This window comes from Streptomyces flaveus (assembly GCF_014647675.1).
GTDB classification, from domain to species: domain Bacteria; phylum Actinomycetota; class Actinomycetes; order Streptomycetales; family Streptomycetaceae; genus Streptomyces; species Streptomyces flaveus.
Map to the genome: position 1 here is coordinate 109,065 of NZ_BMPQ01000002.1, position 230,005 is coordinate 339,069.

Sequence of the window (230,005 nt, forward strand, 5' to 3'; positions counted from 1 at the left end):
GCGACGGCTGTGGGCCGTGGGTCAGGCGGGAGCGGTGTCGGAGCTCGCGGTCGAGGGGATACCGGCCTTCCCCTCGGCGTCCGCGGCGGCCTTCGTCGCCCGCAGGCGCTCGTCCGCGGCAGAGCGGATCTCCCGCCACGCGGATTCCGCGGCCTGCTGCTCCGCCTCCTTCTTGCTGCGGCCGGTGCCGGTGCCGTACGAGACGCCTCCGACGCGGGCGGCAGCAGTAAAGGTCTTCTCGTGGTCCGGGCCGGTCTCCGAGACCAGGTACTCGGGCACACCGAGCCCCTCGGTCGCGGTGAGCTCCTGGAGACTGGTCTTCCAGTCCAGGCCGGCACCGAGGCTCGAGGACTTCTCGATCAGCGGGTCGAACAGGCGGTGCACCAGCTCCGCCGCCGAGTCGAGCCCCTGGTCGAGATAGACCGCGCCGATCACCGCTTCCAGGGTGTCGGCAAGGATGGACGCCTTGTCCCGGCCGCCCGTGCCCTCTTCACCCCGGCCGAGCCGGATGAAGGAGCCCAGGTCGAGCCCGCGGCTCACCTCCGCCAGTGCACGCGAGTTGACCACCGCGGCCCGCAACTTGGCCAGCTGGCCTTCGGGCAGGTCGGGGTGGGTGCGGTACAGCGTGTCCGTGACCACGAGGCCGAGTACGGAGTCCCCGAGGAACTCCAGACGCTCATTGGTCGGCAGACCGCCGTTCTCGTACGCGTACGAACGGTGGGTCAGCGCACGCACCAGAAGGGCGGACTCCAGCTTGTAGCCGAGCCGCCCTTCCAGAAGCGTGTGGGACGAGGCCGTGTTGTCCGCCTTTTTCTTGGCGTTTACGTCCGCCTTGGCGTCAGACATGAAGCCTCTCACCAGCCGCTCAGACCTCGAGGACCTGGCGCTTGTTGTAAGTGCCGCAAGCAGGGCACGCGATGTGCTGCAGCTTGGGCTCGTGGCAGCGCTCGCACGCAACCAGGTTGGGGACCGCAGCCTTCCACTGCGACCGGCGGTGGCGCGTGTTGCTGCGCGACATCTTCCGCTTCGGAACAGCCACGGCTACTTCTCCTGCTTCTCGTCGGCGCCCGGTTCGGCGCCGCTGATCTCGTCCTTCTCGCCATCTTCGAGTGAACCGGCGAGTCCCTGCAGTGCCGCCCAACGGATGTCGACGGCGTCATGATGGTGGCCCGGTTCGTCCGAGAGACGTACTCCGCACTCGGAGCACAGTCCTTCGCAGTCCTCCTGGCACACCGGCTGCATCGGCAGTGCGAGCACCACCGCATCACGCAGCACAGGCTCGAGGTCGAACAAGCCGTCCTCGATGAAGAGCCTGTCCTCGTCTTCCTCGGCGTCGTCGGCCGGTTCCGCCTTGGGGCGGCCCCGGTCGTCGGCGTCAGGGTACGAGAACATCTCCTGGAAGTCCGCTTCGAGTTCCAGCTGAAGCGGCTCCAGACACCTTACGCACTCCCCCTCGGCGACGGCCCGGGCGGTGCCTGTGACCAGCACACCCTCCATGACCGACTCGAGCCGGAGTTCGAGCTCCACCGGGGCGCCTTCCGGCACTCCGATCACTCCCTGGAGACCGAGGTCCTTGGGAGCGTCGACCGCGCGGGTCAGCCGCTGCAGCGCACCAGGCCGTCGCCCCAGCTCGTGTGTGTCGAACACGAGAGGGTTGCGGTGGTCGAGGCGGGCGTTCAGGGCCATTCCTGCTTTCGATCTTGAAACTCAGAGGTTCGCCGCCCCAGATGTTCCCGGGCAGCGTGGATCGCGGACGAACGCGCGACCGAAGAGCCAGGATACTGGACCTTCCGCTCTCGGCCCAATCCGGTGGGTGCGGGGGTCCCGGACACCGGCGTACGCCTCTATGGGCGCCCCCGTCAGCGTCCGCCGCGCTCCTGCTCGTACTGGCGCAACTGCTCGGCGCTGATCATGCTCGTGTCGAAGAGGCTGGTCTCGTCGAGGGCGTGCGCCTGCGGCTCGGGCTGCTGCTGCCCGTAGGCCTGCTGGGCGTTCGGGTCGTAGCCCTGCTGCGGATAGGCGGCGTACGGATCGGCCTGCTGCGCCTGGTACGCATACGGGTCCTGCTGGCCGTACGGCTGCTGATAGCCGTACGCGTCCGTCTGTTGCTGATACGCGTACTGCTGCTGGTCCTGCCCGCCGTACGGCTGCTGGGCGGGAACGGCCGGGGCCGGTTCGGCGGGCCGGGCGGGGGTGTCCGCGGGGGCCGCGAGGCCGTCCAGGTACTCGGCGTCGGAGGTGTGCTGCACGGGCGTTCCGTCGTCCGCGAAGCCGCCCAGGTCGCCCAGGTCGTCGCTGGCGATCCTGCCGTGCAGCTTCTGGCGACCGCGGCCGACGGCGTCCAGGGTCTTGGCGAGGACGGCCTCGAAGGCACCGAGCTTGACGTCGACGTATTCATCGGCGTTGCGGCGCAGGGTCTGAGGGTCGTGGCTGCGCTCGGGCGCGTCCTCGTCCTCGTATCCGTGCTCGTCGAGGCCTGGTCCGGTGCCGAGGAGCTTCTCGCGGCCCCGGCCGACGGAGCCGAGGGTCTTGGTGAGGACGACCTCGAAGTTGGCGAGCTTGGAGTCGACGTACTCGTCGGCCTCCGCGCGGATCTCCTCGGCCTCCTTGCGGGCCTCGGCGAGGATGCGGTCGGCCTCGTTCTGGGAGCGGCGGGCGACCTCGGTGCCGGAGATCAGCGAGCCGCGCTCGGCGTGCGCGGACTCGATGATCCGCTGGGCCTCCTCGCGGGCCTGCTCGACCAATTGCTCGCGCCCGCCGATGAGTTCCTGGGCCTGGGCGAGGGAGCCGGGCAGGGCCTGGCGCACCTCTTCGAGCAGGGAGAGCAGCTCGGCGCGGTTGACCACGCACGAGGCCGACATGGGCATCGAACGGGCGCTGCCGACCGCCGCGACGATCTCATCGAGCTTCTTCTGCACGTCCACCGTGTGCTCGCCACTCTCTACAGCTGTGATGGAGACGGACGGATCGACTGTACGGCCACTCCCGCACCATCCGACACCGGGTGACGCACTGTCAGCCCGCAGGGGCCGTCCCGGTCTCCTCGAGGCGCCCGGCTCAGTCCTTCTTGAGGCGTTCCTTGAGCGCTTCCAGGACGACCGGCGGCACCAGGTGGGAGACGTCGCCGCCCCAGGTCGCGACCTCCTTGACGAGCGAGGAGGACAGGAAGCTGTAGGTGGGGTTGGTGGGGACGAAGAGGGTCTCGACTCCGGAGAGGCCGTTGTTCATCTGGGCCATCTGGAGCTCGTAGTCGAAGTCGCTGACCGCGCGGAGTCCCTTGACGATCGCGGGGATGTCGCGCTGCTTGCAGAAGTCGACGAGGAGGCCGTGGAAGGCTTCCACCTCGACGTTCCCGAACTCCGCGGTGACCTGGCGGATCAGGTCGATCCGCTCGTCGATCTCGAAGAGGCCCTTCTTGGACTGGTTGATCATCACCGCGACGTGCACGACGTCGTACAGCTTGGACGCTCTGGCGATGATGTCGAGATGTCCGTTGGTGATCGGGTCGAATGACCCGGGACAGACGGCGCGGCGCAACTGAGGTCCCTCGCTCTCCGGTCCGGTCATCGTGCGTCTTCGCACGTAGAGGCGGCGCGACCGTACCAAAACGTGCCCTCGCCATAGCGACGGGAGCGCAGGGCCTCGAAACCGCCGGGCCACCGGAATTCGCCACCTCTAGTACTGCGTTCAACGGTGACGAGCGCTTCGCCCGTGAGCCAGCCTTCCGCACGGAGTGTGAGCAGTATCTCGCGAAGATCGTCGTCCGGGACGTCGTACGGCGGATCGAGAAAGACCAGGTCGTACGGGGCTGTCGGCGCCCCCGCGCGGATGATCTGGGCCGCTTTGCCGGATCTCACCTCGGCGCCGGGCAGCCCGAGCGTTTTCACGTTCTCCCTCAGGGTGCGCACCGCGCGGGCGTCGACCTCGACGAGGAGGGTGTGCCCGGCGCCGCGCGACAGTGCCTCCAGGCCTACGGCGCCGGAGCCGGCGTACAGATCGAGGACGCGCTCGCCCTCCAGGGGACCGCCGAGCAGGGACTGCCAGGTGGAGAACAGGCCCTCGCGCGCGCGGTCGGAGGTGGGCCGGGTGCGGTGTCCCGGCGGGACGGCCAGACGGCGTCCGCCGGCTGTGCCGGCGATCACGCGGGTCATGTCCTCGGTTCCTCGGTCCTTGTCGGTGGTGCGGTGTGCGGTGTGGTCTGTCGGGTGCTCCTGTGGTGGCCGTTCCCAGTCTGTCAGCCCTTCTCCAGGTACTGCTCTCTCTCCTCGTCGAGCAGGGCGTCCAGCGCGGTGCGCAGGGCGGGCAGGTGTTCCAGGTCCGGGTCCGTGGCGACGACCGCGGCGGCCTCCTCGCGGGCCTCGGCGATGATCTCCTCGTCCTCTATGACGGTGAGCATGCGCAGCGACGTACGGGCGCCGGACTGGGCCTGGCCGAGGACGTCGCCCTCGCGGCGCTGTTCGAGGTCGATGCGGGAGAGCTCGAAGCCGTCGAGGGTGGTGGCCACGGCGTTCAGCCGCTGGCGGGCGGCGCTCGCCTCGGGCATCTCGGTGACCAGCAGGCACAGGCCGGCCGCCGAGCCGCGGCCCACCCGGCCGCGCAGCTGGTGCAGTTGGGAGACGCCGAAGCGGTCGGCGTCCATGATCACCATCACCGTGGCGTTGGGTACGTTGACCCCGACCTCGATGACCGTCGTGGCGACCAGTACGTCGGTCTCGCCTGCGGCGAAGCGGCGCATGACCGCGTCCTTGTCGTCGGGCTGCATACGGCCGTGCAGGACCTCGACCTTGAGCCCTTGGAGCGGCCCCTTGGCGAGCTGGTCGGCGATGTCGAGGACGGCGAGGGGCGGGCGCTTCTCGGCCTCGTCCTCGGGGGACTTCTTCTTGGCCGAGCCGTCCTCCTCGTCGCCGATACGGGGGCAGACGACGTACGCCTGATGGCCGTTCCCGACCTCCTCACGCACCCGCTCCCACGCGCGCGCCAGGAAGTGCGGCTTGTCGGCGGCCGGGACGACATGGCTGGCGATCGGCGAGCGGCCGGCGGGGAGTTGGTCGAGGACGGAGGTCTCCAGGTCGCCGAAGACGGTCATCGCGACCGTACGCGGGATGGGTGTGGCGGTCATGACGAGCAGGTGCGGTGGCTGCTTGCCCTTGCCGCGGAGCGCGTCACGCTGCTCCACTCCGAAGCGGTGCTGTTCGTCGACGACGACCAGCCCGAGGTCGTGGAACTGCACCTTGTCCTCGATCAGCGCATGCGTGCCGATCACGATCCCGGCCTCTCCGGTGACCAGGTCGAGGAGTGCCTGGCGGCGGCCGGCCGCGCCCATGGAGCCGGTCAGCAGCACCACCTTGGTGGCCTGCTCGGCACCGCCCAGCATGCCGCCCTCGGCCAACTCCCCCATCATCTCCGTGATCGACCGGTGGTGCTGCTGGGCGAGCACTTCGGTGGGCGCGAGCATGGCGGCCTGCCCGCCGGCGTCGACGACGGCGAGCATGGCGCGCAGCGCCACCATCGTCTTTCCGGAACCCACCTCTCCCTGGAGCAGCCGGTGCATCGGGTGCTCGGTGGCGAGGTCGTCGAAGATCTCCTTGGAGACCTTTCGCTGGCCCTCGGTGAGGGTGAAGGGGAGCTTGGCGTCGAAGGCGGTGAGGAGGCCGTCGGGGGTGGGCTTGCGGGCGACGGCCGGGAGTTGGGCGTCCACGTAGCGGCGGCGGGCCAGGGCTACCTGGAGGACGAAGGCCTCGTCCCACTTGAGGCGGTCGCGGGCGTCTGCGTAGTCGGCCTTGGTGCGCGGCTGGTGGATCTTCAGGAGCGCTTCGGGGAGGGGGAGGAGACCACGGCCGTCCCTGAGCGAGTCCGGCAGCGGATCAACCGCCTCCTGGGCGCTCGGCAGCACGGTCTGGATGGACTTGCCGATCTTCCAGGACTCCAGTTTGGCGGTGGCCGGGTAGATCGGGATGAGAGATCCGGCCCACTTGTCGATGGCCTCCTCACCGTCCCCGCGCAGCAACTCATAGGCAGGATGCGCAAGCTGGAGTCGGCGGTTGAAGACGGAGACCTTGCCCGCGAACAACGCGCGCGTGCCCGGCAGGAGCTCCTTGTGCGGCTTGTGGGCGCCCTTGCCGAAGAAGACCAGCTGGAGTCTGCCGCTGCCGTCCGTGATGGTCACTTCGAGGCGCTGGCCCTTTCCGCGCGGGGCCTTGGGCGAGGAGAAGGTGACCAGGCGGGCGTCGGCGACCTGGGCGACCACCGTGACGTGCTCGTCCATGGGCAGGTCGGCGAGGTGGGTGAGCTGCCCGCGCTCCTCGTACCTGCGCGGATAGTGGTGCAGCAGGTCGCCGACGGTGTGCAGGCCGAGGAACTCGGCCATCACCTTCGCGGTGGCGGGGCCGAGCACCTTCTTCAGTGGTTCATCTAGCGCGGGCACGAGATCCATTGCACACCACGCCACTGACAACGCCGTATACGTCCCGGAATTCCGCTGGTCAGGCGAGTCTGTTCGGGCCTAGGATGGCGCGCTCCGGCCCTGTTCGCGGTCATCTTTCCTCGGGACCGCCCGACCCCGCGCCGTCGCCCGTCCCCCCACCGGCGCAGCGACGATGGACTCTCAGATTTCGGATTCTCAGTCTTCCCAGGCATCTCAGTCACCCCATACGTTCCAGGTCGACCTGCGCGGACTCGTGGACCTGCTCTCCCACCATCTCTACTCCAGCCCCAAGGTCTATCTCCGCGAGTTGCTGCAGAACGCCGTGGACGCGATCACGGCCCGCCGCGCCGAGCAGCCGGACGCGCCCGCCCGGGTGCGGCTGTTCGCGGAGGCCGGCACGCTGCGCGTGGAGGACTCCGGGATCGGGCTCACCGAGGCGGACGTGCACAACCTCCTCGCGACGATCGGCCGCAGTTCCAAGCGGGACGACGGTCTTGAGTCGGCGCGCTCCGACTTCCTCGGGCAGTTCGGGATCGGTCTGCTGGCCTGTTTCGTGGTCGCCGAGCGCATCCGGGTGGTCAGCCGCAGCGCGCGTACGCCCGACGCACCGCCCGTCGAGTGGACGGCGACGGACGACGGCTCGTACACGGTCCGTACGCTGCCTGATGAGGCCCGTACCGAACCGGGTACGACCGTGCATCTGGTGGCCCGCCCGGGCGCGGCCGAGTGGCTGTCCGGGGAGCGTGTGCTGTCGCTGGCCCGGGGCTTCGGGTCGCTGTTGCCGTACGACGTACGGGTGGGCGACGAGGCGGTCACGGACCTTCCGGCGCCCTGGAACCGTTCGTACCCGTCTCCCGCCACCCGAAGGGTGGCCCTGGCACGGCACTGTCACGACCTGTTCGGCTTCACGCCGCTGGACTCCATCGAGCTGGACGTGCCACTCGCCGGGATCCGCGGCGTGGCGTACGTGCTGCCGTCCGCGGTCAGCCCGGCCCAGCGCGCCGGTCATCGTGTGCACCTGAAGGGCATGCTGCTCACCGAGCGGGCCGAACAGTTGCTGCCCGACTGGGCGTTCTTCGTGCGCTGCGTCCTCGACACGGACAGTCTGCGGCCCACCGCGTCCCGGGAGTCGCTGTACGAGGACGAGACCCTGGCGGCCGTACGGGAGGCGCTGGGCGAGCGGATCAGGTCCTGGCTGACCGGACTCGCCGCGGGCGATCCGGAGCGGCTTGCGGCCTTCCTGTCGGTGCACCACCTGGGCGTGAAGTCCCTTGCGCGGCACGACAAGGAGATGCTGCGCACGATGCTGCCGTGGCTGCCCTTCGAGACGAGCGACGGACGGCTGTCCCTGGAGGAGTTCGCGTCGCGGCACCCGGTGGTGCACTTCACGCGGACCGTGGAGGAGTTCCGGCAGGTCGCCCCGATCGCCTCCGCGCAGGGCGTCGGGGTGATCAACGGCGGCTACACGTACGACAGTGAGCTCGTCGAGGCACTGCCCTCGGTGCGCCCGGGGACGGTGGTCGCCGAGCTGGACGCCGACACGGTGACCGCGCACCTGGACGCGGTCGACCCGGCCGTGGAGCTGGCGCTGTCCGGCTTCCTGGGGGCCGCGCGGGCCAGACTCGACCCCCTGGGGTGCGATGTCGTCCTGCGCGCCTTCCATCCCCTCTCCGTGCCCGCGCTGCACCTGGACGACCGGTCGGTGCGTCACGAACAGGCGCGTGCGGACGCCGAGGAGCAGGCCGACGACCTGTGGGCGGGCATCCTCGGCTCGCTGCGCGGCAGCGCCCCACGCGCGCGGCTGGTGCTCAACCACCTCAACCCGCTCATCCGGAAGGTCAGTTCACTCGACGACCCGGAGCTGATCGGGACGGCCACAGAGTCTCTCTACGGGCAGGCCCTGCTGATGGCGCAGCGACCGCTGCGCCCTGCGGATTCGGCACTCCTGAACCGTGCGTTCATCGGCCTCCTGGAGTGGGCCACCCACAGCAACTCCCCGGAGGAGGGCGGCCGATGAGCGCGACCATGGACTTCGAGGCGCTGCGCCGGGCGATGGCCGAGAACTACGAGCAGCCGGAGGGCCCCGCCCGCAACGCGCGCGCGGAGCAGCTGCTTTCTCAGGCCGAGAAGCTGAACATCCCGCTCGCCGTGATCGAGGCGCTCGGGCACCAGCTGAAGGTCTACAACTACAGCTCCGAGAAGGACAAGATGTTCGTCCCCTTCGCGCGACTGCTGCGCATGTGGGACGAACGGCCCGAGGACTTCGACGAGTACGAGGTCCACTCGCTGCACTGGGTCTTCAAGTGGATGTCGGCCGGCATGCTGAGCCAGCCGCACGTTCCGCTCGCCTCCATCGAGAAGTGGCTCGGCGAGATGGAGCACCGCTATCGCCTCGCCGGGCACTCCGAACGGGCCGTGCGCAGCGCCGAGTTCAGCGTGGCCGCGCATGTCGGGGACATGGCGCGTGCCGAGCGGGCGTACGCGGCGTGGCTGGCCGCCGACCGGGACACCATGGCCGACTGCCACGCCTGTGAGCTGCACGGCCAGGGCTGGTGGCAGGCCCGGCGGGGCGAGGACGCCCGAGCACTGGAGCTGTGGCAGCCGGTCCTGGAGGGCGAGTACACCTGCGCCCACGAGCCGCACACGGCGTTGGCGTCCTCCCTGCTCCCGCTGCTGCGTCTTGGCCGCCTCGACGAGGCGCGCGCCCACCATCTGCGGGGTTTCCGGCTGGTGCGGCCCATGGAGAGCATGCGGGGCGCGTACGCCGACCATGTGGAGTTCTGCGCGCTCACCGGCAACGAAGCGCGCGGCCTGGAGCTGCTGGCGGAGCGTCCGGCGTATTTCACGGACTCCGGGGAGCCGCGCAGCAAGCTCGACTTCATGTCCGTGGTGGCCCTCCTGATGGACCGCGTGACCGAACTCGGTCGGGGCGACCAGCCGGTGCCCGGCCCGGCAGGCCGTACGTGGACCGCACGCGAACTCGCCGCCCACGCGCGCGGGGAGGCCCTTTCGCTGGCCGCCCGCTTCGACGAGCGCAACGGCACGGCGTACGTCAGCGCCCTCGCCCGGGAGCGCATGAGCCGACAGCCGCTGGTGGACCGGCTGCCGCTGGGCGTACGGGCACGGACCATGACGGTGCCCGTGAGGCCCGCGCCCGCCCGTACTGCCGCCGACACACCTGCCGCGGCCGCTTCCGCCGAGCCGGACTTGTCCTCGCTGCTCGCCGAGGCCCGCCGGCTCTCGGCGGCGCTGCACCCGGAGTCCGTCGCGGCGTGGGCCGCGGTCGCCGAGGCGGCCGGGGACGAGGAACTGGCACCCCGGGACCGCGCGGAGATGACCGACCACCGGGCGATGGGCCTCGGTCCCGAGGGCGTGGAACTGTTCGCCCGCGCCGCCGAGTTGTACACCGAGGCGGGCGACCCGGGCGAGGCCATGGCGGCACGCGCGCGTGGAGCGTACGTACTGGCCCTCTCCGGCCGGACCGACAAGGCGCTGGCCGCGGTCTCGGAGCCGTACGAGCGAGTGCTCGCCCTCCTTGCCGACGGCGGGACCGGGGTCCAGCAGACGGCCTCCGTGCTGGTGGGGCGGGCGCGGATCCTGTTGCAGCGGGTGCAGGAGGCAGCGGAGGAGGGCGAGAGGGGCCTTTCCGGAGACGAGGGAGCCGAGGCGTTCGCCGCCGCGGAGTCCGCCGTGCGGGAGCTGCTGGCCCTCGCCGAGCCGCACACCGGGGACGACCTCCTGGTCGCCTCACGCGCCGCGGAGGCGCATGCCATGCTCGGGGAGCTCGCGGCGCACGCCGGGGACGTGGAGCGGGCCACGGAGCTGCTCACGCAGGCCTCGGAGGCGTTCGTGGCGGCCGGGCTGCCGTGGTTCGCGGTGGAGCACGAAGCCCGGCTCACCGGCATGGCACGCCACCTGGGCGACGCCGAGGCGGCGGAGCGGGCGGCCCGGGCGGCGCTGGAGCACGGCGGGCCGTACCTGGAGGCGATGGGCCACGCTCAGCTGCACCTCCAGCTGGCCGAAGTCCTCAGCGCCACCGGCCGGTTCGGGCCCGCCGCGGAGCACGCTCTGGAGGCGGCGTACTGGGCCGACGAGGACGGCGAGGGGGCCACGCTCGGCGCCTGGGCCCGGCATCAGCTCGGCGGCTTCCTGGTGGGCCAGGGGCGGTGGGCGGAGGGCGCGGAGGTACTGGAGTCGGCGCTGCCCGAGCTGGCCGCGGAGACCCACGGCGACGGTGCGCTCGTGCAGACCCGATGGTGGCTCGGCGACTGTCTCACCGAGCTCGGAGAGCACCGCGAGGCCGCCGAGCACTGGCTCCAGGCCGCCGAGATCGCCCGGCACTGGCCCGAGCAGCGCGACCACGCCATGCTCGCGCACCTCGCCGCGGAAGCCCTGGGGAACGCCGGGCTGCCCGACCAGGCGGAGCGTGCCTACGAGCGCGCCGGTGACCTGTGGCGGTCCCTCGGCAACGTTCACGGGCTGGTCCGCTCCCTGCGGGCGCGCGCGTGGCTCGCGGCGCGCGAGGAGGGCTCCGGACCCGACGCGGCACGGGAGTTGATGACGGCGGCGGTCCGGGAGTGCGAGGCCGCCGTACCGGAGGACGACGACGCGCGTGACCGGCTCGTCGCCGAACTGGCCGATACGCACAGGCAGTTCGGTGACCTGATCGCACGGTCCGTGGCCGGCGACGCCGACGACGACGAGTCGATCAACGCCGTGTTCGAGGAGTCTCTCGCCCACATCACGCGGGCCGTCACAGGCTTCGCCTCCTTGGGCGAAGCGGGCCTCCACAGCCGTACGGGCGCCGAACTCGCCGCCGGCTGGCTGGAGGCCGACCTCGAGCGCCCCGAAGCGGCGGCGGCACGCGCGCGCGTGGTTCTCGCGGCGTACACGGAGGCCGACTACTCCGAGGATGCTGACGATTCCGATTCCGACGAAACGGTGGCGTCTCGACGGGCGGAGGCGGAACGCCTTCTGCGCGTCACGGGAGCGGAACCCCAGGAGCTGTAAAGCGGGGCGGCTTGCCCGAACCCATGCCTCGGCTCGGGGTGCTACTCCACGCCGATCAGCAGCAACGCGCCCTGTCGACCGCCCTGGTACACCACCGTGTCGACGGCCAGGTAGGACTCGCGTACCCGGGCTTCGAGATGGGCGGCGATGGTGCCGGGAGCCTCGTCGCCCAGGACCAGGGTGACCATCTCGCCGCCCGCCGAGAGCATGCGGTCGAGGACGGTTTCGGCGGTGGCCGTGATGTCGGAGCCGATCACCGCGACGTCGCCCTCGATGAGGCCCAGGATGTCACCGGCCTGGCAGATGCCGGCCATGGTCCAGAACTCGCGTTCCGCGACGGCGAGTTCGGCATAGCGGGTCGCCCCTGCCGCCGAGGTCATCGAGACGACGTCCTCGTCGAAGCGCCGCTCCGGCTCGTGCACGGCGAGCGCCGCGATCCCCTGCACCGCGGAACGCGTGGGGATCAGGGCGACCCGGACTCCGTCCGCGCGGACCTGCTCGGCCGCAGCGGCAGCCGTGTGCCGCAGCTCGGCGTCGTTGGGCAACAGCACCACCTCGCGCGCGTGGGCCCGCCGTATCGCCTCGACGAGCTCTCCGCTCGCGGGCGGCTCCTCCGGGCGCGCGAGGACGGTGGTCGCTCCGGCTTCGGTGTACAACCCGGCCAGCCCCTCTCCGGGGACCACGGCCACGACCGCGCGCTGCACCCGCTCACGGACCGGCCGCCCGGCGGCGCCCGCCATATGCGCGTCACCGGCCCCGAAGTGCGTGATCCGGATCCGGTACGGCCGCCCGGCCTCGACGCCCGCCTCCACGGCGGCGCCCGCGTCGTCGACGTGCACATGGACGTTCCACAACCCGTCACCGCCGACCACGACAAGCGAGTCGCCCAACTGGTCGAGCCGCTCCCGCAGCCGGTCCACGGCGGCGTCCTCCGCCTCCAGGAGATAGATCACCTCGAACGCGGGCCCGCCCTCCTCCGGAGCCGGGGCCGGGTCCGCGCACTCCCCCACGTCTCCGAGCGGCTCCACGGCAGCGGCCTCCACGCGCGCGTGCCCCATGAGAACGGGCACCGCCGCAGCGCCGGGTGCCTCCCCCGTGAACGTCTCGACCAGCGCCGCCAGTACGGCCACAAGCCCCCGTCCGCCGGCGTCCACCACTCCGGCCCGCTTCAGGGCCGCCAACTGCCCCGGAGTCGCCGCGAGGGCGGCCCGAGCCCCCTCGTACGCCGCCCACGCCACCGTCCCGCAGTCGCCCTCGGCCCCGGAGGCCGCGTCGGCGGCGGCCGAGGCGACCGTGAGGACCGTGCCCTCGACGGGGTGCGCGACGGCCTGCCGTGCCGAGTCGGCCGCCTGCCTGAGGGCGAGCCGCAGTCCCTGGCCGTCGTCGGTGCGGGCAGTCTCATCGTCGGCGGCGAGCACCTCGGCCATGCCTCGCAGGAGCTGCGCGAGGATCGTCCCGGAGTTCCCCCGGGCCCCGATGAGCGCGCCGTGCGCCATCGCGCGTACCGCGTCGGCAAGCGTCGGTCGCTCGGCCGCTCCCGCCGCCCCTTCGCCGGAGGCACCGGAAACACCAGAAAACGCGGAGGCACCGGAGACACCGTCGGCGACCGCGTCGTGCGCCGCGAAGACCGCCTCGACCGCCCCGGCCGCCGACTCCACGGTCAGATACAGATTGGTACCGGTGTCCCCGTCCGCGACCGGATAGACGTTGATCGCGTCGATCTCCTCGCGCGCGCGACCGAGTGCCTCGAGCGCGAGTCCGCACCAGGCGCGCACCGCGAGAGCATCCAATGTCTGCGGCACCTGTGGCACCTGCGCCTCCTTGAGCAGCGAACGTGGGACGCAGCGTAGACCCAGGTCAGGTTTCCGCCGGAAGAGGGCCGGGGCAGGCCTCCGGGCCGACCATGGTAGTTTCGTTGTACGGACGCAGTCGTTGTATGCTGCTCCGGTTGCCCGATCCGATCGGGCCTCCTCCCTGGCACCGCCACTCAGATCCTGGATTCCTTGATCTTGATCCCGGCATGCCGGGATCAACCGTAAGAGCATCTGAAGTCTTTGGAGTGACCCGTGGCTGCCAACTGCGACGTCTGCGGCAAGGGGCCGGGCTTCGGCAACAACATCTCGCACTCACACCGCCGTACGTCCCGTCGCTGGAACCCGAACATCCAGCGCGTCCGTACCGTGGTGGGCGGGACGCCGAAGCGCGTGAACGCTTGCACCTCGTGCATCAAGGCCGGCAAGGTCTCGCGCTGACGCTCTGCTAGCGCGCGGCCACTGCTGGTTCGCTGCATGGCCGGTCCACCGAAGGGTGGGCCGGCTTTTTGCTGTGCCCAGCAGTGGCGTAAACGCTTGCGCAAGCGTTTACGCGAACGCTTACGTGCGCTCCCTCTCCCAACGCCACCCATGATCCACCGGCCCGATCCCGCCCCCCAGCGCGAACCCCGCCGCGATCGCCCCGGTGACGTACTCCTTGGCCGCCGCCACCGCCTCCGGTACGGACTGTCCCTTCGCCAGTCCCGAGGCGATCGCGGACGCGAGGGTGCAGCCGGTGCCGTGAGTGTGCCGGTTGTCGAGCCGGGGAGCGCGCAGCCAGTGCTCCTCGGAGCCATCGGTGAGGAGGTCCACGGCATCACCACCGAGATGGCCGCCCTTGATGAGCGCCCACTGTGGCCCGTACGAGAGCAGGGCCGCCGCAGCCCGCCGCAGCCCGTCCTCCGACTCGACCCGTACGCCCGTGAGTTGGGCGACCTCGTCGAGGTTCGGCGTCGCCACCGTGGCGACGGGCAGCAACTTCGTACGTACGGAATCCAGGGCGGACGCGGCCAGCAGCGAGTCCCCGTGCTTCGACACTCCGACCGGGTCGACGACGGCGGGCGCGTCCGTGCCCGCGATCAACTCGGCGACGGCCTCGACGAGTTCGGCCGAGGCAAGCATCCCGGTCTTGACCGCCTGCACCCCGATGTCGTCGACCACGCTGCGGTACTGGGCCCGCACCGCCTCCACCGGAAGCTCCCAAGCTCCTTGCACACCAAGGGAGTTCTGGGCGGTGACCGCCGTGAGCACGCTCATGCCGTGCACGCCGAGTGCGAGCATCGTCTTCAGGTCGGCCTGGATTCCAGCCCCTCCACCGGAGTCGGAACCCGCGACCGTCAGCACACACGGCGGAGCACCCCGGACGCTCACTCCGTCCACGGCACTCATGACTCGATGTCCCCGAAGTGATCCCAGCCGCCCTTGCTGGTCCACGGCGCCCCGTCGACCGTGACCTGGGGCAGCGCCGAGGGGTTGAGGACCTCGCCGATCACCTTCCAGCGGGCGGGCAGCTTCACGTCCGAGGGGAAGGTGGCGACGATCGCGTGGTCCTCGCCGCCGGTGAGCACCCACTGGAGCGGATCGACGCCGACGGCCTGCCCGATGTCGTTCATCTGCGAGGGGATGTCGACGGCGCCGGAGCGGATGTCGATCCGCACCTTGCTGGCTTCCGCGATGTGCCCGAGGTCGGCGATCAGCCCGTCGCTGACATCCGTCATGGAGGTCGCGCCGAGCCCGGCGGCTGCGGGGCCCGCGTGGTACGGCGGTTCGGGCCGCCGGTGGGCCTCGACGAAGGCGCGCGGCGAGCGGAAGCCGCGCGAGAGCACCGCGTGGCCGGCCGCGGACCAGCCCAGCCAGCCCGTGACGGCGACGACATCGCCGGGCTGGGCGCCCCCGCGGGTGACCGGCTCGTGGTTGCGCAGATCGCCGAGCGCGGTGATCGAGACCATGATGGTGTCACCGCGCACGACATCGCCGCCGACCACGGCCGCGCCCGCGACCTGACACTCGTCGCGCAGGCCGTCCATCAGCTCGGAGGGCCAGGTGGCCGGGAGTTCGGCCGGGACGACCAGGCCGAGCAGCAACGCGGTGGGGACGGCGCCCATGGCGGCGATGTCCGCGAGGTTCTGCGCCGCCGCCTTGCGCCCGACGTCGTACGCCGTGGACCAGTCGCGGCGGAAGTGCCGCCCCTCAAGGAGGATGTCGGTGCTCGCCACGACCCTGCGGTCGGGGGCGGCCACCACGGCGGCGTCGTCGCCCGGCCCGACGCGTACCGCCGGAGTGGTGGTGAGCCGTGAGGTGAGCTCTCTGATGAGCCCGAACTCCCCCAACTCGCCCACGGTTCCCTTCATTGTCGTACGTCTCCTTCTGCTACTGCCGCTGCCCGGCCTGTCACTGCCGCTGCCCGGTCGCGAGCCGTCACCGACCTGGGTACGGTCGAGCCGACCGCCAACTTGTGCCGTATGTGCCGCCCCGGCCCGCAAGCCAGGTCTCCGCAGGTCTCCCCGCGGTGAGCGGCTACGCGATACCGTGGCGTTCCTTTTCCCCACATGATCCTCGTGGCCGCCCTGGAGGTTCCGTGGTACAGGCGTACATCCTGATTCAGACGGAGGTCGGCAAGGCGTCGACCGTCGCTGACACGATCAGCAAGATTTCGGGGGTGATCCAGGCCGAGGACGTGACCGGACCGTACGACGTGATCGTGCGGGCCCAAGCCGACACCGTGGACGATCTCGGCCGCATGGTGGTCGCGAAGGTCCAGCAAGTGGACGGCATCACCCGTACCCTGACCTGCCCGGTGGTGCACCTGTAGCCCCCGTCTACCCTGTGCCGGTGAACTTGTTCCGCTCCCGGCAGTTCGGTCTTCCCGCCTTCGTCCTGCTGATCTCCGCCACAGGCTGCTCCTCGGCAGACGACAGCGCTTCGGCCGTGGTTCCCAGCCCGGACGCGAAGGTCATCAAGCTGTGCCAGAACCTGGACGAACGGCTGCCGCCGAAGGTGGACGGTCTCGACCGGGAGGATCCCGAGCCCCGGTCCACACTGACCGCGGGCTGGGGAAGTCCGGCGATCATACTGCGCTGTGGTGTCGAACGGCCCGCGGAGATGCTCGACCCGAAAGCGTCCACGACCGAGGTGAACGGCGTGGCCTGGCTCGTACAGGAACAGGACGACGGCTCGTACGTCTTCACCACGGGCCTGCGCAAGGCGTACGTGGAGGTCGCGTTCAACAAGGACCAGGCCGCGAAGGGCGCGGGCCCGCTCGTCGACTTCGCCGAACCCATCAAGAAGGCGATCCCCGAAGGGATCGCCGACTAGCTCGCACTCCACGAAGGGGATCGCCAGGGCTCAGCGCAGCCCCGTGGAGCGCCGCAGCGCCGCCTGCACCAGACGGTCCACCAGCTCCGGGTAGCTGACCCCGCTCTCCTGCCACATGCGCGGGTACATGGAGATGGGCGTGAAGCCCGGCATCGTGTTGATCTCGTTGATCACGAAGTCGCCGTCCTCGGTGAGGAAGAAGTCCGCCCGTACGAGCCCCTCGCACGACGCCGCGTCGAAGGCCGCGACCGCCAGCCGCTGGACTTCGGCGGTCTGCTCGTCGGTGAGTGGCGCGGGCACGATCCCGGGGGCGGAGTCGATGTACTTCGCCTCGAAGTCGTAGAACTCGTGGGACTGCACCGGCGGAATCTCGGCGGGCACCGAGGCTCGCGGCCCGTCCTCGAACTCCAGGACCCCGCACTCGATCTCGCGGCCGCGCAGCAGCGCCTCCACGATGATCTTCGGGTCGTGCTGCTGGGCCGTCGCGATCGCCTCGTCGAGGCCGCCCAGATCGTCGACCTTGGTGATGCCGATCGACGACCCCGCGCGCGCGGGCTTCACGAAGAGCGGCCAGCCGTGCTCGCCCGCGAAGTCGACGATGCGCCGCCGGGCACCCGCCTCGTCGAGCTCCCACTCACGCGGACGGATCACCACGTACGGGCCGACGGGCAGCCCGAAGGAGGTGAACACCCGCTTCATGTACTCCTTGTCCTGGCCGACGGCCGAAGCGAGCACGCCCGCGCCGACGTACGGGACACCGGACAGCTCCAGGAGCCCCTGGAGGGTGCCGTCCTCGCCGTACGGGCCGTGCAGCATCGGGAAGACGACGTCCACCTCGCCGAGCGCCTTGGGGACCGAACCGGGCTCGCTGTAGACGACTTCGCGGTTGGACGGGTCGACGGGGAGGATCACCCCGCCCTCGCCGGACTCGGCGAGCTGCTCCACGCTCGGCTGGCGCCGGTCGGCGATGGCCATCCGTTCCGGTTCGTCCGCCGTGAGCGCCCAGCGGCCGTCCTTGGTGATGCCGATCGGCAGGACGTCGTACTTCGTCCGGTCGATGGCGCGCAGGACGGCGCCGGCGGTGACGACGGAGATCCCGTGTTCGGAGCTGCGCCCGCCGAACACGACGGCCACACGCGGTTTACGAGGCGTCTGCCCAGGGCTCTGGGGGAGGTTCTCGGTGCTCATATCGCGTTGAGAGTACCCGTTGGTAGGGCGGTGAGTCAGCGTCCGCCGGGCTCCCGAGTGTCAGTGCCGCTCCGGCTTGGCGCTGCGCGCCATCAGCTCCTTGAGTGCGACCACCGGCGGCTTGCCCTCGTGGACGATGCCGACGACCGTCTCCGTGATGGGCATGTCGACGCCGTGGCGACGGGCCAGATCCAGCACGGACTCACAGGACTTGACGCCCTCGGCGGTCTGCTTGGTGACCGCGATGGTCTCCTGAAGGGTCATGCCCTTGCCGAGGTTGGTGCCGAAGGTGTGGTTGCGCGAGAGCGGCGAGGAGCAGGTGGCCACGAGGTCGCCCAGGCCCGCGAGTCCGGAGAACGTCAGCGGGTCGGCGCCCATGGCGAGGCCGAGGCGGGTCGTCTCCGCCAACCCGCGGGTGATGAGTGAGCCCTTGGCGTTGTCGCCGAGCCCCATGCCGTCCACGATGCCGACGGCGAGACCGATCACGTTCTTGACGGCGCCGCCGAGTTCGCAGCCGATCACGTCGGTGTTGGTGTACGGGCGGAAGTACGGCGTGTGGCAGGCGGACTGGAGGCGCTGGGCCACCGCCTCGTCGCTGCACGCGACCACCGCGGCGGCCGGCATCCGGGCGGCGATCTCCCGGGCCAGGTTGGGTCCGGTGACCACCGCTATGCGGTCCGCGCCGACCTTGGCGACGTCCTCGACGACCTCGCTCATCCGCATCGCGGAACCGAGTTCGACGCCCTTCATGAGGGAGACGAGGACGGTGCCGGGAGCGAGCAGCGGAGCCCATTCGGCGAGGTTTCCGCGCAGCGTCTGCGAGGGGACGGCGAGCACCGTGAAGTCCGCGTCGCGGGCCGCCTCGGCCGCGTCCGTGGTGGCGCGCAGGTTCTCGGGGAGTTCGATGCCCGGCAGGTAGTCGGGGTTCGTATGCGTGGAGTTGACCGCTTCGGCGAGTTCGGCCCGCCGTCCCCACAACGTCACGTCGCATCCGGCGTCGGCGAGCACCATGCCGAAGGCCGTGCCCCACGATCCGGTCCCGAAGACGGCCGCCTTGACGGGCTTGCCGGATGTCGTCACTTGCCGTGCCCTTCTTCCTGTTCTGCTTTTTCGTGTGGCCGCTGTTCGTGGGCCTGCGCCCTGCGCCGCTGCTCGATGCGCACCTGCTTCGGGTCGTACGGCGTCTGGGGTGCCTTCTCGCCGCGGATCACCTCCAGCTGCGTGGTTATCGCCGCCATGATGACCTCGGTGGCCTCCTTCAGGACCTCCGGGGTCATCTCCTTGTCGTAGAAGCGCGACAGATCCACCGGAGGTCCCGCGAGCACGTGATGGGTCTTGCGGGGAAGGATGTTGAGTTTCTTCGCGTACGGCGGCAGCAGCAGGTTGGCTCCCCACTGGGCGACCGGGATCACCGGGCACTTGGTCTGCAACGCGACGCGTGCGGCGCCGGTCTTGCCGATCATCGGCCACTGGCCGGGATCGCGCGTAATGGTGCCCTCCGGATAGAAGGCGACGCACTCCCCGCGTTCCACGGCGGCGATAGCGGCCCGGAAGGCGCTCAGTGCGTCGGTGCTCTCGCGGTACACGGGAATCTGTCCGGTGCCGCGCATCGCGGAACCGATGAATCCTTTCCCGAAAAGCGCGGACTTTGCCAGGAAGCGTGGAACGCGCCCGGTGTTGTACTGGTAATGCCCGTAAGCGAACGGATCCAGATGAGAATTGTGATTCACCGCGGTGATAAATCCGCCCTCGGCCGGAATGTTCTCCATTCCACGCCAATCCCGCTTGACCAGAACCACCAACGGTGGTTTGCACAGGACCGCTGCGAAGCGGTACCAGAAGCCGATTCTGCGGCGGGGCACGCGGACACCTTCCTCCAGGGCCTGGGTGGGCCGCACAAGTGTCGCTCCAGGCCGACGGTCTGTCGAGAACACCGTACGCCCGCCCGTCTCCCACCACTGCCCTTGCAAGGAGCTTCGCATCCTCTCCCCCGTCCATGCCCCCGCCAGGGTGTCTCACTCACTGTCCAGGTCACAATGGGCGCGACAAGAGAGGGACGGAACGCTGGTGCAGTGGACCTTGGTCATACCCCTGAAAGCCCTGTCACGGGCGAAGAGCAGGCTCTCGGACACCGCCGCCGACGGACTGCGCCCCGGACTCGCCCTCGCCTTCGCGCAGGACACCGTGACGGCGGCCCTCGCCTGCGCCGCGGTACGCGATGTGGCGGTCGTCACGGACGACGTGCTGGCCGGCCGCGAACTGGCCGCGCTGGGCGCCCGGATCGTCCCGGACGAGCCCGCGGGCGGACTGAACGCCGCCCTCGCACACGGGGCGTCGCTCGTACGATCCAGAAGCCCCGAAAGCCCTTTGGCGGCCCTGAACGCCGATCTCCCCGCACTGCGCCCCCTGGAATTGGTCCGCGTCCTCGACGCGGCCGCCGAATTCCCCCGCGCTTTTCTCCCGGACGCCGCCGGAACCGGCACGACTCTGCTGACCGCGTCCGCGGACCGTGAATTGCTCCCCATGTTCGGCCCGGATTCCCGAACTCGCCACCGAACCTCGGGCGCCGTGGAACTCCCCCTGGACTCAGTGGATTCCGTACGCCAGGACGTGGACACCGGCGACGACCTACGAGCGGCACTGGCCCTGGGCGTGGGACCGCGCACGGCGGCGGCGGTCGCGGCGTTGAACGTCGCCTAGTCTGGGCCTCATGCAGGCGACCGCGTACACGTACGACCCCGAGACCCGTAGCGGTCAGGTGCTGCTCGACGACGGCACCCCGGTGCCCTTCGACGGCCCGGCGTTCGAGGCGGGCGGGCTCAGACTGCTCAGGCCGGGGCAGCGGGTGCGGATCGAGACGGAGGGCGAGGGGGACGCGCGCCGGATCACTCTGGTGACGCTGCAGACCTTCTGAGGACCCCTGAAGACCCTCAGGACCGTCCCCAAGATCTCTGAGCAGTCTCTGAACACGCCGCGGGCCGGGCTCTCTTCCGTGAGGAGCCCGGCCCGGCGCGTGAGTGTCCCAGCGCCCTGTCTACCGGCGGGCGGTGGTCTTCTTGGCGGTGGTCTTGCGCGCCGTCGACTTCTTCGCGGGCGCCTTCTTGGCGGCCCCCTTCTTGGCGGTGGTCGTCTTGGCCGCGGTCTTGCCGGTCGCCGTCTTGGCCGTGGTCTTCTTGGCCGCGGCCTTGGCCGGCGCCGCCTTCTTGGCAGTCGTCTTCTTGGCCGCGGCCTTCTTGGCGGGCGTCGCCGCCTTCTTGGCGGCGGCCCTCTTGGCCGTCGCCTTCTTGACCGTGGCGGCAGCGCCTCCGGACAGGCTGCCCTTGGGCGCCTTCTTGACCGCCACATCGTGCTTCGGGAGTTTCTTCGAACCGCTCACCAGGTCCTTGAAACCCTGGCCCGCGCGGAACCGCGGCACGGAGGTCTTCTTGACCCGAACACGCTCCCCGGTCTGGGGGTTACGTGCGTAGCGGGCCGGACGATCGACCTTCTCGAAGGAACCGAAACCGGTGACCGAGACCCGTTCCCCTGCGACAACCGCACGGACCACGGCGTCCAGTACGGCGTCGACCGCGTCGGCGGCCTGCTGACGCCCGCCGACCTTGTCCGCAATCGCTTCTACGAGCTGCGCCTTGTTCACGTCTTCCCCTTCGGAGACATTGCCAGAACGAAAGTGTTCAAGCTTTTTCGCACGTTAGGCAGATATATACCGCAAATCAAACACGAAACGGGCTAATCACCCTAGTGCCGCAACGAACCAGGACTGTCGCGAAGTTCCTCAGAGACCTTCTTCGGGGAATCGACCCTCATCGAGGTCTGAGATGAACCGCTCCAGACGCCTTGTCGCATCGGCGAGATCGTGCTTGGCCACGGCCGTAATGACCAGCAGCTTCCGGGTCAGCGCCATCCGTACGCCCTCCGGGACTTGCAGTGCGCGCACCCTTGCGTGCGCTTCCTTGAGTTGGGACGCGACCGCCGTATAGAGCTCGAGTTGGCCGTCGTGTTCCATGCACAGATTGTGCCATCTGGGGCGAGTTGTCGCCTGCGCAGGGTCAACTGCCGCCTCCCAGGCGCTTCCCGCACACCTCCGCACAAGTCTGTGCCAAGGCTCGACTACCCCGACAATCCCCCTTGAAACAAGGGGAGTTGAAGCCAATCAGAACAGGCCTCTGACCTCGTCCTCAGGCACACAAGGCAGTACCCCCAACCGTCCACGGTTGGGGGTACTGGAGCCTGTTGAGGTGGCTGGAATCAGCCTTGCGTGCTTGGGCCGGTTCGTCTTGTCAAACTCGGAGCGTCCGCGGCTTGTAGGCGGGCCGCTTGGACTCGTACGCGGCGATGTCCGGCTCGTTCTGCAGCGTGATCGAGATGTCGTCGAGCCCGTTCAGCAGCCGCCAGCGGGCGTTCTCGTCGAGTTCGAAGGAGGCGGTGATGCCCTCCGCGCGAACCTCACGCGCCTCAAGGTCAACAGTGATCTCAGCCTGCGGGTCGTTCTCCGTGAGGTCCCACAGTGCGTCAACGATCTTCTGCTCCAGAACGACCGTGAGCAGACCGTTCTTGAGCGAGTTGCCGCGGAAGATGTCCGCGAAACGCGACGAGATGACGGCCTTGAAGCCGTAGTTCTGCAGCGCCCACACGGCGTGCTCGCGCGAGGAGCCCGTACCGAAGTCGGGACCCGCAACGAGAACCGTGGCACCGTGGCGCTCGGGCTGGTTGAGGATGAACGACGAGTCCTTGCGCCAGGCCTCGAACAGCCCGTCCTCGAAGCCGTCCCTGGTGACCTTCTTGAGCCAGTGGGCGGGGATGATCTGGTCGGTGTCGACGTTGCTGCGGCGCAGCGGGACGGCCCGCCCGGTGTGCGTGGTGAATGCTTCCATGGCCATGGTTCTCAGACTCCAGCGGGCGTACGGACGGCAGACTGGTCGTTCAGGTCGGCGGGGGACGCCAGGTGGCCGAGCACGGCGGTGGCGGCGGCGACCTGCGGCGAGACCAGGTGCGTACGGCCGCCCTTGCCCTGCCTGCCTTCGAAGTTGCGGTTGGAGGTGGACGCGGAGCGCTCACCGGGGGCCAGCTGGTCGGGGTTCATGCCCAGGCACATCGAGCAGCCCGCGTGCCGCCATTCGGCGCCGGCCTCCTTGAAGACGAGGTCCAATCCCTCGGAGACGGCCTGCAGCCCCACGCGCGCGGAGCCGGGAACGACCAGCATCCGTACACCGTCGGCGACTTTGCGGCCCTCGACGATGGAGGCTGCCGCGCGCAGGTCCTCGATACGGCCGTTGGTGCAGGAGCCTACGAAGACGGTGTCGACCTTGATGTCCCGCAACGGCTGTCCGGCGGTCAACCCCATGTATTCCAGGGCCTTTTCGGCGGCGTAGCGCTCCGAAGCGTCCTCGTACGAAGCAGGGTCGGGGACGGACGCCGAAAGCGGCGAGCCCTGACCGGGGTTGGTGCCCCAGGTGACGAACGGCGCGAGCAAGGCGGCGTCGATGACGACCTCGGCGTCGAATTCCGCGTCCTCGTCCGACTTCAGGGTCTTCCAGTACGCGACGGCGGCGTCCCAGTCCTCGCCCTCGGGGGCGTGCGCGCGGCCCTTGATGTACTCGAAGGTCGTCTCGTCGGGGGCGATCATGCCCGCGCGGGCACCGGCCTCGATCGACATGTTGCAGATGGTCATCCGGGCCTCCATCGAGAGCTTCTCGATGGCGGAGCCGCGGTACTCCAGGATGTAGCCCTGGCCGCCGCCCGTACCGATCTTGGCGATGATCGCCAGGATCAGGTCCTTGGCCGTGACGTCCTCGGGCAGTTCACCGTCGACCGTGATGGCCATGGTCTTCGGGCGGGCCAGCGGCAGCGTCTGGGTGGCCAGCACATGCTCGACCTGGGAGGTGCCGATGCCGAACGCCAGCGCGCCGAAGGCGCCGTGCGTGGAGGTGTGCGAGTCGCCGCAGACCACGGTCATGCCGGGCTGGGTGAGGCCCAGCTGCGGTCCCACGACGTGGACGACGCCCTGCTCGACATCGCCGAGCGGGTGCAGGCGTACGCCGAACTCGGCGCAGTTCTTGCGCAGCGTCTCCAGCTGGGCGCGCGAGACCGGGTCGGCGATGGGCTTGTCGATGTCGAGGGTCGGGGTGTTGTGATCCTCGGTCGCGATGGTGAGGTCGAGGCGGCGCACGGGGCGCCCCGCCTGGCGAAGGCCGTCGAAGGCCTGCGGGCTGGTCACCTCGTGCAGCAGGTGCAGATCGATGAAGAGAAGGTCGGGCTCGCCCTCCGCGCGCCGGACGACATGGTCGTCCCAGACCTTCTCAGCGAGTGTCCTACCCATCGCTTTCCCTCCGGCCGGCCTGTATGGCGCCGACCCAACTAGAGACTTCGGGGTGGCCGCGTCCGTCACCCCCGCACCGGACGTCTGCCGCCGGGCCCGATGGTCTACGGGCCGTTGTACGTACAGGGTGGCGCGTTCCACGGAAAATTGAACTTGCGTTTCACAGAGTGAGACGCGAGTATCGTTGCATGGACAACAGTAGCGGCGTAGGAGTTCTGGACAAGGCAGCCCTTGTCCTGAGCGCCCTGGAGTCCGGTCCGGCCACCCTCGCGGGCCTGGTCGCGGCGACCGGACTGGCACGACCCACGGCACATCGCCTCGCCGTGGCACTCGAGCACCACCGCATGGTGGCGCGGGACATGCAGGGCCGTTTCATTCTCGGCCCGCGCCTGGCCGAGCTGGCCGCGGCGGCGGGCGAGGACCGCCTGCTGGCGACGGCAGGGCCGGTGTTGACCCACCTCCGTGACGTCACGGGCGAGAGCGCGCAGCTCTACCGCCGCCAGGGTGACATGCGTATCTGCGTCGCCGCGGCGGAGCGTCTGTCGGGCCTCAGGGACACGGTCCCGGTCGGCTCGACGCTCACCATGAAGGCGGGCTCCTCGGCCCAGATCCTGATGGCCTGGGAGGAGCCGGAGCGCCTGCACCGTGGCCTGCAGGGCGCCCGTTTCACGGCGACGGCACTGTCGGGCGTACGGCGCCGGGGCTGGGCCCAGTCGATCGGTGAGCGCGAGCCGGGCGTCGCGTCCGTCTCGGCGCCGGTGCGCGGGCCCTCGAACCGGGTGGTGGCCGCCGTCTCTGTTTCCGGGCCGATCGAGCGCCTGACCCGGCACCCGGGCCGGATGCACGCCCAGGCGGTCATCGATGCGGCGGCCCGCCTCTCGGAGGCGCTGCGCCGCACCGGCTGACACGAGTTGATCCGACCGGTCGCTTCAACGCCGCAGCGACCGGCTGGAGTTGAGGTTGTCCTGCCGTTCAACTCAACGCGAAGAGGCCCTCCCCTGCTGGGGAGGGCCTCTTCGTGACGTACCCCCGACCGGATTCGAACCGGCGCTACCGCCTTGAGAGGGCGGCGTGCTAGGCCGCTACACAACGGGGGCGAGGATCTTGCGTTTCCGCAGATCCAAGCTGGTCTACCAGGACTCGAACCTAGACTAACTGAACCAGAATCAGTCGTGCTGCCAATTACACCATAGACCAATGTGATTTAGACCAGTTCGTACCCCCGACCGGATTCGAACCGGCGCTACCGCCTTGAGAGGGCGGCGTGCTAGGCCGCTACACAACGGGGGCCCTAGCGATCCTGCATGGGAAACAGTGGGTGCGACCCGGACTGTGTCCCTGGGAAGGATCTGTACCCCCGACCGGATTCGAACCGGCGCTACTGCCTTGAGAGGGCAGCGTGCTAGGCCGCTACACAACGGGGGCTTTTGCAGATGAGCTCTGCGAGCTGGCCTACCAGGACTCGAACCTAGACTAACTGAACCAGAATCAGTCGTGCTGCCAATTACACCATAGGCCACTGAAACACAACCCCCGAGGGGATCTTGTCTTAGCTTGCGCTTCCCGGTCCCGACCTGTCGGCCCGCTCGCGGTGGCGCAGGAAGAACATTACCCGAAGGTGGACGGCGCTCCAAAACGGGTATCGGCCGCTAGGAGTACCGGAAGTTCGGTCAGAGACGTGATTCGGCGCAGGCCGGCGGGCTGATCCGGAGCGGCGCCCTCGCGCGTGTCGGGCGTGTCGCCGGTGACCGCGCTCACGCCCGCGCGGTCGATCCAGACCGAGAAGAGCCCGGCGTCGGCCGCGCCCTGTCCGTCGATCTCCGGGTGATCGCCGACGTACGCGACCTGGTGCGGGGGCAGCGCCAGGGCCTCGCAGGCGGCGTGGAAGGCCCGGGCCTCGGGCTTGGAGACGCCCAGCTCGGCCGCGCACAGCACCGTCTCGAAGCGGTCGTGTACGCCGAGGACGCGGAGCTTGCGGTCCTGGACGTGGAGGCTGGAGTTGGACAGCACGGCGTGTCGGTGGCTGGCGGCGAGGGTGTCCAGGGCGGGCAGCACGTCCGGGAAGAGCCCCCAGGCGGCCTCGTAGTGGCCCAGGTACCGCAGGAACCAGGCGTCGGCCTCGGCGTCGGTCAGCTCCTCGCCCAGGAAGACCCGCACCCGGTCCCGCCGCTGCCCCTCGAAGGAGGCCTCGCCCGCCGCGAACCTGGCCCACTGCTGGTCGGTGACCTCCCGCCAGTGCCCGAGCGCCTGCTCCACGGACGCGTACCCGTCGAGCAGTCCCTCGGCCGCCAGATGCCCGCGCATTCCGGCCCGGTCGGCCGTGGTGTAGTCGAAGATCGTGTCGTCGATGTCCCAGACCACGGCTCTGATCGTCATGACACGACGGTACCGCCGACACCGCTCCCGGCTGGGGGTTCGGGGGTCATCCCCCGATGAATGCAGTATCGATGTCCCAGACCACGGCCCTGATGCTCATGGTCTGACGGTAACGCCCTGACGGCGGCGGCGTCCGGCTTTCGTGCCACCGGCACGCAACGCGGAGGGGCGGCACCCGCGCGCCGGGTGCCGCCCCTCCGTTCGTGCGCTACGCGGTCAGCTTGGCCAGTGCCGCGTCGATGCGGGTCAGGGTCTTGTCCTTGCCCAGTACTTCCAGGGACTCGAAGAGGGGGAGGCCGACCGTGCGGCCGGTGACGGCCACGCGGACGGGGGCCTGGGCCTTGCCGAGCTTGAGGCCGTGCTCCTCGCCGGCCGCGAGGACGGCGGCCTTGAGCGACTCCGGACTCGTCCAGTCCGCGGATTCCAGCTTCGCGCGGGCCGTGCGCAGGAGCGCGTCCGAGCCCTCCTTCATCGCCTTCGTCCAGGACGCCTCGTCCTCGACGGGCTCCTTGAGGAACAGGAAGTCGACGTTCTGCGTGATGTCGGACAGGACCGTCAGGCGGGTCTGGGCGTGCGGGGCGATCGCCTCCCACCTGACCTGGTCGAAGTCCTGCGGCGCCCACGGCGCGTGCGGGGCCTTCAGCCACGGACCGCAGGCCTCGATGAACGCCTTCAGGTCCAGCCGCCGGATGTGGTCGGCGTTGATCGCCTCGCACTTCTTCAGGTCGAAGCGGGCCGGGTTCGGGACGACGTCCTTGATGTCGAAGGCCGCGACCATCTCGTCGATCGAGAAGACGTCCTGGTCGGCGGAGAGCGACCAGCCCAGCAGGGAGAGGTAGTTGAGCAGGCCCTCCGGGAGGAAACCGCGCTCCCTGTAGAGGTTCAGCGACGACTGGGGGTCGCGCTTGGAGAGCTTCTTGTTGCCCTCGCCCATCACGTACGGCAGGTGCCCGAAGGCGGGCACGGACTTGGCGATGCCCAGCTCGATCAGCGCCTTGTAGAGGGCGATCTGGCGCGGGGTGGAGGAGAGCAGGTCCTCGCCGCGCAGGACGTGGGTGATCTCCATGAGGGCGTCGTCGACGGGGTTCACGAGCGTGTAGAGGGGCGCCCCGTTGGCTCGTACGATCCCGTAGTCGGGCACGTTCTCGGGCGTGAACGTCAGCTCGCCGCGTACCAGGTCCGTGAAGGTGATCGGCTCGTCGGGCATGCGGAAGCGGACGATGGGCTCACGGTCCTCGGTCCTGTACGCCGCGATCTGATCGTCGGTGAGCGCGCGGCAGTGACCGTCGTAGCCGGAGGGCTTGCCGGCCGCGCGGGCCGCCTCGCGGCGGGCGTCCAGTTCCGCCGTCGAGCAGTAGCAGTAGTACGCGTGGCCGCCGTCGAGGAGCTTGCGCGCGACGTCCTTGTAGATGTCCATGCGCTGCGACTGGCGGTACGGGGCGTGCGGGCCGCTGTCCGCGCCGGAGGCGCTGTCGAATGCGGCGGGGCCCTCGTCCCAGTCGAAGCCGAGCCAGCGCATGGAGTCCAGCAGCTGCTCGTAGGACTCCTCGGAGTCGCGGGCCGCGTCGGTGTCCTCGATACGGAACACGAAAGTGCCGCCGGTGTGACGGGCGTATGCCCAGTTGAACAGGGCGGTGCGGACCAGGCCCACATGGGGGTTGCCGGTCGGCGAGGGACAGAAACGTACGCGGACGTTCGCGTTAGCCACGCTTGATCACCTTGTTGGTGAGAGTGCCGATGCCTTCGATGGTGACGGCGACCTCGTCGCCGACGTTGAGGGGGCCGACCCCCGCGGGGGTGCCCGTGAGGATCACGTCGCCGGGGAGCAGCGTCATGGCCTCGGTGATGTTCACGATCAGATCCTCGATGGGGTGGATCATCTCGCTCGTACGGCCCAGTTGGCGCTGCTGGCCGTTGACCGTGCACTGGATCGTCAGGTCGGAGGGGTCGAGATCCGTCTCCACCCAGGGGCCGAGCGGGCACGAGGAGTCGAAGCCCTTGGCCCTCGCCCACTGCTTCTCGCGCTTCTGGACATCGCGTGCGGTGACGTCGTTGGCGCAGGTGTAGCCGAGGATGACGTCCTTGACGCGCTCGCGCGGGACCTCACGGCACATCCGGCCTATGACCACGGCCAGCTCGGCCTCGTGGTGCAGCTCCTGGGAGAAGGAGGGGTACCCGATTTCGTCGCCGGAGCCGATCACCGAGGTGGACGGCTTGAAGAAGGCGAACGGTGCGTCGGGCACCTCGTTGCCGAGTTCCTTCGCGTGCTCCGCGTAGTTGCGGCCGAAGGCCACGACCTTGTTCGGGAGCACCGGCGGGAGCAGCCTGACCTTGCTCAGCGGCAGCTTCGTACCGGAGAGTTCGAAATCCGCGAAGGGGATGCCCTTGATGATGTCGAGGACGAGCCCGTCGGTCGATCCAGGAGGGCTGTCGCCCTCGACCGCGCCGAACGCGACGTTGCCGTCGATGGAGAACCTGGCGATGCGCACGGGATCTTGCGCCCCTCTACTGAACCAGCCGGAGTATGACGCTCCAGGCTAACGCGGTAAGGAGGCGTGACCTTGCGCAATTACGTCCGGCGATCCCGGGAATTGGGGCAGGGCTCGTCCTCGACTCGGAGACCTACTGCTCGGCGCCCGCGCCGGCCGGGATGTCCACCAGGACCGTACGGCGGGGGTTGGCGGTCTGTGCGGGGAGCTCGACGGCGTGCTCCTGGTGTTCCCGCTGCTCCGGCATGCGCAGTTCGTCGGCGTCATCGAGGTGCGCCAGCGTGGTGCGCTGCGGATTGGCTATGTTGCGGAACATCATCGTCGTCTTCATGTGTGGTGTCTGACCCCGTCGTACGGGCGCCTTGACGCGGCCAACGGCCGTCGCAGAAGCGCGTGTTGTCGGATTTGCTGTGCCTGTAAAGGCATCAGGCTAAACGTCGGGTTCCCCGGGAAAGTTGTGAAGACCCCATGATCGCCGTGTGAGTTTCCTCACGAACCGTCCATCAAAACGGTCAATTCAGGCCGACTACTGACCCCAATAAAGCGGACATTGCCCCACTGAAGACATCATTCCGCTCCTGATCATCGCGACTGGGACACGTCTCGCGCACGAGCGGAACGCCGTATTGTGTCCGGTATGCGGGGGATCACTTTATACGACCCGTAACTCGCCCCTCACAAGGGGTCACGTAGGTCACAGCATGACCCATGGCCCTTGTTGGAGATCCGGCACTGTGCTGGAATTCCACGAACCGCCGTGGAATAGAACCGGCGCACAGGGGGCGCAACGCAGCGCCGCATGGCGGCGGGATAGGGGGAGCAGCGCCGGTCACCGGAGACCGACAGAAGGCGCATTGCGCCGGTACGACGCCGACACCGCCTCACCGTTCTGCGGAGAGGCGCCTGGTCCAGAGGTTGCGACGCTAGTGCAGGGACGTTTCAAGAGGGATGGCAGCGCTTCGGCGGAGCCGGAGCCGCACGGCGGGACCGACCGCGGTTCATCGCCCCAGCACGCCCAGAACCAAGGACCGGCACAGTCCGGTGACAGCGGTGAGCGCGGCTCGCGCCCCGGCCTGGCAGGCTCTTCGGGCGGCCCCGCCGCCTCGGCGCCCGCTGCCCCGGCTGCGAAGCCGAAGGGCCCCAGCGGCCCCGGCTCCCGAATAGCGCTGCGCAACTGGCGCATCTCCACCCGACTGGTCTCGCTGCTCGCGCTCCCCGTGGTCGCCGCGACCTCGCTCGGCGCGCTGCGCATCAGCGACTCCATGGACGACATCCAGCAGCTCGACAACATGAGGCTGCTGACCGACATGACCAAGCAGGCGACCGAGCTCGCCGCGGCGCTCCAGGAGGAGCGCGACAAGTCGGCCGGACCGCTCTCGCACAGCGCGGACGGGACCGACTTCGCGGTCAAGGGCGTACGCGACAAGACGGACCGCGCGCGTGCCGCCTTCACGGAGGGCTCGCGTGAGATCGACAACGCGGCCAACGACGAGACCCTCGACGGCGTCCGCGACAACGTCGTCTCCATCGTCGCCGAGCTGAGCCAGATCAAGAACATCCGCAACGACGCCTACACGGACCGCGCCAACTCCTCCCAGACGGTCGAGGAGTATCACCGGCTCATCGAGCGGCTGCTGGGTCTTTCGCAGGACATGGCGCAGGCGACCAGCAACCCGGAGATGATCCAGCGCACACGCGCTCTGGCCGCCTTCTCCTCCGCCAAGGAGTACGCGTCCATCCAGCGTGCCGTGATCGCCGCGGCCCTGCCCGCGACCGACAAGACGTTCGGCGAGCTCTCGGAGAACGACCGGCGGTACGCCCTCTCCGCGCAGGAGAACCAGGAGTCCGACCTCTCCGGCTTCGCCAGCGTCTACGACGGCAACGCGGCGGCCCTGACGAAGCCGATCGACGACGGCAGCCCGACCATCGAGGAAGCCGACAACTACGCGCAGCGCGTGCTCCGCCAGGAGGGCGGCCTGGAGCAGCGCGAGAAGCGCTCGTACCTGGACTGGATCGACGCCGACTCGGCCAAGATCCAGGAGATGTCCAAGATCGAGCTCACGCTGCTCAACCAGATGGAGCAGAAGGCCCGTGAGTTGCGCAACGAGTCCGAGCAGGAAGCGATCATCTCCGGTGCGCTGATCCTGCTCGTCCTCGGTGTCTCGCTCGTCGGCGCCTTCGTGGTGGCCCGGTCCATGATCCGCTCGCTGCGCCGGCTCCAGGACACCGCGACCAAGGTCGCCCAGGACCGGCTGCCCGAGCTGGTCAAGCAGTTGTCCGAGTCCGACCCGCAGGACGTCGACACCTCCGTCCAGTCGGTCGGTGTGCACTCCAAGGACGAGATCGGCCAGGTGGCCGCGGCCTTCGACGACGTGCACCGTGAGGCCGTACGACTGGCCGCCGAGCAGGCCCTGCTGCGGGGCAACGTCAACGCGATGTTCACCAACCTCTCGCGCCGCTCCCAGGGCCTCATTCAGCGTCAGCTGTCGCTGATCTCCGAGCTGGAGTCCCGCGAGGCCGACCCGGACCAGCTGTCCTCGCTGTTCAAGCTCGACCACCTCGCGACCCGCATGCGCCGTAACGGTGAGAACCTCCTCGTTCTTGCCGGTGAAGAGCCCGGCCGCCGCTGGACCCGCCCGGTCCCGCTGGTCGACGTGCTCCGTGCCGCCGCCTCCGAGGTGGAGCAGTACGAGCGGATCGAGCTGTCCTCGGTCCCGGCCACCGAGGTCGCGGGCCGCGTCGTCAACGACCTCGTGCACCTGCTCGCCGAGCTCCTGGAGAACGCCACCTCGTTCTCCTCGCCGCAGACCAAGGTCAAGGTCACCGGTCACGCGCTGCCCGACGGCCGCGTACTGATCGAGATCCACGACACGGGTATCGGCCTCTCCCCCGAGGACCTCGCGGCGATCAACGAGCGGCTCGCCTCGCCGCCCACCGTGGACGTCTCGGTGTCCCGCCGCATGGGTCTGTTCGTGGTCGGCCGCCTTTCGCAGCGGCACGGCATCCGCATCCAGCTGCGGCCGTCCGACTCCGGTGGTACGACCGCGCTGGTCATGCTCCCCGTCGATGTCGCCCAGGGCGGCAAGAAGGCCCCGGGCAAGCCGGGCCAGGGCGCGGGTGCCGGCGGTCCGGCCGCCGCGCAGGCCGCGGCCGGTGTGGCGGCGGCCCGTCGTGGCGGGGCCGGCAGCGGTCCCGCGCTCGGCGGGGGTGCTGGTGCAGGTGCGCCCGGTGGCCCCGGACGCCTGAACGCCGGTCCTCAGCGCGGGCAGGTCGCGGGCACGGGTCCGCGACCTGCGCTGACCGGGAGCGACCCGGGCGGTCGTCCGGGTGGGCCCGGCGGTTCGCGTGGGCCGCAGCCGCCGATGCCGCCCGCACCCCCGCAGGGCAGGCCGGCTCCGGCCGGTGCCGCGCCGGGTGCGCCGCAGGGTCTTCAGGCCGCGGGTACGGGTGCTCCGCAGGGCTTCGACGGTTTCGGTGACAGTGGTGGCCGCCAGGAGGCGTTCGGCGCCCGTGGTTCCGTACCGCCGCCGCGGCGCCCCGACAGCGGGAACGCCGAGCAGGGCCGTCATGCCGCCGGGCAGCCGCAGCTGCCGCCGCCCGGTGGTCCGCGTGCCGAGCTGCCCGGGGGCAACCCCAAGCCGCGCGTGAGCAGTTGGAGCGACGACAACGCGCAGCCGCCGGTCCCGCGCGACTCGATGGACGGCCCGCGCGGCCACGAGGAGCCGGACGCGACCTCGCGTATGCCGCGCGTGGACGGCCGTCAGGGTCCGGGCTCGACCGAGGAGATCCCCCGGATCGACGACCGCCAGGGTTCGAGCTCCACGGGTGAGTACGCCCGGCCGGACTTCGACGCCCCGCGGCCCGGTTCCGGTACCGGTCCATCCGACTTCGACATCCCGCGTCCCGGTCAGGGCACCGGCCAGTTCGTACGCCCGGACGTGTTCGGTCCGCCGAATCCTTCCGCCAGGCAGAACCCGCCCTCGACCGGCCAGTTCGCCCAGCCCGGCCGCGACGGCCGCCAGGACCAGCCCTCGAACGGGCGGTCACCGGCGTCCGGCTACAACGGTTCCCCCGCGGACCCGGGCGGCCGCGGCGAGCGCCAGGGCGGTGGCGACACCAGCCAGTTCGAGCGCCCCGGGACCAACGGGACGAACGGCGGCAAGCGCCCTCAGTCCCCGCAGCGCCCGCAGCCGCGTCGGCGCCCCTCGCTCCCCCCGCAGCCGTCGTATCCCCCGCAGCAGGAGCTCGAGGGTCTGCCCCCGGCGTCGGGTCCCGGCGACGGACGTACACCGCTGTACGACACCCTGGAGACCAACTGGTTCCACCAGGGACAGGACCAGGTCGAGGATCAGGACCAGGGCCGGAGCAACGGCTCCCGGACCGAGTCCGCGTCCACCACGTCCTCCATGTTCCCCCCGCAGGAGCCCTCCCAGGCTCCCGCGGCTCCGCAGCGCCCGGCGTCGGCCCCGGCTCCCGCCGTCACGTCGTCCTGGCGCGCTTCTCCCAATGATGAACTCGGCCGCCAGGCCGAGAAGGTGCGCCAGCCCACCGCGGGTGGCGTGACCGTCTCGGGTCTGCCGCGCCGGGTCCCCCGCGCGAACCTTGTCGCGGGGACGGCTCAGCAACAACAGCACCAAAGCGGTCCGCAGGTCTCGCGTGCGCCCGATGACGTACGCGGCCGGCTGACCAATCTTCGTAGGGGCATCCAGCAGGGTCGCCAGGCCGGTTCGGGCCAGACCGGCAGCTTCCCCAGCCCCACTCACCAGCAGGAGCGTTAGTTGAGCCAGATGAGCCAGGCAGCACAGAACCTCAACTGGTTGATCACCAACTTCGTTGACAACACCCCCGGGGTGTCCCACACCGTCGTCGTCTCCGCCGACGGACTCCTTCTGGCGTTGTCGGAGGGCTTCCCGCGCGACCGCGCGGATCAGCTCGCGGCCGTCGCCTCCGGACTGACCTCGCTCACCGCCGGTGCCTCCCGGATCTTCGAGGGTGGCACGGTGGCCCAGACGGTGGTCGAGATGGAGCGCGGCTTCCTCTTCCTGATGTCCATTTCCGACGGCTCCTCGCTCGCGGTCCTGTCCCACCCGGACTGCGACATCGGCCTCGTCGGATACGAGATGGCCCTGCTCGTCGACCGCGCGGGCGCCGTACTGACGCCCGACCTGCGGGCCGAACTGCAAGGCAGCCTGTTGCATTAGTTCCCCCCACGCACAAGGCAAGACCCACCGTCAGGCCGCCCGCTCCCCCACCGGCCCTCATCGACGGCACGACTAGACCGACTTGCTGTCCCGCTCGGAGGACTCATGACCCCGCCCACCGCCTCTCACGACCCGTACGCAGAGCCGTACGGGGACGAGGGCGACCAGCCGCTGGTACGTCCGTACGCGATGACCGGCGGCCGGACCCGGCCGCGCTACCAGCTCGCCATAGAGGCACTGATCAGCACCACGGCCGACCCGGCGCAGCTGATGGGGCTGCTCCCCGAGCACCAGCGCATCTGCCACCTCTGCCGTGAGGTGAAGTCTGTTGCCGAAGTCTCGGCACTCCTGTCCATGCCCCTGGGCGTGGCACGGATTCTCGTCGCGGACCTCGCGGAGGCCGGTCTCGTCGCCATCCACCAGCCCGGTGGCGACGAGAACGCCGGTGGCCAGCCGGACGTGACACTGCTCGAAAGGGTGCTCAGTGGACTTCGCAAGCTCTGACGGAGGCCGGACGACCACCTCCGCGAAGATCGTGGTGGCGGGTGGTTTCGGCGTGGGCAAGACCACGTTCGTAGGAGCCGTCTCCGAGATCAACCCGCTGCGCACGGAGGCCGTCATGACGTCCGCGTCCGCGGGCATCGACGACCTCACCCACACCGGGGACAAGACCACCACGACGGTGGCCATGGACTTCGGCCGTATCACCCTGGACCAGGACCTGATCCTGTACCTCTTCGGTACGCCTGGTCAGGACCGTTTCTGGTTCATGTGGGACGACCTGGTACGCGGCGCCATCGGTGCCGTGGTCCTGGTGGACACCCGGCGTCTCGCCGACTGTTTCCCGGCGGTCGACTACTTCGAGAACAGCGGGCTGCCGTTCGTCATCGCCCTCAACGGCTTCGACGGGCACCAGCCGTACACCCCCGACGAAGTCAGGGAGGCCTTGCAGATCGGGCCCGACTCCCCCATCATCACGACGGACGCCCGGCACCGGGCTGATGCCAAGAGCGCGCTGATCACGCTGGTCGAGCACGCACTCATGGCGCGTCTGCGCTAGCACACAAATCAGCCATGCCGTACGGCAGTTGTCGTAGAAGCCTTGGAGCCGGCTGTGTCCTTTGACACGGTCGGCCAGGCTGTTCATAACGTTTCGACAGAGATATTGCGTGGTATCAACACGCGTCGCGGTCGCATGGTGCCGCTGTGCTCACATCGGCCCCGCCTTTTGGCGGGGCTCGCTCTTTATGACCGTTTTATCTGGGGTTTACGCAGCCCGGAATCATCGGTTCCGAGTGTTTGGACGAGCACAGCCTGACGTGCTGGAATGCCTGAACTGCCCGGTAGCCGAGGGCTGGAAGACACACGCGGCACAACGTTGGTGCCGACGCCGAGAGGTTGTTGGTCGAGTGAGGCGAAGCAAGAACGGTCCCGAGCCGTCGGCACGGGGCAACTTCACCCCGCCGCCGCGCGGAGCGGCACCCGCACCCGTGCCCCGGAAGCCGGAGCCGACGGCGCCACCGGCGTCCAGCGGCAGTCGGCTGTCTCCGCGTAACTGGCGCGTACCGACCAGGCTGAATGCCATCCTGCTCATACCCGTGCTGGTCGGCCTGGTCATGGGCGGCTTCAACGTGAAGAGCTCGATCGACACCTGGAACGAAGCCCAGGACGCCGAGAAGATCGCGCAGATCGTGGCCTCCGCCTCGCAGTACGCCGCGGCCCTGCTGAACGAGCGCGACCTCACCGCCGAGCCGCTCCTCAAGGAGAACCCGTCCGCCGAGGACGACAAGCTCGTCAAAGACGTCCGCGCCACCACCGACCAGAAGGCCGACGCCTTCCACAAGTCTGTCGAGGGCATGCCCTCCGGATACGGCCTGGAGCGTCGCCTCCGCCTCGTGGAGGCGGCCGAGCCGACGCTCGCGGGCCTGCGCAAGAACGCGTACAAAACGTCGCAGGACCCGGTGAAGACCGAAGAAGACTACGTCGACATCGAGCACCTTCTGCTGGAGTTCTCGAACGAGCTGGGTCTCGGCACCGGCAACATCACCAGCTACGGCCGCACCGTGTACGCCGTCGCGCTGGGCAAGGGCGCCGCCTCGCTGCAGCGCTCCATCGGTATGCACCTGCTCGTCAGGCCCAGTGAGGACGAGGCCACGTACAACCGGCAGCGGGTCGCGTTCACCTCCTACGCCTACCTGGAGGGCATCGCCGTCCAGGAGTACATCTCCGGCGGTACGGCGCAGGACGCCGAGAAGCTCCGTACGGTCATGGCGCAGAAGACCGAGGAGGGCCAGCAGCAGGTCGCCGAGGCCGAGCGCCAGGCCGAGGCCGCGGGCCGCGAGTTCGTGGCCCCGCCCGCCATGGACAAGATGGTCCAGGGTGTCGCCGCGAGGACGCCCGAAGAGCTGGCCACGCAGGGCATCACCCCGGCGACCTGGATGGCCGCGTCCACCGCCAAGTTCGACGGCTACGACGAGATCGAGGCCGATCTCATCGACAGGGCCGTCGCCGACGCGGACCAGATCGCCTCCGACGCGCAGCGCGACGCCATCATCAACGGCGCGATCGTCATCATCGCCCTGCTCGCCGCGTTCATCATCGCCTCGCTCATGGCCCGCCAGATGAGCCGCTCGATGCGCCAGCTGCGCAACGCCGCCTTCGGTGTCGCCGAGCAGCGCCTGCCGATGCTGGTCGACCAGCTCTCGCGCACCGACCCCGGCCGCGTCGACACCCGGGTCGCGCCCATCCCGATCACCTCCACGGACGAGATCGGCGAGGTCGCCCGCGCCTTCGACCAGGTCCACCGCGAGGCCGTCCGGCTCGCCGCCGAACAGGCCCTGCTGCGGGGCAACATCAACGCGATCTTCACCAACCTCTCGCGCCGCAACCAGTCGCTGATCGAGGGCCAGCTGACCCTGATCACCGACCTGGAGAACAACGAGGCCGATCCGGACCAGCTGGAGAACCTCTTCAAGCTGGACCACCTGGCGACCCGTATGCGCCGCAACGGCGAGAACCTCCTGGTCCTCGCCGGCGAGGAGCCCGGCCGCCGCTGGGACCAGCCGGTCCCGCTGGTCGACGTGCTGCGCGCCGCCTCCTCCGAGGTGGAGCAGTACGAGCGCATCGAGCTCTCCGGCGTCCCGGAGGCCGAGATCCACGGCCGCGCCGTGACCGACCTCGTGCACCTGCTGGCCGAGCTGCTGGAGAACGCCACCACGTTCTCCTCGCCGCAGACCAAGGTCCGCGTCACCGCGACCCGGCTGCCCGACGGCCGCGTCATGATCGAGATCCACGACAAGGGCATCGGCCTCACCGCCGAGGACTTCGCGGACATCAACCACAAGCTGGCCAACCCGCCGACCGTGGACGCCGCGATCTCGCAGCGTATGGGCCTGTTCGTGGTCGGCCGGCTGTCCGACCGGCACGGCATCCGGGTCCAGCTGCGCCCCTCCGGCGAGCAGGCCGGTACGACCTCGCTCGTCATGCTGCCCGACGCGATCACCCACGGTGGCGGTGGCGATCACCAGCTCCAGGGCGACGAGTTCACCGTCTCGCAGATCATCCCGGAACAGCAGCAGCAGTCCTACCAGGGCGAGAACTTCCAGGGCCCGCCCATGCGCACGGCCGCCGAGCTGGGCTTCGACGACAGCCGGTACGCCGAGGTCCCGGACGACATACGTGAGCTGGACCCCGTCGGCCGCTCGCTGATGCGTGAGGAGCGCCGCGCGGCACTGGAGGCCCAGTCGCAGGACCAGCCGGAGCTCGAGGCCGCGTCCTTCCGCGACGACTACGACCGCGGACAGCCCGGGTACGACGACGGCCAGTCCGGCTACGACGGCAACCAGCCCGCCTACGACGAGGGCAGGCCCGCGTACGACGGCGCACCGACCGCGTACACCGGGCAGCCCTCGTACGACCAGCAGATGCCGTACGAGGAGCCGCAGCGCCCGACGTACGACGAGACGTACTTCCCGACGAACAGCGGCTATCCGGAACCCTCCTATGCGGAGCCGGTCCAGGAGGAACAGCCGTCGGCCCACGGGTCCCCGCAGGAAAGGTTCTCGCCGTTCGAAGAGCAGTCCTACCGGGACGACTGGCCGCAACAGGACGAGTACCGCAACGGGTACAGCTCCGAGTACGCTCCGGAAACGGAATCCGCGCAGGCCGCTGACGTGGCCGAGCAGGACCGCGTAGGCTTCGATCGTCCGGGACCGGCCCCCTCCGCCGCCCACGAGCTGACCGACGCCGGGCTTCCGCGCCGCGGTTCCCCCGCGACGAGCGGCCCGAGCGCCCGGCAGTCCGTGAGCCAGGAAGCGCCGGCCACCGCGGACAGCAACGGCAGCGGCGACTGGCGGTCGGCCAACGACCAGCGGTGGCAGCGCGCCGAACAGCTGAAGCAGCCCAAGGCGGGCGGGGTCACCTCCTCCGGCCTGCCGCGGCGGGTACCCAAGGCCAACCTGGTCGAGGGCACCGCGGAGTCGACCAACCAGGGCGGCCCACAGGTCTCCCGCGCCCCCGAGGACGTCCGGGGCAGGCTGAGCAACCTGCGCCGGGGTGTCGAGCGGGGACGTAACGCAGGCAGTGAAACGAACGGCCAGGCCACTAGGAATCAACACAGTGGTCCTGACAGCACCTACAACCAGGAGCGTTAGTGTGAGCCCGATGAGCCAGGCGGCGCAGAACCTGAACTGGTTGATCACCAACTTCGTGGACAACACCCCCGGGGTGTCCCACACGGTGGTGGTCTCCGCCGACGGACTCCTTCTGGCGATGTCCGAAGGCTTTCCGCGCGACCGCGCCGACCAGCTGGCGGCCGTCGCGTCGGGTCTTACCTCGCTGACCGCGGGCGCGTCCCGCATCTTCGAGGGTGGCAGTGTGAATCAGACGGTTGTGGAGATGGAGCGAGGGTTCCTCTTCATCATGTCCATTTCCGATGGTTCTTCGCTCGCGGTCCTTGCACATCCGGAAGCGGACATCGGTCTCGTTGGGTACGAGATGGCCCTTCTGGTGGACCGTGCCGGTACGGTTCTGACGCCCGATCTGCGTGCTGAGCTCCAGGGGAGCCTTCTCAACTAGCAGACAAGCGATACATTTTGGCGTCCCGTGCCCGTAAGGTTTCGGACACGGCTATCCAGAGTGATGGGTTACCGGCACAGTCGGAGGAGGAGAAAGTGGCAACACCCCCAGGCGGTTCGTCTTCGGGCAACTGGTCTTACGGTCCTGGCCAGGGCCGGGGCCAGGGTGACGGTTCGCAGAACCCGAACCGGTACAACTTCCCCTCCGCACCGAGCCACCGGCAGCACCAGCCGTACGCGCCCCAGGGCCCCCAGGGCCCTGGTCCCTCGCCGTACGACCAGCCGCCGGCCCCGCGCATCCAGCCCGTGCAGCCGCAGCGCCGCTCCCCTGAGTCGTCCCCCGCCGGGGGCTCGCACAACCCTCTGGTGCGCCCGTACGCCATGACGGGCGGCCGCACCAGGCCGCGGTACCAGCTCGCCATCGAGGCGCTGGTGCACACCACCGCGCAGCCGCACCAGATGCAGGGGCAGCTGCCCGAGCATCAGCGGATCTGCAACCTCTGCCGGGAGATCAAGTCGGTGGCCGAGATCTCGGCCCTGCTCACCATTCCTCTCGGCGTGGCCAGGATTCTCGTCGCCGACTTGGCGGAGGCGGGCCTGGTCGCCATCCATCAGCCCGGCGGCGACGAGAACGCCGGCGGTCAGCCAGACGTGACTTTGCTCGAAAGGGTGCTCAGTGGACTTCGCAAGCTCTAGCGGAGGGCCTTCCCGCTCCACCACGTCCGCGAAGATCGTGGTGGCGGGCGGCTTCGGCGTGGGCAAGACCACGTTCGTCGGGGCCGTCTCGGAGATCAACCCGCTGCGTACCGAGGCCGTCATGACGTCCGCGTCCGCGGGCATCGACGACCTCACCCACACCGGAGACAAGACGACGACCACCGTCGCCATGGACTTCGGCCGCATCACCCTGGACCAGGACCTGATCCTGTACCTCTTCGGTACGCCCGGCCAGGACCGCTTCTGGTTCATGTGGGACGACCTGGTACGCGGCGCCATCGGCGCGATCGTCCTGGTCGACACCCGCCGCCTCGCCGACTGCTTCCCGGCCGTCGACTACTTCGAGAACAGCGGACTGCCGTTCGTCATCGCCCTCAACGGCTTCGACGGCAACCAGCCGTACAACCCGGACGAGGTCCGCGAGGCCCTCCAGATCGGCCCGGACACGCCGATCATCACGACGGACGCCCGTCACCGCGCTGACGCCAAGTCTGCGCTGATCACGCTTGTGGAGCATGCGCTGATGGCGCGGTTGCGCTAGCCGCGCGGTGCACGAAGGGGGCGCCCTCTCCGTTTGGAGAGGGCGCCCCCTTTTGGCTTTAGAGCGGCTACCGGGCTGCCCCTACGGGTAGTTGGCCGCCTGCAGGCCGTATGTGGCTGGTCGCGCCCACGCGGCGGAGCCGCAAATAGACACAGCCCCGCGCCCCTTAGGAGGCCTGCGGCCTCCTTTCGGGCGCGGACCTTAGCGCCAGCTGTGTGGGGCTCGGAAGCCGGGCTCGCGCTCAAGGCGGCGCCAGCCGGCCTTGGTGCGGCCGCGGTGGGCCGTGGTCGTGGGAGTGGCGGCGGCGCGGGCCAGGAGGATGGCCGTGATGGCGGCGACTTCCTCGGGCTCGGCGTGGCCCTTCTCGACGCGAATGTCAGGGGTGCTCATGGGCGTAAGTCTCCGTGAGTGAGGTTTCCGCGGGGGGACCGCAGAGTTACTGCGGCGGGTTTCCGTGCTTGCGGGACGGCAGATCCGCGTGCTTCGTGCGGAGCATCGCCAGCGAGCGGATGAGGACCTCGCGGGTTTCGGCGGGGTCGATCACGTCGTCCACCAGGCCGCGCTCGGCCGCGTAGTACGGGTGCATCAGCTCGGCCTTGTACTCCTTGACCATGCGGGCCCGCATGGCCTCGGGGTCCTCGGCCTCGGCGATCTGCCGGCGGAAGATCACATTGGCGGCACCTTCGGCTCCCATCACTGCGATCTCGTTGGTCGGCCAGGCGTAGGTGAGGTCCGCACCGATGGACTGACTGTCCATCACGATGTAGGCACCTCCGTACGCCTTCCGAAGGATCAGCGAGATCCGGGGCACGGTCGCGTTGCAGTACGCGTACAGCAGCTTCGCTCCGTGGCGGATGATCCCACCGTGCTCCTGGTCGACGCCGGGCAGGAAGCCGGGGACGTCCAGAAGAGTGACGATCGGGATGTTGAACGCGTCGCACATCTGTACGAAGCGCGCCGCCTTTTCGCTGGCCTCGATGTCCAGGACACCGGCCAGGGACTGCGGTTGGTTGGCGACGATGCCGACCACCTGGCCGTCGAGCCGGGCCAGGGCGCAGATGATGTTGCGGGCCCAGCGCTCGTGGACCTCCAGGTAGTCGCCGTCGTCGACGAGCTCCTCGATGACCTTGGTCATGTCGTACGGGCGGTTGCCGTCCGCGGGGACGAGGTCAAGGAGGACGTCGGAGCGTCGGTCGGCGGGGTCCTCGGAGTCCGCGTGGGGCGGGTTCTCGCGGTTGTTCTGCGGCAGCATCGACAGGAGGTAGCGGACTTCGGCGAGGCAGGTCTCCTCGTCGTCGTACGCGAAGTGCGCGACACCGGAGGTCTCGGCGTGCACGTCCGCGCCGCCGAGGCCGTTCTGGGTGATCTCCTCGCCGGTGACGGCCTTGACGACGTCCGGCCCCGTGATGAACATCTGCGAGGTCTCGCGGACCATGAACACGAAGTCCGTGAGCGCCGGGCTGTAGGCGGCGCCGCCCGCGCACGGGCCGAGCATGACGCTGATCTGCGGGATGACGCCGGACGCCTTGGTGTTGCGCTGGAAGATGCCGCCGTAGCCCGCGAGGGCGCTGACGCCTTCCTGGATGCGGGCGCCCGCGCCGTCGTTCAGCGACACGAGCGGCGCCCCGGCGGCGATGGCCATGTCCATGATCTTGTGGATCTTCGTGGCGTGGGCCTCGCCCAGCGCGCCGCCGAAGATCCGGAAGTCGTGCGCGTAGACGAAGACCGTACGACCCTCGACCGTGCCCCAGCCGGTGATCACACCGTCCGTGTACGGCTTCTTGGCCTCCAGGCCGAAGCCCGTGGCCCGGTGCCGACGCAGCTGCTCGACCTCGTTGAACGAGCCCTCGTCCAGCAGGAGCTCGATGCGCTCCCGGGAGGTCAGCTTGCCCTTGGCGTGCTGCGCCTGGGTCGCCTTCTCGCTGGGCCCCGCCAGCGCCTGCGCGCGGATCTCGTGCAGCTCGGCCACTCGCCCGCGGGCGTCGGTGGGTTCTCCTGCGGCTTCTGGGGCGGAGGATCCGGCATCGTCCAAAACGGTCATGTAGCGACCTTACGAAGTCCACCTAGCAAAGCGGGCCGTCGACTCCTCACAGTCTCCGGGTCGTTTTCCTGGTACCCCTGAACAGAACCTGGGCGGCATGCGGGTCAACCACCAGCTCAGGGGCGGTCTGGCTTGTTGGGGTTCTACAAAGGGGGCTGCTGTGGCGTGCTGCACACTTCGCTCTGGATGACCGAGTTCTTGGCCTGGGCCTCCTGCACCTTGTCGACGTTTTCCAGGATGCCCTTGATGCTTCCCGGACCCTCGCCCTCGCTGTAGCGGGTGAGGGTCAGCAGGATCGCTTCGTAGAAGGCGTCGCGTACGGCAGGGAGCATCACGTCTGAGGCGTCCAGGCAGCGGGCGGTGTCTTTGGAAGTGAGCCGGTCGGCGATCTCGTGCTCGACGCCACCGTCCCCGGGGCGGACCTTGTTGTTGGCGGAGAATACTCCGGCCGAGTCCGCCCAGTCCCGCTGCCTGGACTCGGAGGCGAGTTCGCGCAGCAGGTTCCTGGCGCGGCCGCTATCGCTGAAGAGTGCGGCGAAGTCTCCGGTCACCTCGTGGGCCTTCACCCGGTAGGGGCCGCCGGGCAGCAGTTCGGCCGAGTCCGTGAAGTCGACATCCTTGTCGCTGTTCTCGCTATAGAAGAAGGGCGCGAAGGAGCCCTGATGCTCCAGCATGCAGGCATCCTTGCCGAACAGAAGCCCGTTGCCGTCGGTGGGCCCCCGATGGTCGGTGATCAGGGCTCGCTTGGCCAACCCCTTGTCGCCTGGAGTGAGCAGGTTGCCCCAGGCCTGCCAGGCGCCCTGCACCTCTTCCGAGTCCCACGGCAGCTGACCCCGCACCCACCGCTCATACACTTCGGGCCCTTCTCGTTGCAGCAACAGATCCTCGATCCAGTCGCTGCCGGGCCAGCCCGAGGGGCCGTCATCGCCCATGCCCATGCGCCAACTCTCCTGCGCTGGAGGCGACTTGGGCAGTTCAGTATCCTTGCGGTGCCAGACGATGCTCTTCAGGTCGGCCCTCAGCGGCACCCAGTACACCTCTCCTGAGCCTTTGCCGGAGGGCAGCCAAGGCGGGCCCGTACTCGCTCTTCTCAAAGTCGTCGTCGTCCAGCTTCTGGAGGCGCTCCTGGTGGGCGTACTCGGCGAGTTCACCGAGGCCGGGCATGATCACGATGTCCGGGGGCTCGCCCGCCTGCACCTGGGAGAGCAGCACCTCGCGCTGCGCGGCGGTGCCCTCGTACTCGTACGGGATGTCGAGTTCATCGAGGAGTTTCTTGAATCCCGTTTCCTGGGGGCCGGTCCAGGCGCCGAGGATGGTGACCTTCTCCTCGCTGTCCGTCTGGCCCGGCGCGGCGAGTTCGCAGCCCAACGCCGTGAAGAGCAGCGCGCAGATGAGGAGTACGGTGCGGAGCCTGGTCAACGGGCCCTCCAGTAGTCGGCGTTAAGCCTGCGGCCGATGCCGACGGTGGGCAGGACGGCGACTAGGGTGCCGCCGCCAAGCGCGCCGTAGTACACCGCGTCCTGCCACGCGTGGGCCTCGAGCTCATCACGTACGTGATTGGACCTGGTGGAGACGAGAGTCTGGGCATCCTCGAGCCCTTTGCGCCTGGCCAGGCCGGTGTTCGTTTCGCGCTTGGTCTGTTCCGCGACGGTTCTGATCTCGGTGAGCGTGGCACGAGCGTCGTCCAGGTGCCGCTGAGTGGCGGTCGTGGTCAGGAGCGGGACCACGGCGAGGGCGACGGTGAGTACGAGGGCACTGAGCAGCCAGGGGTTGTAGTCGCGGCCGCAGCGGTCGCGCAGTACCCACAGCGCGGACAGCAGCGTCAACGCGAGGACCAGTAGGGCGAGTTCGGCCACGGCCCAGCCGGTGTACCCGATGGCGCCCATCGTGGCGAGCCGCTCCGCGCGATTCATCTGCCGGTCCTGCAGCTTGTCCAGGCGCGGCACCAGGCCGACCTGTCGTAGCCACTGCTTATCTCGAACTGGCTGGTCTGCGGATAGCCCGGATAGCGCCGCGGCACCGGCAGACAGCGGGCGATCTCGGTGGGGGTGGGCGCGCCGAGGTCCAGGGCGGGCGCGGTGGGCGGGCTGTGCCGGTCGCGGCGCAGACGGGCCAGCCAGTGGTCGAGCCCGGGCACCGTGCCGAGCCGCGCGCCGAGCAGCTGTGCGGAGGGCCGGAAGTACGCGGAAGGCTCGGGCGGGTCGGACTTGCCGCGCAGGGCCCTGATCTCCCGCAGCGCACCGCGCAGTTGGCCGGCCATCTCCTGGGCGTCGGCGAAGCGGCGCTCGGGATCCTCACGGGTGGCGCGCTCGACGACCCAGCGGAAGGAGGCGGTGCCGAGCCCTGGTACGTCGTCGCCGACGGCCCAGGTGGCCAGCTCGCGCAGGGTGACGCCGACGGTGTGCAGATCATGGGCGACGGTGAGCGTGGCGGCGCCCTCCGCCTCGGGCGCCATGTAGCCGTGGGTGACGTGGGCGGGCGGCTCGCTCTGGCCCTGCTCGCGCAGCCCGCCGAGGTCGATGACCTTGACGCCGTCCTTGTGGTGCACGACATTGGACGGCTTCATGTCCCCGTACACGAACTGCTTCTCGCCCCCGGCGTGCAGATGACCGAGGGCTTCGAGGATCTGACAGCCGTACGCCGCGACATCCTCGATGTCGAGCACGAACTTCCCTCGCCGGGTCTCCTCCACAACCGCTTGGAGGGTGCGGTCGCCTACGTCGTCCATGACGATGTAGGCGCCGGTGACCTTGCCGGACTTGTCGCTGCGCGCGATGAAGTCACGGATCTGGACGATGCGGGGGTGGCGGATCGCGACCAGATTCCGGCGCTCCACGTCCGCCTTTGCGGCGCCGTCCTCCTCGTACCGGTTGAGCAGGCCCTTGACGGCGACGACGTCTCGGAGGTTGGTGTCGCGGGCGAGATAGACCCAGCCCTGACCGCCGTGCGCGATGGGCCCGATGACCTCGTACTTGTCGCCCAGCACATCGCCCCGAGTCAGTTCGGGCCGGTACGAGTAGCGCTCGCGGCAGGCAGGGCAGTAGCCCTCAATCGGCACCGGGCCCTCGGTGTAGGGCGGCACGAAGGCGGTGCCGCACTCCGCCGAGGAGCAGGTCATGCCGATACGCAGAGGGGACTGGGCGCTGATCAGGCGCTCCTCCGGGGCCCGAGGCTCGTGTTCGGGCAGGGCCAGCAGCTCCTTGGGGCCGAACTCCATGGGTTTTTCGGGGAGTTGGGGCAGGCCCGGGTCGTCCTTCTCGGCGCGACCGCACTCGGCGCAGTAGCCGGTGGGCAGGACGGCGCCGCCGCACGGGGCGCCGGTGAAGCGGCGGTGCGGGCAGGAGGTCATGCCTGCCCTCCGTGGGAGCGGAGGCTCGGGGGCACATGGGCGAGGATGTCAGCGCGCAAGGCCTTGATCAGCTTGCGCAGCCGCTTCAGCCGCTCCTGCGGATCACTGACGCCGTCGATCGCGCGGCGTTCGGTGCGGCGCAGATCGGCCACCTCGGACGCCGAGCCGAGCGAGCCGCTACCGACTATGTCCCGCCTGGTCGCGTGGTCGACCTCGCGTTCTTCCAGACTGGTGAGCAGCAGGTCCGCGTGGTCCTCGAGCGCCGGCGTCAGCAGTACGTCGCGGACTGCCGTCCAGCCGGTGCCGCCCTCGGTACGGAAGACGATCAGCAGCCTGAAGCCCAGCCTGCGCAGCCTGTCCAGGAGCTCTATCAACGGCCGGGGGGCGGGCTCCTGGTCCAGGCCGTCGACGACGACCGTGACGGGTCGTTCAGGCTCGCGCAGCACCACCGGGCCCGGACTGTGCCGGGTGCCGAGCAGCCAGTCCTGGTACGCCAGATACCGTCCGGCCGGGTACTTGATGTAATCCAGGGCGCCGCCGGCCCGGGTCTGCTGGAGCGGCCGTCCTGGTAGCGGAGCTCGGCGCGTTGCAGCAGAAACTGCAGCGTGCGGTCCGTGCCGCTGTCCGGAGGCACGATGGTGATCTTCACCGGATCCTCGTCGGGGTCGTCGAACCAGGTGTGCAGTCGGCGCTCGAAGCCGTGGTCCCAGGCATCTGAGCGGATCAACTTATCGACCGTGGGCGACAGTTCGGCAATGCGCTCGACGGGGATCAGATACGAGAAGGCCAGCAGGTTGTCCTCGGGCAGCGGCATCCCCCTGTCACCGCGCCAGCTGACGATCAGCCCGACCACCTTGGGTGGATTCTGCTCGTCCGGTCTGGTGCACACGGCAGCACCGCTGAAGCCCCGGCGGACGCCCCCCTGCGGTGGACGGCGTCCACCTGCACCCACTCCCCGCTCACGCCGCCGATCGTGCCGTGCAGGGACATGCCGTCCTCGAAGCCTTTCGCGTACCCCGTGGCGTACACCTGGAGTCCGGCCCACATCCGGGGCTCCAAGGTGGCGGGGCGTGCCTGCGGGCGCGGGCTCTCCAGCCGGAGTAACGCGACGTCCTCGCCCTGACCGTCGGGACCGGGCAGCCAGCCGCCCTCGGCGACACGTGCCGCCACCGGTTCGATCTCCCGGTTCTCAGCGAATTCACCCACATCACGTCGTCCGGGTCACGCACCACATGCGCACACGTCAACGCGGTGTCCGGGTCGATCAGCACACCCGCCCCGCACACCGGACCGTTCGCGTCCCCGCGTCGCAGCCGCAGTCTCCAGTCCGCCCGTAGCTCCCCCATGCCGCATCAGCGTACGCGCGTCGCACGGCCCGTCCCTAGACCCTTGACCAGGATTGATCGGCCAATGAGCGGAAGAAGGGCGGGAGATGACGAGGCAGGCCCCGGAACCGCTCGTTCCCCGCCGGGGCCACCGACGGTCCGGTGTCCCCCGAAAGGACGACCCGCATGAATGTCGCATGAATGTCGCATACGTCCGCGCACGAGTGTCCGTGTACATCCGCACGTGGATGTACACGTGCGAATACCCGCGTGCGACCCGGAATAGTTCTATGATGCGCCTGGTTGAAGATTAAACAGCCTCGGTGCAGAGCCGAGGCTCGTCCCCAAGGAGCCAGTCATGGGCCTGTTCGGAAACAAGAACTCCAGCGGCAGCACCGACACCGCCACAGCCACCGCCGCGACTCCCGACCTGTCCGCCCTCACCGGCGACTACGCCATCGACCCGTCCCACACCACCATCGGCTTCGTCGCCCGGCACGCCATGGTCACCAACGTCAAGGGCAGCTTCACCGACCTCTCGGGCTCCCTGCACCTGGACGGCAGCGACCCGTCCCGCTCGACCGCGTCCCTCGACATCAAGATGGACAGCATCGAGACCGGCAACGCCGACCGTGACGGCCACCTCAAGAGCGCCGACTTCTTCAAGACGGACGAGTTCCCGACGATGACGTTCCGCTCCACCAAGGCGGAGTCCCTCGGCGGCGACGACTACCGCATCACCGGCGACCTCTCGATCCTCGGCACCACCAAGCAGCTCTCCATCGACCTGGAGTTCAACGGCTCCGCGAAGGACCCCTTCGGCAACGAGCGCGTCGGCTTCGAGGGCAAGGCGGAGATCCTGCGCTCGGAGTGGGGCCTCACGTGGAACGCGGCGCTGGAGACGGGCGGCGTCCTGATCTCCGACAAGATCAAGCTGAACTTCGACATTTCGGCGATCAAGAACGCCGGCTGATCCTGCGGGGCCGGTCTCTCTGCGCGTTCCGTCACGTCCCGCCGCTCTGGGTCGGGCGGAACTCCTGCGACCATTTCGTGTGCGTAATGTGCAACAGCCGTACCCAGTACGGCTGTTGACGCACGATGAACCTTCCTGGCGACCCGGCATGGGGAGTCCAGGGAAGTCCAGTTCCAGGAGACGCAGTTGAGCACGAAGACGGGACCGCAGCACTACCCCGGTGCGAGCCGGACGCATTGGTACCAGGACGAGTACGGCGGCGACGCGATGGAGGTCAACGCCGTCGTCCTGCACACCACGGAGGGCCGCACCCTGCCGGACTACGGCGGCGGAGCCTCGGCCCCGAACCTCACGGCGGTACCGGACCTGGCGGCCAAGAAGCTCCGCTGGTACCAGCACTTCGACATCGAGACCTCGTCCCGCGCCCTGGTCAACGAGTCGGGCGGCGTGGAGACCAACGCGCTCAACGTCTGCCAGCTCGAACTCGTCGGCACCTGCGACCCGAGCACCCACGCCAAGTGGGAGGAGGCGGGCGAGTCTCACATCTACTGGCCGGAGGCACCCGACTGGGCCCTGCGCGGCGTCGCCCGCTTCCTGGCCTGGATGCACGCCGAGCACGGCGTACCGCTGTCCGGCCCGAAGGCGTGGCCCGCTTACCCGAAGTCGTACGGGAACGAGGGCGGGCAGCGGATGAGCGGCGCGGAGTGGAACGACTTCAAAGGGGTCTGCGGGCACACACATGTCCCCGAGAACGACCACGGGGATCCCGGAGCGATCGACTTCGCCCAGCTCATCAAGTACGCGAAGGAGGCGCCGGACGCGAAGGATGACGGGCAGGACGAAGACTGGACGGCGCGCTTGACCGGGGCTTTTCGGCGTTGGACGGGGGCTGATCGGTCTTAGCCCTGGACCGGCTGCCCTGGGCCCCGGCCATCCTGGGGCCCGGGTGATCCCAGCTCGGCGATCGCCTTCTCCAGCCGAGCGGCCCTGACCTCCGAAGTCCTGGCCTTCAACAGCCCCAGCATGACCTGATACTGCCCGGTCCTGCCGAGCCGCTCGAAGGCGTCCTTCGCGCGGGGATCGCGTTCCAGCGCGGCGGCCAGATCGTCCGGAACCGTGGCGTTGCGCTGCGACTCGTACGCAACCGCCCAACGCCCGTCCGCCTTGGCCGCCGCCACCTCCGCGAGCCCACGGGGCCGCATACGCCCGGCCGCCGTGAGGGCCTCGACCTTGCGCACGTTCACCATGGACCAGTCGCTGCGCGGTCGGCGCGGCGTGTACTTCTGCAGGAAGTACGTCTCGTCGTGGCGCCGACGCTGCCCATCGATCCACCCATGGCAGAGGGCCACGTCAAGGGCCTTCGCCACGGTGACGGTGGTCCGACCGGAGCCCTTCTTGGCGACCTTCAGCCAGATCCCGCGCTCATGCCCGGCATGCGCATCGAGCCAGGCGTCCAGCTGTTCCGCGGTGTCGAAAACCTTGATCTCCAGGCCGTCGAGAGTGTCCATGGGGACAAGGTAGGGCGAGTGTAGGTCAGCTTCCGTCCTATTCCCCTCTGTACAAGCGCTGCAGATCCACCAGGACCACCTCGCCCTTGGCCGCAGCGGCTCGCAGGTCATCCGTGAATCCCGCGCCGCTGTAACAGGTGAGCCGCACGGCTGACGTATCGGTCCCGCGCCCCGCGAGCAAGGACTCGACGCGACGCAGGCGGTCGAGATGCCCGACGCCCATGACCTGGTCCCACTTGGCCTCGCCGAGCGAGAGCAGGACTCCGTTGTCCTGGCCCACGGCGCCGCGTACCACCACGTCGATCTCGTGACTCGTCTGCGCCGCCGGATCGGGGACCGTGCCGTACGAAACGTCGATCGGCATGCCTCCGAAGGTCTCCGGTGCGGCGAAATGGGCGACCCATTCGCGGCAGATCTGTTCGAAGTGCGGACCGACGACGGCCGAGAGGAAGCGGGCTCGGGAGCTCTCCCAGACCTGGTCCGCCAGGCCTCGGTCCAGCAGGGGCAGCTTCGGCCGTGAGATGGCGTGGTCGAAGGCGATGAGCGGCTCGCCCACCCGGTAGACGCTGCGGTTCTTGCGGAAGGCGTCCACTTCGCGGCGTACGAGACCGCAGTCCTGGAGGACCGTGAGCGGGTGGGTGATATCGCTGGTGGGACGCTCCAGGCAGCCGGCGATGCCGCCGGCCGTGGCGTTGCCCGAGGCGAGTGCCGCCAGTACGGAGTGGTAGAGGGCCCGGTCCCGCAGGTCTGACTCGTCGGCCAGGAGGTAGCGGGCCTCGCGGTACAGCGGGGACCGGGGCGACAGGGCCGTACGACAGACCCAGGCGTCGAAGTCATCCAGATCGGCGGGGACGTCATCGCGTACGAACTCCTTGCGATACGCGGGCGTTCCGCCGACCACGCTGTGCACGAGCAGCGCGAGCCGGGGGTCGTCGATGCCCCAGAAGGCGGCGGCCTGGCGGAAGTCCAGTGGCTGGACGATGAGTTCGAGCCCGGCCCTGCCCCGGAGGGGAGACGTACCGCTGAGCAGTTTGCCCATGAAGGCGAGGGAACTGCCGCAGAGGAGGAGTCGGGTGCGGGACTGGAGACGCTCCGGGCGCCGAGGGCCGTACGCCACCTGCACGATGGAGGGCAGCGAGGGCGTTGCCCTGGCCAGGTACGGGAACTCGTCGATGACGACGGGCAGGGGCCGCTCCTTGCCCAGTGCGAGCAGCGCGTCGATGGCCTGCTCCCAGCGGTCGAAGCGCATGGGGGCGATGCTGCCGGTGTACTGGCCGAGCTCTTCGCCGAAGCGGCGAAGCGACTCGGCTTCCGTGGCCTCGTACGCACAGAAGTAGAAACCTCCTGCCGCCCGGGCGAGCGAGTCGAGCAGGAACGACTTGCCCTGCCGCCGTCGCCCGGAGACCACGGCCATGGTCGCCTCCGGGCCTTCGTCGGCAGCGAAGGCCGTCAGCTCGCTCCATTCCCAGTCGCGGTCGAACATGTCGGAGGGTTTGGGCAGGTCGCGGGTGGGTCGGCGCACGGTCGTCTCCAGTGAGCACTTAGGGAAGTACATTTCCCGGAAATACACTTCCCCTAACGACCATCAGGTGAGTCCGTCACTCTTCGCTTGTACGGGCTCCGGGAGCCGGGCGGCACGAGCGAGCCGTGAGTCAGGCGACGACCGGGTCCGCGAGCACCTGGACGAGCGCCCGGCTCTGCAAGCCCTCGGGATCGGGGCTGGACAGACCGGCCATGGTCACCAGTGCCTTCCACAGGGCCCAGCCGCGGGCTCGGCGCCAGGTGTCGTCGGGCAGGCCGACGGCCCCGCGGAAGACCTTCCGCTCATCACCCTCGAAGTACGTCCAGGCCATGACGAGGTCGCAGGCGGGGTCGCCGACGCCGGACGTGCCGAAGTCGATGACGGCGGACAGCGTCCCGTCAGTGGCGATCAGGTTGCCGATGGCGACGTCACCGTGGAACCACGTCGGTGGAAGCGGCCAGGCCGAGGTCAGTGAGCTCGTCCAGACGGCCTCACAGGCAGCGATGTCGACGACTCCCGTGAGCTTGCCGAGGGCGGCCTCGACCTGATCTCCGTAGGCACTGGGGTGGCACCCACGGAAGTAGGAATGGAGACCGGCGGCCGGTCCCTGCCGGACAGGGGCTTGACGGAGAGCCGACAGGAAGCCACCGAGGTCGCGGGCCAACCGGGTTCGGTCGAGGTCCGTCGCCGTCTCGACCGTGTCTCCCGGCAACCAGCGCCGCACCGACCACGGATACGGATAGCCCGCCGCCGGACGCCCGACGGCAACCGGCTCCGGTACGGGCAGCGGCAGGTGCCCAGCCAGGACAGGCAGACAGCGGTCTTCCTTCTCGACGGCGGCCACGTACCCCTCCGCACTCGGCAGGCGTACGGCCAGCCGATCGCCGAGCCGGAAGGTCCGGTTGTCCCAGCCCTGACGTGCCACGGGCTCGACCGGAAGGTCGCTCCACTCGGGAAACTGGTCCGAGACCAAGGTGCGTACGAGTTCCTCAGTGATGTCGATCACCGGTCCAGTCTGCGTGCCCTGTCGGCGCCTGGACACATGTTTTTCGTCAAGGTCCGGCTGTGGGGCGGCTGTTGGGCGCAGAGAAGCCATTCTTTCGTACCGCAAACTCGCACCACACGAGTTTCCCTCAGCGGTGGGCCCGGTGTAATTGAGTGGACCGAGGGCAGCGGGCGTAACTAACCTGCCCCTCATGTCCAGCCCCGAGGCGTCAAGACTCCGGCCACCGGCTCTCCGGTGGCTGTTTGGGATGTCGGGCTGAAGCTCCTCGATCGGCGATCAAAGATCGACGATTCACGTCACCCCTCACCGTTGCCGGAACGCCGTGCCGTCGGCCGTGTTCGTTTTCGGGTGTGCGGAGTTTTTCATGCCGTTTGGGCTGTATCTGTTGGGGCTTGCTGTCTTCGCTCAGGGGACTTCTGAGTTCATGTTGTCCGGGCTTGTGCCGGACATCGCGCGGGATTTGGGCGTGTCCGTTCCGGCTGCCGGGTCGCTGACCTCGGCGTTCGCTGTCGGGATGATCGTGGGGGCGCCGTTGATGGCCGTCGTGAGTCGGCGGTGGTCTCGGCGTGGGGCGTTGTTGGGGTTTCTGGGGACCTTTTTGGTTGTCCATGTGGTGGGGGCGGTCACCAGCGACTTCTCGGTACTGCTGGTCACACGGGTTGTGGGGGCCTTGGCCAACGCCGGGTTTCTTGCCGTCGCTGTTGTGACAGCTGTCGGGATGGTCGACGCGAAGGCCAAGGGGCGGGCCACGTCCGTGCTGCTCGGTGGCGTCACCGTCGCGTGTGTGGCGGGGGTTCCTGGTGGAGCGTTGCTGGGGCAGGCGTGGGGGTGGCGGTCGGCCTTCTGGGCCGTGGTCGTTCTGTCCGTACCGGCTCTGTTCGCGATTCTGCGGTCCGTGCCGGGTGGGGTTTCCGACGTCGCTCGTGTCAGTGTGCGCCAGGAAGTACGGGCGTTGCGAGGGCCTCGGCTTCAACTCGCTCTGCTTCTGGGCGCGTTGGTGAACGGGGCGACCTTCTGCACGTTCACCTATCTCGCGCCGGTGGTCACCTCGGTCACTGGGCTCGGGGCCGCGTGGGTGCCCGTCGTGTTGGCGCTGTTCGGGCTGGGGTCGTTCGTGGGCGTGAGTGTCGGTGGACGGATCGCCGATGTCCGGCCCGTACCGCTCCTCGTGGTCGGTGGAGTTGCGCTGCTGATCGGATGGAACGTGTTCGCGCTGTCCGCCGGTAATCCGGTGGCGGCGGTCGTGCTCGCCTTCGTTCAGGGCGCGCTCTCGTTCGCCGTCGGGTCCACGCTGATCTCCCAGGCGCTGTACGCGGCGGCCGACGCACCGACCCTGGCGGGCGGCTTCGCCACGGCGGCGTTCAATGTCGGTGCCGCGGTGGGCCCGTGGGTCGGTGGGGTCGTGATCGGAGCGGGGTTCGGTTATCGCTCGCCGCTGTGGGTGAGTGCCGGGCTCGTGGGTGTGGCCCTCGCCGTGGGAGTGACCGGCCGCCGGAGTCGGGCCGTTGCGGCTCCGGCGTCGCCGCCCGTGTGACCAACGGCGTCGAACAGTACGCCGCCCCGTCGTCCGCGTACGAGAATGCCCCGACGGTCCAGGCGCTCTCCGCGAAAAGCGTGACACTTTCCCGGAAAGTGTCACGCTTTTCGCAACTCACCTCCCGGCAGAGGGGATTGGCCATCAGGGTCTTAACCCGGTGCGGGACCAGTCCCTTCACCCGTAGCCTTCGGCCATGACCTGGCTGCCCTCGGACTTCGTCCATCCCGTACGTGTCGAGTTGCCCGGTGGGCAGTGCCTCCGGCCGATCAGTGGAGCCGACGCTCCGATCGACTATCCCGCCGTGATGAGCTCGCGGGAGCGGTTGTGGAGCATCTTCGGAGAGGCCTGGGGGTGGCCTGCGGACACCATCACGTATGAGGCGAACAAGGCGGATCTTGAGCGGCACGCGGCTGAGATCGCTGCGCATGAGTCGTTCAACTACGTGTTGTTCGACGCGGCGGGCACCACCGAGTACGGGTGCGTCTACATCGATCCGCCGGAGAAGGCGGGCGCCGATGCCGAGGTCTCGTGGTGGGTGGTGGACGACGCCGTCGGGACTGAGCTGGAGCGGGAGTTCGACGCGTTCGTGCCTCGGTGGATCGGGGAGGCGTGGCCTTTTGAGCGGCCGCGGTTCATCGGGCGGGATCTGACGTGGAAGGAGTGGCTGGCTCTGCCGGATGCCGGCTGACGCGGGTCGCTCGTGCGGGGTTTTCTTCCCCAGGCCCGCCCTTCCCGGCTGTATCAATGTGCGGCTCCGCCGCGTGGGGGATTCACCCCCGGACCCCCAGAAGCGTTTACCGCGCACCAAGACGTCGCTGCGGCGGGGACGGTGCGCCGCAGCGACCAGAAAGTGAGTAGACAGATGCAACCGACGTTCGTACTGGTCCACGGAGCCTTCGCGAACTCCTTCTCCTTGGCACCGCTCCAGGCCGAACTCGGCCTCCTGGGACACCGTTCGGTCGCCGTCGACCTGCCCGGCCACGGCTTCGGGGCGACCTTCACCCGCGCCTATCAGGCGCCGCAGGACCTGGACGGGTTCGCCACCGCGCCCGGTTCGATCAAGGGTGTCACGCTGGCCGACAACGCCGCGCACCTGATCGGGATCCTGGAACGGGCCAAGCGGAACGGCCCCGTGATCCTTGTCGCCCACAGCCGAGGCGGCGCCACGGCCACGGCCGCGGCCAACGCGCGGCCGGACCTGATCGACCGCATCGTCTATGTCTCGGCCTGGTGCCCGGTCGCTCTCGATGTCGGCGACTACTACGCCGAGCCGGAGATGGCCACGTTCGACGCCGCTTCCCTGGCCCTGGCGATGGCCGGGAACCCTGCCGAACTCGGCCTGCTCCGCGTCAACTTCCGCACTGCGGATCCGGACGCCCTCGCGGCACTCAAGGCGGCCTTCCTCGCCGACGGCACCGACGAGGAGTTCCTGACCTTCCTGAGCACCTTCCAGCCTGACGAGAACCTGGACGTCGGCACCTCCGCCGACCGGGCGCAGGCCGCGACCTGGGGGCGCGTCCCGAAGACCTTCGTCCGCCTGGCCGACGACGCGAGCATGCCGCTCGCCATGCAGGACCGGCTGATCCGCGAGGGCAACGAGCTGACGCCGGACAACCCGTACGACGTCCGCACTCTCGAGGGCAGCCACCTGAAGTGGCTGGTCGACCCGGCGCCGGCGGCCCGAGTCCTGGGCGAACTCGCCACGCTCATCCCGCGTCCTGGGGCGCCTTCGTGAGCCGTGGGCCCGGCGATAGTTGAGCGGACGGAGGGGGCGTGCGATCGAACGGGACGCCCCCGCCCGGGAATCGGACACCCGTGGCCGGAATTCGTGCCTTGTGGTGGCGTGGGCGGCGTTCTCATAATCCTCCAACAGAAATCACCAGCTCATGCCGTTGAGGGCGCGATCGTCTGTTACTTCTTTGGCATGTGCCTGACATGAATTTCTGGCATTCATCCCCAAACATCAATGCCCAACCCCCCACGGAAGGCATCACGTTGAAGAAGCTCCTCAAGGCGTTCAAGAGATGCGCGGTCCTCGGCGCCGCCGCCCTCGCGATCGTCAGCCTTCAGCCCGTCAGCGCCACAGCCGCCACCCCGCCCGTCGTCGGCGGAACCCGCGCCGCCCAGGGCGAGTTCCCGTTCATGGTGCGGCTCTCCATGGGCTGTGGCGGTGCGCTCTACACCCAGCAGATCGTGCTCACCGCCGCGCACTGCGTGAGCGGCTCGGGCAACAACACCAGCATCACGGCCACCGCCGGCGTCGTGGACCTGCAGAGCACGAGCGGCCGAGTCCAGGTGCGCTCCACCAAGGTCCTCCAGGCCCCCGGCTACAACGGCACCGGCAAGGACTGGGCGCTCATCAAGCTCGCCCAGCCCATCAACCTGCCGACGCTGAAGATCGCCACCAACAGCCAGTACAACACCGGTGACTTCACCGTCGCCGGCTGGGGTGCGGCCGTTGAGGGCGGGGGCCAGCAGCGCTACATGCTCAAGGCGACCGTGCCGTTCATCGACGACGCCACGTGTGAGGGCTACGGCGGTTTCTACAGCGACCTCGTGCCGGGCGAGGAGATCTGCGCCGGCTTCGAGGAGGGCGGCGTCGACACCTGCCAGGGTGACTCCGGCGGGCCGATGTTCCGCAAGGACAACGCCGGTGACTGGATCCAGGTCGGCATAGTCAGCTGGGGCGACGGCTGCGCCCAGCCGAACGCGCCGGGCGTCTACACGGAGGTCTCCACCTTCGCCTCGGCGATCGCTTCGGCAGCGGCTTCTCTCTGACGTAAGTCTCGTACGACGACGTAAGCCTCGTACGAACGTACGCGGGTCCGGCGCACTCTGCGCCGGACCCGTTCCCCTTGCCCTTTACGGGATTACGGGGTGCCTCAGAAGCCGCCCCCGAAGTCACCCCCACCGAAGCCGCCGTCACCGAAACCGCCCCCGAAGTCACCGGAGGAGAAGTCCGCGCCGGAGACGTCGCCGCCCTCGTAGCCGCCGCCTCCGAAGTCGCCGTAGCCGGAGCCGTAGGTGGCCGCGTACGAGGGGCTGGCCATCATCGAGCCGAGCATCGTGCCGATGAGGAGGCCGGGGAGGATGCCGCCGCCGAAGTAGCCGCCGGCCCAGGGGCCGTAGGCCGGGCCCGCCTCCCAGTACGGGCGGCGGCCGGAGTCGGTGTCGACCTCGCGGACGGCGGGTTCGAGGCCGTCGGCCAGGCGGGTGCGGTCGGCGGCGCAGACCGGGACCTCGCGGGGTGTGCCGCCGTCGGGTGTCCAGGTCGCGTCGGCGACCGACGGGCCGTGGCGCGGGTCGAAGAAGCAGGGGGCGCGGCGCGCGGGCGGCGGACGGCCCTCGCGGCGCGCGGCGAGCATGGCGAGCGAGAAGCGGCCGTCCTCCAGGGCCTGGGTGACGGCACGCACCTCCTCGGGGCGCTGCGCCGCGGCCATGAACGACTTGGCCTGGTCGTACGCGTCGAGGGCGCGCTCGTAGTCGGCGCGCATCGCGTCGTCCGCGCCCTTCTCGGCGGGGTGGAAGTCGAGCCGGTCGAGCTCCTCGCCGAACGCGGTGATGTCCTCGTCGACGACCACACGGAGCTTGTCGAGCGCGGCCTGCCGCTCCTCTTCCTTCTTGCGGCGGTTGCGGCGTACGAGCGTGTAGGCGCCCGCGCCACCGGCCGCGAGCACGACGCCCGTTCCGATCAGTACGCCGGTCGGGTCGCTGTCGCCGCCGTCGGTCCAGCTGCTGGGGGCGGAGCCGCCGACGTTGGCGAGGGCGCGGTCAGTGAAGTCGTCGAGCTGGGTCTCGGTGCTGCTCTCGCCCTGGACGCTGGTGACGAGGTTCCGCACAGCCTCATCCGACAGGACCGTCGAGTCGGCCTTCGCGTCGAACTGGTCACCGAGCCGGATCGCGTACAGGCCCGTGACACCGGTCGCCGTACGCAGGTTCCGGAAGAGGTTCTCCTCCGGGAAGTCGGCCGGGAGCACCGCGACGAAGACCGGCTTGTCGGCGTCCTCGATCTCCTTGGCCAGGGCTTCGGCGTCGGCTTTCGGCAGCTGCTCGGACATGGACGGGTCGACGTACACGGGGCTCTCCTTGAGAGCGTCCGCGACCGTCGAGACATCCGTGGCGGCATGGGCGCGCGTGGCCCCGACGGACAGCACCGCCAAGGCCGCGAACACGATCAGGAGTATGGAGAGTCCACGGTTCAGTGCGGCCTTCATACCTTCGAAGTTACTCCTGTGCGGCGCGAAGCGAGATGGGCGTGCACGCCGGGCGCACGCACGCCCATCCGCCCCCCTCACTCCGCGGGCTCGACCCCAGCCCGCAGCAGTCCGTACGTGTACGCGTCCTCCAGGGCCTGCCACGACGCGGCGATCACGTTGTCCGCCACGCCCACCGTCGACCACTCCCCCGCACCGTCCGACGTGGAGATGAGGACCCGCGTCGTGGAGGAGGTGCCGTGCTTGCCCTCCAGGATGCGGACCTTGTAGTCGACCAGGTCCAGCTTGGCCAGCTGGGGGTAGATCTTCTCCAGGGCCACGCGCAGGGTCTTGTCCAGCGCGTTCACCGGACCGTTCCCCTCCGCCGTGGCAACGATGCGCTCGCCCTTGGCGAAGAGCTTGACCGTGGCCTCGTTGGCGTGGGAGCCGTCGGGGCGGTCCTCGACGATCGCCCGCCAGGACTCCACCTCGAAGTACTTACGGACCTTGCCCTCCACCTCCGCCCGGAGCAGAAGCTCGAAGGAGGCGTCGGCGGCCTCGTACGTGTAGCCCTGGAGTTCGCGCTCCTTGACCCGCTCCACGACCCGGCCGACCAGCTCACGGTCGTCACCGAGGTCGACGCCCAGCTCTTTCCCCTTCAGCTCGATCGACGCCCGGCCCGCCATGTCGGAGACCAGCATCCGCATGGTGTTGCCGACCTGCTCGGGGTCGATGTGCTGGTACAGGTCCGGGTCGACCTTGATGGCGGAGGCGTGCAGGCCCGCCTTGTGCGCGAAGGCCGAGACGCCGACGTACGGCTGGTGGGTGGACGGCGTGAGGTTCACGACCTCGGCGATCGCGTGCGAGATGCGCGTCATCTCGGACAGCGCGCCCTCGGGGAGGACCTTCTTGCCGTACTTCAGCTCCAGCGCGGCCACCACCGGGAACAGGTTCGAGTTGCCGACGCGCTCCCCGTACCCGTTCGCCGTGCACTGGACGTGTGTCGCGCCCGCGTCCACCGCGGCCAGGGTGTTGGCGACCGCGCACCCCGTGTCGTCCTGGGCGTGGATGCCGAGCCGGGCGCCCGTGTCGGCCAGGACCGTGGCGACCACGGCCTGGACCTGGGCCGGCAGCATGCCGCCGTTGGTGTCGCAGAGCACGACCACGTCGGCGCCCGCTTCCGAGGCCGCCCGTACGACCGCCTTCGCGTACTCGGGGTTCGCCCGGTAGCCGTCGAAGAAGTGCTCGCAGTCGACGAACACCCGGCGGCCCTGGGAGCGGAGGTACGCCACCGTGTCGCGGACCATCTCCAGGTTCTCGTCGAGCGTCGTACGCAGGGCCAGCTCGACATGCCGGTCATGGGACTTGGCGACCAGGCAGATGACAGGGGCGCCGGACTCGAGGAGCGCGTTGACCTGGGCGTCCTCGGCCGCCTTGCCGCCCGCGCGGCGCGTGGCGCCGAAGGCGACGAGCTGGGCGTGCTTGAAGTGGATCTCCTGCTGGGCGCGGGCGAAGAACTCGGTGTCGCGCGGGTTGGCGCCGGGCCAGCCGCCCTCGATGAAGCCCACGCCGAAGTCGTCCAGGTGCCGTGCGATGGCCAGCTTGTCCGCGACGGTGAGGTTGATGCCCTCGCGCTGCGCACCGTCGCGCAGCGTCGTGTCGAAGACGTGGAAGTCGTCGTCGACGTGGGAAGGGCCGTGGTTCTCGTCGGTTGCGTCTGTCATCTCTACTGGCTCCTGTGTGGGATGCGGTCTACCGGAATAACCGGCTCCACCGCCCTCATGATCCCTCGCGCTCCGTCCCGGCTGCGGGTGGGCCGGGAAACAGAAAAACCCCTCGCGGATGCGAGAGGTCTGCGCGCGGGTCGAGGACGACGGTGTCCGCCCGTACGTGGTCGTACGGGGCGGTCACTGCGGACCGGCGCGCCTGCTGCCAATAATCGTGGCGAACGAGAGCACGGGGGCAGTCTGGCACAGACCGCCCCCGTGCTCATGTTTGTCTCAGAATGCGAGCGGGACGCTACTCAGCGCATGGTTGCGCCGGGTCCGGCGCGCTTCAGCGCAGATGGCGTACGTACGCGTGCTGATGGTCGTAGCTGTCGCCCGGCACCAGGTCGGCCGAGTACGAGCTGAACGCCACCCGGCGACCGTGCGCGTCGATCACCGGCGAGCTCGCCGAGTCGTCGTTCAAGCCGCCCTCGGTGTCGACGCTGACCAGCTCGGTGCGCCCGGTGCGCAGATCGCGTACGTACACATGGGTCTCGTAGTCGCCGGTGTTCGGGCTGGACGAGACGAACGCGAGTCGGCGGTTGTCGGCACTGAGCGCGGCGAACCCGGTGGACTCCGACGGGTCCGCCGCGTCGATCCGGCGCAGCTCACCGGTCTCGAGGTCGCGGATGAACACGTTGTGTGCGTTGTTGGTGTCGCCCGGCGTCAGCTTCGAGTCGAGCGAGTGGAACAGCGCATAACGGCCGTCCGCACTGAGGGACGAGTACTCGGACTGAGCGTCGGAGACCGCACCGTCCGGCGCTTTGTCGGCCTGCCACAGCTTCCCACTCGGTACGTCGCGGACGTAGATGTCACTCCAGTCGCCGCTGGAGGGGAACGGGACGAAGTACTGGTAGCCGACCCGTTCGCCGTCGGCACTGATCGAGATGTTGGTGACCGACCTGGGCCGGTTGGCGTCGGGCACCTGGCTGACCCTGACCGCGGTGCCCGTCTTGCGGTCGACCCGGTGGACACTGCCCCACGCGTCGCCCTGGACGGGTTCCGAGCGTCCCGCGACCAGGGCGACATAGCGTCCGTTCGCGCTGATCACCGGCGAGTTCGCGGTGTCGTATCCGGGAGCGATGTCTTCGATCCGGTCGACCACACCTGTCTTGAGGTCTTTCACGTAGACATGTGTCCGGCCATCCGTGTCACCGGGCACCAGGTTGGTCGCGTCCGAACTGAACGCCGCGTAGCGGCCGTTGGCGCTCAGCGAGAGGCTGGAGACATCGCCGTCGCTCTGGCCGCCGTCCGCGGCAGTGTTCACCCGGCGGGTCTCACCGGTTCTCAGATCTCGTACGAAGGCGTCCCGCGCGCCGTTCGTGTCGCCCGCGACGAGATTGCCAGCCCGCGACTGGAAGGCCAGATACCGTCCGTCTGCGCTCAGTCCCTCGGCCGTCGACCAGGCGTCCCCATCGGTGCCGTCCGGTGCCACGCTGGCCTTCTCGGTGCGCGGCACGGGCTGCGGCGCGGCGGACGCGGGCAGCGCGACGCCGGTGAGCGCGATGATCAGGGCAGCGCCGAGCGCAACCCTCCGTGCAGTGGTCATGATTCTCCCCGTGTTCCCCGTTGGTCGCTTTCTCCCCCGGCCCAGCGCCGAGGCCCACAGGGATACAAACTCACCAGCGGTACGGGGTCAATCGGACGGATTACGTACAACCTGGACGGTGCGTCAGGAGTCCGTGCGCGTCACGCGGACGGTGTTCCGGGACCGCGAACGACCGGTCCCCGCCCTCCAGTTGAGGAGAGCGGGGACCAACAAGGCTTCGGGTAAAGGCCGTCAGCCGAGGTTGTGCATCCAGCCGTGCTTGTCCTCGCTCACCCCGCGCTGGATGTCGAGCAGCGCCTCGCGCAGTTTCAGCGTGACCTCGCCGGGCTGTCCGCCGCTCTGCTGCCACTCGCCCGCGTGGCACTTGACCGTGCCGACGGGGGTGATGACGGCGGCGGTGCCGCAGGCGAAGACCTCGGTGAGGCTGCCGTTCGCGGTGTCGTCCCGCCACTGGTCGATGGAGACGCGGGCTTCCTCGGACTCGTAGCCGAGGTCACCGGCGACCGAGAGCAGCGAGTCGCGGGTGATGCCCTCCAGGATGGAGCCCGTCAGAGTCGGGGTGACGATCTTGTCGCCGTACACGAAGTACAGGTTCATGCCGCCCAGTTCCTCGACCCACTTGTGCTCGACGGCGTCGAGGTAGCAGACCTGGTCGCAGCCCTTCGCGGCGGCCTCGGCCTGCGCGAGCAGGGACGCGGCGTAGTTGCCGCCGGTCTTGGCGTCGCCCATGCCGCCGGGGACGGCGCGCACGCGGTCGTTGGAGAGCCAGATCGAGACGGGCTTCACACCGCCCGGGAAGTACGCGCCGGCCGGGGAGGCGATGACCATGAACAGGTACTCGTTCGCGGGCTTCACACCCAGACCGACCTCGGTCGCGATCATGAACGGGCGCAGATAGAGCGACTCCTCGCCGCCGTGCGCCGGCACCCATGCCTTGTCCTGCTGGACGAGCAGGTCACAGGCCTCGATGAACGTCTCGACGGGCAGCTCGGGCATGGCGAGACGGCGGGCGGACCGCTGGAAGCGTTCGGCGTTCTTCTCGGGACGGAAGGTGGCGACCGAGCCGTCCGGCTGCCGGTAGGCCTTCAGCCCCTCGAAGATCTCCTGCGCGTAGTGCAGGACGTTGGTCGCGGGGTCGAGGGAGAGCGGCCCGTACGGCGTGAGCTGCCCGTCGTGCCAGCCGCGGCCCTCGGTCCACTTGATCGTCACCATGTGGTCGGTGAAGTGGCGGCCGAACCCGGGGCTGGCGAGGATCGCCTCCCGCTCCGCGTCGGAGAGCGGGTGCGCGGAGGGCTTGAGCTCGATCGTGGGCGTCGTCATGAGTGGTTGTCCTTCACCGGTTTGTTTGTGACGGGCCGCGCTCACGCCCGTACCGACCGATGGCCAGTGCGAGGACGTCCGAGCATTCCCTTGATCCGCGGCTCCGCGTTCGATTATCTCGCGAGCGGAGCCGTGGAGGATATGGGTGTGAATGCGGCCCAGGGGATGATGGTGGCACCCGGTGAGGCATAGGAAAAGCCGCCGGGTGCGGAAGCGACCCGGCGGCTGGCGAGAGCGCGGCGGGTCAGCCGGCTACTCGTACGGCGAGCGCGTCGCCGATTTCGTCGGTCGTACGGGTCGTGGTGCCGCGCTCCGCGAGGTCGGCGGAGACGGCGTCCTCGATGCGGGCGGCCTCGGTCTCGAAGCCGAGGTGACGCAGCAGGAGGGCGACGGACAGGACGGTGGCGGAGGGGTCGGCCTTGCCCTGGCCCGCGATGTCGGGCGCCGAGCCGTGCACCGGCTCGAACATCGACGGGAACTCGCCGGAGGGGTTGATGTTCCCGCTCGCGGCGACGCCGATGCCGCCGGAGACGGCCGCGGCGAGGTCAGTGATGATGTCGCCGAAGAGGTTGTCGGTGACGATCACGTCGAAGCGCTCGGGCTGCGTGACGAGGTAGATCGTCGCCGCGTCCACGTGCATGTACTCGGTGGTGACGTCGGGGAACTCCTCGGCCACCTTGTTGAAGACGTTGGTCCACAGGTGACCCGCGAAGGCCAGCACGTTGTTCTTGTGGATCAGCGCCAGCTTCTTGCGCGGGCGGGCCTGCGCGCGGGCGAAGGCGTCGCGGACGACGCGCTCGACACCGAAGGCCGTGTTGACGGAGACCTCGGTGGCGACCTCGTGCGGGGTGCCCTTGCGGATCGTGCCGCCGTTGCCGGTGTACGGGCCCTCGGTGCCCTCGCGGACCACGACGAAGTCGATCTCGGGCTGGCCCGCGAGCGGGGTGGCGACGCCCTGCAGGAGCTTCGACGGACGCAGGTTGACGTGGTGGTCGAAGAGGAAGCGGAGCTTGAGCAGGAAGCCGCGCTCGAGAACGCCTGACGGGACCGACGGGTCACCGATCGCGCCGAGCAGGATCGCGTCGTGCTTCTTGAGCGCGTCGACGTCCGCGTCGGTGAGGGTCTCTCCGGTGGCGTGGTAACGCTTGGCACCGAAGTCGTACTCCTTGGTCTCCAGCTTCACATCCTGCGGAAGGACGGCGGAGAGCACCTTCAGGCCCTGGGCAACGACCTCTCGGCCGATGCCGTCACCGGGGATCACTGCGAGATTGAGGCTGCGAGACATATCGGCACCCTACTCCTCCGTCCCACGGGATGACACGAGACGTCCGCGATACGGACACGTATGTACGACCCACGTACGGCCCGTCCACGGCCCGTCGAGTGACACCGCATCGGCCCGTCGGTCTCCGTTCACCCAGAAGTCAGGCCTGTGTTGGGGCTCGCTGGGAAGTTCTCCCACCATGACTGTTCCACCCGGCGGGTCACCGCCCGAGCACCCCGTCCCGAACGTCGGCATCCCCGAGCAGCTGGCCCGCCGTATGAGCATGGCGGAGCAGCACGAGTACCTGCGGGCGAGACTGTCGCGGCGGGCGCTGGTGACCGCGGGCGCCTTCGCGGGCGCGGGGCTGCTGGCCGGCTGCACGGGCGAGGACTCGGCAAGCCCCGCGCGGACGACGTCCTCACCGGTGACGCATCCCGCGACCGGCCGCGTCCCCGGCTCCGTGGTCGCACCCTTCGGCCGCCATCTCGCCTTCGGCGCCGACCCGAAGACGCAGATGCGGATCTCCTGGCAGGTGCCCTTCGCCGTCAAGAAGCCCTATGTACGGGTGGGTTCGAAGCCCTGGGACCTGAGCCGCAGGATCGACGCCGAGGTCCGGGACCTCACCACCCCGTCCCTGTCGAAGAAGCTCCCCGCGGTCGAGCAGTACTACCTGCACGCCGCCCTCGACGGCCTCAAGCCCGGCACGACGTACTACTACGGCGTCGGCCACGAGGGCTTCGACCCGACGTCGGCCGAACGCCTGTCGACGACCGGCTCGTTCCGTACGGCGCCCGCGCGCCCCGAGCAGTTCGTGTTCACGGCCTTCGGCGACCAGGGCGTCAGCTACGACGCGCTCGCCAACGACCAGGTGATCCTCGGCCAGAACCCGTCCTTCCACCTCCACGCGGGCGACATCTGCTACGCGGACACGACGGGCCACGGCAAGGACTCGGACACGTACGACGCCCGCGTCTGGGACCAGTTCCTCGCGCAGACCGAGTCGGTCGCGAAGTCCGTGCCCTGGATGGTGACGACCGGCAACCACGACATGGAGGCCTGGTACTCCCCCGACGGCTACGGCGGCCAGGCGGCCCGCTGGTCACTCCCCGACAACGGCTTCGACCCGAAGAAATCGCCGGGCGTCTACTCGTTCACGTACGGCAATGTCGGCATCGTGGCGCTGGACGCGAACGACGTCTCGTACGAGATACCCGCCAACCTCGGCTACTCGGACGGGAAGCAGAGCGAGTGGCTGGACAAGCGGCTCGGGGAGCTGCGCAAGTCCGTTGATTTCATCGTGGTGTTCTTCCACCACTGCATGTACTCGACGTCGACGCACGCCTCGGACGGCGGCCTGCGCGACGCCTGGCTGCCGCTGTTCACCAAGCACCAGGTGGACCTGGTCATCAACGGGCACAACCACGTCTACGAACGGACCGACGCGATCAAGGGCGGCGAGGTCGGCAAGCGCGTACCCGTGGGCGCCTCGACGGATCCGACGCGCGACGGGACCGTGTACGTCACCGCGGGCGGCGCCGGCAAGGAGCTGTACGGCTTTCCGGACGGGGTGAAGGACAGCTACGAGGGGAAGGTGAACGACCGGGAGTCGGTCGACAGCTTCCGCTGGACCAAGGGGAAGTCGGAGAGCCCGGAGACCGTGGAGTGGTCCCGGGTCCGCTACACCGGCTTCTCGTTCCTCGCGATCGAGGCGGAGACCGGCTCGTCCGCGAAGCTCAAGGTGTCGGCGCTCGCGCAGAACGGCGGGCGCGTCGACTACTTCGAGGTGCGGCGCGGGAGTTGAGACCCGCGCCGCACCACTTACGGGCGGCTCCCGGAAGGTGGGGGCTCAGTGGCCCATCGAAGGTTCGGGGCTCAGTGGCCCGTCGCGCCGCCGTTGTCCCTGCGGTCGAGGGCGCGCTGGAGCGCGGCGGCGGCGTTCTTACGGTCGGACTCGCTCGTACGGGAGACGTGACGGACTCGGCGGCGGACGGTCGTCTCGGCCATGGGAAATCGACTCCTTATGACAGCACGGAGTGCAGAAGGGGTTACGAGACGCCGGGTGGGGCGGGGAGCGGTGCCGCAGGGGTTGCCTGCCTAGGGCTCCGGCTCACGACCGCCATTCGCTTGATCGAGCGAGACGTTCGGCTCCTACAAAGCTAAGCGAGGACGGAGCGTCTGTCTCCACAATTACTTGGGCTTCCTACTATCTGAGACGGCGAAATGGGTCACACCCCGCTGACCTGCGACGATGCCTGATCCGGTCAGAGCACGTCGCCGTCGCGCCAGTCGAAGACAAGTTCGTACGCGGGGTCGAGCGCACCGGCGGAGGCAGGGCGGAGGAAGAGCCAGACCTCCTCGTCCGGGAGGTGCACGATGCCGTCCGGGCCGAGCGCGTGGATCCGTCCCGGCCACTCCTGCCAGCCGCGACCGGCATACAGACCCTCGCCCTCGTACGTGGCGGACAGCGCGCCGAGTGCGTACGCGCGGTCGATGACCCCTTCCAGGGCGGCCATGACCCGGCCACCGAGCCCTTGGCGCCGGACGTCCGCGCGGACCGCAACGCCCTCGACGTAACCGGTGCGCAGCGAGCGGCCGTGGTGCAGCACCCGGCGCTGGATCACCGCGCCGTGTGCGGCGAGACCGGTGTCGTCGTGTACGAGGGCGTGGACGCCACCGAGCGTGTGGTCCCAGTCCTCCTCGCTGAAGTCGCCTTCGAAGGCGTCGTCCAGGAGAGTGCGGACGGCGCGGAGCTCTGCGGGGGCGAGATCGGCCGTGTGAGCGGTACGCAGTCGGAGGGTCATCGCGTCAGTATCGCGGGGGCGGCGGGTGCGGACGGCTCGCTTCGGGAGCACCATGGGGAGTGGAGCGGTTCGCGATTCCGGCTTCGGCTTCGGCTTCGGCTTCGGGAGGGAGACCCGATGACCACCGCACTCCCGCGTACGCGTGTGATGACCCAGCACCGGTTCGGCGGACCGGAGGTTCTGGTGATCGAGGAGCGGGAGCGGCCCGTTCCAGGTCCGGGTGAGGTGTTGCTGAGGGTGCGTGCGGTGGGGGTCAACGCCCTTGACCGGCTGGTGCGTTCAGGGGCGGCTCCGGTCCTCGGGGAGCCGCCGTTCACATTGGGTGTCGACGTCTCCGGCGTGGTTGAGGCGACCGGTGAGGGTGTCACGCTCTTCCGCCCCGGTGACGAGGTCTTCGGCAAGATCCCGGCCGGCGGCTACGCGGAGCACGTCACCGCGCCGGCCGAGCACTTCGCGGCCAAGCCCACGACACTGGACCACGTCCACGCGGCAGCCGCGCCCACGGCGACGCTCACCGCCTGGCAGGCCCTCGTCGACCTCGCCCAAGTCGCCCCGGGCACACGTGTGCTGGTGCACGCGGCGGCGGGCGGTGTCGGCCACGCGGCAGTACAGCTTGCCAAGGCAGAGGGCGCGTACGTCATCGGCACGGCGCGCGCCGACAAACACGGCTTCCTGTACGACCTCGGCATCGACGAGGCGGTCGACTACACGGCCACGGACTTCGCCACCGCCGTACACGACATGGACGTGGCCCTCGACCTGATCGGCGGCGACTACGGCCCGCGCACGCTCAACACCCTGCGTCCCGGTGGCCTGTTGATCTCGGCGATCCCCGGCGACCTCGGCCTCTCCCCCGAGGACGTGGACGCCCGAGGCATGCGCTTCGCGGTCGTCCAGACGGAGCCGTCGGGCATCCGCCTGGGGAAGATCGCCTCGCTCCTGGCGAGCAATCGCCTGCGTATCCACGTGGAGGCGGTCCTGCCCTTCACGGAGGCAGCCAAGGCCCATGAGCTGAGCGAGTCCGGACACGTCCAGGGCAAGCTCGTCCTCACGCTCCCGGACTGACGCCTTCCTCCGGTCACCTCCCACGCTGAAGGTCCGGTCTCTGTACTGAACCATTCGTCAGCAATCCGATGTCTGATGCTGTCAGACTTCTTGACACTCCTCAAGAGCCCCTTCACCCTCACAGTCATCCGATGTCTGTGACAGGAGGGGTTCTACATGGCGGTCCAACCCCGGGCCCGCACCATCGTGTTGACGCTCTGCTCCGCACTGCTTGCCACGGCCACCACGGCGCTTCCCGCTCGCGCCGAGGCGCCCGCGGCCCCCGCATCCTGGGAGGTACGCGGCCCACACGGCTCCCCCACGGCCGTGGTGGCTCTCGACGACGGCCGGCCGACGCTCACCGTGAGACGCGCCGGCCGCACCGTCCTCGAACCGTCCCCGCTCGGCCTCGTCACCGAACAGGCCGACTTCTCCAAGGACTTGACCTTCACCGGCCGCAGCGACCGCACGATCAACGAGCGCTACACCATCCCAACCGGCAAGTCCCACAAGCGTGTTGCCCGGATGACCGAGTCCCGCTTCCGCTTCCGTACGGCCGACGGCGCCCGGCTCGACCTGCTCACGCGTGTCGCACCGGACGGCGTCGCCTACCGCTACGTCCTGCCGGGCGACCACGGCGACGTCGTACGCGAGGCCTCCGCCTTCACCTTCCCCGCCACGGCCGAGGCCGTCATCAACCGCTATCGCGCGGACAACGAACTCCCCTTCATCCGTTACGAGTCGGCAGCCGCCGCGCCTGAGGGCACGTACTCGATGCAGGCTCTCTTCAAGACGGACGGCGGCTACGCCCTGATCGCCGAGTCGGACCTCACCGGCAGCTACGCGGGCGCCCACCTCACCCACGCGGCCAACTCGCCGACGTACGGCGTGAGTCTGTGGAACGACGAGCCGGTCCAGGCGTCCGGCCCGCTCACCACCCCCTGGCGCGCGATGATCACAGGTGACCTGGCGACCGTCACCGAGTCAACCTTCACCGACGACCTCGCCCCCAAGTCCCGGGTCCGCGACACCTCCTGGGTCAAGCCGGGCGCGGCGCTGTGGACCTGGCTGGCCGGCGGCAAGGAGGCCGGGCAGAGCCTGGAGGCGCAGAAGAAGTACGTGAACTACGCGGCCGAGCGCAAGTGGCCGTACGAAGTCGTGGACGCGGGCTGGTACTTCAAGCCCGGCGAGTGGGAGGTCATCGACCCGGACTGGCAGACGAACAGCTGGATGCCGGAGCTGGTGCGCTACGGCAAGGAACGCGGCGTCGGCATCCACGTCTGGCTGCACTACACCCTCCTCACCGACCCCGTCGAACGCGAGAAGTGGCTCTCCACGCTGGAGAAGTGGGGCGTCAAGGGCGTGAAGATCGACTTCATGGACTCTGAGTCGCAGGAGCGGATGAGCTGGTACGACGACGTGCTGAAGGACACCGCGAAGCATCACCTCATGGTCAACTTCCATGGCTCCACGATCCCCAAGGGCATGCAGAGGACCTGGCCGCAGGTCATGACGCTGGAGGGCGTCGGCGGCGAGGAGAAACGCAACAACACGGCCGCGCAACTGGCCGCGCTGCCCTTCACCCGCAACGTCATCGGCTCCATGGACTTCACCCCGGGCGCCTTCCACCGCCCGTTCCGCCCCAACGTCCAGTCGGACGCGGGTGAGCTGGGCCTGAGCGTGCTCTACGAGTCCGGCATCCAGAACCTCGCCGGCACTCCGGAGTCGTACGACGCCCGCCCCGAGGCCCGCCGCTACCTGGAGCAACTCCCCACCGGCTGGGAGGACACCCGCCTGCTCACCGGCGACCCGGGCCGCTCGGCGGTGCTGGCCCGTCGGTCTGCCGACGGTCGCTGGTTCATAGGCGGTACGTTCGCGGGTGCGGCCCAGAGTGTGGACGTACCCCTGCGTCTCGGTGCGGGCAAGTGGCTCGTGGAGACCGTCACCGACGGCCCGTCGGGGCTGGTCCGGGAGCCGCACGTCGTCCACGGCGGCGACACACTCACCGTCCCGGTCGTGACGGACGGCGGCTTCGCGGCCCTTGCCTGCCGCTGGTCCCCGGGCCGCACGACCTGCGACCGCTGACCGGGCCGACCGAACACCGATACGACACCGCCCCCGCTCCGGAGTCCCGGAGCGGGGGCGGTAGTTGAACCCGTGCGGGATCAGCCCATGTGCGGGTACGGGTAGTCCGTCGGCGGGACCAGGGTTTCCTTGATGGCTCGGGTGAGGGTCCAGCGCTGGAGGTTCTGGGGGGCGCCGGCCTTGTCGTTGGTGCCGGAGTTGCGGCCGCCGCCGAAGGGCTGCTGGCCGACGACGGCGCCGGTGGACTTGTCGTTGATGTAGAAGTTGCCGGCCGCGTAGCGGAGTTTCTCCGCCGTGTACGCCGCCGCCGCGCGGTCGTTCGCGATGACGGCGCCCGTGAGCGCGTAGTCGGACACCGACTCCATCTGGGTCAGCATCTCCTCGTACTTCTCGTCGTCGTAGACGTGCACGGCGAGGAACGGGCCGAAGTACTCCGTCGTGAAGACCTCGTTGGCCGGGTCGGAGCACTCGACGACGGTCGGGCGGACGAAGTAGCCCACCGAGTCGTCGTACGAACCGCCCGCGACGATCGTGCACTTCGGGTCCTCGGCGGCCCGGTCGATGGCCGCCTTGTTCTTCGCGAAGGCGCGCTCGTCGATGACGGCGCCGATGAAGTTCGACAGGTCGGTGACGTCACCCATCTTGATGCCGTCGACCTCGGCCGCGAACTCCTCCTTGAAACCGGCGTTCCAGATGGAGGCCGGGACGTACGCGCGGGAGGTCGCCGAACACTTCTGCCCCTGGTACTCGAAGGCGCCCCGGGTCAGCGCGGTCTTCAGCACGGCACGGTCCGCGGAGGGGTGCGCGACGAGGAAGTCCTTGCCGCCCGTCTCGCCGACCAGACGCGGGTACGTGCGGTACTTGTCGATGTTCGCGCCGACCGTCTTCCACAGGTGACGGAAGGTCTTCGTCGAGCCCGTGAAGTGGATGCCGGCGAGGTCGCGGTGGTTCAGGGCGACCTCGGAGACGGCCAGACCGTCGCCCGTCACCAGGTTGATGACGCCCTTGGGCAGGCCCGCCTCCTCCAGCAGCTGCATCAGCAGGACGGCCGCGTGGGTCTGCGTCGGGGACGGCTTCCACACGACGACGTTGCCCATGAGGGCGGGCGCGGTCGGCAGGTTGCCGGCGATCGCCGTGAAATTGAACGGCGTGATCGCGTAGACGAAGCCCTCCAGCGGGCGGTGGTCGAGACGGTTCCAGACGCCGGTGGAGTTGGCCGGCGGCTGCTCGGCGAGCAGGTCACGGGCGTACTTGACGTTGAAGCGCCAGAAGTCGATCAGCTCGCAGGGGGTGTCGATCTCGGCCTGCTGCGCGGTCTTCGACTGGCCGAGCATGGTGGAGGCGGCCAGCGTCTCGCGCCAGGTCGTGGACAGCAGCTCGGCGGCGCGCAGGATGATCGCGGCGCGGTCGTCGAAGGACATCGCGCGCCAGGCGGGCGCGGCGGCCAGGGCCGCGTCGATCGCGTCCTGCGCGTCCTGCTGCGTGGCGTTGCGGAAGGTGCCGAGCACGGCCTTGCGGTTGTGCGGCTGCACGACCTGGAACGGCTCGCCGCCGCCCATCCGCTTCTCGCCGCCGATGGTGCAGGGCAGGTCGACCGGGTTCTCGGCCAGCTCCTTGAGCTTGGCCTCCAGGCGGGTGCGCTCGGGAGAGCCGGGGGCGTAGCCGTGCACCGGCTCGTTGACGGGGGTGGGGACCTGGGTCACAGCGTCCATGAGGTTCCGAACTCCTTAACTGAGCGGTGGGGTCAGCCCTTGGTGATCATCGAGCGGGCGAAGAAGCGGAGGTTCGCCGGCTTCTCCGCGAGACGCCGCATGAAGTAGCCGTACCAGTCGGTGCCGTACGCCGTGTAGACGCGCACGCGGTGGCCCTCGGCGGCGAGCCGGGTCTGCTCCTCGCCGCGGATGCCGTACAGCATCTGGAACTCGTAGTCGTCCAGTTTGCGTCCCACGCGCCGGGCCAGCTCCTGGGTGATGGCGATGAGGCGTGGGTCGTGGGACCCGATCATCGGGTAGCCCTCACCCTCCATCAGGATCTTCAGGATGCGGACGTACGCCTTGTCGATCTCGGCCTTGTCCTGGTACGCGACCGACGCGGTCTCCTTGTACGCCCCTTTCACGATACGCACGCGGCTGCCGTTCGCGGCGAGACGGCGGGCGTCGGCCTCCGTGCGGAACAGGTAGGCCTGGATCACGCAGCCGGTCTGCGGGAAGTCCTTCCGCAGCTCCTCGTGGATGGCGAACATCGAGTCGAGGGTGGTGTGGTCCTCCGCGTCCAGCGTGACGGTGGTGCCGATGCGGGCGGCGGCCTCGACGACGGGGCGGACGTTGGCGAGCGCCAGCTCGTGACCGCCGGGAAGCGCCTGGCCGAAGAGGGTCAGCTTGACCGACATCTCGGCCCGCTCGCCCAGGCCGAGGCCTTCGAGGTGGTCGATCAGTCGCAGGTACGCGTCGCGCGCCGCCGTCGACTGTTCGGGCGTGGTGATGTCCTCGCCGACCACGTCCAGGCTGACCTCAAGGCCACGGTCGGCGAGGTGCTTGACGACCGGTACGACGTCGTCGACCGTCTCACCGGCGATGAACCGCTCGACGACCGGCTTCGTCACCGGGGCCGCCGACACCAGTCGGCGCATTCTGTCGCTGCGCGAGGCGGCGAGAATCACGGGTCCCAACACGGGGCAACCTCCACAACAGCGACCAGCAGGGGGGCCGTAACCACACGTTCGCGGGTGAACGGTGCGGCGACGGCGCGGAGAACCACCGTGAAACTTAAGGATCCCTCCGATCGTGGGCCATCGACAGACGTCACGCATCCGTGCCCTGGATCTCAGACATCTGTATGAAGGGCGTGGAAAATGCGGGAGAATGCCCGAGTGACGCAGGCGAAAGGCGAGTACCAGGAGCTGGTCGACGAGATCTCGGAGCTCCTCGGCGCCCCCGCGACGCTGGAGAACCGGGACTTCGAGCTGATCGCCTTCGGCGCGTACGACAGCGACAGCGAGATCGACGAGTCCGCCCTCGATCCCGTGCGGACCCGCTCGATCCTCACGCGCCGTTCCACCACGGCGGTCCGCACCTGGTTCGAGGGCTTCGGCATCGCCCGGGCCACCGGCCCGGTCCGTATCCCGCCGACACCCGAGGCGGGGGTGTACCGGGGGCGGGTGTGCCTTCCGGTACGTCATCGGGGGCTCGTCCTCGGTTACGTATGGCTGCTCGCCGACGAGCCGGGCCCCACCGAGGAGCAGCTCGGCGCGGCCATGGAGGTGACCGCCCGGATCGGCGACCTCCTCGCGGACGAGGCCCAGGCGGGCGCGGACCTGACCCGTGAGCTGCGCGCCGTCCTGACCGCCGAGCGCGGCTGGCCGCGGGACATGGCGGTGGCGGAGCTGCGTACGGCACTCGGCATACGCGGCGAGGGCCTCCACACGGTGGTCTGCGTGACCCCCTGGCCGTCCGCCGACCCGGACGACGCGCCTTCGGTCCGTACGATCCCGGGGGCGACGGCCCTGTGCACGGTCCCGTGGGGCACCACCGGCCAGAGCCTGGCGCTACTGGTGCGGCTGCGCTCGTCGACGGTGCTGACTCCGGCTACTTCGGCGGCTGCGCGGCTGCTGAGGGAGGCGGAGGGGATGGGAGGGGGGTCCGGCCTGGCGGCTGGAACGCGGGGGGCTTCCGGAGGCCGGGCGGACGGGGCGCGGGAGGCCTCGGGAGGCCCGGCGGCGGGAATCGCCGCACCCCGCAGCGGCCTCGCCGAACTCGGCGCCGCCTGGCACGAGGCCTCGGCCGCGGCCGGCGCGGCCCTGGCCGAACCCGGGCTCGGCCCGGTCGCCGAGTGGGCCTCCATCGGCCCGTACCGTCTGCTGACGGCTCTGCCCGCGGAGGCGGCCCACGACCCCGTCGTACGCCCCCTGCTGGACCCGGCCCACCGTGAACTGGCCCGCACCGCCGAGGCGTTCCTCGACTGCGCGGGCCAGGCGGGCCGCACGGCAGCCCACCTGGGCATCCACCGCCAGACCCTCTACTACCGCCTCTCCCGCGTCGAACAGCTCACCGGCCTGGACCTGGACGACGGCGAGGACCGCCTGCTCCTGCACATGACGCTGAAGGCGCAGCGTCTCTGAGCCCTACCCGCGTCGGTCTCAGGCCAGGGACTCGAAGTACGCCTTCTGCGCGGGGTAGTAGTCGTCGAAGTCCGGGCGGGGCCCGTCCGTGCGGGCGGCGGTGAGCATGTCCAGGTAGTACTCCCAGCCGGGGCCGGTCGAGCCGAGATCCTCCGTGGAGGTGAGGTGGTGGACCAGGCGGAGTTCGGTGGTGCCGTCGGTCTCGGCCAGGAGCAGTTCAAGGGACCAGACGCCGGCCTCGTCCTCAGTCGTGACGGCGAGCCGGTGCGGAGGTTCGCAGGCCTCGATGCGCATCGGCATCCAGGGCGCCGACTCCTCGAAGGCCATCTGCGCCTCGATGGTGCGGCCCGGCGCCGCCTCGCCGCGCCACGGCCCGAACCAGCGTGCCGTGCGCTCCGGCTCGGTGACGCTCGCCCAGACGTCGTCGACGGGGGCGCGGTAGGTGCGGGTGAGGATCAGGTCGTATCCAGTCGGCGTGGGTACGAGCCGCCCGGTGGGTGTGGGTTCCGAGGTCGTGCCAGTCATGCCGTGTCCTCCCTGGAGTGGTGCGCGGTGTCGGCGGGCTCCGCCCGGCCGCGGTCCCGGCGTGTGCGGTGCACCTCGGTGTCAAGGGCGGCGAGGCGCGTAGCCCAGTCCGGGCGCCGTTCGTCGAACTGGGTGAGCCACGCGGCCAGTTCACCCAGCCGGGAGCGGACGAGCGAGTAACGCCGATGCCGTCCGACCTGCTCGTCCCGCACCAGGCCGCTCTCCCGCAGCACCCGCAGATGACGGCTCACCGCGGGCCGGCTGATGGTGAACCGCGCGGCGATCTCGCCCGCCGTCAGCGGGGCGTGGCGCAGCATGACCAGGATCTCCCGGCGCACCGGATCGGCGACCGCGACGGCCACCTCGGTCAGTTCGTCCACGACTGAAGCGTAACCCGTAGGTTACGCGTTGAGCCAGAGGCGGGCCCGAGGTCGGCCAGAGGTTGAAATTCGGACGGGATTACTGAAAACGATTGTCATCATGCTACGGTCAGGCATACGTCCCCTTGACCACCCCTTTACCGGAGGGTCCCGTGCGTCTGCCCGCCCGCCTTCTCCCCGTGTCCGCGGTCGCCGCCGCCTCCGCCCTGCTCACCGGCTGCTTCTCGGGGGCCGCCTCGGACAGCTCCGCCGAGGGCGGCGAGAAGCGGGTACGCGTCGCGCACATGCAGCCGCCGCGCTCCGGGCTCTCGCCGCTGTCCGACGATGCGTTCAAGCTGTCCCGCTGGTCGACCGCCGAGACGCTCGTCAAGCTCGACGCGGAGGGCGACGCCGAACCCGCGCTCGCCACCAAGTGGCAGCAGAACGGCAAGACCTGGACCTTCGAGATACGTGACGGCGTGACCTTCCACGACGGTACGAAGCTCACCGCCGAGGCCGTCGTACGCTCGCTCACCGAGGCCGCCGGCGCCTCCCCCAAGCCCCGCATCCTCGACGGCGTGGACCTGACCGTGAAGGCCCAGGGCGACTCGGTCGCCGTCACCACCGGCACCGAGGACCCGCTCGTCCCGCAGCGGATGAGCTCGCCGCAGCTGTCGATCCTGGCGGCGAAGGCGTACGAGGGGAAGACGGTCAACCCCGTCGGCGCGGGCACCGGTCCCTTCGAGCTGAAGAAGGTGAACGGCACGTCCTCCGCGTCCCTCGACCGCTACGACGACTACTGGGGCGGCAAGGCCAAGTCCCCCGGAATCGACGTGAAGTTCGTGCCCGACGGCACCGCCCGTGCCGCCGCCCTGCGCAGCGGCGAGGCCGACGTCGTCGAGGCGGTGCCGGTCTCGCAGGCCGCGCTGCTCGAGGAGGACCAGATCACCGAGGTGCCGATGCCGCGCACCAACACCCTGTACCTGAACACCTCCGAAGGTCCTTTCCAGGACGCCGCGTTGAGGGCCGCCGCCCACGAGGCCATCGACGCCGAGTCGATCGTCAAGGGCGTGTACGAGGACCGCGCCGACGTCGCCGAGGGCCTGCTCGGGCCCGCGCTGCCGTGGGCCGCCGACCTGCGTACGCCGGTCAAGCGCGCCAAGGCCGGCGACCCGGCCGGGAAGACCATCACCATCGGTACGTTCACCGACCGCGCCGAGCTGCCCGAGGTGGCCCAGACGCTGCAACAGCAGCTCCAGAAGGCCGGGTTCAAGGTGAAGCTGGACGTCCGCGAGTACGCGAACATCGAATCCGACGCACTGGCGGGCGAGTTCGACGCGTTCATCCTGTCCCGAGCGACGATCCTCGACTCCGGTGACCCGGCCGCGTACCTCTACAGCGACTTCGGCTCCAAGGGGTCCTTCAACATCTCCCAGCTCTCCGACAAGACCGTCGACGCGGCTCTGGACAAGGCCTCCGCGACCAAGGCCGGTGACGCGCGCCGCAAGGCCGTCATCGAGGCGGAGGCCGCGGTGCTCGCCACCGACGCCGCCATCCCCATGCTGCACGAGCGGGTCATCCAGGGCGACGCGGCCGGTGTCGTCGATGTCGCGCACGATCCGCGGGAGCGTGAGCTGATCACGAAGGACACCTACGTCAAGTGACGCTCGTGGCACGCCTGTTGAAGGCGGCGAGAACACCGGGCAGCCGGGCCGGACTCACCCGGCTCGGCTGCCTCGCGGCCGTCCTCGCCACCGTCGGACTGCTCCCCTGGCTCTCCGGCCGCGACCCCGCGCTCACCGTGCTGCGCGCCCGGTCCGCCGAGCAGGAAGCGACCGAGGAGGCGCTGGACGCGATCCGGGAGGATCTCGGACTGGGCGCGGGTCCCCTTTCCCTGCTGGGGAATTGGGCCTCCGGACTGCTCCGCGGCGACTTCGGCACCTCCTGGGTGTCGGGCACCGACGTACTGCCGTCGGTGGTGGCCGGGCTCCAGGTGTCGCTGTCCCTGATGGGCGCCGCCCTCGGCGTCGCGCTGCTGGTCGCCTGCGCCCTGGTCGCGCCCGTGCTCGTACGCGCCCGGGGGTCGGCAGGATCGTTGGCCGCGATGCTCGTCGCGCTGCCCGAATTCCTGCTCGCCACGCTCGCGTTGCTGGTGGGCGGTGTGTGGCTGGGCTGGCTGCCGACCTCCGGCTGGGTGGGCCCGCAGTACATGGTGCTGCCCGCCCTCGCCCTGGGCATCCCCGCGGGCGGTCTGCTCGGCCGTCTGGTCGCCGACGCGCTGCCCGCCGTGCTCGAGGAGCGGTGGGTGGAGCTGTGGCGGGGTGCGGGGGTCAGTCAGGCGCGGATCTCGGCCGCCGCGCTGCGGCGTGTACTGCCGCCGCTGGTACCGCAGTTCGGCATGGTCGCCGTCGGTCTCACGGGCGGGGCGGTCGCCGTGGAGGTCGTGTTCGCGGTGCCGGGCATCGGGCGTACGGCGCTGGGGGCGGCCAAGTCGCAGGACCTGCCGCTGCTCCAGGGTTCGGTCCTCGCGCTGCTCACGCTGGGCCTGGTCGCGGGTGCGCTGGCGGCCCTCGTACGGCGCCGGCTGCTGGGCCCGGCGCTGCGGGACGCGGGGCTGACGCTGCCCGCGGCCCGTCCGGTCCGGGCGCATCCGGCCGTTCCGGTGGCACTCGGGGCAGTGCTGCTCACTTGTATCGGCTGGGGGCTGCTGCGCGACCCGTACGCCGTGGACACGACCGCCCGCCTCCAGGCGCCGTCGTGGGCGTACCCGCTCGGCACGGACGGGCTCGGCCGTGACGTGCTGGCCCGGCTCGGGCACGGGGCGGCGTCGACGGTCGGCACGGCCGCCGCGGTCTGCCTGGTCAGTCTGCTCCTCGCGCTCGCCCTCGGCTTCCTGCCGTCCGTGGCCGCAGGCTCCTCGGACATCGCCAACGCGCTGCCGCCGGTGATCGTCGGCATCCTCGTCGCGGCGGCAGCGGGCCCCGGCACGGGCGGCGCGGCGCTCGCCGTGGCCCTGATCTCCTGGCCTCCGCTGGCGGCCCACGCGGCGGCACTGGTGCAGGAGGTGCGCGCCTCGACGTTCCTGCACGCCCAACGGGCCATCGGCGCAACGCCGTTCTGGATCCTCACACGCCACGTCCTGCCCTCCGTGACAGCCCCGGTCGCCCGCCACGCCATCCTGCGCCTGCCGGGCATCGCCCTGGCCCTGGCCTCCCTCGGCTTCCTGGGCCTCGGTGCTCAGCCGCCCGCTCCGGAGTGGGGGCTGCTCCTTGACGAGTCCCGCGCGTATGTGGAACGGGCTCCGTGGGCGGCGCTGGCTCCGGCGGTCGCGCTGGCGGTGATGGCGGGTCTTGCGGTGTCGTTGGCGGCTTATGCGGAGAGGGATGCGGGGGGTGCTGGGGGCACGGCCCGGACTGGTTCGGCTTCGGGGCGGGGCCGGTTCGCTGTCGCCTTTGCCTCGTTCCGTTCCCCCAAGGAGTCCGCCCAGGGATCCGTCAAGGAGTCTCTCAAGGAGCCCGTCCGATGAGCACGCCGAGTACACCGAGTACTGAAGTCCTCCTCTCCGTACGGGACTTGCGCATCTCCTTCGGCGCCGTCGAAGCGGTACGGGGCCTCTCCTTCGACGTACACGAGGGCGAAGTCCTCGCCGTGGTGGGCGAGTCGGGCGCGGGCAAGTCGCTGACGGCGCGGGCGCTGCTGGGCATGCCGCCGCGCGGGGCGACAGTGACGGGGAGCGTACGACTGGGCGCGGACGAACTCGTCGACGCCCCCCGCTCCGTACGCTCCGCCCTCTGGGGCCGCCGCGTCGCCCTCGTCCCCCAGGACGCGCTCTCGGCCCTCTCCCCCGTGCACCAGGTGGCCGATCAACTCGCCGCCGCCGTACGGTCCGTGGACCGCGTCTCCCGCAAGGAGGCGCGGGCCCGTGCGGTGGCCGCGCTGGAGGAGGTCGGCATCGCGGCGGACAAGGCGCGGGCGTATCCGCACGAGTTCTCCGGCGGCATGCGTCAACGGGCGGTCATCGCCATGGCGATGCTCCACCAGCCGGACCTGGTCATCGCCGACGAACCGACGACGGCCCAGGACCCGGAGACGCAGAAGCAGGTCCTCGACCTGCTGGCCACCAGGACGGGCGCCGCCGGCGCGTCCCTCGTCCTGGTCACGCACGACCTCGCGACGGTACGGGAGCACGCGGACCGGATGGTGGTGATGTACGCGGGGCGGTTGGTCGAGGCGGGGCCGGTGGGTGAGGTGTTCGCGCGGCCACGGGCGCCGTATACGGCGGGGCTGTTGGCGTCGGTGCCGGAGGCGCACCCCGTCAGGAGCACAGGACTCCGACGACTCCCCGCAATCGCCGGAGCTCCGCCCGTCCCCACCGACCTCCCACCCGGCTGCGCCTTCGCCCCCCGCTGTCCCCTGACGGACGCCACCCGCTGCCGTACGGAGCAACCCGAACCCGAGACCCACGACGGCCGCACCGTCGCCTGTCACCGCTGGCGCGAACTGCCCGACAACCCCGCCGAGTTGTTCCTGGAAACCGTGTGAGCCACGTGAGCGATGTGAACCCCCTCCTGGACGTACGCGACCTCGTCGTCCGTCACGGCACCCGCACCGTCGTGGACCACGTCTCCTTCGACATCTCCCCCGGCGAGACGCTCGGCCTCATCGGCCCGTCGGGCTGCGGCAAGTCGTCCACCGCCATGGCCGTACTGCAACTGCGCCGCCCCGACAGCGGCGAAGTCTGGTTCGACGGGCAGGAGTTGACCGCGATGGACGAGCGGCGGCTCCGGCCGCTGCGGCAGACCATGCAACCCGTCTTCCAGGACCCGTACGGATCGCTCAGCCCCCGCCACCGGATCCGCGACGCCATCGCGGAACCCCTGCACGTACAAGGGAGTTGGGACCGCACAACCGGCCCCGCCCGCGTGGCCGAGCTGCTGGAGCGGGTCGGCCTGGACCCGACCCACGGCGACCGCCGCCCGCACGAGCTGTCCGGCGGACAGTGCCAACGCGCCGGTATCGCCCGAGCGTTGGCCTGCGAGCCCAAGCTCCTGATCCTCGACGAACCGGTCTCCGCCCTCGACCCGTCCCTGCGCGCCGGAATCCTCAACCTCCTGGCCGAACTGCAGGAACGCCTGGGCCTGGGCTACCTGTTCATCTGCCACGACAGGGCGCTCGTACGCCACTTCTGCGACCGTGTGGCGGAGATGCGGGACGGCCGCCTCAGCTCTTCGTAGCCCTGGCCGCCGCGGCGATGACCTGGCGCAGCCCTTCAGCGAGCTGCTCCGCGCCGGGTGCGGTCTTCGGGTCGAAGGTCCACTGCGCGATCAGACCCGTCATCAGGGTCACGTAGAACATGCCGAGGGTGTCCGCGGTCTCGTCTGAGACGTCCTCCTCACGCCCGCCCATGAGCATCGGAATCAGCCCGCGCGCGGCCTCCCGCTGCGCCAGAGCCAGGTGATCGCGCACCTCGGGCATCTGGTCACCCATGGCCAGGGCCTCCACGCTGAGGTGCCAGATCGAACCCGGCTCCCGCATGGTGCCGATGATGTTCGACCACACCCCCTGGAACCGTTCGAGGGAGCCGGGCTCGGTATCGCTCAGGGCCGTCCCGTCCCCCTCGAAGGCGTCACCCATCCCCTCGACCAGCGACACGTAGGCCTGCGCCAGCAGCGCGTCCTTCGAGCCGTAGTGGTAGCCGATCGAGGCCAGGTTGGTCCCCGACTCCTTGACGATGTCGCGCGCGGTCGTGCGCGCGAACCCCTTCGCCAGCAGGCAGCGCTTGGCGCCTTCGAGCAGATCCTCACGGTGTCCCATGCGGGCCACCATACTCCGATCCATACGACCGTCCTATACGGCCGATTTACACAATCGTTCTAGACAAACGTTTAATACGCTCGTACATTGCTCGGCATGACGAATCCGACGAGCACGACCACCGACCCCGCGCCCCTTGCCGGCCGCCGCGAATGGTTCGCGACCGGTGTCCTAATGCTGCCGCTGCTCCTGGTCTCGATGGACGTCTCCGTCCTCTACTTCGCGATCCCGGACATCAGCGCCGACCTGGAGCCGTCCGGCACCCAGCAGCTGTGGATCTTCGACATGTACGCCTTCGTGCTCGCCGGACTGCTGATGACGATGGGCTCGCTGGGCGACCACATCGGCCGTCGCAGGCTGCTCCTGATCGGCGCGGCGGCCTTCGGCGCGGCCTCGCTGGTGGCGGCGTACGCGAACAGTGCCGAGACGCTGATCGCGGCCCGCGCGGTGCTCGGCATCGGCGGTGCGACGCTGATGCCGTCGACGATGGCGCTCATCCGCACGATGTTCACGGACCAGGCTCAGCGCGCCAAGGCGATCGGCCTGTGGTCAGGCGTCATGACGGCCGGCATCGCACTCGGCTCGGTGATGAGCGGCTTCCTCGTCGAGCACTTCTGGTGGGGCTCGGTCTTCCTGGTGAACCTGCCCGCGATGGTGATGCTGCTGGTCCTCGGCCCGATTCTGCTCCCCGAGTCCAGGAACCCGGCGCCAGGCCGCTTCGACCTGCTGAGCGTGCCGCTGTCCATGGCCGCCGTCCTGCCGGTGATCTACGGCCTCAAGGAGATCTCCTCGGAGGGCTGGAACGTCCGCTACGTCATCTCAGTGACCGTCGGCCTGCTCTTCGCCGCCCTCTTCGTCCACCGACAGCGCACCATCGCCTCCCCGATGATCTCGCCCACCCTCTTCCGCGGCCGCGGCTTCGCCCCCGCCGTCTCGCTGAACCTGCTCTCCATGTTCGCGATGATGGGCTCGGCGTACTTCACCACGCAGTACCTCCAGTCGGTCCTCGGCAAGAGCTCCATGGAGGCCGCGCTGTGGGGGCTGCTGCCCAGCACAGCGGTCGGGATCGCCGCGCCGGTCGCCGCGCAGCTGGTGCAGCGGGGGGCGAACCGTGCGCACGTCGTCGCCGGGGGCTTCGTGGTCGCCGCCTGCGGTTACGGGATGCTGACCGTCTCCGGTACGGACTCGATGTGGCTGGTGCTGGGCGGAGCCGCGGTCATCGCCTCCGGGATCGTCGTCGTGATGTCACAGATGATGGACCTGGCGCTGAGCACCGTACCGGTGGAGAAGGCCGGCACCGCCTCCTCGGTCCTGGAGACCGGCGCGGAGTTCGGCGGGGCGCTGGGCATGGCGGCTCTCGGCTCCATCGGCACCGCGGTGTACCGCGACGGGATCCCGGCCTCGGCTCCGGGCCCGGCCCACGAGACGCTCGGCGGCGCACTCGCCGTGGCCCAGCAACTACCGGGCCGCACGGGCGAAGCCCTCGTGACAGCGGCCCGCGAGGCCTTCACCGACGGAATGCAGGCGGCTGCGATCGCCGCGACGGTGCTCCTGCTGGGGGCGGCGGTCCTGGCGTCGGTGACACTGCGGCGAGTACGGGTCCGCGAGGCGAAGGCCACGGAGTGCGAGTGCGATAAGGCTGCCCTCGTCTGACGAGGGCCCCATGAGGGCGGCCCCACACAAGAACGCCGGGCGGGCTGGAAATCCAGCCCGCCCGGCACCTTCAAGCCCGTCCGGCGTTTGAGGACGAGGCCGTTCAGGCCGATACGGGGGTCTGGGGGCGGAGCCCCCAGGTGGCGGGCATCCTCACACGAGGTTGACCGACCGAGCCGACGTCGCGCCGATCTCCTCGGCCAGCTCGTTGAGCACGTTCTGCGGAACCGTGTCGTCCACCGTCAGGATCGCCAGTGCCTCGCCACCCAGGTCCGTACGAGCGACCTGCATGCCGGCGATGTTGATGCCGGCCTCGCCGAGGATCCGGCCGAGGGTGCCGACGACGCCCGGGCGGTCGACGTACTTGAAGACGACCATGTGGTCCGCGAGGGCGAGATCCACGTCGTACTCACCCACCGCGACGATCTTCTGGTGGTGCTTCGGTCCGGCCAGCGTGCCGGAGACCGACACCGCCTCGCCGTCGGCGAGCGTGCCGCGCACCGTCACCACATTGCGGTGGTCCGGCGACTCCGAGCTGGTGGTCAGCCGCACCTCGACACCCCGCTCCTGCGCGAACAGCGGAGCGTTGACGTACGACACGGTCTCGTCGACGACATCCTCGAACACGCCCTTCAGAGCGGAGAGTTCGAGCACCTTGACGTCGTGCTGGGTGATCTCGCCGTACACCTCGACATCGAGGCGGGCCGCGACCTCGCCCGCGAGCGCGGTGAAGATGCGGCCGAGGTTCTCGGCGAGCGGCAGACCCGGCTTGACGTCCTCGGCGATGACGCCGCCCTGGACGTTCACCGCGTCCGGGACGAGCTCACCGGCGAGCGCGAGCCGCACGGAACGGGCGACCGCGATGCCCGCCTTCTCCTGCGCCTCGTCCGTGGACGCCCCGAGGTGCGGGGTGCAGACGACCTGGTCGAACTGGAAGAGCGGGGAGTCCGTGCAGGGCTCCTTCGCGTACACGTCGAGGCCCGCGCCCGCGACGCGGCCCTCCTTGAGCGCCGAGTGCAGCGCCTCCTCGTCGACGATCCCGCCACGTGCGGCGTTCACGATCCGCACCGACGGCTTGACCTTGTGCAGCGCGTCGTGGCCGATGAGGCCGAGGGTCTCGGGGGTCTTGGGCAGGTGCACGGTGATGAAGTCCGAGACCTCGAGCAGCTCGTCGAGGGAGAGGACCTTCACACCCATCTGTGCGGCCCGCGCGGGCTGCACATACGGGTCGTACGCCACGACCTTCATGCCGAAGGCCGACATGCGCTGTGCGACGAGCGCGCCGATGCGGCCGAGGCCGACGACACCGAGGGTCTTCTCGGCGAGCTCGACGCCCGTGTACTTGGAGCGCTTCCACTCGCCGTTCTTGAGCGCCGTGTTGGCCTGCGGAATGTGGCGCGCGGTGGCCAGGAGCAGGCCGCAGGCGAGCTCGGCGGCGGTGACGATGTTGGAGGTCGGTGCGTTGACGACCATCACGCCGGCCTTGGTGGCGGACGAGACGTCGACGTTGTCCAGGCCGACGCCGGCTCGTGCGACGACCTTGAGCTTGCCGGCGGCCGCGATGGCCTCGGCGTCGACCTTGGTGGCGGAGCGGATCAGGATCGCGTCGACCTCGGCGATGGCGGGGAGCAGTTCGGCTCGGTCCGCTCCGTTGCAGTGCCGGATCTCGAAGTCCGGGCCCAAGGCGTCGACGGTCGCGGGCGACAGTTCTTCAGCGATGAGTACGACCGGTTTGCCGTTGGCAGCAGTGCTCACGTGAGTCCTCACAAGTCCAATGCGGACGGCCGTCCCGACGGCCGCATGCGGTGGAGGGATTGCCGCGTGGAAGACGCACGACGCTGTGGGCCCGACGCGTATGTAGTGCAGCAGTCTAGTGCCGCGCGGGAGGACGTCCTGCGCCTCCGCGGAAGGATCACCCGTCCGTGGCTGCACACCGCGGACGAGCGGTTACCGGAGGTTCGGCGAAGGGGCCGCAGCAAGTCGCTGCGGCCCCCGTGCCTACGGCTTACGCCTCGTCGTCATTGACCCAGCTCATCAGCTTGCGCAGCTCTTTGCCAGTGGTCTCCAGGAGGTGGTTCTCGTCCTGGGTCTTGTACTCGTTGTACTTCTTCAGACCGCCGTGGTACTCGGCCATCCACTCGCGGGCGAAGGAACCGTCCTGGATCTCGGCGAGGACCTTCTTCATCTCGGCCTTGGTGGCGTCCGTGATGATCCGCGGGCCGGTGACGTAGTCGCCCCACTCGGCGGTCTCGGAGATCGACCAGCGCATCTTGTCCAGGCCGCCCTCGTACATGAGATCCACGATCAGCTTCAGCTCGTGCAGGCACTCGAAGTACGCGATCTCCGGCTGGTAGCCGGCCTCGGTCAGCGTCTCGAAACCGGCCTTGACCAGCGCGGCCGTACCACCGCACAGGACGACCTGCTCACCGAACAGGTCGGTCTCGGTCTCCTCGGTGAAGGTCGTCTTGATGACGCCGGCGCGGGTGCCGCCGATGCCCTTGGCGTACGAGAGAGCCAGCTCGAAGGCGCTGCCGGTGGCGTCCTGCTCGACGGCCGCGATACACGGAACGCCGCGGCCCTCCTCGTACTGGCGGCGCACGAGGTGGCCCGGGCCCTTGGGGGCGACCATGCAGACGTCGACGTTCGCCGGGGGCTTGATGAAGTCGAAGCGGATGTTCAGGCCGTGGCCGAAGAACAGCGCGTCGCCGTCCTTGAGGTTGTCCTTGATGGACTCCTCGTAGACCTGCGCCTGGATCGGGTCCGGCACCAGGATCATGATGACGTCGGCCTCGGTGGCGGCCTCCGACGGGGTCACCACGCGCAGCCCCTGCTCCTCGGCCTTCGCCTTGGACTTGGAGCCCTCGTGCAGACCGACGCGGACGTCGACACCCGAGTCGCGCAGCGACAGCGCGTGGGCGTGGCCCTGGCTGCCGTAGCCGATGACCGCGACCTTGCGGCCCTGGATGATGGACAGGTCGGCGTCAGCGTCGTAGAACAGCTCGGCCACTTTGGGTTCTCTCCTCGGGAGTACAGGTGTTGCGTCCCACCGTATGACGGTGAGGGGAAGGGAAGTTTCCGGGTCTCGGAATACGGGCGGCAGGCCCCCCTATTTGGAGGCTCGACCGCCCGTATCAAGGCTTACGCGGAACGGTCCAGCGCGCGCAGCGACCGGTCCGTGATCGAACGCGCGCCGCGGCCGATCGCGATGGTGCCGGACTGGACGAGTTCCTTGATGCCGAAGGGTTCCAGCATCTTGAGCATGGCCTCCAGCTTGTCGCTGGAGCCGGTGGCCTCGATGGTGACGGCCTCCGGGGAGACGTCGACCGTCTTGGCGCGGAACAGCTGGACGATCTCGACGATCTGGGAGCGGGTCTCGTTGTCGGCGCGGACCTTCACCAGAACGAGTTCCCGCTGAACGGCCGAGCCCTGCTCGAGTTCGACGATCTTCAGGACGTTGACGAGCTTGTTGAGCTGCTTCGTCACCTGTTCGAGCGGCAGGTCCTCGATCACGTTCACCACGATGGTGATACGGGAGATCTCGGGGTGCTCGGTGACGCCGACGGCGAGCGAGTCGATGTTGAAGCCGCGGCGGGAGAACAGGGCGGTGATCCGGGCGAGGACACCCGGCTTGTTCTCGACCAGGACGGAGAGCGTGTGCTTGGACATTTCTGTGTGGTCTCTCTCGTTCAGTCGTCTTCGTTGTCGCCGAAGTCGGGGCGGACGTCCCGGGCGGCCATGATCGTGTCGTTCGAGGTGCCGGCGGCGACCATCGGCCAGACCATCGCGTCCTCGTGGACGATGAAGTCGATGACGACCGGGCGGTCGTTGATGGAGTTCGCCTCTTCGATGACCTTGTCCAGGTCGTCCAGGGACTCACAGCGGATCGCGTGGCAGCCCATGGCCTCCGACAGCTTCACGAAGTCGGGGACGCGGGTGCCCGCGCTCGGCGCCGCGGGGGAGCCGCTGTTGGATCCCACGCTGTCCGCCTCGGGGCCGGAGTGCAGCACGGTGTTGGAGTAGCGCTGGTTGTAGAAGAGGGTCTGCCACTGGCGGACCATTCCGAGGGCGCCGTTGTTGATGATGGCGACCTTGATCGGGATGTTGTTCAGGGCGCAGGTGGTGAGTTCCTGATTGGTCATCTGGAAGCAGCCGTCGCCGTCGACAGCCCAGACCGTACGGTCCGGCCGCCCCGCCTTGGCTCCCATGGCGGCCGGGACCGCGTAGCCCATGGTTCCGGCGCCGCCGGAGTTGAGCCAGGTCGCGGGCTTCTCGTACTGGATGAAGTGCGCGGCCCACATCTGGTGCTGGCCCACGCCCGCCGCGAAGATCGTGCCCTCCGGGGCGAGTTGACCGATGCGCTCGATGACCTGCTGCGGCGAGAGCGAGCCGTCGTCGGGCTGGTCGTAGCCGAGCGGGTAGTTGTCGCGCCAGCGGCTCAGGTCCTTCCACCAGGCGCTGTAGTCGCCGGTGTTGCCCTCGCTGTGCTCTTTCTGCACGGCCTGGATCAGATCGGCGATGACCTCGCGGGCGTCCCCGACGATCGGCACGTCGGCAGCGCGGTTCTTGCCGATCTCGGCCGGGTCGATATCGGCGTGGACGATCTTGGCGTACGGGGCGAAGCTGTCCAGCTTGCCGGTGACGCGGTCGTCGAAGCGGGCTCCGAGGGCGACGATCAGGTCGGCCTTCTGCAGCGCGGTGACGGCGGTGACCGAACCGTGCATGCCCGGCATTCCCACGTGCAGCGGGTGGCTGTCGGGGAATGAGCCGAGCGCCATCAGGGTGGTGGTGACGGGCGCTTCGGTGAGTTCTGCGAGGACCTTCAGCTCGGCGGTCGCGCCGGCCTTCATGACGCCGCCGCCGACGTACAGGACGGGCCGCTTGGCGGCGGTGATCAGCTTGGCGGCCTCGCGGATCTGCTTGGCGTGCGGCTTGGTCACCGGGCGGTAGCCGGGCAGGTCGTGGGCGGGCGGCCACTGGAAGGTGGTACGGGCCTGGAGGGCGTCCTTGGCGATGTCGACGAGGACCGGCCCCGGGCGGCCGGTGGCGGCGATGTGGAACGCCTCCGCGATGGTCCGCGGGATGTCCTCGGCCTTGGTGACGAGGAAGTTGTGCTTGGTGATCGGCATCGTGATGCCGACGATGTCCGCCTCCTGGAAGGCGTCCGTGCCGATCGCCTTGGACGCGACCTGGCCGGTGATCGCGACCAGCGGCACCGAGTCCATGTGCGCGTCCGCGATCGGCGTCACCAGGTTGGTCGCGCCGGGCCCGGACGTCGCCATGCAGACGCCGACCTTGCCGGTGGCCTGCGCGTACCCGGTGGCCGCGTGACCGGCGCCCTGCTCGTGGCGGACCAGCACATGCCGCACCCGCTTGGAGTCCATCATCGGGTCGTAGGCCGGGAGGATCGCACCGCCGGGAATGCCGAATACCGTCTCGGCCCCGACCTCCTCGAGAGAACGGATGAGGGACTGCGCACCCGTGACGTGCTCGGGCGCGGACGGCTGCCCTGAGGAACGGGGCCGCGGCTGCGGATGGTGGGCCCCGGTGGCCTGCTCGGTCATCGGCATTCTCTTCTCGATGCTGAGGGTTTTTGCGAAGTTTGTACGAAGTTCGACTGGTGTTGGTGCAACAAAAAACCCCTCGTGCCGTGAGGCAAGCGAGGGGAGCGCGTCGGGTGCGGTCGCTGGGAGTTCCGGGTCATCGATCCGGTCGTTCCCAGCTCAGCCGACGCGCTTTCCAAGTACGAGAATTCGGGTGCGCATGGCACAGACCCTCTCCCCGGCATACTGTGCCTGTCAAGTGGGTGGGACGGGAGTCTCATTATGTGAGCGCAGGGCCGTCCCTGTGGCGTATGCCCCCGGAGAGCCGCTGACCGTATAGGCACCGGAGCCTCCACCTGCGTAGACCCCGGCCACCGAGCCACTGACGAGGACCGGCTCGGCCTGGCGACCGGGCACGGGGTAGTGGCCGGAGGCCAGTGCGCGGCGCAGCCGGACCTCGTCGAGCGGTTCGGAGAACGCCATGCCCTGGCCGTGGGTGCAGCCCATCTCGCGCAGGGCGGCGACCTGCTCGGGCCGGTCCACTCCGTCGGCCACCGACTGCAGCCCGAGATCATGGGCGATACGGAGCAGCCCACCGGTGATCTTGTGCAGCCGGGCCGACTCGACGACGCCCTCGACCAGAGAGCGGTCGAGCTTCAGTACGTCGACGGGGAGGCGCCGTAGCGCGGTGATCGCCGCGTAGCCGCTACCGAAGCCGTCCAGGGCGATCCGGACGCCGAGGCGCCTGAGCGCGCTCAGGCGGCGCTCCAACTCGTCGAAGGAGACCCGGGGATCCGTTTCGGCCAGTTCGATGACCAGGGCGCCGGAGGCCACGCCGTGCCGGGTCAGCAGGGCTTCGACGGAGCTGAGGGGCATCGACCGGTCGAGGAGCCGGCCGGCGCTCATCCGGACGGCGACGGGCACACCGAGCCCCGTGGCACCGCGCTCGGCGGCCTGCTCGATGGCCTCCTCCAGCACCCAGCGGCCCAGCTCGGCGGTGCGGTCGCTGTCCTCGGACACGCGCAGGAAGTCGGCGGGCGTGAGCAACGCGCCCTGGGCCGAGCGCCAGCGCGCCTGCGCGACGACCGTCGCGATCCGGCCGGTGTCGAGACAGACCACCGGCTGGTGCAGCAACGCGAACTCACCGTCGTGCAGCGCGGCCCGCAGCCGGGTCGCGAGCTCCGCCTTGCGTACGACGTCCTGCTGCATCTGTGGCGCGTACAGCTCGACACGGCCCTTGCCCGCCGCCTTGGCGCGATACATCGCCAGGTCGGCGTTGCGCAGCAACTCGCCCGCGCCGAGGCCCGGTTCGGCGAAGGCGACGCCGATGGAGGCGGCCACCCGGACGTCGTTGCCGTCGATGGAGTACGACTGCGAGAGGGTGACGCGGAGCCGGTCGGCGAGCTCGAAGATATGGCGTTCACGCGCGGTGCGGTCGCGTGTGCCGTCGCCGACGATGAGGGCCGCGAACTCGTCGCCGCCGAGCCGGGCGGCGGTGTCCCCCTGCCGTACGGCGTCCTGGAGTCTGCGGGCGGCCTGGACGAGCAGTTCATCGCCTGCCTGGTGCCCGATCGTGTCGTTCACGGCCTTGAAGCCGTCGAGGTCGATGAAGAGAACGGCGGTGCCGCGGTCGGAGGAGCGGCGTCCGGAGAGTGCCTGCTGGACGCGCTGGGTGAACAGGGCGCGGTTGGGCAGGTCGGTGAGCGGGTCGTGCTCGGCGTTGTGCTGCAACTGGGCCTGCAGGCGCACCCGTTCGGTCACGTCACGGCTGTTGAGGATGAGGCCGCCGTGGTGCCGGTTGACGGTCGACTCGACGTTGAGCCAGCCGCCGTCGCCGGACCTGAAGCGGCACTCGATGCGGGTGGTGGGTTCCTTGCCGGGGCCGGCGGCGAGGAAGCGGCGCACTTCGTGCACTACGCAGCCCAGGTCCTCCGGGTGGATGAGCGAGGCGAGTTCGGTCCCTTCGAGCTCCTCCGCGGGCCGGCCGTAGACTCCGGCGGCGGCCGGGCTGACGTACTGGAGGATGCCGTTCGGCGCGGCGATCATGATGACGTCGCTGGAGCCCTGCACCAGGGAGCGGAAGTGGTTCTCCTTCTGGGCCAGTTCCTGGGTGAGGGTGATGTTGTCGAGCAGCATGATGCCCTGGCGTACGACGAGGGCGAGTACGACCGTGCCGCCGGTGATGAGCACCACGCGGTCGACGCTGCGGCCGTTGAGCACGTTGTAGAGAATGCCCAACGTGCAGACGGCCGCGGCCAGATAGGGCGTGAGTGCCGCGAGCGAACCGGCGATGGGCCGGCCTGCCGGATGCCGGCTGAGACCTCCTTCCTGGAGGGGCACCTGGGCCGGTTGTTCCGGCAGGGGTGCCGCTTGTCCCGGTCGGGGCCCCGGCACATAGCCGACCACCACGCGCGTGTGTCCCTCTTCTTCCGTTTCCGCCTGGCCGTTTCGGTGCCCCACCCAGGGGGCGTAGGCGAGCAGCAGCGAACCGGCGAACCAGCCGGCGTCGAGCAACTGGCCCGAGCGGTAGTCGTTGTGCAGCAGCGGTGAGGTGAACAGCGCGTCGCACATCACCGTCAGGGCGAGGGCGCCGATCGCGGTGTTCACCGCGGACCTGTGGACGGGCGATCGCCTGAAGTGCAGCACCAGCACCATGCTGATCAGGGCGATGTCCAGCAGGGGGTACCCCAGCGACAGCGCGGTGTGCGCGACACTCGGACCCCCGGCCTTGGCCGCCTGGGCGAGCGCGAGGCTCCAGGAGAGCGTGAGCAGCGAGCCGCCGATGAGCCAGGCGTCCAGCGCCAGGCAGATCCAGCCGGACTTGGTCACGGGCCGTTTGGCGAACACGAGCAGTCCCACGATGGCCGGCGGTGCGAAGCACAGGAAGAAGAGGTCGGCGTAACTGGGACTGGGTATCGGGCGGGACAGGACGATCTCGTACCAGCCCCAGAGGAAGTTGCCCGCCGCCGTCATCGCGGAGGAGAGGGCGAACAGCAGCCAGGCGGGCCGAAAGCGGCTGCGGCCGGGCCGGGCAGCGAGGAAGCAGGAGACGGCCGCGGCGGCGGCTGCCGCGCTCAGCCCGAAGTCACCCATGATCAACGCGAGTGTCTGCGAGCCCCAGTTGAACATGCAGCCGATGGTGTACGCCGCGCACACCAGGGCCAGCACCACTTGCGGGACCAGGCTTGTGCCGGAGTCGGCGAGCGGGCGGCGGGCCAGCAGCGCCCCCTGGGAACTCACTGTGTCCCTCCGGTCCGTGCCGCCCCCGAGTCCCTCTGGTCCCGGCTTGCCGAAGGAGGGCCCCCCGACCGAGCCGTGCGAAGCCGGTTCGAAGGTGGAGGCGCGTGCCGCCTGCGACCACTGGGCCTGCGGTGGTGAAGGTGGCCGTGGCCGCTTTTGCGTGGTGCGTGCGGGGTTCGCCGTCGGCGGCCCCGCCACGTCGGATCGTTGGTCCATAGGCCGTACATCGCCCGTCGCCCCCCTCACAGTCCACGTCTCGTCCCCGGCGCCGTCCGGTGTGCGGCGCATCCCCTGTCCGGACGATACACCAGTTCCGTCACTCAGGGACATAGTCCCTCTACTCTCCGTGACGACCAGCGGTGATACGTGAACCCACCGCAGTCGGGGGACTGCGGAGGGTGGTCGCAGAGGCTACGCGCCCGTCGTAAGGACCACGTTTCGCATCGGCTCCCGGTTCACAAATCGATGGAACTGGTCCACCAGGAGCCGCTTGGCCCGCGGAAGAAACGCGGATGTCGGGCCCCCCACATGCGGACTGATGAGCACGCCCGGCGCATGCCACAACGGGTGGCCCTTGGGCAGCGGTTCGGGGTCGGTGACGTCAAGAGCCGCTCGGATCCGGCCACTTTCCAGCTCGGCGAGCAGCGCCTTCGTGTCGACGACACCGCCGCGGGCGACGTTCACCAGCAGTGCGCCGTCCTTCATCCGCGCCAGGAAGCCGGCGCCCGCCAGGCCCTTCGTCTGCTCGGTGAGGGGGGTGATGAGCACCACGACGTCGGCGTCCGGGAGGAGTTCGGGCAGTGCGGTGATCGGATGCACGGGACCGCGCTCCGTCTCACGTGCAGAGCGCGCGACGCGCGCCACCCGCGCGACCTCGAAGGGCGCGAGCCGGTCCTCGATCGCGGCGCCGACCGAGCCGTATCCGACGATCAGAACGGACTTGTCGGCGAGCGCCGGCCGGAACCCGGACCGCCACTCCTCGCGGTCCTGTCCGCGTACGAAGTCGGGGACGCCCCGCAGCGAGGAGAGGATCAGCGTCAGCGTGAGCTCGGCCGTACTGGCGTCGTGCACCCCGCGCGCGTTGCACAACTGCACGCCCTTGGGGAGCAGTCCGAGGCCCGGCTGGACGTGGTCGATTCCGGCCGACATCGTCTGCACGACCCGTACGGACGTCATTTCGGCCATCGGACGCACCGAGATCTCGCTGCTCTTCATGTAGGGCACGACATAGAACGCGCAGTCGGCGGGATCGGCGGGAAAGTCCTGCTCACCGTCCCAGAAGCGGTAGTCGAGGCTTTCGGGGAGGCCGTCGATGTCGGCTGGGTCGAAGGGGAGCCACACTTCGGAAGTCATGCTCAGGAGGCTAGGCGAAGCATCGACAGACCCAGAGGTTAGTTTTGGGGCTCGGGAAAGGGAGGCACGGCCAGGTGGAGCGCAGGACGATCGGGGCTGCGGCGCTCGAGGTGGGGGCTGTCGGGCTCGGGTGCATGCCGATGAGCTGGGCGTACTCGGCTTCGCGGCAGCGGGGCGACGAGTCGCTGCGGACCCTGCACACGGCCCTCGACCGGGGCTCGAGCCTCCTCGACACCGCCGACATGTACGGGCCGTTCACCAATGAGCTGCTGCTGGGCCGGGTACTCAAGGAGCGGCGCCCCGAGGCCTTCGTCTCCACCAAGTGCGGGCTGCTGGTCGGTGAGCAGCACATCGTGGCCAACGGCCGTCCCGGCTATGTGAAACGGGCCTGCGACGCCTCGCTGCGGCGGCTGCAGACGGACGTCATCGACCTGTACCAGCTGCATCGCGCCGACCCCGAGGTGCCCGTCGAGGAGACCTGGGGCGCGATGGCGGAGCTGGTGACGGCGGGGAAGGTACGGGCGCTCGGGTTGTGCGCGGTGGGTGCCCGCTCCGGCCGCCGCTCGGGGGCACGCCTGCACGACGGAACGATCCGGCAGCTGGAGCGGGTGCAGCAGGTCTTCCCGGTGAGCGCGGTGGAGGCCGAGCTGTCGGTGTGGTCGCCGGAGGCAGTGGACGGGCTGCTGCCGTGGTGCGAGGCGCGCGGCGTCGGCTTCCTGGCGGCGATGCCGCTCGGCAACGGCTTCCTGACCGGCACGCTCACGCCTGGCGAGGGCTTCGAACCCGATGACGTACGCGCCCGGCATCCCCGCTTCACGGCCGAGATGATGGCCGCGAACCAGCCGATCGTGGCCGGTCTGCGCCGTATCGCGCGGCGGCATGGGGAGGAGAGCGGCGAGGAGGTCACTTCGGCGCAGGTGGCGCTCGCGTGGGTGCTCGCGCAGGGGCGGCATGTGGTGCCGGTGCCGGGGGCCAAGCGGGAGCGGTGGGCGGCCGAGAACGCGGGGGCGGCCGGGCTGCGCCTGTCGGCGCGGGATCTCGCGGAGGTGGCGGAGCTGCCTTCGGCTCAGGGGTCGTGGGACTGAGCGGGATGCGGCAGGGGCTCAGACGCACCACCGGCTCGAATGCGCCACAGGCTCACAGCTTGATGAGCGAGGGTGGTTCGAGGGCCGCGTAAGGGTCTCGTCGTGACGCGCGTCCGGATCTCGTCGGACTTCGCGTCCGGAGATCGGGAACCTATGAGGCGGTTGCGGTGTATGAACAGTAGAACCTGCCGCGTCGAAGGGATCCAGATCGTGCAACGTCGAGCTGTGACGGCCGTGTTGGCCGCTGCCGCGCTCCTGCTGACGGCCGGCTGTTCTTCCGGCGACGAGGAGGGGTCGGACGGCGGAGCGAACGCCTCCCCCAGTCGTACGGAGTCGGGGTCCTCGCCCGGGGGGCAGGCGACCGAGGGGGCACCGCCCGCGAAGGGCTCCGTGGAGGTCGTGCGGACCGTCGCCGAGGGGCTGAACACGCCGTGGGGTCTCGCGCCCCTGCCCGAGGGCGGCCTGCTGGTGTCCTCGCGGGACGAGGGGACGATCACGCGGGTCGACACGGAGAGCGGCAAGAAGACCGAGGTGGGCACGGTGCCGGGCGTCGCCGCCGCAGGCGAGGGCGGCCTGATGGGCCTCGCGCTCTCACCGGAGTACGCCTCGGACCACATGGTCTACGCGTACTTCACCTCGGCGTCGGACAACCGCATCGTGCGCATGCTGTACGACGCGGAGAAGCCGGCGGGTGAACAACTGGGCGCGCCCGACACGGTGTTCAGGGGCATCCCGAAGGGCACGAATCACAACGGCGGGCGGATCGCCTTCGGCCCCGACAAGATGCTCTACGCCGGCACGGGCGAGCGGTACGAAGCCGAGCTGGCCCAGGACAAGAACTCCACGGGCGGCAAGATCCTCCGGCTGACCCCGGACGGCGAGCCGGCTCCGGGCAATCCCTTCGACTCCCCCGTCTACTCCTACGGCCACCGCAATGTGCAGGGCCTGGCCTGGGACTCCGAAAAGCGCCTGTGGGCCTCCGAGTTCGGCCAGCAGACCTGGGACGAGCTGAACCACATCGAGCCGGGCGACAACTACGGCTGGCCGGACGCCGAGGGCAAGTCCGACGACTCCCAGTTCCACAACCCGGTCGCCCAGTGGGGCGTGGCCGAGGCCTCCCCCAGCGGCATCGCCTACGCGGAGGGCTCCATCTGGATGGCGGGCCTGCGCGGCCAGCGCCTGTGGCGCATCCCCCTCAGCGGCACGGAGACGGCGGCCGACCCCCAAGCTTTCCTGGAGGGCGAACACGGCCGCCTGCGCACGGTGGTCTCGGCGGGCGACAACAAGCTGTGGCTGGTCACCAGCGAGACGGACGGCCGGGGATCCCCGGAGGACGGGGACGACAAGATTCTTGAGCTGGAGGTGACGTAGGGCGGTTCCGGACGGGCTTGTTCTCAGTCCTCGTCGGGGCCCGGTTCTGCGGGCGTCTGCGCAGGCAGGCGTACGACGACCTTGCCGGACGTGAGGTCTATCGGCCCGCGCCCCGGATCGCCGTCCCCGGTGTCCTCGCGGGTCATCTCCAGACGGTTGCGCTCGTCTTCGGTGTGCTTGCGGCCGGGTGCGAAGAGCTGCTCGATCATGTTGAACACGGCGCCTCCCTCGGCCCGGGGTTCTTCACAGCGTAAGCGTCACCCTGCCGCTTTGGCAGCGGGTGTCTCCGGCGGGAACAGCCGCAGCCGGTGGGCCAGTGCCGCTGCCTCGCCGCGGCCGGAGACGTTCAGCTTGGCGAGGATGTTGGAGACGTGGACGCTGGCCGTCTTCGGGGAGATGAAGAGTTCCTCTGCTATCCGGCGGTTGCTGCGGCCGGCGGCGACCAGGCGCAGGACGTCGCGCTCGCGGCTGGTGAGACCGAGCGCCTCGGCCGGGTCGGCGGGAGTGATGGCCGGCCGCTCCCGGGTCCCCGGGGTGCGCGTCAGGATGAGGCGGGCGCGTTGGGCGAGCAGGGCGATCGACTCGGCGAGGGGGCGGGCGCGGAGGTGGTCGGCGACGGCTCCGGCCAGGCGCAGGAGCTCGGTGGCACGGTCGCGGGCGTCGTCGCCAGGGCCGGAGGCCAGCAGGGACTCGGCGAGGCGGTGGCGGACGCGGGCCAGGTCGTAGGGGCGCTCCAGCGGCTCGAAGGCGGTCACTGCGGCGGACCAGTCGGCCGGGGTGTCCCTGCCCTCGGCGCGCAGCAGTTCGGCGCGCACCCAGCGCTCGTACGCCCCCCAGAGGGGCACGTTCGTGGCGAGCGGCTTGGCGTTCTCGCGGATGCGCTCGACGTACTCGGAGCGGCCCTGTCCGGCGGCGGGCAGACCGCGGGCGTCGGCCTCCGCGGTGGCGGCGGCGAGCAGCAGCGGCCAGCCGTAGCGCTGGGTACCGGGCGGGAGGCCGGCCTCCAGGGCGCGGTCGAGTTCGGCTCGGGCGTCGGGGAGGCGGCCTTCAGCCGCGGCGAGAGCGATGGCTAGCCGGGCCAACGGCAGGGAGTTCTGCGGCATGAGGTCATGGGTGCCGTACGCATCGCGGGCGGCGGCCAGGTGGCGGCCCGCCTCGGTGAGGTTCCCCCGGGCAAGCCCGATGTCGACGAAGCGCAAGGAAGCGCCGCCGCGGGGCTTGGCGCTCGGGACGGCATGCTGCGCGTTCGTCGCAGCCTCGCCGGCCTCGTCCCAGCGACCCAGAGAGTAGAGCGACTCGGCGAGGCTGTCCCAGGCCCAGGACTCCGACTCCAACAGGCCCATTTTCCGGGTGAGTTCAAGGCCCTCCCTCAGGATGCCGACGGCCTCCTCGGAGCGGCCGACGCCCTCCAGAATGGACGGCAGGTTCACATAACTGCGGCCCACCTCCCGGGCCGCCCCGAGCTCCACCGACTGGTTCCGGACCTCGTACAACTCGGCGAGACCCGCCTCGATGTCCCCCGCTTCGACCATGAGTCCGCCGAGAGTGAGCCGCGCGTTCAGCTCGATCTCGCGGGCGCCCACCATGCGCGCGTACTCCACGGCGCGCTCGGCGTCCGTCAGGGCCTCGGGCCCCGGTGTGTGGAGCATGGACCAGCCGGCGACCGTCGCCAGGACCTCGGCGTGCACCTTCGAGGGCGGCAGACCTCGCACCAGTTCCTCGGCGGTGCCGAGTTCCTTCCAGCCGTCGCCGCGGGCCAGTGCCTGCACCAGTCGGGAACGCTGGACCCAGAACCAGGCGGCGCGCAGCGGCTCGTCCTCGCCCTCCAGGAGATGAAGGGCCCGCTTGGTGATCTTCATAGCGCGCTCGCGCTCCCCGCAGTACCGGCCCGCGACGGCCGCCTCGGCCATCAGGTCGAGATAGGTCAGCGGCTTGTTGACCGGGTCGCAGCCGCAGGGAGGGGTCGGGGCGCAGCCGCAGGGCGGATAGGCCTCGGCGTAGTCGACGGGGCGCAGCTCGGCCCGTACGGCATCGGGGGCGCTGTCCCACAGCTCCATCGCCCGCTCCAGGAGCCGCAGTTGCTCGGAGTGGGCGTGCCGGCGGCGGGCCGCCACGGAGGCGTCGAGGACGGCGGGCAGGGCCTTGGCCGCGTCGTGCGCGTGGTACCAGTAGCTGGCCAGGCGGGCGGCGCGCTCATCGGCGGGTACGAGCGTCGGGTCGGCCTCCAGTGCTTCGGCGTACCGCCGGTTGAGGCGGGAGCGCTCGCCGGGCAGCAGGTCGTCGGCCACGGCCTCGCGCACCAGGGAGTGCCGGAAGCGGTAGCCGTCCCCGTCGGGTGTCGCGAGCAGGAGGTTGGCGCCCACGGCGGCCCGCAGCGCCTCGATGAGATCGTCCTCGGAGAGCTGCGACACGGCGGCGAGCAGTCCGTACTCGACGGTGGAGCCGCCCTCCGCGACGATCCGGGCGACCCGCTGGGAACTCTCGGGCAGGCTCTCGACCCGGACCAGGAGCAGGTCCCGGAGGGAGTCGGTGAGGCCGGTGCGGCAGCCCTCGTTCGCCGCTACGGCGAGCTCCTCGACGAAGAAGGCGTTCCCGTCGGAGCGTTCGAAGATCTCGTCGACCAGGGTCGGGGCGGGCTCGGAGGCGAGGATTCCGGCGATCTGGCGGCCGACTTCCGCGCGGCTGAAGCGGCCGAGTTCGATACGGCGGACCGTGCGCAGCCGGTCCAGCTCGGCCAGCAGCGGACGCAGCGGATGACGGCGGTGGACGTCGTCGGCGCGATAGGTGGCGACGACGACGAGCCGGCCGCTGCGGAGCGTACGGAAGAGGTAGGCGAGGAGGTGGCGGGTCGAGGCGTCGGCCCAGTGCAGGTCTTCCAGGAGGACGACCACCGTGCGCTCGGCGGCGACGCGCTCCAGGAGGCGGACGGTGAGTTCGAAGAGGCGGGCCATGCCCTCCTCGTCGTGCCGCCCCCGCGAGGTGTCGCCCAGCTCGGGCAGCAGCCGGGCCAGCTCCTCCTCCTGCCCGGCCGCCGCGGCCGCCAGCTCGTCGGGCAGTTGGCGGCGCAGGGAGCGCAGGGCGGTGGAGAAGGGGGCGAACGGCAGCCCGTCGGCGCCGATCTCGACACAGCCGCCGAGCGCCACGACAGCGCCCGCACGGTCGGCCGCGCCGGCGAACTCCTCGATGAGCCGCGTCTTTCCGACGCCCGCCTCACCGCCGACCAGCAACGCCTGTGGCTCTCCCTCAGTGCTGAACGCCTGGGAGGTGCCCCTACCGGCAGCGCGGGCGAGCGCGTCGTTCAGCACGTCCAGCTCGTCGGCGCGACCGACGAAAACCGGACTGACGGACCTGGTCTCCACAACGCCGAGCATCGCACAGGGGTCTGACAACGCGGCAGCGATTTTCGGCGCCCCGCCCGTCCCCGACTGCCCTGCACGGCGCGGCGGCAGCCCCGCACGGCGCAGTGCCGGGAGTCCCCCCGGGCTCCCGGCACTTCCGGCGCTCGCGGCGCCTTCCCCGGCCGGCATCACGCCGCGCGTGCGAAGCGGTGGCGGCGTGAGTGCGGGCGGCGGTTCACCCGCCCTTCGGTGTCATCCTTCGCGGAGCGGCGGGCGGCACGGCGGGCGCGGATGGCCTCGCGCGCCAGCCGGTGGTTGTCGGCCTCGCGGATCATCTCGGCGGAACGGATCTGCTGGAGCTCGTACTCGAACATCTCGTACCCCTCATGAAGAGTCGGTTTCGGGCCTCGCTTGGTGCGATGCCTCAACCTTCGTCTCCAAGGGGGGTGCGTCACATCGGGAGAGTTCCGCATCTTGCACACGGGAGGGGCCTTAGGTCTGCCGTAAGTAACTCGCGGCGGACCTAAGGCCCCTCAGGACGTGCGGTTTTTGAGTCAGCTTCCCAGTAGGCGGTTCAGCCGGCGCTGGGCACGGACAGCAGGACGTCGGAGTACTTGAGGGCGGCCAGCAGCAGACCGACGACGCCGAGCGAGACGCCCGCCCAGGCGACCGACTTGATCCACGGGGCCTGCACCCGGTCGGGGTTCCCGAACGCGGGCCGCGCGAGCACCACGACGCCGACGATCAGTGCGACCACCGCGAAGAGCCCGCCCCACAGAGCGGTGGCCTGCCAGGCATCGCCGTAGAGCGCCTGGAGCTGCGTTGCCACGCTCGGGTTGGACGCGGCCTGCATCTCCAGCTGGCCGACGATCTCCTGTCGCGCGGAGGCCACCGTGCCGACCCAGCTGCCCGTCAGCGAAACGATGCCGAGTCCGGCGGAGACGACGGCGGCGGCACCCTGGCCCACTCCGGAGCCTCCGGCAGCCGCATCGGCGCCGTCAGCGGAGTCCTTGTACGCCTGCTCGTCGTCGTACGCCTCGGCGTCGGCCTGGTCCGCGGCCGTGTCGCCGTCCTTCGTGAGCTGCACGTCCTCCTCGTCGCGCTTTGCCTCGGTGCCGGTGTCGGTGCCGGCCTCGTCAACTGTCTTGGATCCCATGCTCTGCACCGTACGGACGCTGTCTGAGAAGTGTCTTAATGATCGTCGCGAGCTGCACGCGCGCGTGCGTCACGCCATTCCGGCGCGAGCACGGACCACACTTCGAGGTCCTGGCGCACGCCCCGGTAGGGGTAGGTCTCCCGGAGCACACCGTCGCGGCTCATGCCCAGCCGCCGCGCCACGTTGATGCTCGGTTCGTTGGCGGTCGACGCCTGCCACTCCACCCGGTGGATGCCGCGTCCCTCGACCGCCCAGTCGATGAGGATCCGCATGGCGCGGGTGACCAGTCCGCGTCCCGCGCCGGCCGGCTCAAGCCAGCACCCGACCTCGCAGGTGCCCCGCTCGGCGTCGAAGTGCAGGAACAGCACACCTCCGACGAGCTTTCCGTCCAGCCACAGCCCGTGCAGGCTGCCGGTGTCGGCGGCGCGCTTGTCGGCGTACGACTGGAGGAGCTCGCGCGCGGAGTCGGCATCCGTGGCGTTCGCCCCGAAGGGGATGTGCTGCCCGATGAACTCACGTCCCCGCTCCAGGTGCGCCAGGAACTCCTCGGCGTGCCAGGGCTCCAGGGGTCGCAGTTCGGCGCCGTCCTCACCCAGGGATATCGCGTACATCCTGCTGCCGCTCCTTCACGAGTACGTCCCTCAGCGCGCCGTCGCGCGCAGCGGGAATCGTCGCATGGGAGGAGCCGGCGGGGCCGACAGGGACGGCAGGGCTGGAGTCGGGCGGTTCGATGCTGATGCGGGGCAGACGGCGGTCGAGCCAGCGGGGCAGCCACCAGTTGGCGCCGCCGAGCATGTGCATCAGGGCGGGCACCAGGAGCGTACGCAGGACGAAGGCGTCGAGCGCGACCGCGGCGGCGAGCGCGATGCCGAACATCGCGATGACGCGGTCGCCGCTGAGCACGAAGGCCAGGAAGACCGAGATCATGATCACGGCGGCGGAGTTGATCACTCGGCTGGTCTCGGCGAGGCCGACGCGGACGGCCCGCCGGTTGTCGCCGGTCTCCAGCCATTCCTCGTACATCCGGCTGACCAGGAAGACCTGGTAGTCCATGGAGAGCCCGAAGAGCACGGACACCATGATCACGGGCAGGAACGGTTCGATCGGGCCCGCGCTGCCGAGGCCGAGCAGCTCACTTCCCCAGCCCCACTGGAAGATCGCGATGACGACGCCGAAGGCGGCGGCGACGGCCGCGACGTTCATCGCGGCGGCCTTCAAGGGTATGCCGATGGAGCGGAAGGCGAGCAGCAGCAGGAGGCAGCCGAGTCCGATCACGACGCCCACGAACAGCGGCAGCTTGCCGATGATGACCTCGGCGAAGTCGTCGTAGCCGGCCGTGACGCCGCCGACGTGCACGTCCAGCGAGGTGTCCGTCTCGGCACGCGGGAGCACGTCGGTGCGCAGCCGGTCGACGAGGTCGCTGGTCTTCTGGGACTGCGGCGAGGACTCGGGCACGACGGTGAGGTACGCGGTGTCGCCGCCCGTGTCGTACGTCACCGGGGTCACCGAGGCGACACCCTCGGTCGACCGGAGCGTGGTGTCGAGGTTATCGAGGGCGAGCCGGTCCTGGGCGCCGTCGACCTCGGTGACGAGGGTCAGCGGGCCGTTGACGCCGGGGCCGAAGCCTCCCCCACTCTCCGAGCGGGAGGTGCCCCCAGCCAGCAGGTCGTAGGCCTGGCGGGTGGTGGCGGTCTCCGGGTTGTTGCCCTGGTCCGAGGTGCCGAGGTGCAGGCCGAGCGTGGGCAGCGCCAGCACGGTCATGACGGCGAGGGCGACGACTCCGAGCAGCTTGGGGTGCCGCTCGACGAAGGCGGACCAGCGGGCGGCGAACCCGGTGGGGAGCTCCGGCGCGGGACCGTGCTCGTCCAGGTGGCGGCGCTCGCGGCGGCTGAGGGCGCGCATGCCGATGAAGGAGAGCAGCGAGGGCAGCAGGGTCACGGAGGCCGCGACGGTGAGGAGCACGGTCAGGGAGGCGGCGATCGCGACGCCGTTGAGGAAGCTGAGCCGCAGGATGAGCATGCCGAGCAGGGCTATGCACACCGTTGCGCCCGCGAAGACGACGGCGCGTCCGGTGGTGGTCACGGCGTTCCGCGCGGCCTCCTCGACCGGCAGCCCGCGCTTCAGTCCGCGCCGGTGTCTGGTGACGATGAACAGCGCGTAGTCGATGCCGACGCCGAGGCCGACCAGCATGCCGAGCATCGGCGCGAAGTCGGCGACGGTCATGAAGTGGCCGAGCAGCACGATCCCGGCGTACGCCGTGCCGACGCTCACCAGGGCCGTGGCGATCGGCAGCATGGAGGCGGCGAGCGAGCCGAAGGCGAGGAAGAGAACCACGGCGGCGACGATCACTCCGACGACCTCGGCGACATGGCCGCCCGAGGACTCGGTGAGCCCGATGGCGTTACCGCCCAGCTCGACCTGGAGGCCGTCCGTCTCCGCGTCCTTGGCCGTGTCCACGACGGCCTGGACCTCGGCCTGGTCGACGTCCTTGGACTGCTCGTCGAAGGTGACCGTGGCGTAGGCGGTACGCCCGTCGGCGCTGATCCGACCGGCGCCCTGGCTGTCGTACGGGTCGGTCACGGAGGCCACGCCGGGCAGGTCCTCGATCTTGTCGAGGGTGACCTTCATCGTCTGCTCGACATCGGCGGCCCGTACGAAACCCGTGTCGGAGCCGGTGTGCCAGACGATCGTGTCGCTGTCCCCGCCGAGGTCCGGGAAACTCTTCTGCAGCAGCTGGGCGGCACGGCCGGATTCGGTGCCTGGCACCTTGTAGTCGTTCGAATACGCGGATCCGGCGACCGCTGCGGCGGCGGTCGTACCGCCGAGCGCGAGGATCCAGAGCAGAACGACCAGAAGGCGGTGCCGGACACACCAGCGTGCGAGTGCTGCCACGAACTAGCTCCCGTGGGGGGATTGTGGATCTTTACCGGGAACCGCCCGCAAAGAACACATGAGCAAGACGTGGACAACCCTCGCAGGCCGTAGAGATCGTTAGCCGTTTTCGTGGACTTACTCACAGAAATGCGAGGGACTTCACAGCACGCTTATGTGAATCCCCTCGCATTTCCTGGCGTCCGCCGCGACTGAAGTCGAAGGCGCCGGTGAGGTCACCGGCACCCCTCCCGGACGACGAGGCCCGGCTCACGCTCCTCCGGAGGACTCCCGTCGCGGCAGATACCCGTGCAGGAACGCCCGCACCCCCGAGACGATCAGTTCGTCCCGCTCGTCGTCCGACATCGGGAGCACCCCTCCGTACGTGCGATCGCTGATCTCGGACCCGGTCAGCAGGAGGAAGTGCATCGCGGCCCGCTCCGGGTCCGGGGCGTCGAGCAGCCCCTCGTCGGCCAGCTCACGGAACCGGGCGGCCACCAGCTTGAGCGCGCGGTCGGGGCCGGACACCCGCCAGGCGTCCACGAACTCCTGCGGAATATGGCCGATTTCGGCCCGCAACTGCCGCACGAGGGAGAAGTGGTCGCCGAACTCGTACATCGGACTCATCCAGGCGTGCGCGAAGTCGGCGAGGTCCGCTTCCAGGTCCGTGACCTTGTACAACCGCCGGTCGATGGCGTCGGCATGGGCCCGTACGACCTCCTCGGAACCCTCCACGACGACGACGCGGAAGAGCTGCGCCTTGCCCTCGGGGAAGTGGTTGTAGATCGTGCGGGTGGAGACCCCCGCCTCCTTGGCGATGGAGTCGATTCCGGCGCGGGTGTAGCCGTCGCGCCCGAAGACCCGGCGCGCCCCCCGCACGATCGCCTGCCGCTTCTCGGCGAGCCCCTGTCTCACGCGTCCTGCCCCTTCCTGTCGTCTGTCACGGTAGCCGGACCTGGAAAGTTACAACGAACGTTGCATTTACTGCCACGATGGTTGTACTTTCCTGGGCATGACGAACTCATCCACTGCACCGACCCTGTCCAAGGCTCCGCTCCGTGTCGCCGTCCTGACCGGCTCCGTCCGCGAGGGCCGCTTCGGACCCGTGGTCACCGACTGGTTCCTGCGGTTCACCGCCGAGCGCGGCGATCTCGAACTCGACCCCATCGACCTGGCCGAACACCCACTGCCCGAAGTCGTCTCCCCGGAGCCGCACCCCGAGGCCGCCCCGGTCACGACACGCCTGGCGGCGGCCGACGCCTTCGTGGTGATCACTCCCGAGTACAACCACAGCTTCCCGGCACCCCTCAAGAACGCCATCGACCTGCACTACACCCAGTGGCAGGCCAAGCCGGTCGGCTTCGTCTCGTACGGCGGCATGGGCGGCGGTCTGCGCGCGGTCGAGCAACTGCGGCTGGTCTTCGCCGAGTTGCATGCCGTGACGATGCGGGACACGGTCAGCTTCCACAGGGCCTGGGAGAACTTCGCCGAGGACGGCTCGCTGCTGCGACCCGACCTCCCCGAGGGCGCCGCCAAGGGCATGCTGGACCAACTGACCTGGTGGGGGAGGACGTTGCGCGCGGGCCGCGCCGTTTCGCCGTACGCGGCCGCATGAGCGCCACGCTGCCGAAGGGGACCGGGAGCGCCCCGGTACCCGCCATCCCCCGGCACGTCCTGGCCGTCGCGGGCGTGGTGGTCCTCGGCTCGTTCATGACGGTGCTCGACATGACCATCGTCAATGTCGCGCTTGACCACCTGTCACGCGCCTTCGACGCCCCGCTGTCCGTGGTCCAGTGGACGGTGACCGGCTACTCGCTCGCGCTGGCCACCGTCATCCCGGTCACGGCGTGGGCGGTGGGCCGGTACGGCGCGAAGCGGGTCTTCCTCACCGCTGTCACGCTGTTCACACTCGGCTCGGGGCTCACAGGCCTCGCCTGGAACGCCGGTTCCCTGATCACCTTCCGGGTGCTCCAGGGACTCGGCGGCGGCATGATCGTGCCGGTCGCGATGACCGTGGTCCTGCGCGCGGCCCCGCCGGAGCGCAAGGGCACGATGATGGGCATCCTCGGCATCCCCGTCCTCATCGGCCCGATGGCGGGACCGATCCTCGGCGGCGTCTTCACCGACGCGCTCTCCTGGCGCTGGATCTTCTTCGTCAACGTCCCCGTAGGCGCCCTGACCCTGCTGCTGGGCGCGCGCGTCCTGCGCGGCGACGACGAACGCATCCACCGCCCACTGGACCTGCCCGGCCTGCTCACCCTCTCCCCCGGCCTCGCGGCCCTCCTCTACGGCCTGACGCTGGGCGGCGAGCGCGGCACCTTCGCCGGCGCAGACGTCGTGGTCCCGCTCGTCGCCGGTACGGCGCTGGTGGCGGCCTTCGCGATACGGGCGCTGCGGGCCGCCCATCCCCTGCTCGACCTGCGGCTGCTGCGCAGGGCGTCGTTCGGCCGGGCGGTGGCGACGATGGTCCCGTTCTCGGCCGCGTACTTCGGTTCGATGATCCTCGTACCGCTGTACTGGCAGCAGGGACGCGGCCTGAGCGCCACGGAGTCCGGGCTGCTGATGGCACCTCAGTTCCTGTTCAGCGGCACGGTGATGCAGTTCTCCAGCCGGATCTCGGACCGCGTCGCGACCCGCGCGATCGTCGTGCCCGGCATCCTGGTCGCCGCCGCGGGCTTCTGCGCCTTCGCCGTCCAGGCCGGGGCCGACACTCCGTACTGGCGCCTTGTCGCCTCGCTCGCCGTCATGGGCACCGGCGTCGGCATGACCAACATGCCGGTCATGGCCGCGGCCACGCGCGGCCTCGCGGACGGTGAAGTCGCCGCCGGCAGCACGGCGTTGAACATCATCCTCCAGATCGCCGCGTCCGTCGGCACGGCGCTGACGGCGCTGCTGCTGACGGCTACGGACGGGTTCCGTACGACGTTGCTGTGCGGGGTGGGGTTGATGGCGCTGGCGTTGCCGATGGCGGTGCGGCTGCCATCATTGAGCCCGTCCGGCGATTGAGGACGAGCCCGAAGGGCGATCCGGGGGTCTGGGGGCAGCGGCGCCCCCAGGGCAGCACAGCCGAGGGGGTGCACCTGGAAACCCAGGTGCACCCCCTCGCCGCCCAAGCGGAGCGCCTAGCCCTCGACCCCCAGCTTCTCCAGGATCAGTTCCTTGACGCGCGCCGCGTCGGCCTGGCCCCGCGTGGCCTTCATGACCGCGCCCACGAGGGCACCCGCCGCGGCCACCTTGCCGCCACGGATCTTGTCCGCGATGGCCGCGTTGCCCGCGATGGCCTCGTCGACGGCGGCCGTGAGGGCGCCCTCGTCCGAGACGACCTTCAGGCCGCGCTTGTCGACGACCTCGTCCGGGGTGCCTTCGCCCGCGAGAACGCCTTCGATGACCTGACGGGCCAGCTTGTCGTTGAGGGAGCCGTCCTTGACCAGCGTGGTCACACGGGCCACCTGCTCGGGCGTGATCGGCAGCGCGTCGATCGGGCGCCCCGACTCGTTGGCGTTCCGGGCCAGTTCACCCATCCACCACTTGCGGGCCGAGGCCGAGTCGGCGCCCGCCTCGATCGTGGCGGCGATCAGGTCGACCGCACCCGCGTTCAGGATCGACTGCATGTCGTGCTCGGAGATCCCCCACTCCTCACGCAGCCGGTTACGGCGCAGCCGCGGCAGTTCGGGCAGGACCGCCCGCAGCTCCTCGACCCACTCGCGGGTCGGGGCGACGGGGACGAGGTCCGGCTCGGGGAAGTAGCGGTAGTCCTCCGCCTCTTCCTTCACTCGCCCGGAGGTCGTGGAGCCCGTGTCCTCGTGGAAGTGGCGGGTCTCCTGGATGATCGTGCCACCGCTGTTCAGGACGGCGGCGTGCCGCTGGATCTCGTACCGGCAGGCACGCTCCACCGACCGCAGCGAGTTGACGTTCTTCGTCTCGGAGCGTGTGCCGAACTTCTCGGTGCCGTTCGGGCGCAGCGAGAGGTTCACGTCGCAGCGCATCTGCCCCATCTCCATGCGGGCTTCCGACACACCGAGCGCCTTGATCAGCTCGCGCAGTTCGGCGACGTACGCCTTGGCGACCTCGGGAGCGCGCTCCCCCGCTCCCTCGATCGGCTTGGTGACGATCTCGATGAGCGGGATGCCGGCGCGGTTGTAGTCGAGGAGGGAGTGCGAGGCGCCGTGGATACGGCCCGTCGCACCGCCCACGTGCGTGGACTTGCCGGTGTCCTCCTCCATGTGGGCGCGCTCGATCTCCACGCGGAAGATCTCGCCGTCCTCCAGCTGGACGTCCAGATAGCCGTTGAAGGCGATCGGCTCGTCGTACTGGGAGGTCTGGAAGTTCTTCGGCATGTCCGGATAGAAGTAGTTCTTCCGGGCGAAACGGCACCACTCGGCGATCTCGCAGTTCAGCGCGAGACCGATCTTGATCGCGGACTCAACACCGGTCGCGTTCATGACCGGGAGCGAGCCGGGCATGCCGAGGCAGGTCGGGCAGGTCTGCGAGTTGGGCTCGGCACCCAGCTCGGTCGAACAGCCGCAGAACATCTTGGTCTTGGTGCCGAGTTCGACATGGACCTCGAGGCCCATGACGGGGTCGTACGACGCCAGCGCGTCCTCGTACGACACCAGTTCAGTCGTGACAGTCACGGTGAGACTTTCCCTCTCAGCCCAGCAGGACGTCGTCGTCGCCCAGGCGCTTGAGCTCCCGGTAGAGGATGGCGAGGCCGGTGACGATGGCTACGGCGGACACGGTGGCGTCGATCAGGACCAGGGTGTCCTTCTCGGCGCGGGCCTTCTTGAGCCGCTTGGCGACACCGATCGCGCCGAACGCGGTCCCGGCCATGGACAGGTACGTACCGGACTTCGAATTCTTGAAGCCCTTGGCCTTCGACAGTGCCTTGCTCACAGCGACGGAGCCTCCTCGATCAGCGGGTGACCCCAGCGTTCCACGAACGCGGCCTCGACCGCGGCGCCCACCTTGTAGAGGCGGTCGTCCTGCATCGCGGGGGCGATGATCTGCAGACCGACCGGGAGGTTGTCCTCCGGCGCGAGACCGCAGGGCAGCGACATGGCGGCGTTGCCCGCCAGGTTGGTCGGGATGGTGCACAGGTCCGCGAGGTACATCGCCATCGGGTCGTCAGCGCGCTCGCCGATCGGGAAGGCGGTGGTCGGCGTCGTCGGCGAGACGATCACGTCGACCTGCTCGAAGGCCTTCTCGAAGTCGCGGGTGATGAGCGTACGGACCTTCTGGGCGCTGCCGTAGTACGCGTCGTAGTAGCCGCTCGACAGGGCGTACGTGCCGAGCATGACGCGGCGCTTGACCTCGTCCCCGAAGCCCGCCTGGCGGGTGAGGGAAGTGACGTCCTCGGCGGAGCGGCTGCCGTCGTCGCCGGTGCGCAGGCCGTAGCGCAGGCCGTCGAAACGGGCGAGGTTGGAGGAGCACTCGGACGGCGCGATGAGGTAGTACGCGGACAGCGCCAGGTCGAAGGACGGGCAGTCCAGCTCGACGATCTCGGCGCCCAGCTCCTTGAGGAGCGCGACGGACTCGTCGAAGCGCTGGACGACACCGGCCTGGTAGCCCTCGCCGCTGAACTGCCTGACGACGCCTACGCGCATGCCCTCGACGCTGCCGTTGCGGGCGGCCTCGACGACGGGCGGTACGGGCGCGGCGATGGAGGTCGAGTCGAGGGGGTCGTGACCGGCGATGGCCTCGTGGAGGAGGGCCGCGTCCAGGACCGTACGGGCGCAGGGGCCGCCCTGGTCGAGGGAGGACGAGAACGCCACCATGCCGTACCGCGACACGCCGCCGTACGTCGGCTTCACGCCGACCGTGCCGGTGACGGCGGCGGGCTGGCGGATGGAGCCGCCGGTGTCGGTGCCGATGGCGAGCGGGGCCTGGAAGGAGGCGAGGGCGGCGGAGGAGCCACCGCCGGAGCCGCCGGGGATACGCGTCAGGTCCCACGGGTTGCCGGTCGGCCCGAACGCGCTGTTCTCGGTGCTGGACCCCATGGCGAACTCGTCCATGTTGGTCTTGCCGAGGATGACGACGTCGGCGGCCTTCAGCTTCCGGGTGACGGTCGCGTCGTACGGCGGAATCCAGCCCTCGAGGATCTTGGAACCGACGGTGGTCGGGATCCCCTCGGTGGTGAAGATGTCCTTGAGCGCGAGGGGCACACCGGCGAGGGGCCCGAGCTTCTCCCCTCGCTCCCGCTTCTCGTCGACGGCACGGGCCTGGGCGAGCGCGCCCTCCCGGTCGATGTGCAGGAAGGCGTGCACCTTTTCGTCGACGGCCTCGATACGGGCCAGGTGAGCCTCGGTGACCTGCACGGCCGTCAGTTCGCCGGCGGCGATCTTCTGGGCGATCTCGGCGGCGGTGAGCTTGATGATGTTGACGTTGCTGTCCGTCATTTCGGGTTACTCCTCCCCCAGGATCTGCGGCACCTTGAAACGCTGCTGCTCCTGGGCCGGGGCGCCGGACAGCGCCTGCTCGGGGGTGAGCGACGGACGGACCTCGTCCGCGCGCATGACGTTCGTCAGCGGCAGCGGGTGGGAGGTCGGCGGTACGTCTTGGTCGGCGACCTCGCTGACGCGGGCGACCGCGCCGATGATGTCGTCGAGCTGACCGGCGAAGTGATCGAGCTCTTCGTCCTTCAGCTCCAGACGCGCCAGCCGTGCGAGGTGGGCGACCTCCTCGCGCGTGATGCCAGGCATGCAGCGATCCTCAGGGGTGAGTGTGTGTGCTTTGCGCCAATCCTATGGCGCCGGTGCGGGTGGCTGCGCCCGGGTTTCTTTTCTCGCGTCCCCCGTCTGGGGTGCCGTGCCCCTAAACGACCCGCCCCGGATCATCCGCCGCAGCCGCGGGCAGCGCGGCCCGAGGCCGTTGCCATCCCCGCGACCCGCGGGCCCGGAGCCACGCGGTCGTCTCCTCCGCGGGCATCGCCGCGGCGACCAGCCACCCCTGAACCGCATCGCATCCGAGGTCCCGGAGCCGCTCCCACGTCTCGTCGTCCTCCACCCCTTCGGCGACGACGAGAAGCCCCAGCGAATGCGCGAGATCGACGGTGCAGCGAACGATCTCGGCGTCCTCCGTGTCGACGGCCAGCCGAGCCACGAAGGACCGGTCGATCTTCAGCTCGCTCACGGGCAGCCGGCGCAGATGCACCAGCGAGGAGTACCCGGTGCCGAAGTCGTCGAGCGACATCTTCACGCCGTGCCCGGTCAGCGCGGCCAGCGTGGCCGCGGCCCGGTGCGGGTCCTCGAGCAGCACATGCTCGGTTATCTCCAACTGCAACGCCCCCGCCGGGACCCCGTGCCGTGCGAGCCGCGCGGCAACCCCTCCGGCGAACCCCGGCGTGTGCACATCGCGCGGCGACACATTGACGGCCACGGGCACATAAAGCCCCTGAGCCCGCCAGCGGGCCACCTGCCCGAGCGCCGTCTCCAGCACATACTCCGTGAGATGCGGCATCAGCCCGGACGACTCGGCGATCGCTATGAACTCGTCCGGCGGTACCCTCCCGCGCTCGGGATGCACCCACCGTACGAGCGCCTCGAGCCCGGCCACCTGCCCGTCGAAGCGGACCTTCGGCTGATAGTGCAACTCGACGTCCCCGGTATCCAGCGCCCGGCGCAGATCCCCCAACAGCCCCAGCCGGTCAGGGGTGTTGGAGTCCCGCTTGGACTCGTACACCTCCACTCCCGTACGGTCCCGCTTCGCCTGGTACATCGCGACATCCGCCCGTCGCAGCAGCCCCTCCGCGTCCAGCGCGTGATCGGGGAAGACGGCGAGCCCGGCACTGGCCTCCAGCACGAGCGTCAGCCCGTCGAGATCCAGTGGCGAACCGAGCGCGGCGACGAGGTTACGAGCCACCCGCGTCGCGGACGTCGTCGAGTCGGCCACGGGCAGCAGTACGGCGAACTCGTCACCACCGAGCCGCGCGGCCTCCGCCCCGCGCGGCAACGCCAGCCGCAACCGATCCGCTATCTGCAACAGCAGCCGGTCCCCCGCAAGATGTCCCAGCGTGTCATTCACGGACCGGAATCGATCCAGGTCGATCAGCATCAGTGCGGAACGCGCACCGATCCGCTCGGCGTCCTCGAGCGCCGTCCAGGTGCGTTCGAGGAGCCACTGGCGGTTGGGCAGCCCGGTGAGCGGGTCGCGCAGTTGTTCCTCGGCCCGGGCGCGGGCTATCCACAGGCTGAAGTCGAGCGCGATGAGGGGGATCGAGAAGAGCGGCAGCAGTACGGGGAGCGACATCGCGACGACGCAGATCAGCGGGGCGATACCGAGCAGCGCCACGGCCACGAGCCCGTGTCTGACCAGGGCCGTACGGGCGACGGTCGGCACACCGACACGGGGCGCGTGGAGGTACCACAGGAGCGCGCGCGTCACGGCGAGATACGCGACTGCCACCAACACCACCTCGGGCGCGGTGTAGACGGTCCAGCTCTCCGGGTTCCAGGGCTTCTCCACGGACGGGACCCGGCCGAAGATGGCCAGCACCAGAGCACCGCCGCCGATGCCGAGAATGTCCACCGCGCCTTGCAGCACGCCCTGGCGCCAGCGGTGACGGCGGGCTATGCCGACGAGCACGACGACGGTGAGGCTGACCATTCCGGCCGGCACCCAGCCGTACAGCAGCAGGACGGCGAGTGTGAGAGCCGCGCCGGAGCCCGTGCCGCCCCACCAGCGGGCGCGGCCGAGCGCCACCAGATGACCGACGATGATGCCGACCAGCACGGCAAAGGACCAGCCGACGGAACCGGACGGAAAGAGCGCCTGGTGCCCGGTGAACCCCCGGAAGAAGCCCGCGCCCAGTACGAACCCGGCCGCCGCGACGACCGCCGTGGGCAGTGTGGGCCAGTACGTCTGCCGCTCGGGTTCATGGCCGGGCATCCCGTGCCCGGCGCCGGTGCTCCCCTGGCCGGGCATCCCGAGCCCGGAGCCGGCGCCCACCCGCCCCTGCCTGTTCTCCTGTCCGCGCGCGTCCGTGCCCGGCCCGTGCCCGTGCACCATGGTGCGCTGTCCGGCTGCGGCCAGGGACGCCCCCCATCTCCGCATACCGGTCACCCAGCGCGGGCGCAGCCGTGAGTCCGGGGCGGCGCTCTCGGTCGGTTCCATTCCCGTCCCTCTCACAGCCGGCGGTGCCCACGCCACGCGGCCCGATGCCCGACACCCTCTAACGGCACCGCGTCTGAAAACCCTTCCCCCGCTCTTGACGAGTGGGGGATGCCCCGACCGCAGCTGGGCACGGCAGGCGCACATCTCAACAGTAGGCCGCAGAAGGCTTCCACGGGCACCGGTCGTCTACGGTTGCCCGAATGCGACCAGGCCACCCGCATGCATCTGGTATGCGCCGAACGGGTGACCTTCAATCCCTACTCCTCGACCGGAAGCGCGACTTCAGCGGCTGCTTCCGGCCCTTGTTCGAGCAGAACGGCAAAGCCGTCCTCGTTCAGAACAGGCACTTTGAGCTGCATCGCCTTGTCGTACTTCGATCCAGGATTGTCACCAACGACTACAAAAGAAGTCTTCTTCGAAACCGAACCGGTTACTTTCGCGCCCCGAATCTGGAGTTGATCCTTCGCGCCGTCCCGTGTGTGGTGCTCGAGCGTTCCAGTGACGACGACGGTGAGTCCTTCGAGCGGGCGCGGTCCTTCGTCCTCGCCCGAACTCTCTTCCGCCATCCGGACACCGGCGGCCCGCCACTTGCGCAGGATCTCCTGGTGCCAGTCCACCGTGAACCACTCCTTGAGGGAGGCCGCGATGATCGCGCCGACTCCCCCGGTGGCGGCCAGCTCCTCCTCCGTGGCCTGCTCGATTCTGTCGATCGAGCGGAACTCGCGCGCCAGTGCCTCGGCCGCGACCGGCCCGACATGGCGGATCGACAGCCCCGTGAGCACCCGGGCGAGCGGGCGGCTCTTGGCGGCCGCGATGTTCTCCAGCATGGCCAGCGCGTTCTTCTTGGGCTCGCCCTGCTGGTTGGCGAAGACTGTGGCGATCTTCTCCTCGCCGGTCTTCGGGTCCCGCTTCGGCAAGCCGCTGTCCTGGTCGAGGACGTACGCCTTGATGGGCAGCAACTGCTCGATGGTGAGGTCGAAGAGGTCGCCCTCGTCCTTGAGGGGCGGTTCGGCGGGCTCCAGGGGTTTGGTGAGCGCGGCGGCGGCGACGTATCCGAAGTTCTCGATGTCCAGGCTCTTGCGGCCCGCGAGATAGAAGAGGCGCTCGCGCAACTGGGCCGGGCAGGTACGGCCGTTGGGGCAGCGCAGATCGATGTCGCCCTCCTTGGCGGGCGCCAGCGGTGTGCCGCACTCGGGACACTCGGCGGGCATCACGAACTCCCGCTCTCTGCCGTCGCGCAGATCGACGACCGGGCCGAGGATCTCCGGGATGACGTCACCGGCCTTGCGCAGCACCACCGTGTCGCCGATGAGGACGCCCTTGGCCTTGACCACGTCCTGGTTGTGCAGCGTGGCGAACTCGACCTCGGAGCCCGCCACGGTGACCGGCTCCACCTGCGCGTACGGCGTGACGCGGCCGGTACGGCCCACGCCCACCCGGATATTGACCAGCTTGGTGTTGACCTCCTCCGGCGCGTACTTCCACGCGATCGCCCAGCGCGGGGCGCGCGAGGTCGAGCCGAGGCGGCCCTGGAGGGGGATCTCGTCGAGCTTCACGACGACGCCGTCGATCTCGTGCTGCACGGAGTGACGGTTTTCTCCGTAGTACGCGATGAACTCCCGTACGCCGTCGAGGTCGTCGACCACCTTGCTGTACGGGGTCGTCGGCAGACCCCACTCGCGCAGCAGGTCGTAGGCCCCTGAGAGCCGGTCGAGTCCGTCGAAGCCCTCTCGGGCACCGATGCCGTGCACGACCATGTGGAGCGGTCGGGTGGCCGTGACGCGAGGGTCCTTCTGGCGCAGTGAACCCGCCGCTGCGTTGCGCGGGTTGGCGAAGGGTTTGTCGCCGGCCTCCACCAGGCGGGCGTTGAGCTCCTGGAACTTCTCCATCGGGAAGTAGACCTCGCCGCGGATCTCCACGAGGTCGGGAATGCGGTCGCCCCTCAGGCGGTCGGGGATCTCGGCGATCGTCCGGACGTTCGGCGTGATGTCCTCGCCCATGCGGCCGTCGCCGCGGGTCGCCGCGCGTGTGAGGCGGCCGTGCTCATAGGTGAGGTTGACCGCGAGGCCGTCGACCTTCAGCTCGCACAGGAAGTGGTGGTCGGAGGTGCCGACCTCCTTCGCGACGCGGTCGGCCCAGGCCGCCAGCTCCGCCTCGTCGAAGGCGTTGTCCAGCGACAGCATGCGCTCGCGGTGCTGGACGGCCGTGAACTCCGTCTCGTACGCCCCCGCCACCTTCTGAGTCGGCGAGTCGGGCGTACGCAGCTCGGGATACTCCTCTTCCAGGGCCTCCAGGGCGCGCAGGAGCTGGTCGAACTCCGCGTCGCTGACGACGGGCGCGTCCTTCACGTAGTACCGGAAGCGGTGCTCCTCGATCTGCTCCGCCAGCTGCGCGTGCTTCTCCCGTGCCTCGGCGGGCACGGGCCCCGCAGTCGAGCCCGTCTGTGCGTCCTTGTCGCCGGCCACCGTGTCGTCCTCCCCTTACTCTGGGTTGTCCGCGAGGGATCTCGCCGCCTGGACGCAGTGGGCGAGCGCCCGGCGCGCGTACTCGGGCGAAGCACCCGCGAGTCCGCACGTCGGAGTGACCGTGACCGACTCCGAGAGAAGCCCCGGATTCAGCCCCAGCCTGCGCCACAGCGTCCTGACACCCATGACGCTACCGGCAGGGTCTGACAATGGGCCGTCCGTGCCCGGCACTACGCCCGCGAACAGCTTCGTACCCCCTTCCACTGCTTCCCCGATCGCATCGTCGTCACGCTCGGTGAGGAGCCCGAAGTCGAAGGAGATCGCGGTCGCTCCGGCCCGGCGCAGCAGGGCGAACGGGACGTCGGGGGCGCAGCTGTGCACGACGACGGGCCCGCTGTCCTGCACACCCGCCATGTCCCGCAGGGTGGCCTCGACGACTTGGCGGTCCACCGCCCGGTGGGTGCGGTAGCCGCTCGCCGTCTTCACCTGGCCGCGCAGGACGGCGACGAGCGAGGGCTCGTCGAGTTGCAGCACGATCTGGGCGCCGGGTACCCGCCGTCGTACGTCGTCGAGATGGGCACGCAGCCCCTCGGCGAGCGATCCTGCGAGGTCACGGCGGGCGCCGGCATCGGACAGCGCCACCTGACCGTTCTTCAGCTCCAGCGCCGCCGCGAGCGTCCAGGGCCCCACCGCCTGCACCTTCAGCGGCCCCTCGTACCCCTGCGTGAACTCCTCCAACGCGTCGAGGTCCTGGCGGAGCCAGGCCCTGGCCCGCCGGGTGTCCCGCCCCGGCCGGTCCCCGATCCGCCACCCGCTGGGCTCCACGCGCGCGTACAGCTCGACCAGCATCCCGGCCGTCCGCCCGATCATGTCCGCCCCGGGCCCCCGGGCAGGCAGCTCCGCCAGATACGGCATCCCCGTCTCCGGTCCCTCAAAGGTCCCGGTCACGGTCTTGGCGGCCTCCCGGGCGTCCTCGCCCGGCATCGACCCGATCCCGGTCGCGGGACCGGGCCTGAACTCGCTGTTTTCGCTCACCCCGGCAGCGTACGGAATCGTCGTGGCGCGGGTCAGCGCCCCGGCCGCACCGTCAGATCGTGGACCTCCGCGTCCCTCGGCAGGTCCAGAGCCATCAGGATCGTCGTCGCCACCGACTCCGGGTCGATCCACATCGCGGGGTCGTACTCCTTGCCCTCCTGCTGATGGACCTTGGCCTGCATGGGGCTCGCGGTGCGGCCCGGGTAGACCGAGGTGACGCGGACGCCGTTCGCGTGCTCCTCGTGGCGCAGCGAGTCGGCGAGAGCCTTCAGACCGTGCTTGGAGGCGGCGTACGCGGACCATTCGCGGCCGGCGTTGAGTCCCGAACCGGAGTTGACGAAGATCACATGCCCCTGCGCGACGCGGAGTTGGGGCAGGAAGTGCCGGGTCAGCTCGGCGGGCGCGATCAGGTTGACGTTCAGCTGGTGGCGCCAGGTCTTGGGGGTCAGCTCGCCGACCGGGCCGAGGTCGATGACGCCCGCGATGTGCATGAGCGAGTCGACCCGGTCGGGCAACGTCTGGTGCGAGAACGCCCAGGACAACCGGTCCGGGTCCGCGAGATCGCCGACCAGGGTCTTCGCCCCCGGGAACTCTGCGGCCAGCTCCTTCGCACGGCCCGCGTCGCGCGCGTGCAGCATAAGCTCGTCCCCACGCGCGTGAAGGCGGCGGGCGACGGCCGCGCCAATTCCGGAACCGGCCCCGGTGATCACATGTGTAGCCATGCCGCCATGCTCGCATCACTGCGCTACTGCATCACTGCTTGCCGAGTGACTCCTCCAGGTACGCCAGCGCCCCCACCGGCTCCTCCGCGAAGAACACCAGGTCGGTCAGCGGGACCGGCAGGAAGCCCTCGTCCTCCATGCGCCGGAACTGCTCCTTGAGGCCGTCGTAGAAGCCCGCCGTGTTGAGCAGCACCACCGGCTTGGTGGTGTGGCCGTGCTTCTTCAGCTCCAGGATGTCCGTCGCCTCGTCCAGCGTGCCGGTCCCGCCGACCATGACCACCACGGCGTCGGCCTTCTCCAGCAGCAGTGCCTTCCTCTCGGCGAGGTCCCGCGCCACGACCATCTCGTCGGCGTCCGGCCGCGCCTTGGCCACCAGGAACTCCACGGAGACCCCGAGCAGCCGCCCACCCGCCTCCTGCACCCCGTCGGCGACGACCTTCATGAGTCCGACGTCCGAACCGCCCCACACCAGGGTGTGCCCACCCTTGCCGAGCAGTTCGGCGAACTCGCGGGCGGGGCGCGTATAGCGCTCGTCGAGATCGGCGGCCGAGAGAAAGACGCAGATGTTCATGGCTTCACGGTACGGGCCGCCTCTGACATCGCGGTCACCCGGAGCTTCGACTGACCATGCGGCAGCTTCTCCCAGTCGTCCATGAACTTGGCCGAAAGGCCGTGTTTCGCGGCCAGTTGAACCAGTGTCTCGGTGCGGTAGTAGAAGTCCTCGTGCAGCACCTGGTGTTCGCGGCCCTCAGTCCGGTCGAAGGTGAAGTCGAACCATCCGCCGGGCGCGAGTACGCGGCCCACGTTGGCGAGACACTGCTCGATGACGTCCGGAGGCGAATGCGAGAACACGCTGTGCGCGTGCACCACGTCGAAGTACGCGTCGGGCAGGAAAGCGAAGGTCAGGTCGTTCGCAAGCGTCAGGTGGGGCAGCTTGGCCTGGAGGCCTTCCCGTACGAGGGTGTCCTGGGCCGCGATCAGGATGTCCGGCGAGATGTCGATCCCGTAGTAGTGGCCGCTTTCCAGGTGGTCGATGAACAGCCGCCCGGCGCGCAGGTTCCCGCAGCCGATCTCCAGCATCCTGTGCTGCGGCTTCAGCCCGTGCCGCACCAGGTAGTCGAACTGCATCCGCCCGAGCTGCGCCCACCGCTCGCGTGACGGATTGTGCCCCACCGCCGCCTCCGTGCTGCGCGCGGCGTCGGAGGCCATCACGGCCCGGTAGTACGCGATGTGGTCGCGGTGTTTGAGCCGCAGCCAGGCGTCACGCGCGGCCCGGCGGGCGTACGGGGGCACCTTCTCGGGGTGCTTCAGCGCGTAAGTCACTTGATGGGCAAGGCTCTTGCGGTAGCGGGTCAGTCGCGTGGCTCCCATAGGGACTCCAATCGGACGACGTCAGGGAAGAATCCGCCGTCGGCGTGCGCTTACACCTGGTGAGACCCCTATTCGAGGAGCCGGAACGTGACCGCAGGCCACCGCATCACCATCGAGCAGGGCACCGAGCACGTACGCGTGGTGCACGACGGGCAGGTGCTCGCGGAGAGTACACGCCCTCTGCTGCTGCGCGAAACAGGTTTGCCCGTGCGCTACTACCTGCCCATTGAGGACGTACGCACCGAATTGCTGACGCCCTCGGACACCCACACCCACTGCCCCTTCAAGGGCGACGCGTCCTACTGGTCGCTGCCCGGCGCCCCCGACCTCGTCTGGACCTACCCGGACCCGAAGCCGGAGGTCGCGGAGATCAAGAACCACGTGTGCTTCTACGAAGTTGAAGTCATCTGACCGACTGGGCCGACTGAGCAACCGCAGTCGTCGCCCGTACCGTCGTCGCGATCGTCGCCGAGCCCACCACCCGCGTGCCGTCGTACAGGACGATCGCCTGGCCGGGGGCGACGCCGCGGACGGGCTCCGTGAAGGTGACCTCCAGCGAGTCGTCGACGAGTTCGGCCGTGACCGTCGTCTCACCTCCGTGGGCGCGGAGTTGGGCCGTGTACGTGCCCGGGCCGGTCGGGGCCGCGCCGCACCAGCGGGGCTTGATGGCCGTCAGGGCAGAGACCTCCAGAGACGCCGCCGGGCCTACCGTCACCGTGTTGTTCACCGGCGAGATGTCGAGGACGTAGCGCGGCTTGCCGTCCGGGGCTGGCGTCCCGATGCGGAGCCCCTTGCGCTGGCCGATCGTGAAGCCGTACGCGCCCTCGTGGGTGCCCACCTTGTCACCGGACTCGTCGACGATGTCGCCCTCCGACTTGCCCAGCCGGTTCGCCAGGAAGCCCTGGGTGTCGCCGTCGGCGATGAAGCAGATGTCGTGCGAGTCCGGCTTCTTGGCGACGGCCAGGCCCCGGTGCTCGGCCTCCGCGCGGATCTCGTCCTTCGTCGTGACCGTGTCGCCGAGCGGGAAGAGGGCGTGCGCGAGCTGGCGGTCGTCGAGGACTCCGAGGACGTACGACTGGTCCTTGGCCATGTCGGAGGCACGGTGCAGCTCGCGCGTGCCGTCGTCGTTCACGATCACCTTGGCGTAGTGGCCGGTGCAGACGGCGTCGAAGCCCAGGGCGAGGGCCTTGTCGAGCAGGGCCGCGAACTTGATCTTCTCGTTGCAGCGCAGACAGGGGTTCGGGGTACGGCCGGCCTCGTACTCGGCGACGAAGTCCTCGACCACGTCCTCACGGAAACGCTCGGCGAGGTCCCATACGTAGAAGGGGATGCCGATCACGTCCGCGGCGCGGCGGGCGTCGCGCGAGTCCTCGATGGTGCAACAGCCACGCGCGCCCGTGCGGAACGATTGCGGGTTCGCCGAGAGGGCGAGGTGGACACCGGTCACGTCGTGCCCGGCTTCGGCGGCTCGGGCGGCGGCGACGGCGGAGTCCACGCCACCGGACATGGCGGCCAGTACGCGGAGGGGGCGCTGTGAGATCTCAGTCATAACGCTTCCAGGGTACGGGTCCATGGGAACCGGAGCCCGCGGGTATCCGTTGGCCCTTTCATGGGAGAGGACTGGACGAATCAGTGGTCAGGTCTGCGGGCGACGGACTCCCCTCAGGAACCCTCGCGCAGACACCGCCGGGAGAAGGAGGCGGGGCGACCCATCGGCCGGCGGGCACTGATCGTCGGTGGGGCCGCGGCTGCCGTGGGCGGGGCCGTGCTGGGGTGGGACCAACTGGCGCAGGGAGGCGCCATGCGCGAGGGGATGGCCCGGGACATGTGGAAGGTGCCCGGCATGCGCAAGCCGCGGAAAGAGGGGGAGGTCGACTTCTCGGGCGCCCAGTGGGTCGCCGCGTCCTCGGCGAACTGGCGGATGGCGGACCGGCCCGCCGACTACACGATCGACATGGTCGTCATTCATGTCACGCAGGGCAGTTTCGACTCGGCGGTGAAGGTTTTCCAGAATCCGGCACACGGCGCGGCAGCGCACTACGTCTTCCGCAAGGACGGGCATGTCGCCCAGATGATCCGCGAGCTGGACGTGGCGTACCACGCGGGGAACCGGGAGTACAACGAGCGGAGCATAGGCATAGAGCACGAGGGTTTCGTGGACCGTCCGCAGGACTTCACGGACGCGATGTACCGCGCGTCGGCACAGCTGACCGCCCGGGTCTGTGCGCGCCACAAGATACCCGTGGACCGGAAGCACATCATCGGCCACGTCGAGGTGCCGGAGGCGACCCACACGGATCCCGGGGACGGCTGGGACTGGGACCGGTACATGCGACTGGTACGAGAGGCGCGCAGCGCAAACGTCTGAGGACCACTCGGCGGATCAAGGCCTGGCTCAGGCCTAGCTGAGCCCCGCCGTCCGTGCCCTCTCCACCGCCGGGCCGATCGCCTGGGCCACCGCTTCGACGTCGGCCTCCGTGGAGGTGTGGCCGAGGGAGAAGCGGAGGGTGCCGCGGGCCAGGTCCGGGTCGGTGCCCGTGGCGAGGAGGACATGGCTGGGCTGGGCCACGCCCGCCGTGCACGCCGAGCCCGTGGAGCACTCGATGCCCTGGGCGTCCAGGAGCAGCAGCAGCGAGTCGCCCTCGCAGCCGGGGAACGTGAAGTGGGCGTTCGCGGGCAGTCGGCCCTCGCTGGCAGGGTCGCCGCCGAGGATGGCGTCGGGGACGGCCTTGCGTACGGCGTCGACCAGGTCGTCCCGCAGCGCTCCGATCTCGCGGGCGAACCACTCGCGCTGCTCGGCGGCGGTCCGGCCGGCGACGGCGAAGGCGGCGACGGCGGGCACGTCCAGGGTGCCGGAGCGGACATGGCGCTCCTGGCCACCGCCGTGCAGGACGGGTACGGGGCTGTACTCGCGGCCGAGGAGCAGGGCGCCGATGCCGTACGGACCGCCGATCTTGTGGCCGGAGACGGACATCGCGGCGAGCCCGGAGGCGCCGAAGTCGACGGGGAGCTGGCCGAAGGCCTGGACGGCGTCGGCGTGCAGGGGGATGTCGAACTCGGCGGCGACGTCGGCCAGTTCGCGGACCGGCAGCACCGTGCCGATCTCGTTGTTCGCCCACATGATCGTGGCGAGCGCCACATCGTCGGGGTTGCGGGCGATGGCCTCGCGCAGGGCCTCGGGGTGGACGCGGCCGTACGGGTCGACCGGGAGGTACTCGACCGTGGCGCCCTCGTGTTCGCCGAGCCAGTGCACGGCGTCCAGGACGGCGTGGTGCTCGACGGGGCTGGCCAGAACCCGGGTGCGGGCCGGGTCGGCGTCTCGGCGGGACCAGTACAGGCCCTTCACGGCGAGATTGTCGGCCTCGGTGCCGCCGGAGGTGAGGACCACCTCGCTGGGGCGTGCGCCGAGGGCTGCCGCCAGGGTTTCGCGGGCTTCCTCGACGGTTCGCCGCGCGCGGCGACCGGCTGCGTGCAGGGAGGAGGCGTTGCCGGTTGCGCCCAGCTGGGCGGTCATTGCCTCGACCGCCTCCGGGAGCATCGGGGTGGTCGCGGCGTGGTCGAGGTATGCCATGGTGGGCCCAATTCTAGGGCCCGCTGTTTTCTGCCTCGGCAGGGCCGAGCGGTAGCGGCACGACTGCCCGCGGTCGGCCAGGCCCTGCCCGCGGCCAATCCCGTAGCCAACCAGGCGCGCAACACCTTCTGTCAGCCGCCGAGGCTCCACGACATGGTGTTGTCCGCCGACATGAAGGCCGCGAGGACCAGTAGGTCGGCGATGCCGAGGCCCAGGCCCAGGTAGGCGCGACCGCGGCGCGTGGTGTTGCGGTGGAGGGCTACCGACGCCAGGACGATGGCGATGGGGCCGAGAAAGATGTTGAAGACCAGGAGCCCCACGAGGCCGAGGACGAAGGACGCCACTGCCATGCCGTCGGCGTCGCGACGGACGGCGTTACGGCGCTGGGGCGCGGCGGTGGTCAGTTGCATAGGTCTGCTCCCAACAGGCGTAAGGGCGTGGTCAGTTGGTGTTCGCGCGGCGGCGTGAGTGATGCTCGCGGGCCGCGAAGACGGCCAGCCAGACGCCGATGACCGCGGTGGCGACGAGGGTGAAGGAGAGCGGCGCGTGGGCCACGGTGCCCAGGACGACGCCCAGCAGCAGGAGTGCCGCGACGAGGAACAGCATGAGATGCCTCTCGTGGTGTCGTGAGTGCTGATCGTCGATCGGTGAACGCTTGTAGTTACAGTTGTTCACTGACTTATCAGTCTAGCCTGTACACGTCTTTCCAATCCCGGAGAACAGTTGTTAACTGCATGGCATGAGTCACACCCTCGGCGTCCGACAGGCCCAGAAACAGAAGACGAGGCAGGCGTTCCTGGACGCTGCGCTGGCTCTGCTGGAGGAGCAGAGCCTCAGCAGTCTGGGCCTGCGCGAGGTCACCAGGGCCGTGGGCGTCGCCCCGACCGCCTTCTACCGGCACTTCCCCTCGACGGCGGATCTCGGAGTGGCCCTGGTCGAGGAGGCGCTGGGCAGCCTGCACACGGTGATCGCCGGCACGGTGTCAGCGGCCGGCGACGGCGACGAACGTATCGAGCGCACCGTCGAGCTGATCGCCCGTCATGTGCGCGAGTACCCAGCACACATCCGCTTTATCGCCCGTGAACGCAACGGCGGGGTCCAGAAGGTCCGGGCCGCGATAGCGGAGCAACTCGCCCGGTTCACCGCCGAGGTGAAGACCGCACTGGCCCAGCACCCGGAGTCGGCCGGCTGGAACGACGACGACCTGCTGATGCTCGCGGGCCTGTACGTCGACCAGATGCTGATGACCGCCTCCAACCTCCTGGACGCGTCCCCCGAGGAGCAGGACCAAGTCATCCGGGCGGCGACCCGCCGCATGCGCCTGATCAGCATCGGCCGACGGCACTGGCTGAGATGACGCCCCCTCACGAAGAGTGCGTACGAACACGAAGGGCGCGTACGAAGCTCTCGTACGCACCCTTTCATCGCCCTACTTGCTCAGTCGGAGCCGGTCAGATCCTGACCCGAGCGAGCTGTCGCGACTGTGCCACCAGCCGGTCCGCACTGTCCCAGACCTCGGCGTCCTCCTCCAGAAAACCGCCGGCGAGGTTGCGCGTGGTGATCGAGATCCGCAGCGGACCCGGCGCCGGACGGCAGCGGATGTGCACGGTCAGCTCGACGGTCGGGACCCAGCCGGACAGGCCCAGTTCGAAGGCGGTCGGCGGCAGCGCGTCGACCGCGAGGAGCAGCGAGAAGGGGTCGGCGTCCCGGCCGTCGGCGAGCCCGAACCAGGCCCGCATCTCGCCCTTGCCGGACGGCGAGCCGAGGGCCCAGCCCAGGGTGGAGGGGTCGAGCTTGAGCATCAGCCGGTCGGTGATGGCGGAGCTGCCGGGGACGGGAGCGGGCGCGTCGGCGGGGCCGAAGCACTGGTCCAGCGGCGGAATCGCGGGCGGCTTCGCCGATGTCCGTACGTCGTCGGGGAGTTGGTCCAGGTCCCCGTAGGAGGCGAGGACGCGGATCCGTTCGACCTCCCGGCCTTCCTCGTCGTACTGGAAGAGGGATGCCTGGCCCGTCGAGAGAGTGCGGCCGGTGCGTACGACGTCCGTGCGGACGACTGCCGGACCCGGCTCGGATGCCGTCAGGTAGTGCGCGGAGACGGTGAACGGGTCGCCGTGCGGCAGGGCGTCCGCGAGTACGCGGCCCAGAACGGCCAGCAGGTAACCGCCGTTGACGGCGTTGATGATCGTCCATCCGGCGGACAGATCGATGTCGTAGACGCCGGGTGCGCGACGCGTGACCGCGGTGTCGCGGTCGAACTCGCTGTCGCCGATCGCTGCCTGTACGAGAGTCGCTTCTGACATACCTGAACGGTACAACAGGAAATTACTAAGCAGTAGCTTTTGAGATTTCAGCCACGTGACATCTCCCGACTCACCACATCTCCCCACTGACACGGAAACGGGAGAGCGCACACGCGCTCTCCCGTTCTGTCACGCTGCGGAAGTTACTCCTTGGAGGCCCCGGAGTCCTTGGCGGCACCGGAATCCCCGGGCTCCTCGCCCGACCTGTCCCCCACCTGCGCCGCGACCGCAGCCGACGTTTCCGCCGACTCCGCGAGCACCTCGTCGGCCACCAGCTCCGCCGCTTCCTTTGCGACGGTCAGCAGGACGGTGTCCTGCGGCGCCTGGTCCGCGAAGTTCTCCGGGTGGTGACAGGCCACCTGCTGACCGGGCTTCAGCTCAAGGAGCGGCGGCTCCTTCGTGGTGCAGATCTCCGTGGCCTTCCAGCACCGAGTGTGGAAGCGGCAGCCGCTCGGCGGCGAGATCGGCGAGGGAACATCGCCCTTGAGCAGGATGCGCTCGCTCTTCGCCGCCCGGCGCCGTGGGTCCGGGATCGGCACGGCCGACATCAGCGCCTTGGTGTACGGGTGCATCGGCGCCTTGTAGAGCGACTCGCGGTCCGCGAGCTCGACGATCTTGCCTAGGTACATCACCGCGATACGGTCCGAGACATGGCGTACGACGGACAGGTCGTGCGCGATGATCACGTATGTCAGGCCCAGCTCCTGCTGGAGGTCGTCCAGCAGGTTCACGACCTGCGCCTGGATCGACACGTCAAGCGCGGAGACCGGCTCGTCCGCCACGACCAGCTTCGGGTTGAGCGCGAGCGCACGGGCGATGCCGATGCGCTGGCGCTGGCCGCCGGAGAACTCGTGCGGATAGCGGTTGTAGTGCTCGGGGTTGAGGCCGACGACCTCCAGCAGCCGCTGGACCTCCTTCTTGATACCGCCCTCGGGCGTGACGCCCTGGAGCTTGAAGGGGGCCCCGATGATGGTGCCGATCGTGTGGCGCGGGTTCAGCGACGAGTACGGGTCCTGGAAGATCATCTGGACGTCACGGCGCATCGGGCGCATACCGCTGACGCCCAGGTGCGTGATGTCCCGGCCCTCGAACTCCACGGTGCCCGCGGTCGGTTCGAGAAGCCGGGTGATCAGCCGGCCCATCGTCGACTTGCCGCAGCCCGACTCGCCCACGACGCCGAGGGTCTCGCCGGACTTGACCTCGAAGTCGATGCCGTCGACCGCCCGCACCGCGCCGACCTGCCGTTGGAGCAGGCCCTTGCGGATCGGGAAGTGCTTCTGGAGCCCGGTCACCTTCAGCAGGGTCTCGCCGGGGGCGGCGTCCTTGGTGAGGGTCGCGCCCGGGGCCGTCTTCGGGCCCGCGCCGTCGCTCTCTGCGGGTTTGGTCACTGCCGCGTCCTCGGGTTTCTCACTCACAGCTTGGGCGCAATCTCTTCGGTCCAGATACGCTCCCGCTGCTCCTGCGTCATATGGCAGGCGGCCCAGTGCTGGCTGCCGACCTCGGTCAGCTCGGGGCGGACCGTGCGGGTGACGTTGTCCTTGGGGACGTCCGCGTACGGGCAGCGCGGGTTGAAGGCGCAGCCCGACGGGATGTTGATCAGCGAGGGCGGGGAGCCCTTGACCGGGATGAGCCGCTCCTGCTGGTCGCGGTCGAGGCGCGGCATCGAGCCCAGCAGGCCCCAGGTGTAGGGGTGCCGGGGCTCGTAGAAGACCTTCTCGGCCGGGCCGCGCTCGACGCAGCGCCCGCCGTACATCACCAGGATGTCGTCGGAGAGCTCGGCGACGACGCCCAGGTCGTGGGTGATGACGATGACCGCGGAGCCGAACTCCTTCTGCAAGTCCCGGATCAGGTCGAGGATCTGCGCCTGGACGGTCACGTCCAGGGCGGTCGTCGGCTCGTCCGCGATGAGCAGTTCGGGGTTGTTGACGAGCGACATCGCGATCATCGCGCGCTGGCGCATACCGCCGGAGAACTCGTGCGGGTAGCCGTCGACGCGCTTGTCCGGTTGCGGAATGCCCACGCGGTCGAGCATCTCGATCGCGCGCCGCCGTGCGGTCTTCTTGTCGACGTCGTTGTGGATGCGGTACGCCTCCACGATCTGGTGGCCGATCGTGTAGTACGGGTGCAGCGCCGACAGCGGGTCCTGGAAGATCATCGACATCTCGCGGCCACGCAGTTTGCGTACGTGGTCGGGATCGGCGGTGAGCAGTTCCGTGCCGTCCAGCCAGATCTCGCCGGAGAGTTGCGCCTTGCGTTTGCCGTACTGGCCGGTGGTGTGCAGGCCCATGATGCCGAGCGAGGTCACCGACTTGCCGGAGCCGGACTCGCCCACGATGCCGAGGGTCTTGCCCTTCTCCAGCGTGAAGCTGAGCCCGTCGACGGACTTGACCAGTCCGTCGTCGGTCGGGAAGTGCACCTTCAGGTCGCGGACTTCGAGGAAGGCGGACGGGGCGGGCGAGTCCTTGACGGGTTCGCTCAGCGCCGCCCCGCTCTTGCTGAGTTCGGTCATGCGAGCCTCACTCGGGGGTCGATCACGGCGTACAGGATGTCCACGACGAGGTTGGCGACGATCACCGCGAGCGAGGTGATCAGTGTGACGCCCAGGATGACGGGCAGGTCCTTGTCGCTGATCGCCTTGAGGACCGCCTGTCCGAGGCCGGGAAGGCTGAAGGTGGTCTCGGTGAGGATCGCGCCGCCGATCAGGGCGCCGAGGTCCATGCCGAGCATGGTGAGGATCGGCGTCATGGTGGAACGCATGGCGTGCTTGCCTATGACGACCGGCTCGCGCAGGCCCTTGGCGCGGGCGGTGCGGATGTAGTCCTCGCCCATGACCTCCAGCATCGTGGCTCTGGTGATCCGGGCGTACATCGCCGCGTAGAGGAAGGCGAGCGTGATCCAGGGCAGAAGCATGCCGCCGAACCAGCCGGTGAAGCTTTCCTCGATGGGGACGTACTGGGCGTCGAGCCAGCCGAGTCCGTAGCTGAAGATCGCCAGCGACAGCAGGCCGGTGAAGTAGATGGGAAGCGAGACGCCGGCGAGGGCGACGACCATCGCGCCGCGGTCCCACAGGGAGCCTCGCTTGAGCGCGGAGAGCACGCCCGCCGCGACACCGAAGATCAGCCACAGCACGGCGGCACCGAGCGCGAGGGCCAGGGTGACCGGGAAGCGGTCGGTGAGCACCGGCCAGATGGCCTGCTCGTTGCGGAAGGAGTAGCCGAAGCAGGGCGCCGAGCACTGCGTGACGTCGCCGCCACCGACGTACGTACGTCCCGCGAAGAGGCCTTTGAAGAACTCCCAGACCTGGGCGAGGATCGGGTCGCCGAGGCCGAGCTTCTGGCGCACCGCCTCGATGGCCGCCGGGTCGGCCTGCTTGCCCACGAACATCGTGGCCGGGTCCACGCCCGCCCAGCGGGGGACGAGGAAGAAGATGCAGAAGACCACCAGAATGATGACCACCAGCATCACTGCGGCGGCGAAGAGCCGCCTGGTGAGGTAAGCGAGCACTGCTCTCGGCCCGGCGGCGGACCATGGGCCACCGGAGGTCTTCCGGTGGCCCACGAGTCACGCCGCGCCGGCCTTCACCTGCCTTTCGTGCCGTATGGCGGGTGCGCCGGTCGGGATTACTTCTTGAGGCCCAGGTTCACGAAGTCGTACGTACCGTTGTAGTTGTCGGTCGTGTAGACGTTCGCCAGCCGGTTCGAGCGCCAGTTGATGAACTTCTCGAAGGTGAAGGGCAGGTAGTAGCCGCCCTCCATGACCTTGTGGTTGATCTCCGTGGAGATCTGCTCCTTCTTCGCGTCGTCCAACTCCGTGACGTAGTCGGCGAAGAGGCCGTCGATCGTCTTGTCCTTGATCATCGCGAAGTTGTTGTTGCCGCTCTCAAGGATGTACTTGCTGCCCCACAGAGGCAGACCGAAGCCCTGGACGGTCGGGAAGTCAGGACCCCAGCCCATGATGATGATGCCGTAGCCCTTCTTCTTCACGTTCTCGGGGCTGCCGATGATGCCGGAGGTCTGCGCACCGTCGAACTGGTCGATCTCGACGTCGATGCCGACCTTCTTCAGCGAAGCCTGCAGGGACTCGGCGGTGGCCACCTCGACCGGCTTGTTGTTGCGGACCGCGACGGTGGTCTTGAAGCCGTTCGGCTGGCCGCAGGCCTTCAGCTCTTCCTTGGCCTTGGCGACGTTGCCCTTCTTGTCCGCTCCGGCCATCTCGTACGGGTCGTACTTCTGGCCCTCGGCGCCCGGGACGGACGGCGGCAGCATGTTGGTGCCGATGTCGCCACCGGCGATCGGGCCACCACGCGCGGTCTGCAGCGACTCGTGGTCGGCGCCGTAGATCACGGCCTTGCGGCAGTGGATGTTGTCGAACGGCTTGACCGTCTGCGGGAAGACCGCGTACCGGATGTAGCCGGAGACCGGGTTGTCCAGGTTGCCCTTGTGCTCCTTCAGGGCGGTGGTGCGGCCCTGCGGGGACAGACCGGTCTGGTTGGCGTCCAGGTCGTAGTCGCCGTTGATCAGACGCTGGTCCATGTCATTGGCGTTGGTGAAGAACGTCATCGAGATCTTGTCCGGGTACGCCTTGCGGACCGGGTCCGAGGCCGGCTTCCAGTTCTCGTTGCGGACCAGGACCAGCTTCTTGTTCGGCGTGTACGACTGGAACTTGTACGGACCGGACGAGAACGGCTTCAGACCGTACTTCGACTTGGTGTCCTTGTCCTGGCGGACCGGGGCCGCCGAGGCCATGGTGAGCATGTCCTCGAAGTCCGAGTTGGGCGCAGGCAGGTTGAAGACGATGGTCTTGTCGTCGGGCGTCTCGATCGCCTTCAGACCCAGCTTGTCCGGGGACGTGTCCTTGTACGGGCCCGGGTACTCGCCCTTGGGATCGAGGATGTCCTTCAGGTAGACCGGACCGCCGGACAGCACGTCCTGCGCCCACACACGCTCGATGCCGTACTTGACGTCCTTGGAGGTGATCGGCTTGCCGTCCTCCCAGGTCACCCCGTCACGCAGCGTGTACGTGTAGGTCTTGCCACCGTTGGTGATCTTCGCCGTGCTGGTGGCGAGGTCCGGGGTGGCCTCGGCGCCCTTCGCTCCGGGCTCCGTCTTGCCGGTCACCAGGGTGCGGGCGTAGTAGCGGGAGAAGTTCCACATGAAGCCGTAGTAGCCACGCGTGGTGTCCCACGAGTCGGCGTCCTGGGCAGCGGCGAACTTCAGCTCGCCGCCCTTCTTGGCCTCGGATGCCTGGGCGACCTTGTTGTTCGCGGCGTCGAAGCCGGCCGCGCCGCCTTCCCCGCCTTCGTCGGTGCCGCCGCCGCCGCACGCCGCCGTGGCAAGCAGCGCGGCGACCACGCCGGCGGCGGCCACGGCCTGCTTGCGCCGCCTTGTGGTGCGTTGGGTAGTCACTCGGATCCTCCGTGTGTATAGCGGCCCGCCGACAGATGACGGGCCCTGGGGGTACGGCAGTTCAGCGGGAACCCTTCGGGTCCAGCGCGTCACGCACGCCGTCGCCGAAGAGATTGAAGGCAAGAACGGTGATGAAGATCGCTACGCCCGGGATCACCATGTACATGGGATCCGAGTCGTAGTAGTCGATCGCGCTCGAGAGCATCTGCCCCCAGGAGGCCGTGGGCGGTTTGACGCCCACGCCCAGGAAGCTGAGCGCCGCTTCGGTGAGGATGTTGGTCGGGATCATCATCGTCGTGTACACGATGATGGGGGCGACGAGGTTGGGCAGGAGCTCCTTGAACAGGATGTAGAACCGCCCGGCCCCGAGACTGCGGGCGGCCTCGACGTACTCGCGCTCACGCAGCGAGAGCGTCTGGCCGCGCACTACGCGTCCGACATAGGGCCAGCCGAAGAAACCGATCACCAGGATCATCACGAACAGGCGCACGCCTGTGCCGGTGAGACCCAGCATCTCGTTCGGCATGACCGAGACCAGCGCGATGATGAAGAGCAGCTGCGGGAAGGCCAGTAGACCGTCCATCACACGGCTGATGACCGCGTCCAGCCAGCCGCCGAAGTAGCCGGCGAGGACACCCAGAACCGTGCCGAGCACGACCGCGACGAGGGCGGACAGGAAGCCGACCAGGAGCGAGATCCGGGCGCCGTAGACGATCCGGGCGAACACGTCACGCCCGCTGACCGGTTCGACGCCGAGGAGGTGGTCCGCGCTGATGCCGCCCCAGGCGCCTTTGGGGGTGGAGAACAGAGGGTCGATCAGGTCCTCGTGGTGCGTCTCGGGGTCCTGCCCGACCAGGTTGGTGATCACCGGTGCGAGCAGCGCGATCGCGATCAGTGCGAGCACGACGACGCCGCCCGTGAGGGCCAACTTGTCGCGTTTGAGGCGCTCCCAGGCAATCCGGCCGAGGGAACGCCCCTGTACCGCCTTGCCTTCGGCGGAGCCCGCGAGCACCGCCTCCTCGGCAGCGCTCGGGGCCGCTTCCGCGGTCGGCTCGTGCAATGGTGCCGTCATCGTGGCAGCGACCCCTCTCAACCGGCTGTAGCCGGCCCCCACTTGCCGCTGTAGCGGCGTGACCAGTGCGTCGTACACAGGGGCGAACACCCCTGGAGCCGGAGTCTTCAACGGTTCAGCGATCTGTTGAAAGACCTGGCGGTGAATGGATGCCTAAACGTGATGCTGACTGGGATGTTCCGTTATCCGAACGGTATGTAACGAGGTACGGACGCGGGACAGTTGATGCACAAGGACCACACGCCGCGTTTACCCGCGTAGATCGGGACAATAAACCCGACCCGGATCCGAAGTCGAATCGAGGCCGAACGGCAGGCGAACGGAGGGGATCAGACGGTGTGAGCCCGGGTCAGCCGACCCGAGCAGAGGCCGACGGCGTGTCAGTACGAGCGTGGCAGCACGAGCGCCTCAGCACCAGCGGGTCAGTACGAGAGGTCAGTAAGAATCCGGGTAGCCGTAGCCGCCCGCCACCGGTGCCTGCGCGGGGGCCGCGTGGGCCTCGCGGTCGTAGAACGGGCGCGTCATGGCCCGCATCCACATGGCCACCGGGTCGTACTCGTCGGACATCGCGACGGTCGACACCGGCAGCCCGTCCGGCACGACGCCGATCGACTGCTGCATCATCGCCCGTACCGAGTCCACCGCGGGCGGGCTCGTGTCGTACACATCGAGGCCGATGGCCAGATACGGCGCGCCCAGCGCGGGCTGCACCCAGGCGCGGCGCAGCGAGCGCACGGCGGCGGTGCGGTGCGCGTTCTGCGCGAGGAGGGCGTAGAACTGCGGGAGTTCGATGCTCGGCTCGGCCATCCGGAGCGGTCCTGCGGGCTGCCGCTCCAGGCCGGTGGCGATACGGCGCAGGTCGAGCCAGGGGATGCCGACTCCGCCGCCGGGCGCGTGCGGGTTCAGCCACAGACCGTAGTGGTCGGGGTAGAGGGTGCGGGCCACGTCGAGGCCGTCGACGACTTCGTACGAACGGTTCCAGCCGCTGGCCGAGAGCTCCTGGGCGGAGGTGACGCAGGGCGCGTAGCTGAAGCCCTCCACCTCCATGTTTCCGTACTGGGCGTCCGGTGAGCCGGCCTGGCCGTGCCAGAGCAGCATCCAGATCTGGCCACCGCCGGGGGTCGCGAGCGCCCGCAGGAGCGCCTCGTAGGCGTCGTAACGCCCGGGCGTCACCTGGCGCAGCATGTGCTCGACCTGCCCGGCCGCGATGCCGCTGGCGCTCACCTGTACCGCCCCTTCTTGAAGTTGACTCGGATATGAAACCAGCTTATGCGCTGCGCTGGCTGAACCGATTGGAGCTGGCCTCCGCTGTAAGTGCCGATTCGGGCTCGGGGCTCCATGTCGGTTGCGGGCTGCAGGCTCGTCGTGGCTGGTCGCGCCCACGCGGCGGAGCCGCAAATCGATGCAGCCCCGCGCCCCTGACGGGGCGCCCCCGTCGGGGCGCGCTACAGGTGGCCCGTGTAGAAGGGGCGGACCCGTTCTCGTAGCCAGGTCGTCACCGGGTCCTGGGCTGCTTCCAGGAAGACCAGGTTGACCGGCCAGGGGGCCGGGGCTCGGGTCAGGGCTCGGCCCAGGGCGTCCAGGGGGAGGGTGCGGGCTTCGGGGTCCCAGGAGGTCAGTTCTACGCCTATGAACAGGATCGGGTCTGCCGTTTCGATGGCTGCGAGGCAGCGGCGGGCGGTTCGTACGGCGCCGGTGGCTTCGAACTCGGTCGCGGCGGCCGTCAGGAAGTCCACCGGGTCCTGCTGCCAGTCGGGCTCGAACAGGCGGACCCGGCCGCCGCTCGCGGGGCCGTCCAGCTCGGTGCGTCCGGCGCGGCACAGTTCGGCGACGGCGGGCGGGGGCAGCGGGATGCCGACCGTGCCCTCCGGGTTCACCGCGATGCCCACCTGCGGCGGCAGTCCACGAGCGAACTCGACGGCGGGCGCGATCGTATACGACATGTGGTCGCCGGCGATCTGCCGGAACTGCTGTTCCGAGCTGAAGACCGGGACGTACGCCTGTCCGTCGAGCTCCATCGCAGGCAGGTTCAGCGGGCCGCTGTGCGGGCCGCCGCCGTTCGGCAGCGGCACCCAGAGGAAGCTGCGGCCGAGGATCTCCACGATCCGGGCTCCCGCCGAGGGTCCCGCCGGAGCGCCGAGGGACGCGGCAAGCACCTCCTCCAACTCGTTGCCGGGCCAGCCGACGTGCGGATGGGGGTGCGCCTGTGCCGGAAAGTCCATCTGCCTCTACCACCTGCTCGAAAATCACTGCCGGATACCACCGCCGGGGCAGCGACCGCTGCGACTGAAAACCCTAGCGCCCACCGAAGCGGACTTGCCGAAGTCCGGTGCGTAACCGCGCCCCTACAGGAGGCCGCAGGCCTTCCTGTAGGGGCGCGGGGAACTGCGCGACCAGCCACAACGCACCCGCAGCTTCGAACCGCACTCCGCGCGGAGCGCTTAGTCGTCGAAATCGATCCGCCGCAGCACGTCCGCCGCGGACCGGTCGATGAGGACGGCCGAACCGCAGCCCTCCGGCAGGTCGCCCTTCTCCACGGAGCGCAGCAGCCGGGCGACCGCGGCGCGGTGCCGGGCGAAGGCGTACCGCGAGACGCCACGGCCCCGCTCGCGCTGGCCGTCCAGGGCCGTGTCCGGCGGGACGTCGAGCAGCAGCAGATGCAGCGTGCCGCCGCGGCGCCTGGCCTCACGCGCGATCCAGTTGCGCACCCAGGCCTGGGTGCCGCAGTCGTGCACGACGACGCCCTCGCCGGAGCGCAGGGCGCGGCGCAGGCCCGCGTAGTGCGCGGCCCGTACGAGGGGGCGGTAGACCGCGTACGGCAGAACGCCGGACAGGCGGCGGTCCCAGCGGTCGCGGGTGTCCTGCGAGTCGATGCGGACGCCCGTCACGGCGCGGCGCATCAGGGTCGACTTGCCGCTGCCCGGGAGGCCCGTGACCACGACGAGATCGGCCGCGCCGAAGCGCAGGCCGTGCGGACTGTGTCCCGCGCGCTCCCGTAGATCACGGACGACGGGCGCCGGGAGCGGGCCGCACGCCTCCCTGGCCGGGACAGCCGGGACAGCGGGTTGCTTGGGCAGTGCGACGGCGGCACCCGTCGCGTACGCCGTGGTCCTGTTCACGCTGTTCGTCCTCCCCATCGGGTCGGGAGACCCATCCCCGTCAAGTGTAAAGAGAAGGTAATGCGTGCCCCCTGTCGTTTTCGTTCTCGCCATGCCACAGGCCCGTCACAGATCACTGTGACGGGTCTGTGCCCCCTGTGAAGGCCCCCCACGCCTGTGGAAAGACCCCCCTGCCGTGCCGCACCGATGCGTGCGATGATGTGCGCGCCAACTGCATACCGGCCGCTTGAATCCGCGCGGGAGAGTTCCGGGTACGTGTACACGCAGGTGTACGGGTGTCCGGGCGCCGAAGGAGCAAGTCCCTCCCTTGAATCTCTCAGGCCCCGTTACCGCGCGGGCGAGGCACATCTGAAAAGCGGGCCGCCGACCAGCGGCTCCACCCAAGGTGCAAACCATGACCACCGTCTGTCGGCGGTCACGGCGAACCTCTCAGGTTCCGATGACAGATGGGGAGGAACGACCTCGCCGTCATGCCTTGGGAGCCCTGTCCGATGAGCAGCACCACTCCACGCCGCACAGCCCTCGATGCCCTGCATCGCTCGCTCGGCGCCACCATGACCGACTTCGCCGGCTGGGACATGCCCCTGCGATACGGCTCCGAGCGCGACGAGCACCTCGCCGTACGTACGAAGGCGGGTCTCTTCGACCTCTCCCACATGGGCGAGATCACGGTCACCGGACCGGGGGCCGCCGCACTGCTCGACTACGCGCTGGTCGGGAACATCGGGGGCGTCAAGGTCGGCCGCGCCCGCTACACCATGATCTGCCGCGAGGACGGCGGCATCCTCGACGACCTGATCGTGTACCGGCTCGCGGAGACCGAGTACATGGTCGTGGCCAACGCCTCCAACTCCCAGGTGGTCCTGGACGCCCTGACCGAGCGCGCCGCGGCTCACGGGGGTTTCGACGCCGTCGTACGCGATGACCGTGACGCGTACGCGCTGCTCGCCGTCCAGGGCCCCGAGTCCTCCGGCATCCTCAAGTCGCTCACCGACGCCGACCTCGACGGCCTGAAGTACTACGCAGGCCTGCCCGGCACGGTCGCCGGCGTCCCGGCCCTGATCGCGCGCACCGGCTACACCGGCGAGGACGGCTTCGAGCTGTTCGTCGCCCCGGCCGACGCGGAGAAGCTGTGGCAGGCGCTGACCGACGCGGGATCCTCGGTGGGCCTCGTCCCCTGCGGGCTGTCCTGCCGGGACACGCTGCGCCTGGAGGCGGGCATGCCGCTGTACGGGCACGAGCTGTCGACCTCGCTCACCCCCTTCGACGCGGGGCTCGGCCGGGTCGTGAAGTTCGAGAAGGAGGGCGACTTCGTGGGGCGCGAGGCGCTCACCGAAGCCGCCGCCCGCGCCGAGTCGTCGCCGCCGCGCGTCCTCGTCGGCCTGGTCGCCGAGGGCCGCCGCGTCCCGCGCGCCGGGTACGCGGTCGTCGCCGACGGCAAGGTCGTCGGCGAGGTCACCTCCGGCGCGCCCTCGCCGACCCTCGGCAGGCCGATCGCGATGGCGTACGTCGACGCCGCGCACTCCGCGCCCGGCACGCCCGGTGTCGGCGTGGACATCCGGGGCAGCCACGAGCCGTACGAGGTCGTGGCGTTGCCGTTCTACAAGCGCCAGAAGTAGTCCCGCCGGCGGTTCGGCAGCGCGGCGACGTGACGTACGTTCCCGTGTGCCGTCTCGTATCCGACGTCTCGCATCTGACGTCTCTTGTCCGGCGTCTCGTAACGCAGGACCACCCGTTGATCACCACTCCCCCGCGTACAGGAGAATTCAGGCCATGAGCAACCCCCAGCAGCTGCGCTACAGCAAGGAGCACGAGTGGCTGTCGGTCGCCGAGGACGGCGTATCGACGGTCGGCATCACCGAGTTCGCGGCCAACGCGCTCGGCGACGTCGTGTACGTACAGCTCCCCGAGGTGGGCGACACAGTGACCGCGGGCGAGACCTGCGGCGAGCTGGAGTCGACGAAGTCGGTCAGCGATCTGTATTCGCCGGTCACCGGTGAGGTCACCGAGATCAACCAGGATGTCGTGGACGACCCCGCGCTGGTGAACACCGCTCCGTTCGAGGGCGGTTGGCTGTTCAAGGTACGTATCGCCGAGGAGCCGAAGGACCTGCTCTCCGCGACCGAGTACACCGAATTCTCCGGCTCCGACTCCGCCTCCTGAAGGACTCCTGACTGATGTCGCTTCTGAACCAGCCCCTGCACGAACTCGACCCGGACGTCGCCGCCGCCGTCGACGCCGAGCTGAACCGTCAGCAGTCCACCCTGGAGATGATCGCCTCGGAGAACTTCGCTCCGGTCGCGGTCATGGAGGCCCAGGGCTCGGTCCTCACCAACAAGTACGCCGAGGGCTACCCGGGCCGCCGCTACTACGGCGGCTGTGAGCACGTCGACGTCGTCGAGCGGATCGCCATCGAGCGGATCAAGGAGCTCTTCGGCGCCGAACACGCCAACGTCCAGCCGCACTCGGGCGCCCAGGCCAACGCCGCCGCGATGTTCGCCCTGCTCAAGCCCGGCGACACGATCATGGGCCTGAACCTCGCCCATGGCGGGCACCTGACCCACGGCATGAAGATCAACTTCTCCGGCAAGCTCTACAACGTCGTCGCGTACCACGTGGACGACGCGACCGGCCAGGTCGACATGGCCGAGGTCGAAAAGCTGGCCAAGGAGTCCCAGCCGAAGCTGATCGTGGCCGGCTGGTCCGCGTACCCGCGCCAGCTCGACTTCGCCGCCTTCCGCCGCATCGCGGACGAGGTCGGCGCGTACCTGATGGTCGACATGGCGCACTTCGCGGGCCTGGTCGCGGCGGGCCTGCACCCGAACCCCGTCCCGCACGCGCACGTCGTCACGACCACCACCCACAAGACGCTGGGCGGTCCGCGCGGTGGCGTGATCCTGTCCACGGCCGATCTCGCGAAGAAGATCAACTCGGCCGTCTTCCCCGGTCAGCAGGGCGGTCCCCTGGAGCATGTGATCGCCGCCAAGGCCGTCTCCTTCAAGGTCGCCGCCTCGGAGGAGTTCAAGGAGCGCCAGCAGCGCACCCTGGAGGGCGCGCGGCTCCTCGCCGAGCGCCTGATGCGGGACGACGTCACCTCGGCCGGCGTCTCGGTGCTGTCCGGCGGCACGGACGTACACCTCGTCCTCGTCGACCTGCGCCACTCCGAACTCGACGGCCAGCAGGCCGAGGACCGCCTTCACGAGGTCGGCATCACCGTCAACCGCAACGCCGTCCCGAACGACCCGCGCCCGCCGATGGTGACGTCCGGGCTCAGGATCGGTACGCCCGCCCTCGCCACCCGCGGCTTCACGGCCGAGGACTTCGCCGAGGTCGCGGACATCATCGCCGAGGCGCTGAAGCCCGTCTATGACGCCGAGTCGCTGAAGGCCCGGGTGTCCGCGCTGGCCGACAGGCACCCGCTGTACGCCGGTCTGAAGTAGTTCGTACGCAACGTGCGATTTCCTCCGGGGCACCGCGCACACTGAACCTGTGCGCGGTGCCCCACCCCATGCCCCACCCCGTTGTCAGGAGTCACCGTGGCCATCTCGGTCTTCGACCTTTTCTCGATCGGCATCGGCCCGTCCAGCTCCCACACGGTCGGCCCGATGCGCGCGGCACGGATGTTCGCCCGCCGCCTGAAGAACGAGGGCCTGCTGGCCCCGACGGCCTCGATACGCGCCGAGTTGTACGGCTCCCTTGGCGCGACCGGGCACGGCCACGGAACCCCGAAGGCGGTGCTGCTAGGCCTGGAGGGCGCTTCCCCGCGGACCGTGGACGTCGAGTCGGCGGACGAGCGAGTGGACGCGATCCGCTCCGAAAAGTCCCTGAAACTGCTCGGCAAGCACCGAATCCCCTTCTCCTTCGACGACGACCTGATCCTGCACCGCCGCAAGACGCTGCCGTACCACGCGAACGGCATGACGCTCTGGGCGTACGACGCTTCCGGCGCCGAACTCCTCTCCAAGACGTACTACTCCGTGGGCGGCGGCTTCGTCGTCGACGAGGACGCGGTCGGCGCGGACCGGATCAAGCTCGACGACACGGCGCTCAAGTACCCCTTCCGCACGGGCGACGAGCTGCTGCGCCTGACCCGGGAGACGGGCCTGTCGATCTCCGCGCTGATGCTGGAGAACGAGCGGGCGTGGCGCACGGAGGAGGAGATCCGCGAGGGGCTTCTCGCCATCTGGCGGGTGATGCAGGCCTGCGTCGCACGCGGCATGTCCCGCGAGGGCATCCTGCCCGGCGGCCTGAAGGTCCGCCGCAGGGCCGCCGTCTCCGCTCGCCAACTCCGGGCGGAGGGCGACCCGTTGGCCCACGCGATGGAGTGGATCACGCTCTACGCGATGGCCGTGAACGAGGAGAACGCGGCGGGTGGCCGAGTCGTGACCGCCCCGACCAACGGCGCGGCGGGCATCATCCCGGCAGTCCTGCACTACTACATCAACTTCGTGCCGGGCGCCGACGAGGACGGAGTGGTCCGCTTCCTGCTCGCCGCCGGAGCGATCGGCATGCTCTTCAAGGAGAACGCCTCCATCTCCGGCGCCGAGGTCGGCTGCCAGGGCGAGGTCGGCTCCGCCTGCTCCATGGCGGCGGGCGCATTCGCCGAGGTCCTGGGCGGCTCCCCCGAACAGGTCGAGAACGCCGCCGAGATCGGCATGGAACACAACCTCGGCCTCACCTGCGACCCCGTCGGCGGCCTCGTCCAGATCCCCTGCATCGAACGCAACGGCATGGCCGCGGTGAAGGCGGTCACCGCCGCGAAGATGGCCATGCGCGGCGACGGCTCCCACAAGGTGTCCCTCGACAAGGTCATCAAGACGATGAAGGACACGGGCGCCGACATGAGCGTGAAGTACAAGGAGACGGCTCGGGGTGGGCTGGCTGTGAACATCATCGAGTGCTGAGGGCGCCCGTCCACCGGGCCGTCCACTCACGCAAGGCGCCGCCCCGCGCTGAAGTTCCCTACCTCCAGCCGTCCAGGAACACCTGAGGGCCACCCTTGAGGTAGCTGTGGAGGGCACTTGCGGTGGACTTCACGAACTCGTCGGGGATGGCGTCGACGTCAACCCAGCGGACCTGGGCGTGTTTGCGCGGTTCTCGGTTTTCGGGTTCGCCGGACCATTCTTGGGCGGCGAAAACGACCGTGAGGAAGCCATTGGGGGCTCCGACGCCCCAGGCGCAGTGGATGATGTGGGCGATCTTCAGCGACTCCGGCTTCACGGTGAGGCCGGTCTCCTCGTAGAGCTCGCGTACGGCGGTTTCGGTGATGGGTTCGCCGGGTTCGCTCTTGCCGACGGGGAGGTCCCACATGCCCTGGGCGAACTTGGCGTTCTGGCCGCGCTGGAGGAGGACGACGCGGTTGGTGGCCTTGTCGTGGACGATGACGGCGGCGACCAGCGCGGTCATGGATTCCAGGACGGGCTTGAGCGCCTTGGGCTTGTCATCGGCTGACCTCTGAGCCACGGTTACGTCCCTTCATCGGCAAGTGAGTGGGCAGCTTACGCTTTGCGCCTGCGTTCGACAGAACATCCATGCGAGGGTGGGGCGGCTGAAGTAAGGGAAAAAGCAAGGTAGTTGCGGCTTTCCTGGCCCCCCCCACTTTCCTCTCCCCCACTGCACGGAGGATCCCCCCATGCTGCGCGGCATCGATGTCAGTTCCTACCAGTCGTCCTCGTACAACACCGACGGCCTGTCCTTCGTCTTCGTCAAGGCGACGGAGGGCCGTTCGTACGTCAACCCCAAACTCGGCGCCCAGACGAAGACCGCCCGCGACGCCGGCTGCGTGGTCGGCTTCTACCACTTCCTCTGGCCAGGCAACCTCACGGCCCAGGCCGAGTACTTCGTCAGCAAGGCCCCGGAAAAGGCGGGCGACATCCTCGCGGTGGACTGGGAAACGACGAGTGAGGGCACGCATGCGAGCGATTCGGAGAAGGACCGCTTCATCCGGAAGGTGAAGGAACTGCGGCCCAATCACCGCACCATTCTCTATTGCAACCGGAATTTCTGGTTGAACCACGACAGCACCTCGTACGCGGGTGACGGCCTGTGGATCGCCGACTACGTCACCGCGGGCAAGCCCCGCATCCAGGCCAAGTGGCGCTTCCACCAGTACACGGACGACCCGCTGGACAAGAACGTGGCCGATTTCAGCAGCAAAGCCGCGCTGAAGGAATGGGCCCAGGGTGGCTGAGGCCATCTGAACGTCACGGCACAGGCGCTCGACCGGAAATCCCGGCCGAGCGCCTGCGCCGACTGCGCGCCGCCAGAGGGTCAGACCTTGGCCGGCGTCCGCTCCTCCTCCGCGGGCGCGCCCTCGGTGAGACCCAGCCGTCCGTGCACCGCACGCAGCGGCTTCGGCGCGTACCAGGCCGCACGGCCGAGGAGGCGCATGGCCGCCGGTACCAGTACTCCGCGTACGGCCACCGCGTCGATCAGGATCGCCAGGCCGCTGCCGAGCCCGAACATCTGGATGAAGCTGACCTGGGCCGTGCCGAAGGCGAAGAAACTCACCGCGAGCAGCCCGGCGGCCATGGTCACGATCCGCCCGGTGTGCGAGAGCCCGCTGGTGACGGCGGTCTCCGTGTCGGCGCCCGCGTCGTGCAGCTCCTTGATCCGGCTGGTCACGAAGACCTCGTAGTCCATGGACAGACCGAAGGCGATGCAGAACATGAGCACCGTCATGGAGGTGTCCATCGGCTGTGGCGTGAAGCCGAGCAGAGACGACAGGTGGCCGTCCTGGAAGATCCACACCATCACGCCGATGGCCGCGGTGAGGCTGATGGCGTTGAGGACCAGCGCCCGCAGTGGCTGGACCACGCTGCCGGTGAACAGGAAGAGGATCAGGAATGTGGTGCCCGCCACGAGAGCGATGGCGGCCGGGAGCCGGTCGGCGATCGAGTCCTTGGAGTCGACGAGGCGCGCGTCGGTGCCGCCGACCAGCGTCTCGGTCCCGGCGGGCGGATCCACCGCCCGTACGTCCTTGACCAGGTCCTGGGCCTCGTCCGACTTGGGGGTGAGGCCGGTGACGACCGTGATCCGCTGGGCGTCGGGCCGGCCCAGTGCGGCATTCGCAGGCCCTGGCGGGGTGGCGCGGCCCTCGCTGAATGTGCCGGCGGACGTCTCGACCCGCACGGCGCCGTCGAGCCGCGACAGCTCGGTCGCGTACGAGCGCAGCCCGTCCGCGGCCACCGGCCCGGTCGTGATGATCTGCACCGCTGAGTCGTCGCTGCCCGTGAAGTCGCGCTGCACCGTGGTGGCGACCTGCCGGCTCTGGGCACTCTCCGGCAGCACCCGCTCGTCCGGCGTGCCGAAGGTGACACCGAGCAGTGGACTCGCGGCGAGCAGCAGGATCCCGAGGACCGGGAGTGCGGTCAGTGCGGGCCTGCGCATGACCGTGCGGGCCAGCCTGCCCCAGAAGGGCGCCTCGGCGCTGCGTACGGTCTGCGCCCAGGGCAGGCGGCCGCTGTTGACCCGGTGGCCGAGCACGGCGAGCAGCGCCGGGACGACGAGGAGGGCGCTGACGGCGGCGATGACCACCACGCCGATGCCCGCGTAGGCGAAGGAGCGCAGGAAGAACTGCGGGAAGACCAGCAGGGCGGCGAGTGCGGCGGCGACGGTCGCCGCCGAGAAGACGATGGTCCGCCCGGCCGTCCGTACGGTGTGCCGGAGCGCCTCGGGAACGTCGGCGCCCTCCGCGAGGTGCTCGCGGAACCGGCTGATCATGAGCAGGGCGTAGTCGATACCGAGGCCGAGGCCGAGGGCGGTGGTGAGGTTGATCGAGAACACCGACACGTTGGTGATGCTGCCGAGCACATAGAGCTCGGCGAAGGTGCCGACGATCGCGATCAGCCCGATGACCAGGGGCAGTAGTGCCGCGACGAGGCTGCCGAAGGCGATCACGAGCAGGATGAGGATCAGGGGCACGGCGATCGTCTCGGCCAGGGCGAGGTCCTTGGCGACCTGGGTGGGTACTTCGTCGCCGACCGCGGCCTCTCCGCCGGCCTGCACGGTCAGCCCGTTCCGGTCGCCGGTGTACTCGTCGATGAGCGCCGAGGCGTTGTCGCCCTGCTCGGTGTCGTCGCCCTTGACGTGGGCCAGCACCAGCGCCGCGTCGCCGTCCCGGGAGGTCAGCGTGGCGGCGCCGGTGTCCCAGTACGAGATCACGTTCGCCACGGTGGATTCGTCCTTGAGCTCCGTGGTGAGGGTGCGGCCCGCGCGTTCGGCGGCGGCGGAACCGAGGTCGCCGTCGTCGGCCCGCACCAGCAGGACCAGATTGGTCTCGCCGCCGAACTTCTCGTCGATGAGCTCCTGGGCGTGGGTCGAGGGCGCGTTCGGATCCTCGAAGCCGCCGCCCAGGAGCTTGCCGAACGCCCCGAAGCCGATGGCCCCCATCGCGACCACGGCCACCACGGTCAGTGTCAGTACGAGTCGGCCCCGGTGGAGGGCCAGCTCGGCAATTCGATCGAACACGGTGATCGCCTCCGGATGTTTATGCCGTTAACATAGACGGTGACACAAGATGTTAACGGCGTCAACTTCAGGATTCGGGCAGGATGGCGCCTTCGGGCAGGATGGGGTCATGGGAGCGATCACTGGCGGCAAGTCCCGCTACCACCACGGCGATCTCCGTAACGCGCTGATCGGGGCCGCCGTGGAACTCGCGGCCGAGGGCGGCCCCGAGCGGGTCGTCCTGCGCGAGGCGGCCCGCAGCGTCGGCGTGTCGCCCACCGCCGCGTACCGCCACTTCAGCGGCCAGGGAGATCTCCTCCATGCCGTGAAGGCCCGTGGCCAGCAGGCGCTCGCCGCGTCGATGACCGAGGCCCTGCACGCACTGCCCCGGCTCGACGACCCCGGGGAGGAGGCCGTGCGCAGGGCCAGGGCGATCGGGCGCGGGTACGTACGGTTCGCGATCGAGCACCCGGGGCTCTTCCGCACCGCCTTCTGCCGTACGACCACGGAGGAGCCCGATGCCTTCACCGGCCTCGAGGCCCCCGACGACAGGCCGGAGTTCGCGGCGTTCGTGGAGCTCTCCGACACTCTCGACGCGCTCGTGGCCACGGGCCGGATGCGGCCGGAGAACCGGCCCGCCGCCGAGGTCGCCGCCTGGTCGACCGTCCACGGCCTCTCGCTGCTCATCCTCGACGGGCCCCTCGCCCGCCTGCCCGCCGATCAGCGCGACGCGGTCGTCGAGCGCACCATCACCACGATCGTGGCGGGCCTTGTCCGGTAGGTGTCGTGTCTCAGGGGGTTGGTTCCACCGCGTCGTCGAATGAGCGGGAAGGTGCCGAGCCGTTCCGGGAGTTGACCGATACGGATCGGGCGACGCGCATGACGAAGGGCGCCCTCCGCATCCTGCGGTGGGCGCCCCAAGTTGCTCGACTCACTTGTTCAGGTAGTTCCAGAACTCGTCGAACGAAAGAAGCTTGTCGCCGTTGAGGTCTCGGTCGGCGATCACGGACTCCGCCACGGACTCGGTGACGTTCCAGTCGCCGCCTTGGGCCAGGGCGGTCTTGAACTCGGCGGCGGTGATGAAGCCGTCGCCGTCCGTGTCAATCCGCTGGAACTGCTTACGTGCTTCCTCGATGTCCGCCACCGGGTGCCCCTTCGTGCTGTGTCGCTGTCGACCATGCCTTGCTGTCGGGGGTCAGATTAACTGGCGGGGTGGGAACGGAACGCGGCGACCACCACGGTGGAGGCGGGGCCTTCCAGGGGATGGAGACTGAAGTCGGTGAGAGGGGACCTCATGCCTGAGACTCTGCGGGACATTGTCGACGCCGCCACCCGTGGGGAGTTCCCGCCCGCGGACGGTGGCGTCACCGTTGTGCCGCAGCATGATCGGCGGGACGCGGGCGTCATCGCCTTCACCGCACACTCCGTCGTCTTCACGGACGAGGATCCGGAGTGGGTGCGTGCGCAGTTGCAGTCCCTGGACTGCGACGCCCTCGCGGCGGCCATGAACCCGCGGTTCCTCGCCGCTTTCATGGACCGTACGGGGCGTACGACGGACACCATCGATCTGCTGGCCGTCGCGGCGCCCGTGCCGGGTCCGCCGTCGCTCGCGCTGTCGGAGCTGCGCGACCCCGACCATCCCCGGGTCACCCGCGCCCGCAAGCGGCGTGACGAGGTGCGCGTATGGGCCGTCGACGGTGGCGTACTCGTCCTGGGGCGCGGGGTCGCGGGACGCCTGGAGGCCGCGGTCGAGGTGGAGACGTCCGTACGGCACCGGGGGCTGGGACGTGCGCTGGCCTCGGCGGCACGGCACCTCAGTGCGGGCGAACCCGTCTGGGCGCAGTTGGCGGCCGGGAACGCCCGTAGCGTAAGGGCCTTTCAGGCGGCCGGGTTCCGGCCGGTCGGGGCGGAGGCCCTGCTCGTCGCGCACTGAGCCCGGCGGTCAGCTGTGCGGTGTCCGTCAGCGGTCGGGGGTCACCCGGATCTCGAACCACGTCGTCTTGCCGCGGGGCAGCAGGTCGACGCCCCAGCGGTCGGAGAGTTTGTCGACGAGGTACAGGCCGCGGCCGCTGATGTCCATTTCCTGGACGGGCATGAGGCAGGGGAGGCCGCGGGAGGGGTCGCGGACCTCGATGCGGATCCAGCCGCGGCGGCTGCGCATGCGGAGGCCGAAGACGCGGGCGCCGGTGTGGCGTACGGCGTTGCCGACGAGTTCGGAGACCAGGAGTACGGCGTCCTCGGCGATCTTCGGGGAGAGTCCCCACTCGCGCAGGACGACCACCTGGGTCAGCCGGCGCGCGGTGGCCGCCGACTCTGGGCGGGACGGCAACGGAACCTCGGCCTTCGTCGGGTTGCCGAACAACTCCAGTGCCTTCAGTGCGCGTTCGTCCTCGACTCCGGGTGACCAACGCGCCGCGGTCGCACTCGCGTGCCGCCGCGGCTGTTCCATACCCTCCAGCCCCGCCATGCCCCCATCATGGCCGCCCAGAGCGGCTTTCGGGGCCGTTCCAGGGGAATACGCCCCCGGGAACCCTCCGTTCCAAGCCAGCCGGAAGGCATATGCCACGGGTAGTGTGCGAGGCGTCGCAGGCTGATTGACCTGCGACGACAGTCCAGTCGGGGGCAATCGCCGACGGCCCTCGACCAGGCGACCTCGAGTTCGACTCAAGGCTCGTATTGCGCATACACAAACCGCCCCATCGAGGGACACCGGGGTAAGACGCCACGTCAACTGCCCGTTGATCAGAGCAAGTTGATCAGGGCAAGTTGATCAGAGGAACTTCGCCTTCCCAGGCCCCTCCTCCACAAAGCTCCGCATCCCCCGCTCCCGGTCCTCCGTCGCGAACAGCCCCGCGAACCAGTTGCGTTCCACCGCGAGCCCGGTCTCGAGGTCCGTCTCAAGACCCACGTCCACCGACTCCTTGGCGGCCCGCAGTGCGAGCGCCGGTCCCTGCGCGAGCTTGGCGGCCCACGTGTGCGCCTGCTCGTACACCTCGGCGGCGGGCACGACCCGGTCCACCAGGCCCAGCGTGAGCGCCTCGTCGGCCCTGACCATACGGCCGGTGAAGATGAGGTCCTTGGCACGCGACGGCCCGATCAGCCGGGACAGCCGCTGGGTGCCTCCCGCCCCGGGGATCAACCCGAGCAGGATCTCCGGCTGGCCCAGCTTCGCGTTGTCCGCGGCGATGCGGTAGTCCGCGCACAGCGCCAGCTCGCAGCCCCCGCCCAGCGCGTAACCGGTGACCGCGGCCACCACCGGCTTGGGGATACGGGCCACGGCGGTGAAGGAGTCCTGCAGGGCCCGGGACCGTACGACCATCGCCGTATGGTCCATGGCCTGCATCTCCTTGATGTCCGCGCCCGCCGCGAACACTTTCTCACCGCCGTAGAGGATCACGGCGCGCACGTCCTCGCGACGCGTGGCCTCCTCCGCGAGTTCCTTGAGCCTGTCCTGTGTGGCGACGTCCAGCGCGTTCATGGGCGGACGGTCGAGGCGGATCGTGCCGACACCTTCGGCGACTTCGAGATGCACAGTCATGAGGGAAGGTTAACGGCGACTAACGACAACGGGCCCGGTGTGCTCAGTCACAACACACCGGACCCGTACGGTCTACGAGAGACAGCCGCTCACCACTTGTCCCACGGCATGTTCCAGCCGTTGAGACCGTTGTCCGGGTCGATGATCCGGTCGTTGGAGTTCTTCACGATCACCACGTCGCCGATCATCGAGCGGTCGAAGAACCAGCCCGCCGGACTCGAGGAGCTGCCGCCCTTCAGGTCGCGCAGGCCGATGCAGCCATGGCTGGCGTTGTAGTTGCCGAAGGCGCCGCCGCCCCAGTAGTTGCCGTGGATGAAGGTGCCCGAGGTCGACAGGCGCATGGCGTGCGATACGTCCTTGATGTCGTACTCGCCGCCGTAGCCGACCGTTTCGCCGTTCATACGGGTCATTTCGTGGCGCTCGGTGATGACCATCTGGCCGTTCCAGGTTTCGTAACCCGGCTTGCCCGTGGTGACCGGGATGGTCTTGATGACCTTGCCGTCGCGCTTGACGGTCATCTTCTTGGACTTGACGTCCACGGTGGAGATCTGGCTGCGGCCGATGGTGAACTCCACGGTCTTGGCCTGCTCGCCGTAGACGCCGGGCCGGCCCTTCACGCCGTCGAGGTCGAGGTCGACCGTGACCTTCGTACCGGACTTCCAGTATTTCTCGGGCCGGAAGTCCAGCCGGTCGTTGCCGAACCAGTGGCCCTTGACCTCCACAGCGGGCTCCGTCTTGATACGGATGGCCTTCTCGACGTCCTCGGGGTTGGTGATGCCCCGCGTGAAGTTGATCGAGAAGGGCATTCCGACGCCGACCTTGGAACCGTCCTCGGGTGTGAAGATGCCGACGAAGGTGTTCTTCGGGGTCAGCGTCGTGAAGCTGGACTCTTCGGTCGCCTGGCGGCCCTCGGAGTCCTTGGCCGTGGCCTGAACCTTGTACTTCGTGTCGGACGCCAGGTGGTGCGTGGGCGTCCAACTCGCCCCGCCGTCAGTGATGTCGCCCGCTACCGCCTTGCCCTTCGCATCCTCGACAGTGACCTTGGTCAGTTTGCCCTTGGCCGCGGATATCTTCAGGGCGCCGCTGGTGTCCACGTCGTCGGCGCCGTCCTTGGGCGCTATGGTCACGACGGCCTGTGAGGTCTTGGTCTCGGCCTGGTCAGAGCCGCCCTTGCCGTTCTTGTCGCCGCTGGAGCCCGAGTCGGGCTCCCCTCCGCCGCCGCACGCCGTCACGGCGATCAGCAGCACGCCGAGTATCAGCGCCAGAAGCCCCGTACGCCCTGTACGTCCGTGCCCCCGTGCGCCAACCGACGCCCCCGATATCGGTCGCCCGTTGTTCAACTTGCTTCTCCCCTCGCACGGCCCGTCAACCGGGCCCGCACTCCTGCGCGTCGCACGCGCGCACCGCGCCAATCAACCATATGACCAGCAGCGGTGGCTCCTCGTAATTGTCACTTTTCAGTCGCAAGTTCAGCTGAAAGCGATCTCGTGTTCACGTCCCTCTGTCCGTCTTATGTCCCGCCCATGTCCGGCTAATTCATGGCGGAGCCCGCCTTCCACTCCTTCCATGCCATGTTCCATCCTCCGAGTCCGTTGTCGGGAGCGACCTTCTTGTCATCGCTGTGCACGACTTCGACGACGTCACCGACCAGGCTGCGGTCGAAGAACCAGCCCGCGGGAGTCGTGGAGCTGCCGCCCTTCACATCGCGCAGGCCCACACAGCCGTGGCTGACATTGGTGTTGCCGAAGACGCCGCGCGCCCAGTAGTTGCCGTGCAGGAAGGTCCCGGAGTTGGTGAGCCGCATCGCGTGCGGGACGTCCGGGATGTCGTACTCGCCCTTGCCGTCGGCGTCCTTGAAACCGACCGTGGCGCCGTTCATCCGGGTCACCTTGAGCTTCTCGGTGACCACCATCTTCCCGTTGTACGTCGTGGATTCGGGGGCGCCCGCGGTGATCGGCACGGTGGCGAGGAGCTTGCCGTCGCGGCGTACCTCCATGGTGTGCTCGGCGGCGTCGACGAGGCTGGTCTGGCTGCGGCCGATGGTGAAGGAGTAGGTCCGGTGCTGGACCCCGTGGACGCCGGGCGCCGCCTCGACGTCCCGTAGCCGCAGGGCGACGGTGACCTTCGTACCCGGCTTCCAGTATTTCTCGGGCCTGAAGTCCAGCCGGTTCCTGCCGAACCAGTGCGGGCGGATCTCGACGGCGGGACGTGCCCGTACGTGGATCGCGCGCTCGACGGCCGCCCGGTTCTGGATCTCGCGGTTGAACTGGAGCGAGACGATCATTCCGGTGCCGACGGTCGACGGGTACGCGGGGGTGACGTGTCCGATGAGCCGCTTGCCGGGGACGTGCGTCCGAAACGTCGTATGCCGCGCGATCCGCCGCCCGTGCCCGTCGAGGGCGACCGCGTCCACGGTGTACGTGGCGGCCGGCTCCAGCCTTCCGTCGCCGGCCGGCCGCCAGGTCATGCCGTTCGCTTCGATGCGCCCGGGGACCGGGGACTCCTGCGCGTCGGACTCCTGCGCGTGCCGGGACTTGACGACCTTCACCGACTCCAGACGCCCGGACTCCACCTGTACTTTCAGCTCCTGGTCCGGGCGTACGGCCTTGCTGCCGTCGTCGGGCAGGATGCGGATCGTCTCCTCGGGTGAGCGGGGTTTGCCGAGCACGCTGTCGAGCCCGTGGGAGGTGCATGCCGTGGCAGCGGCCAGCAGCCCTGCCCATGTCAGTACGACGGTCATCACTGACTGTGTGCGCCGTGTGCGCCTGTGTGCATCCATCACGTGCACCCAACGATCATTCCCCTCCTGGGGAAACGTGAGTGCGAGCCTTGCTCTGGGCAGAACAGTGGGAAGGACGACGCGACGATGAGCCATGGCCGGGACGCCATGTGTTCTTCTTGGCGCCGTTCAACCGAGCCGCTGGAGGTTGAACAGGTGTCGAGCGCACCCGAGCAGGAGATCGAGCAGATCGAGCAGCAGGAGGAGCGTGCGCCGGGCGACGGGCTGCCCGGTCAGCAGAAGCTCGCCCCGGGCAGCGGGCTGCCCGCTTCCGCTCCACAGGGGCATGCCCCGTCCCCCGTGCTGAACGGCGCGGCGCGTACGGCGCCCGTCATGCCCGTATGGCCCGGTGCCCCGACCCCGCTGGGGGCGCGCTTCCGGGTCGGCCCCGACGGCGTGGCGGGCACCAACTTCGCGCTGTGGGCGGGCGGCGCGGAGTCGGTCGAGCTGTGCCTCTTCGACGACGAGGGCGTGGAGGTGCGGCTGCCTCTCACCGAGCTGACCCATGAGATCTGGCACGGTTTCGTGCCGGGCGTGCGGCCGGGACAGCGGTACGGCTTCCGTGTGCACGGCCGCTGGGACCCGTGGACGGGCGCCCGCTGGAACCCGGCGAAGCTCCTCCTCGATCCGTACGCGCGTGCCGTCGACGGCGACTTCGGTCTGCCGCCCGAGGTGTACGGGCACGTCCGCGACTGGCCTCAGCAGCAGGTCGCCGACACCGTGCGCGACGACCGGGACTCGGCGCCGTACGTCCCGAAGGGTGTCGTCGTCCACGATGACGCGCCCGACGACGAGTGGTCGGACGACCGCCGCCCGAAGACGCCGTGGGCGGACTCGGTGATCTACGAGGTGCATGTACGCGGCTTCACCCGCCTGCACCCGGACATCCCCGAGGAACTACGGGGTACGTACGCGGGGTTGGCGCACCCGGCGGCGATCGAGCACCTGGTGAAACTGGGCGTGACGGCGGTCGAGCTGCTGCCGGTGCACCAGTTCGCGCACGAGGACCATCTGCTGCGGCGGGGCCTGAAGAACTACTGGGGCTACAACTCCATCGGCTACTTCGCGCCCCACGCGGCGTACGCGGCCTCCGGGACGAGGGGCCAACAGGTCGGCGAGTTCCGGCGCATGGTGCGCGCGCTGCACGCCGCCGGTATCGAGGTCATCCTCGACGTGGTCTACAACCACACGGCCGAGGCAAGCGAGTTGGGCCCGACGCTGTCGCTCCGCGGCATCGACAACCGCGGCTACTACCGGCTCCAGGAGGACGCGCGGCGGTACGCGGACTACACGGGCTGCGGCAACACCCTGCACGTCGTCCAGCCGCACGTCCTGCGCCTGATCACGGACTCGCTGCGCTACTGGGTGACGGAGATGGGCGTGGACGGTTTCCGCTTCGACCTGGCGGCGGCGCTGGCCCGCTCGATGCACGACGTGGACATGCTGTCCCCGTTCCTGGCTGTCATCGCACAGGACCCGGTGCTGCGCCGGGTGAAGCTGATCGCGGAGCCCTGGGACGTGGGCTCTGGCGGCTACCAGGTAGGGGCGTTCCCACCCCTGTGGACGGAGTGGAACGACCGCTACCGCAACGCGGTACGCGACTTCTGGCGGGGCGCCCTGCCGGACGTACGCGACCTGGGGTACCGCCTGTCCGGCTCCAGCGACCTGTACGCCTGGGGAGGCCGCCGCCCGTACGCCTCCGTGAACTTCGTGACCGCCCACGACGGCTTCACCCTGCGCGACCTGGTGTCGTACGAGCGTAAGCACAACGCGGCGAACGGGGAGGGGAACCGGGACGGCACGGACGACAACCGTTCCTGGAACGGGGGCGTGGAGGGCGAGACGGACGACCCGTCCATACGTGCGCTGCGACGCCGTCAGCTGCGTAACCTGCTGACGACTCTGCTGCTCTCGACGGGCGTGCCCATGCTGGTCGCGGGCGACGAGCTGGGCCGGACGCAGCGGGGCAACAACAACGCGTACTGCCAGGACAACGAGCTCAGTTGGGTCGACTGGCGTCTGCTGGACGACCCCGAGTGGCGGCCCCTCTTCGACCTCACCTCCCGCCTGATCGCCCTGCGCCATGAGCACCCCGTGCTGCGAAGCCGGGCGTTCTTCTCGGGCAAGGCCCATTCCACGGACGGGCTGCGCGACCTGGCCTGGTTCACGGCCCACGGCAAGGAGATGACGGAACAGGACTGGTACGACCCGACCACCACGCTCGCCATGTACCTCTCCGGCCGCGACATCCCCGGCCGGGACGCCCAGGGCACCCCGATCACGGACGACAGCTTCCTCGCGGTCCTCCACGCGGGGGAGCAGCCGGTGGACTTCGTCCTCCCCGGGTCGCCTTGGGCGGAGAGCTACGAGGTCGTGGTGGATACGTCGCTGGACGAGCAGGGGGTGGCGCCGGGGGTGGTGCATCGGGCTGGGGCGGGGATTTCGGTGCCGGGGCGGGCGGTTCTGCTGCTTCGGGTAGTGGGGTGAACCCAGCGCTCAACCCCCGGACGCCTGTCCGTGCCACGACCCCCACAGCGCCGCATACGCTCCGCCCGCCGCCACCAAGCTCTCGTGCGTGCCCACCTCCGTCAGGCACCCCGACTCCATGACGGCCACCCGGTCCGCGTCATGGGCCGTATGCAGGCGGTGGGCGATCGCGATCACCGTGCGGCCGGTGAGCACGGCCGCCAGGGCGTGCTCCGTGTGGCGAGCCGTGGACGGGTCCAAGAGCGCTGTGGCCTCGTCGAGGATCAGTGTGTGCGGGTCCGCCAACACCACTCGCGCCAGGGCGAGTTGCTGAGCCTGTGAGCCGTCCGGACGGTGCCCGGTGGGGCCCAGCTCGGTGTCAAGCCCGGAGGGCAGCTCGGCCACCCAGTCCGCGCCCACCGCTGCCAGCGCCGCCCACAACTCACCGTCACCAGCGGACGGTTCGGCGATCAGCAGGTTGTCCCGGACCGTTCCCAGGAACACATGGTGCTCCTGGGTGACGAGCACGACCTGCCGCCGCAACTGCTCCGGCCCGAGCGCGGCGATCGGCACCCGCCCCACCGTCACCGTCCCGGAACTCGGCGCATCGATCCCCGCGAGCAGCCGGCTCAACGTGGTCTTGCCCGCACCTGACGGACCGACGATCGCCAGCCGCTCCCCCGGCCGCACCGTCAGGTCCACTCCGCGCAACACCTCGCCCCCACGGTCGTACGCGTACCGCACCCCCGTGACATCGATCCGGTCGTCCTCCGGCGTGGGACAGGACGCCGCCGAAGCCTGCGGCGCCCGCCCCAGCCCCTCCACGCGGGCGAACGACGCGCCACTGCTCTGCAACTGCTCGACCCGCATCAGAATCGTGTCGAGCGGCGACTCGAGCTGACGCAGATACAGCGCCGCCGCGATCACCGCACCCAGGCTCATCAGCCCCCGCTCGTGCAGGACACTGCCCGCCAGCAGCACGCCGACCACGGGGACGATGTACGAGACCTCCACGACCAGGAAGAACACGGAGCGCAGGTACAGCGTGTACATCCGGGTGCGACGGGACGTCTCCAGCGCGTCCCGGCTCGCCGCGATCCGCCGCCCCTGAAGGCCGAAGGCCTCGACCGTACGAGCTCCCGCAGCGGTGGCCGCCACGATCTCGGCGACCTCCGACGTGGCGGCACCCTCGGCGAGATACGCGGCGCGCGCCCGGCGCAGATACCAGCGCAGTACGAACCAGATGCCGATCTGACCGAGCACCGCGCAGACACCGAGCAGCGGATCGAGGAAGAAGACCGCGCCGAGGATGAACAGGCACTGCACCGAGGAGATCAGCAACTCGGGTCCGGCATCGCGCAGCATGGTGCCCACCTGGGCGACATCGGCCGTGCCCCGCGCGGTCAGATCACCCGTGCCGGCCCGCTCCACGACCGAGGCGGGCAGCGACAGGGCCCGCTCGACGAACTGCTCGCGCACCCGCGCCAGCGTCCGCTCCCCGAACCGGTGCCCCACATAGCGGGCCCACCGCGTCAGCAGCAACTGCGCCAGCGCGCACAGCAGAATGGCGAGCGCCAGCCGGTCCACGACGTCCACGCCACCGCCCGCCCTGACCTCGTCGATGATGCGGCCGAGCAGCCAGGGGCCGACGAGTCCGACGGCGGCGGCCAGCGCGTTCAGAGCGAGCACGGCGGTGAAGGCGCGCCCGTCCACCCGGATCAGCCGCCCCGCCGCCCGCCGCACATCGGCCGCTTCGGCGACGGGCAGCTGACCGGACGACTGCTTCGTCACCGATGTCACCGAACGGCCTCCTCTGCGCCTGCGTCTGCGTCAGTTTCCGCGTCCGCGTCCGCATCGCGTGCCACGAGCGCCCGGTATCCGGGCTCCTCCTCCAGGAGCCGGTGATGGCTCCCGCTCGCCGCGACCTTGCCGTCGACCAGGTAGAACACGGTGTCCGCCCGGTCCAGTACGAGCGGCGAGGTGCTGGTCACCACGGTCGTACGGCCCGCCCGCTCGGCCCGCAGCCGGTCCGCGACGGCGGCCTCGGTGTGGGCGTCGAGCGCCGAGGTGGGTTCGACGGCGAGCAGTACTTCGGGGTCGGCCAGCAGCGCCCGTACGAGCCGTACGCGCTGGCGCTGGCCGCCGGACAGGCTGCGGCCCTGCGCGTCGACGGCCGAGTCGAGTCCGTCGGGCAGGCCGAGGACGATGTCGTCGGCCGCGGCCGTGTGCACGGCGCGTGCGATGTCCTGCTCGGCGGGGTCCCGGCTGCCGGCCACCAGCTCCCGCAGTGTTCCCGCGAACAGGTCGGCCTCGTTGTCCGCGACCAGGATGCGCTCGCGCAGCTGCGCCAGTTCGATCTCGTCGAGGCGTACGCCGGCCCAGGTCGCCGCCGACTCGACGTACCGGCCGAGGCGGTCGATCACGGCCGCGGACTCGGCGGGACGGGCGCCGGCCAGCGCGGTCAGCCGGCCGGGCAGCACCCGCACTCCGGACTGCGGGTCGTGCAGCACCGAGGGCTCGGCGGGGGCGTCCCGGGTGCCGTGGTCGGCGGGCGGCTCCAGCCGCAGGAAATGGGCGACGCGCCGCGCGGCCACCAGGCCGCGGCTGATCCCGTAGCTGCACTCCACGAAGAACCCCACCATCGGCACCAGGACGGCGACATAGCCGTACACCGACACCAACTCGCCCACGGTGAGCTTCCCTTGAGCGGCCTGCCGGGCCGCCAGCCAGGTCACCACGGCGAGGAACACCGTCGGCAGCCCGATGCCAAGGGCCTGGAGCCAACTCGTCACGGCCCCGACCCGGTAGCCCTGGGCCCGCAACCGCTGCGAGTCCCGGTGGAAGGCGTCGGCCACCAGGCCCTTGCCGCCCAGGCCGTTGAGGACGCGCAGTCCGCTCGCGAGGTCGCCGATGCGTGCCGTCAGCACGCTCTGCCGTTCGCGGTAGGTGGTCTCCGCGTTCTGCAGCCGCGCCAGCAGCGGACCGGCCACGACGGCCATCGCCGGGATGCCGAGCAGGACGACTCCGGCCAGCAGGGGCGAGACCGTCAGCAGCAGCCCGGCGACGACCAGGTAGGCGACGATCGCGCCGACGCCGGGGCCGACCACGGTCAGGGACTGGCTGATCGTGTGGACGTCGCCGACGCCGATCGTGACGACCTCCCCGGCCCCGGCCCGGCGTGACAGCGCGGCGCCCAGCCGGACCGCGTGGCCGACCACGACCTTGACCGTGCGGAAGTTGGCGTCCATCCGGAGTCTGGTCATCGTGCGGTGCCGCATGATGCTCAGCCAGGCGTTGAACGCTCCCATGCCGAGCAGTGCGGCGGCCCAGCCGATCAGCGCGGCCCGGTCGCCCGGCTCCAGACCGTCGTCGATCGCGCGGGCCAGCAGATACGGCGCGAGCGCCATCAGCACGAACCACACGCTGGCCAGCAGCGCACCGGCGGCGGACCGGCCCGGCTGGGCCCTGACCAGCCACCACAGATACCGGCCGCCGCCGCGACAGTCGGGCGTACCCGGATCCCCGTACGCATCGATCTGCCCCACCCGTTGACCACCCTCCCCGTCGACTGTCGGATCACCTGCCCCGCCGTTAGACCAGGCTGTCCCGCCACGCCTGGTGCAGATCCGCGAACCTGCCGGTCGCGGCGACGAGTTCGGCGGGCGTACCGTCCTCGACGATCCGACCGTGCTCCATCACCAGTACCCGGTCGGCGATCTCCACCGTCGACAGGCGGTGCGCGATGACGACCGCCGTGCGGCCCCGCAGGACGGTCGACATGGCGCGCTGGACGGCCCGTTCACCGGGGATGTCCAGCGAGCTGGTCGCCTCGTCGAGGATCAGGACCGCCGGGTCGGCGAGCAACGCCCGTGCGAACGCGACGAGTTGGCGCTGACCTGCCGAGATACGGCCACCCCTCTTGCGTACGTCGGTGTCGTAGCCGTCGGGCAGGGCGGCGATGAAGTCATGGGCGCCGAGGGCCTTGGCGGCGCGTTCGATCTCCTCGCGGGTGGCGTCGGGGCGGCCGATGGAGATGTTCTCGGCGACGGTGCCGGAGAAGAGGAAGGCCTCCTGGGTCACCATCACCACACCGCGCCTCAGTTCGGGCATCGCGAGCTCGCGCAGGTCGACGCCGTCCAAGAGGATCCGGCCGGCCGTGGGGTCGTAGAAGCGGGCCAGGAGTTTGGCGAGCGTCGACTTGCCCGCGCCCGTCGAGCCGACCACGGCGACGGTCTGCCCGGCGGGCAGCGTCAGGTCGAAGCGCGGCAGCACCTCGCCGCCCGTGCGGTAGCCGAACCGCACGCCGTCGAAGACGACCTCGCGGCCCGGCTGCTCGGAGGCGAGCGCGGGCAGGGGCTTCGGCTCGGCGGGCTCCGGCACGGTGGGGGTCTGGGCGAGCAGGCCCGCGATCTTCTCCAGTGAGGCGGCGGCCGACTGGTAGGAGTTGAGGAACATGCCCAGCCGGTCGATGGGGTCGTACAGGCGGCGCAGATAGAGGACCGAGGCGGCCAGTACGCCGAGCGCCAGCGACTCCGATGCCACCCGGTACGCGCCCCACAGCACGATCGCCGCGACCGTCGTGTTGGCGACCAGCCGGGACTTGACGACGTAGCGGGCCATCTCCAGCAGGGCGTCGCCGTTCTTGCGCTCGTGCCGGTGGTTGAGGACCCGGAACTCCTTGTCGTTGGCGTCCTCGCGGCGGAACGCGCGCACCGGCCGGATGCCGTTCATCGTCTCGGCGAACTTCACGATCACGGCGGCGATCGCGGTCGAGCGGACGGCGTAGACGCGGCCGGCGCGGCGCCGGTACTGGCGGATGAACAGGTAGAGCGGCGCGAACGATGCCACGGCCACCGCCCCGAGGCCCAGGTCGAGCCAGAGCAGCATCGCCGAGATGTAGACGAAGGAGATGATGACGGTGATGAGTTCCTGCAGGCCCTCGTCGAGCAGTTCGCGCAGGGACTCGACGTCCGTGGTGGAGCGGGAGATGAGGCGGCCCGAGGTGTAGCGCTCGTGGAAGTCGATGCTCAGCGCCTGGGCGTGGCGGAAGATCCGGCCGCGCAGGTCGAGCAGCACGTCCTGGTTGACGCGTGCGGACGCGGTGATGAACGCGTACTGGAGCCCGCCCGAGGCCAGCGCGCACAGCAGGTACCCGACCGCGACCGCGATCAGCGGCCCGTGCCGGTCGTCCCGGAACGCGGGGACGGCACGGTCGATGGCGTACGCCACGAGCAGCGGGCCCGCCTGCACCGCCGCCTGCTGGAGCAGGAGCAGCAGGGAGGTGAGGGCGACGCGGGCCTTCATCGGAGCGAGCAGGGAGCGCAGCAGGGCGGCGGTCGCGCCCGGCGGGGTGGGGAGGGCGTCGCGGTCGAAGGCGTCGCCTGCCTCCGGGGGGTCGCCGGCGGGCCGGTCCTTGCGGGGTTCCTGGTTCGGCGCGGTGGTGGTGGGCGCCGCGGTCATCGGTCGTTCTCCTTTTCCAGGACGGTCTCGCCGTACTCGCCGCTCTCGCCGTCCGCTTCCAGATGTTCGGCTTCCGGGTGTTCCGCGCCGGACATCAGACGGGCGTACTCGGCGTTCGTGCGCAGCAGTTCGTGGTGGGTGCCGGTCGCGGCGATCCGGCCGCCGGAGAGCAGGGCCACGCGGTCGGCGAGCAGGACCGTGGACGGGCGGTGCGCCACGATCAGGGCGGTCGTCTCCGCGAGTACGCGGCGCAGGGCGGCCTCGACCGCGGCCTCCGTGTGCACGTCCAGGGCGGAGAGCGGGTCGTCGAGCACGAGGAAACGGGGGCGGCCCACGACTGCCCTGGCCAGCGCGAGCCGTTGGCGCTGACCGCCGGAGAGGCTGAGGCCCTGCTCGCCGACCTGAGTGCCGGTGCCGTGTGGGAGGGCGTGGGTGAAGTCGGCCTGGGCGATGGCCAAGGCGCGCTCCAACTCCCGTTCTCCCGCACCCGGTTGGGCGCCCATCAGGACGTTCTCTCCGACAGACGCCGAGAACAGTGTGGGCTCCTCGAAGGCCACGGCGACCTTGGAGCGCAGTTCCTCACGGGGCATCGCCGTGATGTCCTCGCCGTCCAGCGTGATCCGGCCCGAGGTCACCTCGTGGAGGCGGGGGACGAGGGCGGTGAGGGTGGTCTTGCCCGTGCCGGTCGCGCCGACGAGAGCCATGGACTCGCCGGGCCGGATGTGGAGGTCGATCCGGTCGAGTACGGGAGGAGTGTCGGCGGGGGCGTCGGGATAGCGGAACGACACGGAGTGGAACCGCAGACCGCCCGTGCTCTCCTCGGAGGCGGTGTCCTCGGGCGACACCCGGCTGCCCGTGCTCTTCACGCTCTCCGTACTCTCCGGCTCCGCGTCCATCACCTCGAAGTACCGCTCCGTCGCCGTCGCCGCCTCCTGGGTCATGGCCAGCAGGAACCCGATGGAGTCGACCGGCCAGCGCAGCGCCAGCGCGGTGGAGAGGAAGGCGACGAGTGTGCCCGCGGACAGCGCACCGTCCGCGACCTGCACGGTCCCGAGGACGAGCGCCGCCCCGATGGCCAGCTCGGGCAGCGTCATGATGACGGCCCAGATCGCGGCGAGCAGCCGTGCCTTGCGCAGCTCGGTGCCGCGCAGGGTCCGCGACAGCTTCCGGAAGGCCCGCGACTGGCTGCGGTGCCGCCCGAACCCCTTGATGATCCGGATCCCGAGGACGCTCTCCTCGACGACCGTCGTCAGATCGCCCACCTGGTCCTGCGCGAGCCGCGCCACATCGGCGTACCGCTTCTCGAAGACGGAGCACACGACGATCACGGGCACGACAGGACCCAGGATCACAAGGCCGAGCGTCCAGTCCTGCGCCAGCATGATGAGCACGCCGACGACGATGGTCACGCCGTTGACCAGTAGGAACGTCAGCGGAAAGGCCAGGAACATGCGCAGCAGCATCAGGTCCGTCGTGCCACGCGACAGCAGCTGACCGGAGGGCCAGCGGTCGTGGAAGGCCACCGGCAGCCGTTGCAGATGCCGGTACAGATCCGCCCGCATCGACGCCTCGACACCGGCCAGCGGCCGGGCCACCAGCCACCGCCGCAGCCCGAACAGCAACGCCTCGGCGAGCCCGAGCAGCAGCAGAACCAGCGCCCCCAGCCACACCCCGCGCGGATCCCGGCCGGCCACCGGACCGTCCACGATCCATTTCAGGACGAGCGGGATCACCAGCCCCATGCACGAGGCGAGGATCGCGACGAACGCCGCCGTGAACAGCCGCGTCCGCACGGGCCGTACGTACGGCCACAGGCGCAGCAGAATCCGTACGACGGAACGGTCGCCGTCGCGGCGACCGGCCAGGGCTGTGTCCTCAGGGTTCGTGAGGTCCTTGTCATCGGTGACTGCGGGTGTAGTGGCCATCAGTAGTGAGCCTACGGATCGGCACTGACACCGCCCACCGAGTTTCGGCCGGTCCTGCGCTCCTTCGGAGGACCTAGGACCGGTCCGACCTGCGCAGTCGTAGCCCCGTATCAACCGATCGGCTGATGTGCCTTCGAGCGAGACGGGCGATGTGCGCCACCCCGGCCGCCGGGGACCCTCGAGGCATGACCAGCGAACCCGTCATCGAAGTCACCGGACTGCGCAAGTCGTACGGAGGGAGGGCCGTCGTCGACGGGGTCTCCTTCGCCGTCGAGGAGGGGGAGATCTTCGGCATCCTCGGCCCGAACGGCGCCGGCAAGACGACCACCGTGGAATGCGTGGAGGGCCTGCGGATCCCGGACGCGGGCCGCGTACGCGTCACCGGCCTCGACCCCGTCGCCGACCACGACGCCGTCAGCCGCGTCCTCGGCGCCCAGCTCCAGGAGAGCGAACTCCAGGAGAAACTCACCGTCCGCGAGGCGCTGGAGCTGTACGCCGCCTTCTATCCGAGCCCCGCCGACTGGCGCCCACTCGCCGAACGCCTGGGCCTCACCGGCAAGTTGGACAGTCGGTTCGGCAAACTCAGCGGCGGCCAGAAGCAGCGCCTGTTCATCGCGCTCGCGCTGATCGGCGATCCGAGGGTCGTCGTGCTGGACGAGCTGACCTCCGGCCTCGACCCGCGGGCCCGCCGTGACACCTGGGAGCTCATCGAGGACATCCGCGCGAACGGCGTCACCGTCCTCCTCGTCACCCACTTCATGGAGGAAGCGCAGCGTCTCTGCGACCGGATCGCGGTCATCGACCAGGGCCGGATCGCCGCGCTGGACACGCCCCGCGGGCTGATCGCCCGCGCCACGAACGCCACCCTCATCAGCTTCACGCCCTCGGTCCCGCTCGACGAACGCGACCTGGCCGCGCTGCCCGCCGTGGCCTCCGTCGAGTGCAAGGAAGGCCGGATCACGCTCGGCGGCACCGACGAGACCGTCAACGCGGTCATCACGCTGCTCGCCCGGCAGCGCATCACGGCCCATCAACTCCGCGTCACCGACGCCACGTTGGACGACGCGTTCCTCGATCTGACAGGAGTCGCACGATGAGCAGCACTGCCGTACTGAAGACCGAGGCCCGGCTCTTCGGCCGCGAACCCGGGGCGCACTTCTGGATCCTGGCGTTCCCCACCCTGCTCCTGGTGATCCTCGGCAGCATCCCGGGGTTCCGGACCACCCAGGACGACCTCGGCGGCATCCGGATCGTCGACGCGTACGTACCGGTGACCGTGCTGCTCGGCATGATCGTGGCCGGCCTGCAGTCCCTGCCGCCGGGCATCACCGGCTACCGCGAGCGCGGCATCCTGCGCCGTATGTCGACGACCCCCGTGCGCCCGAGCGCGTTGCTGTCCGCGCACATGGGGCTGCACGGAGCCGCCGCCGTACTGTCGGCGCTGCTGGCGCTGTCGGTGGGCCGGATCGTGTTCGACGTGGCCCTGCCGCGCCAGCCCTTCGGATACGTACTGGCGCTGCTGCTCGCCGTGGCGGTCGCCCTCGCCATGGGCGCCCTGGTGTCGGCGCTGGCCCGCACCTCGAAGGCGGCGACGGCCGTCGGTACCGCGGCGTTCTTCCCGAGCATGTTCTGCGCGGGTGTCTATATACCCGTCCAGACGATGCCGGATGTCCTCGCCCGCATCGTCGAGTTCACCCCGTTCGGCGCGGCGGCCCAGGCTCTGAACGAGGCGGCGGCGGGGGACTGGCCGGGGTGGGACCACCTGGGGGTACTCGTCGCTTGGACGGTGGTCCTGACGGTGGCGGCCGCGCGCTGGTTCCGGTGGGAGTAGGCGAGAGGCCGTGCAGACTGGGGGCATGACCACGGTGGACACGCAACTCGACCGGCGCTGGGAGCAGTTGCGCACCTGGGGGCCGTACGGGCTGCTCGGCGTCGGTGTCGTCCTGTCGGCCGTCACTGTCGAGCTGATGGACGGCCCCGCCGAGTGGTACGCCTCCGGGGCCCTGGTCGTCGCCGCGATCGCCCTCCAGCTGTGGTGGCAGCGCATCCGCCTCAGCCGGACCGACCACGGCCGGACCCCGTCCCGGGCCGGGACGGCGTACTACGTCGTCCGCTGGGCGATCGCCTTCGCGCTCACCTGGATCAACCCGTTCTTCGGGTTCTACGCCGCCACCGGCCTCATGGACGCCGACGAACTCCTCCCGGGCATGTGGCGGAGGCTCGGAGTGTTCGCCGCCGCGATCACCCTGGCCGGCTCGCAGTCCGGCGGGCTGCCGCCGAAGAGCGGGGTCCAGTGGGCCGCGTTCCTCGGGCTCCTGGGCGCCAACGCCGGCCTGCATATGATGGTCGCCCACCTCATGGAGCAGGAGGACGAGCGCTCCCGCGCCAGGGCCGAGACCATCGCCGAACTCGAGCGCACCAACACCGCCTTGCAGCAAGCCCTCGACGAAAACGCCGCCCTCCACGCCCAACTCCTCGTCCAGGCACGGGAAGCGGGCGTCGCCGACGAGCGACGCCGGCTGGCCGCCGAGATCCACGACACCATCGCCCAGGGCCTGACCGGCATCATCGCCCAGCTCCAGGTCGTCGCGAACGCCCCCGACCTGCCGACCGCCCGCACCCATCTCGACCGCGCCTCAGACCTGGCCCGCCACAGCCTCGGCGAGGCCCGCCGCTCCGTGCAGAACCTCGCGCCCGTGGCTCTGGAGCACGACGGGCTGCCCCAGGCGCTGAAGAAGACGGTCGCCGAATGGGCCGAACGGACGGGCGTACGCGCCGAGTTCACGACCACGGGCACCGCCGAGCACCTGCACGAGGAGGTCTCGGCGACCCTGCTGCGCATCGTCCAGGAGGCCCTGTCGAACGCCTCCCGGCACGCCCACGCCGGCCGACTCGGCGTCACCCTCTCCTTCATGGGCGACGAGGTCGTCCTCGACGTACGCGACGACGGCCGCGGCTTCAACCCTCTCGCCCTCCCCTCCCGCAACGGCCACGGCGGCTTCGGCCTCGACGGCATGCGCGCCCGCGCCGAACGCATCGCCGGGTCGCTCACCGTCGAGTCCGAACCGGGGTACGGTACGGCGGTGTCGGCTCGCGTACCGTTGGTACGCCATGACGGATGACGCCATCACACTTCTCATCGTCGACGACCATCCCGTCGTACGGGACGGTCTGCGCGGCATGTTCGAATCGGCACAGGGATTCACGGTGCTGGGCGAGGCGTCGAACGGCGTTGAGGCCGTGACGCTGGCCCAATCCCTGGACCCGGACGTCGTGTTGATGGACCTCCGCATGCCCGGCGGCAACGGCGTGGAGGCCATCGCCGAGCTGACCCGCCAGGGCGCCCGCGCCAAGATCCTGGTCCTGACGACGTACGACACGGACTCCGACACCCTCCCCGCGATCGAGGCGGGCGCGACGGGCTACCTCCTGAAGGACGCTCCGAGGGAGGAACTCTTCAGCGCGGTACGCGCGGCAGCGGAGGGCCGTACGGTCCTGTCTCCAGCGGTGGCGTCCCGCCTGGTCTCGGCAGTCCGAGCACCGGCCAACGAGCCGCTGTCGGCCCGCGAACGCGAGGTCCTGGCACTGGTGGCCAAGGGCACCTCGAACCGCGAGATCGCCCGAGTCCTGTTCATCAGCGAGGCCACGGTCAAGACGCATCTGACGCACCTGTACGCCAAGTTGGGGGTCAAGGACCGGGCGGCGGCGGTGGCGGTGGGGTACGACCGAGGGATCTTGGGCTGAGGTCGGTGCGGGTTCCTCCTCCACCTCCGCCGGGGGAAGCGCCCCTTTAGGGGCGCGGGGAACTGCGCGAGCAACCCAAGACTCCCGGCACTCGCCCACGAACCCAACTCCCCACCCCCATAGGCGCCCGCCGCAGGCGAACAGATGTTGGACGATTTCCGGCCAACATCCGTTCGCCCCACTGACATGCACACGCCTCACCTGGCACTCTTCACCTCACGCGGCACCCCTGCACAGCTGCCGCACAGCACCCGCACCGCCCCTTCACCCGTTCGACGGGCCGCCCATGCCTGTCGAGCACCCCCACAAAGGAGCTTGTGTGACCCCCCTCTACGCGCGTCACAAGCGCACAACTCTGGCCATCGCCACCGCCGTCGCGGCCGGAGCCCTCATCACCGCCGGTCTGACCACCGGCGCCACCGCCCAGTCCGGCGCCAAGCCGTCCGCCGACACGCAACTCGCGGGCACCCCGGTCCAGTTGTCCGCGGCAGCCCGTACGAGCCTGATCAAGAAGGCCGACGCGGCGACCACCGAAACGGCGGACGAGATAGGCCTCGGCGCCAAGGAGAAGCTGGTCGTCAGAGACGTCATCAAGAACGCCGACGGCACCACGCACACCCGCTACGAGCGCACGTACGGCGGACTCCCCGTCCTCGGCGGCGACTTGGTGATCCACGAGTCCAAGTCCGGCAAGACGGAAGGCGTGACCAGAGCGACGAAGGCCGACATCAAGGTCACCGACGTCACGCCCGACATCGCCAAGTCCGCCGCGGAGAAGCAGGCGTTGAAGGCGGCGCAGGCCGAGGGCAGCAAGAAGTCCGCGGCCGACAAGGCCCCCCGCAAGGTCATCTGGGCCGCGAGCGGCAAGCCGGCCCTCGCGTACGAGACGGTCGTCGGCGGCTTCCAGCACGACGGCACCCCGCAGGAACTGCACGTCATCACGGACGCCACCACGGGCGAGAAGCTGTACGAGTGGGAGGCGATCCAGACCGGTACGGGCCACAGCCAGTACAGCGGCGACGTCACCATCGGCACCTCGCAGTCGGGCTCGACGTACCAGCTCAACGACCCGACCCGCGGCGCCAACAAGACGTACAACCTCAACCGCGGTACGTCCGGCACCGGCACCCTCTTCACCGACGCCGACGACACCTGGGGCACGGGCGCGGCCTCCAACGCCCAGACCGCCGCCGTCGACGCGCACTTCGGCGCGCAGGTCACCTGGGACTTCTACAAGAACGTCCTCGGCCGCAGCGGCATCAGGAACGACGGCAAGGCCGCCTACTCCCGCGTCCACTACGGCAACGCGTACGTCAACGCCTTCTGGTCCGACGGCTGCTTCTGCATGACGTACGGCGACGGCGCGGGCAACGCGAAGCCGCTGACGTCGATCGACGTGGCGGGCCACGAGATGACGCACGGCGTCACCTCCAACACCGCGGGCCTCAACTACAGCGGTGAATCAGGCGGGTTGAACGAGGCGACGTCCGACATCTTCGGCACGGCGGTGGAGTTCTACGCGGCCAACTCCTCGGACGTGGGCGACTACCTGATCGGCGAGAAGATCGACATCAACGGCGACGGCACGCCGCTGCGCTACATGGACAAGCCCAGCAAGGACGGCGACTCGGCCGACGCCTGGTCCTCCAGCCTCGGCGGCCTGGACGTCCACCACTCCTCGGGCCCGGCGAACCACTTCTTCTACCTGCTGAGCGAGGGCAGCGGCACCAAGACGATCAACGGAGTCACCTACAACTCCCCCACCTCCAACGGCTCCACGATCACCGGCATCGGCCGCGACAAGGCGGTCCAGATCTGGTACAAGGCGCTGACCGAGTACATGACGTCGACGACGAAGTACACGGGCGCCCGCACCGCGACGCTGAGCGCGGCGAGCGACCTGTACGGCTCGACGAGCACGGAGTACAAGGCGGTCCAGGCGGCCTGGGCCGCGGTCAACGTGAACTGACGCTCAGCCGGTCACCGCACGCACATGGGCAGCCCCCGAAAAGAAGGCGTTCCGGGGGCTGCCCTACGCTGCTTCCCATGCCCTCCACGGAAACGCCCTTCACGTACGACGACGTGGGCGCGACCCGCGAGAACCGCACCCCGCCCGGCTACCACCCCCTGCACGTCAGAACCCGCATCGGCGAGGGCCGCAACGTCTTCGAGGCGTCCTCCCGCGCGGTCCTGACCTGGGAACTGCACCGAGCGGTATGCGTAGGCATCACCACCGAAGCCCCCAAGGCCGCCCCCGGCGTAGAACTGACGGTCACCCTAGGTGGCCTCATCAAGGCCCCCTGCCGCATCGTCTGGACCACGGAAGAACCCCGCCGAGCCGGCTGGGCCTACGGCACCCTCCCCGGCCACCCCGAATCCGGCGAGGAAGCCTTCCTCGTCGAAATGACGGGCGACGGCACGGTCTGGCTCACGGTCACGGCCTTCAGCCGCCCGGCGAAGTGGTACGCGCGGGCTGGCGGGCCGGCGACGCGGGGGTTTCAGCATGCGTATGCGCGGAGGTGTGGGGTGGTGTTGCGGCGGTTGCATGGGGGTGGCGAGGTCTAGCGCGGCACGAAGCTGACTGTCCGGCCGGATGACGATTATGAAGCCTGGGGGCTTGTCGGGCCGATGGGAAGGCGAGCGATCTGCACGCCCGGAGGCGAGATTGCGGTGTGGAGCGGGGAGTGATGTCGGCAAGCGCCGGGAAGCTTCCAATGCTGTTGGTGAATCCTCCCTGGCCAGGTAGGCCGTTCGCGGAAATGTGACACTCTCGCGGGCAAGTGTCACATTCCTGCGACTGCCTACCTGGGGGTCGGCGGCATCGGACAGTGCGTCGCACGGCCGTCAAGGTTCGCCATGCTCAGCGCAGCAGAACCCCCGCCGCCTCCACCAACTCCTCCGAAGGAACCGCCACCAGCCCCAGCTCCGCGCTCGACGCCAGCAGTCGGTGCGTAGGCAGGATGCGGACCGTGTAGCCGAAGGGTCCGGTGCGGTCCAGGGACAGTGGGCCCTCGTAGAGCCAGCGGCCCTCCTGGTCCGGGCCGCCCGCCGGTTTCAGGGGGACCGCCGTGCCGTCGGTGATGCGGTCCTCCGAGTCGACTCGGCCCGAGACCGCCTGGACCTCGACGTCGTCGGGGACCAGGTCGCCCAGGCCCACGCGGACCCGTAGCGACATGGTCGTGCCGAGTTCCGCCGTCGTCGTGGCCGCCGACGTCTCCACGTGGTCGACCGTGACCCGTGGCCACGCCGTGCGGACGCGGGACTTCCAGGTCGCCAGTTCGCGGGCGGAGGAGGTGTCCATGGAGCGGTGGGCGCGGGCCGCGGGGGCGTAGAGGCGTTCCACGTACTCGCGGACCATGCGGCCCGCGAGGACCTTCGGGCCCAGCAGCGTCAGCGTCTGGCGGACCATCTCGATCCAGCGGTCGGGGAGGCCGCCGGGGCCGCGGTCGTAGAAGCGGGGGGCCACGCGCTGCTCCAGCAGGTCGTACAGCGCCGAGGCCTCCAGGTCGTCGCGGCGGTCGTCGTCCGTCGCCGTGCCGTCCGCCGTGGGGATCGCCCAGCCGAAGTCCGGCTGGAACCATTCGTCCCACCAGCCGTCCAGGACCGACAGGTTCAGGCAGCCGTTCAGCGCCGCCTTCATGCCGGACGTGCCGCAGGCCTCCAGGGGGCGGAGCGGGTTGTTGAGCCAGATGTCGCAGCCGGGGTAGAGCTTCTGGGCCATCGCCATGCCGTAGTCGGGGAGGAACACGATCCGGTGGCGTACGCGCGGGTCGTCCGCGAAGCGCACCAGTTCCTGGATGAGGCGCTTGCCGCCGTCGTCCGCCGGGTGCGCCTTGCCCGCCACCACGATCTGCACCGGCCGCTCGGGATGCAGCAGCACGTCCATCAGGCGGTCGCGGTCGCGCAGCATCAGCGTCAGGCGCTTGTAGGACGGGACGCGGCGCGCGAAGCCGATCGTCAGTACGTCCGGGTCCAGTACGCCGTCGATCCAGCCGAGTTCGGCCGTGCCGGCGCCGCGCTGACGCCAGGACGCGTCCAGCCGCTCCCGTACCTCCGTCACCAACTGCTCGCGCAGCACCCGTCGCAGTTCCCAGATGTCCTGGTCGGGGATCTCGGCCACGGCGTCCCAGCGGTCCGAGGCGCCGACCGTCATGGCGTCCTCCATCCGCTGCGCGCCGATCTGGCGTGCGCCGAGCCGGAGGACCTCGGGCGCCACCCAGGTGGGGGCGTGCACGCCGTTCGTCACGGAGGTGATCGGCACCTCGTCGGAGTCGAAGCCCGGCCAGAGCCCGGAGAACATCTCCCGGCTGACGTGCCCGTGCAGCAACGACACCCCGTTGGCCCGCTGGCCGAGCCGCAGGCCCATCACCGCCATGTTGAAGAGGTTGGGCTCGCCGCCTGGGTACGTCTCCATCCCGAGCTGGAGGATCCGCTCCACCTCGATCCGCGGGAGCTCCGCCTCCGGACCGAAGTGCCGGGCCACCAGCTCCCGGTCGAAGCGGTCGATTCCGGCGGGTACGGGGGTGTGGGTCGTGAAGACGGTTCCGGCGCGGACCGCCTCCAGCGCGGCGTCGAAGTCCAGGTCCTCGTAAGAGAGTTCGTGAATACGTTCAAGACCGAGGAATCCCGCATGCCCCTCGTTCGTATGGAAGACCTCCGGCCGCGCGTGCCCGGTCAGCCGGCAGTACGTACGCACCGCACGCACCCCGCCGATCCCCAGCAGCATCTCCTGGAGCAGCCGGTGCTCGCTGCCGCCCCCGTACAGGCGGTCCGTCACGCCGCGCTCGCCGAGGTCGTTCTCCTCGACGTCCGAGTCGAGCAGCAGCAGCGGGACCCGGCCGACCTGCGCGAGCCAGATGCGGGCATGGAGCGACTTCTCGCCGGGCAGGGCCAGGGAGACCTGGGAGGGCGTGCCGTCCTCCTCGCGCAGGAGCGAGAGCGGGAGTTCGTTCGGGTCGAGGACCGGATAGTGCTCCTGCTGCCAGCCGTCCCGCGACAGTGTCTGCCGGAAGTAACCGTGCCGGTAGAGCAGTCCTACACCGATCAGGGGTACGCCGAGATCGCTGGCCGCCTTGAGATGGTCCCCGGCGAGGATGCCGAGGCCGCCGGAGTACTGGGGCAGCGCGGCCGTGATGCCGAACTCGGGTGAGAAGTAGGCGATGGCGGCGGGCAGTTCGGACGCCTGGGCCTGGGACTGGTACCAGCGGTCGCCGGTCACGTAGTCGTTCAGGTCGTCGGCGGCCGCGGCGAGCCGCCGCAGGAATCGCTGGTCCTCGGCCAGCTCGGTGAGCCGTCCGGGTGAGACGTTCCCCAGAAGGCGTACGGGATCGGATTCGGAGGCGGCCCAGCGCTCGGGGTCCACGGACTGGAAGAGATCACGGGTCTCGGCATGCCAGGACCAGCGCAGATTGCGCGCCAGATCACTGAGCGGGTGAAGGGCTTCGGGGAGTACGGGACGCACGGTGAACCTGCGGATGGCCTTCACGAGCTTCCACCTTCACGGGGGCATACGCGGCAGCGGCGCACACACGCTTACGTATGCGCGACCTTTGTCACCCATGACGGTAGCGGCGACTGCCTCCGGCAACCACGGCGCGATTCGCTCCGCGGGCGGTGCAGTTTTTCGTCTGCGGGTCGTTTGTGGCTGGTCGCGCCCACGCGGCGGAGCCGCAAATGTCACAGCCCCGCACCCCTTTGGGGGCGCTCCCCTGCGGCGGAGGCGCAGATGTCACCGCCGGCAGTGCACCGTACAAAACCCGGCTTGAAATCGCCGCAACCTTCACACGTACACCACGCGAGATATGGCCGATTCCGCCATGCCATGCGGCCTTGTGGGGCTTCACACCGCACGAGAGGCTGCCAACGGCGATCCGACCTGCACCTGTCAGGGCGCACGTAACTGCGGTCGGAGTACGCCGAGTTGAGGAGGGGAACTCACACCATGGCAGTGACGTACAAAAGGCGTCTGTCCTGGGCGGGAGGCCTCACCGCGGTCATCACGGCCGCGGTGCTTTCGGCCACCACCCTGCCCGCGCAGGCCGCCCCACTGGGACAGATACTCGGCGCCGGCGCCCCCGGCTCCGTCAGTGACAGCTACATCGTCACGCTCAAGGGCGGAACGAAGGCCCCGTCGAACGCGGGCAAGGATCTCGCCGCCACGTACGGGGCGAAAATCAGCCACACCTACAGCACCGCGATCAATGGCTATGCGGTGAAGGTCGACGAGCAACAGGCCAAGCGCCTCGCCGCCGACTCACGTGTGGCCTCGGTCATGCAGAACACCAGAGTCAGCATCGATCACCAGCAGAAGAACCCGCCGTGGGGTCTCGACCGCATCGACCAGCCGAACCTGCCGCTGGACAAGAGCTACACGTGGCCGGAGTCCGCGGGCCAGGGTGTGACGGCGTACGTCATCGACACCGGGATCCGGACCACGCACCAGGACTTCGGCGGCCGGGCGAGCTCCGGCTGGGACTTCGTCGACAACGACGCCACCGCGCAGGACGGCCAGGGCCACGGCACGCATGTGGCGGGCACGATCGCCGGCACGACGTACGGCGTCGCGAAGAAGGCCAAGGTCGTCGGGGTCCGCGTACTCGACAATGAAGGTTCGGGCACCACCGCCCAGGTGATCGCGGGCATCGACTGGGTGACCAAGAACGCCCAGAAGCCCGCGGTGGCCAATATGAGCCTGGGCGGCTTCGCGAACGCTCAACTCGACGCCGCCGTCCGCAACTCCATCGCGTCCGGCGTCACCTACGCGGTCGCGGCCGGCAACGACGGCCTTCCGGCGAGCCTGTACTCGCCGGCCCGGGTCGCGGAGGCGGTCACGGTCGGCGCGAGCGACGCGGCGGACGCGCGGGCGAGCTTCTCGAACTGGGGCAGCCGGCTCGATCTGTTCGCACCCGGCGTGGACGTCACCTCCGCGTCGAACGCGAGCGACACCGCGAACGCCACCTTCTCCGGTACGTCGATGGCGTCGCCCCATGCCGCGGGCGCGGCGGCGCTCTACCTGGCCGATCACGCCACGGCGAGTCCCGCCGATGTGAGCAAGGCTCTTGTCGCGCAGGCGGCGTCCGGGAAGATATCCAATCCGGGCCTCGGCTCACCGAACAAGCTCTTGCAGGTCAGCAACCCCTAAGTAGTTGCGCGTTTACAGACCGGCCCCGTCCGTGGAGTATCACTGGACGGGGCCGGTCTTGTGTGCGGAGATACGCGCGAGTAGTTAACAACGTGCCGGATTGCCCACCCGATTAGGGTGGGAAGGCTCCCCGGTACGCCCTGCAGGACCCACCTCCCCACACCCCCATCCGCCCGCCCACGTTGACGCGGACAGGAGCGGTCATGCCCGCCACGCACCACTCGTCATCACCACCGACACACAGCACCAGCACACCCCCCGAACGCGGGGCGAAAGCCGGCCCGCCGGAACAGGCGACGGCCGAGCAGCCGCAGCAGGCGGCAGCCGAGAAACCCGAACAGCCGACGGCCAAAAGGGCCAAAGCCACTCCCGCGAAGACGGCGAAGGCCTCAGCCGCGAAGAAGGCAGCGGCCACACCGGCGAAGGCGGCCAAGGCCACGCCTTCGAAGACCGCGAAGGCTGCGAAGGCTGCGAAGGCTGCGAAGGCCAAGAAGGCCGCGAAACCCACGAAGGCCGCAAAGGCCGCACCGGCGAAGACCGCGACGCCGAAACCCGAGTCGCCACCGGCCGAACCCCCGGACGCCGTGACCGCGCCACCGGACGGCGACGCCCTCATCGGGCGTATCCCCGTCCTGGACGTCCGCCCCCTCGTCGCGTGCGGGCGGCGCCCCGCCAAGGCCGTGGTGGGCGAGGCGTTCGAGATCTCGGCGACGGTGTTCCGGGAGGGCCACGACGCGGTGGCCGCCAACGTCGTACTGCGGGACCCGGAGGGCAACTCCGGGCCCTGGACCCCCATGCGGGAACTGGTCCCCGGTACGGACCGCTGGGGCGCCACCGTCTCCGTACCGAAGGAGGGCCGCTGGACCTACACCGTGGAGGCCTGGGGCGATCCGGTCACCACCTGGCGCCATCACGCGCAGATCAAGATCCCGGCGGGGATGGACACGGAGATGGTCCTGGAGGAGGGCGCGCTGCTGTACGAGCGTGCCGCGGCCGGTGTGCCGAAGAGCAGGGGCCGCCGTGACACGATCCTCGCCGCCGCCGACGCCCTGCGCGACACCGCCCGCCCCGCCGCGGCCCGCCTCGCCGCCGCCCTCACCCCGGACGTGGACCACGTCCTCGCCCGCCATCCGCTGCGCGAATTCGTCTCGTCCTCCGAGCAGTTGCCGTTGCTGGTGGAGCGGGAGCGGGCGTTGTACGGCTCGTGGTACGAGTTCTTCCCGCGTTCGGAGGGCGCCGTCGTCGAGACCGGCAAGCCGACGGTCAGCGGCACCTTCCGGACCGCGGCACGCAGGCTGCCGGCGATCGCCGCGATGGGCTTCGACGTGGTCTATCTGCCGCCCGTCCACCCGATCGGCAGCACCTTCCGCAAGGGCCCCAACAACACCCTGAACGCGGGCCCGCACGACGTGGGCGTCCCGTGGGCAATCGGCTCCCCGGCCGGCGGCCACGACGCCGTCCACCCCGACCTGGGCACCCTGGACGACTTCGACGCGTTCGTGGCACGGGCCGGCGAACTGGGCCTGGAGATCGCGCTGGACTTCGCGCTGCAGTGCTCCCCGGACCACCCCTGGGTGGACAAACACCCCCAGTGGTTCAACCACCGCCCGGACGGCAGCATCGCGTACGCGGAGAACCCGCCGAAGAAATACCAGGACATCTACCCCATCGCCTTCGACGCCGACATGGACGGCCTGATCGCGGAGACGCTGCGGGTGCTGCGGTTCTGGATGGCGCACGGGGTGCGGATCTTCCGGGTGGACAACCCGCACACCAAGCCGGTCGTCTTCTGGGAGCGGGTACTGGCCGACATCAACCGCACCGACCCGGATGTGATCTTCCTTGCGGAGGCGTTCACCAGGCCGCCGATGATGCACACCCTGGCCCAGATCGGCTTCCAGCAGTCATACACGTACTTCACCTGGCGCAATACCAAGCAGGAGCTGACCGACTACCTCACCGAGCTGTCCGGCGAGGCGGCGAGCTATATGCGGCCGAACTTCTTCGTGAACACCCCGGACATCCTGCACGAGTATCTGCAGCACGGCGGCAGGCCGGCGTTCGAGGTGCGGGCGGTGCTGGCCGCCACGCTGTCGCCGACGTGGGGGGTTTACAGCGGGTTCGAGCTGTGCGAGAACGCCCCGGTGCGGCCGGGCAGCGAAGAATACCTGAACTCGGAGAAGTACCAACTCCGTCCACGGGATTGGGAGTTGGCCGAGCGGGAGGGCCGTAGCATCTCCCCCCTCATCACCCGGCTCAACGAGATCCGGCGGAACAGCCCGGCCTTGCGCCAGCTGCGGGATCTCCATTTCCACCAGGCGGACCAGGAGGCGGTGCTGGTGTTCAGCAAACGGGCGGGGACGGACACCATGCTCGTGGTGGCCAACCTGGATCCGCACCACACCCAGGAGGCCACGGTCTCGTTGGACATGCCGCGACTCGGCCTGGACTGGCACGAGACCGTGCCGGTGCGCGACGAGCTCACCGGCGCCACCTACCACTGGGGCAGGGCCAACTATGTGCGCCTCGAGCCCGGCAGGCAGCCGGCGCACATCTTCAGGGTCCTGCGACCGTCCTCACCGATCGGAGGGTCACCCACACCATGATCGTCAACGAGCCCGTTCAGGACACCTTCGAAGACACCCCCGCCAAGGACCGCGATCCGGACTGGTTCAAACGCGCGGTGTTCTACGAAGTCCTCGTCCGCTCCTTCCAGGACAGCAACGGCGACGGCATCGGCGACCTCAAAGGCCTCACCGCCAAGCTCGACTACCTGCAGTGGCTCGGCGTCGACTGCCTGTGGCTACCGCCGTTCTTCAAATCGCCCCTGCGTGACGGCGGCTACGACGTCTCCGACTACACGGCCGTCCTGCCCGACTTCGGAGACCTGGCGGACTTCGTCGAATTCGTCGACGCGGCCCATCAGCGGGGCATGCGCGTGATCATCGACTTCGTCATGAACCACACCAGCGACCAGCACCCGTGGTTCCAGGAGTCGAGGAGCAATCCCGACGGCCCCTACGGCGACTACTACGTGTGGGCCGACGACGACAAGCAGTACCAGGACGCCCGGATCATCTTCGTCGACACCGAGGCCTCCAACTGGACCTTCGACCCGGTCCGCAAGCAGTACTACTGGCACCGCTTCTTCTCCCACCAGCCGGACCTCAACTACGAGAACCCGGCCGTGCAGGAGGAGATGATCTCCGCGCTGCGGTTCTGGCTGGACCTGGGCATCGACGGCTTCCGCCTCGACGCGGTGCCCTACCTCTACCAGGAGGAGGGCACCAACTGCGAGAACCTTCCGCAGACCCACGAGTTCCTCAAGCGGGTCCGCAAGGAGATCGACGAGCACTACCCGGACACGGTGGTGCTGGCGGAGGCCAACCAGTGGCCCGAGGACGTGGTCGACTACTTCGGCGACTACAGCGTCGGCGGCGACGAATGCCACATGGCCTTCCACTTCCCCGTCATGCCACGGATCTTCATGGCGGTGCGACGGGAATCCCGCTACCCGGTCTCCGAGATCCTGGCCAAGACCCCGGCCATCCCGTCCGGCTGCCAGTGGGGCATCTTCCTGCGCAACCACGACGAACTCACCCTGGAGATGGTCACCGACGAAGAACGCGACTACATGTGGGCCGAATACGCCAAGGACCCCCGCATGCGCGCCAACATCGGTATCCGCCGCCGGCTGGCCACCCTGCTGGACAACGACCGCAACCAGATCGAACTGTTCACCGCGCTGCTGCTGTCGCTGCCCGGCTCGCCGATCCTGTACTACGGCGACGAGATCGGCATGGGCGACAACATCTGGCTCGGCGACCGCGACGCGGTACGCACCCCCATGCAGTGGACCCCGGACCGCAACGCCGGCTTCTCCTCCTGCGACCCCGGACGGCTGTACCTGCCCACGATCATGGACCCGGTCTACGGCTACCAGGTCACCAACGTCGAGGCCTCCATGAGCAGCCCCTCGTCGCTGCTGCACTGGACCCGCCGCATGATCGAGATCCGCAAGCAGAACCCCGCCTTCGGCCTGGGCTCCTACACCGAACTGCCCTCCACCAACCCGGCCGTCATCGCCTTCCTGCGCGAGTACAAGGACGACCTGGTGCTGTGCGTGCACAACTTCTCCCGCTTCGCCCAGCCCACCGAACTCGACCTGCAGGCCTTCAACGGCCGTCATCCCGTCGAACTCATCGGCGGCGTCCGCTTCCCCGCCATCGGTGACCTGCCCTATCTCCTCACCCTCGCGGGACACGGCTTCTATTGGTTCCGTCTTCGCAAGGACATGGCGTAGAAACAGAGGGCGTAGACAGTTGGCCTCGCGCCCCGCGAGGACTCCGCCATCGGAGTCCGCGAGGGGCGCGAGGATCTGCGCAAAAACGACAGGCGAGGGCGGTTTTCCCCGCCCCGCCCTGGGCACGCATCAGTAACACCCCGCCCACCGGTGCGCCCCGGACGCGAACCGAAATGGGGAAAGGACGCGACGCCATGTCGGAAACCGTCACCAGCCCCGTCACCACAAGCCCGGGCCTCCTCGCGTCCCTCGATCCGCTGTTGCGCGAGTGGCTGCCGAGGCAGCGGTGGTTCGCGGGCAAAGGGCGCCCGGTGACCGGTTTCTCGCTGGTCGCGGCGGTCGAGCTGCTGCCGTGGAACGCGAAGCTGGGGCTGCTGCATCTGCTCGTACGGGCCCATCAGCCGCTCTCCGCCGCGCCCGGCGCGCTGTCGCATCCCGGCGACTGCTACCAGCTGCTGATCGGTGTGCGCGAGACGCTCCCGCCACGGCTGGCGCCCGCGCTGATCGGCCATCCCGAAAAGGGGCCACTGGCCGGGCGGACGGTGTACGAGGCGCTGCACGACCCGCGCGCCGCCGATCTACTCCTGGAGGCGCTGCGGACGGGGACGCAGGTCGGCGCGCTGCGCTTCGAGCGCGACACCCGGCAGGAGCTCCGGGAGGACCTGGTGCCCCGGGTGGTGACGGCCGAGCAGTCGAATTCCTCGATCATCTATGGAGATACGTTCATTCTGAAGCTGCTGCGCCGGATCCTGCCGGGCGTCAACCCCGATCTGGAGCTGCCGCTGGCACTGGCCCACGAGCACTGCCCGCGGGTGCCCGCGCCGGCCGGCTGGATGGTCGGGGACCTGGACGGCGACACGTACGTCCTGGGTGTGCTGCAGCGCTTTGTGCGCGGGGCCACGGACGGCTGGGACCTGGCGCTGCGCGAACTGACCAAGGGCGAGGACTTCACCGGCGAGGCGCGGGCGCTCGGTCGGGCCACCGCCGAGGTGCACACGGCGCTGGCCCGTGCGCTGCCGACGGTCACGCTGGGCCACACCCAGATGGACACGCTCGTCGACGGCATGATCGAGCGGCTGGACGCGGCGGTCCAGGCGGTTCCCGCGCTGCGTCCGTACGCACCAGGGCTGCGGTCCGCCTTCGACGCGCTCACCGAGCTGGCGGCGGAGGGCGAGACCTGGACCGCGCAGCGGATACACGGCGATCTGCACCTCGGGCAGTGCCTGCAGGACCCGGCCGGAGACTGGTCGCTGATCGACTTCGAGGGCGAGCCGTCGAAGCCGCTCGCCGAGCGCCGGATGCCCCAGCCGACCGCGCGGGACATCGCGGGCATGCTCCGGTCCTTCGACTACGCGGCGCACTCCCATGAACCACTCGTGTCCGACTGGGCCGATCGCTGCCGGGCCGCGTACTGCACGGGATACGCCGAGGTCAGCGGCCGTGATCCGCGCTCCGAGCCGGTACTGCTGCGTGCGTACGAGACGGACAAGGCGATCTACGAGGTCATGTACGAGGCCCGGCACCGGCCCGACTGGCTGCCCGTACCGTTGGCCGCGGTGCAGCGCCTTTCCGGTGGCATTGCGGCATCCTGATCCTGCCCCACCTCACCCGTCGAGGAGGCCCCACCTGTGACGTCCCGCCCGAACCCAGCCGCCCAGCAGCCGAAGAGTACGAAGGCCAAGGCCATGAACGAGGTACCCAAGCCAGGTGTCACTCCGGAGCCCCAGCCGGCTGAGGACGCGCGGCCCGCGGAGGCCGCGACCGAGCCGTCCGAGGCGGCGGCCACGGTGGAGCCCGGTGCACAGGTGCGTCCCCTGGCCGTACTGGATCGCGGTGAACGGGAGCGGCTGCTGGGCGGGGCCCATCATGATCCGCATTCCGTGCTCGGGGCGCATCCGGTGCCGGACGGTGTGGTCTTCCGGGCGCTGCGGCCGTACGCGCGGTCCGTCACCGTGGTCGCGGAGGAGCTGCGGGTCGAGCTGCACGACGACGGGGACGGCTTCTTCTCGGCCGTGCTGCCGCTGCGGGAGGTGCCGGCGTACCGGCTGGTGGTGGAGTACGAGGGGAGCGTCCAGGAGGTCGAGGACGCGTACCGTTTCCTGCCCGCCATCGGTGACCTCGATCTGCATCTGTTCGGTGAGGGGCGCCATGAGCAGTTGTGGAAGGCGCTCGGTGCGGAGCCGATGGAGCACCAGGGGGTGACCGGCACCCGCTTCACGGTCTGGGCGCCGAACGCGCGCGGGGTGCGGCTGGCCGGATCGTTCAACTTCTGGGACGCCACGGCGTATCCGATGCGGTCGCTCGGCTCCTCCGGTGTGTGGGAGCTGTTCGTACCGGGGCTCGGCGAGGGCGAGCTGTACAAGTTCGAGATCATGCGGCCGGACGGTTCCAGGACCCAGCGGGCGGATCCGATGGCGCGGCGTACCGAGGTTCCGCCCAAGACGTCCTCCGTCGTGACCGCCTCGCACCACGAGTGGCAGGACGAGGCGTGGATGTCCCAGCGGGCGGAGAAGCCCGCCCATGAGGCGCCGATGTCGGTGTACGAGGTCCATCTCGCCTCCTGGCGCCCCGGACTGACGTACCGCCAGCTGGCCGAGCAGCTCCCCGCCTACGTCCTGGACCTGGGCTTCACCCATGTCGAGCTGATGCCGGTCGCCGAGCACCCCTTCGGCGGCTCCTGGGGCTACCAGGTCACCGGCTTCTACGCACCCACCGCCCGCCTCGGCACCCCCGACGACTTCAAGTACCTCGTCGACGCGCTGCACCAGGCCGGCATCGGCGTGATCATGGACTGGGTGCCCGCGCACTTCCCGCGCGACGACTGGGCCCTGGCCGAGTTCGACGGCCGCCCGCTGTACGAGCACGAGGACCCGCTCCGGGCCGCGCACCCCGACTGGGGAACCCTGGAGTTCGACTACGGCCGCAAGGAGGTCCGCAACTTCCTGGTCGCCAACGCCGTGTACTGGTGCGAGGAGTTCCACATCGACGGACTGCGGGTCGATGCCGTCGCCTCGATGCTCTACCTCGACTACTCCCGCGAACCCGGCCAGTGGACCCCGAACGTGCACGGCGGACGCGAGAACCTCGACGCGGTCGCCTTCCTGCAGGAGATGAACGCGACGGTGTATCGGCGCGAGCCCGGCGTCGTCACCATCGCCGAGGAGTCCACCGCCTGGGACGGCGTCACACGCGCGACCCACCACATCGGGCCCGGCGGCTTCGGTGGTCTGGGCTTCGGCCTGAAGTGGAACATGGGCTGGATGCACGACTCGCTCGACTACGTCGCGAAGGAGCCCGTGCACCGGAAGTACCACCACGGCGAGATGACGTTCTCGATGGTGTACGCGTACAGCGAGAACTACGTGCTGCCGATCTCGCACGACGAAGTGGTGCACGGCAAGCGGTCGCTGGTGTCGAAGATGCCGGGCGACTGGTGGCAGCAGCGGGCGAACCACCGCGCGTATCTGGGCTTCATGTGGGCGCATCCCGGGAAACAACTCCTCTTCATGGGGCAGGAGTTCGCACAAGGGACGGAGTGGTCGGAGAGCCACGGGCCGGACTGGTGGCTGCTGGACCCGGCGTACGGGGCGGAGGCGGACCACCGGGGCGTACGCGACCTGGTGAGCAGCCTGAACTCCGTCTACCGGCAGACTCCGGCGCTCTGGGAGTGCGATACGGATCCCTCCGGGTTCTCGTGGGTCACGGGGGACGCGGCGGAGGACAACGTCTTCGCGTTCCTGCGCTTCGACGCGGCGGGCTCGCCGCTGCTGGCGGTGTCCCACTTCTCGCCGGTGGTCCGTCGCGACTACCAGCTGGGAGTCCCGGACGACATCCCCGCCTGGCACGAGGTGCTGAACACGGACTCCGCCCGCTACGGCGGCAGCGACGTCACCAACCCCGACCCCCTGAAGCCGGACGCCCAGGGGTGGCACGGGCGGCCGGCCAGCATCCGGCTTACGTTGCCGCCGTTGGCCACGGTGTGGCTGCGGCCGGCGTAGGAGGGGTTGTTTCGCCCCCTCAACCCCCCTTGCGCGTGCCCCACATCAGATGCCGCAACGCCTGCAGCAGACCCCTCGCATGGCGCCTGGAGGCGTGCGAGGGATCCGGCCGCGGGGCTCCGTTCGCGGCAGCGCGCACCGAACCCAGGCGGGCGGGATCGCCGGTAGTGGGATGGCCGGGGCCGAGTTCGTAGCGGACGGGGAGCAGCCGCAGGCCCCGTACGACCGGGCCCGAGCGCCAGGGCAACTGGTCGGCGGGAAGCGTGAGTTCGACCTTGGTGAAGTGGTCGAAAACGCGGCCCACGGCCGTGGCCACCACCGTGCCCGCCAGCTCGCGGGCAGCGGTGGGGCACTGGTGCGGCCCCGCCCCCCACCCCAGATGCGCCCGCGTGCTCACCGTGGAGTCCACGAGGCTGGAGCCGATCGCCATCAGGTCCTGGTGGGCCGCCGCTGCGGACGGCGAGACCACGTCGCCCGCCCGGATCCAGAAGTTGCCGAGCCGCACATCACGCGCCGCGAAGCGGAAGCACATGTTGGCCACGGGCGAATTGGCCAGCGCGGCCCGGTTGATGGTCTCGCCGATCTGCCCGGCCGACAGGCTCCGCCGGACGGTGGCGTTGCCGCGCAGCACCTCCAGCAGTGTGTTGCACACCATGTTGCCGGTGATGTCGTTGAGATAGACCGCGTTCATGAACAGCTCCCGGCCGAGCTGCTCGTCGGACAGGGACGGATCGGCGAGGAGCATGTACGAGGTGAGGTCGTCGCCGGGCACGGCCCGCCGGTGCGCGGCCAGCCGGGTCATGGCCGCGAGCGCCCGCCCGGTGGCGGGCCCCGCGTCGGGCCCGCCGTCGAGCATCCGCCACATGTCTATGACCATCTCGTCCCCGAGTTCGACGGGGAAGCCGAACAACCGGGTCGTGACCATCAGCAGCAGGGGCCTGGTGTACTGCGCGGCCAGGTCCATGAACCCCGCGGTACCGGACTCCGCCGCCAGCATGGCGACCAGCTCGTCCGCGTACGACACGACGGCCGACCGCAGCTCCCACCCCTGCGGCGTACGAGCGTCCTGGAACGGACCGAGCGCCGAGTGGTACGTCTGTCGCGCGGCCAGATGCTCCTCGTCGTCCATGAACATCGTCTGCCGGACCTCGTAGCCCGCGAGCAGCGGCCAGTCCTGAGGCAGCCGCCCCTCGGCCCGCGCCCGCCAGTACCGGATGTCCCGCCGCCACACGCTCTCCTGGCGGAGCACGTCCAGGACCTCGCGGTAGTCGAGAACCAGCCACACCGGTACGCCCATGAGACCGACCGGCGCCACCGGACCGTACATACGCCGCAGTTGCGCGTACACGCCGGCCGGGTCCGTGTCGAAGGCCGACGTCAGCAACGGCTCGACGCGCAACGACTCGAGTGAGGGCGCGTCGGCCGGAGCCGCGGCGAATGGTTGAGGGTTCATGCGACCACGCATACAGCACCGGACATGCACAAGCTGTGACCGTGACGTCAACTGTTACGACTTGGTGATGCCTGCGGGAGATGTGAAGTTGTGGTGATGCGCCCGCAAAGCCCCGGTCCGCTCAGAAGGCCGTCGCCAGCGCCTGTGGCAGCTCCCCCGTGTGCACGATGCCCAGCGTCTGCGTGGCCCGGGTCAGCGCGACGTACAGATCGCTCGTGCCGTACCGCGACGGCTCGACCACCAGCACCGAGTCGAACTCCAGGCCCTTGGCCTGGCGCGGGTCGAGGAGCACGACCGACTGCGTCAGATCGGGTTCCTTGCCCGCCGTGACGCCGTCAAGGCGCGCGGCCAGCGCCCGGTGCAGATCGCGGGGCGCGATCACCGCCAGCCGCCCCTCCTCCGGGGTCAGTTCCGCGACCGCTTTCGCGACGGCTCCCGGCAGGTCGTCCGTGGCCCGCGCCCAGGGCCGTACGCCCGTCGACCGCACCGAACTCGGCGGCTCGAAGCCGGGATGCTCGGCGCGCACCACGGCCGCCGCGACGTCCATGATCTCGGACGGGGTGCGGTAGTTGACGGCGAGGCGGGTGTGCTCCCAGCGGTCCTCGACGTACGGGTGGAGGATGCCCGACCAGGAGCCGACGCCCGCCGCGTCCGCCGTCTGTGCCGGATCCCCGACGAGCGTCATCGAGCGCGTCGGACTGCGCCGCATCAGCAGCCGCCACGCCATCGGCGACAACTCCTGCGCCTCGTCCACGATGATGTGCCCGAACGCCCAGGTACGGTCGGCCGCGGCCCGCTCGGCGGCGCTGCGGTGGTCGTCCTCCTCGTGCCGCTCGGCCATCCGCTCGGCGTCGATGATGTCGTGCGCGGAGAGGACCTCGCCCGCCTCGGGGTCGTCCTCCTCCTTGTCCTCGAACTCGTACGTCCGTGAGGCGTACGAGATGTCCAGCACGGTCTGCGCATACGCCACCTGCTCCTCGCGTTCCTTCTCGGCGGCGGCCCGCGCCAACCGGTCGTCCTCGCCGAGGAGTTCGGCGGCCTCGTCGAGGAGGGGGACGTCGGCGGTGGTCCAGGAGCGCGTCACCGGGCGCCGGACGGCGGCGGCGTCCGCCTCGGAGAGGTAGCCGTCGGGCTCGGCGAGGAAGTCGGCGACGAGCCGCTGCGGGGTGATCCGCGGCCACAACTGGTCGATGGCCGACCAGACTTCGGGGTTCTCGGCCAGCTCCTCGCGGATCTGCGTGATGTCGCTGGGGTCGAGCAGGTTCGTACCGTCGAAGGGGTCTGTGCCGATCCGCTCGGCGACCATGTCGGTGAGGGTGTTGAGGATGTGGCCCTCGAAGGGCTCGCGGGCGGCGTTGTGCGGCAGCTTCGCCTCGCGGGTGCGCTCGCGCGCGACGCGTACGAGATCGTCGTCGAGCATCAGGATGTCCCGGTCGTGCTCGATGGCGATCACCGGGTCGGGCAGGGCCTCACGGTCGCGTACTACGGCGGCGAGGACGTCGGCCATGTCGGCGCGGCCCTTCACGGCGGCGGCCTCGGGGGTGTCGGTCGCGGTCGCCTTCACGCCGGGGTAGAGCTCGCCGACGGTGGCGAGCAGGACGCCCGTCTCGCCGAGGGAGGGCAGGACCTCGCCGATGTAGCCGAGGAACGCCGGGTTCGGGCCGACGATCAGGACGGCCCGCCTGGCGAGCAGCTCCCGGTGCTCGTACAGGAGATACGCGGCGCGGTGCAGGGCCACGGCCGTCTTGCCGGTGCCAGGGCCGCCCTCCACGACCCGTACGCCGCGGTGCGGGGCGCGGATGATGCGGTCCTGCTCGGCCTGGATGGTCCGCACGATGTCGCCCATACGGCCGGTGCGCGCGGAGTTGAGGGCGGCGAGCAGCACGGCGTCGCCCGTCGGGTCCTCGTGGCCGGTGCGTTCCTGGTCGCCCAGGTCGAGGATCTCGTCGTGCAGGGCGGTGACGGCGCGGCCCTCGGTGGTGATGTGCCGGCGGCGGCGCAGACCCATCGGGGTGTGGCCGGTGGCGAGGTAGAAGGGGCGGGCGACCGGGGCCCGCCAGTCGATCAGGATCGGAGTGAGTTCGGTGTCGTCGGCGCGGATACCGATACGGCCGATGTGATGGTGAGTTCCGGTGGTGAGGTCGATCCGGCCGAAGCAGAGGGAACCGTCCACCGCGTTCAGCGCGGCGAGCAGCCCCGACCGCTCGGCGACCAGGACGTCCCGCTCCAGGCGGGCCTGCTGCGGCGTGTGGCCCTGCGCGAGGGCGTCCGCCACGGAGGTCTCGGTGCCTCCGCGGAGGGCGTCGACGCGCGCGTACAACCCGTCGATGAATTCCTGCTCACGGCGGAATTCATCGTCCGGAAAATCGTTGTTTGACAATTCCACTCCCGGCCCGATATACTGTGCCTACTGAACTTCTTCGCGACCTAATTCGAGTGAAGTCGCGAACCATTCAATATACGCAAAGAAATCCCCCGCGGGCAATTGCCCGCGGGGGATTTCTTGTTCGCCTGCTGGTTACAGCATGTCGGCCAGTTCCTCCAGGAGCCGTCGCTTCGACCTGGCGCCCACCATGGACTTCACCGGCTCGCCGCCCCGGAACACCATGAGCGTGGGCATCGACAGCACCCCGTACGCGTTCGTGGTCTCCGGATTCGTGTCCACGTCCAGCTGGACCACCTTGAGCCGGTCGCCCTCCTCGGAGGCGACTGCGCTCAGCACCGGCGCGATCTGCCGGCACGGCGGACACCAGTCGGCCGTGAACTCCACCAGTACCGGCAGCTCCGCCTCGATCACCTCCGCCTCGAAGTCCGCGTCCGTCACTTCGGCCACGCCCGCTGCCTTGATCACCGCGTCCGCCCTCCCAGTTCGCATACGGGTTCCGGGCCGCCCGGAACCTCCGCCCCGGCCGCCAGCTCCTCGCGCGCCTGCTCGGCCTTCGCCAACTGCGTGCCGACCTGCGCCCGTACGGCCTGCAACTCGCCGATCAGCGCGTCGAGTTCGCCCAGCTTGCGTCGGTACACCGCCAGCGATGCCGGGCACAGGTCGCCCTCCGGGTGCCCGGCCCGCAGACACTCCACGAAGGGCCGTGTCTCCTCCAGCTCGAAGCCGAAGTCCTGCAACGTCCTGATCTGCTCCAGTAGACGCAGGTCGTGCTCGTCGTAGGTCCGGTATCCGTTGGAACCGCGCCGCGCGGGCAGCAGCCCCCGTGACTCGTAGTACCGGAGGGTCCGCGTGGTGGTCCCTGCCCGCGCCGCCAGCTCGCCGATTCGCATGCTGCGACGGTAATCCTTGACGCCGACGTCAAGGCAAACGGCCAGGCGACCGCATCGACCTACTCGTCGTCTTCCTCGATCAGCCAGTCCTCGTCGTCCTGGTTGTCGTCGGGGTGCTTTACCCCCAGCAGCCGCCGAGTGAGGCGGTCGCGGTCCGACAGCAGCTCGTCGACCGCCGTCCGGAGGTCTGCCGTCTCCGTGTGGTCCGCCTCGCGTTCGGCGGAGATGAGCACGGCCCGGCGTATCAGCTCCTTGGTGAAGGAGGCCGTCACGCCCTCGGTGCGGGTGACGATCTCCTCGGTGATGTCCTTGCCGAGGTCGAGGTCGGCTCCGTACAGGCCGAGGAGGCGGGCGCGGCCGTCGGCGTCCGGGAGGGGGATCTCGACGGCGAGGTCGACGCGGCCGGGGCGCTGGACCAGGGCCGGTTCCAGGAGGTCGGCTCGGTTGGTGGTGAGGAGGAACGCCACGTCGGCGTCGTCGCCGAGGCCGTCCATCTCGTTCAGCACCTGGAAGAGCAGGGGCTGGGCGCCGCCGTCGTGATCGCGGGCCTCGGCGACCAGGTCGACGTCCTCGAGGACCACGAGCGCGGGCTGGAGCATACGGGCGAGCCGGCACGCGGGGCCGATCGCACCCATGCTCGTACCGGAGAGGACGACGACCGTGAACTCCGGCAGGTGGGAGAGGAGGTAGCGGACGGTGTGGGTCTTGCCGGTGCCGGGCGGCCCGTACAGGAGCAGTCCGCGGCGCAGATGCTGGCCCGCCGCGCGCAGCCGCTCGCGGCGCCTGGCCACCCCGACGACCTGCCGCTCCACCCGCTCCAGAAGACCGGACGGCAGGACGATCTCCTCGCGTGTCAGCGCGGGCCGGCGGTGGAAGCGGAACGGGCCGAGTCCGTTGTCGAACTCCGAGCCGTCGAAGGAGAGGATCTGCCCGCGGTAGATGTTGTGCTCGAGCATCAGCGCGTCGATGTCGGCGAGCAGCCGGTGCGCGAACTCCTTGTCGGCGGCGAGGACTTCGAGCTCGACCTTGTTGCGTCCGTACTCGTCCGCAGGGCCCCGCAGCAGCAGAGCGAACCGCTCCTCGCCCTCCTGGCCGAGGTAGAACCCGAAGGAGACACAGGCGAGTTCGTCGTCCGGGGAGACCGGCAGATGCGCGTAGTCGACGGCTCCGACCACGAACCGGTCGTACAGGTTCGCCGATTCGAGGATCTCGCCCAGCGTGAGGTCGCCGCGGCTCTCCGAGCCGGTCATCCCGATCAGCTCGTGCGTCCGCCCCTCGACGGCGAACCAGCGCTCCAGGGCCAGATGGACATTCGGCAGTTCGTACGGGGGGTAGGCGGCCTTGACCACCGGCTGGTCCCCAGGCGCCGTACGCAGATGAGAACGGAGCCGCTTGGTGAGATCACGGTAGCCCTCCCTGCGCTTGGGCCGGGCGACCGCCAGAAGGAACTCATGGAAGAGACCATCGATCTCGTCCAACGAGTACGGCTCCTCCGACGTCTCCTCCGTGCCAGTGACCACCGAGTCGTCCCCCATGCGCACCTCCGTACCGTTCCGCTCCACTTACGGCTCTTCAGCCTGGGCTCTGCGCAGGGAGGGGTCAAAGGCTTTTCCGGTGGCGGAAGTTGGGGCGGTGACAGCAAAGGCTCAGCCCGGCCACCGAGTTGGTGACCGGGCTGAGCAACTGAAACCGGGCGGCTGAGCGACGGGGGAGGCACCCAGCCGCCCGGGGTTTCGGGGCGGGCCGCGCCCGCTTGAGGGGCCGCAGGCCCCGAAAGGGGCGCGGGGCTGTATCTATATGCGGCTCCGCCGCGCGGGCGCGACCAGCCACAACGGACCCGCAGCCGGCTACCGCCCCACAGCCCTACGGCGGCTACCCGTACAGCAACTACGCTTTCGCGAGCTCCTTGTCCTCGCCCTCGCGAGAAGCCTCCCCATCCCCGGCGGGAGCCGCATCGTCGTCGAGAAGCGTCTTCTCGTCGAACGGCAGGTTCCCGGCGAGAACCTGATCGACCCGCTCACGGTCGATCTCCTTGGTCCAGGTACCGATCAGCACCGTGGCGACCGCGTTGCCCGCGAAGTTCGTCAGAGCACGCGCCTCGCTCATGAAGCGGTCGATGCCGACGATCAGGCCGATGCCGTCCACCAGCGCGGGCTTGTGAGACTGGAGGCCACCCGCCAGGGTGGCAAGACCCGCACCGGTGACACCCGCCGCGCCCTTCGAGGCGACCAGCAGGAACAGCAGCAGCGGAATCTGCTCGCCCACCGACATCGGCGTACCCATGGCGTCGGCGATGAAGAGGGACGCCATGGTCATGTAGATCATGGTGCCGTCGAGGTTGAAGGAGTAGCCGGTCGGGACGGTGATGCCCACCACCGGCTTGCTGACGCCCAGGTGCTCCATCTTCGCGATGAGCCGCGGCAGCGCGGACTCGGAGGAGGAGGTGGACAGGATCAGCAGGAACTCACGGCCCAGGTACTTGAAGAGCGTGAGGATGTTCAGGCCCGCCACCACCCGCAGCAGCGCGGCCAGCACGATGAAGACGAAGAGGAAGCAGGTGACGTAGAAGCCGAGCATCAGCACGGCGAGACTCTTGAGCGCGTCAAGGCCCGCGGAGCCGGTGACCGCGGCGATGGCACCGAAGGCACCGATCGGGGCGGCCCACATCACCATGGCGAGGACGCGGAAGACGAGGCGCTGGATGTGCTCGACACCGCGCAGGATCGGCTGACCGGTGTCACCCATGGCCTGCAGCGCGAAGCCGACGAGCAGGGCGACCAGGAGGGTCTGCAGGACCTCGCCGCCGGTGAACGCGGAGACGATCGTGGTCGGGATGATGCCGAGCAGGAACTCCTCGGTGGTCTTGGCCTCGGTGACCTGTGCCTGACCGGTCTCCTTGATCGCGTCGGTGACCGCGAGGCCCGTACCCGGCTCGACGATGTTGCCGACGACCAGGCCGATGCCGAGCGCGACCAGCGACATCACCGTGAAGTAGCCGAGCGCGATGCCACCCACCGCGCCGACCTTCGCGGCTTTCCGTACCGAGCCGATGCCCAGCACGATGGTGCAGAAGATGATCGGCGAGATCATCATCTTGATCAGGTTCACGAAGCCGGTACCGATCGGCTTCAGTTCGACCGCGAAGTCGGGGGCGACCAGACCGACGGTGATGCCGAGCACCACCGCGATGATCACCGCGATGTAGAGGTAGTGGGTGCGATCCCGCTTGCCGGCGGGTGCGGTAGCTGCCGTTTTTGACGTATTCGTCACGGCTGCCTCCTTGACGTCATCGTCGCATCACCGGCGTGCGGCTCACGTCCGGGGGTTGGGGTGACTATCCCGTGCGCTGTGAGGCCGGTCACCCTTCCGTTCATTTAGTTCACATGGACGCAACGAGGCAGACTGATTCCATGCGTATCCCCCGGCCCCGCAGCCTGGCGGGCCAGCTCTTCGCCATGCAGGCAGTTCTCGTCGCCGTCGTGGTGGCCGGTTGCGCCCTGTTCACGTACGTCAGCGACCGCAGCCAGACCGAGGACGCGGCGAGGCGTCAGGCCCTGGGCGTGGCCAGTTCCGTAGCGGATTCCCCTTCCGTACGGGAGGCCATACGGACCCCCGATCCATCGGCGATCCTCCAGCCGTACGCGAACGAGGTGCGGCGCCACGCGGAGGTCGACTTCGTCACGATCATGAACACGAAGGCCATCCGCTGGACCCATCCCGACAAGAACCAGATCGGCCGGCCCTTCCTCGGCCACACGGAGGACGCTCTCAAGGGCGAGCCGTTCACGGAGGTGTACACCGGCACGCTCGGCCCGTCCGTCCGTGCCGTCACGCCGATCTACGACAACGGCCGCATCGTCGGCCTGGTCAGTGCGGGCATCCGGGTCGAGGCCATAAGCGAGCGGGTGCAGGACCAGGTGACGGCGCTGTTCGGTGTCGCGGTGGGCGCGCTGGCGCTGGGCGCCGTCGGCACGTACGTGGTCAACGCCCGGCTGCGTCGCTCCACCCACGGGATGAACGCGAGCGAGCTCAGCCAGATGCACGACTATCACCAGGCCGCGCTGCATGCCGTACGCGAGGGGCTGCTGATGCTCGACGGCCAGTTCAAGGTGGCGTTGATCAACGACGGCGGACGCGAACTGCTCGGGGTGAACGGCGATGTGGTCGGCCGCTCGGTGGCGGAGCTCGGGCTGCCCGCCCCGCTGACGGGGGCTCTGCTGTCGGCGGAGCCGCGCGTGGACGAGGTGCATCTCACCGCCTCCCGGGTGCTCGTGGTGAACACCTCGCCGGTGTCGGGCGGCGAACGCCGGGGCACGATGGTGACCCTGCGCGATGTCACCGAACTCCAGTCCCTGATGGGCGAGTTGGACTCGGAGCGCGGCTTCACACAGGCGCTCCGCTCGCAGGCGCACGAGGCCGCGAACCGGCTGCACACGGTGGTCTCCCTGATCGAGCTGGGCCGCGCGGACGAGGCGGTCGGCTTCGCCACGGCCGAGCTGGAACTGGCCCAGGCGCTGACGGACCAGGTGGTCGCGGCGGTGAGCGAACCGGTGCTCGCGGCCCTGCTGTTGGGCAAGGCGGCCCAGGCCAACGAGCGGGGCGTCGAGCTGGTCGTCTCCGAGGACAGCAGCATCGACGACGGCCTGCTGCCGGACTCCCTCCCCGCCCGGGACCTTGTGACGGTCCTCGGCAACCTGATCGACAACGCGGTGGACGCGGCCCAGGGCTCGGTCGGCGCCCGCGTCACGGTCACCGCACTCGCCGACGAGTCGGGCCTGGTCCTGCGGGTCTCCGACACCGGGGACGGCGTGGACCCTGCCCACACGGAGGCGGTCTTCCAGCGTGGCTGGTCGACCAAGCCGTCCGGTCCCGGGGGCCGAGGGCTCGGCCTTGCGCTCGTACGGCAGGCCGTCAGCCGTCACGACGGGACGCTGACCGTGACGGAGGCTACGGGGGGCGGGGCGTCGTTCGAGGCGCGGTTGCCGTTGCCAGGGACGGAGGCGGAGGCGGAGGCGGAAACAGGGCGGGCTGCTTCGGAGGAGGCTTCGACAGGGCGATTTTCGGCCAAGGGGACTAAGGTCCACGCCGAGCCCGAGTCCGGGCCCGAGCCGGCTCCGCAGCCCACCCCGCACGGAGGCACCGTATGAGCACGCCCTCCAAGGACATCCGCGTCCTGGTCGTCGAGGACGACCCCGTCGCGGCCGACGCGCATGTCATGTATGTGGGGCGGGTGCCTGGTTTCACGGCAGTGGGGAAGGCGCACACCGGGGCGGAGGCGCGACGGGCGCTGGACCGGATGCCGGTCGATCTGCTGCTCCTCGACCTCCATCTCCCGGACGGGCACGGCCTGCAGCTCGCCCGCTCACTCCGCGCGGCCGGCTACCACGCGGACGTCATCGCGGTCACCTCCGCGCGGGACCTCACGGTCGTACGGGAGGGCGTATCGCTGGGCGTCGTGCAGTACGTCCTGAAGCCGTTCACCTTCGCCACCTTGCGGGACCGGCTCGTGCGGTACGCGGAGTTCCACGCGGCGGCCGGCGAGGCCAGCGGCCAGGACGAGGTGGACCGGGCGCTCGCGACCTTGCGCGCACCGAGTCCCGCGGAACTGCCCAAAGGACTGAGCGCGCCGACACTGGAGCGGGTGACCCGGGCGCTGCGGGACTCCACGGAGGGGTTGACCGCGGCGGGGGTGGCGGAGGCGGTGGGGATATCGCGGATCACTGCCCGGCGGTATCTGGAGCATCTGGTCGATGCGGGCAGGGCGGGGCGGAGTCCTCAGTACGGGCAGGTGGGAAGGCCGGAGTTGCAGTACCGGTGGATCAAGGGGTAGGCGGCGAGGGGCGGTTGGCACGGCGGCGGCCTCCGGTCAGTCCGGATCGCTCCCGGATCGCCCGAAGGCCATCGGCGTACCGTCAAGAAGAGCTGAACACCCCGGCGTACACCAGGAATTGGGCACCCAGCCCCGCGACAGCGAGCGCCTCCAGCACGGACACCGCCAGCAGGCCCCCGGTGACCTGACCACCGGCCCAGTACACAACGAGCCCCGCCAACGGCACGACGCAGAAGGCGAGTAGATCGATCCCGCACTGGATGGCTTTGCGGGAGGCCCTTCGGGAGTCACCGCGGTGGACGGTCTCCCAGCCGAAGGCGCCCTCAGTACCGGCGAGTTGGGCCAGCCGAGGCCCCAACTCGCCCCGTACGTAGGCCCCGATCGCCGAGATCTTCTCGTCGTTCACGAGGTAGGTCCACCCGAGAACGACACACACCGGCGGCAGCGCGAGCAGCATCGACGCCTGCTTGGCCTGGGCGGCCGCGGCGATGACGGCGGCGACGACCGCGAGGGTGACGTACAGCAGGTTGTCCCGGAACCCGATCCGCGCCTTCTGCTCGTCCTTCACGCTCTCGTACTCGGCGAGCAGCAACTGGCCTGTGGTGACGTCTTGTTCCGGCACGTCTCTGTCCCCCTTCTCGACGCCCACCGTCTCTGCTGGTCAGGCGACTCGGCAGTACCTTAAGCGTGCGCCGCAGGCTGGAGACACCGCGGGGATGTCCGTGCCAAGCCCAAGCCCAAGCCGCTGCAAGGTCATTGACCTGACTAGACCACCGCTCTTACGTTCACGAGGCAGCCAAGCTCGGCCACAATGACGTCGGCCAGTAGGAGGTCGTGCCCGTGCGCCCCACCGCCGCTCCTCTTCTCCTCGCAGCTCTGCTCGCCGCCACCACTCTCTCCGCCTGCGGCGGCGGCTCCGGAAGCGACCCGGACACCATCGAGGTCTCCTTCAAACAGTCCACGGACAACTCGATCAAGGTCCTGGACACCTACCTGGCCGACATGAAGAAGCAGTTCGAGAAGGCGAACCCGGGCAAGAAGGTCAAGCTCGTCCCGATCAAGGCGCCGGACTCGGAGTACTACACGAAGCTCCAGCAGATGCTCCGCTCCCCCAAGACGGCCCCGGACCTGGTGTACGAGGACACGTTCCTCATCAACTCGGACATCACGAGCGGGTACTTGAAGCCCCTCGACCCGTACCTGGAGAAGTGGAAGGACTGGGACCAGTTCATCGACACGGCCAAGGCGGCGGCCAAGGCCGAGGACGGCAAGACGTACGGCGTACCGGACGGGACCGACACCCGGGGCCTCTGGTTCGACAAGGGAATCTTCAGGAAGGCGGGCCTGCCGGAGAACTGGCAGCCGAAGACGTGGGACGACGTCCTCGAAGCCGCCCGGACCATCAAGCAGAAGGTCCCCGGCGTCATCCCGCTCAACGTCTACACGGGCAAACCGGCAGGCGAGGCCTCCGCCATGCAGGGCTTCGAAATGCTCCTGTACGGGACGGGCAACTCGGCGAGCGAAGACGAAGACCCCCTCTACGACACCGCCTCCAAGAAGTGGATCACCGGCAGCCAGGCCTTCAAGGACGCCCTCACCTTCGTGGAGACCGTCTACAAGGAGAAGCTCGGCCCCGACGTGTCGGACGCCCTCGACCCCAACATCCCGACCAGGGTCCGCGGCGAGTTCCTCCCCGAGGGCAAGCTCGGCATCAACCTGGACGGCTCCTGGCTCCCGCAGGACTGGCTGGAGGGCAGCGGCCACGAATGGCCGGAGTGGTCGGAGAAGTTGGGCCTCGCGGCCATGCCGACCCAGAACGGCCAGGCCCCCGGCAAGGTGAGCATGTCGGGCGGCTGGACCTGGTCGATCCCCTCCAAGGCGGCCAACCCCGACCTCGCCTTCAAGTTCATCGAGACGATGCAGACGAAGGCGAACGCCCAGAAGTGGTACATCTCCAACTCCGGTATCTCGGTGCGGAAGGACGTCGCCGAGGACCCGGAGTACGTGAAGGCGCAGCCCGGCATCAAGTTCTTCACGGACCTGGTGTCCATTACGCACTACCGTCCCGCCTACCCCGCGTATCCGAAGGTCTCGACGGCGATCCAGGAGGCCATGGAGGGTGTGACGACGGGCGACAGCTCGGTCGAGGATGCGGCGAGCGGCTACGACGAGGAACTCAAGTCGGCCACGGACAACCAAGTGATCAAGAAGTGAGCGAGAAGCGGGAGTTGAGCGAGAAGGTTGAGCGAGAAGTGAGCAGCCGTTCATGACCGCCGCGCCCCCGGCCGGTCCCGGCGTCGTCAAGACCGCGCCGGGACCGACCGCCCCACCGCCCACGCCGAAGAGCCGCTCCCTGCGCCGCGCACTCACCCGCGCCCTCCCCGTCTCCCCCGCCGTCGTCCTCCTGGTCCTCTTCCTCGCGGGCCCCATCGCGTACTGCGCCTACATCGCCTTCACGGACCTCCAACTCACCGGCCAGGCCGAGTCGTCCTTCGTCGGCTTCGACAACTTCCGCGAAGCTTTCCAGGACGAGGCGTTCCTCAACGCCGTATGGCTGACCCTGGTGTTCACCGTCCTCAGCTCCCTCATCGGCCAGAACACCCTGGGCCTGGCCCTCGCCTCGCTGATGCAGCGCGCGTCAAAGCCCGTTCGCACACTCACGGGCGGCATCGTGATCACGGCCTGGGTACTACCGGAAGTCGTAGCAGGCTTCCTCCTGTACGCCTTCTTCCGCCGCGAAGGCACGTTGAACGCCATTCTGGACTGGCTGCATCTCCCGTCACAGAACTGGCTGTTCACGCTCCCGATCCTGGCCGTCTCCTTCGCCAACGTATGGCGGGGCACGGCTTTCTCGATGCTGGTGTACTCGGCGGCGCTGAATGAAATCCCGAAGGAGATCACGGAAGCCGCGGAGGTCGACGGGGCGGGCGGCTGGCGCCGCATGTGGCACATCACGCTCCCGATGATCAGACGTTCCATCGGTACGAACCTGATGCTCAACACGCTCCAGACGCTGTCGGTCTTCGGCCTGATCTGGGTCATGACGAGAGGCGGACCGGGAAACCGCAGCCAGACCCTCCCCCTCTTCATGTACGAACAGGCCTTCCAGAAAAGCATGATCGGGTACGGGACTGCCGTGGCGCTCTTGCTTCTCGTGGTCGGTTCGCTGTTCTCGGTCGTCTATCTGCGACTGCTGCGGACGGAGGTCTGAGATGCCCGTAGCCCCGACCCTCAAGTCCCGCCGCGCCAACCGCCGTTACGCCGCCGACGTCGGCCTCCTCGTCGTAGCGGCCGCCTTCGTCCTGCCGCTGGCCTGGGTGGTCCTCTCCGCCCTGGACCCGGACGCCGGCCTGCAGGTGAAGATCCCCGACGGCGTCACCCTGGACAACTTCGACGCCGTACTCGAACCCGACATCACCTTCACGCCCCTGCTCAACAGCCTGATCCTGTGCGGCGGGGCGACCCTGCTGACGGTCGTCTGCGCGGCTCTGGCGGCCTACCCGCTGTCACGGTTCCGGTCCCGGCTCAACCGGCCGTTCCTGCTGACGATTCTCTTCGCCACGAGTCTGCCGATCACGGCGATCATGGTTCCGGTGTACGCGTTGTTCGTGCAGGTGGACCTGATCGACACCATGCAGGGCACGATCTTCTTCTTCGCGGCTTCTCAACTGCCTTTTGCCATTTGGCTGATGAAGAATTTCATGGACGGGGTGCCGAAGGAGTTGGAAGAGGCGGCCTGGACGGACGGCGCATCGTCGTTCCAGTCGCTGCTGCGGATCGTGCTGCCGCTGATGGGGCCGGGGGTGGGGGTGGTTACGGTCTTCTCGTTCGTGATGATGTGGGGGAACTTCTTTGTGCCGTTCATGCTGCTGCTGAGCCCGGATCAGATGCCGGCTTCGGTGAGCATCAATGATTTCTTCGGGAATCGGGGGACGGTGATTTATGGGCAGTTGGCCGCGTTCTCGGTTATTTATTCGACGCCGGTGATTTTGTTGTATGTGTTGGTGGCGCGGCGGTTGGGTGGTGGGTTTGCTTTGGGTGGGGCTGTTAAGGGGTGATGGGGGTGGGAGGCGGGGTTGGGTCCGGGCCCTTGTCCGTTCTGTCGGCCCAGTTGAGGGCTTGGGTGGCTTCGGTGGGGGCGTTGGCGCGGGTGTAGGCGTCGGCGGCCTGGAGGTAGCAGGCGCGGGCGTCGGAGGGACGCTGGGCAACCTCGTGGGCGAAGGCCAGGTTGTGGAGGGTCTCGCCTGCCCCGTACCAGTCCTCGAACTCCCGGCAGATCTCCAGGGCCTTGCCGTACGCCTCGACCGCCTTCCCCACCCGGCCCGCCTGCCGCAGGGCGATGCCGAGGTTGTTCCACGCGGTGCCCTCGCGGTGGCGGTCCCCGGCCGCCCGGTACAGGTCGCGGGCCCGGGTGTGGGCGTCGACCGCCTCCGCCACCCGGCCCGCCTCCCGCAGGGCGATGCCGAGGTTGTTCCACCCGACGCCCTCGCGGTGGTGGTCCCCGGCCGCCTGGAACAGGTCGCGGGCGTGAGTGTGGGCGTCGACCGCCTTCCCCACCCGGCCCGCCTCCCGCAGGGCAAGGCCGAGGTTGCTCCACGCGATGCCCTCACTGTGGCGGTCCCCGGCGGCCCGGTGCAGGTCGCGGGCGCGGGTGAGGGCGTCGACCGCCTTCCCCACCCGGCCCGCCTGCCGCAGGGCGACGCCGAGGTTGTTCCACGCGATGGCCTCGCGGTGGTGGTCCCCGGCGCGGTGGGCGGCCTCCCGGGCGGCACGGCCGACGGTGATCCAGTCCTCGAAGGACCGCCGCCACTCCAGGTACACCGCCAGGCATTCGGCCAGCCGCACCGCCGTGTCCGCGTACCGCTCCTCCCCCGCCCACTGCACCGCCGCCACCAACCCTGCCCGCTCCCCGTCCAGCCACTCCAGCGCCTGCGCCCGGTCCGCGAACCGCTCCGGCTCCGCCTTCCCCGGCAGCCATCGCAACCGGTCGGCGGCGGCCTCCGCCCACCGGCAGTAGAACTCCAGCACCCGCCCCCGCGCCGCCTCCCCCTCCTCCCTGAAGCCCGCATCCCTTGCCACCACACCCACCCCGAACGCCCGCACCAAGTCATGCAACCGCCACCTCCCCCGCCCGTTCCCCCGCTCGACGAGATGCGTGCGCGTCAGCGCGTCCAGGGCACGGGTCGGCGGGGCGTCTGCCTCGGTCAGGACGGTGACGACCTCGGTGCTCACGTCAGGCCCCGGGGCAAGGGACAGCAGGCGGAGCAAGCGGGCCTGCTCAGGCGGCAGACGCCGGTACGACAGGTCGAAGGCGGCGCGGACACTCCGTTCGCCATCATCGAGGTGGGTGAGCCGGTCGCGGAACTCGGTGAGTTCGGCGACGAGTTCGGCTACGGGCTTGTCCTGGTCCAGCACCAGAAGAGCAGCCGCGATCTGGAGGGCCAGCGGCAGATGCCCACAGCGGGAGGCGAGTTCCGCGGCTGCCTCGGGCCCATCGGCGACGCGACTGTCGGACGGGTCGGCGATCCGCAGGGCGCGGTCGAGCAGGGCGTACGCCTCCTCCGACGTCAGCTCGTCCAACGACAGGAGCCGTGCGCCCAGTTGGGGCAACTTGTTGCGAGAGGTGACCAGAAGACGGTGCCGTGTGTTGCCGGGAAGCAGGGGGCGCACCTGCTCCGGTGAGGACGCGTTGTCCGCCAGGATCAGCACCGCGCCCCGCTCCCGGGCACGCTCGGCAAGGGTCGAACGGTAGAGCGCGGCCCGTTCGTCCGCAGCCGGGATGTGCTCCGGAGCCGTACCCAGCGCACGCAGCAAGGCCTCCAGCGCCTGGTCCGCCGTGACGGGATCGTCGTCGTACCCGTGCAGGTCCATGAAGAGCACCCCGCCCGCGAACCAGCCCCTCCCGCACGCCTCGTGCGCCGCCTCCACCGCGAGCGCCGTCTTGCCGATGCCACCGAGCCCGGACACCGCCGCGACCAGCACGGCGGCCGGTCCTTCGGGCGCGGACGGGTCGAACGCGTCCAGCAGCGCACGCAGTTCGTCGTCCCGGCCGGTGAAACCGACCGCTCTCGCAGGCAGGGCGTCCAGCGCGGTGGGCGCGGGCCCGTGCTCGTGGTACTCCGCCTTCGCGGTGAAGGGACCGGTGAACTCGCCTCCCCGGAAGTCGAGATGGTCCCCGTCGTACCCGTTCGTCATCGCGCCGTCCCCCGTGCCGCCTCCGAACATCGCGTGACATCACGGTACGCCGCACCCACCTCGCCCAACACACGCTCTGGACATGCAACTTGGCAGTACCGTTGAGAGCGTGCCGGAGCCAATGCCCACCGTAGCGATCCTCACCGCGCTGTCCCTCGAATACGAAGCCGTACTCAAGCACCTCACGCATGTCGAGAAACTCACGCATGAGCGCACCGGCACGCGGGCCAGGCGAGGGAAGCTCCCCGGCACCCCCTGGCACGTCGCCCTGGTCGACATGGGCGAGGGCACGCTCACGGCCGCCACGATCACCGAGCGGGTGATGACGTGGCTCGACCCCGAGGCCGTGCTCTTCGTCGGGGTCGCGGGCGGTCTGAAGGACGACATCGGCATCGGCGACGTCGTGGTCGCGACCAAGGTGTACGCCATCCACGGCGGCAAGCAGACCCCCGACGGTTTCCTGAACCGCCCGGAGGCCTGGCGCGCCTCGTACCGTCTGGAGCAGGCGGCCAAGGAGGCATTGCGCGGGAAGGCCCCCTTCAACGGGAAGGTCCACTTCAAGCCGATCGCGGCCGGGGACGTCGTCCTCGCGGACAGCGACTCCGAACTCGCCCAACGCATCAGGACGAGCTACAACGACGCCGTCGCCATCGAGATGGAAAGCTCCGGCGTCGTCCACGCCGTATCCCTCGCAGGTGAAGCGGGCGCGTTGATCATCCGGGGCATCAGCGACAAGGCCAACGCGGACAAGTCGGCTGAAGACGCCAGGGGTTCACAGCCCCAGGCCGCCGCGAACGCGGCCAGGGCGGCGGTCGCCGTACTCCGCGAGCTGCAACCGAAACCGACTGCCCCGCAGGCTCGTGACTCCGACCCCCGGGAGGGCCCTTTTCGCAGCTCCACGGACGCCCCCACGTACAGCGGAGACCACCTCGACCTCCGGGGAAGCACCTTTCACGGCCCCTTCACCGCCAAGTCGGTCGGCCAACGACCGCACGGCGACGGACAGTAGCCCAGGCGAAGGCCCGCAACACGGAACCGGTACGCCGCAGCAGCCCCACGGCCCGGTACCCACCGCGACCACCACCCTCCCGCCCCGCCCCCTCGGCTTCACCGGCCGATCGGCGGAAATGGGCCGCCTGCTCCCCCGCCTCGAACCCGCCCCTGACGGAGCCGCCGCGCTCCCTCTCCTCATCTTCGCCGTCACCGGCATGGGCGGCATCGGCAAGACGGCACTGGCAGTGGAAGCCGCCCACCAGGCCTGCACGAAGGGCTGGTTCCCCGGCGGCACGCTCTTCGTCGACCTGCGCGGCTACGACGACGCCCCCGTCACCGCCGACCAAGCCGTCCTCGCCCTCCTCGACGCCCTCGGCGTACGCGGCCCGGATCTGCCACAGACGACGGCGCGCCAGTACGACACGTACCGCACCCTCCTCGCCGAGCGACGGGATCGGACGCTGCTGATCCTGGACAACTCCTCGGACCCGTCCCAGTTCCTCCCCCTGCTGCCCGGGACGGACCACCACCGGGTGTTGATCACCTCCCGAGACCGCCCGGACGCCCTCCCCGTACGCCTCATCGACCTCGAAACGCTCGCTCCGGACGACTCCGCCGCCCTCGTGACCCGTGCCCTCCACGACGCCGACGAACGCGACGACCGCCCGTCCCGGGAACAGGACGCCCTCCGCGAACTGACCTCCCTCTGCGGCCACTTGCCCCTCGCCCTCCAGATCGCCGCCGCCATGCTGCGCCGGCGCCGCCACCGCGACATCGCCTCGCTGGTGACCGAGATCAAGAAGGCCGCCGACCCCACCGCCGTACTCGACACCGGCAGTCGCGGCACCGACCTGTACGGCCGTTCGCTCGTGCTCCGCCCGGTCCTGGAGACCTCGTACCGCCGTCTCCCACCCGGCCAGGCCCGACTGCTGCGCCTGCTCGCCCTCGCCCCCGGTACGGAGACAGGCGCGGAGGCCGTGGCCGCCTTGGCCGACCTCGACATGGGGGCCGCCCTGGGCCTGCTGGAGGACCTGGCCGCCACCCATCTGGTCACGCCGGTTCCGGGCGGCGAGGGGCCAGCTTCCAGTGTGCGGTGGCGGTTGCATGACCTGGTGCGGGCGTTCGGGGTGGGTGTGGTGGCAGGGGACGCGGAATTGGTGGCGGAGGGGGAAGCGGCACGGGAGCGGGTGCTGGAGTTCTACCGCCGGTGGGCGAAGGCCGCCGATGACCGGCTGCGGTGGCTGCCCGGGAAGGCGAAGCCGGAGCGGTTCACCGACCGGGCGCAGGCGCTGGAGTGGCTGGACGGAGAGCGGGCTGGCTTGGTGGCGGCGGTGCAGTGGGCGGGGGAGGAGCGGTACGCGGACACGGCGGTGCGGCTGGCCGAATGCCTGGCGGAATACCTGTCCTGGCGGCGGTCCTTCGACGACTGGATCACCGTCGGCCGGGCCGCCCGGGAGGCCGCCCACCGCTCCGAGAACCGCCTCGGCGAGGCCATCGGGTGGACTAATCTCGGCGCCGCCCTGCGGCAGGCGGGCCGGGCGGAGGAGGCGGTCGACGCCCACACCCGCGCCCGCGACCTGTTCCAGGCCGCCGGGGACCACCACCGCGAGGGCAGCGCGTGGAACAACCTCGGCCTTGCCCTGCGGCAGGTGGGCCGGGCGGAGGAGGCGGTCGACGCCCACACCCGCGCCCGCGACCTGTTCCAGGCCGCCGGGGACCGCCTCCGCGAGGGCATGGCATGGGGCAACCTCGGCCTTGCCCTGCTGCAGGCGGGCCGGGCGGAGGAGGCGGTCGACGCCCACACCCGCGCCCGCGACCTGTTCCAGGCGGTCGGGGACCGCCACCGCGAGGGCGCCGCGTGGAACAACCTCGGCGCCGCGCTGCGGGGGGCGGGCCGGGTGGGGGAGGCGGTCGAGGCGTGCGGCAAGGCTCTGGAGATCTGCCGGGAGTTCGAGGACTGGTACGGGGTGGGCGAGACTCTCCGCAACCTGGCCCTCGCGCACCAGGTTGCCCACCGTCCCGCCGACGCCCGCGCCTGCTACCTCCAGGCCGCCGACGCCTTCACCCGCGCCAACGCCCCCGACGAAGCCGCCCAAGCCCACACCTGGGCCGAAGAACAGGAATAGCGCCCGGTTCGCATCTCACCCCACCTCACCCCCCACCCCCGCATAACCCCGAGCCCCCCGCCAAGGCAAAACCGCCCACATCCGAGTCCCACCCCCAGGCTCCCAAGCCTCCCCGAACCCCCACTCCCCCTCACAAGCCCGCACCACGCACCCCAACACCCGCAACGCCGCCCTCCGCCGCGCATCACAAGCCGCCGCCAGCCGAGGATGCGTATGCCGTGGATGCCCGTCGTAGAAGACCACCCGCAACGCCTCCTCCCGACAACGCAGCGACAGATACACCTCGGCCCCCGACGTGAACCGGCAAGCACACGCAGCCAGTTCACCCACCACCTGCACCGCCGCATCCGTCACGTCCTCCAACCGATGCAACTGGAGGACCGCCCTGGTCGTCGCCCGAGCGATGCGAGGGCTGGTCAGATCGGCGGGAAGCGTGAGGCTGTACGCGAGGGTGTCGGGCGACGGTGACGGGGTTGCCACCGACACGTCGTTGAGGACGGAGCAGACGGAGACGGCTGTCGCGGACATACGGAACTCCCTTGAGAACTCGGTGAATTGACGGACCTTGACGTCTCGACCCGACCGGTGGCATGCCTCCCTGACGCAAGCCCACCCCTCCCAGGGAAGGAGAACCTGGGCAGGCTCGCGCGATGCGCTTCCGACTACGTCGGGCCGTAAGCGACTCGTCACCGACTGTAGAGAGATCTGGTGGCTCCTTGCCACCCAATCGCCGACATTGCCACTAACGTGGTGGACCAACCAGGCACGGAAGCGGCAGACTTACGCCGCAACCGCTGAAGGAAGAGACTCATGCCGCCGAGGTCAACCCCCACGGAACGTCAGAAGCGACTGGGCGCGGAGCTGCGCAAGATGCGCCTCGCAGCAGACGTGACCACGGAGTACGCCGCCGGACTACTAGGCCTCGACAGGGCAAAGATCTCCAACATTGAGGCCGGGGTCCGGACCATCACGGCGGACCGCCTCAGGACCCTCGCCTGCAACTACGCGTGCCACGACAAGGCCTACGTCGACGCACTGGTCGACATGGCCGGCGACCGTACACGCGGCTGGTGGGACGCGTACCGGGGACAACTGTCCGCAGGCCTCCTCGACATCGCAGAACTGGAGTGGCACGCCAAGAGCGTCCGCGCAGGTCTGGCCATGCACATGCCGGGCCTGCTCCAGACCGACAGCTACGCCCGCACGCTCTTCGGCGCGGCACTCCCACCCTTGTCACCGGCAGAGGTCGAGCTGCGTGTGGCCCTTCGCTTGCAACGCCAGCAGGTGCTGTACCGCAACGAGCCGATCACGTACGTGGGCTACGTACACGAGGCCGCCCTGCGCGTCGAGTTCGGCGGGGCCAAAGTGATGCGCGGGCAACTGGATCACCTCTGCGACGTGTCCGAGCGTGACAACATCGACGTACGCGTGATCCCCTTCAAGGCCGGAGCCTTCCCCGGCGCAGGCCAAGCGGTGATCTACGCCGAAGGACCCGTCCCACAGCTCGACACAGTGGAACTCGACTCCGCACACGGCCCCGAGTTCACGCACGGCCAGTCCCAACTCGACAAGTACCGAGCCCACTTGGACTGGATGGAGACTGCGTCACTCTCGCCCAGTGCGTCACGTGACTTCATCCGCGACATCGCCCGTCAATTCTGAGGAGCACCATGCCCGAGATCACGTGGGAAGAGCCCTTCTGCGCCGAAGGCGCCAACTGCTTCCGCATAGGCACCGACCCTCAAGGCAACGCCTACATAGCCCTGGCCGGCCAAGAAGACCACTACCTCACCGACACCCGCGAAGCCCTCCGCACCCTCATCCTCGACATCAAGGCAGGAAAGGCCGACCACCTACTGTGAGCAGGGTCGGGGCCGGCGCGGTGGCTTGCACCCCGTTTCCAGGCCCTGACCCTGCTCAACTCAGAGAGTGCACTCATCGAGGCGGTGTTGATCCGGAAGCGCCGGAACCAGACTCCGCATCAGGCGTACGGATCAGCCGAGCTTGGCCGCCTGCGCGTCAATGACGGCGGTCGGCAGCTCGAACGCCTCGCCTCGGGTGATCGCCGCGATGTTGAAGGACGAGAACCCCGCGAGCGTGGTGCCCTGCCGGAAGACGACGACCTTGGTCTCGGCGGCGGCGTCCTGCTTCGTCCCCACGGTCCAGGCGACGGCGTCCTCGCCGGCGGAGAGCTTTTCCTCGCTGACCTTGGTGACCTGCTGCTTCTCCCCGTCGATCGTCATGGCGAAGCCCCCGGCGCACTTCTTGCCGGCCTCCCGCAGTGTGGCGAGGGTCTGCTCGGCGCCGTCGGCGTCGTAGGACCAGAGGGAGGTCATCGTCTTGGTGATGTCGAGCGAGTCGATCATCGCCTCCTCGGCCTCCTTCTCCGTCATGTCCGCGAGCTCCTCCGTCGAGGGCATGTCCTTCTTGGCCGCCTCGGGCTCCTGGACGACGAGCCGCTGGGCGCTCGCCGCCGGCTCGCCCGCAGGCAGGGCGGACAGCACCTGAGCGACGGGCTTGCACTCGGCCTTTTCGACGGAGGAGAGGGCGTCGGGTTCGAAGACGTCGTCCTTCCCCGGCTCCGTGATCTCGTGGCCCTCGACGTCGCCCTTGGCGACCACGAGCTTCTCCAGCTCGTCGGCGGCGAGCGCCTTCGCCACCGGCTTCTCGGACTTGGCGCCGCCCTTCGTCACCTCCTTGTCCTCACCGCCCTGCTCGCTGCCACCGCAGGCGGTGACCAGAATCGCGAAGGAGACCGCGGAAGCGGTCAGGACGGTACGACGTATGGCAGTGGCTCGCATTACGCATCTCCTGATCAACGCCCTGCGCCCGGATGCGGCGCAGAGTTCACGCGAGCAAGACCCGCGTGGCCGGGCCAGGGTTGTACTCAGGGGTCCTGCCATCAGTGGTTCGTCGTCGGGATGCGCATGGGCTGTCCCTGCACGTCGACGGTGACGAGGAAATGCGAGCACGGATCAAGGTCGCCGAGCAGAACGGGCGACGGGTCGCCTTGTCCGCCTTGACCCCACTCGAAGTCCGGCGCACGGGGCAGGCGGGCAAACGCCTGACGTTCCTGCTCTCCCGGTTCGATGTGCGGCCGGTCGACGACACGGTCATCCACACCGCGGGCCGCCTCCTGGATGCGACCGGTCTGGACGGGCACGAATGCCTCGTGGACGCGATCGTCGTCGCCACCGCCGCCCTCTGCCTGCCACCGGTCCGCCTGGTGACCTCCGACAACTCGCACATACCCAAGCTGTGCACCGCGGCTCTGGATCTTCCGGGGCAGCCCGCCGTCACCGCGAGAAAGGCGTGCGCAAGCATGGCCAGGGTGATGTGCCGCGTCCAGCCGACGTGACGGCGGACCTCGTACTGATCCAGGCCGCACTCGTTCTTCGCAGCCTGAAAGCACTCCTCGATCGCCCACCGGCGCCCGGCAGTACCGGGTTCTCCAGGGGCAGCACGGTGGAGGTCAGTGCCAGGTCGCCGACGACGCGGCGTGCCGTTGGGATGTGAGGGCATCTTCGGGGTGCCGGCCAGCATCGCCTCGTAGGCTTTGCGCAGTCCGCTGCAGCCGGTGCTGGCCGAACCCTGGAAGTACAGGGCCCCGATGCGGTCGTACAGCGCGAGCACGCCGTCGGTGTCCCCGGCCTCGGCGCGCTCGAGCCACAGTCGGCCCAGATCCTCGGGCTTGTGCGCCTTTCGCGACCGTGGTCGGTGACCGCCGGCTTCTAGGCCTGCGCCGGGTTCTGGGAGAACATGTACTTGTGGATGCGCCACCCGTCCGGGGTGCGACGCAGCACGAACAGCTCGCGGAAGTAGGCCTGGGTGCGAGTTCCGTCGGCCACGGCAATCACCGTGACGGGCTGCTCGGATCGGACGATCGCGATCTCGTCGTAGACCTCGGTCGAGACCACCTCCACGTTGACCTCCATCCCGATGGCGGCGAAGGTGCTGGCGTAGAAGGAGTCAACGGCGTCGCGGCCGCGCAGGCTGGGCAAGTTCTCGGGGATGATCTCGGCCTCGTCGGCGTAGAGCCGCAAGATCGTGTCAGTGTCCTTGATCTGCAGCGCTTGCATGTACGCCTCGACTACGCCGACCGCGTCGGCGGTGCTGTCGTTGTTCGTCACGTGGTGCTCCTCTGATATTCGTTGGCAACCAACACAACACGTGCCGGTGACGTGCCAACTTTTCCGTTTCTGTGAGCCGGTCAGTACGCGACGTGGACGAGGCGGCGGGTGAGCTCGCCCCGCTGCAACTCGTCGACGAGAGCGACGGCGTAGTCCTCGGCGCTGATGTGGCTGTTGCCCTCGCCGTCGCTGAGCAGTTGGTGATCGCCTATCCGGTACGCGCCCGTGCGCTCGCCCGGCTCGACCATCGCGGGCGGGGAGAGGTAGGTCCATTCCAGGTCGTCGGCGTTGTCCCGGACAAGTTCGAACAGCGCCACCTGCGCGCGAACCGGCGGCAGGAAGTCCTCGGGGAACCCGGGGGTGTCGACGACCCGTACACCGGGGGAGACCTCCAGGATGCCCGCGCCGCCCACCACCACCAGGCGACGCACCCCGGCCCTGCGTACGCCGTCCAGTACGCCGCGCCCCACCTCCAGCAGCGACTCGGAGGCCTCGATGCCGTCTCGTGGCGGTGACACCGCCAGGACCACCGCGTCGTGGCCGGCCGCCAGGCGTGCGACGGTGTCGGCGTCGCTCGCGTCCGCCGCGAGGGTGCCGTCCTTCCCGCTGCGCGTGGCACGGGTCACCTCGTGGCCCCGCTCGCCCGCCTCGGCAGCGATCCGGCTGCCGATCATCCCGGTGGCTCCGAACAGCAAGATGCGCATCCCATGACCTCCTTGTAGTCATCGCGTGTGCCGCGCACACGCCGTCACCGAGACGGTATCAATGGGATACTGGTTACTTCAAAGATACTGAAGTACCCTTCGGATATGGTGAAAGAAGCTGCCGACGACTCCGAGATCTGCTGCCCGTCCCGGCTGGTGCTCGACCGCATCGGTGACAAATGGTCGGTGCTGATCGTGCTGAACCTGGGCGACGGCCCCAAGCGGTTCAGCGAACTGCGGGAGCTGCTTCATCACGTGACGCCCAAGGTCCTCACCTACACACTGCGGGGGATGGAACGCGACGGCCTGCTCACCCGCACGGTCTTCGCCGAGGTCCCGCCCCGCGTGGAGTACGAACTGACCCCGCTGGGCCACTCCCTGCGGCCCGTCGTGGAGCCGATCAGCACCTGGGCCGAGGAGCACGTGGACGAGGTCCTGTCCTTGCGCAAGGCCCACGACGCCCGCTCCGCGGACGAGTTCGCGGGCTGATCACCGAGTAGCCCGACTGCGAGATACGGCCCGCCATGCACGAGACCATGGCTGAATGAGCGTTTGTGACAAGTCGCGTGCCTCATTGGTGACAACCAGGCTGCTTCGACCGGTCTTATTCAGCAGCTCAACCGGCTCTGCAGGTGACAACTACTGAGCTTCGGCTCACCGTCGCCCTGACATTCGCCACACGCCCCAAATACTGGTACGAGGTGACGAATAAGTGAGGTCTTTCAGCGTTGCCGCTCCAGAGTGAGGACGGCTGCTGCGATTGGCGTCATCCGATTCGGGTCGCACCGCGCTCTGCGGAAGATCCGCCGGGACTTCAGAACGGACGACTCCGCCCTTGACCGGTGCTCGTGCCCATCCATCACCTGCGTCAGCCTTGTTGTGGCGGTCGGTGCCGGTCGGCTTTGGCCGGGGTGATTGCCGCACCTTCCTGCTGTACAGCACGGTCCACGGCACCGGCCCGGTCCTGCCGGTCCTCCTCGGCGCTCTCGGTGTCGGCGGCAGGTCGATGGCATTGGCGGGCCTCGCCCGTTGGGTCCTCCAACACCTTCTCCGGCCCCATCGCCGCGTTGGAACCGCTCGCTGGTTCACGCACTGTCTGTCCGGGAACGGCGTCCGCCCGCGGGGGCGGACGGTCCGAGGAGAAGAGCGCGGGATCACTGGACAGCGCCCGGGTCAGCCATACCCCGGCGAGCTGGGAGGTGAGGATGGACAGCAGCACGAGGGCGACGAAGAATCGTCCGTTGATAACGCCTGCACCAAAGGTCACCGAGGCCAGGATGATGCCTGGGCCGCCGCGGGCGTTCATCGCCACAGCGAAGTGGGTCGACCACGACGGTGACTTGCCGGCCAGGCGCGCCCCCAGCCACACGCTGCCGAACTTGACCACACAGGCCAGAACGAACAGCCAGCCGAAGAAGACCAGATCCAGGTTGTGGACCAGGTCGAGGCGGAAGCCGACGAGCGCGAAGTAGATCGGGATGAAGAAGGCCAGTGAGAATGCGCGCACGGCCTCCTGCCCAGGTGACGCCGTCTCCTGGCCCGCCATGGCGATGCCCGCCATGAGCGCGCCGAAGATCGGATCGATGCCCAGGCCCATGCAGCCCAGGCACAGGGCGAAGAGGAACACCAGGCGGAACGCCGCCGGGCTGCGCCGCTCCAGCACACCCAGGGGTCCGGCGGAAAGCCGGCGGAACGCTGCCCGGCCCCCGGCCAGGCAGACCGCGAAGAACAGCACCGAGGCGCCCACGTAGTAGGCCACGTCCCAACCCATCGCGTGGCTGGGGAGCAGCGCGGGCAGGCCGTAGGAGGTGTCCGCCTGGATGTGGGCGAGCCCCAGGATCACCGCCAGGACGACATAGAGGAGAACGTCCTCGACGACGGCGACCGTGAGCACCATCCGGGCGAAGAGGCTGCCCATGATGCCGAGATCCATCATGATCCGGGAGATGACCGGGATGCTGGTGACCGCGATGGCCAGGCCCAGGACGAGGGATATGCTCGCCGCCGACCCGTGCGGGCCCGCCAGGCCACCGGTATCCACCACCTGGGCTATGGCCAGACCTGCTGCGAACGGGATCACCAGGCCGGTGACGGTGGTGAACACCACGGTCTTGCGCTCCGTGCCCAGGCCGCTCTGGCGCATCTCCAGACCGGCCAGGAAGACCATCAGGATCGTGCCCAGCTGGTAGACGGCGCCCAGCGTGTGGGCGGTGGCGCTGGAAGGCGGCACCAGCCAGCTGCTCACCGAGGGGGCGAGAAGGCCCAGGGCACTGCCCCCGAGCAGCAGGCCCCCGACGATCTCGCCGATCACCGGAGGCTGGCGCAACCGTGCGAAGAGATGTCCGCAGAGGTGCGCCGCGACCAGAAAGACGGTCAGCACGATCAGAATCCTGGCTATCTCCGCAACCGTTAGGGGCATGAGCACGCCTCCGAAGCGTCTAGGACTGAAACCTTTCGAGTGCTGGAGACGTGGGGGAGGGAGACTCCAACGCGCAATGTCGTGCGTTTATCGGACGATTCTTTTGCGTCGAAGATGCCCGGACGTATCCCGATTGACCCTTAAAATTACCAACTTCCCATAACCTGTTTCCTCAATGTTAATTCGAACTAATAAGCATTATTATGTCAGTACGAATCACCGCCCACGCGCTGCTCACACGCCGACCGGAGCAACGACGAAACCCACCCTGCGGATCGAAAGGCGGCGCCCCGAACAGGCGTCGCAGCGTGGGCGATTCGGATCTGCCCAGGGGTGGCGCTCCCGCTGTGGGGCGCGGGGTCGGGCTGCTGTGACCGTCGCGACGCGGTGCCCCAAAGCCGGGCTGGACGCCACGGCTGGCGTCCGGATTCCGACCGTGATGCCAAGACCTTTTCGCCAGTGAACATCTACGGCATTATTTCTGGTGGCTTTTAGAAATAGATGGCTGATACGTGGACATATAGCTCGGTATGAGTGTGTATCGCATCGCTGTCAGGCAGCCACGCTGTGGCTGTCGCTTTGGTCATTGCGTTCCCCCCTGTCTCTGCCATCCCAGCTGGAGCCTTTCTCTTGGAGGGATTCAGCAGCGACAAGTCCGAACACTGCGTGGACTACGACCACCTGTCCCGCATCCGATGGCCGGCCTGATCACCGAAGGCACAGGGCCCCTCTCGCGAAGCGACGCGAGCGGCTGCACGGGCGGGGGCCGGTGCTTGCGGTGACAGCCCTCGGCGGAGGGCTTGGCGCAGCGGCACGGTACGGGGCTGAGCTGCTGTGGCCGACTGCGCCTGGCGCCTTCCCTTGGACGATGCTGGAGATCAACGCAGCTGGGTGCGCGATGTTCGGTGTGCTGATGGTGGTCAGCAGCGAGGTGCGGGCGCCGCACCGGCTGGTGCGGCCGTTCTTCGGCACCGGGGTGCTGGGCGGCTTCACCACGTTTTCCGCCTACGTGGGCGACATCCGGCGCCTGGTGGGCCAAGGCCACGCCACGACAGGGTTGGCGTTCCTCGTATTGACACTCGTGGTGTCCCTGGCGGCGGCATGGAGTGCGTCAGCCGTCACGCGTCGCCTGATCGCTCGGGGGCTCACATGACACCTGGCCGACAGCGCACCGCAGAAGGCGGTCATCACCGGAAGAGCGACCTGTGGCGACCGGTGACGCCGAGGGGATCCGGGCGATCTGCCGCAGCGGACGAACCAGGTGGTGAGGGCCTGCTGTCCTTGTCGAGGCCATCCGCCGCACGGGTAAGGGGCTCCTGACGTGAACTGGTTGCTCGTCGTCGTCGGCGCGATGGTGGGGGCGCCGCTGCGGTACCTGATCGGCCGGGCAGTCGAGGCCCGCAACGACACGCTTTTCCCCTGGGGGACGTTCACAGTCAACGTGGCCGGCTGTCTGGTCTTCGGACTGCTGACCGGCGCCGTGACGTACGGCGACGCACCCTCCAGCGTGCGGTTGCTAGTGGGGGCCGGGGTGTGCGGGACACTGACCACCTACTCAGCCTTCTCCTATGAGACCGTTCGTCTGGCCGAGATAGGGGCGCGGCTCTACGCCGTGGCCAATGTCCTCGCGAGTGTGGCCTCCGCGATCGGGGCCGCCTTCATCGGCGCAGCGCTGGCGGAGGCGATGTGGGCATGAGCGAGGTGGCAGAACTCCGGGCGGGCAGGCGGCGGTGAAGCAGAAAACCCCCACGGCGCGAAGCGGCTCAGGTGGCCGCCCACGCCGATGAGCTCCAGGCGCTACGCGAGCTGGGCACGCTGGAGCAGGCCGAACCCCGCGAGGGCGACGAAGCCGCTCGGGACGAACTCACCCGCCGCGCTGGGTCGTACGCGCCGAAGGACGTCGACGCCTGGCTCGCCCTCCTGGCCGCGCACCGCGGGCGCTACACGGACCCGGCTGCCCTCGAGGCAACCGCCAGTCTTCTGCCGCTGCCGGTGCTCGCCCCGACCGCCGCCCCCGCCGACTGGCGTTCGCACCGCCGCCGGCCCCGAGGCCACCGCCGACCTCGCCTCGATCCTCACCCGCACCGCCGAAGTGACTGCGACCTCTCCGCCGCAGTGTCCTCACTCCGGCAGCACCCCGGGACGGAACTTCTCCACCCCCACCACATGCCGCACCCGCACCGGCTCGATCAACAACATCACCCGCTGCTCCCCCGGAAGCAGCCACGGATACCGGTCCTCGCCGATGTACTTCTTCGTCAGCCGGTCCATGGCCCGCTCAGCCACCTCGCCCTCGACGAAACGTACGACCCGCCCCCGGATCTCCACCCGGTCGTAAGGGTTCTCGGTGTCATGGTGGGACAGCGAAACGCTCGGATTGCGCCGCAGGTTGTCGACCTTGACGCGGCCCATCGACGTGTTGACCATGACGTACTCACCTTCCATGTCCGCCCACATGGGCGAAACCTGCGGTGCCCCGTCCGGCCCGACCGTCGCCAGGTGCCAGAAGTTCGGCGCCAGAAGCCGCTCTCGAATGTGGCCGTCGATGCTGCTCATAGCGGTGCCGCCCCTTCACGCTCGCGCTGCCCGCTCGCACGGGCACGTACGGCGCCATCCTCGTGGCCGGAACCAGGCTCCCACCAGATGATCTTCAGCCACCTCGGACACGTATCGGACAAGTATCCGACGTGATCGGACTCGCATCCGAAATCGTAGAATCCGACAATCTGTGATCCTGGCCGAACAGACCGTAGTCATCGCAGCCCCGCACCCCTACCTTGTGCACGTGCACCAATCGCCACCCCCTGCCCCTGAGCCCATCCCGCCCTTCAACGCCCCCGTCGCCCGCAGACTCCGTGCCGCGCTCGGCATGGGACCGGAGCATGTCGCGTACGGGATACGGACCTCGTACGGACTGCCCTATGTGACACCCGACCTCGTCGCCGCCTGGGAGGCAGGCAACGCGGCGCCCGGCAATGCCGAACTCGTCGCGCTCGCGGGCGTGTTGTGGTGTTCGCCCGCCGAACTCATCGGTGCGCCACAGACGTTGCGCGAATTCAGGCTCGCGCGCGGCATCCCGGCCGAGGACGTCGCGCGGGCCGTCGGACTCGAACTCGCCGTGTATCTACGGATGGAGGAGAACAACGAGTGGCGCGGCAACGAGCGTCAGTCCGCGGCCCTCGCCGAGGTGCTCGGCCTCGCGCTGCCGGATCTCGTCACCGTCCGCGGACGCCGCCCGAAGCTCGCCGAGTTGTTGCGCAACGCGTGCTCCACGCGCTGGCAGGCGTACGTGCGTCCGGTCAGCAAGCTGTTGCCGCTTGACCGGTGGCTCGTGGAGGACGTGCTCGAGTCGCTGTACACGGAGTACCAGCTACAGATGGCGCCCACCCTGAGCTGGGGCAACGGGACGGTGGCCGTCGAGGCCGGGGACGTGGGCCGGGACTTCCTGGACCAGGTCGTCGACCACTTCTGGTCCAAGGTCCAGCGCCACGCCCCGTAAAGCGCAACACCCCATGAGCAGAGCCCGCTCCAGAACCCCGCTCCAGAACACCGACCTCTAGAACACCGACTCCGCCTCGTCCATCCGGTCCTTCGGCACCGTCTTCAGCTCCGTGACCGCCTCCGCGAGCGGCACCATCTCGACCTCCGTGCCGCGCAGCGCCGTCATCCGCCCGAAGTCGCCCCGGTGGGCGGCCTCGACGGCGTGCCAGCCGAAGCGGGTGGCGAGCACGCGGTCGTACGCCGTCGGGGTTCCGCCGCGCTGGACGTGGCCGAGAATGACCGGCTTGGCCTCCTTGCCGAGCCGCCGCTCCAGTTCGTACGCGAGTGCCGTGCCGATGCCCTGGAAGCGCTCGTGGCCGAACTGGTCGATCTCGCCGTGGCCGTAGTCCATGGTGCCCTCGGCGGGGTGCGCGCCCTCGGCCACGCACAGGACCGCGAACTTCTTGCCGCGGGCGAAGCGCTCCTCGACCATCTTGACCAGGTCGCCCGGGTCGAAGGCGCGCTCGGGCAGGCAGATGCCGTGGGCGCCGGCGGCCATGCCGGACTCGAGTGCGATCCAGCCGGCGTGGCGGCCCATGACCTCGACGACCATGACGCGCTGGTGCGACTCGGCGGTGGTCTTGAGGCGGTCCATCGCCTCCGTGGCGACGCCGACCGCGGTGTCGAAGCCGAAGGTGCGGTCGGTGGACGAGATGTCGTTGTCGATCGTCTTCGGTACGCCGACGACCGGCAAGCCGACGTCCGAGAGCATCCGGGCGGCCGTGAGCGTGCCCTCGCCGCCGATCGGGATGAGCGCGTCGATGCCGAACTCGCGCATCTCGTCCTGGGCCCCCTCGCAGGCCTCGCGCAGCCGGTCGCGCTGGAGGCGGGAGGAGCCGAGGATGGTGCCGCCGCGGGCGAGGATGCCGCTGACCGCGTCCAGGTCGAGGTTGCGGAAGCGGCCGTCGAGCAGTCCCGCGTAACCGTCCTCGAAGCCGATCACCTCGTCGCCGTAGTGGGCGACGGCTCGGTGCACGACCGACCGGATCACTGCGTTCAGCCCCGGGCAGTCGCCGCCTGCGGTGAGAACTCCGATACGCATCGTGCTGTTTCTCCTGCTCGCTGCTTGGTACGTAAGGGCTGTCGGTACTTGTGAACTGTCGTCTTGTGAGCTGTCGTGAAGTGTCGGTACGTGTGAGCCGGTCCGATTGTTTCACGGGGGGCCTGAGGGCCTGTCGGCCACCGGTCCCCCACAGCCATGTCCCGCCGCGACGGGTCGGGTGCCTTAACCATGCCCAGAGGTATTGTCAAGGGGGCACGCACGGGCCCCACGATAGCGGCTGTTTTTGACCAGTGAGGAAACGGAGAGCACGCGTGACGCGCAGCGTGTACGTGACCGGGATCGACCGGGGCGACGGTCGCCAGGTCGTCGAGCTGGGAGTCATGGAACTCCTGACCCGCCAGGTCGACCGTGTGGGCGTGTTCCGCCCGCTCATCCATGACGATCCCGACCGTCTCTTCGAGCTGCTGCGGGCCCGCTACCGGCTCGCGCAGGACCCGGCGACGGTCTATGGCATGGACTACCACGAGGCGTCCGCGCTCCAGGCCGAGCAGGGCACCGACGAGTTGGTCTCGCAGCTGGTGGACCGCTTCCACCGGGTGGCGCGCGACTACGACGTGGTGCTCGTCCTGGGCACCGACTACGCGGACACGCAGTTCCCGGACGAGCTGTCCCTCAACGCCCGGCTGGCGAACGAGTTCGGCGCCTCCGTCATCCCCGTCGTGGGCGGCCGCGAGCAGACCGCGGAGTCGGTGCAGGCGGAGACCCGCAACGCGTTCCGGGCGTACGACCATCTGGGCTGTGACGTCCTCGCGATGGTGGTGAACCGGGTGGCCCCGCTGGACCGCGCGCAGATCCACGCGGGCCTCGACTCCCGCCTCCCGGTGCCCTGTTACGTACTGCCGGACGAGCCCGCGCTGGCCGCGCCGACGGTCGCCCAGATCACCCACGCGCTCGGCGGCAGGGTCCTGCTCGGCGACGACTCGGGGCTCGCGCGCGACGCGCTGAACTTCGTGTTCGGCGGCGCGATGCTGCCGAACTTCCTCGGCGCGCTGACCCCGGGCTGCCTGGTCGTCACCCCCGGAGACCGCGCCGACCTCGTCGTCGGCGCCCTCGCCGCGCACAGCGCCGGCACCCCGCCCATCGCGGGCGTCCTGCTCACCCTGGACGAGCGCCCCAGCGACGACGTCCTCACGCTGGCCGCCCGGCTCGCCCCCGGCACCCCGGTCGTCTCGGTGGCCGGCAACAGCTTTCCGACGGCGGCCGAACTCTTCGGCATGGAAGGCAAGTTGAGCGCGGCGACGCCCCGCAAGGCGGAGACCGCCCTCGGCCTCTTCGAGCGGTACGTGGACACCGGCGGCCTCCTCAGCCGGGTCTCGGCACCGAGCAGCGACCGCGTCACGCCGATGATGTTCGAGCACCAGCTGCTGGAGCAGGCCCGCTCGGACAAGCGTCGCGTCGTGCTGCCCGAGGGCACCGAGGAGCGCGTACTGCACGCCGCCGAGGTGCTGCTGCGGCGCGGCGTCTGCGAACTGACGCTGCTCGGCCCGGTGGAGCAGATCCGCAAGAAGGCCGCGGACCTCGGTATCGACCTCGTCAAGGCGCAGCTCATCGATCCGACGACCTCCGAGCTGCGCGAGCGTTTCGCCGAGCGGTACGCCGCGCTGCGCGCCCACAAGAACGTGTCCGTGGAGCTGGCGTACGACGTGGTCTCGGACGTGAACTACTTCGGCACCCTGATGGTCGAGGAGGGGCTGGCCGACGGCATGGTGTCGGGGTCGGTGCACTCCACCGCGGCGACCATCCGGCCCGCCTTCGAGATCATCAAGACCAAGCCCGATGCGTCGATCGTGTCGTCCGTCTTCTTCATGTGCCTGGCCGACAAGGTCCTGGTGTACGGGGACTGCGCGGTCAATCCCGATCCGAACGCCGAGCAGTTGGCCGACATCGCCGTCCAATCGGCCGCCACCGCCCAGCAGTTCGGTGTCGAGCCGCGGATCGCGATGCTCTCGTACTCGACCGGGACGTCCGGCTCGGGCGCGGACGTGGACAAGGTGCGCCGGGCCACCGAGCTGGTCCGCGCGAGCCGCGACGATCTGAAGATCGAGGGCCCGATCCAGTACGACGCCGCCGTGGAGCCGTCGGTCGCGGCGACCAAGCTGCCGGGGTCCGAGGTCGCCGGACAGGCGTCCGTGCTGATCTTCCCGGACCTCAACACCGGCAACAACACGTACAAGGCCGTGCAGCGTTCGGCCGGCGCGATCGCCGTCGGCCCGGTCCTGCAGGGCCTGCGCAAGCCGGTCAACGACCTGTCCCGCGGCGCGCTCGTCGGGGACATCGTGAACACCGTCGCCATCACGGCGATCCAGGCCCAGGCCCAGACCCCCAGCCCATCGCCCGCGACCTCGAAAGCTTCCGCCCTGTGACCGGCACCCGTGTCCTCGTCCTCAACTCCGGCTCCTCGTCGGTGAAGTACCAGCTGCTCGACATGCGTGACAGCAGCCGTCTCGCGGTGGGTCTCGTCGAGCGCATCGGCGAGGAGACGTCCCGCCTGAAGCACACCCCGCTGGCCAACGGCGGCCAGACACGCGAGCAGACCGGCCCGATCGCCGACCACGAGGCCGCCCTGAAGGCCGTCGCCGAGGAGCTGGGCAAGGACGGACTCGGCCTGGACTCCCCCGAGTTGGCGGCGATCGGCCACCGGGTCGTGCACGGCGGCAAGCAGTTCACGGAGCCGACGGTCATCGACGAACGGGTCCTCGCGGAGATCGAGCGGCTGATCCCGGTGGCGCCGCTGCACAACCCGGCCAACCTGACGGGCATTCGTACGGCACAGGCGCTGCGCCCGGACCTCCCGCAGGTGGCCGTCTTCGACACGGCGTTCCACACGACGATGCCGGAGTCCGCGGCCCGCTACGCGATCGACGTCGAGACCGCCGACGAGCACCGCATCCGCCGCTACGGCTTCCACGGCACCTCGCACGCGTACGTCTCGCGCGCGACGGCCCGGCTCCTCGGCAAGGACCCGTCCGAGGTGAACGTCATCGTGCTGCACCTGGGCAACGGAGCCTCGGCCTCGGCCGTCCGGGCGGGCAGGTGCGTGGACACATCCATGGGGCTGACGCCTTTGGAGGGGCTGGTGATGGGTACGCGGTCCGGAGACCTGGATCCGGCGGTCATCTTCCATTTGGCACGTGTTGGCGGGTTGTCCATGGACGAGATCGACACTTTGCTGAACAAGAAGAGCGGTCTGATCGGCCTGTGCGGCGACAACGACATGCGGGAGATCCGTCGCCGCGTCGACGAAGGGGACGAGCGGGCGCGGCTCGCCTTCGACATCTACATCCACCGCCTGCGGAAATACATCGGCGCCTATTACGCGGTGCTCGGCCGGGTGGACGCGATCGCCTTCACGGCGGGGGTCGGTGAGAACGCGGCCCCGGTGCGCGAGGCTGCGGTCGCGGGCCTGGAGGGGCTGGGCCTGGCGGTCGACGCCGAGCGCAACTCCGTACGGTCCGACGAGCCGCGGCTGGTCTCGCCGGAGGGTGCGCGGGTCGCGGTGGCCGTCGTACCGACCGACGAGGAACTGGAGATCGCCACCCAGACGTACGCACTTGTGGGCAGCCCCGAGGCGCCCGTCGGCGGTTCACAAGCCCTCAACTGAGCGGCATTCCGCCCCTTTGTAGCTTCCACCAGACGGAATATTCCGTACTGAAACAAACCGTTAGGATCGCCCCCATGCGCCGTTCCAAAATCGTCTGCACACTGGGCCCAGCCGTCGACTCCCATGAGCAACTCGTCTCGCTCATCGAGGCCGGTATGAACGTGGCCCGCTTCAACTTCAGCCATGGCTCGCACGCCGAGCACCAGGGGCGGTACGACCGTGTCCGGGCCGCCGCCGAGGAGACGGGCCTCGCGATCGGCGTACTGGCCGACCTCCAGGGCCCGAAGATCCGCCTTGAGACCTTCGCCGAGGGGCCCGTCGAGCTGGAGCGCGGTGACGAGTTCACCATCACCACCGAGGACGTACCGGGCGACAAGTCGATCTGCGGCACGACCTACAAGGGCCTGCCGGGCGACGTCGCCAAGGGCGACCAGGTCCTGATCAACGACGGCAACGTCGAGCTGAAGGTCGTCGAGGTCGAGGGCCCCCTGGTCCGGACGGTCGTCATCGAGGGCGGCGTCATCTCGGACCACAAGGGCATCAACCTGCCCGGCACGGCCGTGAACGTGCCCGCGCTGTCCGAGAAGGACGTCGAGGATCTGCGCTTCGCGCTGCGCATGGGCTGCGACCTGGTCGCGCTGTCCTTCGTGCGTGACGCCGACGACGTGAACGACGTACACAAGATCATGGACGAGGAGGGCCGCCGGGTCCCCGTCATCGCCAAGGTGGAGAAGCCGCAGGCGGTGGAGAACATGGAGGCCGTGATCGCGGCCTTCGACGGCGTCATGGTCGCCCGCGGTGACCTGGCCGTCGAGTACCCCCTCGAGAAGGTCCCGATGGTGCAGAAGCGCCTCGTGGAGCTGTGCCGCCGCAATGCCAAGCCGGTGATCGTCGCGACCCAGATGATGGAGTCGATGATCACCAACTCCCGCCCCACGCGCGCCGAGGCGTCCGATGTGGCCAACGCGATCCTGGACGGCGCGGACGCGGTCATGCTGTCCGCCGAGTCGAGTGTGGGCGCGTTCCCGATCGAGACCGTGAAGACGATGTCGAAGATCGTCCAGGCCGCCGAGCAGGAGCTGCTCTCCAAGGGCCTGCAGCCGCTCGTACCGGGCAAGAAGCCGCGTACGCAAGGCGGTTCGGTGGCCCGTGCCGCGTGTGAGATCGCGGACTTCCTGGGCGGCAGGGGCCTGGTGGCCTTCACCCAGTCCGGCGACACCGCCCGCCGGCTGTCCCGCTATCGCGCGGTCCAGCCGATCCTGGCCTTCACCCCGGACGAGTCCACCCGCAACCAGCTCACGCTGAGCTGGGGCGTCGAGCCGCACGTCGTGCCGCTCGTCAGCAGCACCGACGAAATGGTCGACCTGGTCGACCAGGAGATGGTCAGGCTGCGGCGGTTCAACGACGGCGACACGGTGATCATCACCGCCGGCTCGCCTCCCGGCGTGCCCGGCACCACGAACATGGTGCGGGTGCACCACTTGGGCGGCTGACCGCCCGTACGGCCCATAGGCCGCTGTACGTCACTGAGGGCGCCCCCTGCCGCGCAGGGGGCGCCCTCAGCTGTTGTGCGGCTCCCGAACCAGCCCTGTCGGACTACCCGAGCGGCGTGGTGTACTGCTGCAGGCCGGGGACGGTCAGTGTTCCGCCGAACTGGGCGGCCTGCACGACCTTCACCTTGGTGAAGTAGATCAGTGGGATGTTCAGCGGCGGCGGGTGCTTCGGGTCGAACGTGACCGGGATCAGGCCGAGCAGGTTGCCGGAGATGCTCTCCGTGTACATGACCGTCTTGCCGTCACGGATGGTGGACGTGGTTCCCTTGCCCGCCTGCACGTGGTGCTTGGCGCCGGCCTTCTTGTCGTCGACGGTCTGGTGCAGATCACCGATGTCGGTGCCGTCGGAGATCACGTACTTCAGGACCTCCTTGACCGTGCCGTTGGCGGTCTTCACCTTCACGACGCCCTGGTAGTCGGCGCCCTTGAGCAGCAGCGAGCTGGCCTCCAGCTGCCAGGGGTCGTCGGCCAGGGCCGGGATGCCCTGCTCGACACCGCCCTCGTCGTCCGTGGCGGTCGGGCAGTCCTCCGGGTCCGTGCCCTCACTCGCGGACGGGCTGGGGGTCGGGGACGGGCTGGCCTCGTCGGCTGCCTCCCCCGCCTTCTCCGCGGTGTCCTCGGCCTTGTCGGCCGCGTCGTTTGCCGTGTCCGTGACGTCCTTGGCGGCGCCCTCGACCGTGTCGGTCGCCTTGTCCTTGGCGTCTCCAGCAGCGTCCTCGGCCTTCTCGGCCTCGTCCTTCGCCTTGTCCTCGTTCGCCGACGGGGAGGGAGTGGGCGAGGGGCTGGCCGCCGCCTCCTCTTCCTCCTTCTCCTTGTCGTCGGGCGTGAAGAGGTCCTCCAGCGCCTTGCCGAGGCCCAGCGGGTCGAGCGGGTGGTTGCTCTCGGACGGAGAAGGAGACGGCGTCGGCTCCTCCTCGGCCGGCTCCTCGGGAGCCGGGTCGGCGGGCTCGGGCTCAGGCTCGGTCTCGGGCTTGTCGTCGGAACCTGAATCCGACGAAGAGCCGTTGTCCGACGAGCCGTTGCCCGCGGAGTCGTCGCCCGAAGCGTCCTCACCCGAGGAGCCCTGCTCCTCCTTGTCGTCGGACGCGGGTGGGCTCGTCGAGGTGGAGGGTGAAGGCGACGCCGACGCGTCCTTGCCCTCCTCGGTCTCCTCCTCGAGCGCGTCGACGCACTCCTTGTACTCGTCGATCGTCAGGTTCTTCGCCGACGGCTTGTCGTCGGCCCGGGCGAGCGTCGGAGTGAGGCCCATGCCCATGAGGATCGCGGTCGGCATCGACGCGATGGCTACCGCCTTGCCCGCGGGCATCTGCAGCCTCGTCAACAAGGGCTTCTTGGGGGCTGCATGCCGCGGCCCGGTTCTCGCCCGGTGCACTTCCGAGCCCACGCGGTGGACCTCCTCAGGCACGGTGCCTCCCGTTCGCCCCGTTGCTCGGGCTCGTTCCTGACAGATCGTTCGGCTCACTCGCCCCGCCCGCCGCCATGGCTCCGGGAGCGCCTCCTTCGTCCGTACGGTCCGTCTTGGCCGGCCCCGCCGCGGGCTCCTCGCCGGGTGCCCAGGACACGGCCATCGCCCCGCCGAACAGCGCCAGCAGGAAGCCGACTACGAACCCACCGAGGTTCGCCACCGGAATGGACACCAGCGCCAGCAGGATCGCCGCCACACCGGCGAAGACCCGTACATGCTTCTGGAACCACAGGCTGATGCCGAGCACGATCAGCAGCACGCCGATGATCAGGGAACCCGCGCCCGCGGTGGTGGCCATCGCCAGGGTCAGGTGACCTATCTGGAGATTCGCGTACGGGAAGTAAATGATCGGGATCCCGCCGAGCAGGATGAACAGTCCGGCCCAGAACGGTCGGCTGCCCCTCCAGGCGCGGAACAGCAGCCGCTTGTCGGTGAACTGGCTGCGCGTGGCTGGAGTCTCGGCGCTCATGGAAAACAGCTCCCTGGAACGGCGTTGCTGTGAGGGTGAAAGCTGGGTGTGTGTGGGGGGGGTGGCGAGTCTACGGACCGGGTGGTGCCGGACGGACATCGATGACGACATCCGACGAACCTGCAGACGGACTTCAAAGACGAGAAGGAAGTGTGACGGGCGAGGAAGCGGAACTCCCCCACCCGTCACGGAGCGCCTAGTAGCACTCCTTGACGCCCGTGGACAGCTTCATCGTCAGCCCGCTCAGCTTGAAGGTTCCGGCAGTGGTCGCCCACGCCGTCTGCTCCACGTCCTTGAGCAGGACCTCGTCGGCCTGCTGCGCGAATCCGAACGGGTTCGCCTTGTCGCCCTTGGCGATGCCGGGACCCTTGTTGGCGTCTCCGGCGGCCACACCGATGTCGATGTTGGTGAACTCGGCATCGGCCTTCAGGTCGGCGACGTCGATGTACAGGTTCTTCGCCTCGACCGGCGTTTCACCGCCACCGGCCCTGAGAACGAGGCTGACATTGCCGAGCACCGGGATGTTCGGCGTGACGACGGACTGGCACAGGTTCTTGATCGTTGCGGTCTCGAACGCCGAGACCGCAACGGGGTGCGACGTCTTCTTGCCGTCGAGGGTGTAACCCTCGTCGATGGCGCCGTACTGCGAAAAGCCCGTGCCCTTGAGCTCCTTGGTCGTCACCTTGAACGACTGGCCCGACACGCTGAACGACGCGGCGAGAGCACTGTTGGCCAGGGCCATGCCTATCGCGGCCGTCGCGGCCACGCTGGGCACCATGACAACCGCGAACCGCTTCCATCTGGTCCCGCCACGCACATGGGACTCCATATTTCCTCCTTCTCGGACGTACATCTCCGGCCCTGACGGCCCCCGGTCGGCGGCTCAGTCGGGCAGGGATGGGAGAAGTGCTACGTCCTCGGGAAGGAGAGCGCCCGTACGTCAGAGGCGCGAAGGGCGCCCCAACACAAGCGATCACCCCCGAGCGACAACCACTGGTCGCGCCTGAACACTTCACGCACAACCTGCCGGACAGGCTCCGCTCGAAAGCAGAGACCCCCCTGTCCAAGGAGTGACGCCACTGCCGCCGCTCCTACTCGGTGGGGACCCAGTGAAACCCGTTGCCCCGATTGGCTGTCGGGAACGGGAATGGACCGAGCGTGGCCGATCGTGGTGCATTCACGCCGTCTTCCGCAAGGGGGATCGTTACTGGCTAGTAACGGCCGGATAACCGAACAACGACCCCCCGGTATCGGCCGACAGCGGAGGGTGCCCCCGAGGTGGGCACCAAAACGATTGATCCTCGGACGGAATCCGACAGATCAACGCCCTTCTCTTACTCCAAGTAACAGCGGCCGCGTTTACCAAGATTTGGTAAAACGCGGCCGCAAGGTCGTTGAGTCGACAAATCTTTCACTCAGGCATCAGGGGTCACAGTGGTTGCACACCGGTTGCCTCAGTGATCACGCCCGGTCAGAACAAGGCACGGGCCAGTGCTCTGCGTGCAGCAGTCACGCGCGGATCGTCACTGCCAACCACCTCGAACAGCTCCAACAACCGCACACGCGCGGCTTCCCGGTCGTCACCGGCTGTACGCGCCACGGTGTCCACAAGCCGCCCGAACGCGTCCTCGACGTGACCACCCACCAGATCCAGGTCCGCCGCGGTGATTTGAGCCTGTACGTCCGCCGGCTTGTCGGCGGCGTCCTTGCGCACCTGCTGCGGATCGACGTCCTGCACGCGCTGGAGCAACTCGGCCTGGGCAAGGCCCAGTTTGGCCTCCGTATTACCCGGGTCGTCACTCAGCACGTTCTTGTACGCCTGCACCGCACCGCCCAAGTCCCCCGCGTCCAGGGCCTGTACGGCGGCTTCGAGCAGCGCGTCGTACGGACCGGCCGGCACCTCGGGAGCCGCCTCGGCCTCGCTGCCGGGTCCGGCCTCGGCGTCCGGGTCGACCGCGAGGCCGGTCAGGCCGAAGCGCTGCTCGGCGAGCTGGATGAGCTGGTCCAGGGTGCCGCGGATCTGCGGCTCGGGGGCGGCGCCCTGGAAGAGCGGCAGGGCCTGGCCGGCCACCACCGCGAAGACGGCCGGGATCCCCTGGATCCCGAACTGCTGCATCAACATCTGATTCGCATCGACGTCGATCTTGGCGAGGACGAACCGGCCGTTGTACTCGACGGCGAGCCGCTCCAGGAGCGGGCTCAGCTGCTTGCACGGCTCGCACCACTCGGCCCAGAAGTCGATGACGACGGGCACCTCGGTGGAGCGCTGCAGGACATCCCGCTCAAAACCCGCCTCGTCTACGTCAATGACAAGGCTCGCGGCGGAGACGGCACCCCCGCCGCCCTGCCTCACCGTTTCGGCGCGCGCCTGCTCCGCCTTCGCCTTGGCCTCCTGGGCCGCCTTCACCGCGGCGAGGTCGACGACTCCGCTCATGGACATGTTCCGTGGCTGCATGAGTTCATCTTCCCCCCTCCGCGCACGTACCGGAAAAGCACGGTAAAAAGCCGGGCCTGCCGCGTGGCGTCCGATGCCGGGTCCCCACCTGGCGTCTGCGTGGTTGTCGCTGTGGTAGTCGCTCGTACGCAGGCTTTCGCTACGAGCCGTAGCGTAACCGGCCCGGGAACCGCCGCGGAACCATCTCCCGGTGACCTCCCTCACCTTGCTTCCCCCACCGCACCACCGGAACCCCTGGATATGGTCAACGGATGCAGAGCCGCACTTCCGCCCCACGCGCCACAGGGGGCCGCCCCCGCAGCGCCACCGCGGACGCCGCGATCCTGGCGGCGACGCGGGCGGCCCTGGTGGAACTCGGCTGGTCCAAGCTGACGCTCGGCGATGTGGCAACGCGCGCGGGCGTTGCCAAGACGACCCTCTACCGCCGCTGGGCCGGCAAGAACGAACTGGTCGTGGACGCGGTGGCGGAGCTCTTCGACGAACTGGAAATCCCCGACCGCGGCAGCCTCGCGGCGGATGTCGAGGGCGTGGTGCTCCAGTTCGCGGCGATCCTGGCGCGACCGGAGGCGAAGAGCGGCCTGATGGCGGTGATAGCGGAGTCGGTCCGCGACGACGCACTGCGCGCACGCATCCGCACATCGATCGTCGACCGGCAGAAGCGCCTGGTCCTGGAGGGCCGGGCCCGCGCCCAGGTCCGCGGAGAACTACCGCCCGAGACGGATCCCGAGGAGTCGGCCCGCACCACGGACCTGATCTTCGACGTGATCGCGGGCACGGTGGTGCACCGGGCCCTGGTGAGCGCAGAGCCCGTCGACCCGGACTGGGCCCGGGCTTTCGCCAAGCTCCTGCTGAACGGCCTGACCGCGTCGGCAACGGCCTGACGCACGGGTTCAACGCCGCCACCTCGGAGGCACCGTCCGCCTCCGCGAGAGCGACACCCCGCACAAGGTCATCGCGACCGCATCCGCCCGCCTGGGCCACCCGATACGAGCGGTGAAAGCAGACCGCTGCCCTCAGCCACCACACGCAGCAGGTCATGCGGATAGCGGTGCGGCATCTTGACGCCCGTACGGCCGGTGAAGAGCGGGCCGCCCCGCGTGCTGTCACGGGGTGAACGCCTGCGCGGAAGGTAGGCGTTGACGGCCTCGCCGACCAGCGGCGGCAGGGGGACCATACGGTGCCCTCCCCCCGAGTCCGGCAGCCGCAGCGTGTCGGCGCCCCGGCCGATGTCCCGCTCGGTGCTCAGGTCATCGAGGTGGATGGCCAGGACCGCGCCGGCGCGCAGCGCGAGGCCGAGTTGCAGGTAGCCGCAGGCGCGATCCTGCTGAGGGTGGGACGACTCGGCAGGGCCTCGTTCGTCGAACGCGGCGAGGAGCACGGCGATCTGCCATGGGTCGAGGCCCGCCGGAGTCAGCTGGGCCGGATTCGTGAGGCGGGGGCGGCGGGCCGCCGGGTTGTACACGACGGCGTCCCTGCGGAGGGCGTACGCGTAGAAGGAACGGACCGCGGAGACGCGCCGGGCCGTGGCGCTGTGCGGTGCCCCGGGCCGATGGGCCCACAGGGCGATGCGCTGAGCGGCGACCTTGTCCCAGGGCGGCCCGGCCTCACGGCAGTGCCGGAGCCAGTCGTCGGCATGTTCCCGGTAGTTCTCGCGCGTACGCGGGGGATAGACGGTCGCCGCCAGCCACGGCTCCAGCAGTTCGTACGGATCCCAGCCCATGGTGCCCTCCTTCGCGGGCCATCCTGGCATGTGGATTCGGCACCGGAGCGGGTGTTGTCGGCGCCGAGGACGACGGAGAGGAGGGGGAGTACGGCGCGGTGGGCGGTTGCGTGAACAGGGGCTGATCGTGGGCTGGGTGGGGGTCTGGTGTGCTGATGCAGAGGGCGCTGTCTGGGGACTGTGGTGCTTTAGCCAGGCGGATGCCCGAGCTCAGCAGGAGCCTGTCGGATGTCCCTACCTAGTATGGGGACATCCGGCTACCTGGTGAGCCACCAGAGCAGCCACCTCCTCGCGTGCTTCGCCGCTCGCTCCGGCAAGAGCCGGATCAGCCGCATGACGAGAGTCGGTTTCTGCTCCTCGTGACAGCCCATGTGGGGGCGTCCTCCCTTCGACGTGAGGCGGCCTTACTAGGTCCCGGGACCGCTCTCGTCGGGCCGGGCCCCGAAGAGGAGGGGCCCGGAGTGAAGGGAGGACGCGCCCGTCGGGCGCGTCACGGCTGAAGCCTACCGGCCGAACTCACCGGCTGTGACGGGAACTTCACCATCCGTACGCAGCGTCCAGGTGGATAACGACTTCGGCCCCACCTCTGCAGAGGTGGGGCCGAAGTCGGGCCGACGGGCTTACGAGTCGACGAGGTACTTGATGTCGCTCACGACGTACTCACCGTAGTTGAGCGCCCTCCCGATCTCTTCGAGCCTCGCGTACTGCTCACGGGTCAGGGAGAACCTCTGCTCCATAGGCAGTGCGGAGTTCCTCTCGGACAGGGCGCGCAGCAACAGCCGGAAGGCCAGATCGGGCGTACAGGAGCGGACACACTCGGAAAGCGCATCTGCCACCTCCAGGTCGAGGACGCTCCCGAACTCCGCGACTTCGGTCAGGACTTGACCTGCCAGCTCCCTTCCCTCGTACTGGTCGGCGCCGGAGAGCGTCGGGGTCTCCGTACGGCAGGACAGCCACGCATCACACACCCCGATCACCTGCCGCATCCACTCGGCACCGTCTGCGACACGGCGAGGGAAAAAGGAATGCCCCCATTCCAGGCATCCCACCCACAGCGCCTCGATCTGGGCAGAGGTGAGATTGCCGAGGAGGAGCTGGGCGTCTCGGCGCACCAGCAGAACCGCCGTCGGCTCAAGTTCCTCCACGAACTGATGGGCCACCGCTTCGGCTGCCATCGAGGCATCAAGCGACCAGTCCTGATGAAAGAACCCCATGATCCACGGGACGCCGAACATGAACTCTGTATGCCGCTCCATCAACGGTCACCTCGGGTATGCAGCGAAGACGTAAAAGCCACTCTTGTGATCTTTCACGAATCTCCCCAGCGTCGCCTCCACCCGGGCACAACAACAAGTCCCCGCCTATGAACACGTCCCAGGCAGCCCTGCTATTCGACGTCCGGCGGAACAGGAGTGGCCTGGTGGTAGTACATCCGCCAGCCCGTCCCGTCGCTCCGCTTGCGCCAGAGAGAGCTACGGCGCGCCCGCCGACCGTCGATCATGGTCTCGTAGGTGAGGTGCACCAACCCAGGCGCCAGAACGGCCCCGTGATGTCCGACGGCCGGTAGTGGGGACCTTCCTCGGAACCGCCGGCCATATCCGGCAACGCGGCGAGCATCTGCTCATAGGTCCATCGTCGACCCGAGGCACCGACCTCGACGAACTCAGGGTCCAGCAGTTCCCTGGCCAAAGATCGCGACGCCCGCACGTTGGAATCCATGAGGCGTAGCTCGCCCGCGACCGCCTCGTTCACGTCGTCAGATTCATGCTTCACAGCCGCATCCTTGCCCGTGTCGACATACAGGCGAACGTACGTGCTCGGTGAGGTACAAACGAACGTACTCAGTCATAGATGTGTTGAGGCGGCACGCGGCGTGGCAGTGGCAGACGCCATTCGCCCAGCCGGGCGACGAGGATCCGGCGGGCCAGAGTTCGTACCTCACTCCAGGTCACATCGACAGTCAGTGCGTCGGCCCACCGGCCGGCGCGACCGCGGACGTCCATCTCGGCGAAGAACCGGTCGATGGTCTTGAGGTCCTGGAGGGCTTCCGGTTCGAGAGTTCCCCGCTCCGCCATTCCTTCGGCCAGATGCAGGATGAATTCGACATCGTCTGCGACGGCCGCAGTCCTCACTTGGTGCTCGCTGGCCCAGGCCAGCTGATCAGAAGGATCAGCAGCCAGGATGGCCAGTAACCTCGCTATCCAGCGCTGCCAGTAATCGTTGTCGTCGAGGCTCATGCGAGCAGGGTCGCACTGGACTGTTTCAGCGTGTGCGGGAATGGTTCCCCTCTGCTCCACCGGCCGCGTTCAGCTCGCGCCTACAACTGCCGGATCCCCTGCCAGGTGATCGACGTCAGCGCGGCCAGGCCGCCATTGGCCAGGCCCTTGTAGGTCACCGTCCGGGCCGGACCCAGCTCGTGTGCGACACGCTTCGCCAGGTCCATCCCCTCCTGGAACAGCCGCTTCCACTCAGCGTCGTACTTGCCGTCCTCCCGGTCCCGCAGGTCCAGGTTCAACGTGGTGTCGATGCCCTCCGCCCACTTGTACAGGGCGGAGACGAGGTCGTCGGGGAAGAAGTCCCCGAAGCCGTCGGAGCGCAGCGGACCGAACTTGAACTCACCCTCGACCGTGATGTCGACCGGGTGCGGCGGGGTGCCGTGGCTGTCGCGTTCCCAGTGCAGGCGGTCGCAGCCCCAGCACACCCACTTCACCGTGCGGTGGGATTCGTCCCAGTAGCGGACCACCCAGGACGGGCCGAGGTGCCCGGCCAGTCGCTGGGCTGTCGCCAGACCCTGCTTGACGTGCTTGCGCAGGTCCGGGCGGGAGGCGAACCCCTCCGGGGGGCGGGCCAGCGACCAGCGACGGAGTGCGTCCGCCAGATCGGCCGGAAGGGTCACCGGTCGGCAGTCATCCAGCGGAACGTTGCGGTTGAAGGCTCCGAGATCCTCGCACCCCCGAGGATCCTCCGCCTCGTACAGCGGAGACGGCTCGCCCCGGGCCTGTACGAGCAGCATGTGCGGCGGTTCTTTCGTAGTCATCGGTGACCGTCAGTCGTGCTCGATGAGGTACTCCACCTCATCGACGTGGTACTTCCCATACCCGAACCCTTCGCCAATGGCTTCGTACCGCTCGTACTGCTCCCGTGTGAGCGGCACGGACAGCACTCGCAACACCTGCAGAAACAGTCGGAACCCGAGGTCGGGATCGACCCGGCCGGCGACCTGTCCCAGCGCGGCCATGGCCTCCGTGGCCGGGAGCGGATGCCAGCGAGGACTGATGGCCTTGTCCGCCACCAAGGGCGCTGTGTCCTGGATCTCCCGCAGCACCGCGTCCGCCGCCTCCATACGGGCGGGCGGCACTACGGGGGCGTACGCGGGGGCGACCTCCCTCAGCCGCTCCCCGCACACCTCCGCGACCAGCCGCAGCCAGTCGCGGCCATCGCTGCGCAGTGCCGCGTCCGAGACGGCGATCCACAGTGCGGTGATCGTGTCGTCGGACAGCGAGGACTCCAGCAGACGCAGCGCGTCCTCCAGCAGGATGGCCGCTGCCGTGCCTGGGGACTGCCCGGGCTCGTCCGCGTCGGCCACCCGATGGATCTCTCTCCGGGACCTGTCGGCACGCCAGTCCTGGTGCGCGTTTCCGGCGAGCTGAGAAAGCCCGAAGTTCCACGTCGTGCCACGGTGTGTGGTGTTGATGGGCGGCCAGTCGACGTCGAGCCCGTCGCGAACGACAGCGACCGGGTACCCGAGCCGCTCGCCGAGCCCGAGGAACCTGTCGTACCGCTCCTTCGAGACCCGCACGGAACACGCCTTCAGAGCCCGCAGGAAGAGCCGGAAGCCGACATCGGCGTCGGCCCGCGTGGCCACCTGTTCCAACCCCGGAACGAGATCCGGCAGCGCGGAGGCACCGGTCAGTTCCGCGGCCAGCCCGCGGATCTCCGCCACGACCTGCCCGCACAGGTCCTCGTCCCGTACCGGCTGGACCGGCGGCGGGACGTAGGAGCGTTTGTTCTGACGGAGGCGTTCCGTGGCCAGGTCCGAGATCGCCCGCAGCCAGGTACGGGTGTCCATTCCGTGGTCGGCCGGATCGAAAATCCGGCCGACCACGACCAGCCACACCGTGTGGAGGGCCTCCTCCGACAACAGCCCGTCCAGCAGACGACGGGCGTCCTCCCCCAGTTCCACGGCTTCCTCGCCGTCGGACCCGTCCGCCAACCGGGCCGCGACCGCGAGCGCGGCCGGGAGGTCGACGGCGGGGAGATCCGGGGAACACAACTGCTCCGTCAGACCGGTGAGCCCGAAGTCATCGGAGTAACCCAACTCGACGTAGTCTGGACGTTTCTGTGGCATGGATCATGTCCTACACGGGTCGTGTGCTACTTCGGGTAAGCGGTCTTGACGACAAAGCCGTACCGGCCCTGCCCATTGTGGCCCTTGACCTTCATCAAGATCACCACGACCTCGTTGCCGGCGTTGTCGATCGTCCTCCCGTCCGGGTGGTACCGCTTGCCCAGAGAGGGATAGGCATCCCATGTTCCGGTGATCTCCTGATACTGAGCGCCGTCCCTGGCCTTCGCCGCCCAGTCCTGGAACTTCTTCCACTTCGCGTTGTCGAAGACCTTCTGGCCGCTCGCGGTCCGCTTGCTGAAGAAGTCGCCCACCACTCGGTCCACGGCCTGCTGGGCGATTTCCTGGCTGGTCCAGACAGTGTTCGGCTTGCTCTTCCTGGCGGCGAGCCTGAACGCCCCGGCCGCATCCGGCCTCACGTGTTCCTTCAGCGTGTGGATCTCATCCCTGTATGCCGCAAGGGCCGCAAGGTCCTCGTCCCCCAGATTCAGGCAGTTGTGGACCATGACGTCCGCCGCCCCGGCCCCCTCAGTGCGCACGTAGAACGTGTGCAGGCCGTCGACGGTGAGGTCGTACACCTCGCGCGGGGCGAGACCCGATCGGTCGCGTACGCCGGTCACAGCGCGATGCGTCCCGTCCGGGCTGATCAGCCGGTCACCTGCGCGCAGTTCGGAGGCGAGGACCCAACCGCGTCCGCTGGTGCGGATCTTGTGTCCGGCGGTGGTGTCCAGGCTGCTGCCGCCGGCCAGGCCGATGGTCACCAGCCGTTCGGTGTCGTGCCGGAACGTGTCGGTGACGGACTCGGCCCGCAGCCGTCCGGTACCGGGGTCGGCGGCCACGACCCGGTCGCCCTCACGCACGTCACGGATCGCCTTACGGCTTCCGTCGGCCATCAGCACTCGGGTGTCACCGGGGAAGCTGTTGACCTTGCACGTCGTGACCACATCTTCGTAGGCGTTCACGCCGGCCTCGATCTTGGCCAGCGTCGCCGGGTCCACGTCCAGGGCTTTGAGCGCCTTGTACGCGTCGGCGACTCCGACCCCGGTGTGCATGGCGGCGTCCAGCGCGCGGATGGCGTCGGCGATCTTCCCGAACGCCTTACCCGGGATGAAGTTGGACGCGAACCAGGCGCAGCTGGACTTGTCACCGTGGTAGCAGCGGGCGACATCACCCAGCACGATCTCGTACAGGACCGCGCCGACCGTCTCCCCGAAGAGGTTCTGCCAGCCGATCCGGGTGATGTCACCGAAGCTGAAGTGGTGGGTCCACTCCTGTGTCTGGTCCTTGAGCGTCTCCGTCTTGAGGAAGATCGTGTCCGACTTCGGGCAGCCGCTCTCGGTGGCGGGGACCTCGGGGTTGACACAGAAGTAGTAGCTGACCGTGATGTTGAGGTGCAGCTCGTATGTCACCGTGCAGCCCTGGGGCACGTAATTGCACTCGTTGAGCGGCTTGGCGGGGCCCGCCTCGGTGATCTTGTCGACGATGTAGAAGACCCCGCCGACACCGGTTCCGGCGCCCGACGCGACCTGCTGGTTCGCCTCCTTCCGCGCAGCCTCCTCCGCAGCCTGCTGTGCCGACTCCGCGTACTTCTGCGCGTCCTTCGCCGCCGCCTCGGCCGCGGTGGCCTCCTCGGCGGCGCGGGTGGCCGCCGCGCGGGCGTCCTTCGCTGCCTGCTCGGCCTCGGACGCCGCCGTGCGGGCGGCTGCCGCGTCCAGGGCCGCCTGGTCGGCGGAGGCGCGGGCGTCCTTGGCGTGGCCCTCGGCACGGCCCGCCGCCCTGTCGGCCGCTGACGCGTCCTCGGTGGCCTGTCGGCCGTGCTCGATGGTGCGGGCCAGCGACTTCTGGGCTTCCGCCGCGTACTTCGCCGCCTCGGCGGCGTAACCGAGCGCCTCCTTCGCCGACTTGCGGGCGGCGGCCGCGAAGCCGGCGGCCTCGGCGGCCAGCGTGTACGCGGCCTTGGCGTCCCCGGTCGCCGCGTTCGCGAGGCTCTGCGCCTGCGTGGCGTTCTTCTGGGCGTTGGCGGCGTGTGCCTCGGACACGGCCTTCTGCTGTTCGGCGATCGTCTTCGACGACTGTCCCGTCAGCACCACGAGCCCCGCGGCGAAGTCCGTGGTGACGTAGGGGGAACCGAGCTGGATCGCGTCGTTCGCCGGCGCGGCCACCTGCCGCGCCGAGTTGCCCGCGTCCTCCGCCGCCTGAGCGGTGATGTACGCGTGACCGGCAGCGTCCGCCGCTCCCGCGACCGCCTTGGCCGCCTCGGCCTTGGACGCGTCGGCCTGCTTCTTCGCGTTGGCGGCGTCCTTCTCGGCGTCGTCGGCGAGCTTGTCCGCCGTACGGGCCGCCGAGGCGGCGTCCTGGGAGGCCTTGATCGCGTCGGCTGCCGTGCTCGTCGCCGTACGCACCGCCGCGTCGGCCTTCAGTTTGGCGGCCTTCGCGTCGTCGGCGTCGGAGCGGGCCCGCTTGGCCGCCGCCTCCGCGCGCGTCGCCGCCGCGTCGGCGTCAGCCGCCGCCTTCGTCGCCGCGTTCGCCTCGGAGCGGGCCGACGTCGCGGCCGCTTCCGCGTCATCGGCGTGCTTGTCGGCCTCGTCCGCCGCCGCCCGCGATTCCTTCGCGTCGTCGGCCGAATCGTGGGCCGCGGCGTAGGCGTCCTTGGCGTCGGCCTTGGCACGCGCCGCGTTCGCCTTGCTCTCGGCGTCCCAGGCGTCGTCCCGCTTGCCCTTCGCCCGGTCCCGGGCGTCTTCCGCGTCCTGGCGCTTCTCCCGGGCGGTGGACTCGGCGGCCTCCGCCTTGCCCTTGGCCTCGCCCGCGGTCTTCGCGTAGCCCTCGGCGTTGTTCTTGTGCTGGGCAGCCTCGGCCTGCTTCTGCGCGGCGAGTTCCTTCTCCGCCTTCGCGGTCTGCTCCTCCTTCTCCGCCGACAGCCGCTTGGCGCGCGCCACGGCGGCGGCCGCCTTCGCGTCCGCCTCGGCCTTCTGCGTCTCGGCGAGCTTGGCCTTGGTGGTGTCGCGGGCGGTCTTGGCGTTCTGTGCCTGTACGGCGGCCGCGTCGGCGGCGGCCTTCGCCTGCGCCCTGGCCTCGTTGGCGGCGGCCGTACGGAACGCCGCCTTGGACGCGGCGGCCTGCGTCACCGCGCGGGCGGCGATGGTGGCGCTGTCCCCGGCGGAGGCGCGGGTGGCCGCGTACGCGGTGTCACCGGCCTTCGACATGGCCTCCAGCGCGGCGGCCGACGCCTTCGTCACCTGGGCCTTCTGCTGTCCGACGAGCAGACCTCGGCCCCGGGGAGCACCGGCCTTGTCGGCGATCGCGTAGGCGGCCTGTGCGGCGGTGTCCGTGGTCGTGGCGGCCGTCTTCGCGGCGGTGGCCTGGGCCTTGATCAGGTCGAGTTGCTTCTTCGCCGCGGTCTGGGCGTCGGTGACGCCCTTCTTCGCCTTGTCGAACTGGGCCTTCGTCGGGTAGTCGAGGTCGTCGGTGCCCTTGTGACCGGACGGCGTGATGTCGAACTTCTGCGGGTCGGTGCCCTTGCAGTCCCACATCCGCGCGTCACGGCTGTTGGCGTACGTCGCGAGGTCCAGGCAGTTGCCGGTGCCCGGGTTGTACAGGCGCGTGGTCGCGTGGGTGTTGTACTGCCACTTCTGGGCGGCGGTGTTGTTGCACGTCCAGATCTGCAGCGCCGTGCCGTTCGCGGTGCCGGAGCTCTTGATGTCCAGGCACTTGCCGGAGTTGACGTTGACCAGCGCTTCGCCTCTGATCTGCCACTTCTGCCCCGCGCCGCCGTTACAGGTGTAGATCTGCACCGGGGTGCCGTTGTCCTTCTTGCCTCCGCCCACTTCGAGGCACTTGTCGGCGGCACCGTGCGCGTGGATGACCATCGGGCTGTCACCGATCCAGCCGGGGCCTCCGGCGGACCAGTAGTCCTGCCAGCGGGCCAGCCGATCCGCGACCCACGACTGGCCCAGCATCTCGCCCAGCGCCTTGGAGCCGGTCGCGAGGGCCTTGGTGGCGCCGACGTTGGCGCTGAGGATCCGGTTGCGCTGGGCGGCCTGCGCGGAGATCTCCTGCTGCCACTCGCCAGTCGCGTCGGCGACCTGCTTGCCGAGGATCTTGCTCGGGTCGACCGGCCCACGCCAGGCGCAGGAGGCGAAACGGGCCTTCAAGTCCTCGACGGCGATGCGGTGTTCGACGCTGCCCGGCTCGGCCGCGGTACGCGGGAAGCCGCCGGAGGCGAGGAAGATACGGGCGTTGTCCGCGCCCGTCGGCTCCATGGACCAGTTCACCAGGCCGTCCCACGCGCGGTGTTCGGCGTACGCCTGCTGCCACTGCGGATTGGGGAGCGACGGGTCAGGATCATTGGCGTAGAGCGGGGTGCCGAGGTCCTTGACGGCCTTGACCGTGGCGTCGTCGGCCTTCGGTGTCGGGTCCTCGTAGAAGTCTCCCTCGTTCTTCCAGAACCCGTCCCAGATCCACTGGCTCAGCCCGGTCTGCTCGAAGAAGCTCGGGCCTGTCCCGGTGGTGCCCGGCGGCCAGTGGAACCCGGTCTCGGTGAATCCGGCCGGGGTGCTCAGGCCGTCCAGCGGCTTCTGCCACACCTCGGTGTACGCGTTGAGCGCCGTTCCCTCCTTTTGGGCGGTGGCCTCGTCCGTCTCGAACGCCTTCGCCAGCGGAGTGTCGGTCCAGTGCTCACGGTTGGCCGCGGTGTGCAGCTTGTCCGGCGTCTGGTTGAGCGCGTTCTGCGCGGTGGTGAACATGGCCGGGCCGCCCATGCGCAGCACGTCGGCCATCAGACACTGGTCCTGCCTCAACTGCTCGGCGGCCTCGGCGTCGAAGCCGTCGTAACTGTCGGCCACCGGGCTGGCATTGGGGGTCCGGTCGTCGATCACGTCGGGTTGGCCGGCGACCGTGGCCAGCACGGCGAGCGCGAGTACCGACGGAACAAGTCGCGCTAAGCGTCTTCTTTTTCGCTTCGAGGGCATGAACGGCCCTGATCTGGAACGCAAAAGAGCATCCGTTCTTCGTGTGGGGAGGGCAGGCCGAAGGTGCCCGTCCGAAAACGTGGAGGCGCCGTGAGACGGTCAGGAGGCCGTACGGCTCAGATGCGCGTCAGAGATCGCGGCATGACGAACGAACCCTTCCCCCGTAGCGACGGTGCCCCCGGTCGCTGGTTGACGTGCGCGGCAGTGGAGTGGTCAACTCCGCTCGCGACGCGACCGAACGGTAACTAATCTGTGTGTCACATGTGAAGGAATTGTTTGCAAGCGTTTCGGGAACGTAATGAAACTGACCGGACCATGCCAGACCGAGCAAGACACGCATCAAGCCGAGCAAGGCACGCATCAAGTCGGCACACGAAAAGGCGGCGAGGGGAACGACATCCCTTCACCGCCCTCAGTGGACAGCACCGTCAGCGCTAGAACCCCGCCGGCTCCGTATAGACCCCCCACTCGTCCCGCAGCACGTCACAGATCTCCCCCAGCGTCGCCTCCGCCCGCACCGCGTCCAGCATCGGCTCGATCATGTTCGAGCCGTCCCGCGCGGCCGCGAGCATCGCGTCGAGCGCGGACCGTACGGCGGTGGCGTCCCGCGCGGACTTACGAGAGCCCAGCGCCCGTACCTGCTCCCGCTCCACCTCATGACTGACCCGCAGGATCTCCAGGTCACCGGTCACAGAGCCGTGGTGGACGTTCACCCCGACCACCCGCTTGTCCCCCTTCTCCAGAGCCTGCTGGTACTGGAAGGCGGACTCGGCGATCTCGCCGGTGAACCAACCGTCCTCGATGCCCCGCAGAATGCCGGAGGTGATGGGCCCGATGGGGTGCTGCCCGTCCGGGTGGGCCCTGAGCCCTCGCTCCCTGATCTGCTCGAAGATCTTCTCGGCTTCCGCCTCGATCCGGTCGGTCAGCTGCTCGACGAACCACGAACCGCCCAGCGGATCCGCCACGTTGGCGACTCCGGTCTCCTCCATCAGCACCTGTTGCGTACGGAGAGCGATCTCGGCCGCCTGCTCGGACGGCAGCGCCAGGGTCTCGTCCAGCGCGTTCGTGTGCAGCGAGTTGGTCCCGCCCAGCACGGCCGCGAGCGCCTCGACCGCCGTACGCACCACGTTGTTGTACGGCTGCTGCGCCGTCAGCGAGACGCCGGCGGTCTGCGTGTGGAAGCGCAGCCACTGGGCCTTCTCTGACTTCGCGCCGTACACGTCACGCATCCACCGCGCCCAAATCCGCCGCGCCGCCCGGAACTTGGCGATCTCCTCGAAGAAGTCGAGATGCGCGTCGAAGAAGAAGGACAGGCCGGGTGCGAAGACGTCCACGTCCAGGCCGCGGGACAGGCCCAGTTCCACGTACCCGAACCCGTCGGCAAGGGTGTACGCCAGCTCCTGCGCGGCCGTCGAGCCGGCCTCGCGGATGTGGTAGCCGGAGACGGACAGCGGCTTGTACGCGGAGATCTTCGAAGCGCAGTGCTCCATCAGGTCGCCGATGAGTCGGAGATGGGGCTCGGGCTGGAAGAGCCACTCCTTCTGCGCGATGTACTCCTTG

General features: G+C 69.4%; 193 protein-coding genes, 5 tRNA genes, 5 pseudogenes and 2 riboswitches (1 of these 205 running past the window's edge). Of the genes and pseudogenes, 76 read left to right on the plus strand and 127 right to left on the minus strand.

Going from position 1 to position 230,005, the window contains the following annotated elements:
* Positions 1-21: 21 nt before the first annotated feature.
* The 7 genes from rnc to recG form a co-directional block, all read right to left on the minus strand.
* Positions 22-846, minus strand: coding sequence for a ribonuclease III (rnc, locus tag IEZ21_RS03755; protein ID WP_189320461.1), 825 nt, complete (start codon positions 844-846; stop codon positions 22-24).
* A gap of 19 nt (positions 847-865) precedes the next feature.
* Entirely contained in the window at positions 866-1,039 is a 174-nt protein-coding gene (rpmF, locus tag IEZ21_RS03760; protein WP_033321093.1) for a 50S ribosomal protein L32, read from the minus strand.
* A 2-nt stretch (positions 1,040-1,041) separates the two neighbouring features.
* Entirely contained in the window at positions 1,042-1,686 is a 645-nt protein-coding gene (locus IEZ21_RS03765) for a YceD family protein (protein ID WP_189320462.1), read from the minus strand.
* Positions 1,687-1,859: 173 nt separating this feature from the next.
* On the minus strand, positions 1,860-2,924 hold the full coding sequence (locus IEZ21_RS03770; protein ID WP_189320463.1) for an ATP synthase F0 subunit B: 1,065 nt from the start codon (positions 2,922-2,924) through the stop codon (positions 1,860-1,862).
* 133 nt (positions 2,925-3,057) lie between these two features.
* Positions 3,058-3,537, minus strand: a complete 480-nt coding sequence (coaD, locus tag IEZ21_RS03775; RefSeq protein ID WP_189320906.1) for a pantetheine-phosphate adenylyltransferase — start codon at positions 3,535-3,537, stop codon at positions 3,058-3,060.
* A 26-nt stretch (positions 3,538-3,563) separates the two neighbouring features.
* Positions 3,564-4,151, minus strand: coding sequence for a 16S rRNA (guanine(966)-N(2))-methyltransferase RsmD (rsmD, locus tag IEZ21_RS03780; RefSeq protein ID WP_189320464.1), 588 nt, complete (start codon positions 4,149-4,151; stop codon positions 3,564-3,566).
* A gap of 83 nt (positions 4,152-4,234) precedes the next feature.
* On the minus strand, positions 4,235-6,433 hold the full coding sequence (recG, locus tag IEZ21_RS03785; RefSeq protein ID WP_189320465.1) for an ATP-dependent DNA helicase RecG: 2,199 nt from the start codon (positions 6,431-6,433) through the stop codon (positions 4,235-4,237).
* A 163-nt stretch (positions 6,434-6,596) separates the two neighbouring features.
* Here recG and IEZ21_RS03790 point away from each other — a divergent pair, with 163 nt between their 5' ends.
* The gene (locus IEZ21_RS03790; protein ID WP_189320466.1) at positions 6,597-8,441 is read left to right on the plus strand and encodes an HSP90 family protein; all 1,845 of its coding nucleotides are present in this window, start codon (positions 6,597-6,599) and stop codon (positions 8,439-8,441) included.
* The gene (locus tag IEZ21_RS03795; RefSeq protein ID WP_189320467.1) at positions 8,438-11,434 is read left to right on the plus strand and encodes a tetratricopeptide repeat protein; all 2,997 of its coding nucleotides are present in this window, start codon (positions 8,438-8,440) and stop codon (positions 11,432-11,434) included. Before IEZ21_RS03790 ends, IEZ21_RS03795 begins: the two co-directional genes overlap by 4 nt.
* 41 nt (positions 11,435-11,475) lie before the next feature.
* Here the strand turns inward: IEZ21_RS03795 and IEZ21_RS03800 are convergent, their stop codons facing one another.
* The gene (locus tag IEZ21_RS03800) at positions 11,476-13,245 is read right to left on the minus strand and encodes a DAK2 domain-containing protein (protein WP_189320468.1); all 1,770 of its coding nucleotides are present in this window, start codon (positions 13,243-13,245) and stop codon (positions 11,476-11,478) included.
* A gap of 255 nt (positions 13,246-13,500) precedes the next feature.
* Here IEZ21_RS03800 and rpmB point away from each other — a divergent pair, with 255 nt between their 5' ends.
* Positions 13,501-13,686 (plus strand): 50S ribosomal protein L28, encoded by a 186-nt coding sequence (gene rpmB, locus IEZ21_RS03805; RefSeq protein ID WP_003993230.1) that lies wholly within the window; start codon positions 13,501-13,503, stop codon positions 13,684-13,686.
* A 120-nt stretch (positions 13,687-13,806) separates the two neighbouring features.
* Here rpmB and thiD read toward each other — a convergent pair whose 3' ends face one another.
* Positions 13,807-14,634 carry a bifunctional hydroxymethylpyrimidine kinase/phosphomethylpyrimidine kinase gene (gene thiD, locus IEZ21_RS03810; protein WP_189320469.1) on the minus strand — a complete coding sequence of 276 codons (828 nt, stop codon included), beginning with the start codon at positions 14,632-14,634 and terminating at the stop codon, positions 13,807-13,809.
* Positions 14,631-15,596, minus strand: coding sequence for a thiamine-phosphate kinase (locus tag IEZ21_RS03815; protein ID WP_033321086.1), 966 nt, complete (start codon positions 15,594-15,596; stop codon positions 14,631-14,633). Before IEZ21_RS03815 ends, thiD begins: the two co-directional genes overlap by 4 nt.
* Positions 15,597-15,823: 227 nt before the next feature.
* Here IEZ21_RS03815 and IEZ21_RS03820 point away from each other — a divergent pair, with 227 nt between their 5' ends.
* Positions 15,824-16,057: an Lrp/AsnC ligand binding domain-containing protein gene (locus IEZ21_RS03820; RefSeq protein ID WP_033321085.1), complete on the plus strand. Its 234-nt coding sequence runs from the start codon at positions 15,824-15,826 to the stop codon at positions 16,055-16,057.
* Between the two features lie 20 nt (positions 16,058-16,077).
* Positions 16,078-16,560: a DUF3515 domain-containing protein gene (locus IEZ21_RS03825; protein ID WP_189320470.1), complete on the plus strand. Its 483-nt coding sequence runs from the start codon at positions 16,078-16,080 to the stop codon at positions 16,558-16,560.
* Between the two features lie 30 nt (positions 16,561-16,590).
* Here the strand turns inward: IEZ21_RS03825 and IEZ21_RS03830 are convergent, their stop codons facing one another.
* Genes IEZ21_RS03830 through IEZ21_RS03840 form a run of 3 tightly spaced genes read right to left on the minus strand, consistent with a single transcriptional unit; the run spans position 16,591 to position 19,610 of the window.
* Positions 16,591-17,748, minus strand: a complete 1,158-nt coding sequence (locus IEZ21_RS03830) for a D-alanine--D-alanine ligase family protein (protein ID WP_189320471.1) — start codon at positions 17,746-17,748, stop codon at positions 16,591-16,593.
* Between the two features lie 60 nt (positions 17,749-17,808).
* A complete protein-coding gene (locus IEZ21_RS03835) occupies positions 17,809-18,828 on the minus strand; it encodes an NAD(P)H-dependent glycerol-3-phosphate dehydrogenase (RefSeq protein WP_189320472.1) in 1,020 nt (339 codons plus the stop codon).
* Positions 18,825-19,610 (minus strand): lysophospholipid acyltransferase family protein, encoded by a 786-nt coding sequence (locus IEZ21_RS03840; RefSeq protein WP_189320473.1) that lies wholly within the window; start codon positions 19,608-19,610, stop codon positions 18,825-18,827. The genes IEZ21_RS03835 and IEZ21_RS03840 overlap by 4 nt, the downstream gene beginning before the upstream one ends.
* Positions 19,611-19,815: 205 nt before the next feature.
* On the opposite strand from IEZ21_RS03840, the gene cofC reads away from it, so the two are divergent.
* Positions 19,816-20,448: a 2-phospho-L-lactate guanylyltransferase gene (gene cofC / locus IEZ21_RS03845; RefSeq protein ID WP_189320474.1), complete on the plus strand. Its 633-nt coding sequence runs from the start codon at positions 19,816-19,818 to the stop codon at positions 20,446-20,448.
* 10 nt (positions 20,449-20,458) lie between these two features.
* A complete protein-coding gene (locus tag IEZ21_RS03850) occupies positions 20,459-20,662 on the plus strand; it encodes a hypothetical protein (RefSeq protein WP_033321081.1) in 204 nt (67 codons plus the stop codon).
* A gap of 120 nt (positions 20,663-20,782) precedes the next feature.
* Here IEZ21_RS03850 and IEZ21_RS03855 read toward each other — a convergent pair whose 3' ends face one another.
* From IEZ21_RS03855 to leuC, 4 genes are all read right to left on the minus strand, one after another.
* Positions 20,783-21,385 (minus strand): HU family DNA-binding protein, encoded by a 603-nt coding sequence (locus IEZ21_RS03855; RefSeq protein WP_189320475.1) that lies wholly within the window; start codon positions 21,383-21,385, stop codon positions 20,783-20,785.
* A gap of 138 nt (positions 21,386-21,523) precedes the next feature.
* Complete coding sequence (locus IEZ21_RS03860) at positions 21,524-21,754, minus strand: SCO5555 family protein (RefSeq protein WP_033321079.1); 231 nt, start codon at positions 21,752-21,754, stop codon at positions 21,524-21,526.
* Positions 21,755-22,028: 274 nt separating this feature from the next.
* Complete coding sequence (gene leuD / locus IEZ21_RS03865) at positions 22,029-22,622, minus strand: 3-isopropylmalate dehydratase small subunit (RefSeq protein ID WP_189320907.1); 594 nt, start codon at positions 22,620-22,622, stop codon at positions 22,029-22,031.
* An 11-nt stretch (positions 22,623-22,633) separates the two neighbouring features.
* The gene (gene leuC / locus IEZ21_RS03870; protein ID WP_189320476.1) at positions 22,634-24,067 is read right to left on the minus strand and encodes a 3-isopropylmalate dehydratase large subunit; all 1,434 of its coding nucleotides are present in this window, start codon (positions 24,065-24,067) and stop codon (positions 22,634-22,636) included.
* A gap of 188 nt (positions 24,068-24,255) precedes the next feature.
* Here leuC and ndgR point away from each other — a divergent pair, with 188 nt between their 5' ends.
* Entirely contained in the window at positions 24,256-24,972 is a 717-nt protein-coding gene (gene ndgR / locus IEZ21_RS03875) for an IclR family transcriptional regulator NdgR (RefSeq protein ID WP_015036427.1), read from the plus strand.
* 119 nt (positions 24,973-25,091) lie between these two features.
* Here the strand turns inward: ndgR and IEZ21_RS03880 are convergent.
* The 9 genes from IEZ21_RS03880 to IEZ21_RS03920 all read right to left on the minus strand — a co-directional run bounded on the left by IEZ21_RS03880 (position 25,092) and on the right by IEZ21_RS03920 (position 29,263).
* Positions 25,092-25,164 (minus strand) — tRNA-Glu (locus IEZ21_RS03880).
* Positions 25,165-25,192: 28 nt separating this feature from the next.
* Positions 25,193-25,264: transfer RNA gene (locus IEZ21_RS03885), tRNA-Gln, on the minus strand.
* A gap of 20 nt (positions 25,265-25,284) precedes the next feature.
* Positions 25,285-25,357 (minus strand) — tRNA-Glu (locus tag IEZ21_RS03890).
* Between the two features lie 62 nt (positions 25,358-25,419).
* Positions 25,420-25,492 (minus strand) — tRNA-Glu (locus IEZ21_RS03895).
* Positions 25,493-25,514: 22 nt separating this feature from the next.
* Positions 25,515-25,586, minus strand: a tRNA-Gln gene (locus IEZ21_RS03900).
* 89 nt (positions 25,587-25,675) lie between these two features.
* Positions 25,676-26,443: an HAD family hydrolase gene (locus tag IEZ21_RS03905; protein ID WP_189320477.1), complete on the minus strand. Its 768-nt coding sequence runs from the start codon at positions 26,441-26,443 to the stop codon at positions 25,676-25,678.
* 208 nt (positions 26,444-26,651) lie between these two features.
* The gene (gene gltX / locus IEZ21_RS03910; RefSeq protein WP_189320478.1) at positions 26,652-28,151 is read right to left on the minus strand and encodes a glutamate--tRNA ligase; all 1,500 of its coding nucleotides are present in this window, start codon (positions 28,149-28,151) and stop codon (positions 26,652-26,654) included.
* The gene (locus tag IEZ21_RS03915) at positions 28,144-28,932 is read right to left on the minus strand and encodes a fumarylacetoacetate hydrolase family protein (protein ID WP_189320479.1); all 789 of its coding nucleotides are present in this window, start codon (positions 28,930-28,932) and stop codon (positions 28,144-28,146) included. The genes gltX and IEZ21_RS03915 overlap by 8 nt, the downstream gene beginning before the upstream one ends.
* A gap of 133 nt (positions 28,933-29,065) precedes the next feature.
* Positions 29,066-29,263, minus strand: coding sequence for a hypothetical protein (locus IEZ21_RS03920; RefSeq protein WP_033321074.1), 198 nt, complete (start codon positions 29,261-29,263; stop codon positions 29,066-29,068).
* A 595-nt stretch (positions 29,264-29,858) separates the two neighbouring features.
* Between IEZ21_RS03920 and IEZ21_RS03925 the strand changes: the two genes are divergently transcribed.
* From IEZ21_RS03925 to IEZ21_RS03960, 8 genes are all read left to right on the plus strand, one after another.
* Positions 29,859-33,710 (plus strand): sensor histidine kinase, encoded by a 3,852-nt coding sequence (locus IEZ21_RS03925; protein WP_189320480.1) that lies wholly within the window; start codon positions 29,859-29,861, stop codon positions 33,708-33,710.
* Positions 33,711-33,719: 9 nt separating this feature from the next.
* Positions 33,720-34,133 carry a roadblock/LC7 domain-containing protein gene (locus IEZ21_RS03930; protein WP_033321189.1) on the plus strand — a complete coding sequence of 138 codons (414 nt, stop codon included), beginning with the start codon at positions 33,720-33,722 and terminating at the stop codon, positions 34,131-34,133.
* A gap of 105 nt (positions 34,134-34,238) precedes the next feature.
* Positions 34,239-34,637, plus strand: a complete 399-nt coding sequence (locus IEZ21_RS03935) for a DUF742 domain-containing protein (RefSeq protein ID WP_165339911.1) — start codon at positions 34,239-34,241, stop codon at positions 34,635-34,637.
* Complete coding sequence (locus tag IEZ21_RS03940) at positions 34,618-35,193, plus strand: GTP-binding protein (protein WP_189320481.1); 576 nt, start codon at positions 34,618-34,620, stop codon at positions 35,191-35,193. Before IEZ21_RS03935 ends, IEZ21_RS03940 begins: the two co-directional genes overlap by 20 nt.
* A gap of 349 nt (positions 35,194-35,542) precedes the next feature.
* On the plus strand, positions 35,543-38,785 hold the full coding sequence (locus IEZ21_RS03945; RefSeq protein WP_189320482.1) for a sensor histidine kinase: 3,243 nt from the start codon (positions 35,543-35,545) through the stop codon (positions 38,783-38,785).
* 10 nt (positions 38,786-38,795) lie between these two features.
* Positions 38,796-39,209 (plus strand): roadblock/LC7 domain-containing protein, encoded by a 414-nt coding sequence (locus tag IEZ21_RS03950; protein WP_033321188.1) that lies wholly within the window; start codon positions 38,796-38,798, stop codon positions 39,207-39,209.
* A 95-nt stretch (positions 39,210-39,304) separates the two neighbouring features.
* Entirely contained in the window at positions 39,305-39,904 is a 600-nt protein-coding gene (locus IEZ21_RS03955; protein WP_189320483.1) for a DUF742 domain-containing protein, read from the plus strand.
* A complete protein-coding gene (locus IEZ21_RS03960; RefSeq protein ID WP_026248371.1) occupies positions 39,885-40,466 on the plus strand; it encodes a GTP-binding protein in 582 nt (193 codons plus the stop codon). The genes IEZ21_RS03955 and IEZ21_RS03960 overlap by 20 nt, the downstream gene beginning before the upstream one ends.
* Positions 40,467-40,667: 201 nt before the next feature.
* On the opposite strand, the gene IEZ21_RS03965 is transcribed toward IEZ21_RS03960, so the two are convergent.
* The 9 genes and pseudogenes from IEZ21_RS03965 to IEZ21_RS47365 all read right to left on the minus strand — a co-directional run bounded on the left by IEZ21_RS03965 (position 40,668) and on the right by IEZ21_RS47365 (position 47,062).
* Complete coding sequence (locus tag IEZ21_RS03965; protein WP_033321068.1) at positions 40,668-40,856, minus strand: acyl-CoA carboxylase subunit epsilon; 189 nt, start codon at positions 40,854-40,856, stop codon at positions 40,668-40,670.
* 46 nt (positions 40,857-40,902) lie between these two features.
* On the minus strand, positions 40,903-42,507 hold the full coding sequence (locus IEZ21_RS03970; RefSeq protein WP_033321067.1) for an acyl-CoA carboxylase subunit beta: 1,605 nt from the start codon (positions 42,505-42,507) through the stop codon (positions 40,903-40,905).
* Positions 42,508-42,650: 143 nt separating this feature from the next.
* Complete coding sequence (locus IEZ21_RS47345) at positions 42,651-43,445, minus strand: hypothetical protein (protein WP_246567255.1); 795 nt, start codon at positions 43,443-43,445, stop codon at positions 42,651-42,653.
* Between the two features lie 37 nt (positions 43,446-43,482).
* On the minus strand, positions 43,483-43,926 hold the full coding sequence (locus IEZ21_RS47350) for a hypothetical protein (RefSeq protein ID WP_246567256.1): 444 nt from the start codon (positions 43,924-43,926) through the stop codon (positions 43,483-43,485).
* Positions 43,923-44,420: a hypothetical protein gene (locus IEZ21_RS03980; RefSeq protein ID WP_189320484.1), complete on the minus strand. Its 498-nt coding sequence runs from the start codon at positions 44,418-44,420 to the stop codon at positions 43,923-43,925. The genes IEZ21_RS47350 and IEZ21_RS03980 overlap by 4 nt, the downstream gene beginning before the upstream one ends.
* Before the next feature lie 44 nt (positions 44,421-44,464).
* Positions 44,465-45,856, minus strand: a pseudogene (locus IEZ21_RS03985) (serine/threonine protein kinase); the annotation flags it as partial.
* Entirely contained in the window at positions 45,853-46,230 is a 378-nt protein-coding gene (locus IEZ21_RS47355; protein WP_246567258.1) for a hypothetical protein, read from the minus strand. The gene IEZ21_RS47355 and the pseudogene IEZ21_RS03985, both read right to left, overlap by 4 nt.
* Positions 46,227-46,670 carry a hypothetical protein gene (locus tag IEZ21_RS47360; protein ID WP_246567260.1) on the minus strand — a complete coding sequence of 148 codons (444 nt, stop codon included), beginning with the start codon at positions 46,668-46,670 and terminating at the stop codon, positions 46,227-46,229. Before IEZ21_RS47360 ends, IEZ21_RS47355 begins: the two co-directional genes overlap by 4 nt.
* Positions 46,671-46,696: 26 nt before the next feature.
* The gene (locus IEZ21_RS47365; protein ID WP_246567262.1) at positions 46,697-47,062 is read right to left on the minus strand and encodes a S1 family serine peptidase; all 366 of its coding nucleotides are present in this window, start codon (positions 47,060-47,062) and stop codon (positions 46,697-46,699) included.
* Positions 47,063-47,539: 477 nt separating this feature from the next.
* Here IEZ21_RS47365 and IEZ21_RS03995 point away from each other — a divergent pair, with 477 nt between their 5' ends.
* Together IEZ21_RS03995 and IEZ21_RS04000 are read left to right on the plus strand one after the other, a co-directional pair.
* A complete protein-coding gene (locus IEZ21_RS03995) occupies positions 47,540-48,154 on the plus strand; it encodes a YceI family protein (RefSeq protein WP_189320486.1) in 615 nt (204 codons plus the stop codon).
* Positions 48,155-48,340: 186 nt separating this feature from the next.
* A complete protein-coding gene (locus IEZ21_RS04000; protein WP_246567264.1) occupies positions 48,341-49,057 on the plus strand; it encodes a hypothetical protein in 717 nt (238 codons plus the stop codon).
* On the opposite strand, the gene IEZ21_RS04005 is transcribed toward IEZ21_RS04000, so the two are convergent.
* The 3 genes from IEZ21_RS04005 to IEZ21_RS04015 form a co-directional block, all read right to left on the minus strand.
* Positions 49,054-49,662, minus strand: a complete 609-nt coding sequence (locus tag IEZ21_RS04005; RefSeq protein ID WP_189320487.1) for a YdeI/OmpD-associated family protein — start codon at positions 49,660-49,662, stop codon at positions 49,054-49,056. The two genes, IEZ21_RS04000 and IEZ21_RS04005, sit on opposite strands and share 4 nt — an antisense overlap.
* Before the next feature lie 37 nt (positions 49,663-49,699).
* Complete coding sequence (locus IEZ21_RS04010) at positions 49,700-51,145, minus strand: AAA family ATPase (RefSeq protein ID WP_213089269.1); 1,446 nt, start codon at positions 51,143-51,145, stop codon at positions 49,700-49,702.
* A 169-nt stretch (positions 51,146-51,314) separates the two neighbouring features.
* Positions 51,315-52,190 carry an aminoglycoside phosphotransferase family protein gene (locus IEZ21_RS04015; protein ID WP_189320488.1) on the minus strand — a complete coding sequence of 292 codons (876 nt, stop codon included), beginning with the start codon at positions 52,188-52,190 and terminating at the stop codon, positions 51,315-51,317.
* 364 nt (positions 52,191-52,554) lie between these two features.
* Here IEZ21_RS04015 and IEZ21_RS04020 point away from each other — a divergent pair, with 364 nt between their 5' ends.
* From IEZ21_RS04020 to IEZ21_RS04035, 4 genes are all read left to right on the plus strand, one after another.
* Entirely contained in the window at positions 52,555-53,724 is a 1,170-nt protein-coding gene (locus tag IEZ21_RS04020) for a Cmx/CmrA family chloramphenicol efflux MFS transporter (protein WP_189320489.1), read from the plus strand.
* A gap of 196 nt (positions 53,725-53,920) precedes the next feature.
* Complete coding sequence (locus IEZ21_RS04025; RefSeq protein ID WP_189320490.1) at positions 53,921-54,415, plus strand: N-acetyltransferase; 495 nt, start codon at positions 53,921-53,923, stop codon at positions 54,413-54,415.
* A 174-nt stretch (positions 54,416-54,589) separates the two neighbouring features.
* Complete coding sequence (locus IEZ21_RS04030; RefSeq protein WP_189320491.1) at positions 54,590-55,462, plus strand: alpha/beta hydrolase; 873 nt, start codon at positions 54,590-54,592, stop codon at positions 55,460-55,462.
* A 260-nt stretch (positions 55,463-55,722) separates the two neighbouring features.
* Complete coding sequence (locus IEZ21_RS04035; RefSeq protein ID WP_189320492.1) at positions 55,723-56,505, plus strand: S1 family peptidase; 783 nt, start codon at positions 55,723-55,725, stop codon at positions 56,503-56,505.
* Between the two features lie 104 nt (positions 56,506-56,609).
* Here IEZ21_RS04035 and IEZ21_RS04040 read toward each other — a convergent pair whose 3' ends face one another.
* From IEZ21_RS04040 to IEZ21_RS04060, 5 genes are all read right to left on the minus strand, one after another.
* Entirely contained in the window at positions 56,610-57,941 is a 1,332-nt protein-coding gene (locus tag IEZ21_RS04040) for a hypothetical protein (protein ID WP_189320493.1), read from the minus strand.
* Positions 57,942-58,018: 77 nt separating this feature from the next.
* On the minus strand, positions 58,019-59,644 hold the full coding sequence (gene cimA / locus IEZ21_RS04045) for a citramalate synthase (protein ID WP_189320494.1): 1,626 nt from the start codon (positions 59,642-59,644) through the stop codon (positions 58,019-58,021).
* A gap of 331 nt (positions 59,645-59,975) precedes the next feature.
* On the minus strand, positions 59,976-61,235 hold the full coding sequence (locus IEZ21_RS04050; RefSeq protein WP_189320495.1) for a TolB family protein: 1,260 nt from the start codon (positions 61,233-61,235) through the stop codon (positions 59,976-59,978).
* 231 nt (positions 61,236-61,466) lie between these two features.
* Complete coding sequence (locus tag IEZ21_RS04055; RefSeq protein WP_189320496.1) at positions 61,467-62,555, minus strand: branched-chain amino acid aminotransferase; 1,089 nt, start codon at positions 62,553-62,555, stop codon at positions 61,467-61,469.
* 244 nt (positions 62,556-62,799) lie between these two features.
* A complete protein-coding gene (locus IEZ21_RS04060) occupies positions 62,800-63,840 on the minus strand; it encodes a 3-isopropylmalate dehydrogenase (protein ID WP_189320497.1) in 1,041 nt (346 codons plus the stop codon).
* Between the two features lie 178 nt (positions 63,841-64,018).
* Between IEZ21_RS04060 and IEZ21_RS04065 the strand changes: the two genes are divergently transcribed.
* A complete protein-coding gene (locus IEZ21_RS04065) occupies positions 64,019-65,620 on the plus strand; it encodes a purple acid phosphatase family protein (protein ID WP_189320498.1) in 1,602 nt (533 codons plus the stop codon).
* Positions 65,621-65,691: 71 nt separating this feature from the next.
* On the opposite strand, the gene IEZ21_RS48380 is transcribed toward IEZ21_RS04065, so the two are convergent.
* Both IEZ21_RS48380 and IEZ21_RS04070 read right to left on the minus strand, forming a co-directional pair.
* On the minus strand, positions 65,692-65,823 hold the full coding sequence (locus IEZ21_RS48380; RefSeq protein ID WP_103782913.1) for a hypothetical protein: 132 nt from the start codon (positions 65,821-65,823) through the stop codon (positions 65,692-65,694).
* 257 nt (positions 65,824-66,080) lie between these two features.
* Entirely contained in the window at positions 66,081-66,620 is a 540-nt protein-coding gene (locus IEZ21_RS04070; RefSeq protein WP_189320499.1) for a GNAT family N-acetyltransferase, read from the minus strand.
* Between the two features lie 117 nt (positions 66,621-66,737).
* On the opposite strand from IEZ21_RS04070, the gene IEZ21_RS04075 reads away from it, so the two are divergent.
* Together IEZ21_RS04075 and IEZ21_RS04080 are read left to right on the plus strand one after the other, a co-directional pair.
* Entirely contained in the window at positions 66,738-67,685 is a 948-nt protein-coding gene (locus tag IEZ21_RS04075) for an NADP-dependent oxidoreductase (protein ID WP_189320500.1), read from the plus strand.
* Positions 67,686-67,841: 156 nt separating this feature from the next.
* Positions 67,842-69,749: a glycoside hydrolase family 97 protein gene (locus IEZ21_RS04080; RefSeq protein WP_189320501.1), complete on the plus strand. Its 1,908-nt coding sequence runs from the start codon at positions 67,842-67,844 to the stop codon at positions 69,747-69,749.
* A gap of 80 nt (positions 69,750-69,829) precedes the next feature.
* On the opposite strand, the gene pruA is transcribed toward IEZ21_RS04080, so the two are convergent.
* A complete protein-coding gene (gene pruA / locus IEZ21_RS04085; protein ID WP_189320502.1) occupies positions 69,830-71,461 on the minus strand; it encodes an L-glutamate gamma-semialdehyde dehydrogenase in 1,632 nt (543 codons plus the stop codon).
* A gap of 32 nt (positions 71,462-71,493) precedes the next feature.
* Complete coding sequence (locus IEZ21_RS04090; protein ID WP_189320503.1) at positions 71,494-72,420, minus strand: proline dehydrogenase family protein; 927 nt, start codon at positions 72,418-72,420, stop codon at positions 71,494-71,496.
* Positions 72,421-72,600: 180 nt separating this feature from the next.
* Between IEZ21_RS04090 and IEZ21_RS04095 the strand changes: the two genes are divergently transcribed.
* Entirely contained in the window at positions 72,601-73,866 is a 1,266-nt protein-coding gene (locus tag IEZ21_RS04095) for a PucR family transcriptional regulator (RefSeq protein ID WP_189320504.1), read from the plus strand.
* Positions 73,867-73,884: 18 nt separating this feature from the next.
* Here the strand turns inward: IEZ21_RS04095 and IEZ21_RS04100 are convergent, their stop codons facing one another.
* Both IEZ21_RS04100 and IEZ21_RS04105 read right to left on the minus strand, forming a co-directional pair.
* Positions 73,885-74,391 carry an SRPBCC family protein gene (locus IEZ21_RS04100; RefSeq protein WP_189320505.1) on the minus strand — a complete coding sequence of 169 codons (507 nt, stop codon included), beginning with the start codon at positions 74,389-74,391 and terminating at the stop codon, positions 73,885-73,887.
* Positions 74,388-74,771 carry a metalloregulator ArsR/SmtB family transcription factor gene (locus tag IEZ21_RS04105; RefSeq protein WP_189320506.1) on the minus strand — a complete coding sequence of 128 codons (384 nt, stop codon included), beginning with the start codon at positions 74,769-74,771 and terminating at the stop codon, positions 74,388-74,390. Before IEZ21_RS04105 ends, IEZ21_RS04100 begins: the two co-directional genes overlap by 4 nt.
* 152 nt (positions 74,772-74,923) lie before the next feature.
* Here IEZ21_RS04105 and IEZ21_RS04110 point away from each other — a divergent pair, with 152 nt between their 5' ends.
* Genes IEZ21_RS04110 through IEZ21_RS04125 form a run of 4 tightly spaced genes read left to right on the plus strand, consistent with a single transcriptional unit; the run spans position 74,924 to position 79,984 of the window.
* Positions 74,924-76,414, plus strand: a complete 1,491-nt coding sequence (locus IEZ21_RS04110) for an ABC transporter substrate-binding protein (RefSeq protein WP_189320507.1) — start codon at positions 74,924-74,926, stop codon at positions 76,412-76,414.
* Positions 76,411-78,276 (plus strand): ABC transporter permease subunit, encoded by a 1,866-nt coding sequence (locus tag IEZ21_RS04115; protein ID WP_246567266.1) that lies wholly within the window; start codon positions 76,411-76,413, stop codon positions 78,274-78,276. Before IEZ21_RS04110 ends, IEZ21_RS04115 begins: the two co-directional genes overlap by 4 nt.
* Positions 78,273-79,292, plus strand: a complete 1,020-nt coding sequence (locus tag IEZ21_RS04120) for an ABC transporter ATP-binding protein (protein WP_189320508.1) — start codon at positions 78,273-78,275, stop codon at positions 79,290-79,292. Before IEZ21_RS04115 ends, IEZ21_RS04120 begins: the two co-directional genes overlap by 4 nt.
* A 5-nt stretch (positions 79,293-79,297) precedes the next feature.
* Positions 79,298-79,984: an ATP-binding cassette domain-containing protein gene (locus tag IEZ21_RS04125; RefSeq protein ID WP_189320910.1), complete on the plus strand. Its 687-nt coding sequence runs from the start codon at positions 79,298-79,300 to the stop codon at positions 79,982-79,984.
* On the opposite strand, the gene IEZ21_RS04130 is transcribed toward IEZ21_RS04125, so the two are convergent.
* Positions 79,971-80,564 (minus strand): TetR/AcrR family transcriptional regulator, encoded by a 594-nt coding sequence (locus IEZ21_RS04130; protein ID WP_189320509.1) that lies wholly within the window; start codon positions 80,562-80,564, stop codon positions 79,971-79,973. The two genes, IEZ21_RS04125 and IEZ21_RS04130, sit on opposite strands and share 14 nt — an antisense overlap.
* A 96-nt stretch (positions 80,565-80,660) precedes the next feature.
* On the opposite strand from IEZ21_RS04130, the gene IEZ21_RS04135 reads away from it, so the two are divergent.
* Positions 80,661-82,217, plus strand: a complete 1,557-nt coding sequence (locus tag IEZ21_RS04135) for an MFS transporter (RefSeq protein WP_189320510.1) — start codon at positions 80,661-80,663, stop codon at positions 82,215-82,217.
* 153 nt (positions 82,218-82,370) lie between these two features.
* Here IEZ21_RS04135 and serA read toward each other — a convergent pair whose 3' ends face one another.
* The 6 genes from serA to IEZ21_RS04165 all read right to left on the minus strand — a co-directional run bounded on the left by serA (position 82,371) and on the right by IEZ21_RS04165 (position 92,350).
* The gene (serA, locus tag IEZ21_RS04140; protein ID WP_189320511.1) at positions 82,371-83,972 is read right to left on the minus strand and encodes a phosphoglycerate dehydrogenase; all 1,602 of its coding nucleotides are present in this window, start codon (positions 83,970-83,972) and stop codon (positions 82,371-82,373) included.
* Between the two features lie 250 nt (positions 83,973-84,222).
* Positions 84,223-85,224, minus strand: a complete 1,002-nt coding sequence (gene ilvC, locus IEZ21_RS04145; protein WP_033321035.1) for a ketol-acid reductoisomerase — start codon at positions 85,222-85,224, stop codon at positions 84,223-84,225.
* A 131-nt stretch (positions 85,225-85,355) separates the two neighbouring features.
* Positions 85,356-85,883, minus strand: coding sequence for an acetolactate synthase small subunit (gene ilvN, locus IEZ21_RS04150; RefSeq protein WP_033321034.1), 528 nt, complete (start codon positions 85,881-85,883; stop codon positions 85,356-85,358).
* Between the two features lie 20 nt (positions 85,884-85,903).
* A complete protein-coding gene (locus tag IEZ21_RS04155) occupies positions 85,904-87,784 on the minus strand; it encodes an acetolactate synthase large subunit (RefSeq protein ID WP_189320512.1) in 1,881 nt (626 codons plus the stop codon).
* Positions 87,785-88,012: 228 nt separating this feature from the next.
* Positions 88,013-91,213: a putative bifunctional diguanylate cyclase/phosphodiesterase gene (locus IEZ21_RS04160; protein WP_246567268.1), complete on the minus strand. Its 3,201-nt coding sequence runs from the start codon at positions 91,211-91,213 to the stop codon at positions 88,013-88,015.
* 195 nt (positions 91,214-91,408) lie between these two features.
* The gene (locus IEZ21_RS04165; RefSeq protein ID WP_189320514.1) at positions 91,409-92,350 is read right to left on the minus strand and encodes a 2-hydroxyacid dehydrogenase; all 942 of its coding nucleotides are present in this window, start codon (positions 92,348-92,350) and stop codon (positions 91,409-91,411) included.
* A gap of 74 nt (positions 92,351-92,424) precedes the next feature.
* Between IEZ21_RS04165 and IEZ21_RS04170 the strand changes: the two genes are divergently transcribed.
* Positions 92,425-93,435, plus strand: coding sequence for an aldo/keto reductase (locus IEZ21_RS04170; RefSeq protein WP_189320515.1), 1,011 nt, complete (start codon positions 92,425-92,427; stop codon positions 93,433-93,435).
* Positions 93,436-93,606: 171 nt separating this feature from the next.
* On the plus strand, positions 93,607-94,806 hold the full coding sequence (locus IEZ21_RS04175) for a PQQ-dependent sugar dehydrogenase (protein WP_189320516.1): 1,200 nt from the start codon (positions 93,607-93,609) through the stop codon (positions 94,804-94,806).
* 23 nt (positions 94,807-94,829) lie between these two features.
* Here IEZ21_RS04175 and IEZ21_RS04180 read toward each other — a convergent pair whose 3' ends face one another.
* The 7 genes from IEZ21_RS04180 to IEZ21_RS04210 all read right to left on the minus strand — a co-directional run bounded on the left by IEZ21_RS04180 (position 94,830) and on the right by IEZ21_RS04210 (position 103,086).
* Positions 94,830-95,015, minus strand: coding sequence for a DUF6191 domain-containing protein (locus tag IEZ21_RS04180; RefSeq protein WP_373302179.1), 186 nt, complete (start codon positions 95,013-95,015; stop codon positions 94,830-94,832).
* A 48-nt stretch (positions 95,016-95,063) separates the two neighbouring features.
* A complete protein-coding gene (locus tag IEZ21_RS04185) occupies positions 95,064-98,177 on the minus strand; it encodes a helix-turn-helix transcriptional regulator (RefSeq protein WP_189320518.1) in 3,114 nt (1,037 codons plus the stop codon).
* Between the two features lie 155 nt (positions 98,178-98,332).
* On the minus strand, positions 98,333-98,518 hold the full coding sequence (locus tag IEZ21_RS04190; protein ID WP_189320519.1) for a hypothetical protein: 186 nt from the start codon (positions 98,516-98,518) through the stop codon (positions 98,333-98,335).
* Positions 98,519-98,718: 200 nt separating this feature from the next.
* Entirely contained in the window at positions 98,719-99,300 is a 582-nt protein-coding gene (locus IEZ21_RS04195) for a hypothetical protein (RefSeq protein WP_189320520.1), read from the minus strand.
* A 35-nt stretch (positions 99,301-99,335) separates the two neighbouring features.
* Positions 99,336-99,911, minus strand: a complete 576-nt coding sequence (locus IEZ21_RS04200; RefSeq protein ID WP_189320521.1) for a GNAT family N-acetyltransferase — start codon at positions 99,909-99,911, stop codon at positions 99,336-99,338.
* Positions 99,889-102,192, minus strand: a complete 2,304-nt coding sequence (locus IEZ21_RS04205; RefSeq protein WP_189320522.1) for an MMPL family transporter — start codon at positions 102,190-102,192, stop codon at positions 99,889-99,891. Before IEZ21_RS04205 ends, IEZ21_RS04200 begins: the two co-directional genes overlap by 23 nt.
* Before the next feature lie 249 nt (positions 102,193-102,441).
* Positions 102,442-103,086, minus strand: a complete 645-nt coding sequence (locus tag IEZ21_RS04210; RefSeq protein WP_189320523.1) for a TetR/AcrR family transcriptional regulator — start codon at positions 103,084-103,086, stop codon at positions 102,442-102,444.
* Positions 103,087-103,183: 97 nt separating this feature from the next.
* Between IEZ21_RS04210 and IEZ21_RS04215 the strand changes: the two genes are divergently transcribed.
* Together IEZ21_RS04215 and IEZ21_RS04220 are read left to right on the plus strand one after the other, a co-directional pair.
* Positions 103,184-103,786 (plus strand): NADPH-dependent FMN reductase, encoded by a 603-nt coding sequence (locus IEZ21_RS04215; RefSeq protein ID WP_189320524.1) that lies wholly within the window; start codon positions 103,184-103,186, stop codon positions 103,784-103,786.
* On the plus strand, positions 103,732-105,177 hold the full coding sequence (locus tag IEZ21_RS04220) for a DHA2 family efflux MFS transporter permease subunit (RefSeq protein WP_246567270.1): 1,446 nt from the start codon (positions 103,732-103,734) through the stop codon (positions 105,175-105,177). Before IEZ21_RS04215 ends, IEZ21_RS04220 begins: the two co-directional genes overlap by 55 nt.
* 116 nt (positions 105,178-105,293) lie before the next feature.
* Here IEZ21_RS04220 and gatB read toward each other — a convergent pair whose 3' ends face one another.
* From gatB to IEZ21_RS04270, 10 genes and pseudogenes are all read right to left on the minus strand, one after another.
* On the minus strand, positions 105,294-106,805 hold the full coding sequence (gene gatB, locus IEZ21_RS04225; RefSeq protein WP_033321019.1) for an Asp-tRNA(Asn)/Glu-tRNA(Gln) amidotransferase subunit GatB: 1,512 nt from the start codon (positions 106,803-106,805) through the stop codon (positions 105,294-105,296).
* A 16-nt stretch (positions 106,806-106,821) separates the two neighbouring features.
* Positions 106,822-107,064, minus strand: coding sequence for a hypothetical protein (locus IEZ21_RS04230; RefSeq protein ID WP_033321018.1), 243 nt, complete (start codon positions 107,062-107,064; stop codon positions 106,822-106,824).
* The gene (gene gatA, locus IEZ21_RS04235) at positions 107,061-108,566 is read right to left on the minus strand and encodes an Asp-tRNA(Asn)/Glu-tRNA(Gln) amidotransferase subunit GatA (RefSeq protein ID WP_189320525.1); all 1,506 of its coding nucleotides are present in this window, start codon (positions 108,564-108,566) and stop codon (positions 107,061-107,063) included. The genes IEZ21_RS04230 and gatA overlap by 4 nt, the downstream gene beginning before the upstream one ends.
* Positions 108,567-108,572: 6 nt before the next feature.
* Positions 108,573-108,869, minus strand: coding sequence for an Asp-tRNA(Asn)/Glu-tRNA(Gln) amidotransferase subunit GatC (gatC, locus tag IEZ21_RS04240; RefSeq protein ID WP_030258164.1), 297 nt, complete (start codon positions 108,867-108,869; stop codon positions 108,573-108,575).
* Between the two features lie 112 nt (positions 108,870-108,981).
* Positions 108,982-111,096 (minus strand): annotated as a pseudogene (locus IEZ21_RS04245) (putative bifunctional diguanylate cyclase/phosphodiesterase); the annotation flags it as partial.
* A gap of 440 nt (positions 111,097-111,536) precedes the next feature.
* Positions 111,537-113,744: an NAD-dependent DNA ligase LigA gene (gene ligA / locus IEZ21_RS04250; RefSeq protein ID WP_189320527.1), complete on the minus strand. Its 2,208-nt coding sequence runs from the start codon at positions 113,742-113,744 to the stop codon at positions 111,537-111,539.
* A 15-nt stretch (positions 113,745-113,759) separates the two neighbouring features.
* Complete coding sequence (locus tag IEZ21_RS04255; RefSeq protein ID WP_189320528.1) at positions 113,760-114,779, minus strand: methionine synthase; 1,020 nt, start codon at positions 114,777-114,779, stop codon at positions 113,760-113,762.
* 32 nt (positions 114,780-114,811) lie between these two features.
* Complete coding sequence (locus tag IEZ21_RS04260; RefSeq protein ID WP_189320529.1) at positions 114,812-115,501, minus strand: SDR family oxidoreductase; 690 nt, start codon at positions 115,499-115,501, stop codon at positions 114,812-114,814.
* A 31-nt stretch (positions 115,502-115,532) separates the two neighbouring features.
* The gene (locus tag IEZ21_RS04265; RefSeq protein WP_189320530.1) at positions 115,533-116,072 is read right to left on the minus strand and encodes an LOG family protein; all 540 of its coding nucleotides are present in this window, start codon (positions 116,070-116,072) and stop codon (positions 115,533-115,535) included.
* Positions 116,069-116,872 carry a class I SAM-dependent methyltransferase gene (locus tag IEZ21_RS04270; protein ID WP_189320531.1) on the minus strand — a complete coding sequence of 268 codons (804 nt, stop codon included), beginning with the start codon at positions 116,870-116,872 and terminating at the stop codon, positions 116,069-116,071. Before IEZ21_RS04270 ends, IEZ21_RS04265 begins: the two co-directional genes overlap by 4 nt.
* 87 nt (positions 116,873-116,959) lie before the next feature.
* Between IEZ21_RS04270 and IEZ21_RS04275 the strand changes: the two genes are divergently transcribed.
* Entirely contained in the window at positions 116,960-117,283 is a 324-nt protein-coding gene (locus tag IEZ21_RS04275; RefSeq protein WP_033321011.1) for a DUF427 domain-containing protein, read from the plus strand.
* On the opposite strand, the gene mnmA is transcribed toward IEZ21_RS04275, so the two are convergent.
* Complete coding sequence (gene mnmA / locus IEZ21_RS04280) at positions 117,276-118,421, minus strand: tRNA 2-thiouridine(34) synthase MnmA (RefSeq protein WP_189320532.1); 1,146 nt, start codon at positions 118,419-118,421, stop codon at positions 117,276-117,278. The genes IEZ21_RS04275 and mnmA overlap by 8 nt on opposite strands.
* 60 nt (positions 118,422-118,481) lie before the next feature.
* Between mnmA and IEZ21_RS04285 the strand changes: the two genes are divergently transcribed.
* The gene (locus tag IEZ21_RS04285) at positions 118,482-119,240 is read left to right on the plus strand and encodes an N-acetylmuramoyl-L-alanine amidase (RefSeq protein WP_189320533.1); all 759 of its coding nucleotides are present in this window, start codon (positions 118,482-118,484) and stop codon (positions 119,238-119,240) included.
* A gap of 33 nt (positions 119,241-119,273) precedes the next feature.
* Here IEZ21_RS04285 and IEZ21_RS04290 read toward each other — a convergent pair whose 3' ends face one another.
* The 3 genes from IEZ21_RS04290 to IEZ21_RS04300 form a co-directional block, all read right to left on the minus strand.
* Positions 119,274-120,443, minus strand: coding sequence for a cysteine desulfurase family protein (locus tag IEZ21_RS04290; RefSeq protein WP_189320534.1), 1,170 nt, complete (start codon positions 120,441-120,443; stop codon positions 119,274-119,276).
* A gap of 131 nt (positions 120,444-120,574) precedes the next feature.
* On the minus strand, positions 120,575-120,853 hold the full coding sequence (locus tag IEZ21_RS04295; protein ID WP_033321008.1) for a DUF4190 domain-containing protein: 279 nt from the start codon (positions 120,851-120,853) through the stop codon (positions 120,575-120,577).
* Between the two features lie 31 nt (positions 120,854-120,884).
* Positions 120,885-121,049: a hypothetical protein gene (locus IEZ21_RS04300; RefSeq protein ID WP_246567271.1), complete on the minus strand. Its 165-nt coding sequence runs from the start codon at positions 121,047-121,049 to the stop codon at positions 120,885-120,887.
* A gap of 133 nt (positions 121,050-121,182) precedes the next feature.
* On the opposite strand from IEZ21_RS04300, the gene IEZ21_RS04305 reads away from it, so the two are divergent.
* Complete coding sequence (locus IEZ21_RS04305; protein WP_189320536.1) at positions 121,183-121,800, plus strand: TetR family transcriptional regulator; 618 nt, start codon at positions 121,183-121,185, stop codon at positions 121,798-121,800.
* A gap of 94 nt (positions 121,801-121,894) precedes the next feature.
* Here IEZ21_RS04305 and IEZ21_RS04310 read toward each other — a convergent pair whose 3' ends face one another.
* The 9 genes from IEZ21_RS04310 to IEZ21_RS04350 form a co-directional block, all read right to left on the minus strand.
* The gene (locus tag IEZ21_RS04310) at positions 121,895-122,743 is read right to left on the minus strand and encodes a thioesterase family protein (RefSeq protein ID WP_189320537.1); all 849 of its coding nucleotides are present in this window, start codon (positions 122,741-122,743) and stop codon (positions 121,895-121,897) included.
* Between the two features lie 143 nt (positions 122,744-122,886).
* Positions 122,887-124,131, minus strand: a complete 1,245-nt coding sequence (locus IEZ21_RS04315; RefSeq protein ID WP_189320538.1) for an ABC transporter ATP-binding protein — start codon at positions 124,129-124,131, stop codon at positions 122,887-122,889.
* Between the two features lie 23 nt (positions 124,132-124,154).
* The gene (locus IEZ21_RS04320) at positions 124,155-125,252 is read right to left on the minus strand and encodes an ABC transporter ATP-binding protein (protein ID WP_189320539.1); all 1,098 of its coding nucleotides are present in this window, start codon (positions 125,250-125,252) and stop codon (positions 124,155-124,157) included.
* A complete protein-coding gene (locus IEZ21_RS04325) occupies positions 125,249-126,247 on the minus strand; it encodes an ABC transporter permease (protein WP_189320540.1) in 999 nt (332 codons plus the stop codon). The genes IEZ21_RS04320 and IEZ21_RS04325 overlap by 4 nt, the downstream gene beginning before the upstream one ends.
* A 116-nt stretch (positions 126,248-126,363) precedes the next feature.
* Entirely contained in the window at positions 126,364-128,148 is a 1,785-nt protein-coding gene (locus IEZ21_RS04330) for an ABC transporter substrate-binding protein (protein ID WP_189320541.1), read from the minus strand.
* A 61-nt stretch (positions 128,149-128,209) separates the two neighbouring features.
* Positions 128,210-129,220, minus strand: a complete 1,011-nt coding sequence (locus IEZ21_RS04335; protein WP_189320542.1) for an ABC transporter permease — start codon at positions 129,218-129,220, stop codon at positions 128,210-128,212.
* Positions 129,221-129,655: 435 nt separating this feature from the next.
* Positions 129,656-130,444: an enhanced serine sensitivity protein SseB C-terminal domain-containing protein gene (locus IEZ21_RS04340; RefSeq protein WP_189320543.1), complete on the minus strand. Its 789-nt coding sequence runs from the start codon at positions 130,442-130,444 to the stop codon at positions 129,656-129,658.
* 221 nt (positions 130,445-130,665) lie between these two features.
* Complete coding sequence (locus IEZ21_RS04345; RefSeq protein ID WP_189320544.1) at positions 130,666-131,442, minus strand: enhanced serine sensitivity protein SseB; 777 nt, start codon at positions 131,440-131,442, stop codon at positions 130,666-130,668.
* A 219-nt stretch (positions 131,443-131,661) separates the two neighbouring features.
* On the minus strand, positions 131,662-132,357 hold the full coding sequence (locus tag IEZ21_RS04350) for an AAA family ATPase (protein ID WP_189320545.1): 696 nt from the start codon (positions 132,355-132,357) through the stop codon (positions 131,662-131,664).
* A 209-nt stretch (positions 132,358-132,566) separates the two neighbouring features.
* Positions 132,567-132,681, plus strand: a riboswitch (glycine riboswitch).
* Positions 132,682-132,795, plus strand: a riboswitch (glycine riboswitch).
* Between the two features lie 35 nt (positions 132,796-132,830).
* Between IEZ21_RS04350 and gcvT the strand changes: the two genes are divergently transcribed.
* The 4 genes from gcvT (at position 132,831) to IEZ21_RS04370 (ending at position 137,243) form a co-directional block, all read left to right on the plus strand.
* Entirely contained in the window at positions 132,831-133,958 is a 1,128-nt protein-coding gene (gene gcvT, locus IEZ21_RS04355; RefSeq protein WP_189320546.1) for a glycine cleavage system aminomethyltransferase GcvT, read from the plus strand.
* 154 nt (positions 133,959-134,112) lie between these two features.
* Positions 134,113-134,502 (plus strand): glycine cleavage system protein GcvH, encoded by a 390-nt coding sequence (gene gcvH / locus IEZ21_RS04360; RefSeq protein WP_033320997.1) that lies wholly within the window; start codon positions 134,113-134,115, stop codon positions 134,500-134,502.
* A gap of 14 nt (positions 134,503-134,516) precedes the next feature.
* Positions 134,517-135,779, plus strand: a complete 1,263-nt coding sequence (glyA, locus tag IEZ21_RS04365; protein WP_189320547.1) for a serine hydroxymethyltransferase — start codon at positions 134,517-134,519, stop codon at positions 135,777-135,779.
* Positions 135,780-135,875: 96 nt separating this feature from the next.
* Positions 135,876-137,243: an L-serine ammonia-lyase gene (locus tag IEZ21_RS04370; RefSeq protein ID WP_189320548.1), complete on the plus strand. Its 1,368-nt coding sequence runs from the start codon at positions 135,876-135,878 to the stop codon at positions 137,241-137,243.
* A gap of 58 nt (positions 137,244-137,301) precedes the next feature.
* Here the strand turns inward: IEZ21_RS04370 and IEZ21_RS04375 are convergent, their stop codons facing one another.
* Positions 137,302-137,802, minus strand: coding sequence for an NUDIX domain-containing protein (locus IEZ21_RS04375; RefSeq protein WP_189320549.1), 501 nt, complete (start codon positions 137,800-137,802; stop codon positions 137,302-137,304).
* Positions 137,803-137,971: 169 nt separating this feature from the next.
* Here IEZ21_RS04375 and IEZ21_RS04380 point away from each other — a divergent pair, with 169 nt between their 5' ends.
* Positions 137,972-138,529, plus strand: a complete 558-nt coding sequence (locus IEZ21_RS04380; protein ID WP_189320550.1) for a glycoside hydrolase family 25 protein — start codon at positions 137,972-137,974, stop codon at positions 138,527-138,529.
* An 80-nt stretch (positions 138,530-138,609) separates the two neighbouring features.
* Here IEZ21_RS04380 and IEZ21_RS04385 read toward each other — a convergent pair whose 3' ends face one another.
* Positions 138,610-140,808, minus strand: a complete 2,199-nt coding sequence (locus IEZ21_RS04385; protein ID WP_189320551.1) for an MMPL family transporter — start codon at positions 140,806-140,808, stop codon at positions 138,610-138,612.
* 109 nt (positions 140,809-140,917) lie between these two features.
* Between IEZ21_RS04385 and IEZ21_RS04390 the strand changes: the two genes are divergently transcribed.
* Entirely contained in the window at positions 140,918-141,568 is a 651-nt protein-coding gene (locus IEZ21_RS04390; protein ID WP_189320552.1) for a TetR/AcrR family transcriptional regulator, read from the plus strand.
* A gap of 150 nt (positions 141,569-141,718) precedes the next feature.
* On the opposite strand, the gene IEZ21_RS04395 is transcribed toward IEZ21_RS04390, so the two are convergent.
* The gene (locus IEZ21_RS04395) at positions 141,719-141,931 is read right to left on the minus strand and encodes an EF-hand domain-containing protein (protein ID WP_033320990.1); all 213 of its coding nucleotides are present in this window, start codon (positions 141,929-141,931) and stop codon (positions 141,719-141,721) included.
* A 150-nt stretch (positions 141,932-142,081) separates the two neighbouring features.
* Between IEZ21_RS04395 and IEZ21_RS04400 the strand changes: the two genes are divergently transcribed.
* Entirely contained in the window at positions 142,082-142,720 is a 639-nt protein-coding gene (locus tag IEZ21_RS04400; protein ID WP_189320553.1) for a GNAT family N-acetyltransferase, read from the plus strand.
* A gap of 27 nt (positions 142,721-142,747) precedes the next feature.
* On the opposite strand, the gene IEZ21_RS04405 is transcribed toward IEZ21_RS04400, so the two are convergent.
* The 4 genes from IEZ21_RS04405 to IEZ21_RS04420 form a co-directional block, all read right to left on the minus strand.
* Positions 142,748-143,254 carry an ATP-binding protein gene (locus tag IEZ21_RS04405; protein WP_189320554.1) on the minus strand — a complete coding sequence of 169 codons (507 nt, stop codon included), beginning with the start codon at positions 143,252-143,254 and terminating at the stop codon, positions 142,748-142,750.
* Positions 143,255-143,557: 303 nt separating this feature from the next.
* A complete protein-coding gene (locus IEZ21_RS04410) occupies positions 143,558-144,325 on the minus strand; it encodes an enoyl-CoA hydratase/isomerase family protein (RefSeq protein WP_189320555.1) in 768 nt (255 codons plus the stop codon).
* 89 nt (positions 144,326-144,414) lie between these two features.
* Entirely contained in the window at positions 144,415-145,665 is a 1,251-nt protein-coding gene (locus tag IEZ21_RS04415) for a L,D-transpeptidase (protein ID WP_189320556.1), read from the minus strand.
* Positions 145,666-145,856: 191 nt separating this feature from the next.
* The gene (locus IEZ21_RS04420) at positions 145,857-147,065 is read right to left on the minus strand and encodes a L,D-transpeptidase (RefSeq protein ID WP_189320557.1); all 1,209 of its coding nucleotides are present in this window, start codon (positions 147,063-147,065) and stop codon (positions 145,857-145,859) included.
* A 339-nt stretch (positions 147,066-147,404) separates the two neighbouring features.
* Between IEZ21_RS04420 and glgX the strand changes: the two genes are divergently transcribed.
* Positions 147,405-149,591: a glycogen debranching protein GlgX gene (glgX, locus tag IEZ21_RS04425; RefSeq protein ID WP_246567316.1), complete on the plus strand. Its 2,187-nt coding sequence runs from the start codon at positions 147,405-147,407 to the stop codon at positions 149,589-149,591.
* Between the two features lie 9 nt (positions 149,592-149,600).
* On the opposite strand, the gene IEZ21_RS04430 is transcribed toward glgX, so the two are convergent.
* From IEZ21_RS04430 to IEZ21_RS04445, 4 genes are read right to left on the minus strand one after another with little or no spacing between them, the layout of a single operon-like run.
* The gene (locus IEZ21_RS04430) at positions 149,601-151,361 is read right to left on the minus strand and encodes an ABC transporter ATP-binding protein (protein WP_189320913.1); all 1,761 of its coding nucleotides are present in this window, start codon (positions 151,359-151,361) and stop codon (positions 149,601-149,603) included.
* A gap of 5 nt (positions 151,362-151,366) precedes the next feature.
* Positions 151,367-153,115: an ABC transporter ATP-binding protein gene (locus IEZ21_RS04435; protein WP_246567272.1), complete on the minus strand. Its 1,749-nt coding sequence runs from the start codon at positions 153,113-153,115 to the stop codon at positions 151,367-151,369.
* A 46-nt stretch (positions 153,116-153,161) separates the two neighbouring features.
* A complete protein-coding gene (locus IEZ21_RS04440; RefSeq protein WP_189320558.1) occupies positions 153,162-155,030 on the minus strand; it encodes an ABC transporter ATP-binding protein in 1,869 nt (622 codons plus the stop codon).
* Positions 155,027-156,955: an ABC transporter ATP-binding protein gene (locus IEZ21_RS04445; protein ID WP_189320559.1), complete on the minus strand. Its 1,929-nt coding sequence runs from the start codon at positions 156,953-156,955 to the stop codon at positions 155,027-155,029. The genes IEZ21_RS04440 and IEZ21_RS04445 overlap by 4 nt, the downstream gene beginning before the upstream one ends.
* 185 nt (positions 156,956-157,140) lie before the next feature.
* Between IEZ21_RS04445 and IEZ21_RS04450 the strand changes: the two genes are divergently transcribed.
* The 7 genes from IEZ21_RS04450 to IEZ21_RS48740 all read left to right on the plus strand — a co-directional run bounded on the left by IEZ21_RS04450 (position 157,141) and on the right by IEZ21_RS48740 (position 163,387).
* A complete protein-coding gene (locus IEZ21_RS04450) occupies positions 157,141-158,052 on the plus strand; it encodes an ABC transporter ATP-binding protein (protein ID WP_189320560.1) in 912 nt (303 codons plus the stop codon).
* Positions 158,049-158,786, plus strand: coding sequence for an ABC transporter permease (locus IEZ21_RS04455; RefSeq protein WP_189320561.1), 738 nt, complete (start codon positions 158,049-158,051; stop codon positions 158,784-158,786). The genes IEZ21_RS04450 and IEZ21_RS04455 overlap by 4 nt, the downstream gene beginning before the upstream one ends.
* A gap of 25 nt (positions 158,787-158,811) precedes the next feature.
* Entirely contained in the window at positions 158,812-160,077 is a 1,266-nt protein-coding gene (locus IEZ21_RS04460; RefSeq protein WP_189320562.1) for a sensor histidine kinase, read from the plus strand.
* Positions 160,067-160,699 carry a response regulator gene (locus IEZ21_RS04465; RefSeq protein WP_189320563.1) on the plus strand — a complete coding sequence of 211 codons (633 nt, stop codon included), beginning with the start codon at positions 160,067-160,069 and terminating at the stop codon, positions 160,697-160,699. Before IEZ21_RS04460 ends, IEZ21_RS04465 begins: the two co-directional genes overlap by 11 nt.
* A 319-nt stretch (positions 160,700-161,018) precedes the next feature.
* Entirely contained in the window at positions 161,019-162,668 is a 1,650-nt protein-coding gene (locus IEZ21_RS04470) for a M4 family metallopeptidase (RefSeq protein ID WP_189320564.1), read from the plus strand.
* A gap of 77 nt (positions 162,669-162,745) precedes the next feature.
* Complete coding sequence (locus tag IEZ21_RS04475) at positions 162,746-163,264, plus strand: DUF1990 domain-containing protein (protein ID WP_189320565.1); 519 nt, start codon at positions 162,746-162,748, stop codon at positions 163,262-163,264.
* A 12-nt stretch (positions 163,265-163,276) separates the two neighbouring features.
* Positions 163,277-163,387 carry a DUF6188 family protein gene (locus IEZ21_RS48740; RefSeq protein WP_220450443.1) on the plus strand — a complete coding sequence of 37 codons (111 nt, stop codon included), beginning with the start codon at positions 163,277-163,279 and terminating at the stop codon, positions 163,385-163,387.
* 172 nt (positions 163,388-163,559) lie between these two features.
* Here the strand turns inward: IEZ21_RS48740 and glgP are convergent, their stop codons facing one another.
* Positions 163,560-166,184 carry an alpha-glucan family phosphorylase gene (gene glgP / locus IEZ21_RS04480; RefSeq protein WP_189320566.1) on the minus strand — a complete coding sequence of 875 codons (2,625 nt, stop codon included), beginning with the start codon at positions 166,182-166,184 and terminating at the stop codon, positions 163,560-163,562.
* 456 nt (positions 166,185-166,640) lie between these two features.
* Here glgP and IEZ21_RS04485 point away from each other — a divergent pair, with 456 nt between their 5' ends.
* From IEZ21_RS04485 to glgB, 5 genes are all read left to right on the plus strand, one after another.
* On the plus strand, positions 166,641-167,840 hold the full coding sequence (locus IEZ21_RS04485; RefSeq protein ID WP_189320567.1) for a S8 family peptidase: 1,200 nt from the start codon (positions 166,641-166,643) through the stop codon (positions 167,838-167,840).
* Between the two features lie 203 nt (positions 167,841-168,043).
* A complete protein-coding gene (locus IEZ21_RS04490; protein WP_246567274.1) occupies positions 168,044-170,446 on the plus strand; it encodes an alpha-1,4-glucan--maltose-1-phosphate maltosyltransferase in 2,403 nt (800 codons plus the stop codon).
* Positions 170,443-172,143 (plus strand): maltose alpha-D-glucosyltransferase, encoded by a 1,701-nt coding sequence (treS, locus tag IEZ21_RS04495; protein WP_189320568.1) that lies wholly within the window; start codon positions 170,443-170,445, stop codon positions 172,141-172,143. The genes IEZ21_RS04490 and treS overlap by 4 nt, the downstream gene beginning before the upstream one ends.
* Before the next feature lie 194 nt (positions 172,144-172,337).
* Complete coding sequence (locus IEZ21_RS04500) at positions 172,338-173,735, plus strand: maltokinase N-terminal cap-like domain-containing protein (RefSeq protein ID WP_189320569.1); 1,398 nt, start codon at positions 172,338-172,340, stop codon at positions 173,733-173,735.
* A gap of 36 nt (positions 173,736-173,771) precedes the next feature.
* Positions 173,772-176,141: a 1,4-alpha-glucan branching enzyme gene (gene glgB, locus IEZ21_RS04505; protein WP_308429619.1), complete on the plus strand. Its 2,370-nt coding sequence runs from the start codon at positions 173,772-173,774 to the stop codon at positions 176,139-176,141.
* A gap of 19 nt (positions 176,142-176,160) precedes the next feature.
* Here the strand turns inward: glgB and IEZ21_RS04510 are convergent, their stop codons facing one another.
* The 6 genes from IEZ21_RS04510 to IEZ21_RS04535 all read right to left on the minus strand — a co-directional run bounded on the left by IEZ21_RS04510 (position 176,161) and on the right by IEZ21_RS04535 (position 184,140).
* Positions 176,161-177,594 carry a cytochrome P450 family protein gene (locus tag IEZ21_RS04510; protein WP_189320570.1) on the minus strand — a complete coding sequence of 478 codons (1,434 nt, stop codon included), beginning with the start codon at positions 177,592-177,594 and terminating at the stop codon, positions 176,161-176,163.
* Between the two features lie 121 nt (positions 177,595-177,715).
* Positions 177,716-179,974 carry a HelD family protein gene (locus tag IEZ21_RS04515; protein WP_246567275.1) on the minus strand — a complete coding sequence of 753 codons (2,259 nt, stop codon included), beginning with the start codon at positions 179,972-179,974 and terminating at the stop codon, positions 177,716-177,718.
* Between the two features lie 138 nt (positions 179,975-180,112).
* Positions 180,113-180,445, minus strand: coding sequence for a thioredoxin (gene trxA, locus IEZ21_RS04520; protein ID WP_281399376.1), 333 nt, complete (start codon positions 180,443-180,445; stop codon positions 180,113-180,115).
* Positions 180,442-180,870, minus strand: coding sequence for a MerR family transcriptional regulator (locus IEZ21_RS04525; RefSeq protein WP_033320964.1), 429 nt, complete (start codon positions 180,868-180,870; stop codon positions 180,442-180,444). The genes trxA and IEZ21_RS04525 overlap by 4 nt, the downstream gene beginning before the upstream one ends.
* Before the next feature lie 59 nt (positions 180,871-180,929).
* Positions 180,930-182,405 (minus strand): AAA family ATPase, encoded by a 1,476-nt coding sequence (locus IEZ21_RS04530; RefSeq protein ID WP_189320572.1) that lies wholly within the window; start codon positions 182,403-182,405, stop codon positions 180,930-180,932.
* 352 nt (positions 182,406-182,757) lie between these two features.
* A complete protein-coding gene (locus IEZ21_RS04535) occupies positions 182,758-184,140 on the minus strand; it encodes a cation:dicarboxylate symporter family transporter (protein ID WP_189320573.1) in 1,383 nt (460 codons plus the stop codon).
* 140 nt (positions 184,141-184,280) lie between these two features.
* Here IEZ21_RS04535 and IEZ21_RS04540 point away from each other — a divergent pair, with 140 nt between their 5' ends.
* Together IEZ21_RS04540 and IEZ21_RS04545 are read left to right on the plus strand one after the other, a co-directional pair.
* Complete coding sequence (locus IEZ21_RS04540; RefSeq protein ID WP_189320574.1) at positions 184,281-186,017, plus strand: ATP-binding protein; 1,737 nt, start codon at positions 184,281-184,283, stop codon at positions 186,015-186,017.
* A complete protein-coding gene (locus IEZ21_RS04545; RefSeq protein ID WP_189320575.1) occupies positions 186,014-186,700 on the plus strand; it encodes a response regulator in 687 nt (228 codons plus the stop codon). The genes IEZ21_RS04540 and IEZ21_RS04545 overlap by 4 nt, the downstream gene beginning before the upstream one ends.
* Positions 186,701-186,782: 82 nt before the next feature.
* On the opposite strand, the gene IEZ21_RS04550 is transcribed toward IEZ21_RS04545, so the two are convergent.
* On the minus strand, positions 186,783-187,322 hold the full coding sequence (locus IEZ21_RS04550) for a hypothetical protein (RefSeq protein ID WP_189320576.1): 540 nt from the start codon (positions 187,320-187,322) through the stop codon (positions 186,783-186,785).
* Positions 187,323-187,534: 212 nt separating this feature from the next.
* On the opposite strand from IEZ21_RS04550, the gene IEZ21_RS04555 reads away from it, so the two are divergent.
* Genes IEZ21_RS04555 through IEZ21_RS04565 form a run of 3 tightly spaced genes read left to right on the plus strand, consistent with a single transcriptional unit; the run spans position 187,535 to position 190,758 of the window.
* Positions 187,535-188,914 (plus strand): extracellular solute-binding protein, encoded by a 1,380-nt coding sequence (locus tag IEZ21_RS04555; RefSeq protein WP_189320577.1) that lies wholly within the window; start codon positions 187,535-187,537, stop codon positions 188,912-188,914.
* Positions 188,915-188,966: 52 nt separating this feature from the next.
* A complete protein-coding gene (locus tag IEZ21_RS04560; RefSeq protein WP_189320578.1) occupies positions 188,967-189,911 on the plus strand; it encodes a carbohydrate ABC transporter permease in 945 nt (314 codons plus the stop codon).
* A 1-nt stretch (position 189,912) separates the two neighbouring features.
* Positions 189,913-190,758, plus strand: coding sequence for a carbohydrate ABC transporter permease (locus IEZ21_RS04565; protein ID WP_189320579.1), 846 nt, complete (start codon positions 189,913-189,915; stop codon positions 190,756-190,758).
* Here the strand turns inward: IEZ21_RS04565 and IEZ21_RS04570 are convergent.
* Positions 190,748-192,895 carry a tetratricopeptide repeat protein gene (locus IEZ21_RS04570; protein WP_189320580.1) on the minus strand — a complete coding sequence of 716 codons (2,148 nt, stop codon included), beginning with the start codon at positions 192,893-192,895 and terminating at the stop codon, positions 190,748-190,750. The two genes, IEZ21_RS04565 and IEZ21_RS04570, sit on opposite strands and share 11 nt — an antisense overlap.
* A 109-nt stretch (positions 192,896-193,004) precedes the next feature.
* Here IEZ21_RS04570 and IEZ21_RS04575 point away from each other — a divergent pair, with 109 nt between their 5' ends.
* From IEZ21_RS04575 to IEZ21_RS04590, 4 genes are all read left to right on the plus strand, one after another.
* The gene (locus tag IEZ21_RS04575) at positions 193,005-193,904 is read left to right on the plus strand and encodes a 5'-methylthioadenosine/S-adenosylhomocysteine nucleosidase family protein (protein ID WP_189320581.1); all 900 of its coding nucleotides are present in this window, start codon (positions 193,005-193,007) and stop codon (positions 193,902-193,904) included.
* A 118-nt stretch (positions 193,905-194,022) separates the two neighbouring features.
* Positions 194,023-196,014, plus strand: coding sequence for an ATP-binding protein (locus IEZ21_RS04580; RefSeq protein ID WP_189320582.1), 1,992 nt, complete (start codon positions 194,023-194,025; stop codon positions 196,012-196,014).
* A gap of 810 nt (positions 196,015-196,824) precedes the next feature.
* The gene (locus tag IEZ21_RS04585) at positions 196,825-197,676 is read left to right on the plus strand and encodes a helix-turn-helix domain-containing protein (RefSeq protein WP_189320583.1); all 852 of its coding nucleotides are present in this window, start codon (positions 196,825-196,827) and stop codon (positions 197,674-197,676) included.
* A gap of 8 nt (positions 197,677-197,684) precedes the next feature.
* Positions 197,685-197,876: a hypothetical protein gene (locus IEZ21_RS04590; protein ID WP_189320584.1), complete on the plus strand. Its 192-nt coding sequence runs from the start codon at positions 197,685-197,687 to the stop codon at positions 197,874-197,876.
* A gap of 132 nt (positions 197,877-198,008) precedes the next feature.
* On the opposite strand, the gene IEZ21_RS04595 is transcribed toward IEZ21_RS04590, so the two are convergent.
* Positions 198,009-198,815 carry a hypothetical protein gene (locus IEZ21_RS04595; RefSeq protein ID WP_189320585.1) on the minus strand — a complete coding sequence of 269 codons (807 nt, stop codon included), beginning with the start codon at positions 198,813-198,815 and terminating at the stop codon, positions 198,009-198,011.
* 161 nt (positions 198,816-198,976) lie between these two features.
* Here IEZ21_RS04595 and IEZ21_RS04600 point away from each other — a divergent pair, with 161 nt between their 5' ends.
* Positions 198,977-199,372 (plus strand): PIN domain-containing protein, encoded by a 396-nt coding sequence (locus tag IEZ21_RS04600; RefSeq protein WP_189320958.1) that lies wholly within the window; start codon positions 198,977-198,979, stop codon positions 199,370-199,372.
* Here the strand turns inward: IEZ21_RS04600 and IEZ21_RS04605 are convergent.
* The 3 genes and pseudogenes from IEZ21_RS04605 to IEZ21_RS04615 form a co-directional block, all read right to left on the minus strand.
* Positions 199,306-199,452 (minus strand): annotated as a pseudogene (locus IEZ21_RS04605) (IS701 family transposase); the annotation flags it as partial. The gene IEZ21_RS04600 and the pseudogene IEZ21_RS04605 overlap by 67 nt on opposite strands.
* Positions 199,453-199,745: 293 nt before the next feature.
* A complete protein-coding gene (locus tag IEZ21_RS04610) occupies positions 199,746-200,144 on the minus strand; it encodes a YybH family protein (RefSeq protein ID WP_189320586.1) in 399 nt (132 codons plus the stop codon).
* An 80-nt stretch (positions 200,145-200,224) separates the two neighbouring features.
* Positions 200,225-200,848, minus strand: coding sequence for an NAD(P)-dependent oxidoreductase (locus tag IEZ21_RS04615; RefSeq protein ID WP_189320587.1), 624 nt, complete (start codon positions 200,846-200,848; stop codon positions 200,225-200,227).
* A gap of 105 nt (positions 200,849-200,953) precedes the next feature.
* On the opposite strand from IEZ21_RS04615, the gene IEZ21_RS04620 reads away from it, so the two are divergent.
* On the plus strand, positions 200,954-201,337 hold the full coding sequence (locus IEZ21_RS04620; RefSeq protein WP_189320588.1) for a winged helix-turn-helix transcriptional regulator: 384 nt from the start codon (positions 200,954-200,956) through the stop codon (positions 201,335-201,337).
* A gap of 233 nt (positions 201,338-201,570) precedes the next feature.
* On the opposite strand, the pseudogene IEZ21_RS47375 reads toward IEZ21_RS04620, so the two are convergent.
* A pseudogene (locus IEZ21_RS47375) lies at positions 201,571-201,700 on the minus strand (IS5/IS1182 family transposase); the annotation flags it as partial.
* A 16-nt stretch (positions 201,701-201,716) separates the two neighbouring features.
* Positions 201,717-203,267: a cation:proton antiporter gene (locus IEZ21_RS04625; protein ID WP_246567278.1), complete on the minus strand. Its 1,551-nt coding sequence runs from the start codon at positions 203,265-203,267 to the stop codon at positions 201,717-201,719.
* Positions 203,268-204,018: 751 nt separating this feature from the next.
* Here IEZ21_RS04625 and IEZ21_RS04630 point away from each other — a divergent pair.
* Both IEZ21_RS04630 and crcB read left to right on the plus strand, forming a co-directional pair.
* Positions 204,019-204,420, plus strand: a complete 402-nt coding sequence (locus tag IEZ21_RS04630) for a fluoride efflux transporter FluC (protein WP_246567318.1) — start codon at positions 204,019-204,021, stop codon at positions 204,418-204,420.
* Positions 204,421-204,588: 168 nt separating this feature from the next.
* Complete coding sequence (crcB, locus tag IEZ21_RS04635; RefSeq protein WP_189320590.1) at positions 204,589-204,963, plus strand: fluoride efflux transporter CrcB; 375 nt, start codon at positions 204,589-204,591, stop codon at positions 204,961-204,963.
* Positions 204,964-205,064: 101 nt separating this feature from the next.
* Here the strand turns inward: crcB and IEZ21_RS48385 are convergent, their stop codons facing one another.
* Together IEZ21_RS48385 and IEZ21_RS04640 are read right to left on the minus strand one after the other, a co-directional pair.
* Complete coding sequence (locus IEZ21_RS48385) at positions 205,065-205,199, minus strand: hypothetical protein (RefSeq protein WP_281399377.1); 135 nt, start codon at positions 205,197-205,199, stop codon at positions 205,065-205,067.
* Positions 205,200-205,388: 189 nt separating this feature from the next.
* Positions 205,389-205,823, minus strand: a complete 435-nt coding sequence (locus IEZ21_RS04640; RefSeq protein WP_189320591.1) for a PPOX class F420-dependent oxidoreductase — start codon at positions 205,821-205,823, stop codon at positions 205,389-205,391.
* A gap of 223 nt (positions 205,824-206,046) precedes the next feature.
* Here IEZ21_RS04640 and IEZ21_RS04645 point away from each other — a divergent pair, with 223 nt between their 5' ends.
* Complete coding sequence (locus tag IEZ21_RS04645) at positions 206,047-206,766, plus strand: helix-turn-helix domain-containing protein (protein ID WP_189320918.1); 720 nt, start codon at positions 206,047-206,049, stop codon at positions 206,764-206,766.
* Positions 206,767-206,823: 57 nt separating this feature from the next.
* Here IEZ21_RS04645 and IEZ21_RS04650 read toward each other — a convergent pair whose 3' ends face one another.
* Positions 206,824-207,849: an ATP-dependent 6-phosphofructokinase gene (locus IEZ21_RS04650; RefSeq protein ID WP_189320592.1), complete on the minus strand. Its 1,026-nt coding sequence runs from the start codon at positions 207,847-207,849 to the stop codon at positions 206,824-206,826.
* A gap of 272 nt (positions 207,850-208,121) precedes the next feature.
* Here IEZ21_RS04650 and pta point away from each other — a divergent pair, with 272 nt between their 5' ends.
* The 3 genes from pta to pyk all read left to right on the plus strand — a co-directional run bounded on the left by pta (position 208,122) and on the right by pyk (position 212,964).
* Positions 208,122-210,233 (plus strand): phosphate acetyltransferase, encoded by a 2,112-nt coding sequence (gene pta / locus IEZ21_RS04655; RefSeq protein ID WP_189320593.1) that lies wholly within the window; start codon positions 208,122-208,124, stop codon positions 210,231-210,233.
* On the plus strand, positions 210,230-211,471 hold the full coding sequence (locus IEZ21_RS04660) for an acetate kinase (protein ID WP_189320594.1): 1,242 nt from the start codon (positions 210,230-210,232) through the stop codon (positions 211,469-211,471). The genes pta and IEZ21_RS04660 overlap by 4 nt, the downstream gene beginning before the upstream one ends.
* Positions 211,472-211,545: 74 nt before the next feature.
* Positions 211,546-212,964: a pyruvate kinase gene (gene pyk / locus IEZ21_RS04665; protein ID WP_189320595.1), complete on the plus strand. Its 1,419-nt coding sequence runs from the start codon at positions 211,546-211,548 to the stop codon at positions 212,962-212,964.
* A gap of 103 nt (positions 212,965-213,067) precedes the next feature.
* On the opposite strand, the gene IEZ21_RS04670 is transcribed toward pyk, so the two are convergent.
* From IEZ21_RS04670 to IEZ21_RS04685, 4 genes are all read right to left on the minus strand, one after another.
* Positions 213,068-214,330 carry a hypothetical protein gene (locus IEZ21_RS04670; protein ID WP_246567320.1) on the minus strand — a complete coding sequence of 421 codons (1,263 nt, stop codon included), beginning with the start codon at positions 214,328-214,330 and terminating at the stop codon, positions 213,068-213,070.
* 91 nt (positions 214,331-214,421) lie between these two features.
* Positions 214,422-214,958 (minus strand): DUF6114 domain-containing protein, encoded by a 537-nt coding sequence (locus IEZ21_RS04675; RefSeq protein WP_189320597.1) that lies wholly within the window; start codon positions 214,956-214,958, stop codon positions 214,422-214,424.
* Positions 214,959-215,154: 196 nt separating this feature from the next.
* Positions 215,155-215,787: a DUF6230 family protein gene (locus IEZ21_RS04680; protein WP_189320598.1), complete on the minus strand. Its 633-nt coding sequence runs from the start codon at positions 215,785-215,787 to the stop codon at positions 215,155-215,157.
* A gap of 642 nt (positions 215,788-216,429) precedes the next feature.
* Positions 216,430-217,413, minus strand: a complete 984-nt coding sequence (locus IEZ21_RS04685; RefSeq protein ID WP_189320599.1) for a tetratricopeptide repeat protein — start codon at positions 217,411-217,413, stop codon at positions 216,430-216,432.
* 251 nt (positions 217,414-217,664) lie between these two features.
* Between IEZ21_RS04685 and IEZ21_RS04690 the strand changes: the two genes are divergently transcribed.
* Positions 217,665-218,294: a TetR/AcrR family transcriptional regulator gene (locus tag IEZ21_RS04690; RefSeq protein ID WP_189320600.1), complete on the plus strand. Its 630-nt coding sequence runs from the start codon at positions 217,665-217,667 to the stop codon at positions 218,292-218,294.
* Between the two features lie 68 nt (positions 218,295-218,362).
* Here the strand turns inward: IEZ21_RS04690 and IEZ21_RS04695 are convergent, their stop codons facing one another.
* The 8 genes and pseudogenes from IEZ21_RS04695 to icmA form a co-directional block, all read right to left on the minus strand.
* Positions 218,363-219,133: a tyrosine-type recombinase/integrase gene (locus tag IEZ21_RS04695; protein WP_189320601.1), complete on the minus strand. Its 771-nt coding sequence runs from the start codon at positions 219,131-219,133 to the stop codon at positions 218,363-218,365.
* 620 nt (positions 219,134-219,753) lie between these two features.
* On the minus strand, positions 219,754-220,389 hold the full coding sequence (locus IEZ21_RS04700; RefSeq protein WP_189320602.1) for a hypothetical protein: 636 nt from the start codon (positions 220,387-220,389) through the stop codon (positions 219,754-219,756).
* 131 nt (positions 220,390-220,520) lie between these two features.
* Positions 220,521-220,906, minus strand: a pseudogene (locus IEZ21_RS04705) (nuclear transport factor 2 family protein).
* A gap of 68 nt (positions 220,907-220,974) precedes the next feature.
* Complete coding sequence (locus IEZ21_RS04710; protein ID WP_189320603.1) at positions 220,975-221,370, minus strand: hypothetical protein; 396 nt, start codon at positions 221,368-221,370, stop codon at positions 220,975-220,977.
* 80 nt (positions 221,371-221,450) lie between these two features.
* The gene (locus IEZ21_RS04715; RefSeq protein WP_246567279.1) at positions 221,451-222,170 is read right to left on the minus strand and encodes a hypothetical protein; all 720 of its coding nucleotides are present in this window, start codon (positions 222,168-222,170) and stop codon (positions 221,451-221,453) included.
* 9 nt (positions 222,171-222,179) lie between these two features.
* The gene (locus tag IEZ21_RS04720) at positions 222,180-223,481 is read right to left on the minus strand and encodes a hypothetical protein (RefSeq protein ID WP_189320604.1); all 1,302 of its coding nucleotides are present in this window, start codon (positions 223,479-223,481) and stop codon (positions 222,180-222,182) included.
* A gap of 26 nt (positions 223,482-223,507) precedes the next feature.
* Positions 223,508-228,445, minus strand: a complete 4,938-nt coding sequence (locus tag IEZ21_RS04725; RefSeq protein ID WP_189320605.1) for a ricin-type beta-trefoil lectin domain protein — start codon at positions 228,443-228,445, stop codon at positions 223,508-223,510.
* 434 nt (positions 228,446-228,879) lie between these two features.
* Positions 228,880-230,005 carry the 3' portion of a coenzyme B12-dependent isobutyryl-CoA mutase large subunit gene (icmA, locus tag IEZ21_RS04730; protein WP_189320606.1) on the minus strand. It continues 575 nt past the right edge of the window, so 1,126 of the gene's 1,701 nt are visible here — the last part of the coding sequence; its start codon lies beyond the right edge, outside the window; it ends in the stop codon at positions 228,880-228,882.

Excerpts from the sequence above, each read along its gene's own strand:
- IEZ21_RS04080 (WP_189320501.1), top strand. The coding sequence starts at position 67,842 with ATGGCGGTCCAACCCCGGGCCCGCACCATCGTGTTGACGCTCTGCTCC.
- IEZ21_RS04190 (WP_189320519.1), bottom strand. The coding sequence starts at position 98,518 with ATGTTCGAGTACGAGCTCCAGCAGATCCGTTCCGCCGAGATGATCCGC.
- IEZ21_RS04440 (WP_189320558.1), bottom strand. The coding sequence starts at position 155,030 with ATGACCGCGGCGCCCACCACCACCGCGCCGAACCAGGAACCCCGCAAG.
- IEZ21_RS04500 (WP_189320569.1), top strand. The coding sequence starts at position 172,338 with ATGTCGGAAACCGTCACCAGCCCCGTCACCACAAGCCCGGGCCTCCTC.
- IEZ21_RS04050 (WP_189320495.1), bottom strand. The coding sequence starts at position 61,235 with ATGACCACTGCACGGAGGGTTGCGCTCGGCGCTGCCCTGATCATCGCG.
- cimA (WP_189320494.1), bottom strand. The coding sequence starts at position 59,644 with ATGACAGACGCAACCGACGAGAACCACGGCCCTTCCCACGTCGACGAC.
- IEZ21_RS04215 (WP_189320524.1), top strand. The coding sequence starts at position 103,184 with ATGACGAACTCATCCACTGCACCGACCCTGTCCAAGGCTCCGCTCCGT.
- IEZ21_RS03920 (WP_033321074.1), bottom strand. The coding sequence starts at position 29,263 with ATGAAGACGACGATGATGTTCCGCAACATAGCCAATCCGCAGCGCACC.
- IEZ21_RS04075 (WP_189320500.1), top strand. The coding sequence starts at position 66,738 with ATGACCACCGCACTCCCGCGTACGCGTGTGATGACCCAGCACCGGTTC.
- IEZ21_RS47345 (WP_246567255.1), bottom strand. The coding sequence starts at position 43,445 with ATGGGCATGGGCGATGACGGCCCCTCGGGCTGGCCCGGCAGCGACTGG.
- IEZ21_RS04625 (WP_246567278.1), bottom strand. The coding sequence starts at position 203,267 with ATGCCCCTAACGGTTGCGGAGATAGCCAGGATTCTGATCGTGCTGACC.
- IEZ21_RS04260 (WP_189320529.1), bottom strand. The coding sequence starts at position 115,501 with ATGGCTACACATGTGATCACCGGGGCCGGTTCCGGAATTGGCGCGGCC.
- IEZ21_RS04065 (WP_189320498.1), top strand. The coding sequence starts at position 64,019 with ATGACTGTTCCACCCGGCGGGTCACCGCCCGAGCACCCCGTCCCGAAC.
- IEZ21_RS04345 (WP_189320544.1), bottom strand. The coding sequence starts at position 131,442 with ATGGACTTTCCGGCACAGGCGCACCCCCATCCGCACGTCGGCTGGCCC.
- rnc (WP_189320461.1), bottom strand. The coding sequence starts at position 846 with ATGTCTGACGCCAAGGCGGACGTAAACGCCAAGAAAAAGGCGGACAAC.
- IEZ21_RS04270 (WP_189320531.1), bottom strand. The coding sequence starts at position 116,872 with ATGGGAGCCACGCGACTGACCCGCTACCGCAAGAGCCTTGCCCATCAA.
- IEZ21_RS04690 (WP_189320600.1), top strand. The coding sequence starts at position 217,665 with ATGCAGAGCCGCACTTCCGCCCCACGCGCCACAGGGGGCCGCCCCCGC.
- IEZ21_RS04005 (WP_189320487.1), bottom strand. The coding sequence starts at position 49,662 with ATGGACACTCTCGACGGCCTGGAGATCAAGGTTTTCGACACCGCGGAA.
- IEZ21_RS04725 (WP_189320605.1), bottom strand. The coding sequence starts at position 228,445 with ATGCCCTCGAAGCGAAAAAGAAGACGCTTAGCGCGACTTGTTCCGTCG.
- IEZ21_RS04310 (WP_189320537.1), bottom strand. The coding sequence starts at position 122,743 with ATGTCAGAAGCGACTCTCGTACAGGCAGCGATCGGCGACAGCGAGTTC.
- ilvN (WP_033321034.1), bottom strand. The coding sequence starts at position 85,883 with ATGTCCAAGCACACGCTCTCCGTCCTGGTCGAGAACAAGCCGGGTGTC.
- IEZ21_RS04570 (WP_189320580.1), bottom strand. The coding sequence starts at position 192,895 with ATGACGAACGGGTACGACGGGGACCATCTCGACTTCCGGGGAGGCGAG.
- IEZ21_RS04060 (WP_189320497.1), bottom strand. The coding sequence starts at position 63,840 with ATGTCTCGCAGCCTCAATCTCGCAGTGATCCCCGGTGACGGCATCGGC.
- IEZ21_RS04680 (WP_189320598.1), bottom strand. The coding sequence starts at position 215,787 with ATGGAGTCCCATGTGCGTGGCGGGACCAGATGGAAGCGGTTCGCGGTT.
- IEZ21_RS04160 (WP_246567268.1), bottom strand. The coding sequence starts at position 91,213 with ATGGACCAACGATCCGACGTGGCGGGGCCGCCGACGGCGAACCCCGCA.
- IEZ21_RS04285 (WP_189320533.1), top strand. The coding sequence starts at position 118,482 with ATGGGAGAGGACTGGACGAATCAGTGGTCAGGTCTGCGGGCGACGGAC.
- IEZ21_RS04010 (WP_213089269.1), bottom strand. The coding sequence starts at position 51,145 with ATGTTCGACCGCGACTGGGAATGGAGCGAGCTGACGGCCTTCGCTGCC.
- IEZ21_RS04485 (WP_189320567.1), top strand. The coding sequence starts at position 166,641 with ATGGCAGTGACGTACAAAAGGCGTCTGTCCTGGGCGGGAGGCCTCACC.
- gatC (WP_030258164.1), bottom strand. The coding sequence starts at position 108,869 with ATGCCTGGCATCACGCGCGAGGAGGTCGCCCACCTCGCACGGCTGGCG.
- IEZ21_RS04025 (WP_189320490.1), top strand. The coding sequence starts at position 53,921 with ATGACCTGGCTGCCCTCGGACTTCGTCCATCCCGTACGTGTCGAGTTG.
- IEZ21_RS47360 (WP_246567260.1), bottom strand. The coding sequence starts at position 46,670 with ATGCCGCTGCCCGAGGACAACCTGCTGGCCTTCTCGTATCTGATCCCC.
- IEZ21_RS48380 (WP_103782913.1), bottom strand. The coding sequence starts at position 65,823 with ATGGCCGAGACGACCGTCCGCCGCCGAGTCCGTCACGTCTCCCGTACG.
- IEZ21_RS04100 (WP_189320505.1), bottom strand. The coding sequence starts at position 74,391 with ATGACTGGCACGACCTCGGAACCCACACCCACCGGGCGGCTCGTACCC.
- IEZ21_RS04040 (WP_189320493.1), bottom strand. The coding sequence starts at position 57,941 with ATGAAGGCCGCACTGAACCGTGGACTCTCCATACTCCTGATCGTGTTC.
- IEZ21_RS04465 (WP_189320563.1), top strand. The coding sequence starts at position 160,067 with ATGACGGATGACGCCATCACACTTCTCATCGTCGACGACCATCCCGTC.
- IEZ21_RS04450 (WP_189320560.1), top strand. The coding sequence starts at position 157,141 with ATGACCAGCGAACCCGTCATCGAAGTCACCGGACTGCGCAAGTCGTAC.
- IEZ21_RS04585 (WP_189320583.1), top strand. The coding sequence starts at position 196,825 with ATGCCGCCGAGGTCAACCCCCACGGAACGTCAGAAGCGACTGGGCGCG.
- IEZ21_RS04300 (WP_246567271.1), bottom strand. The coding sequence starts at position 121,049 with ATGCTGTTCCTCGTCGCGGCACTCCTGCTGCTGGGCGTCGTCCTGGGC.
- IEZ21_RS04165 (WP_189320514.1), bottom strand. The coding sequence starts at position 92,350 with ATGACTTCCGAAGTGTGGCTCCCCTTCGACCCAGCCGACATCGACGGC.
- leuD (WP_189320907.1), bottom strand. The coding sequence starts at position 22,622 with ATGGAAGCATTCACCACGCACACCGGGCGGGCCGTCCCGCTGCGCCGC.
- IEZ21_RS04700 (WP_189320602.1), bottom strand. The coding sequence starts at position 220,389 with ATGGAGCGGCATACAGAGTTCATGTTCGGCGTCCCGTGGATCATGGGG.
- IEZ21_RS04405 (WP_189320554.1), bottom strand. The coding sequence starts at position 143,254 with ATGGCGGGGCTGGAGGGTATGGAACAGCCGCGGCGGCACGCGAGTGCG.
- IEZ21_RS04530 (WP_189320572.1), bottom strand. The coding sequence starts at position 182,405 with ATGGGGGACGACTCGGTGGTCACTGGCACGGAGGAGACGTCGGAGGAG.
- IEZ21_RS04540 (WP_189320574.1), top strand. The coding sequence starts at position 184,281 with ATGCGTATCCCCCGGCCCCGCAGCCTGGCGGGCCAGCTCTTCGCCATG.
- thiD (WP_189320469.1), bottom strand. The coding sequence starts at position 14,634 with ATGAGTGCCGTGGACGGAGTGAGCGTCCGGGGTGCTCCGCCGTGTGTG.
- IEZ21_RS04095 (WP_189320504.1), top strand. The coding sequence starts at position 72,601 with ATGCGGGAGAATGCCCGAGTGACGCAGGCGAAAGGCGAGTACCAGGAG.
- IEZ21_RS03795 (WP_189320467.1), top strand. The coding sequence starts at position 8,438 with ATGAGCGCGACCATGGACTTCGAGGCGCTGCGCCGGGCGATGGCCGAG.
- IEZ21_RS04420 (WP_189320557.1), bottom strand. The coding sequence starts at position 147,065 with ATGACCGTCGTACTGACATGGGCAGGGCTGCTGGCCGCTGCCACGGCA.
- IEZ21_RS04525 (WP_033320964.1), bottom strand. The coding sequence starts at position 180,870 with ATGCGAATCGGCGAGCTGGCGGCGCGGGCAGGGACCACCACGCGGACC.
- IEZ21_RS04265 (WP_189320530.1), bottom strand. The coding sequence starts at position 116,072 with ATGAACATCTGCGTCTTTCTCTCGGCCGCCGATCTCGACGAGCGCTAT.
- treS (WP_189320568.1), top strand. The coding sequence starts at position 170,443 with ATGATCGTCAACGAGCCCGTTCAGGACACCTTCGAAGACACCCCCGCC.
- IEZ21_RS04445 (WP_189320559.1), bottom strand. The coding sequence starts at position 156,955 with ATGGCCACTACACCCGCAGTCACCGATGACAAGGACCTCACGAACCCT.
- IEZ21_RS03930 (WP_033321189.1), top strand. The coding sequence starts at position 33,720 with ATGAGCCAGGCAGCACAGAACCTCAACTGGTTGATCACCAACTTCGTT.
- IEZ21_RS04055 (WP_189320496.1), bottom strand. The coding sequence starts at position 62,555 with ATGACGACGCCCACGATCGAGCTCAAGCCCTCCGCGCACCCGCTCTCC.
- IEZ21_RS04670 (WP_246567320.1), bottom strand. The coding sequence starts at position 214,330 with ATGCCCGCGGGCAAGGCGGTAGCCATCGCGTCGATGCCGACCGCGATC.
- IEZ21_RS04620 (WP_189320588.1), top strand. The coding sequence starts at position 200,954 with ATGGTGAAAGAAGCTGCCGACGACTCCGAGATCTGCTGCCCGTCCCGG.
- IEZ21_RS04640 (WP_189320591.1), bottom strand. The coding sequence starts at position 205,823 with ATGAGCAGCATCGACGGCCACATTCGAGAGCGGCTTCTGGCGCCGAAC.
- IEZ21_RS03935 (WP_165339911.1), top strand. The coding sequence starts at position 34,239 with ATGACCCCGCCCACCGCCTCTCACGACCCGTACGCAGAGCCGTACGGG.
- IEZ21_RS03850 (WP_033321081.1), top strand. The coding sequence starts at position 20,459 with ATGCAGGCGACCGCGTACACGTACGACCCCGAGACCCGTAGCGGTCAG.
- IEZ21_RS04490 (WP_246567274.1), top strand. The coding sequence starts at position 168,044 with ATGCCCGCCACGCACCACTCGTCATCACCACCGACACACAGCACCAGC.
- IEZ21_RS03905 (WP_189320477.1), bottom strand. The coding sequence starts at position 26,443 with ATGACGATCAGAGCCGTGGTCTGGGACATCGACGACACGATCTTCGAC.
- IEZ21_RS04020 (WP_189320489.1), top strand. The coding sequence starts at position 52,555 with ATGCCGTTTGGGCTGTATCTGTTGGGGCTTGCTGTCTTCGCTCAGGGG.
- IEZ21_RS04600 (WP_189320958.1), top strand. The coding sequence starts at position 198,977 with ATGCGAGCACGGATCAAGGTCGCCGAGCAGAACGGGCGACGGGTCGCC.
- IEZ21_RS04595 (WP_189320585.1), bottom strand. The coding sequence starts at position 198,815 with ATGCGAGCCACTGCCATACGTCGTACCGTCCTGACCGCTTCCGCGGTC.
- IEZ21_RS04720 (WP_189320604.1), bottom strand. The coding sequence starts at position 223,481 with ATGCCACAGAAACGTCCAGACTACGTCGAGTTGGGTTACTCCGATGAC.
- glyA (WP_189320547.1), top strand. The coding sequence starts at position 134,517 with ATGTCGCTTCTGAACCAGCCCCTGCACGAACTCGACCCGGACGTCGCC.
- IEZ21_RS04565 (WP_189320579.1), top strand. The coding sequence starts at position 189,913 with ATGCCCGTAGCCCCGACCCTCAAGTCCCGCCGCGCCAACCGCCGTTAC.
- IEZ21_RS04685 (WP_189320599.1), bottom strand. The coding sequence starts at position 217,413 with ATGCAGCCACGGAACATGTCCATGAGCGGAGTCGTCGACCTCGCCGCG.
- IEZ21_RS04030 (WP_189320491.1), top strand. The coding sequence starts at position 54,590 with ATGCAACCGACGTTCGTACTGGTCCACGGAGCCTTCGCGAACTCCTTC.
- IEZ21_RS03970 (WP_033321067.1), bottom strand. The coding sequence starts at position 42,507 with ATGACCGTTTTGGACGATGCCGGATCCTCCGCCCCAGAAGCCGCAGGA.
- IEZ21_RS03790 (WP_189320466.1), top strand. The coding sequence starts at position 6,597 with ATGGACTCTCAGATTTCGGATTCTCAGTCTTCCCAGGCATCTCAGTCA.
- IEZ21_RS03830 (WP_189320471.1), bottom strand. The coding sequence starts at position 17,748 with ATGAGCACCGAGAACCTCCCCCAGAGCCCTGGGCAGACGCCTCGTAAA.
- IEZ21_RS04615 (WP_189320587.1), bottom strand. The coding sequence starts at position 200,848 with ATGCGCATCTTGCTGTTCGGAGCCACCGGGATGATCGGCAGCCGGATC.
- IEZ21_RS04560 (WP_189320578.1), top strand. The coding sequence starts at position 188,967 with ATGACCGCCGCGCCCCCGGCCGGTCCCGGCGTCGTCAAGACCGCGCCG.
- IEZ21_RS03860 (WP_033321079.1), bottom strand. The coding sequence starts at position 21,754 with ATGGAACACGACGGCCAACTCGAGCTCTATACGGCGGTCGCGTCCCAA.
- IEZ21_RS03815 (WP_033321086.1), bottom strand. The coding sequence starts at position 15,596 with ATGAAGGGAACCGTGGGCGAGTTGGGGGAGTTCGGGCTCATCAGAGAG.
- IEZ21_RS04185 (WP_189320518.1), bottom strand. The coding sequence starts at position 98,177 with ATGCTCGGCGTTGTGGAGACCAGGTCCGTCAGTCCGGTTTTCGTCGGT.
- recG (WP_189320465.1), bottom strand. The coding sequence starts at position 6,433 with ATGGATCTCGTGCCCGCGCTAGATGAACCACTGAAGAAGGTGCTCGGC.
- IEZ21_RS04590 (WP_189320584.1), top strand. The coding sequence starts at position 197,685 with ATGCCCGAGATCACGTGGGAAGAGCCCTTCTGCGCCGAAGGCGCCAAC.
- pruA (WP_189320502.1), bottom strand. The coding sequence starts at position 71,461 with ATGGACGCTGTGACCCAGGTCCCCACCCCCGTCAACGAGCCGGTGCAC.
- IEZ21_RS04070 (WP_189320499.1), bottom strand. The coding sequence starts at position 66,620 with ATGACCCTCCGACTGCGTACCGCTCACACGGCCGATCTCGCCCCCGCA.
- mnmA (WP_189320532.1), bottom strand. The coding sequence starts at position 118,421 with ATGACTGAGATCTCACAGCGCCCCCTCCGCGTACTGGCCGCCATGTCC.
- IEZ21_RS04455 (WP_189320561.1), top strand. The coding sequence starts at position 158,049 with ATGAGCAGCACTGCCGTACTGAAGACCGAGGCCCGGCTCTTCGGCCGC.
- IEZ21_RS04710 (WP_189320603.1), bottom strand. The coding sequence starts at position 221,370 with ATGAGCCTCGACGACAACGATTACTGGCAGCGCTGGATAGCGAGGTTA.
- IEZ21_RS04380 (WP_189320550.1), top strand. The coding sequence starts at position 137,972 with ATGCTGCGCGGCATCGATGTCAGTTCCTACCAGTCGTCCTCGTACAAC.
- IEZ21_RS04475 (WP_189320565.1), top strand. The coding sequence starts at position 162,746 with ATGCCCTCCACGGAAACGCCCTTCACGTACGACGACGTGGGCGCGACC.
- IEZ21_RS04715 (WP_246567279.1), bottom strand. The coding sequence starts at position 222,170 with ATGACTACGAAAGAACCGCCGCACATGCTGCTCGTACAGGCCCGGGGC.
- IEZ21_RS04695 (WP_189320601.1), bottom strand. The coding sequence starts at position 219,133 with ATGGGCTGGGATCCGTACGAACTGCTGGAGCCGTGGCTGGCGGCGACC.
- gcvH (WP_033320997.1), top strand. The coding sequence starts at position 134,113 with ATGAGCAACCCCCAGCAGCTGCGCTACAGCAAGGAGCACGAGTGGCTG.
- IEZ21_RS04155 (WP_189320512.1), bottom strand. The coding sequence starts at position 87,784 with ATGCCGATGACCGAGCAGGCCACCGGGGCCCACCATCCGCAGCCGCGG.
- IEZ21_RS03980 (WP_189320484.1), bottom strand. The coding sequence starts at position 44,420 with ATGAATCGCGCGGAGCGGCTCGCCACGATGGGCGCCATCGGGTACACC.
- IEZ21_RS04305 (WP_189320536.1), top strand. The coding sequence starts at position 121,183 with ATGAGTCACACCCTCGGCGTCCGACAGGCCCAGAAACAGAAGACGAGG.
- IEZ21_RS03765 (WP_189320462.1), bottom strand. The coding sequence starts at position 1,686 with ATGGCCCTGAACGCCCGCCTCGACCACCGCAACCCTCTCGTGTTCGAC.
- IEZ21_RS04545 (WP_189320575.1), top strand. The coding sequence starts at position 186,014 with ATGAGCACGCCCTCCAAGGACATCCGCGTCCTGGTCGTCGAGGACGAC.
- IEZ21_RS04135 (WP_189320510.1), top strand. The coding sequence starts at position 80,661 with ATGACGAATCCGACGAGCACGACCACCGACCCCGCGCCCCTTGCCGGC.
- IEZ21_RS04510 (WP_189320570.1), bottom strand. The coding sequence starts at position 177,594 with ATGAACCCTCAACCATTCGCCGCGGCTCCGGCCGACGCGCCCTCACTC.
- IEZ21_RS04410 (WP_189320555.1), bottom strand. The coding sequence starts at position 144,325 with ATGACTGTGCATCTCGAAGTCGCCGAAGGTGTCGGCACGATCCGCCTC.
- pyk (WP_189320595.1), top strand. The coding sequence starts at position 211,546 with ATGCGCCGTTCCAAAATCGTCTGCACACTGGGCCCAGCCGTCGACTCC.
- rsmD (WP_189320464.1), bottom strand. The coding sequence starts at position 4,151 with ATGACCCGCGTGATCGCCGGCACAGCCGGCGGACGCCGTCTGGCCGTC.
- gcvT (WP_189320546.1), top strand. The coding sequence starts at position 132,831 with ATGAGCAGCACCACTCCACGCCGCACAGCCCTCGATGCCCTGCATCGC.
- IEZ21_RS04195 (WP_189320520.1), bottom strand. The coding sequence starts at position 99,300 with ATGGGATCCAAGACAGTTGACGAGGCCGGCACCGACACCGGCACCGAG.
- leuC (WP_189320476.1), bottom strand. The coding sequence starts at position 24,067 with ATGGGTAGGACACTCGCTGAGAAGGTCTGGGACGACCATGTCGTCCGG.
- IEZ21_RS04120 (WP_189320508.1), top strand. The coding sequence starts at position 78,273 with ATGAGCACGCCGAGTACACCGAGTACTGAAGTCCTCCTCTCCGTACGG.
- gatA (WP_189320525.1), bottom strand. The coding sequence starts at position 108,566 with ATGACGGACAGCAACGTCAACATCATCAAGCTCACCGCCGCCGAGATC.
- IEZ21_RS04580 (WP_189320582.1), top strand. The coding sequence starts at position 194,023 with ATGGGCCGCCTGCTCCCCCGCCTCGAACCCGCCCCTGACGGAGCCGCC.
- IEZ21_RS04675 (WP_189320597.1), bottom strand. The coding sequence starts at position 214,958 with ATGAGCGCCGAGACTCCAGCCACGCGCAGCCAGTTCACCGACAAGCGG.
- IEZ21_RS04175 (WP_189320516.1), top strand. The coding sequence starts at position 93,607 with ATGAACAGTAGAACCTGCCGCGTCGAAGGGATCCAGATCGTGCAACGT.
- IEZ21_RS03965 (WP_033321068.1), bottom strand. The coding sequence starts at position 40,856 with ATGAGCACCCCTGACATTCGCGTCGAGAAGGGCCACGCCGAGCCCGAG.
- IEZ21_RS03995 (WP_189320486.1), top strand. The coding sequence starts at position 47,540 with ATGGGCCTGTTCGGAAACAAGAACTCCAGCGGCAGCACCGACACCGCC.
- IEZ21_RS03950 (WP_033321188.1), top strand. The coding sequence starts at position 38,796 with ATGAGCCAGGCGGCGCAGAACCTGAACTGGTTGATCACCAACTTCGTG.
- IEZ21_RS04350 (WP_189320545.1), bottom strand. The coding sequence starts at position 132,357 with ATGGGGAGGACGAACAGCGTGAACAGGACCACGGCGTACGCGACGGGT.
- IEZ21_RS04200 (WP_189320521.1), bottom strand. The coding sequence starts at position 99,911 with ATGTACGCGATATCCCTGGGTGAGGACGGCGCCGAACTGCGACCCCTG.
- IEZ21_RS04320 (WP_189320539.1), bottom strand. The coding sequence starts at position 125,252 with ATGACCGAACTCAGCAAGAGCGGGGCGGCGCTGAGCGAACCCGTCAAG.
- IEZ21_RS04335 (WP_189320542.1), bottom strand. The coding sequence starts at position 129,220 with ATGACGGCACCATTGCACGAGCCGACCGCGGAAGCGGCCCCGAGCGCT.
- IEZ21_RS04290 (WP_189320534.1), bottom strand. The coding sequence starts at position 120,443 with ATGGCATACCTCGACCACGCCGCGACCACCCCGATGCTCCCGGAGGCG.
- ndgR (WP_015036427.1), top strand. The coding sequence starts at position 24,256 with ATGGACAACAGTAGCGGCGTAGGAGTTCTGGACAAGGCAGCCCTTGTC.
- IEZ21_RS04460 (WP_189320562.1), top strand. The coding sequence starts at position 158,812 with ATGACCACGGTGGACACGCAACTCGACCGGCGCTGGGAGCAGTTGCGC.
- IEZ21_RS04390 (WP_189320552.1), top strand. The coding sequence starts at position 140,918 with ATGGGAGCGATCACTGGCGGCAAGTCCCGCTACCACCACGGCGATCTC.
- IEZ21_RS04180 (WP_373302179.1), bottom strand. The coding sequence starts at position 95,015 with ATGATCGAGCAGCTCTTCGCACCCGGCCGCAAGCACACCGAAGACGAG.
- IEZ21_RS04130 (WP_189320509.1), bottom strand. The coding sequence starts at position 80,564 with ATGGGACACCGTGAGGATCTGCTCGAAGGCGCCAAGCGCTGCCTGCTG.
- IEZ21_RS04650 (WP_189320592.1), bottom strand. The coding sequence starts at position 207,849 with ATGCGTATCGGAGTTCTCACCGCAGGCGGCGACTGCCCGGGGCTGAAC.
- IEZ21_RS04400 (WP_189320553.1), top strand. The coding sequence starts at position 142,082 with ATGCCTGAGACTCTGCGGGACATTGTCGACGCCGCCACCCGTGGGGAG.
- IEZ21_RS04295 (WP_033321008.1), bottom strand. The coding sequence starts at position 120,853 with ATGCAACTGACCACCGCCGCGCCCCAGCGCCGTAACGCCGTCCGTCGC.